The sequence below is a fragment of the Vagococcus hydrophili genome, assembly GCF_011304195.1.
In the GTDB taxonomy this organism is placed as follows: Bacteria; Bacillota; Bacilli; order Lactobacillales; family Vagococcaceae; genus Vagococcus; species Vagococcus hydrophili.
On the sequence record NZ_CP049887.1, the window covers coordinates 1,900,704 to 2,131,389 of the forward strand.

At 33.9% G+C, this 230,686-nt stretch carries 208 protein-coding genes, 1 tRNA gene, 1 other RNA gene, 3 pseudogenes and 2 other annotated features (2 of these 215 only partly in view); of the genes and pseudogenes, 170 read left to right on the forward strand and 43 right to left on the reverse strand.

All coding sequences use genetic code 11. From position 1 onward, the window contains the following. The 6 genes from G7082_RS09425 to G7082_RS09450 all read left to right on the forward strand — a co-directional run. Positions 1–91, forward strand: the 3' portion of a protein-coding gene (locus G7082_RS09425; protein WP_166034845.1) for a helix-turn-helix domain-containing protein. It extends 776 nt beyond the left edge of the window; only the last 91 of its 867 coding nucleotides appear in the window; its start codon lies beyond the left edge, outside the window; it ends in the stop codon at positions 89–91. Between the two features lie 3 nt (positions 92–94). Next, complete coding sequence (locus G7082_RS09430; protein WP_166034846.1) at positions 95–1,012, forward strand: FAD:protein FMN transferase; 918 nt, start codon at positions 95–97, stop codon at positions 1,010–1,012. 18 nt (positions 1,013–1,030) lie between these two features. After that, entirely contained in the window at positions 1,031–1,639 is a 609-nt protein-coding gene (locus G7082_RS09435; RefSeq protein WP_166034847.1) for an NADPH-dependent FMN reductase, read from the forward strand. Between the two features lie 15 nt (positions 1,640–1,654). Next, entirely contained in the window at positions 1,655–2,839 is a 1,185-nt protein-coding gene (locus G7082_RS09440; protein ID WP_166034848.1) for an NAD(P)H-dependent oxidoreductase, read from the forward strand. An 87-nt stretch (positions 2,840–2,926) separates the two neighbouring features. After that, entirely contained in the window at positions 2,927–3,256 is a 330-nt protein-coding gene (locus tag G7082_RS09445) for an AbrB/MazE/SpoVT family DNA-binding domain-containing protein (protein ID WP_166034849.1), read from the forward strand. Further along, entirely contained in the window at positions 3,246–3,533 is a 288-nt protein-coding gene (locus tag G7082_RS09450; protein WP_166034850.1) for a type II toxin-antitoxin system RelE/ParE family toxin, read from the forward strand. Before G7082_RS09445 ends, G7082_RS09450 begins: the two co-directional genes overlap by 11 nt. Positions 3,534–3,551: 18 nt before the next feature. Here G7082_RS09450 and G7082_RS09455 read toward each other — a convergent pair whose 3' ends face one another. Continuing rightward, the gene (locus tag G7082_RS09455) at positions 3,552–5,681 is read right to left on the reverse strand and encodes a J domain-containing protein (RefSeq protein WP_166034851.1); all 2,130 of its coding nucleotides are present in this window, start codon (positions 5,679–5,681) and stop codon (positions 3,552–3,554) included. Positions 5,682–6,017: 336 nt separating this feature from the next. On the opposite strand from G7082_RS09455, the gene G7082_RS09460 reads away from it, so the two are divergent. The 9 genes and pseudogenes from G7082_RS09460 to G7082_RS09500 all read left to right on the forward strand — a co-directional run bounded on the left by G7082_RS09460 (position 6,018) and on the right by G7082_RS09500 (position 21,768). Further along, complete coding sequence (locus tag G7082_RS09460; RefSeq protein ID WP_166034852.1) at positions 6,018–6,956, forward strand: AAA family ATPase; 939 nt, start codon at positions 6,018–6,020, stop codon at positions 6,954–6,956. A gap of 2 nt (positions 6,957–6,958) precedes the next feature. Beyond that, a complete protein-coding gene (locus G7082_RS09465; protein WP_166034853.1) occupies positions 6,959–7,960 on the forward strand; it encodes a DUF58 domain-containing protein in 1,002 nt (333 codons plus the stop codon). Further along, on the forward strand, positions 7,957–10,074 hold the full coding sequence (locus G7082_RS09470; RefSeq protein ID WP_166034854.1) for a transglutaminase-like domain-containing protein: 2,118 nt from the start codon (positions 7,957–7,959) through the stop codon (positions 10,072–10,074). Before G7082_RS09465 ends, G7082_RS09470 begins: the two co-directional genes overlap by 4 nt. A gap of 71 nt (positions 10,075–10,145) precedes the next feature. Further along, positions 10,146–11,141 carry a ribose utilization transcriptional repressor RbsR gene (gene rbsR / locus G7082_RS09475; protein WP_166034855.1) on the forward strand — a complete coding sequence of 332 codons (996 nt, stop codon included), beginning with the start codon at positions 10,146–10,148 and terminating at the stop codon, positions 11,139–11,141. A gap of 104 nt (positions 11,142–11,245) precedes the next feature. Next, complete coding sequence (gene rbsK, locus G7082_RS09480) at positions 11,246–12,151, forward strand: ribokinase (RefSeq protein WP_166034856.1); 906 nt, start codon at positions 11,246–11,248, stop codon at positions 12,149–12,151. 12 nt (positions 12,152–12,163) lie between these two features. Beyond that, positions 12,164–12,559, forward strand: coding sequence for a D-ribose pyranase (gene rbsD / locus G7082_RS09485; RefSeq protein ID WP_166034857.1), 396 nt, complete (start codon positions 12,164–12,166; stop codon positions 12,557–12,559). A 24-nt stretch (positions 12,560–12,583) separates the two neighbouring features. Next, complete coding sequence (gene rbsU, locus G7082_RS09490; RefSeq protein ID WP_166034858.1) at positions 12,584–13,471, forward strand: ribose/proton symporter RbsU; 888 nt, start codon at positions 12,584–12,586, stop codon at positions 13,469–13,471. A gap of 221 nt (positions 13,472–13,692) precedes the next feature. Continuing rightward, entirely contained in the window at positions 13,693–21,249 is a 7,557-nt protein-coding gene (locus G7082_RS15235; RefSeq protein WP_166034859.1) for a Cna B-type domain-containing protein, read from the forward strand. Between the two features lie 59 nt (positions 21,250–21,308). Then, positions 21,309–21,768 (forward strand): annotated as a pseudogene (locus G7082_RS09500) (GNAT family N-acetyltransferase). A gap of 78 nt (positions 21,769–21,846) precedes the next feature. Here the strand turns inward: G7082_RS09500 and G7082_RS09505 are convergent. From G7082_RS09505 to G7082_RS09530, 6 genes are all read right to left on the reverse strand, one after another. Next, positions 21,847–22,140 carry a hypothetical protein gene (locus G7082_RS09505; protein WP_166034860.1) on the reverse strand — a complete coding sequence of 98 codons (294 nt, stop codon included), beginning with the start codon at positions 22,138–22,140 and terminating at the stop codon, positions 21,847–21,849. 25 nt (positions 22,141–22,165) lie between these two features. Beyond that, positions 22,166–22,465 (reverse strand): S41 family peptidase, encoded by a 300-nt coding sequence (locus G7082_RS09510; RefSeq protein WP_166036058.1) that lies wholly within the window; start codon positions 22,463–22,465, stop codon positions 22,166–22,168. 48 nt (positions 22,466–22,513) lie between these two features. Further along, positions 22,514–24,016, reverse strand: a complete 1,503-nt coding sequence (gene tnpC / locus G7082_RS09515) for an IS66 family transposase (RefSeq protein ID WP_166033530.1) — start codon at positions 24,014–24,016, stop codon at positions 22,514–22,516. Between the two features lie 91 nt (positions 24,017–24,107). Beyond that, positions 24,108–24,464 carry an IS66 family insertion sequence element accessory protein TnpB gene (gene tnpB, locus G7082_RS09520; protein WP_166033529.1) on the reverse strand — a complete coding sequence of 119 codons (357 nt, stop codon included), beginning with the start codon at positions 24,462–24,464 and terminating at the stop codon, positions 24,108–24,110. After that, entirely contained in the window at positions 24,454–24,645 is a 192-nt protein-coding gene (locus G7082_RS09525) for a hypothetical protein (RefSeq protein WP_166033528.1), read from the reverse strand. Before G7082_RS09525 ends, tnpB begins: the two co-directional genes overlap by 11 nt. A gap of 67 nt (positions 24,646–24,712) precedes the next feature. Beyond that, entirely contained in the window at positions 24,713–25,741 is a 1,029-nt protein-coding gene (locus tag G7082_RS09530; protein ID WP_166034861.1) for a S41 family peptidase, read from the reverse strand. Between the two features lie 247 nt (positions 25,742–25,988). On the opposite strand from G7082_RS09530, the gene G7082_RS09535 reads away from it, so the two are divergent. The 3 genes from G7082_RS09535 (at position 25,989) to G7082_RS09545 (ending at position 28,621) form a co-directional block, all read left to right on the forward strand. Then, positions 25,989–26,924, forward strand: a complete 936-nt coding sequence (locus G7082_RS09535) for a sugar-binding transcriptional regulator (RefSeq protein ID WP_166034862.1) — start codon at positions 25,989–25,991, stop codon at positions 26,922–26,924. 81 nt (positions 26,925–27,005) lie between these two features. Beyond that, positions 27,006–27,683 (forward strand): deoxyribose-phosphate aldolase, encoded by a 678-nt coding sequence (gene deoC / locus G7082_RS09540; protein ID WP_166034863.1) that lies wholly within the window; start codon positions 27,006–27,008, stop codon positions 27,681–27,683. Positions 27,684–28,198: 515 nt separating this feature from the next. Next, positions 28,199–28,621, forward strand: coding sequence for a hypothetical protein (locus tag G7082_RS09545; protein WP_202983092.1), 423 nt, complete (start codon positions 28,199–28,201; stop codon positions 28,619–28,621). Positions 28,622–28,867: 246 nt separating this feature from the next. Here G7082_RS09545 and pnuC read toward each other — a convergent pair whose 3' ends face one another. The 3 genes from pnuC to G7082_RS09560 are packed head-to-tail and all read right to left on the reverse strand — an operon-like array spanning position 28,868 to position 30,949. Beyond that, positions 28,868–29,572 (reverse strand): nicotinamide riboside transporter PnuC, encoded by a 705-nt coding sequence (gene pnuC / locus G7082_RS09550; protein ID WP_166034864.1) that lies wholly within the window; start codon positions 29,570–29,572, stop codon positions 28,868–28,870. Continuing rightward, complete coding sequence (locus G7082_RS09555; protein ID WP_166034865.1) at positions 29,556–30,293, reverse strand: nucleoside phosphorylase; 738 nt, start codon at positions 30,291–30,293, stop codon at positions 29,556–29,558. The genes pnuC and G7082_RS09555 overlap by 17 nt, the downstream gene beginning before the upstream one ends. Then, a complete protein-coding gene (locus G7082_RS09560) occupies positions 30,293–30,949 on the reverse strand; it encodes a Crp/Fnr family transcriptional regulator (protein WP_166034866.1) in 657 nt (218 codons plus the stop codon). Before G7082_RS09560 ends, G7082_RS09555 begins: the two co-directional genes overlap by 1 nt. A 238-nt stretch (positions 30,950–31,187) precedes the next feature. On the opposite strand from G7082_RS09560, the gene G7082_RS09565 reads away from it, so the two are divergent. Next, positions 31,188–31,421 (forward strand): DUF1858 domain-containing protein, encoded by a 234-nt coding sequence (locus tag G7082_RS09565; RefSeq protein WP_166034867.1) that lies wholly within the window; start codon positions 31,188–31,190, stop codon positions 31,419–31,421. Beyond that, entirely contained in the window at positions 31,421–32,707 is a 1,287-nt protein-coding gene (locus G7082_RS09570; protein WP_166034868.1) for a DUF438 domain-containing protein, read from the forward strand. Before G7082_RS09565 ends, G7082_RS09570 begins: the two co-directional genes overlap by 1 nt. A 304-nt stretch (positions 32,708–33,011) precedes the next feature. Here G7082_RS09570 and G7082_RS09575 read toward each other — a convergent pair whose 3' ends face one another. After that, on the reverse strand, positions 33,012–33,404 hold the full coding sequence (locus tag G7082_RS09575; RefSeq protein WP_166034869.1) for an HXXEE domain-containing protein: 393 nt from the start codon (positions 33,402–33,404) through the stop codon (positions 33,012–33,014). Positions 33,405–33,860: 456 nt separating this feature from the next. Between G7082_RS09575 and G7082_RS09580 the strand changes: the two genes are divergently transcribed. The 9 genes from G7082_RS09580 (at position 33,861) to G7082_RS09620 (ending at position 42,779) form a co-directional block, all read left to right on the forward strand. Beyond that, on the forward strand, positions 33,861–34,007 hold the full coding sequence (locus G7082_RS09580; protein ID WP_166034870.1) for a hypothetical protein: 147 nt from the start codon (positions 33,861–33,863) through the stop codon (positions 34,005–34,007). A gap of 147 nt (positions 34,008–34,154) precedes the next feature. After that, on the forward strand, positions 34,155–35,483 hold the full coding sequence (locus tag G7082_RS09585; RefSeq protein WP_166034871.1) for a radical SAM/SPASM domain-containing protein: 1,329 nt from the start codon (positions 34,155–34,157) through the stop codon (positions 35,481–35,483). 15 nt (positions 35,484–35,498) lie between these two features. Beyond that, positions 35,499–36,653: a M50 family metallopeptidase gene (locus tag G7082_RS09590; protein WP_166034872.1), complete on the forward strand. Its 1,155-nt coding sequence runs from the start codon at positions 35,499–35,501 to the stop codon at positions 36,651–36,653. Further along, positions 36,634–37,539 (forward strand): ABC transporter ATP-binding protein, encoded by a 906-nt coding sequence (locus G7082_RS09595; RefSeq protein ID WP_166034873.1) that lies wholly within the window; start codon positions 36,634–36,636, stop codon positions 37,537–37,539. The genes G7082_RS09590 and G7082_RS09595 overlap by 20 nt, the downstream gene beginning before the upstream one ends. Further along, positions 37,536–38,420 (forward strand): ABC transporter permease, encoded by an 885-nt coding sequence (locus G7082_RS09600; RefSeq protein WP_166034874.1) that lies wholly within the window; start codon positions 37,536–37,538, stop codon positions 38,418–38,420. The genes G7082_RS09595 and G7082_RS09600 overlap by 4 nt, the downstream gene beginning before the upstream one ends. Positions 38,421–38,518: 98 nt before the next feature. After that, positions 38,519–39,688, forward strand: coding sequence for an IS256 family transposase (locus G7082_RS09605; RefSeq protein WP_104859673.1), 1,170 nt, complete (start codon positions 38,519–38,521; stop codon positions 39,686–39,688). 401 nt (positions 39,689–40,089) lie between these two features. After that, on the forward strand, positions 40,090–40,899 hold the full coding sequence (locus G7082_RS09610) for a TrmB family transcriptional regulator (RefSeq protein ID WP_166034875.1): 810 nt from the start codon (positions 40,090–40,092) through the stop codon (positions 40,897–40,899). Between the two features lie 2 nt (positions 40,900–40,901). Next, positions 40,902–41,780 (forward strand): sulfite exporter TauE/SafE family protein, encoded by an 879-nt coding sequence (locus G7082_RS09615; protein ID WP_166034876.1) that lies wholly within the window; start codon positions 40,902–40,904, stop codon positions 41,778–41,780. 18 nt (positions 41,781–41,798) lie between these two features. Next, positions 41,799–42,779, forward strand: a complete 981-nt coding sequence (locus tag G7082_RS09620) for an ornithine cyclodeaminase family protein (protein ID WP_166034877.1) — start codon at positions 41,799–41,801, stop codon at positions 42,777–42,779. Positions 42,780–42,841: 62 nt separating this feature from the next. Here G7082_RS09620 and G7082_RS09625 read toward each other — a convergent pair whose 3' ends face one another. The 3 genes from G7082_RS09625 to G7082_RS09635 form a co-directional block, all read right to left on the reverse strand. Further along, complete coding sequence (locus G7082_RS09625; protein ID WP_166034878.1) at positions 42,842–43,291, reverse strand: GNAT family N-acetyltransferase; 450 nt, start codon at positions 43,289–43,291, stop codon at positions 42,842–42,844. A gap of 26 nt (positions 43,292–43,317) precedes the next feature. Then, the gene (locus tag G7082_RS09630) at positions 43,318–43,992 is read right to left on the reverse strand and encodes a type 1 glutamine amidotransferase (protein ID WP_166034879.1); all 675 of its coding nucleotides are present in this window, start codon (positions 43,990–43,992) and stop codon (positions 43,318–43,320) included. 105 nt (positions 43,993–44,097) lie between these two features. Next, entirely contained in the window at positions 44,098–44,586 is a 489-nt protein-coding gene (locus G7082_RS09635; protein WP_166034880.1) for an AAA family ATPase, read from the reverse strand. A 92-nt stretch (positions 44,587–44,678) separates the two neighbouring features. Here G7082_RS09635 and G7082_RS09640 point away from each other — a divergent pair, with 92 nt between their 5' ends. The 21 genes from G7082_RS09640 (at position 44,679) to G7082_RS09740 (ending at position 71,866) form a co-directional block, all read left to right on the forward strand. Continuing rightward, a complete protein-coding gene (locus G7082_RS09640; RefSeq protein ID WP_166034881.1) occupies positions 44,679–45,431 on the forward strand; it encodes a hypothetical protein in 753 nt (250 codons plus the stop codon). 201 nt (positions 45,432–45,632) lie between these two features. Then, a complete protein-coding gene (locus tag G7082_RS09645) occupies positions 45,633–46,547 on the forward strand; it encodes an ABC transporter permease (RefSeq protein WP_166034882.1) in 915 nt (304 codons plus the stop codon). A 19-nt stretch (positions 46,548–46,566) separates the two neighbouring features. Beyond that, positions 46,567–47,445 carry a carbohydrate ABC transporter permease gene (locus tag G7082_RS09650; RefSeq protein WP_166034883.1) on the forward strand — a complete coding sequence of 293 codons (879 nt, stop codon included), beginning with the start codon at positions 46,567–46,569 and terminating at the stop codon, positions 47,443–47,445. Between the two features lie 29 nt (positions 47,446–47,474). Beyond that, the gene (locus G7082_RS09655; RefSeq protein ID WP_166034884.1) at positions 47,475–49,082 is read left to right on the forward strand and encodes a type 2 periplasmic-binding domain-containing protein; all 1,608 of its coding nucleotides are present in this window, start codon (positions 47,475–47,477) and stop codon (positions 49,080–49,082) included. A 48-nt stretch (positions 49,083–49,130) separates the two neighbouring features. Then, a complete protein-coding gene (locus G7082_RS09660) occupies positions 49,131–49,724 on the forward strand; it encodes a DUF624 domain-containing protein (RefSeq protein WP_166034885.1) in 594 nt (197 codons plus the stop codon). Further along, positions 49,714–50,622 carry an acetylxylan esterase gene (locus G7082_RS09665; protein ID WP_166034886.1) on the forward strand — a complete coding sequence of 303 codons (909 nt, stop codon included), beginning with the start codon at positions 49,714–49,716 and terminating at the stop codon, positions 50,620–50,622. Before G7082_RS09660 ends, G7082_RS09665 begins: the two co-directional genes overlap by 11 nt. Continuing rightward, positions 50,618–51,379, forward strand: coding sequence for an endonuclease/exonuclease/phosphatase family protein (locus tag G7082_RS09670; protein WP_166036059.1), 762 nt, complete (start codon positions 50,618–50,620; stop codon positions 51,377–51,379). Before G7082_RS09665 ends, G7082_RS09670 begins: the two co-directional genes overlap by 5 nt. A 19-nt stretch (positions 51,380–51,398) precedes the next feature. Beyond that, a complete protein-coding gene (gene bglX / locus G7082_RS09675) occupies positions 51,399–53,549 on the forward strand; it encodes a beta-glucosidase BglX (protein ID WP_166034887.1) in 2,151 nt (716 codons plus the stop codon). Positions 53,550–53,562: 13 nt separating this feature from the next. Next, positions 53,563–56,877 carry a GH36-type glycosyl hydrolase domain-containing protein gene (locus G7082_RS09680; protein WP_166034888.1) on the forward strand — a complete coding sequence of 1,105 codons (3,315 nt, stop codon included), beginning with the start codon at positions 53,563–53,565 and terminating at the stop codon, positions 56,875–56,877. A 1-nt stretch (position 56,878) separates the two neighbouring features. Then, positions 56,879–57,841 (forward strand): LacI family DNA-binding transcriptional regulator, encoded by a 963-nt coding sequence (locus G7082_RS09685; RefSeq protein ID WP_166034889.1) that lies wholly within the window; start codon positions 56,879–56,881, stop codon positions 57,839–57,841. 183 nt (positions 57,842–58,024) lie between these two features. After that, positions 58,025–58,996, forward strand: coding sequence for an LPXTG cell wall anchor domain-containing protein (locus G7082_RS09690; protein ID WP_166034890.1), 972 nt, complete (start codon positions 58,025–58,027; stop codon positions 58,994–58,996). A gap of 264 nt (positions 58,997–59,260) precedes the next feature. Then, positions 59,261–61,126 carry a beta-glucoside-specific PTS transporter subunit IIABC gene (locus G7082_RS09695; RefSeq protein WP_166034891.1) on the forward strand — a complete coding sequence of 622 codons (1,866 nt, stop codon included), beginning with the start codon at positions 59,261–59,263 and terminating at the stop codon, positions 61,124–61,126. An 86-nt stretch (positions 61,127–61,212) separates the two neighbouring features. Next, the gene (gene licT, locus G7082_RS09700) at positions 61,213–62,055 is read left to right on the forward strand and encodes a BglG family transcription antiterminator LicT (protein ID WP_166034892.1); all 843 of its coding nucleotides are present in this window, start codon (positions 61,213–61,215) and stop codon (positions 62,053–62,055) included. A gap of 145 nt (positions 62,056–62,200) precedes the next feature. Continuing rightward, on the forward strand, positions 62,201–62,770 hold the full coding sequence (locus G7082_RS09705) for a LemA family protein (RefSeq protein WP_166034893.1): 570 nt from the start codon (positions 62,201–62,203) through the stop codon (positions 62,768–62,770). Positions 62,771–62,814: 44 nt separating this feature from the next. Further along, on the forward strand, positions 62,815–64,308 hold the full coding sequence (locus tag G7082_RS09710; RefSeq protein ID WP_166034894.1) for a TPM domain-containing protein: 1,494 nt from the start codon (positions 62,815–62,817) through the stop codon (positions 64,306–64,308). Positions 64,309–64,491: 183 nt separating this feature from the next. After that, complete coding sequence (locus tag G7082_RS09715) at positions 64,492–65,451, forward strand: ABC transporter permease (RefSeq protein WP_166034895.1); 960 nt, start codon at positions 64,492–64,494, stop codon at positions 65,449–65,451. A 14-nt stretch (positions 65,452–65,465) separates the two neighbouring features. Next, the gene (locus tag G7082_RS09720; protein WP_166034896.1) at positions 65,466–66,389 is read left to right on the forward strand and encodes a carbohydrate ABC transporter permease; all 924 of its coding nucleotides are present in this window, start codon (positions 65,466–65,468) and stop codon (positions 66,387–66,389) included. A 25-nt stretch (positions 66,390–66,414) separates the two neighbouring features. Beyond that, entirely contained in the window at positions 66,415–67,884 is a 1,470-nt protein-coding gene (locus tag G7082_RS09725; RefSeq protein WP_166036060.1) for an ABC transporter substrate-binding protein, read from the forward strand. A 143-nt stretch (positions 67,885–68,027) separates the two neighbouring features. Next, positions 68,028–68,654, forward strand: coding sequence for a YesL family protein (locus G7082_RS09730; RefSeq protein WP_166034897.1), 627 nt, complete (start codon positions 68,028–68,030; stop codon positions 68,652–68,654). Next, the gene (locus G7082_RS09735; protein ID WP_166034898.1) at positions 68,635–70,356 is read left to right on the forward strand and encodes a sensor histidine kinase; all 1,722 of its coding nucleotides are present in this window, start codon (positions 68,635–68,637) and stop codon (positions 70,354–70,356) included. Before G7082_RS09730 ends, G7082_RS09735 begins: the two co-directional genes overlap by 20 nt. A 16-nt stretch (positions 70,357–70,372) precedes the next feature. Further along, positions 70,373–71,866, forward strand: a complete 1,494-nt coding sequence (locus G7082_RS09740) for a response regulator transcription factor (RefSeq protein ID WP_166034899.1) — start codon at positions 70,373–70,375, stop codon at positions 71,864–71,866. Positions 71,867–72,079: 213 nt separating this feature from the next. Here G7082_RS09740 and G7082_RS09745 read toward each other — a convergent pair whose 3' ends face one another. Continuing rightward, positions 72,080–72,523, reverse strand: coding sequence for a MerR family transcriptional regulator (locus tag G7082_RS09745; RefSeq protein ID WP_166036061.1), 444 nt, complete (start codon positions 72,521–72,523; stop codon positions 72,080–72,082). Between the two features lie 132 nt (positions 72,524–72,655). On the opposite strand from G7082_RS09745, the gene G7082_RS09750 reads away from it, so the two are divergent. After that, a complete protein-coding gene (locus tag G7082_RS09750) occupies positions 72,656–74,128 on the forward strand; it encodes an MDR family MFS transporter (protein ID WP_166034900.1) in 1,473 nt (490 codons plus the stop codon). Further along, complete coding sequence (locus tag G7082_RS09755) at positions 74,129–74,830, forward strand: DUF4811 domain-containing protein (RefSeq protein WP_166034901.1); 702 nt, start codon at positions 74,129–74,131, stop codon at positions 74,828–74,830. It abuts the gene before it with no gap. 49 nt (positions 74,831–74,879) lie between these two features. Here the strand turns inward: G7082_RS09755 and G7082_RS09760 are convergent, their stop codons facing one another. Beyond that, the gene (locus G7082_RS09760; RefSeq protein ID WP_166034902.1) at positions 74,880–76,214 is read right to left on the reverse strand and encodes a M20 family metallopeptidase; all 1,335 of its coding nucleotides are present in this window, start codon (positions 76,212–76,214) and stop codon (positions 74,880–74,882) included. Between the two features lie 260 nt (positions 76,215–76,474). On the opposite strand from G7082_RS09760, the gene G7082_RS09765 reads away from it, so the two are divergent. From G7082_RS09765 to G7082_RS09885, 26 genes are all read left to right on the forward strand, one after another. After that, the gene (locus G7082_RS09765; protein WP_166034903.1) at positions 76,475–76,951 is read left to right on the forward strand and encodes a GNAT family N-acetyltransferase; all 477 of its coding nucleotides are present in this window, start codon (positions 76,475–76,477) and stop codon (positions 76,949–76,951) included. Between the two features lie 220 nt (positions 76,952–77,171). Next, positions 77,172–77,268, forward strand: a tRNA-Sec gene (locus G7082_RS09770). A 272-nt stretch (positions 77,269–77,540) separates the two neighbouring features. Beyond that, a complete protein-coding gene (gene proS, locus G7082_RS09775) occupies positions 77,541–78,986 on the forward strand; it encodes a proline--tRNA ligase (RefSeq protein ID WP_166034904.1) in 1,446 nt (481 codons plus the stop codon). A gap of 204 nt (positions 78,987–79,190) precedes the next feature. Next, positions 79,191–80,354 carry a double-cubane-cluster-containing anaerobic reductase gene (locus G7082_RS09780; RefSeq protein ID WP_166034905.1) on the forward strand — a complete coding sequence of 388 codons (1,164 nt, stop codon included), beginning with the start codon at positions 79,191–79,193 and terminating at the stop codon, positions 80,352–80,354. 3 nt (positions 80,355–80,357) lie between these two features. Continuing rightward, a complete protein-coding gene (locus G7082_RS09785) occupies positions 80,358–81,110 on the forward strand; it encodes an acyl-CoA dehydratase activase (protein ID WP_166034906.1) in 753 nt (250 codons plus the stop codon). A 281-nt stretch (positions 81,111–81,391) separates the two neighbouring features. After that, entirely contained in the window at positions 81,392–82,675 is a 1,284-nt protein-coding gene (prdC, locus tag G7082_RS09790; RefSeq protein ID WP_275115390.1) for a proline reductase-associated electron transfer protein PrdC, read from the forward strand. 50 nt (positions 82,676–82,725) lie between these two features. Continuing rightward, positions 82,726–84,609 carry a D-proline reductase (dithiol) proprotein PrdA gene (prdA, locus tag G7082_RS09795; RefSeq protein WP_166034908.1) on the forward strand — a complete coding sequence of 628 codons (1,884 nt, stop codon included), beginning with the start codon at positions 82,726–82,728 and terminating at the stop codon, positions 84,607–84,609. A 17-nt stretch (positions 84,610–84,626) separates the two neighbouring features. Next, entirely contained in the window at positions 84,627–84,920 is a 294-nt protein-coding gene (locus tag G7082_RS09800; RefSeq protein WP_166034909.1) for a CBO2463/CBO2479 domain-containing protein, read from the forward strand. A gap of 3 nt (positions 84,921–84,923) precedes the next feature. Further along, positions 84,924–85,376, forward strand: a complete 453-nt coding sequence (locus tag G7082_RS15255) for a glycine/sarcosine/betaine reductase selenoprotein B family protein (protein ID WP_202983093.1) — start codon at positions 84,924–84,926, stop codon at positions 85,374–85,376. A 27-nt stretch (positions 85,377–85,403) separates the two neighbouring features. Further along, positions 85,404–85,649 carry a hypothetical protein gene (locus G7082_RS15260; RefSeq protein WP_202983094.1) on the forward strand — a complete coding sequence of 82 codons (246 nt, stop codon included), beginning with the start codon at positions 85,404–85,406 and terminating at the stop codon, positions 85,647–85,649. Between the two features lie 45 nt (positions 85,650–85,694). Beyond that, positions 85,695–86,429, forward strand: a complete 735-nt coding sequence (gene prdD, locus G7082_RS09810; protein ID WP_238842641.1) for a proline reductase cluster protein PrdD — start codon at positions 85,695–85,697, stop codon at positions 86,427–86,429. Between the two features lie 29 nt (positions 86,430–86,458). Beyond that, positions 86,459–86,935: a glycine/sarcosine/betaine reductase component B subunit gene (locus tag G7082_RS09815; RefSeq protein ID WP_166034912.1), complete on the forward strand. Its 477-nt coding sequence runs from the start codon at positions 86,459–86,461 to the stop codon at positions 86,933–86,935. Positions 86,936–86,961: 26 nt separating this feature from the next. Further along, on the forward strand, positions 86,962–87,978 hold the full coding sequence (locus G7082_RS09820) for a proline racemase family protein (RefSeq protein ID WP_166034913.1): 1,017 nt from the start codon (positions 86,962–86,964) through the stop codon (positions 87,976–87,978). A gap of 15 nt (positions 87,979–87,993) precedes the next feature. Then, positions 87,994–88,866 (forward strand): sulfite exporter TauE/SafE family protein, encoded by an 873-nt coding sequence (locus tag G7082_RS09825; protein WP_166034914.1) that lies wholly within the window; start codon positions 87,994–87,996, stop codon positions 88,864–88,866. Between the two features lie 142 nt (positions 88,867–89,008). After that, positions 89,009–90,031: a selenide, water dikinase SelD gene (gene selD / locus G7082_RS09830; RefSeq protein WP_166034915.1), complete on the forward strand. Its 1,023-nt coding sequence runs from the start codon at positions 89,009–89,011 to the stop codon at positions 90,029–90,031. Positions 90,032–90,047: 16 nt separating this feature from the next. Beyond that, positions 90,048–90,656, forward strand: coding sequence for a sulfurtransferase-like selenium metabolism protein YedF (gene yedF, locus G7082_RS09835; protein ID WP_166034916.1), 609 nt, complete (start codon positions 90,048–90,050; stop codon positions 90,654–90,656). 12 nt (positions 90,657–90,668) lie between these two features. After that, positions 90,669–90,929, forward strand: a complete 261-nt coding sequence (locus G7082_RS09840; RefSeq protein ID WP_166034917.1) for a putative Se/S carrier protein — start codon at positions 90,669–90,671, stop codon at positions 90,927–90,929. 6 nt (positions 90,930–90,935) lie between these two features. Next, positions 90,936–92,828: a selenocysteine-specific translation elongation factor gene (selB, locus tag G7082_RS09845; protein WP_166034918.1), complete on the forward strand. Its 1,893-nt coding sequence runs from the start codon at positions 90,936–90,938 to the stop codon at positions 92,826–92,828. A gap of 10 nt (positions 92,829–92,838) precedes the next feature. Then, a complete protein-coding gene (locus tag G7082_RS09850) occupies positions 92,839–94,005 on the forward strand; it encodes an aminotransferase class V-fold PLP-dependent enzyme (protein ID WP_166034919.1) in 1,167 nt (388 codons plus the stop codon). After that, a complete protein-coding gene (gene selA / locus G7082_RS09855) occupies positions 93,998–95,389 on the forward strand; it encodes an L-seryl-tRNA(Sec) selenium transferase (protein WP_166034920.1) in 1,392 nt (463 codons plus the stop codon). The genes G7082_RS09850 and selA overlap by 8 nt, the downstream gene beginning before the upstream one ends. A gap of 19 nt (positions 95,390–95,408) precedes the next feature. Continuing rightward, positions 95,409–95,969 carry a TetR-like C-terminal domain-containing protein gene (locus G7082_RS09860; RefSeq protein WP_166034921.1) on the forward strand — a complete coding sequence of 187 codons (561 nt, stop codon included), beginning with the start codon at positions 95,409–95,411 and terminating at the stop codon, positions 95,967–95,969. A gap of 161 nt (positions 95,970–96,130) precedes the next feature. Then, positions 96,131–97,924, forward strand: coding sequence for an oleate hydratase (locus G7082_RS09865; protein ID WP_166034922.1), 1,794 nt, complete (start codon positions 96,131–96,133; stop codon positions 97,922–97,924). Between the two features lie 251 nt (positions 97,925–98,175). Beyond that, entirely contained in the window at positions 98,176–99,315 is a 1,140-nt protein-coding gene (locus G7082_RS09870; RefSeq protein ID WP_166034923.1) for a trans-sulfuration enzyme family protein, read from the forward strand. A 161-nt stretch (positions 99,316–99,476) separates the two neighbouring features. Beyond that, the gene (locus tag G7082_RS09875) at positions 99,477–100,232 is read left to right on the forward strand and encodes an ABC transporter ATP-binding protein (RefSeq protein WP_166034924.1); all 756 of its coding nucleotides are present in this window, start codon (positions 99,477–99,479) and stop codon (positions 100,230–100,232) included. Beyond that, a complete protein-coding gene (locus G7082_RS09880; protein ID WP_166034925.1) occupies positions 100,219–101,805 on the forward strand; it encodes a hypothetical protein in 1,587 nt (528 codons plus the stop codon). Before G7082_RS09875 ends, G7082_RS09880 begins: the two co-directional genes overlap by 14 nt. A gap of 8 nt (positions 101,806–101,813) precedes the next feature. Next, on the forward strand, positions 101,814–103,331 hold the full coding sequence (locus G7082_RS09885; protein ID WP_166034926.1) for an AcpB/EbpR/MafR family transcriptional regulator: 1,518 nt from the start codon (positions 101,814–101,816) through the stop codon (positions 103,329–103,331). A 13-nt stretch (positions 103,332–103,344) separates the two neighbouring features. On the opposite strand, the gene G7082_RS09890 is transcribed toward G7082_RS09885, so the two are convergent. Both G7082_RS09890 and G7082_RS09895 read right to left on the reverse strand, forming a co-directional pair. Continuing rightward, positions 103,345–104,484 (reverse strand): VanZ family protein, encoded by a 1,140-nt coding sequence (locus G7082_RS09890; RefSeq protein WP_166034927.1) that lies wholly within the window; start codon positions 104,482–104,484, stop codon positions 103,345–103,347. A 427-nt stretch (positions 104,485–104,911) separates the two neighbouring features. After that, a complete protein-coding gene (locus tag G7082_RS09895; protein ID WP_166034928.1) occupies positions 104,912–105,253 on the reverse strand; it encodes a hypothetical protein in 342 nt (113 codons plus the stop codon). An 86-nt stretch (positions 105,254–105,339) separates the two neighbouring features. Here G7082_RS09895 and G7082_RS09900 point away from each other — a divergent pair, with 86 nt between their 5' ends. The 5 genes from G7082_RS09900 (at position 105,340) to G7082_RS09920 (ending at position 111,329) form a co-directional block, all read left to right on the forward strand. Next, a complete protein-coding gene (locus G7082_RS09900) occupies positions 105,340–106,017 on the forward strand; it encodes a response regulator transcription factor (RefSeq protein ID WP_166034929.1) in 678 nt (225 codons plus the stop codon). After that, complete coding sequence (locus G7082_RS09905) at positions 106,017–107,480, forward strand: sensor histidine kinase (RefSeq protein ID WP_166034930.1); 1,464 nt, start codon at positions 106,017–106,019, stop codon at positions 107,478–107,480. Before G7082_RS09900 ends, G7082_RS09905 begins: the two co-directional genes overlap by 1 nt. 173 nt (positions 107,481–107,653) lie before the next feature. Beyond that, the gene (gene asnB, locus G7082_RS09910) at positions 107,654–109,489 is read left to right on the forward strand and encodes an asparagine synthase (glutamine-hydrolyzing) (protein ID WP_166034931.1); all 1,836 of its coding nucleotides are present in this window, start codon (positions 107,654–107,656) and stop codon (positions 109,487–109,489) included. A gap of 41 nt (positions 109,490–109,530) precedes the next feature. After that, positions 109,531–110,238: an aspartate/glutamate racemase family protein gene (locus G7082_RS09915; protein ID WP_166034932.1), complete on the forward strand. Its 708-nt coding sequence runs from the start codon at positions 109,531–109,533 to the stop codon at positions 110,236–110,238. Between the two features lie 104 nt (positions 110,239–110,342). Then, a complete protein-coding gene (locus G7082_RS09920; RefSeq protein WP_166034933.1) occupies positions 110,343–111,329 on the forward strand; it encodes a choloylglycine hydrolase family protein in 987 nt (328 codons plus the stop codon). A gap of 61 nt (positions 111,330–111,390) precedes the next feature. On the opposite strand, the gene abc-f is transcribed toward G7082_RS09920, so the two are convergent. After that, positions 111,391–112,890, reverse strand: a complete 1,500-nt coding sequence (gene abc-f / locus G7082_RS09925) for a ribosomal protection-like ABC-F family protein (RefSeq protein ID WP_166034934.1) — start codon at positions 112,888–112,890, stop codon at positions 111,391–111,393. Positions 112,891–113,299: 409 nt separating this feature from the next. Here abc-f and pulA point away from each other — a divergent pair, with 409 nt between their 5' ends. Next, on the forward strand, positions 113,300–116,452 hold the full coding sequence (pulA, locus tag G7082_RS09930) for a type I pullulanase (RefSeq protein ID WP_238842642.1): 3,153 nt from the start codon (positions 113,300–113,302) through the stop codon (positions 116,450–116,452). A gap of 84 nt (positions 116,453–116,536) precedes the next feature. Here pulA and G7082_RS09935 read toward each other — a convergent pair whose 3' ends face one another. Continuing rightward, complete coding sequence (locus G7082_RS09935) at positions 116,537–118,066, reverse strand: endonuclease MutS2 (RefSeq protein ID WP_166034936.1); 1,530 nt, start codon at positions 118,064–118,066, stop codon at positions 116,537–116,539. Positions 118,067–118,501: 435 nt separating this feature from the next. Between G7082_RS09935 and G7082_RS09940 the strand changes: the two genes are divergently transcribed. The 9 genes from G7082_RS09940 (at position 118,502) to G7082_RS09980 (ending at position 126,677) form a co-directional block, all read left to right on the forward strand. Beyond that, positions 118,502–120,313: an LTA synthase family protein gene (locus G7082_RS09940; RefSeq protein WP_166034937.1), complete on the forward strand. Its 1,812-nt coding sequence runs from the start codon at positions 118,502–118,504 to the stop codon at positions 120,311–120,313. 196 nt (positions 120,314–120,509) lie between these two features. After that, the gene (locus G7082_RS09945; RefSeq protein ID WP_166034938.1) at positions 120,510–121,241 is read left to right on the forward strand and encodes an amino acid ABC transporter ATP-binding protein; all 732 of its coding nucleotides are present in this window, start codon (positions 120,510–120,512) and stop codon (positions 121,239–121,241) included. Positions 121,242–121,252: 11 nt separating this feature from the next. Further along, positions 121,253–122,059: a transporter substrate-binding domain-containing protein gene (locus G7082_RS09950; protein ID WP_166034939.1), complete on the forward strand. Its 807-nt coding sequence runs from the start codon at positions 121,253–121,255 to the stop codon at positions 122,057–122,059. A gap of 15 nt (positions 122,060–122,074) precedes the next feature. Continuing rightward, the gene (locus tag G7082_RS09955; protein ID WP_166034940.1) at positions 122,075–122,719 is read left to right on the forward strand and encodes an amino acid ABC transporter permease; all 645 of its coding nucleotides are present in this window, start codon (positions 122,075–122,077) and stop codon (positions 122,717–122,719) included. 17 nt (positions 122,720–122,736) lie between these two features. After that, positions 122,737–123,390, forward strand: a complete 654-nt coding sequence (locus tag G7082_RS09960; protein WP_166034941.1) for an amino acid ABC transporter permease — start codon at positions 122,737–122,739, stop codon at positions 123,388–123,390. A 217-nt stretch (positions 123,391–123,607) separates the two neighbouring features. Continuing rightward, positions 123,608–124,588 carry a biotin--[acetyl-CoA-carboxylase] ligase gene (locus tag G7082_RS09965; protein WP_166034942.1) on the forward strand — a complete coding sequence of 327 codons (981 nt, stop codon included), beginning with the start codon at positions 123,608–123,610 and terminating at the stop codon, positions 124,586–124,588. Between the two features lie 81 nt (positions 124,589–124,669). Further along, positions 124,670–125,206: a biotin transporter BioY gene (locus tag G7082_RS09970; protein WP_166034943.1), complete on the forward strand. Its 537-nt coding sequence runs from the start codon at positions 124,670–124,672 to the stop codon at positions 125,204–125,206. Between the two features lie 100 nt (positions 125,207–125,306). Continuing rightward, positions 125,307–125,705, forward strand: a complete 399-nt coding sequence (locus G7082_RS09975) for an Rrf2 family transcriptional regulator (RefSeq protein ID WP_238842643.1) — start codon at positions 125,307–125,309, stop codon at positions 125,703–125,705. A gap of 57 nt (positions 125,706–125,762) precedes the next feature. Then, entirely contained in the window at positions 125,763–126,677 is a 915-nt protein-coding gene (locus G7082_RS09980) for a DMT family transporter (RefSeq protein ID WP_166034944.1), read from the forward strand. Between the two features lie 52 nt (positions 126,678–126,729). On the opposite strand, the gene G7082_RS09985 is transcribed toward G7082_RS09980, so the two are convergent. Beyond that, a complete protein-coding gene (locus tag G7082_RS09985) occupies positions 126,730–127,389 on the reverse strand; it encodes a carbonic anhydrase family protein (protein WP_166034945.1) in 660 nt (219 codons plus the stop codon). A gap of 145 nt (positions 127,390–127,534) precedes the next feature. Further along, positions 127,535–127,778: a binding site (T-box leader), on the forward strand. Between the two features lie 36 nt (positions 127,779–127,814). Next, positions 127,815–128,052, forward strand: a binding site (T-box leader). A gap of 59 nt (positions 128,053–128,111) precedes the next feature. On the opposite strand from G7082_RS09985, the gene G7082_RS09990 reads away from it, so the two are divergent. From G7082_RS09990 to G7082_RS10005, 4 genes are all read left to right on the forward strand, one after another. Then, the gene (locus G7082_RS09990) at positions 128,112–129,185 is read left to right on the forward strand and encodes a methionine ABC transporter ATP-binding protein (protein ID WP_166034946.1); all 1,074 of its coding nucleotides are present in this window, start codon (positions 128,112–128,114) and stop codon (positions 129,183–129,185) included. Continuing rightward, positions 129,185–129,865 (forward strand): methionine ABC transporter permease, encoded by a 681-nt coding sequence (locus tag G7082_RS09995; protein WP_166034947.1) that lies wholly within the window; start codon positions 129,185–129,187, stop codon positions 129,863–129,865. The genes G7082_RS09990 and G7082_RS09995 overlap by 1 nt, the downstream gene beginning before the upstream one ends. 15 nt (positions 129,866–129,880) lie before the next feature. Next, positions 129,881–130,720, forward strand: coding sequence for a MetQ/NlpA family ABC transporter substrate-binding protein (locus tag G7082_RS10000; protein WP_166034948.1), 840 nt, complete (start codon positions 129,881–129,883; stop codon positions 130,718–130,720). A 124-nt stretch (positions 130,721–130,844) separates the two neighbouring features. Continuing rightward, on the forward strand, positions 130,845–132,836 hold the full coding sequence (locus tag G7082_RS10005; RefSeq protein ID WP_166034949.1) for a bacterial Ig-like domain-containing protein: 1,992 nt from the start codon (positions 130,845–130,847) through the stop codon (positions 132,834–132,836). 108 nt (positions 132,837–132,944) lie between these two features. Here the strand turns inward: G7082_RS10005 and treP are convergent, their stop codons facing one another. Further along, entirely contained in the window at positions 132,945–134,900 is a 1,956-nt protein-coding gene (gene treP / locus G7082_RS10010; protein WP_166034950.1) for a PTS system trehalose-specific EIIBC component, read from the reverse strand. A gap of 243 nt (positions 134,901–135,143) precedes the next feature. Between treP and G7082_RS10015 the strand changes: the two genes are divergently transcribed. The 4 genes from G7082_RS10015 (at position 135,144) to G7082_RS10030 (ending at position 139,942) form a co-directional block, all read left to right on the forward strand. Further along, a complete protein-coding gene (locus G7082_RS10015) occupies positions 135,144–137,525 on the forward strand; it encodes a glycoside hydrolase family 65 protein (protein WP_166034951.1) in 2,382 nt (793 codons plus the stop codon). Next, a complete protein-coding gene (locus G7082_RS10020) occupies positions 137,480–137,734 on the forward strand; it encodes a glycosyl hydrolase family 65 domain-containing protein (RefSeq protein WP_166034952.1) in 255 nt (84 codons plus the stop codon). Before G7082_RS10015 ends, G7082_RS10020 begins: the two co-directional genes overlap by 46 nt. A 65-nt stretch (positions 137,735–137,799) precedes the next feature. Further along, the gene (gene treR / locus G7082_RS10025; RefSeq protein ID WP_166034953.1) at positions 137,800–138,513 is read left to right on the forward strand and encodes a trehalose operon repressor; all 714 of its coding nucleotides are present in this window, start codon (positions 137,800–137,802) and stop codon (positions 138,511–138,513) included. 106 nt (positions 138,514–138,619) lie between these two features. Beyond that, positions 138,620–139,942, forward strand: coding sequence for an APC family permease (locus G7082_RS10030; protein WP_166034954.1), 1,323 nt, complete (start codon positions 138,620–138,622; stop codon positions 139,940–139,942). A 29-nt stretch (positions 139,943–139,971) separates the two neighbouring features. Here the strand turns inward: G7082_RS10030 and G7082_RS10035 are convergent, their stop codons facing one another. Continuing rightward, on the reverse strand, positions 139,972–141,366 hold the full coding sequence (locus tag G7082_RS10035; protein ID WP_166034955.1) for a 6-phospho-beta-glucosidase: 1,395 nt from the start codon (positions 141,364–141,366) through the stop codon (positions 139,972–139,974). Positions 141,367–141,487: 121 nt separating this feature from the next. On the opposite strand from G7082_RS10035, the gene G7082_RS10040 reads away from it, so the two are divergent. Then, positions 141,488–142,456 carry a LacI family DNA-binding transcriptional regulator gene (locus G7082_RS10040; RefSeq protein ID WP_166034956.1) on the forward strand — a complete coding sequence of 323 codons (969 nt, stop codon included), beginning with the start codon at positions 141,488–141,490 and terminating at the stop codon, positions 142,454–142,456. A 47-nt stretch (positions 142,457–142,503) separates the two neighbouring features. Here G7082_RS10040 and glmL read toward each other — a convergent pair. Further along, a pseudogene (glmL, locus tag G7082_RS10045) lies at positions 142,504–143,891 on the reverse strand (methylaspartate mutase accessory protein GlmL). A gap of 665 nt (positions 143,892–144,556) precedes the next feature. Between glmL and ftcD the strand changes: the two are divergent. From ftcD to G7082_RS10095, 10 genes are all read left to right on the forward strand, one after another. After that, positions 144,557–145,456: a glutamate formimidoyltransferase gene (gene ftcD, locus G7082_RS10050; protein ID WP_166034957.1), complete on the forward strand. Its 900-nt coding sequence runs from the start codon at positions 144,557–144,559 to the stop codon at positions 145,454–145,456. Positions 145,457–145,470: 14 nt separating this feature from the next. After that, a complete protein-coding gene (locus G7082_RS10055) occupies positions 145,471–146,097 on the forward strand; it encodes a cyclodeaminase/cyclohydrolase family protein (protein WP_166034958.1) in 627 nt (208 codons plus the stop codon). 58 nt (positions 146,098–146,155) lie between these two features. After that, the gene (locus tag G7082_RS10060; RefSeq protein WP_166034959.1) at positions 146,156–147,832 is read left to right on the forward strand and encodes a formate--tetrahydrofolate ligase; all 1,677 of its coding nucleotides are present in this window, start codon (positions 146,156–146,158) and stop codon (positions 147,830–147,832) included. 15 nt (positions 147,833–147,847) lie between these two features. Beyond that, positions 147,848–148,444: a HutD family protein gene (locus G7082_RS10065; protein WP_166034960.1), complete on the forward strand. Its 597-nt coding sequence runs from the start codon at positions 147,848–147,850 to the stop codon at positions 148,442–148,444. 207 nt (positions 148,445–148,651) lie between these two features. Further along, complete coding sequence (locus G7082_RS10070) at positions 148,652–149,962, forward strand: APC family permease (protein WP_166034961.1); 1,311 nt, start codon at positions 148,652–148,654, stop codon at positions 149,960–149,962. A 144-nt stretch (positions 149,963–150,106) separates the two neighbouring features. Beyond that, entirely contained in the window at positions 150,107–151,657 is a 1,551-nt protein-coding gene (gene hutH / locus G7082_RS10075) for a histidine ammonia-lyase (protein WP_166034962.1), read from the forward strand. 132 nt (positions 151,658–151,789) lie between these two features. Next, positions 151,790–153,112 carry a histidine--tRNA ligase gene (hisS, locus tag G7082_RS10080; protein ID WP_166034963.1) on the forward strand — a complete coding sequence of 441 codons (1,323 nt, stop codon included), beginning with the start codon at positions 151,790–151,792 and terminating at the stop codon, positions 153,110–153,112. Positions 153,113–153,139: 27 nt separating this feature from the next. Continuing rightward, positions 153,140–154,012 (forward strand): YitT family protein, encoded by an 873-nt coding sequence (locus G7082_RS10085; RefSeq protein ID WP_166036063.1) that lies wholly within the window; start codon positions 153,140–153,142, stop codon positions 154,010–154,012. Between the two features lie 93 nt (positions 154,013–154,105). After that, positions 154,106–154,477: a GNAT family N-acetyltransferase gene (locus G7082_RS10090; protein WP_166034964.1), complete on the forward strand. Its 372-nt coding sequence runs from the start codon at positions 154,106–154,108 to the stop codon at positions 154,475–154,477. A 140-nt stretch (positions 154,478–154,617) separates the two neighbouring features. Further along, positions 154,618–155,493: a CPBP family intramembrane glutamic endopeptidase gene (locus tag G7082_RS10095; RefSeq protein WP_166034965.1), complete on the forward strand. Its 876-nt coding sequence runs from the start codon at positions 154,618–154,620 to the stop codon at positions 155,491–155,493. A gap of 224 nt (positions 155,494–155,717) precedes the next feature. Here G7082_RS10095 and hutI read toward each other — a convergent pair whose 3' ends face one another. Continuing rightward, entirely contained in the window at positions 155,718–156,983 is a 1,266-nt protein-coding gene (gene hutI / locus G7082_RS10100) for an imidazolonepropionase (RefSeq protein ID WP_166034966.1), read from the reverse strand. A gap of 280 nt (positions 156,984–157,263) precedes the next feature. On the opposite strand from hutI, the gene G7082_RS10105 reads away from it, so the two are divergent. The 3 genes from G7082_RS10105 to G7082_RS10115 all read left to right on the forward strand — a co-directional run bounded on the left by G7082_RS10105 (position 157,264) and on the right by G7082_RS10115 (position 163,939). Continuing rightward, positions 157,264–159,288 (forward strand): urocanate hydratase, encoded by a 2,025-nt coding sequence (locus G7082_RS10105; RefSeq protein WP_166034967.1) that lies wholly within the window; start codon positions 157,264–157,266, stop codon positions 159,286–159,288. A gap of 141 nt (positions 159,289–159,429) precedes the next feature. Continuing rightward, positions 159,430–160,671 carry a sodium/glutamate symporter gene (gltS, locus tag G7082_RS10110; protein ID WP_202983097.1) on the forward strand — a complete coding sequence of 414 codons (1,242 nt, stop codon included), beginning with the start codon at positions 159,430–159,432 and terminating at the stop codon, positions 160,669–160,671. 229 nt (positions 160,672–160,900) lie between these two features. Then, entirely contained in the window at positions 160,901–163,939 is a 3,039-nt protein-coding gene (locus G7082_RS10115; protein ID WP_166034968.1) for an ATP-binding protein, read from the forward strand. Positions 163,940–163,978: 39 nt separating this feature from the next. Here the strand turns inward: G7082_RS10115 and G7082_RS10120 are convergent, their stop codons facing one another. The 4 genes from G7082_RS10120 to G7082_RS10135 all read right to left on the reverse strand — a co-directional run bounded on the left by G7082_RS10120 (position 163,979) and on the right by G7082_RS10135 (position 166,729). Next, on the reverse strand, positions 163,979–164,461 hold the full coding sequence (locus tag G7082_RS10120) for a hypothetical protein (RefSeq protein ID WP_166034969.1): 483 nt from the start codon (positions 164,459–164,461) through the stop codon (positions 163,979–163,981). Positions 164,462–164,519: 58 nt separating this feature from the next. Then, positions 164,520–165,659 (reverse strand): sensor histidine kinase, encoded by a 1,140-nt coding sequence (locus tag G7082_RS10125; protein WP_166034970.1) that lies wholly within the window; start codon positions 165,657–165,659, stop codon positions 164,520–164,522. A gap of 4 nt (positions 165,660–165,663) precedes the next feature. Next, positions 165,664–166,359 (reverse strand): response regulator transcription factor, encoded by a 696-nt coding sequence (locus G7082_RS10130; protein ID WP_166034971.1) that lies wholly within the window; start codon positions 166,357–166,359, stop codon positions 165,664–165,666. A 121-nt stretch (positions 166,360–166,480) separates the two neighbouring features. After that, positions 166,481–166,729 (reverse strand): hypothetical protein, encoded by a 249-nt coding sequence (locus G7082_RS10135; RefSeq protein WP_166034972.1) that lies wholly within the window; start codon positions 166,727–166,729, stop codon positions 166,481–166,483. A 181-nt stretch (positions 166,730–166,910) separates the two neighbouring features. Here G7082_RS10135 and G7082_RS10140 point away from each other — a divergent pair, with 181 nt between their 5' ends. The 32 genes from G7082_RS10140 to G7082_RS10295 all read left to right on the forward strand — a co-directional run bounded on the left by G7082_RS10140 (position 166,911) and on the right by G7082_RS10295 (position 194,042). Beyond that, positions 166,911–167,897: an alpha/beta hydrolase gene (locus tag G7082_RS10140; protein WP_166034973.1), complete on the forward strand. Its 987-nt coding sequence runs from the start codon at positions 166,911–166,913 to the stop codon at positions 167,895–167,897. Further along, positions 167,887–168,249, forward strand: coding sequence for an EamA family transporter (locus tag G7082_RS10145; RefSeq protein WP_166034974.1), 363 nt, complete (start codon positions 167,887–167,889; stop codon positions 168,247–168,249). Before G7082_RS10140 ends, G7082_RS10145 begins: the two co-directional genes overlap by 11 nt. Continuing rightward, entirely contained in the window at positions 168,242–168,589 is a 348-nt protein-coding gene (locus tag G7082_RS10150) for a DMT family transporter (RefSeq protein WP_166034975.1), read from the forward strand. The genes G7082_RS10145 and G7082_RS10150 overlap by 8 nt, the downstream gene beginning before the upstream one ends. Positions 168,590–168,839: 250 nt before the next feature. Continuing rightward, positions 168,840–170,234 carry a gluconokinase gene (locus G7082_RS10155; RefSeq protein ID WP_166034976.1) on the forward strand — a complete coding sequence of 465 codons (1,395 nt, stop codon included), beginning with the start codon at positions 168,840–168,842 and terminating at the stop codon, positions 170,232–170,234. An 88-nt stretch (positions 170,235–170,322) separates the two neighbouring features. Next, a complete protein-coding gene (purE, locus tag G7082_RS10160) occupies positions 170,323–170,808 on the forward strand; it encodes a 5-(carboxyamino)imidazole ribonucleotide mutase (RefSeq protein WP_420825010.1) in 486 nt (161 codons plus the stop codon). Then, a complete protein-coding gene (gene purK / locus G7082_RS10165) occupies positions 170,801–171,922 on the forward strand; it encodes a 5-(carboxyamino)imidazole ribonucleotide synthase (RefSeq protein ID WP_202983098.1) in 1,122 nt (373 codons plus the stop codon). Before purE ends, purK begins: the two co-directional genes overlap by 8 nt. A gap of 13 nt (positions 171,923–171,935) precedes the next feature. Beyond that, a complete protein-coding gene (gene purB, locus G7082_RS10170; protein ID WP_166034978.1) occupies positions 171,936–173,231 on the forward strand; it encodes an adenylosuccinate lyase in 1,296 nt (431 codons plus the stop codon). Positions 173,232–173,547: 316 nt separating this feature from the next. Next, positions 173,548–175,437 (forward strand): amidase family protein, encoded by a 1,890-nt coding sequence (locus G7082_RS10175; protein WP_166034979.1) that lies wholly within the window; start codon positions 173,548–173,550, stop codon positions 175,435–175,437. A gap of 42 nt (positions 175,438–175,479) precedes the next feature. Further along, entirely contained in the window at positions 175,480–175,710 is a 231-nt protein-coding gene (locus G7082_RS10180; protein WP_166034980.1) for a hypothetical protein, read from the forward strand. Between the two features lie 269 nt (positions 175,711–175,979). Then, on the forward strand, positions 175,980–176,693 hold the full coding sequence (gene purC, locus G7082_RS10185; protein ID WP_166034981.1) for a phosphoribosylaminoimidazolesuccinocarboxamide synthase: 714 nt from the start codon (positions 175,980–175,982) through the stop codon (positions 176,691–176,693). Positions 176,694–176,695: 2 nt separating this feature from the next. Then, positions 176,696–176,947 carry a phosphoribosylformylglycinamidine synthase subunit PurS gene (gene purS, locus G7082_RS10190; protein ID WP_166034982.1) on the forward strand — a complete coding sequence of 84 codons (252 nt, stop codon included), beginning with the start codon at positions 176,696–176,698 and terminating at the stop codon, positions 176,945–176,947. Beyond that, positions 176,948–177,628 (forward strand): phosphoribosylformylglycinamidine synthase subunit PurQ, encoded by a 681-nt coding sequence (gene purQ / locus G7082_RS10195; protein ID WP_166034983.1) that lies wholly within the window; start codon positions 176,948–176,950, stop codon positions 177,626–177,628. Beyond that, positions 177,628–179,850, forward strand: coding sequence for a phosphoribosylformylglycinamidine synthase subunit PurL (gene purL / locus G7082_RS10200; protein WP_166034984.1), 2,223 nt, complete (start codon positions 177,628–177,630; stop codon positions 179,848–179,850). Before purQ ends, purL begins: the two co-directional genes overlap by 1 nt. Then, the gene (gene purF / locus G7082_RS10205; protein ID WP_166034985.1) at positions 179,835–181,247 is read left to right on the forward strand and encodes an amidophosphoribosyltransferase; all 1,413 of its coding nucleotides are present in this window, start codon (positions 179,835–179,837) and stop codon (positions 181,245–181,247) included. The genes purL and purF overlap by 16 nt, the downstream gene beginning before the upstream one ends. Positions 181,248–181,259: 12 nt before the next feature. Then, positions 181,260–182,306, forward strand: coding sequence for a phosphoribosylformylglycinamidine cyclo-ligase (gene purM / locus G7082_RS10210; RefSeq protein ID WP_166034986.1), 1,047 nt, complete (start codon positions 181,260–181,262; stop codon positions 182,304–182,306). Continuing rightward, on the forward strand, positions 182,303–182,872 hold the full coding sequence (gene purN / locus G7082_RS10215; protein ID WP_166034987.1) for a phosphoribosylglycinamide formyltransferase: 570 nt from the start codon (positions 182,303–182,305) through the stop codon (positions 182,870–182,872). Before purM ends, purN begins: the two co-directional genes overlap by 4 nt. 2 nt (positions 182,873–182,874) lie before the next feature. Then, positions 182,875–184,416 carry a bifunctional phosphoribosylaminoimidazolecarboxamide formyltransferase/IMP cyclohydrolase gene (gene purH / locus G7082_RS10220; RefSeq protein WP_166034988.1) on the forward strand — a complete coding sequence of 514 codons (1,542 nt, stop codon included), beginning with the start codon at positions 182,875–182,877 and terminating at the stop codon, positions 184,414–184,416. Between the two features lie 13 nt (positions 184,417–184,429). Next, positions 184,430–185,674, forward strand: a complete 1,245-nt coding sequence (gene purD, locus G7082_RS10225) for a phosphoribosylamine--glycine ligase (RefSeq protein ID WP_166034989.1) — start codon at positions 184,430–184,432, stop codon at positions 185,672–185,674. A 400-nt stretch (positions 185,675–186,074) separates the two neighbouring features. Next, positions 186,075–186,239, forward strand: coding sequence for a hypothetical protein (locus G7082_RS10230; RefSeq protein ID WP_166034990.1), 165 nt, complete (start codon positions 186,075–186,077; stop codon positions 186,237–186,239). Between the two features lie 206 nt (positions 186,240–186,445). After that, on the forward strand, positions 186,446–186,760 hold the full coding sequence (locus tag G7082_RS10235) for a sortase domain-containing protein (protein ID WP_166034991.1): 315 nt from the start codon (positions 186,446–186,448) through the stop codon (positions 186,758–186,760). Between the two features lie 205 nt (positions 186,761–186,965). Next, positions 186,966–187,496, forward strand: a complete 531-nt coding sequence (locus G7082_RS10240; protein WP_166034992.1) for a YqeG family HAD IIIA-type phosphatase — start codon at positions 186,966–186,968, stop codon at positions 187,494–187,496. Continuing rightward, positions 187,489–188,598 carry a ribosome biogenesis GTPase YqeH gene (gene yqeH, locus G7082_RS10245; RefSeq protein WP_166034993.1) on the forward strand — a complete coding sequence of 370 codons (1,110 nt, stop codon included), beginning with the start codon at positions 187,489–187,491 and terminating at the stop codon, positions 188,596–188,598. Before G7082_RS10240 ends, yqeH begins: the two co-directional genes overlap by 8 nt. A 22-nt stretch (positions 188,599–188,620) precedes the next feature. After that, positions 188,621–188,932 (forward strand): ribosome assembly RNA-binding protein YhbY, encoded by a 312-nt coding sequence (gene yhbY / locus G7082_RS10250; protein WP_166034994.1) that lies wholly within the window; start codon positions 188,621–188,623, stop codon positions 188,930–188,932. A gap of 15 nt (positions 188,933–188,947) precedes the next feature. Further along, positions 188,948–189,589: a nicotinate-nucleotide adenylyltransferase gene (locus G7082_RS10255; RefSeq protein WP_166034995.1), complete on the forward strand. Its 642-nt coding sequence runs from the start codon at positions 188,948–188,950 to the stop codon at positions 189,587–189,589. Further along, the gene (yqeK, locus tag G7082_RS10260) at positions 189,576–190,160 is read left to right on the forward strand and encodes a bis(5'-nucleosyl)-tetraphosphatase (symmetrical) YqeK (protein ID WP_166034996.1); all 585 of its coding nucleotides are present in this window, start codon (positions 189,576–189,578) and stop codon (positions 190,158–190,160) included. Before G7082_RS10255 ends, yqeK begins: the two co-directional genes overlap by 14 nt. A 15-nt stretch (positions 190,161–190,175) precedes the next feature. Then, positions 190,176–190,532 carry a ribosome silencing factor gene (gene rsfS / locus G7082_RS10265; RefSeq protein WP_420825032.1) on the forward strand — a complete coding sequence of 119 codons (357 nt, stop codon included), beginning with the start codon at positions 190,176–190,178 and terminating at the stop codon, positions 190,530–190,532. A 2-nt stretch (positions 190,533–190,534) separates the two neighbouring features. After that, on the forward strand, positions 190,535–191,269 hold the full coding sequence (locus G7082_RS10270) for a class I SAM-dependent DNA methyltransferase (protein ID WP_166034997.1): 735 nt from the start codon (positions 190,535–190,537) through the stop codon (positions 191,267–191,269). An 84-nt stretch (positions 191,270–191,353) separates the two neighbouring features. Next, positions 191,354–192,538 (forward strand): nucleotidyltransferase, encoded by a 1,185-nt coding sequence (locus G7082_RS10275; protein WP_166034998.1) that lies wholly within the window; start codon positions 191,354–191,356, stop codon positions 192,536–192,538. Beyond that, a complete protein-coding gene (locus tag G7082_RS10280) occupies positions 192,535–192,864 on the forward strand; it encodes a DsrE family protein (protein WP_166034999.1) in 330 nt (109 codons plus the stop codon). Before G7082_RS10275 ends, G7082_RS10280 begins: the two co-directional genes overlap by 4 nt. A gap of 30 nt (positions 192,865–192,894) precedes the next feature. Continuing rightward, on the forward strand, positions 192,895–193,245 hold the full coding sequence (locus tag G7082_RS10285; protein WP_202983099.1) for a DUF3955 domain-containing protein: 351 nt from the start codon (positions 192,895–192,897) through the stop codon (positions 193,243–193,245). A 100-nt stretch (positions 193,246–193,345) separates the two neighbouring features. Beyond that, the gene (locus tag G7082_RS10290) at positions 193,346–193,810 is read left to right on the forward strand and encodes a DUF2975 domain-containing protein (RefSeq protein ID WP_166035000.1); all 465 of its coding nucleotides are present in this window, start codon (positions 193,346–193,348) and stop codon (positions 193,808–193,810) included. Positions 193,811–193,826: 16 nt separating this feature from the next. Next, a complete protein-coding gene (locus G7082_RS10295; protein WP_166035001.1) occupies positions 193,827–194,042 on the forward strand; it encodes a helix-turn-helix domain-containing protein in 216 nt (71 codons plus the stop codon). A 29-nt stretch (positions 194,043–194,071) separates the two neighbouring features. Here G7082_RS10295 and fni read toward each other — a convergent pair whose 3' ends face one another. The 6 genes from fni to G7082_RS10325 are packed head-to-tail and all read right to left on the reverse strand — an operon-like array spanning position 194,072 to position 199,782. After that, complete coding sequence (gene fni, locus G7082_RS10300) at positions 194,072–195,118, reverse strand: type 2 isopentenyl-diphosphate Delta-isomerase (RefSeq protein WP_166035002.1); 1,047 nt, start codon at positions 195,116–195,118, stop codon at positions 194,072–194,074. A gap of 2 nt (positions 195,119–195,120) precedes the next feature. After that, the gene (locus G7082_RS10305) at positions 195,121–196,227 is read right to left on the reverse strand and encodes a phosphomevalonate kinase (protein ID WP_166035003.1); all 1,107 of its coding nucleotides are present in this window, start codon (positions 196,225–196,227) and stop codon (positions 195,121–195,123) included. Positions 196,228–196,240: 13 nt separating this feature from the next. Continuing rightward, complete coding sequence (gene mvaD / locus G7082_RS10310; protein ID WP_166035004.1) at positions 196,241–197,239, reverse strand: diphosphomevalonate decarboxylase; 999 nt, start codon at positions 197,237–197,239, stop codon at positions 196,241–196,243. Beyond that, on the reverse strand, positions 197,240–198,187 hold the full coding sequence (gene mvk / locus G7082_RS10315) for a mevalonate kinase (RefSeq protein WP_166035005.1): 948 nt from the start codon (positions 198,185–198,187) through the stop codon (positions 197,240–197,242). A 13-nt stretch (positions 198,188–198,200) separates the two neighbouring features. Beyond that, positions 198,201–199,541: a tripartite tricarboxylate transporter permease gene (locus tag G7082_RS10320; RefSeq protein ID WP_166035006.1), complete on the reverse strand. Its 1,341-nt coding sequence runs from the start codon at positions 199,539–199,541 to the stop codon at positions 198,201–198,203. Continuing rightward, the gene (locus G7082_RS10325; protein ID WP_166035007.1) at positions 199,531–199,782 is read right to left on the reverse strand and encodes a hypothetical protein; all 252 of its coding nucleotides are present in this window, start codon (positions 199,780–199,782) and stop codon (positions 199,531–199,533) included. Before G7082_RS10325 ends, G7082_RS10320 begins: the two co-directional genes overlap by 11 nt. Before the next feature lie 195 nt (positions 199,783–199,977). Between G7082_RS10325 and G7082_RS10330 the strand changes: the two genes are divergently transcribed. Continuing rightward, on the forward strand, positions 199,978–200,997 hold the full coding sequence (locus G7082_RS10330; protein ID WP_166035008.1) for a branched-chain amino acid aminotransferase: 1,020 nt from the start codon (positions 199,978–199,980) through the stop codon (positions 200,995–200,997). A gap of 35 nt (positions 200,998–201,032) precedes the next feature. On the opposite strand, the gene G7082_RS10335 is transcribed toward G7082_RS10330, so the two are convergent. Continuing rightward, positions 201,033–201,809 (reverse strand): peptidylprolyl isomerase, encoded by a 777-nt coding sequence (locus G7082_RS10335; protein WP_166035009.1) that lies wholly within the window; start codon positions 201,807–201,809, stop codon positions 201,033–201,035. A gap of 157 nt (positions 201,810–201,966) precedes the next feature. On the opposite strand from G7082_RS10335, the gene G7082_RS10340 reads away from it, so the two are divergent. The 10 genes from G7082_RS10340 (at position 201,967) to G7082_RS10385 (ending at position 211,966) form a co-directional block, all read left to right on the forward strand. Next, positions 201,967–203,058, forward strand: coding sequence for a DUF871 domain-containing protein (locus G7082_RS10340; RefSeq protein WP_166035010.1), 1,092 nt, complete (start codon positions 201,967–201,969; stop codon positions 203,056–203,058). Between the two features lie 107 nt (positions 203,059–203,165). Beyond that, positions 203,166–204,149, forward strand: coding sequence for a DUF4003 family protein (locus G7082_RS10345; RefSeq protein WP_166035011.1), 984 nt, complete (start codon positions 203,166–203,168; stop codon positions 204,147–204,149). Positions 204,150–204,243: 94 nt separating this feature from the next. Next, positions 204,244–205,557: a GTPase ObgE gene (gene obgE, locus G7082_RS10350; protein WP_166035012.1), complete on the forward strand. Its 1,314-nt coding sequence runs from the start codon at positions 204,244–204,246 to the stop codon at positions 205,555–205,557. 168 nt (positions 205,558–205,725) lie between these two features. Then, positions 205,726–206,511 carry a metal ABC transporter ATP-binding protein gene (locus G7082_RS10355; RefSeq protein WP_420825033.1) on the forward strand — a complete coding sequence of 262 codons (786 nt, stop codon included), beginning with the start codon at positions 205,726–205,728 and terminating at the stop codon, positions 206,509–206,511. Next, the gene (locus G7082_RS10360) at positions 206,511–207,368 is read left to right on the forward strand and encodes a metal ABC transporter permease (RefSeq protein ID WP_166035013.1); all 858 of its coding nucleotides are present in this window, start codon (positions 206,511–206,513) and stop codon (positions 207,366–207,368) included. Before G7082_RS10355 ends, G7082_RS10360 begins: the two co-directional genes overlap by 1 nt. Continuing rightward, the gene (efaA, locus tag G7082_RS10365; RefSeq protein ID WP_166035014.1) at positions 207,355–208,308 is read left to right on the forward strand and encodes an Mn/Fe ABC transporter substrate-binding lipoprotein EfaA; all 954 of its coding nucleotides are present in this window, start codon (positions 207,355–207,357) and stop codon (positions 208,306–208,308) included. The genes G7082_RS10360 and efaA overlap by 14 nt, the downstream gene beginning before the upstream one ends. Positions 208,309–208,491: 183 nt before the next feature. Further along, positions 208,492–209,424 carry a ribonuclease Z gene (gene rnz, locus G7082_RS10370; RefSeq protein ID WP_166035015.1) on the forward strand — a complete coding sequence of 311 codons (933 nt, stop codon included), beginning with the start codon at positions 208,492–208,494 and terminating at the stop codon, positions 209,422–209,424. Between the two features lie 12 nt (positions 209,425–209,436). Next, the gene (locus tag G7082_RS10375; protein WP_166035016.1) at positions 209,437–210,240 is read left to right on the forward strand and encodes an SDR family NAD(P)-dependent oxidoreductase; all 804 of its coding nucleotides are present in this window, start codon (positions 209,437–209,439) and stop codon (positions 210,238–210,240) included. A gap of 12 nt (positions 210,241–210,252) precedes the next feature. Beyond that, a complete protein-coding gene (locus tag G7082_RS10380; protein WP_166035017.1) occupies positions 210,253–210,678 on the forward strand; it encodes a LapA family protein in 426 nt (141 codons plus the stop codon). A gap of 88 nt (positions 210,679–210,766) precedes the next feature. After that, on the forward strand, positions 210,767–211,966 hold the full coding sequence (locus tag G7082_RS10385; protein ID WP_166035018.1) for an FtsW/RodA/SpoVE family cell cycle protein: 1,200 nt from the start codon (positions 210,767–210,769) through the stop codon (positions 211,964–211,966). A gap of 45 nt (positions 211,967–212,011) precedes the next feature. On the opposite strand, the gene G7082_RS10390 is transcribed toward G7082_RS10385, so the two are convergent. Further along, positions 212,012–212,665 (reverse strand): metal-dependent transcriptional regulator, encoded by a 654-nt coding sequence (locus tag G7082_RS10390; protein WP_166035019.1) that lies wholly within the window; start codon positions 212,663–212,665, stop codon positions 212,012–212,014. Positions 212,666–212,820: 155 nt separating this feature from the next. Here G7082_RS10390 and G7082_RS10395 point away from each other — a divergent pair, with 155 nt between their 5' ends. From G7082_RS10395 to nifJ, 5 genes and pseudogenes are all read left to right on the forward strand, one after another. Then, complete coding sequence (locus tag G7082_RS10395) at positions 212,821–213,174, forward strand: arsenate reductase family protein (RefSeq protein WP_166035020.1); 354 nt, start codon at positions 212,821–212,823, stop codon at positions 213,172–213,174. 15 nt (positions 213,175–213,189) lie between these two features. Beyond that, entirely contained in the window at positions 213,190–213,474 is a 285-nt protein-coding gene (locus G7082_RS10400; protein ID WP_202983100.1) for a glycine cleavage system H family protein, read from the forward strand. A 154-nt stretch (positions 213,475–213,628) separates the two neighbouring features. After that, positions 213,629–215,056 (forward strand): serine hydrolase domain-containing protein, encoded by a 1,428-nt coding sequence (locus tag G7082_RS10405; RefSeq protein ID WP_166035022.1) that lies wholly within the window; start codon positions 213,629–213,631, stop codon positions 215,054–215,056. A gap of 180 nt (positions 215,057–215,236) precedes the next feature. Continuing rightward, positions 215,237–215,683, forward strand: coding sequence for a flavodoxin (locus G7082_RS10410; protein ID WP_166035023.1), 447 nt, complete (start codon positions 215,237–215,239; stop codon positions 215,681–215,683). Between the two features lie 76 nt (positions 215,684–215,759). Continuing rightward, positions 215,760–219,295: pseudogene (gene nifJ, locus G7082_RS10415) on the forward strand (pyruvate:ferredoxin (flavodoxin) oxidoreductase). 16 nt (positions 219,296–219,311) lie between these two features. On the opposite strand, the gene G7082_RS10420 reads toward nifJ, so the two are convergent. Both G7082_RS10420 and G7082_RS10425 read right to left on the reverse strand, forming a co-directional pair. Next, positions 219,312–220,526: a GGDEF domain-containing protein gene (locus G7082_RS10420; protein ID WP_166035024.1), complete on the reverse strand. Its 1,215-nt coding sequence runs from the start codon at positions 220,524–220,526 to the stop codon at positions 219,312–219,314. Positions 220,527–220,549: 23 nt separating this feature from the next. Next, entirely contained in the window at positions 220,550–222,049 is a 1,500-nt protein-coding gene (locus G7082_RS10425) for an AcpB/EbpR/MafR family transcriptional regulator (RefSeq protein WP_166035025.1), read from the reverse strand. Positions 222,050–222,329: 280 nt separating this feature from the next. On the opposite strand from G7082_RS10425, the gene G7082_RS10430 reads away from it, so the two are divergent. Further along, positions 222,330–223,028 carry a zinc metallopeptidase gene (locus G7082_RS10430; protein ID WP_166036069.1) on the forward strand — a complete coding sequence of 233 codons (699 nt, stop codon included), beginning with the start codon at positions 222,330–222,332 and terminating at the stop codon, positions 223,026–223,028. On the opposite strand, the gene G7082_RS15145 is transcribed toward G7082_RS10430, so the two are convergent. Beyond that, complete coding sequence (locus tag G7082_RS15145) at positions 223,025–223,873, reverse strand: helix-turn-helix domain-containing protein (protein WP_275115391.1); 849 nt, start codon at positions 223,871–223,873, stop codon at positions 223,025–223,027. The genes G7082_RS10430 and G7082_RS15145 overlap by 4 nt on opposite strands. A 112-nt stretch (positions 223,874–223,985) precedes the next feature. On the opposite strand from G7082_RS15145, the gene tadA reads away from it, so the two are divergent. From tadA to G7082_RS10450, 3 genes are all read left to right on the forward strand, one after another. Beyond that, positions 223,986–224,495: a tRNA adenosine(34) deaminase TadA gene (gene tadA, locus G7082_RS10440; protein WP_166035027.1), complete on the forward strand. Its 510-nt coding sequence runs from the start codon at positions 223,986–223,988 to the stop codon at positions 224,493–224,495. A 26-nt stretch (positions 224,496–224,521) separates the two neighbouring features. Further along, positions 224,522–224,608: signal recognition particle sRNA small type (ffs, locus tag G7082_RS10445), an RNA gene on the forward strand. A gap of 722 nt (positions 224,609–225,330) precedes the next feature. After that, on the forward strand, positions 225,331–225,537 hold the full coding sequence (locus G7082_RS10450; RefSeq protein ID WP_166036070.1) for a hypothetical protein: 207 nt from the start codon (positions 225,331–225,333) through the stop codon (positions 225,535–225,537). Between the two features lie 39 nt (positions 225,538–225,576). Here G7082_RS10450 and G7082_RS10455 read toward each other — a convergent pair whose 3' ends face one another. Continuing rightward, positions 225,577–226,218 (reverse strand): deoxynucleoside kinase, encoded by a 642-nt coding sequence (locus G7082_RS10455; protein ID WP_166035028.1) that lies wholly within the window; start codon positions 226,216–226,218, stop codon positions 225,577–225,579. Between the two features lie 156 nt (positions 226,219–226,374). Between G7082_RS10455 and G7082_RS10460 the strand changes: the two genes are divergently transcribed. Then, positions 226,375–226,860: a cupin domain-containing protein gene (locus G7082_RS10460; RefSeq protein WP_166035029.1), complete on the forward strand. Its 486-nt coding sequence runs from the start codon at positions 226,375–226,377 to the stop codon at positions 226,858–226,860. A 105-nt stretch (positions 226,861–226,965) separates the two neighbouring features. Here G7082_RS10460 and G7082_RS10465 read toward each other — a convergent pair whose 3' ends face one another. Together G7082_RS10465 and G7082_RS10470 are read right to left on the reverse strand one after the other, a co-directional pair. After that, entirely contained in the window at positions 226,966–227,880 is a 915-nt protein-coding gene (locus G7082_RS10465) for a DUF5692 family protein (protein WP_166035030.1), read from the reverse strand. A 126-nt stretch (positions 227,881–228,006) separates the two neighbouring features. Beyond that, positions 228,007–228,555, reverse strand: a complete 549-nt coding sequence (locus G7082_RS10470) for a TetR/AcrR family transcriptional regulator C-terminal domain-containing protein (protein WP_166035031.1) — start codon at positions 228,553–228,555, stop codon at positions 228,007–228,009. 136 nt (positions 228,556–228,691) lie between these two features. Between G7082_RS10470 and G7082_RS10475 the strand changes: the two genes are divergently transcribed. Both G7082_RS10475 and G7082_RS10480 read left to right on the forward strand, forming a co-directional pair. Continuing rightward, positions 228,692–229,708 (forward strand): LacI family DNA-binding transcriptional regulator, encoded by a 1,017-nt coding sequence (locus tag G7082_RS10475; RefSeq protein ID WP_166035032.1) that lies wholly within the window; start codon positions 228,692–228,694, stop codon positions 229,706–229,708. Between the two features lie 140 nt (positions 229,709–229,848). After that, a protein-coding gene (locus tag G7082_RS10480; protein ID WP_166035033.1) for an ABC transporter substrate-binding protein crosses the window boundary here: on the forward strand, positions 229,849–230,686 show its 5' portion. 416 nt of this gene lie beyond the right edge of the window; 838 of the gene's 1,254 nt are visible here — the first part of the coding sequence; the start codon lies at positions 229,849–229,851; its stop codon lies off the right edge, out of view.

Genomic DNA, 230,686 nt, shown 5'->3' on the forward strand with positions numbered 1-230,686 from the left:
GTATGATGCAAGAGCTTATGCAAAAGTAAACGGCAATCAGGTGTTGTTAAAAAAGATTAAAGCTTTAGAAATAGAGCTTAAGGAGGTCTAGCGAATGAATATTGCTAATGAGCAAGTCCGTTTAATGGGAACCGTGATTGACTTACAAATTAGTCATACAAATGCCCAAGAGATCCTTAAAGAAACCATCCTTGATTTAAAAATGTATGAGAAACGCTTTAGCGCCAACGATCCCACATCCGAGTTGATGGCTGTTAATACCCAAGCAGGCATCAAGAGAGTAAAAGTAAATAGAGAATTGTTTGAGCTAATAAAATTAGGGAAAGAACATAGTCTTGCTGAGGGAAGTCTTCTTAATATTGCCATAGGGCCACTGGTTCAAAAGTGGCGTATCGGTTTTAGTGATGCCACTGTTCCTAATGACGAAACAATAAAAGAATTACTCCAAACCGTTAATCCGAAAAAAATCCTTCTTAATGAAACAGAACATAGTGTTTACCTAGAAAAAGGCATGTTAATTGATTTAGGTGCTCTAGCTAAAGGCTTTATTGGGGACCTTGTTCTAGGTAAATTAAAACAACAAGGTGTAAGGTCCGCTCTCATTAATTTAGGTGGCAATATTTTAACTTTGGGAACACCACCTAATAAAGAATGTTGGAAAATTGGGATTCGAACACCTGGCGAATCTAGAGAGTCTTATGACTATATTTTGAAGGTTAAAGACAAATCAATTGTCACATCAGGTATTTATGAGCGTGTTTTAAAAACTAAAAACAAGACCTATCACCACATTCTTAGCCCGATAACAGGTTATCCAATGGAGACTGAAACTCTAAGTTTAACGATTGTTTCAGATAAGTCAGTAGATGGGGAAATTTGGACAACTCGTTTGTTTGGTCAAACGCCTGCTGAAATAATGAATGAAATCAATCAACATCCCGAAATTGAAGGTATTTTGATTACCAAAATTAAAACATACTTGAGTCGTTATATAAAAAATTATATAAACTAATGAAAAGAGGACATAATGATGAAAAAAATGATTGGCTTAGTTGGAACAAATTCTGACAACTCAACAAACAGACAGTTATTACAATTTATGAAAGAACACTTTAAAGGAGTTGCTGAGATTGAAATTGTCGAAATTAAAGAGATTCCTTTATTCAATAAACCAGCAGATAAACAAGTACCAGAAATTGTGACAGAGATCGCTAAAAAAATCGAAGCATCAGAAGGAGTAATTATTAGTACACCAGAATATGATCATACCATTCCAGCTTCTTTAATGAATGCTTTAAACTGGTTATCGTATCACATTTACCCATTTTTAGATAAACCGGTCATGATTACAGGCGCATCATACGGCACACTAGGCTCATCGCGCGCCCAGCAACATTTACGTCAAATGTTAGATTCTCCAGAACTCAAAGCGCGTATCATGCCAAGTTCTGAATTTTTACTTAGTCACTCTCTACAAGCATTTGATGAAAGTGGTAAGTTAAAAGATCAAGTCCAAATTGAAAAATTAAACGGCTTATTTAAAGATTTTGTTATCTTTGTAGATATTATGAAACAACTAGGAAACGCTCATGAAGCAAATAAAGAAGAAGCAGAAAATTTTTCTTGGGAAACCATCTAATAGGAGGAAATGAAAATGAAATTAGTCGGAATTGTAGGTTCTAATGCAGACCTTTCTTATAACAGAATGTTACTTAATTACATGTCAAAAGCGTTCAAAAATTTAGTGGAGATTGAAGTCTTAGAGATCAAAGATATCCCTTTGTTCAACCAAAGTGATGATCAAACTAATAGTGCACCTATTCAATATTTAAACAAAAAAATATTAGAAGCAGATGGCGTGATTATTGCTACACCTGAGCATAACAGAAGTATTCCAGCAGCACTAAAAAGTGTTTTAGAATGGCTATCATTTAAAATCCATCCATTAGAAGATAAACCTGTGATGATTGTGGGAGCTTCTTATTACGATCAAGGGTCGTCTCGCGCTCAACTTGATTTACGCCAAATTTTAGATGCTCCTGGTGTGAATGCCATGGTGTTACCAGGGAATGAATTTTTACTTGGTAAGGTTAAACAAGCCTTTGATGAAGCGGGGAATCTTAAAGACCCAAAAACAAAATCATTTTTAGAAGGGACATTGAAAAAATTCATCCAATTTGTTTCTCTAGTGACAAAACTAGAAGAAAAAGAAGCCGCAGTTTTACCTAAAGAAGATTTGAATGCGACTGGAAAAGTTGAGACGACTATTGAAGGTGTTAATATGGCAGCCGAAGATTGGGTAGAGGTTGCTGCTGAAAAAGTTGGTGCAGCTGAGGGTAGTGATTATGTCAAATTAAATCGTGGGTTATTAACCGTGGATCAATTGAATTATTTCCTTTCATCTATGCCAATGGAAATTACTTATGCAGATGATAACAATCAATTCTTATATTATAATCATGTGTTACCAGCCGAAGAGATGTTAGCCTCAAGACAACCAGGTCAAGTGGGAAATCCATTAGCAAATTGTCACCCAGAAGCGTCTCTTAAAGGGGTTGAGTGGGTAATTCAACAGTTACGATCAGGGGCAACGGATTGTGTCCGTGTCAACGTTCCAACTCATGGACCAGATAAATATGTGGTTCATAATTACCAAGCGATTCATGATGAAGAAGGAATTTATAAAGGAATCAATGAATATATCTTAGATTTTAAACCGATTGTAGAATGGTATTTAAAACAAACAGGTCAAACACTTGTTGGAGATGTGGATGCAGTGTCTAGTGCTTCAACAAAAGATGATGATGTGGATGCTGTTTCTAGTGCGTCGGTGAAATAAGTTTAAATTTTTTGTAGATTAACTAGAAATAGTGTAAACTGTAATTACATAGTAATTACAGTTTTCTTATTGAATGGAGGGATATCTATGATTACTAAAACAAGAAAACAAGGCAACTCTATTATGTTAACTGTTCCCAAAGAGTTTGATGTTCCAAATGGTGTTGAAGTAGAAGCTAAATTGGTAGAGAATGGGATACTATATGAATTTGTCGAACCTAAAAGAGATTTTTTTGATTTTAGCGAAGATATTTTATCAGACATTATTTCTGAAGGCTACAACAATGAAGAGATATTGCAAGAATTTAAGAAAAGAAAAACAAAATTAACGTCAGATTTTAAGTCCATTGCTAAAGAAACAGTTATTAATTCTAAACCAATGACCAAAGAGGAGTTGGCGACAGAAATTGGCCTATGAGATTATTCCTTCAAAACATGTTGTGAAATACTTAAAGAAATTAAGAGAAAAAACATTAAAAGAAAAATTTCTTAATGTAATGTATGATGAAATAGCTACTAATCCCTATAATGGTGAGCAAAAAACGGGTGATCTAACTGGTGTTTGGTCTATGGGATTTAAGTATGCCGGAACGACTTACAGAGTAGCTTATGAAATTAAGGATAACGTAGTAGTACCTGTTCTGTTGTGTGGCACACATGAAAATTTTTATGAGCAGTTAAAAAAGATTAGGTGAGAACCTAATCTTTTTTGTTTAAACAGGATATCCAATAGTAATAGCCCATGGATTAACGGTATTTGTGTTAAATTTTATTTTTTTGATAGCTTCTTGATAGTCTTTAGGGAGTTCTTCAAAATGTTCCCCATAGATATTACTGATTTTATAGTCTTCATCCAAATCTAGAACAAGTAGATTTTCATTATAATCTTTGAAAACCAAGACATTCTTATCTTTAACTTTTATTAGATAAGGTCTTGAAAAACTAAAAGTATTTAGAAAGTCAAAAGTTTCTTGATCAATGTCATCTAAAGTATCGTAGACATCATCAGTTAAGTATTGTGAATAGGACATTTCTAAATCTTTTTTATATTGATCAAAACGTTGAAATCTCATGGAGATATTTCCAAAGAAGAAGGTAGCTGCATCCATTGTTCCGAATGATTTATTTTCAGGCATATCATTAGCTTCTAATGATTCAATTTTAGTTATCTCGTTTTTTTCGTTTGCAGTGACTTTTAAGTTAAAATCTTCATTTTCTGTAAAGGATACAAAGGTAATAACCTGATTGTCTTCTGTTAAATAATGAGCTTCATAAGCATTAGAATAAGCATCCATGGAATCAAAGTCGGACAGAATGTCAGCTTTTTCTTTCTTTATTTTTACAAAATCAGCGAGGGCATCTTTTGTAAATGCCTCTTTACTATTTGAAAGTACATGACCCTCTTCAAATAGATTATTATAGACGTCATAATTTAATTTTATGTTGTGAGTGCGAGAATCCACTAAATAGCTTAATTCATCGTCATCATCACCATCATCGTCATGATTCATCATTGTTTCAAATTCATCTTCAAAATTATAGCCGCTTTCTCTTGGTGACATGATTGTAACTAAGAATAAAGAGGTAATTAAAACCACAATCAAAATAGCAATTATTTTCCATATATTTAACTTATTTGGCTGCTGACTCCCTTTATTTGGTTGATAAGGAACACCGTTTTTAACAGGTCTTTTTGGTTTGTTATGTTGTTTAATTTGTCTCACTTGATTCATTAATTGTTCTTTAACCCCATCAGACACCCAAGTTAAACCAATAATTTCAGAATTAGAAATCATGATTTGGTGATTATTATCTAAAAATTGAGCGTATTTTTGTAAGTGAGCTAAATCGTGATGGTACTTATCAGATTGAATTTTTGATAAATAAAGTTTGGCATCTTTGGCTGTTAATCTTGTCTGGTTAAGTAGGGCGCTAACACTTAATAAATAGAGTAAATCTTCATCTTTATAAGGATAGTCATGAATTTGTTTCATTTTTCCTTCTGAAAGGATAAATGGAACATCCTCAACTTGAATCGAACGATGGAGTTCATATCGTAATTTAAAATACTCTTCCCGAATACCAACTGGCATAAAGGCGTAGCAATCATAATCTAAGTGGTTGCTAGGCGAGATATGTTCTCTAAAAGTAATAATATCCTCTGTTGAGTTAAAAGAACTTTCTGTTAAGTCACACAAATTAATGATTTCATGACGTGTCCGATCATCCAATAGCATATAGTTTTTTAATAAAAAGATTTTAATCGTTGTTAAAACAACTTTGTCTTCACCACTTGAAAGGAATTTTTTTATTAGATTGTGCCAACCTTCTGAATCATTAAAATAAGTTTTTTCAGCTAAAAAAGGGGTTAATTCTTGAATGAAATGAGCTTTTTCATTTGTAGTTGGTTGTGAATTTTGTTTAGGCTGATCTTTAATAGGTTCTATTTCTTTAACTGGTTCAGGTTGACTTATCGTTTCTTTTTTTGTCTGAATGACATTGGCTAAATTTTCGATAGCCATCTTTTTTTCTTCTTTAATCGGTAGTTCTTCTGAAGGTGATTCTTCTACTTTTGGTGTAGAAATTTCAGGTTTGTTTACTGTTTCAGTAGGTTTAATATCTTTTTCTATTTCAGGAGTTACTACGGTTGAACTTGTACTACTTGTTGGTTCATAGCAACGATTGTTAATTATTTTTAATGCTTCATTATAAGCAGCTCTTAAATTTTGGTAGTCTTCTATGTTTTTTGACATATCAATTGTTTTTAATTTGGCAGAATAAGCCCCACGAATTTCATCAATTGATGCGTCTTTTGTAATCCCTAGTATCTCATAAATATCCATAGTAACGCCTCCAATAGTCAATAACTCTTTTTTATCATTATATCATAGAGTGCTTAAATGAAAGGGGAATACTTAACAAATATTTCAAGTTTGCCTTTTTTATTTCCTCCAATTGCTTGGAGTTAAACGCCTTTTTCATCATTCTGTGTAGTTCAGATTCAAAAGGCAACTCCTGCGGCAATTTCAAAAAATAAAATTAATTCGAAACCCGTGAATTATTTTTATTTTCCTCCAATTGCTTGGAGTTAAACGCCTTTTTCATCATTCTGTTGCTGTTTTTTAAATTGAAGGAATGGTATGATTTAATAAAACCTATTATTTAAGGGGTGGTATGTGATGAATGAAGAAAACAATGACAAATTAACTTTATTAATTGATGAAATTTCAACTGTATTACTAGGAAAACGTGAGGTCATTAAATTGACGTTAACAGCTATTTTAGCTGGTGGGCATGTTTTGTTTGAAGATGTTCCTGGGGTAGGAAAAACCTTGCTTGTTAAAACCATTGCCAAAACAATCCAATGTGATTATAACCGAATTCAATTTACACCTGATTTATTACCTAATGACATAATCGGAGTTTCTATTTATGACTCTTCAAGTCAATCATTTAAATTTCATAAGGGTCCAATTTTTACTTCTATTTTACTAGTTGATGAGATAAACCGAACGACACCCAAAACACAAGCGGCACTTTTAGAAGCGATGGCTGAAAAAGAAGTAACAATCGACAACGAAACCTATGAACTATCACCAAATTTTACTGTTTTAGCCACGCAAAATCCGATTGAACATGAAGGAACCTATGCTTTACCAGAAGCTCAGTTAGATCGTTTTTTACTAAAATTAAAAATAGGTTATCCAAGTTTTAAAGATGAATTAATGTTAATTTTAGGTGAAAAAAGAAGTCAGATGAACGTAAATCAAGTCATGACAGCCAGTGAATTAGCCGACTTAAAAGCAGAAGTTAACCAAGTGATGATTCACGAAAATGTGGCACGTTACGCGTTGAAACTAGTTCAAGAAACAAGAGAGCATGAAAGTATTCTACTTGGAGTGAGTCCTAGAGGGAGTGAGGATTTCATTAAGGCAGCAAAAGCCTATGCTTTAATTGAAGGTCGAAATTATGTTGTGCCTAAAGACTTACAAGAGTTACTTCCATACTGTTTTTCTCATCGAATCAAACTTAAAAATAACTATCAACCAGATGAGAGCATGTTGACAACCATATTAGAGGAAGTTATCCAAAATGTCCCTGTACCAGTAGCGAGGTAGAGATGATGAAAAATTTAAACAGTTGGCTAATAGGCGTATTCTTTTTACTGAGTTTTATTTATGCTCTAACCTTTAATTCCCAAATGAGTTGGCGAGTGGTTATTTTTTTAGGCGTTATGATTTTCATTAGTTTTTTATCAACGCGATCTTCTTTAAATCATCTAAGAATTGATAAAATATCGCCTGTTTTAGCTGAAGTTGGTGAGAGGCGACATGTGGATTTTAAACTAAGGAATCATCAAAAAAATAGATTTATTTACCCTATATTAACAATAAAATGTGCAGAACTTGATTATGAGGAACGTTTTTTCCTCTTTAATTCACGAGAGAAGAGAGTTCGTTTTTTGTGGGAAATCAAAGAAAGAACAGCCTTAGAATCCCTAAATTTTGAACTGGTCTCTAGTGATTTATTTGGTTTAGTTCATAAAAGTAAAAGATTAGAAGTAGCAACGGAAATTTATGTTTTACCTCAAACAATAGAAAAAAGTTATTTGATAAACACTAAACTAAAACTAGTTGAAACGAATCTTTTCGGTGAGCGGAGTTTTGAGTTAGAAAACATCAGAGAGTATCAAAAAGGAGATGCGCCTAGAGAAATTGATTGGAAATTATCAAGTAAGAAACAAACGCTGATGTTAAGAGAATATCAAAAGGTACAAGTTCCTAAAACAGTGTATATCTTCTACGGGATTAAAAGTTTTTATTTTGAGAAAAGTTTGCAATATTTTTATACCTTGTTTAAAGAAGATAGACTTAGTGACAGTAATTTTTATCTTTTAGGAGAACAAGTGGATCAAACAAAAGTAACGTCACCTAATGATTTCGCCAAAATTAAAAAAGCAGCTGATCCTGGTGCGTTTTTGATACCTGAAGAAAAAAATATCATCATCATTACACCTGAAAGAACGGCTAAATTAAATAAAGCGTTACAAGTGTTTAGTGAAAAGCAGCAAGTTTGCGTCATTGATTTTCAAGAAATGGAAAAGGAGTTGATGGGAGAATGAAAAATCTCAAAGAATTTGTTGCTTTTCTCATTGGCTCACTCTTAATTTTTGGTCTGTCCTTTCCTATGATGTTGACAGCTTTTTCCATTCCTAATCCTAAGATGATTTACCTACCAATTGTTCTTTTTAGTTTAGTGTCACTAGGAATTAAGGATTATTGGGTTAAAGTACCTTTATATATTGTAGGAACTGTTGTGAGTCTATATTTTTCTGCAACCGTCAGTCAAGCGCCATCGATGTTACTTTTAGTTAAACATGGGCGTAGCTTTTTCGAGCAATTTAACTCAACTGAACGTTTTGTTTATCCTTTAGCTTTGACTTATTTTTTCATTTTAATCTTTTTAGTGATTTTAGTAGAAGCTTTTTGTGTGGGACAGAACATTATATCTGTAAGTATTATTGTGATTTGTTATTTGATGTTCTTAAGTATTTTTAATGATATTGTTATCGCGCCACAAATTATGTTTATTCTTAGTTTAATGTTCTTATTGAACTTCCTTCAGGAAACCCAGTATAAATCTCTTAAAGTTAGCTTGGTTAGTGTACTTATTTTATCTGTCGTCTTTATTTTTAGTCTACTAATTCCAACGACGTTTATGGAAAAAGAAGTGGTGAAAGTAGCAACACCTTACCGAAATTTTTTAACTGGAAAAGGTTTTTATACAGCAATTTCAAATTATAAATACGGTGTGGCTTCAAGTACTGGTTATAGTGAGGATGATAGTGTTTTAGGTGGTGCTTTACGGGATGACGAAACAGTAAAATTTAAAGTCATCCAAGAAAATCCTCATTATTGGCGTTTAGGTACAAGAGATATCTATACTGGAAAGGGCTGGGAACTATCTGCGCCAAACAACTTAGAAAGAGTAAATTTTGATGAAGGATTCGCTCTTGAAAATGGAAAAATAAATCGCCCAGAATCAGAAGAAATCGAGTTAACTTTTTCTTATAGTGATAAATATGTGCCAGTAACTTACGGTAAAACTATCATCGATAGAATGAATGCTAACAATCGTTTTGTTTACGATCAAAAGACAGGACGCTTAGAGTTAGAGAATAATTATAATTTAAATACGATAAAAATGTCCGTTGAAAACATGGATATTCCAGAAGAGAGCTTAAGAAAGACACCCACAGTTTATCCCTATTCTAATCATCGCTATTTAGAGTTACCAGAAAATTTTCCGACTAAAATTGGCAATTTATCAGAAAAATTAACGAAAGATAAAACAACGAATTACGATAAAATTTTAGCAATTCAAACCTATTTGAAAGATCCTTCGATTTTTAGTTATTCAAAAAAAGAAGTTCCATTTCCAAGAGAGAATCAGGATTATGTGGAACAATTTTTATTTGAAACCAAAGTCGGTTATTGTGATAATTTCTCAACAGCAATGGCAGTCATGTTGCGCTCAATTGATATTCCAACTAGATGGGTAAAGGGATTTAGTACAGGAAGTATTGATAAAAAACTAGGAGATAAAGACCTTTATGTGATTCGTAATCTAGATGCTCACTCTTGGGTGGAAGTTTATTTTGAAGACATTGGTTGGGTTCCATTTGAACCGACACCAAGTTTTTATCAAGTCAGACAAGCCAAAAAAGAAGATAAAACAACTAAAAAAGACAATCAAGATGTAGGAAATAAAAAGAATGAGACGGCTAAAAAAGAAGACGAAAAGGAACAAAAAACACCTACAAGTAATTCTTCAGAAAGCGTTAATCCTAATCAAACTAAGAAACTATCTTTAAAAAAATATGCTAAATATTTTATTACATTCATAGTCATATCAGGCCTTGTGATGAGTTATTTCTTATGGAAGTACTGGTTGTATGTGTATGCTTTACTGGCGTTTAAGTATAATCAGGCAACAGGTAGTCAAATCTATCAAAAGCTTTTAAAGAAAGTAGAGAGACGTTATCAACGTGGACAAGAGAAACCACTAATAGATTATGCCTATGAAGCGGAAATGGAATATCCATACATAGCTCCAAGTTTTAGTGAGTTAACAAAACTCTATGAAATTGAAATTTATACAGGAGAAGAAGTATTCAATCGGAGTCATCAAGAGTTGCTTTTAAAAGTCATAAAATCCTTGATTCAAAACAAATAACCACATTTTAATGTCAAAGTACTAAAAATAGGGTAAAATAGGAGCAATGACAATATTTAGGTGGAGAAAAAATGACTGGAAAAAAAGTAACGATTAAAGATGTTGCGAAAGCATCAGGTGTCTCAATTGCCACAGTCTCACAAATATTAAATGGCAAGGATCAAAATTTTAGCACAAAAACAGTTGAAAAAGTCTTGAAAATCAAAGAGAAACTGAACTATGAACCCGATTATTTTGCTCGTCGAATGGTGATGAAAAAGAGCAAGACAATTGGAGTCATGGTACCAGATATCTCGAATCCTTTCTTTTCAACTTTAGTAAGAGGAATTGAAGATGTCTTGTTTCAAGAGAGCTTTATAACTATGCTGTGTAACGCTAATGAAGAAAACGAACGGGAAAGTAATGCTTTAGAAGAATTAAGTAGACGTGGTGTGGATGGTTTTATTATTGCCAGCTCAGCTATTAGTAATGAGGATATTGACCGTTTACTTAGAAATAAGAAACATCCTTTTATTATTTTAGATCAAAAAAGTTCTGAGGGTGACAGTGATACCATTGGAACGGATGATTTTTTAGGTGGCAAACTTGCAGCCGAACATTTAAAAGAATTAGAACACATGAATGTGGCTGTGGTTGTGCCTAAAAATATCACCCAAAATATTCAACGTCGCGTGGACGGGTTTGAATCTATTTACGGAACGGGCTTTAAGTTAATCGAAGTTGAGAGTTTATCGAAAAAAAGTGGACGAGAAGCAGCAAAGGAAATCAGTGAATCAAACATCAGTGGTATTTTTGCGATTAATGACGAAATTGCCTTTGGTTTGTATTTAGGTTTGAAGGAATTAGGTAAGACTGTGCCTGATGATTATAGTATTGTGGGCTATGATAATGTGGATATGTGTGAGTATATGACACCACCACTCACTACTATTGCCCAGCCTATTTATGAATTAGGACGTCAAACAGCAGAGATGTTACTGGATAGAATTGAACATCCTGAAAAAGAATGGGAATCTAAAAAACTACCGGTTAATATAATAAATCGGTTTTCAACGACACATGCTTGAAATTGCTTTCATCATGTGTTATATTTTTGTTGTCTTATTAAAACGTTTTAATAAAACGTTTTAATTTTTAAAAATTAAACAAATAAATCTTGGAGGGAATCAAAATGAATACGATTACTGTTATTGGAAGTATCAATTTGGATACAACACTTAGAGTGGGTCAAATGCCTAAACCAGGGGAAACAATGCACGCGAAGGAACATTTTACAGCCGGTGGTGGTAAGGGAGCTAACCAAGCTGTCGCAGCCAAACGTTCAGGTGCAGATACTTACTTTATTGGAGCTGTAGGAAATGACGCCGCAGGAACAGTGATGAGTGACTTATTAGAGCAAGAAGAAATTGATACAACAGGTGTGAGTCGTTTAGACAACCAGTCAACAGGACAAGCGTTTATTACAGTGGATGATGCGGGCGAAAATAGTATCATGATTTTCTCAGGGGCGAACAATAGTTTTACACCAGAAGATGTGAAAGAATCAACTGAGATTATTGGCAAAAGTGATTTTTTAATTTCTCAATTTGAAAGTGCTATCAATAGTACAACAGAAGCATTTAACATAGCTAGAAGCAAACAAGTTAAGACAATTTTAAATCCAGCACCAGCTCTTAGCGAGATGCCAAAAGAATTATTATCTGTCACAGATATGATTATTCCAAATGAAACAGAAACGGAAATTTTAACTGGCATTAAAGTAACGGATGAAAAAAGCTTAAAAGAAGCGGCTGATTATTTACATGGCTTAGGTATTGAAGCGGTGATTATCACGATTGGTAGTAAAGGTGCTTTCTATGATGTGAACGGTAAATCAGGGGTTATTCCAGCCTTTAAAGTGAAAGCGGTTGATACAACGGCTGCTGGAGATACATTTATTGGTGCACTAAGTACAATCTTAAAACCAGATTTCAGTAACATCGCAGAAGCGATTACTTATGGAAACCAAGCATCGTCATTAACAGTTCAACGTTACGGTGCACAACCATCTATTCCATACAAAAATGAATTAGTTTAGGAGCTAAAAATAATGAAAAAATCAAAAGTTATTAATTCAGATATTTCACGTGTGATTTCTCAAATGGGTCACTTTGATACCTTATCAATTGGGGACGCTGGCATGCCAGTACCAATGACAACAGAAAAAATTGACTTAGCTGTGGATAACGGCATTCCAAGTTTTATGGATGTTTTAAATAATGTGCTTGAAGAACTAGAGGTTCAAAAGGTATACTTAGCAATGGAAATTAAAGAGATGAACCCAAAAGTCTTACAAGAAATTCAAGATCGTTTACCAGAAACACCGATTGAGTTTATTCCTCATAGTGAAATGAAAGCGAACTTGAACGATTGTCATGCCTTTGTACGTACTGGTGAAATGTCACCTTATGCCAATATTATTTTGGAAAGCGGCGTTGTCTTTTAATTTTTATAATTTAGGGGGAAGAATATGAATACAACAGCATTACTTATCGGTTTAGGACCACTTTTAGGTTGGGGACTTTATCCAACAGTCGCATCAAAAATTGGTGGTAGACCAGATAATCAAATATTAGGATCAACGATTGGAACATTAATTTTCGCCATTGTCTTTTCTATGACTCAAGGAATCAGCTTAGCAACAGGATCTGATTTATTACTTGGAATGTTATCAGGGATTGGTTGGGCATCCGCTCAAATCATTACTTTCTACTCATTCGGTTTAATTGGTTCTTCAAAAGCGATGCCTGTGACAACAGCCTTTCAATTATTAGGTGCGTCACTTTGGGGTGTGATTGCTTTAGGCAACTGGCCAGGAACAACGGCTAAATTAGTGGGAGCTTTAGCACTTGTAATGATTATTATCGGTGCAAGCTTAACTGTATGGGCAGAAGAAAAAACAGCTGAAAATTCAAGTGTCTTGAAAAAAGCAGTCATCATGTTAGCGATTGGTGAGATTGGTTACTGGGGTTACTCAGCTGCACCACAAGCAACAAACTTAACAGGACAAGAAGCTTTCTTACCACAAGCAATTGGTATGTTACTTGTAGCGGTTGTGTATAGTTTCGTTTTAACAATGAAAAACAAAGAGCAATCAGCTTTTAAAGAAGCTGTTTCATACAAACACATTATTTCAGGTTTCTTCTTTGCATTTGCAGCCTTAACATATCTAATCTCAGCACAACCAGATATGAACGGGTTAGCAACAGGCTTTATCTTATCTCAAACATCTGTTGTTTTAGCAACATTAACAGGTATTTGGTTCTTAGGACAAAAGAAATCGAAAAAAGAAATGACTATGACAATTATCGGACTAGCCTTGATTATTATTGCGGCGGTTATTACGGTTAAATTATAAGAAATAAATTATTAAGAATGGACTATCCTGAGAAAGGGTGGTCTATTTTTTATTAACTTAATTTGTTAAATGATTATGATTATCATTATTTATTATACGTATTAGTGTTTATAGGTAAAAATTTTACTTATAACGTCTATTTATAAAACGTTTTTTTGGATAGAAATAATATATAATGAGTGTTATAAAATAATTAAATTAAAAATTTGGAGGAGATTTTGATGAAAAGGAAGTTGGTAACGTATTTAAGTTTGTTAGTATTGTTTAGTTCCTTGTTTATCCCTACAGTCAATGTGGTTGCAGAAACCTTAACAACTGGTGTCCCTAAAGGTATGGAAGCTAAAAAAATAGCAGAAACAAATGAAAGCGTTTTTAATAAAGTTCCTAATACTGACACAAGTCATTCTTTGAAGGATACAAATTCAATTGTGAGCAATGGGAATACTAATCCTGTTGAAGCAGAAAATACAGAGTCAAAAGAGACATCTTTTGTTAGTTTTTTTGGTATTAGAGATCAGAATGGAAAATATACGGACACAGAACCGATTGTTTTAGAAACAGGTAGTCAATCATTAATCTATACAGGATTTAAATTGGGTGATTTTACAGGAGCAGGAAAAAACATTAAATTAGAAATGAGTATTCCAAACGAATTTGTAAAGGAAGTAATAGCTTCTGATACTGCTAATCAAAGTAGTAAAGAAATTAAAAATGATGGGACAAACACCCTTGTTACTTATTCATTTAATCAAGTAACTGGCGGTTTTACTTTAGATGTTCCGATTAAATTTATCAATAAAGATAATGTGACGCCATCGGGTTATCAGCTTCTGATTAAAGCTAATATTTATGAAGAAGGAAATAATACGCCAATTGATACTCAAAGTATAACTTATCAATACAAAACAAAAGAGATGAACGTAGGAAAACTCGTTTTTAATTCAACTTGGACTGATACAGACGGTGCTCTGGTTTATGGAGGAGAAGAAGATAGTAATAAACCAGGTTATATTACTTCTGATATTAGTAAAACGGAAAAAGTTAATTTCTCGATTAATAATACGACAAGACTATCAGAAATTGGTAACAGAGAGATAGAAAAATACATTGTTGAAGATAAAATACCAGATGGAGCTGTCTTTTTAATTGAAGATAATCCTGGTTGGTCATATGATGAGACGACAAGAATCGCGCGGATAGAAAAAACGGGTACATTCCAAAATACAAGATATGATTATAATTCAATTTATTTACGATTCCCAGGAGCCAAAATTAATGAGTTGATTACTAATACTGGTGTACTGACAGGTATTCCTAAAGATAAGGCTGATTATGAAGATAACTTTATAGGAGAAGATTCACTATCCATAAAGCTACACACTAGAAAAGTTCAGCCTGCAACGTTAGATGTTAGAAAAGTTGCCTTTGACAATGAAATAAATGAAGATCCAACTAATCCAAAAGATAAAGAAAACTGGGAAGTCAGATGGCAGGTTGGTGCTTCGACAAAAAGTAAGGCGAGTGAGTCTTATGATATTAAGCTACGTGATTTTGGATTAGATAACAGAATGAAATATACTAAAATTAATTTACCTAAAACTGATAATTTTAAAAATCCAGTAACCTTAAAAATTTTAAAATCAGGTGGACAGGTTGAAATTGTTAGTAATAATCTCGATTTAACAGAACATGATTTTGATTATAAAATTCCTTCTGAACTATCAGTTGTGGAAGTTATTCTAGAAGGAACTTTGATAGACGGTGGCAAAGGTTATGACTTTAACATTTATTCAAAATTAAAAAATCCCGCTGAAAAACATGTAAAAGAAGGGGAAGAAATTACATATCTAAGGAATTTTATTCAAGCAGAATTTAGTAAATCTGGTGTTAAAGTAAGTGATTCAGCCTCCAGTAGTGCTAAAATTTATGCTATGAAAGAACCACTTATTTCCCTCTACAAATATCAACAAGGAGAAAAAAATCTGTTTTTAAATGATACCACTCGTTTTTATTTAAGGCTAAGCTCTAAAAATTTAGGAACAAAGTATAACCGAGAATCCTCTGCTTTAGAAGATGTCATAGTTGTGGATCTATTGCCAATAGGAACAGAATATGTAAAAAAATCAGCGAGAATTTCATCTATTATCACGACGAATAAAAACGATGAAATAAGAAAGATGAATGAACCCCAAATTATTAACGATTATAAAAATACTGGTAGAACAGCTTTAATTTGGAATTTTAATGATTTCAATATTGAAATACCTGGCAGTTATACAATAGGTGAATCCTTCTTATCAATTTACTTCGATGTGAAGACGACAAAGAATTCGATAGAAGGAAAAAATGTGAATGAAAGCTTTCTTTCTTTTGAAAGTTCTGATGGACTTAAAGCTGAAGAGAGTAATTTAGTAGATGATGTTTATCAAATTGGAACAAGTGAATCTAATAAAATCGTAGGCTCGTCAGACTACTTTAATTACGCACCGCCTAAAGAGTTAATAACTTATAAAGAAGTCAAAGGTAATATTGATAACCATGTAGTGAAAGCACCTGGAAAAGGTCATTCGGAAGTTGGAAGTACCGGAGTATATTATCTGAACATCTTTAATAATTCAGAATACGAACAAACGACCTTAAATGTGATTGATCAACTTCCCTTTGTTGGGGATAAAAATAGTGCTCAAAATAAGAATAATACGAGAGAACCGAGAAAGTCAGAGTTTGCAGTAGAGCTTAATGGACCAGTAGTAGTTCCTTCAGGTTATCAAGTTTATTACTCTATGGATAAGGAAAACCTAGAAGCAGATAATATTAAAGACTTTTACAAAAATGATTCGTGGCAAAAAGATGTTGATGACTATCAAAAAATCACGGCGATTAAAGTTGTCATGGACCGAGGTAAAAAGTTAAATAGTGGGGAATCTGTTAAATTTGAAGTTCCTTTTAAAGTTCCTGAAGGTAAAGACTTAACTAACAAGATAGCAGTCAATTCATTTGGAACAGCAACAAATTCTTCGTTAGACTTTTTTGAATCAAATAATATTGAACTAGAACTGATTAAATACAAAGTTGATGGCTATTTATTTGAAGACGAAAATAAAAACGGTGTTTTTGATCAAGGTGTTGAAGAGGTGTTTTCAAATAGAGAAGTGGAATTATTAGATGAAAATGGAGAAGCAGTTCTTGATAAAAATCATCAACCAATCAAAGGTAAGAGTGATGAATCAGGTTATTATGGGATTGACGTATTGGAAAAGGGCGACTATCAAGTGAAAATCAAAACGCCAGACGATTATTTATTAACAAAAAAAATCAATCAGCCAGAATACGGTTCTCATTTGAATTCAACAGAAGTTTCCGATGAATTTGTATTGAATTTACCACATCCAACTCAACGTGTGAATGCAGGTTATCTAGTGGATGAATCAGCTGTAACGAAACTAAAGGTTACAAAGACTTGGAAGGATCAAGAGAATCAAGATGGTAAACGTCCGACTAGTATTAAAGTTCAACTACTTGCTGATGGTAAAAAACAGGGTGAAGCTGTCGAATTGAGTGAGGTAAATAAGTGGACAACCACATGGGACAATTTGCCAAAAAGTAACAAAGGGACTGCTATTGTTTATAGTGTGGAAGAAGAGGCTGTTCCAGGTTATGAATTAACCATAGATGATAGTGATTTAGGAGATGTAAAAATAACCAATACTCATATACCAGAGCTTACCAAAGTAGAAGGTCAAAAAATCTGGGATGATAAAGATAACCAAGATAATAAACGCCCAGAAAAAGTCGTGGTAAATCTACTGGCAGATGGCAAACAGATTGATACGAAAGAAGTAACTGAGTTAAGCGAGTGGCAGTATGAATTTAGTGACCTCCCTAAATTTAAAGATGGTAAAGAAATAATTTATACAGTCACTGAAAAACACATACCTGACTATAATACAAATATTGATGGTTATAACATTAAAAATAGCTATACCCCAGGCAAAACAAGTGTGACAGTGACTAAGTCTTGGGAAGATACTGGCAATCAAGATGGTAAACGTCCGAATAGTATTAAAGTTCAATTACTTGCGGATCGGAAAAAACAGGGTGAAGTTGTTGAGCTAAGCGAAAGCAATAAGTGGACGACTACATGGAATACCCTAGATAAGAATGTTAAAGGTAAAGAAATTATTTACAGTGTGGAAGAAGTGAAAGTTCCAGGTTATGAAGCGGTAGTAGATGATAGTGATTTAGGAAATGTAAGGTTGATTAATAGCTACACACCAGAAATCACAAAAGTAGAAGGTCGAAAAATTTGGGATGATAAAGACAACCAAGACAACAAACGTCCAGAAAAAATTGTGGTCAATCTACTGGCAGATGGAAAACAAATTGATACGAAAGAAGTAACAGAAGCAACTGAATGGAAGTATGAATTTGTAAACCTACCTAAATTTAAAAGTGGTAAAGAGGTAATCTATACAGTGACTGAAAATCAAGTGGCTGATTATAGTACAAAAATTACTGGTTTCGATATAACAAATAGCTATACACCAGGCAAAAAAAGTGTAACAGTTACTAAATCTTGGGAAGATAAAAATAACCAAGATGGTAAACGTCCGAATAGTATTAAGGCTCAATTATTTGCGGATGGTAAAAAACAAGGTGAAGTTGTTGAGCTAAATGAAAGCAAAAAGTGGACAACCACATGGAACAACCTAGACAAGAATGTTAAAGGTAAAGAAATTATTTACAGTGTAGAAGAAGTGAAAGTCTCAGGTTATGAAGTTGAATTAGATGATAGTGATTTAGGAAATGTGAAATTAAGGAATCGCTACACACCAAAAATCACAGAGGTAAAGGGACAAAAAATCTGGGATGATAAAGATAACCAAGATAATAAACGCCCAGAAAAAGTTGTGATAAATCTACTAGCTGATGGCAAGCAAATTGATTCTAAAGAAGTATCTGAATCGACTGAATGGAAGTATGAATTCACGAATTTACCTAAGTTTAAAGAAGGTAAAGAAATAATTTATACAGTGACGGAAAATCAAGTGGCTGATTATAATACGAAAGTTAAAGATTTTGATATAACAAATAGCTATACACCAGGCAAAACAAGTGTAACAGTTACTAAATCTTGGGAAGATAAAAATAACCAAGATGGTAAACGTCCGAATAGTATTAAGGCTCAATTACTTGCGGATGGAAAAAAACAAGGTGAAGTTGTTGAACTAAATGAAAGCAATAAGTGGACAACCACATGGAACAACCTAGACAAGAATACTAAAGGAAAAGCGATTGTCTACAGTGTCGAAGAAGTGAAAGTTCCAGGTTATGAAGCAGTGTTAGATGATAGTGATTTAGGAAATGTAAGGTTGATTAATAGCTACACGCCAGAAATCACAAAAGTAGAAGGTCGAAAAATTTGGGATGATAAAGACAACCAAGACAACAAACGTCCAGAAAAAATTGTGGTCAATCTACTGGCAGATGGAAAACAAATTGACTCTAAAGAAGTGACGGAAACAACGGAATGGAAGTATGCATTCACGAATTTACCTAAGTATAAAGATGGTAAAGAGATAGTTTATACAGTGACAGAAAATCAAGTGGCTGACTATAGTACAAAAATTACTGGTTTCGATATAACAAATAGCTACACACCAGGGAAAACAAGAGTGACGGTTACTAAGTCTTGGGAAGATAAGAATAACCAAGATGGTAAACGTCCGAGTAGAATTAAGGTTCAACTACTTGCGGATGGTAAAAAACAAGGTGAAGTTGTTGAGATAAATGAAAGCAATCAGTGGACCTCTACATGGAATAATTTAGATAAGAAATCCAAAGGAAAAGATATCATTTACAGCGTATCAGAAGTGAAAGTCCCAGGTTATCAAGCAGTGATAGATGATAGTGATTTAGGAAATGTAAGATTGATTAATAGCTATACACCGGAAAGTACTGATGTAAAAGGTCAAAAAATCTGGGATGATAAGGATAACCAAGATAACAAACGCCCAGAAAAAATTGTGGTAAATCTCTTGGCAGATGGAAAACAAATTGATACGAAAGAAGTAACAGAAACAACTGAATGGAAGTATGAATTTACGAATTTATCTAAGTTTAAAGATGGCAAAGAGATAGTTTATACAGTGACAGAAAATCAAGTAGATGGTTATAATACGAAAATTAAAGGTTTCGATATAACAAACAGCTACACTCCAAGGAAAACAAGCGTGACGGTGACTAAGTCTTGGGAAGACAAGAACAATCAAGATGGCAAACGTCCGAATAGCATTAAGGTTTATTTACTGGCAGATGGAAAAAAACAAGGTACGACTGTTGAATTAAACGAGAGTAACGAATGGACAACTACATGGGGAAACTTGGATAAGAAAGCTAAAGGCAAAGAAATTGTTTACAGTGTAGAAGAAGTGAAAGTTCCAGGTTATGAAGCGGTGTTAGATGATAGTGATTTAGGAAACGTAAGGCTGATTAATAGCTATACACCGGAAAGTACTGATGTAAAAGGTCAAAAAATCTGGGATGATAAGGATAACCAAGACAACAAACGTCCAGAAAAAGTTGTGGTTAATCTACTAGCAGATGGTAAACAAATTGATTCTAAAGAAGTGACAGAAGCAACTGAATGGAAATATGAATTTGTAAACCTACCTAAGTTTAAAGATGGCAAAGAGCTAGTTTACACTGTGACGGAAAATCAAGTGGCTGATTATAATACGAAAGTTAAAGAGTTTGATATAACAAATAGCTATACACCAGGCAAAACAAGTGTAACAGTTACTAAGTCTTGGGAAGATAAGGATAATCAAGATGGTAAACGTCCGAATAGTATTAAAGTTCAATTGCTTGCGGATGGAAAAAAACAAGGTGAAGTTGTTGAGCTAAATGAAAGCAAAAAGTGGACGACTACATGGAATAATCTCGATAAGAAATCTAAAGGAAAAGATATCGTTTATAGCATATCAGAATTGAAAGTAGATGGTTATGAAGTTGAATTAGATGATAGTGATTTAGGAAATGTGAAATTAACGAATCGCTACACACCGGAAAGTACTGATGTAAAAGGTCAAAAAATCTGGGATGATAAAGATAACCAAGATAACAAACGCCCAGAAAAAATTGTGGTAAATCTCTTGGCAGATGGGAAACAAATCGATTCTAAAGAAGTGACGGAAGCAACTGAATGGAAGTATGAATTCATGAATTTACCTAAGTTTAAAGATGGTAAAGAAATAATTTACACCGTAACGGAAAATCAAGTAGATGGTTATAGTACTAGTATTGACGGTTACAATATCAAAAACAGCTACACTCCAGGTAAAACAAGTGTAACGGTAACTAAGTCTTGGGAAGATAAGAATAATCAAGATGGTAAACGTCCGAATAGTATAAAAGTTTATTTACTAGCAAATGGGGAGAAACAAGGTGAAGCCATTGAGTTGAATAGTGGAAGTAAGTGGACTAAAACTTGGAATAATCTGCCTAAAAAATCTAAAGGAAAAGATATTAAGTATAGTATAGAAGAAGTGAAAATTTCAGAATATGAAGTAGCTGTGGATGATAAAGATCAAGGAAATATAATGTTGAAAAATACATACACTAGTAAAGTCAAAAAGAATACACCCAATACTTTAAAGAAAAATATTGATAAGATTTTACCAAAAACTGGAGAAAAAGACAATATTTATCTTGAGTTGATTGGTATTGTGCTATTCGTGGTCGCTAGTTTAAAACTGTATTTTATAAGAAAGAGTTAGTTGATTAGAAAGATGTTTTTTTAGGATTGATAATTAATAAAAAAGGAGTTGTTTATCTCATGGAGGTATCAATACGAAAAATTGGAAAAGATGATTTACAGCCATTTTGGAACATTGCCTATGGACCGGAAGCGAATTTATCTTGGAAAGAATACGATGATCCCTTTTTTGATAATCCAACTTTTACTTGGACTAGTGACAGCTTACTGGACTGATGGTGGAAAACTTAGAGAAGGACCAAAACAATGGCTAGAAGTTGGAATTGTCATTTTTAATCCAAATTACTGGGGGCTAGGAATAGGAAGTAAAGCTTTGATGATGTGGCTTAAAGATTTATTTGAACGTTATAATTATTTAGCTCATATTGGATTTACTACTTGGTCAGGAAACTTAGGTATGCAAAAAGTAGGAGAAAAAACGGGAATGACAAGAGAAGGTGTTATTCGTCAAGTTCGTTTTTTAGATGGAACGTATTATGATGCTGTTAAATATGGTATTTTACGTAACGAAATGAAGTAAGAACTAAATTGATAAAAAACTAGCATCTGGGCTAAATTCTAGATGCTAGTTTTTTTTGATAAATATATTATCTAATTTTCAATCTTGTCTTTTAATCTGTAAGTTTCTATTTCTAATCGTAACAATCACAAAGTAAATAAGATTAATTACATAGGTTAAAAGAGTTAGAAGCAGTAATAATATACATGGTAAGTACTGGGGCAGAACTAAAATAAAGAGATTCCACCCAGATTCAGGTCCGGATCCTACGATAACCGAATCGTTATACCAAATGTAAATAAAAGAAATAATCGTTGTGATGGTAAAAAAGATACTTAGAAATGTTGTAATAAATAATCCTGTACTCTTTTGGGATGGGGAATTAATAGACATGAGATTTCCTTTCTAATGATAAAAACTAGTTTTCTAGAGCATAATCAATAACCGTATCAATCCCATTTTTTCTATCTTCTAAACTTTCTTGAATCAAAACATCAGATTTAATGCCCAAATTATGATGCCCTATACCATTAGGAACTTCTACTTTTTTTGCTGTTATTATAAAATAGCCCCCAGTTTTTAATTTAAAAAGTGCTGGTTGACCAGTAGAGCCTGCTGTTGTAGTCCCAATCAAAGTTGCTCTTTTAGTATTGAAAAAATTGATAATAAAATTTTCAGAAGCAGAGTAAGTTTGTAAGCGGGAAGTAATCGAGTATATGCCAAATAAGGCGTCACTCTGTCATAATATGACAAGTGGCTCCTTATTTTATCGACACGTAGCTTGAATCTGTTCTGACCAAGGTAAATAAACCTCAAGTGCTTTAGAATTTGAACTATCTTCTAAATTAGGAAGATGCTTAAACAAATATTCTAAATACTTCACAGGAACTAAGTTATTAGCTTTAGCCGTTTCGATGATAGAATAAGCGATTCCGTTAGCTGTTGCTCCCCGTTCACTCGCAGAAAAATGCCAATTTTTTCTGCCAATCGTTGTTGGGCGAATACTTCGCTCAGCTAAATTATTTGATAAGGCACATCGACCATCCTCCAGAAAATTCATCAAACCAGCCTTCATATTAAGCGCATAGTTAACCGCTTTTCCTAATTTCGAACCTGGAAGAGCTCTGAAAGAAGCGATCCATTGCCAGAATTCATCAAGAATGGGTTGGCTTTTTGCCAACCGTAAATCATATCTTTCTTGATGGCTTAATCCCTTCATTTCTTTTTCAATATGAAAGAGTTGATCGCAATAGGTAACTCCTTGGCTTGCCGGAGTATCTTTAGAAGAGGAATCTTTCGCTTCAAAGAATTTTCTTCGGACGTGAGCCCAACAATTAACTAACGTCGTATTCTCAATCGATTTGTAAGCCGAGTAGCCGTCACAATGCAAATAGCCTGAGAATTCGGCTAAAAATTGTTGAGCGACACTACTTTTACGACTCAGGTCATGATGATATAAAATAATTGGATACTCTGCTTGTTCGATGGTTCGAAAGAGCCAAAAGTAAGACTTTTCTTTTTCACTTGATAAAACATTATAGTAAGTTTCATCCGCATGGATGAGCTCTTCTTTGACTAGTTTCTTTTTGAGCTCCTCCCAAATAGGTGTTAACCATTTTTCACATGAGGTGATGAACCAGTTTGCTTGTGTTCTACGTGGCACTCGTAATCCATAAGATTCCCACTCCTTTTCTTGTCGATAAAAAGGCAAACTCATTTCTATTTTTTGATGAAATAAGTGAGCTAAGATAGAGGCAGACGCCAAACTATGAGTGATTGGTTGTTTAGGAACAACGGCTTTTTTTATGGCATCAGCTCCATCTTTTTTACAATTAGGGCATTCGTAGGCATGTTGGTAGTACACATTTTTATACATCTTTGCAGGAACAAAAATAACTTCTTCACGGATTTTAGATTTACCAATATCTTTTAAATCAGAACAACACCAATCACAGGTGCAGTCTTCTCCTTCAAGCTGACAATGAACTTCTTTTATAGGTAAATCTTTTGTGAGGGCTGCTTTGTAGCCTTTTTTCTTTTTCCGCTGATAGTTAATTTCCTCAAAGACGGTTTTTTCTTCAGTTGTCTCTGCTAGATTAAAAGACGAGTCCTCTTCAAATAAATCTAATTGCCCATTAGGGTCAATTGATTTTTCAGATGAACGTCCATACAATTTATTTAAAAGAAATTGATTCTGTTCTCTTAGAAGTTTAAGTTCATTAGTTAAAGCTTCGTTTTGTTTTAACAATCGTTCTTCAAACTCGGTCAAAAGTAACACCTCCATTCACACATGATATGATAGCTAATTCTATCAATAATACGACGAAAAACCGTCTATAATTTTCATTATAAACGGCTAATTAAGAAACAAATCCAGTTTTAGCTTTTAATATCTTTTTTCTTTGTTCGATGGATAAACCTTCTAATAACCAACGGAGTTGTTGTTGCGTTAATTCTTTGACTTCTTCTTGTTTTCTAGGCCATTGTAATTTTCCATTTTCAAACCGTTTATACAGGAGAATAAAACCATCCCCTTGCCAGTAAAGTGCTTTGAACCGGTCTGAACGATTGCCACAAAATAGAAATAAGGCATCCGAATAAACATCTAACTCATATTGATTCATGATAATTGAAGCCAGACCATCAATCCCACGTCTTAAGTCTGTCTTACCACAAACAATATAAATAGTTTGTATCTTCGTATAATCAAGAACCATGATTGAACTCTTTCAATGCAGCGTTAAGAATATAGTTATTACATCCATTGTAAATCGTAATATCCATATTATCTCGTTTGACTCGTAAAGCAATTTTTTGCGTGGTTTGATTGGGTGTAGGGGCACTTTTAGGCGGTGTCGGTTGTAAAGAAACGGGAACAATTTCTTGTTTGTCTATCATTGAAAAACCTCCTCGTTATTTGTATCTTAAGAATAACCGAGGAGGTTAGATGTGACTATATACTTGGTTACTTCCCGCTTACGTAAGTTTGCTCATTTTGAAGTATTTTAACAGGAATATCTTTTAATAAACCTTCGTATTGTTTATAGTGATTTTTTTCTACTCGTGAAGTCAGATATTGATGGTGTAGCATTTTGTTCATTTTAATTAGTTCTGGGTCAGTTTCTTTATTCGGATCATAGTTATCGGTATTCAGAATAATTCCAGAGGCAATATATTCGCCTACAATTATTTGTGTACTAATTTTTTCAGTTTCAAAGGTAGAATTAAAGAAAGCTTGAGTTATTTCATTTGCGTAACCAGAATTGCCACCACCATTATTTCTCAAATCAAAGATGATTTCCTCACACGTTAGATATTCAGGAATGTATTTATAAAAAATAGCCGTCATTTCATCTGACATAAAATGAGTTAAATGAACGATTATTTTGTTAGCTACTTTATAAATTCTAATGGCATCATGCTCTTCCAAAATTTGACAGTTATTGCTAAGTGTATCAGAATAAAAATTTGAAAAATTGGTTTTGTCAGGTAGAAAAGGAATCTCCTGCTTATCTCCGTTTTCAAATTCAATCTCAAAAGAATGAGTATTAAATAGAAAACTAAAATTATTTTGAGCCATAATTAAGGATTCGTTGATATTATGTTGCCAATAATGAGAGCTGACAATCTTTAAAAATTCACTGACAGAAAGATGATTGATAGACTTGATAGGTTTAAAAATAAAGTCACTAAAATTTTTGTCCGATGAATTTATCACTAATTGATTTTCTATAACTGTTAAAGTCATTGGGGCGTAAGTTAAATCATTTTTAATCTTGTCTGGTAAAAAGATGAGTGTATGCCCATCATTTAATAAGGCACTCAGTTTTTGAAGTCTGAGATAAAATTCTTTTATAGGTAACTCTTTTTGAATATCGTTAAGTAAGTCAACAATGGAATTTTCCCATAAATCAATTAAATCATCAGTCCAGTAAGGAAAAACATTTAAGGCTTGATGATGGATAGTTAAAATGTCTGAAAGTTGATTATTCATTTGAGTTATCCCCTTTTACTTTAAAATTTTTTAAGTTTATTATTCATTATATCACTAAGTGGTTCTTTGTTTTGAAATTAGATTACTTCTTTATTCTTTTAGTTAAGTTAAACTATGGTGTGTTTACTTTAGGTATGCCATAATTAAGCACATCAGTCATAAATTATAAATGTACTAAATTCAGTTATATACTATTAAGCAAAAGCCAATTTTTTATATTTAAAAAAAGTGAGGAAGGAAAATCAAAATGAGTTTAACAAAAGATCAATTAAGTGTTGAAGTAGCTAGGCTTTACTACCAACTAGAGTATGGACAACAAAAAATAGCAACAGAATTAAATATTTCAAGACCGACAGTATCTAGACTACTCAAGCATGCGAAGGATAAGGGATTTGTCACCATTACTATTACAGATCCATTTAGTGAAAGAGAGGTATTAGCTAGAGATATTAAGGAAAAATTTGGATTAAAAGAAGTAGTTATCGCACAAACGCCAAGTGATAACTATGAATTAATTGTAGAGCAAATCAGCTTAGAAGCAGCTAATTTTATTTCAGAAGTAATAATAGATGGAGATATCATTGGTATTGGATGGGGAACAACTATTTATGAAGTAGCTAAAAAACTTCAACCTGATGATTCAAAGAATATTCAAGTGGTTCAGTTAAAGGGAAGTATCACCCATTCAAAAGTAACAACTTTCGCTCATGAAACCTTATCATTATTTGCAGATAATTATCATACAACTGGGACATCACTTCCATTACCAGTTATTTTTGATAATAAAGAAGTTAAAACGGTTGTTGAAAAAGACCGTCACATTCAACATATTATGAAACTTCAAGAAGAAGCAAGCATAGCCATTTATACAGTGGGAACCACAAGGGAAGAAGCCTTAGTTTTTCAATTAGAGTATTTAACAGATGAGCAAAAGACTTACTTGCAGAAGGTAGCTGTGGGAGATATTTGTTCTCGTTTTTATAATGAAAAAGGAGACATTGCTTCAAAAGAAATTAATGAGCGGACGATAGGGATTGAGCTTTCTGAATTACCTAAAAAAAGGGTATCTTTATTGGTTGCAGGTGGGGAACATAAACTAAAAGCTATTGAAGGCGCTTTGAATGGTAATTATGTTAATACCCTAGTTACTGACTATTGGACAGCTAAAAAATTGGCAAAATGAAATTATGTTCATATTGATGTTTACATTTGTTCTGGTTGAGTATATAATGAATTTGTAAACAAATAGAGAGGAAGTATAGGTATGACAAATTTAGCGAAAATGATCGACCACACAAAATTAAAAGCGGACACTACTCAAGATGAGATTGCTGCTTTAACAAAGGAAGCGAAAGAACATGGCTTTTGGTCAGTATGTATTAATCCAGTATGGATTCCATTTGCTAAAGAAGAGTTAGCAGGAAGCGACGTGAAAATTTGTACAGTTATTGGTTTTCCTTTAGGAGCAAATTCTTCAAAGACTAAAGCTTTTGAAACAAATCTAGCAATTAATGATGGTGCTGATGAAGTAGATATGGTTATTAATGTTGGTGCTTTAAAACAAGCGCAATATGATGTTGTTTTAGAAGATATTAAAGCTGTTGTGAATGAAGCTAAGGGACGTGCTTTAGTTAAAGTAATAATAGAAACAGCACTTTTAACAAAAGAAGAAATTATTAAGGTATGTGAATTATCAGTAGAAGCTGGAGCAGACTATGTAAAAACATCAACAGGATTTTCAACAGCAGGAGCAACAGCTGAAAATGTTAAATTGATGAAGGATACTGTCGGTGAGAAAGCATTAGTTAAAGCATCTGGTGGGGTTAGAACAACTAGTGATGCAGAAGCTATGGTTGCTGCAGGCGCATCACGTATTGGTGCTAGTGATGGCGTTAAAATTATAGGTGCAACAACAGATAACAGTGATACAAGCGGCTATTAGTAACTAAGATGGTTAAAAGTCGTTTCGCTCCAGTTATTGTCGAAGCAGACTTTTCAGGGGGTGTGACCTAAGTACGCCCCGCTTCTTTTACAGACTAAACGGTGTCACAGAAGTAGCTTCTTCAGAAATAAGCCGAAAATTACAAAAATTTGAAAAGCAATTTTCGTGATTTCCTTCTTATTTTTTGAAGCTGAACACTTCTGTCACAACCTCTGACCAATGTAGGCTGCTGAAAAAGTCCCGATTTTCTTAATTGAAAATCGAGACTTTTATTTTTTTATCACATTACTTTTGTGTACTCCTTAGAATACTGGCATGAATTTATAGATAATGAATTTGGTTCAGTTGATTTAAAAACTGAAGTGGTCATGATACCTGAAAATATAAAGAAATATATGGAATGAAAGTTGTTGTTCATTTTAACTTATAATAGTTTCTGAATGATATGATACTTATCAAATTGTTTTACATGTGTAAATAAAAAATGCTATGATAAAAATAAAGGGTGATTATCTATGAAAAAAGTAATCCGAATAGTTTGTATTATTTTTCTTGGCTTTATCACGATTATGATGCCTATAATTTCTTATGATAGTTGGAAAGAGCAACAGGCATTTTCAAAAGGAGACAAAGGAAAAACTGAGGCTATTATCAAAGTGGATGAACATAAAGTTAAAACCTATAATTATAAAGAGAATGGTTACGGTGTTGACGCTGAAAAATCTGCTTGGCGAGACGGAGATAAGGTGACAGTTTACTATTTGAAAGACAAACCGGATATGGTAGCAGAAAATCCTTATGTTTATCATACTAAGCGAGAAATATTTGCTCCGTTAATGTGGTTTATTCTATTAGGGATCGCTGTGATTACAGAATTTTATGTCCGCTATCTAACTAAAAAAATCGAGTTAGAAATAGGTTGTGATGCTGATGATTGATATATTAAGGGGAAGAATCTTATTTCTGTTGCTATTTTTAATAGTTATTCTAGTGGGCTTCTTTTTAATCCTAAGTCTATTTAAAATAAAATCGAGTAGTAAATTACTAAAAATTAGTCTTTCTTTATTGGGAATAATTACTGTATTGGCAGGTCTTTACGGTTTATTATTTACTTTATTTTTTGGTTATAACTCATAAAAAAAGCAGAACCAACTCTGAAGCGGTTCTGCTTTTTACATTTATTTTTACGCTTCCTCATACTCATTCCATACTTTATTCGCATAAATACTATTAAACAATAGTGCTGCTTGTAAGGCTACTTGTGATAAACAGCCACCAAGTGTGCCGATATCTGATGAGCCAGAGAAGACTTGGTAAGTTAACAATGACCAGTAAATCAAGTTCGCAATGTTAACGAAAATCCATAATGACCAATTTTCTTTGTATTTGAAAATGTAAAGCGTTTGAGCGATTAAAGAGATGACTAAGTTCACACTATCAAAGTAAGGCAGTTGTCCACCTAAATTAGCTAGAACGAACCAACCAATTCCCCAAGCGATGAAAGCGCCAATGAATAATTTATGTTTCACGCTTTTACTAAAACTATTCACTGCTTCGTCATTGCCCCATAAAAACCAACCAATAGGCTGAGAAATCACATAAACGATATTCATAGCGAAAGAACCATATGCGTGTGTTTTCCAAGCAATGTACGTCATGGCTAAACATTGGATAAAGCCGAAAATAAAAGTGATTCTACGACCTTTCATTCCATAAACTAAACAAATAACTCCTGCTAAACCACTAATCATCCCAATCACTGAATCAGGAGCAATCAAGTAAACAACCACTTGTAAGGCAAGTAGAGCTAAAATATAAGTAATTTCAAATTTTTTCCAACCAGTAAATAATTGCTGATACAACCAAGATTTATTATTTTGTGCTTCCATTGTGTGTGTCTCCCCTTAAAAGTTTTAATGCTAATTCAATCGATTCTTTTTCTCCTTGAGCCACAACTTCGGCTTCGTTGACTAAATTATTCACGCCTTCGTTTAAATCTGCTTCAAATAAAACCACGTTGTTTAAAATAGCTAAAGTGCGCATGCCTTTTAATGCCCCTAAAACATAAAGAGTGCTTGTTTCCATGTCGCCACCTAAGATGCCAAAATCAGACCAAAAACGCTCTGTTTCTGCGTTATCAGCCATGTAGAACCCGTCATGTGAGCGAGTGATGCCAAAATGTGAGTGAGGTGATAATTCTTTAGCATGAGCTAAAAGGCTAAGTGTTGGTACGCCAGGAAAATCAGCTGGGACATATTTTTTCGTTAACCCTTCGTCTCTAACGACGCCTGTTGAAATAACTAGTTCTCCAAGTGGAATATCCTTTTGCATCGCACCGCAGCTACCTACACGGATAATGGTTTCAATGCCAATGTCACTTAATTCTTCAATAGCAATGGCAGTGGAAGGAGCGCCGATGCCTGTTGAAATAACTAGAATATTTTCCCCTTCGTAAATGCCAACCACAGATTTAAATTCACGATTAAAGGTTAAATCAATCGGTGAGTTTAAATATTTTTTAACCGTATCCACACGTTTAGGATCACCTACGATGATTGCTTTTGTGACATGTTCCATTTTAGTTAATTGAATATGAGCTTGTTTTTCCATTAGTCTTTCTTCCTTTCAAGTAATAATTTTTGTTGATTAATAATGGTAATGCTTTTGGGTTCCACACGAATGATATCAAGTGTTTCAAGTTCACTTAGAATGCGGTAAACACTTCGAGAAGTGGCTGAAACTGATTGAACAAGGAGCTTCTTATCAATACCTTTGCCCTTTTTTTCAAGGTCTAGAAGTGTTGTAATGACTTGTTCTTTCACCGAACCTAAACTATATTTAGCCGCACGATTAGTGAGTTCATACATTTGTTCGCACAAGGAATAAATCAAATCTTGGTTGAAGTGATGATCAAGAGTAACCCACTCAATAAAACCTTGGTTTGGCACTTTAATTAAAAGACAATCCGTTGTGTTTTCGATAGAGGCACTGTATGGCATATCTAAAAAGGCTTCTTGTTCACCAATTAAATTGCCTGATTGGTAAATATCAAGTAAAATTTGGCGACCGCTTTCATCAGAAACAAATATTTTAACTTTCCCACTGACAACAATGTAAACATCTGAATGCTTCATTCCTTGATGTAACTGAAATTTTCGAGCCTTAAAAAAGACAAGTTCCATTTGCGAAAGAATGGTATAAGGACAATGTTTAAGCATGTGTCTAATGGTTTGGTTATTATTGATAACGCTTAATAGTTCTTCCATGTGTTTTCCCCCGATGACTCTATTTTAATATGAATGCGCTTTATTTAAAATGACAGATGTCTCTTTGTTTGGTGTAAAAATAAGAAAAGAAGGCAAAATTTCTGACATTTGTCTAACCGCTATCATTTTATCATAGTTAGTCAGATAAGGCTTAAATGTGAAGTAAAACACATTGATGTTAAAGTAAGAAAGTGCTATGATAACTGCGATTGAGAATAATTATCAATGAGGTGAAATGATGATAAAACTTAGTAGAGAAACAGCGGTCTTTGATTTGATTGAAACTTATCCAGAAATCAAAGATATTTTAATAGATTTAGGATTAAATGGGGTAGAAAATCCTTTAATGCTTAGAACAGCGGGAAAGAAGATGACCGTTTTTAAAGGCGCTAAAATGAAGAAAATACCTTTAGAAATAGTTGTGAATAAGTTTCAAGAGAATGGTTTTATTTTTAACGAGGAGGAAAAATAATGGGAAAAGAAAGAGCCGTGGATAGACAAAAGAAATTGATTGAGATTTTAGGTTTATTACATGAAGGTGGTCGTTTTGAAGAAGCGAAAGCCATGTTTGATGAGTCTTTTAGTGATGTGGATGTGAGTGAAATTACTTCAGCAGAAAGAGAACTGATTGCAGGGGGCTTATATCCTGCTGAGATTCAAAAGTTGTGTACGGTTCATGCCTCTGTTTTTAAGGGTTCGATTAAAGACATTCACCATTCAAACTATGAACACGAAACACCAGGACACCCGATTCATACGTTAAAATTAGAGAATATCGTGATCAAGTCCTTACTTCATGACGAATTGCTTCCTCTATTTGAAAAAATAGTGAAGGGGGAGTTAGCTTTACAAGACAAACTGGTGGCTGTTCTAGAAGATTTGTATCAAATTGATATTCACTATAAACGCAAAGAAATGCTGATTTTTTCTTATATGGAGAAATACGGTATCACAGCGCCACCCCAAGTTATGTGGGGCGTAGATGATGATATTCGTGCTGAAATCAAACAATTAATCACTGATTTTTCTGATCCTAAATTTATTATTAATCAACTAAGAACCCCGCTATTTGAAATGGTGGAAAATGTGGATGAAATGATTTTTAAAGAAGAAGAAATCATGATTCCTATGGTATTGGAAGTTTTTAGTTTAGAAGATTGGGAAGAAATTAGTGAAAATAGCTTCGACATTGGGTTTGCTTTTATTCCTAAACCACTTGTTTATAAAGCTAGTGATGCAGCGAAAGAAGTTAGTTTGGAGCATGAACCAAGAAGATTAGCTGTCATTCAGGAATCGATTCAGTTTAGTCAAAGCCAACAAGAAGCTATGCAGCCAGAAGAATCAAAAGAAGAAACGTCATTTGTTAGTTTACCAACAGGAAAATTAAGCATAGATGAAATGAAGGCGATGTTTAGCGTTTTACCAGCTGATTTGACGATTGTAGATGCAGATGATAAAGTGAGTTTTTATTCAGAAGGACCAGACAGAGTTTTCCCACGAACGACTTCCGTCTTAGGGCGTGAAGTGATCAATTGCCATCCACCAAAAAGCATGCATATGGTGGAAAAAATCTTGGAAGAATTTAAAGCAGGAACCAAAGATAACGCTGATTTTTGGATTGATTTAGGGCCAAGAAAAGTTTATATTCGCTACTTTGCATTGAGAGATGAAACTAAAACTTACTTAGGATGTTTAGAAGTGACACAAGATATTACTAAAATCCAAGCCTTAGAAGGACAAAAAAGATTATTAGATTAAACAACAAATTAGTACAAGTCTAGGTATTCCGATTTGGAATACCTAGACTTGTTTGTTTTGGAATATTGGTTGAAAAAGATGGGTGAATCGGTTGATACATTGGGAAATAAAAAAGATTTGGAAAGTAAATAAAAAAACTGTCAACGTTGGTTGAAGATTAATTGTAAAATGACACTCTGAGATTTAGGCGTCTTCAGGGTGTTTTTTTGTGGTTATCATTTAATGAATCAATATATGGATAATAAACAAGTTAAGGATTAAAAGTAATAAGCTAATAGGTGTAAATAGCAGTATTCAACTTAAATTAAGGACGGAAACATTTTTCGATAGAATAAGGGTGAGAATAATAAAAGAGAATATCCCTAATATTAATCCCGGAACGTAACTTTTCAAAAAAAAGGGCTTGTCCAATATGGACTAAAATATGGATATTATAGGCGATTATTAATGATACGTAGAATTCATGATAAGAAAAACTGTAGCAAATAACTGCTATAACAAGCATTAACAAGTACTCTTCAAGAACCATTAAAGTAAAAGCTTTATGAGTTGGGGGATTCTTTTTTAATCTCTGTGGTATTTTCTCTGATTTTAAATTTTTGTGAAGCCAATCATTCATATAGGCAATTTCTTCTAGTTCGTGAAGCATAAATAGAATTGGAAAAGAAAGATATAGAAATAGGATTGAATGATTCATTTTTTTACCTCGTTATTATTTTGAATCAATTTTAACATAATTTATGAAGGGATTTTAGATGGTTGGTTTTGAAAGGGGAAAGTATAACTAGTTAAATGTATTATCCATATAAACTTCTTTCAAAATAATTTAAGATTATAAATGTTTTTTGATTTTAATAAGTTATCTAAAAAATATTTAAGGTACTTAAAATATAAAAGATGTAAATAAATTTTTGAACAATTACGTATAGCTCTATGTGAATAATTCAATAAAATAGCATTTATATATAGAATATCCTAAATTATTAATTAACGTTTTTTTGTAAAAAGATCACAAAATGGTTTTTTTCGGTATTGAATATTACAAAAAACATTGAATAGTTGTTTAATGAGAGTAAAATAAACTTATCTACTAGGACTACTATATGATGTGATTATTTTTTGTGTTTATACTAAAAGGAAAAGGTGATATAAGATGAAGAAGAATAATGAAAAAAAAGTTGCTATTAAAAAAATTGATGTAAAATCTATAAATAAAGATTTTGAAATTTTAGAGGATGCCATTACTCCGTCTTGGGGTATTAATTGCCGTAAAGGTAGTTTTGGAATCTGGTGTAACTAGTTAATTAATGTTAGTAGTCATGTCTAGTAGACTGATTTAAGATAAAGGTAAAATAGAAATCACATCAAGTACATTATTTAATGTGGTTGATGTGATTTTTACTACTATCCATTTTTATATTATTATATGAGGAGGTTAAGATAAGACATGAACATAATAGAAAGAAGAAATAAAAATATATTATTTTTTTCAAATTCCCTAAACTCATTTGAAATAAATGATAAAACGAAAAGAATAATAAAAGAATTATCTAAAAACAAATCAGAAAATAAAATTTTGCAAGATAATGAGGTTACAAAAGGAGAAATTCTGGAAATTAATAATTTAATCACAGAACAAAACTCAATTGAATTACCTGTAGAAGATAGAAAAGAAGGTCATTCGAATTATTTAAAAAGACTATCAATAAATATATCTAATTCTTGTAATATGAAATGTAAATATTGTTACGCTCAATTTGGTTATTATGGATCAGAAAAATCTTTAATGAACATTGATATTATAAAGGAAACGTTAGACAATTTCTATTCATCATTTGATGAAATTGCTATTATTCAAGTCTTTGGCGGAGAACCTTTTTTACATTATGAAGGATTCAAATATATTTGTGAATACATAGAGTCTAAGTATGAAAAAGGAGAAATAAAATATAAAACACTAATAACTACAGTTACTAATGGTACAGTTCTATCTGCTAAAATTATTGAATTGATAAAGAAGCACAATATTATTATCACCATTAGTTTAGATGGTCCAAAAGAAATTCATGATTGTAACAGGTCCTTTTTAAATGATACTGGTACATTTGAAAGAATAATAAAAAATATAAAAAAATTAAAGGTTGAAACTGGTCAACCACAACAAATTGAGGCTACTTATAATCAAGAACACGTTAAACATAATATAAGTATTATTAAACTTATCGAATACATCAAGACACAATTTGAAGATGTTTCTATTCATATAGCTCCTGTTTCTGGGAACAAGAATGAATGTTTTACTTTAGAAAATAGAGACAGTTTTGTTGATTCAGTAGATGATATTTTTAATTATAATAAAAAAAAGAAAAATAAAGCTAATTATTTAATTTTAGATTCCATGCTACAATTATTTCAAAATCCAGAAAAAAAAACAAATTTTTGTGATGCAGGAATTAGCTTATTTTCGGTATCATATACAGGATATGTATATCCATGTTACATGTTTATTGACGAACCTGGATTTGCCTTATGCAATGTTCAAGATTCTAATTTTTCAAGAAGTTTCTTATTAAATAAAGCAAAAAAATATCAAGAACATAATAGACAAGAAGGAAAATCTTCTTGTAAATCATGCCCTATAGTTAATGTTTGTGATGGTTGTCTTGGAATGAATTATTTTAACACGGGACACATATATACACCAGTAACTGAAGATTGCAGTATGAAGAGAAAAATGGTCAAAAGTATTATTTTCAATATAAACGAGTATGCTTAATGGTGAGGGATATTCATGGATAAAATGCAAATTACACCTACAATTGTTTCAGATGTGAAATGTTGGTTATTATTTAAAAAAAAAGAAAATGAATACTGTCTGGGAAGCTTATCTACAAACAATTTTATAAAGTTATATGAATATCAAATTGAAGATGTAAACAAAATGATTTATTTGATGGATGGTAACAATACATTAGAGTTTATCGATAAACAAATTAAATCTTTTCAAGTTAAAAATTTATTTGATGTAATGTGTAGTATTGGATTAATTCAAGGTTATGAGTCCCAAAAAAAGAAAAATGAATTTGAATTATATTCTTTCACTTTTTTTAAAATACCTTTATATAAAATGAATAAATTTTTATGTGCATTATCTAGTAAAATTATTAATAGAAAAATATTAATAATCATATCAATGATAATGTTAATTATTTGTATTGTTTTTTTCAAAAATATACCTTATTTAATGACTTCTCCAACCACATATAAATTATTGGATAGTGATATTCTGAATATAATACTTTATTACTTGTTGACAATAGTTTCTGTACTACTACATGAATTATCTCATGCATTAGTTGCTTCAAGATATAATATTTATCCTACTTATTTTTCTGGAGCATTGTACTTATACATATCCCCAATAGTATATTTAACTATACCAGGTATATATACACGACAACCTAAAGAGAGAATATATGTTTGGGGAGCTGGAATGTATACTAACTTATTAGTTTCAATGATTTCTTTATTATTATTTTCATTGAATAATAACAACTTAGCAGCGCTTATCTTTGTTATTAATATTACGTTAGTAATGGTTAATTTATCTCCTATGATGCCGTTAGATGGATATTTTATTGTATGTACTTTGCTTAGAGAAACTAACATGAGAAGGCAATTTTTACATCCTTTTGATAAGAATGTTTGGAGTAATAGTAGTATACTAATAAAATTATATACATTCTCTTCTTTTTTGCTGATAATATCAGTTTTATTAACACAGTGTATTTGGTTGTTTAAATTTATCAGTTCTGCTTATGAACACAACACAGACGTTATATCATTTTTTATCGACATAAAATTAGTTATATTAGTTATATTAGTGATGATAATTTCAAGAGTAATAAAATTAGGAGCTAAAAAATATGGAAGTTTTGACGTGTAACAACATAACAAAAAAAGTTGGAAAAAAAATAATAATTGATGATATTAGCTTGTCTTTGAAAACTGGTGAGGTTATTGGTTTGATTGGACCAAACGGAGCTGGAAAAACAAGTCTAATGAAATTATTAGTTGGTTTATATTATATTGATGAAGGTTGTATATCAAGTCTAGATAATGACCAAAAATTAGATTTTCCTAACTATATAAAAAATATAGGAGCTATAATAGAGAATCCGATGTTTTATCCAAAATTAACTGGAAAACAGTGTTTAAACTATTATTCAATTATTAGAGATATTAATAACAATAGAATTAAAGAAGTTAGTGATTTAACAGGAATTAATTCAATATTAAATCAACAAGTAAAAACATATTCATTAGGAAATAAACAAAGACTAGGAATTGCTCAAGCATTATTAGTTGACCCGCAACTTCTAATTTTAGATGAACCATTCAATGGTTTAGATCCTGATGGTATTTTAGAGTTAAGAAATATTATTTTAAAACAAAAGGAAAAAAATAAAACTATATTAATATCGAGTCACACTTTACCAGAACTGGAACAAATATGTGATCGTTTTATTTTTCTCAAAACAGGAAAAATTATTGAAGAATTGGAAAATAAAGATTTTGAAAATACTAATTTTTCCATAATTGATATTGATCCTAAAGATTTTACAAATGTTGAAAAATTATTAGAGAGCCAATGTACTTATCCTTTTGAAATTGATGATACTAGAATAATATTTAAAGGTGTAGAACAAGAGTATATTCTAGATTTGATTTTTTGGTTAAAAAATAAAAATGTAAATGTTATTAATTTTGAAAATAAAAAAGAAACATTACAAGATTATTACGAAAAAATAATCTTGGGAGGTAAAAAATGAAGTCTATATTTAAAGGTGAAACCTTAAAATTTTTTTATTCCAAAGTTTGGTTATTTTGGGAACTGATTATCCTTATTTTTTCCTTATTTTTAATGCTATCTATGGATAAAGGATATAACTGGCAGAAGGATTTATTAAATGAAAATCAGCAAATTGAACAAAATTTAAACATGACTCACGAAGAATTAAAAATTAATGATAAGAATGATCAAGATATTTTAAAATGGAAAATTAATGAAAAATATTTAAGTAAAGATAATAATAGTATTGATAAAAATGGGTTTATTAGTTATATATCCAATCTGTTTTCTGTAAAAGGTTTAGGTTTACTGATTATTATTTTTCCTATTATTTTCAGTGTCGGAATCGCTAAAGAATTTGAAAATAAAACAATTGATTTTGTATTAATTAGCCCACATAAAAGAAAAGAATTTTATTGGGGGAAACTATTAAGCAATTTTACTGTGATTATTCTATTTCTAATTAGTGTATTACTAATAAACATGGTTATAGGTTATTTTTACTTTGACAGATACCAATTTAGTGACACGGTATTTTTTATTAACAAAAATAAAATTGTGGAAACATCAGCTACATCCTACATGATTAATAGTTTATTGAGATCATTACCTTACTATTTTGTCTATTCATTTATCGGTTTTTGCTTAGCAATTACTACACGGTCTACTGTACTCAGCTTAACCATAACATTATTTTTTGCATTATTAGGCAATCAAATTTCAGGTCTAATTCCAATTAAAAATGGAATGATATTTATTTTACCTGCTATAACTGATTTAACTAATTACATCGATTCACCAACTTATATTCAATATTTAGACATCAATCTTTGGATAATACTTCTTATTATGATAGCGTAAAATATTTTGTGTAAATAGAAATTTTAGGTAGATAAAAAGAAAGTCCATTCTGTAAAATTAAAGTTACCACAACCGAAATTTTATAGGAGGACTTTCTCATGACTAATTTTACTACAGAAATTATGGAAACACTAATCAATAAAGGTGATTTGGATGACTTATTCCGTCGTCATCTAGAATTAGCTATCAATACACTGCTACAAGCTGAATTAACGGCTTTTCTTGATTATGAGAAATATGATCGCACTGGTTTTAATTCAGGTAATTCCCGAAATGGGAATTATTCTCGTTCATTTAAAACAGAGTATGGAGAATTAAATTTGGCAATTCCTAGAGATAGAAATGGAGAGTTTTCTCAACAAACGTTGCCTGCTTATAAAAGAAGTAACGACTCTTTAGAAACCACCATTATCCAATTATTTCAAAAAGGAATCACTATGTCTGAAATCTCTGAGTTGATTGAAAAAATGTATGGTCATTACTATACACCACAAACCATTTCCAATATCACTCAAATAGTATCTGAAGATGTTGTTGCTTTTAAAGAAAGGTCCTTAGAATCCCAATACTCAATCATTTTTATGGATGCTACTCACATTCCTTTAAAAAGACAAACTGTCTCAAAAGAAGCTGTATATATTGTCATAGGTATCCGACTGGATGGGACCAAAGAGGTTCTTGGGTTTAGTATTGCTCCAACTGAGTCTTCGTATGTTTGGAAAGAAATACTTCAAGACCTAAAAGACCGTGGTTTAGAAGAGGTTTTATTAGTCGTAACTGATGGTTTAAGCGGCATTGACGATAGTATCCATAGTATTTATCCAAATGCTCAATTTCAACAATGTTGTGTCCATATCTCTAGAAATATTGCTCATAAGGTTCGTGTTAGTGATCGACAAGAAGTCTGTAATGATTTTAAATTGGTTTATCAAGCAGCTTCAAAAGAAGAAGCTATGAATCAAATAAGTTTTATGATAGATAAATGGAAAAAGCAGTATCCACGAGTAGTTAAATTACTCATGAATCCTGCTATATTAACCTTTTATAATTTTCCTCCATCAATCAGAAGAACCATTTATTCAACTAACTTGATTGAAGGTTTTAACAAACAATTAAAGAAATATACAAAAAGAAAAGAACAATTCCCTAATGAAGAATCTCTAGAGAGATTCTTAGTTTCTCAATTCAACAACTATAATCAGAAATTTTTGTGTCGGATTCATAAAGGTTTTAAAGAAATACAAGATACATTAGAATCAATGTTTTAACTTAACCGACAGAATGGTTTTTTCCATTTACACATAATTCTTGACGCAACCCTTATTATGTCAATTTATGTAGTATTAATTATATTAGGTTCAAAAAGAATATTTGAAAAAAACGATATTTAGAATAAAATATTTTAGAGTTGATTAAAGTTAGCAATCATAAAATAATTAATTTAAAAAACTCTAGTTAACGATAAAAAGAGGAATCCCATAACCGGTGATTCCTCTTTTTTTACCAAATCCAACGCTCCAAACATCACAAAATCCATCCATATCGAAAATAGAACATATATTTTAAAAGGAACCCTATTTGTAAAAGTTTTAACAAATTATTGATAAGTTACTTTTTTCACGATATAGTAGTTACTGTAGTAGCTACTAAAAATTAGGGGATAAAAAATATGGAAACGATTGTACAAATAATGAAGAAATATGATTTTTCTGAAATGGAAACCTTAGTCTATACCACGCTTTTAGAAAAAGGTGTTATGACTGGTTATGAAGTTAGTAAGCAGTCAGGTGTTGCTAGATCAAAGGTCTATAACGTTTTAGAAAAACTAATTAAAAAGAATTTGGTTGTCGTTAATAAATCAGAACCTAAATTGTATTACGCAGTGTCGTCTGAAGAGTTTTTAAGTCGATTAGAAAATAGTGTTAAGCAGGATTTAGCCCTTTTAGATAACCAGTTAGGTAAAATCAAAATCCAAGAAGAAGAAGAACTTCTTTGGAAATTAGAAAACTATCAAAGTGTGATGGAAAAAAGTCAGCATCTAATGAAACAAGCTAAAAACAGCTTATTAATGCAGATGTGGGAAGAGGATTTAAGCAAGGAAATTATTAGCCTACTGCAAGAAATAGAGGCGAAGATTCCTAATTTTGTGTTAATTCTTTTTAGCAACAATCATCACTATGATATTCCTTTATCCAATTATTATGTCCATGGGTTTGAAGAGGAAAAGCTTCATGACTTTGGTTCCAGATGGATTAATATTGTCGCAGATGAAGCAGAGGTTGTCTTTGGAACCTTGGAGAGTGACGAACAAGTTATGGACGTGACGTGGACAAAGAACAAAGCTATGGTAAATCTAGCAAAAGAGTATGTTAAACATGACGCTTACACATTGAAAATCATTGAAGAAAACGCAGAGACACTCAAAAATCAATACGGAGAAGAATTTGAAAGAATTAGATTGATTTATGAGGAGGACTAACGATGGTTAGAACAATATTATTAAGTTTAATAGTGATAGTGAATGGGTATTTTTTATTTGTATTTGTGAAGGATTTAATTAGTCATAAAGAAGCGTTTAAAGAAGAAAAGGGTAATATGAAAGCATTGCCGTTTACGTCATTTATTATGTTTTTCCTATCAACATTTGGTATTTCGGATTTTGCTATTGGAACGGTACTTTATCCAAAATTGGGCTGGACTAGTATGAAAAAATTACCAGGAACATTAAACACTCAATGTGTGATTCCTGTAGCAGTCATGGCTCTGTCTTACATTTCCTCTGTTGAAGTGGGAATCAAAACCTTAGCTGTTTGTATTATTGCCCAAGTAATTGGTGCTTATGTCGGTCCTAAATTTGTGGTGAAATTACCAGAAGACACGATTAAAAAGTTTGTTGGTTTTGGATTAATTGTGGCAGCTTTTCTTATTTTCGCTGGTCAAATGGAATGGATACCATCAAATGGTGTAGCTAAAGAATTATACGGTGGTAAACTTATTTTAGCAGCCATTTTACTATTTACATACGGCGCTTTAAACAATATTGGGATTGGTTCATTTGCCCTAACAATGGTTACTGTTTATTTATTAGGAATGGACCCAATCGCAGCTTTCCCAATTATGATGGGAGCTTGTACATTCTCAGTGCCAACAGGTAGTGTGCAATTTGTTAAATTAGATCAGTACAGCCGAAAAATCACTTTATTTACATCAACATTTGGGGTACTAGGAGTGTTAGTAGCAGTCTTTTTAGTGAAATCATTGGATACTTATTTATTAAAATGGTTAGTGATTTTCGTGTTAATTTATAGCTCATATACAATGTTAGTTGAGCAAAAAAAGAAAATGGTGCAAGAAGCTTAAAGAGAGGATTATGAAGAAATGTTATTTCTAAAAAAAGAAGATATTGAAGCAAGTTTTAATATGAGAGACGCCATCGATGCGTGTAAAGAGGCATTAAAATTATATTCAGAAGGTAAAGCGAATGTTCCTTTAAGAACCAATATTAGTGTGGATAAGCAAGCTGGTCAAAGTTTATACATGCCCGCTTACGTGGAAGATGAAAAAGACGCATTAGGAGTAAAAATCGTTTCCGTTTATCCTAAAAACATTGAGAAAAATATTCCCAGTGTTCCAGCAACTATGATAACTTTAGATGCTGAAACAGGAATCGTCTCAGCGATTTTGGATGGTACGTATCTAACACAGTTAAGAACAGGGGCAGTTCAAGGGGCAGCAACTGAACTTATGGCGAGTCGAGATGCTAAAATTGGTGCTTTAATTGGAACAGGTGGTCAAGCAGAATGCCAATTATGGGCAATGTTAACGGCCAGGAAATTAGAAGAAGTTAGAATTTTTGATATTGATTTTACCCGTGCCAGCGAGTTTGCCAAAAGCATGGAAGAAAAATACAAAGTAAAAATGATTCCTTGCGAAACGGCTGAAAAATGTGTGACAGGAGCAGATATTATAACGAGTGTCACAACGTCTAAACAGGCAACGTTCTCAAATGATTGGGTGAAAAAAGGAGCACATATCAATGGTGTTGGGGCATACACGCCTGAAATGTGTGAAATTCCTAAAGAAACAATCAAAGCTGCGGATAAAATTATTTTTGACACAATGGACGGTGTTTTGGCAGAAGCAGGCGACTTTATTCAACCACTAGAATTAGGTTTTGTTTCAAGAGAAGACTACCAAGGTGAGTTAGGTGAACTTGTTTTAGGGAAAATTAAATCAAGAGAATCTGAGGAAGAAATCACGATTTTTAAAACAGTCGGTTCAGCAGTCTTGGACGTTTATGTGGCAAATAAAATTGTGGAACAAGCGGCTGTAAAAGGATTGGGACAAGAATTATCGTAATACGGTTCAATAAAAATAGAGCTCTATCACTAGATTTGATAACTAGGATAGAGCTCTATTTTTTAGCATTCTAAAATCATGATAATTTCGCCATTTTCTTTGTCAATTTGATGGGTATTTTTAAACCCAAATGATTCATAAAAAGAAAAGATACTTTCATTTTCCTCGTGAGCACTTAAAATAATTGTCTCAATTTTCCAGCTTTCTTTAATAAAATCAAGAATAAGTTGTAAAAATCTTTTTCCATATCGTTGTCCTTGAAAGTGTTGGTCAATCATTAATCGATCTAGCCAAATTGATTTTGTGTTTGCATTATAATCGCCAATCATAGAAAAACCAACTAATTGTTGTTCATCGTATAAAGCGAGAGGGAGCCAATTATACTTTGTATCAAAAGCAGCTTCTAAGAGTGATTCTTTGTTTGTTTCAATAAAATCAAGTTGGTCAGGGGAAACAGATAAATTTGCTACATGACGCCAGTTTTCTTGGTTTATTTTTTTGAGTTGTAGCATATAACGTATCCGCTTCTTTCTATAAACTATTTTTCATTAGTAATAAAATCCAATAACTTAAACATCACATCTTTATTTTCTTTAGGAACAACAGCCTTCAAAATATCTGAGGTGCTTTGCTTTAAAGCGTTGTGTTGTTCAGCGTAATCAGTATCATTAATCGCAATTTCCCGAACATCATCTTGCTCAGGTTCAAAATGAAATTGCAAGCCGATTATTTTGTTACTAATGATAAATCCTTGATTGATTAGTAAGTCGCTACTAAATAAAAGTTCCGCTTCTTTTGGTAATTCAAAGGTTTCCTCATGCCAATGTAAAGCAGTTAATTTTGCTGGAATATCAGGGATTAAATCACTTTTAAGATAGACTGGTGCCCAACCAACTTCTTTATAAGAAGCTTTTGAGATGTTGCAACCAAGCGTTTTTGCGATTTGTTGAGCCCCGTAACAAGCACCAAAAATTGGAATATTTTTCTCGATTAATTTGCTGATTAATTTTCTTTCTTCAATAATCCAATCGATGTTATCATTCGGGCTCATAGGACCACCTAAGATAACTAACATGTCCGTTTCACTTGCACTAGGTAAGGTTCCAAATTGATAAGGGTGGTAAATAAAAACATCGTGATTATGGCACTTAGCCCACTCTTTAATCGTTCCTGGACCTTCATTTGGTGTGTGTTGCAAAATATTAATGCGCATAGAGCATCCTTTCACATCGACGGCAATGTTGGGATTAGGTATCGCCTGCAATTACCTATTAATAACATGATTATATCAATTTAAGCGTACTAGAGCGAATAATTGCTAAAGATTCAAATCATTTAATATTAGTTTCAGGGCATCTTTTTTAGAAATTTCATCAGATAAAATCACTTCATTTTCAATCCCAATAAAATCATGAGGAACGAACCAATCTTTCATCTGAGAATGATTAAAGTCAGTTTCTTTTTTAGTGTCATGTCTTTTAGTGGTTTCTTCATAGGATAAATCGTAGTAGTAAGCATAAACTTCATCTGCCTTATTCAGGGAATTTCGAAGCATCTCACCATATTTATTATTTGCTAGAATGCCTTCGATAATGGTGTACTCGCAATGTTCAATACCATAATGAATCATCGTCTCTATTAAGCCGACACTTAAATTCATTGGTTTGTCCTTAACATTTAACATGGTACGTCTAACATAATCTTGAGAAATAAGGAGATTTCCACTTCCAAAAATTTGGTGTAGTTCATTAGCAACCGTTGTTTTACCACTACCAGAGTTTCCTCTGATTAGAATGACTTTTGACATGATGTGTTCCTCCAATTTTGAGTTTTTATTAGTGATATAAATAAACGACAAGAGACAAAAAATAAGATAAACTGATGAAAAGGGGTGATTTGATGAATATAAAGTATAATACATCTTATTTTGCTGATTTAAATTTTGTTGATTCTCCAAAAGACTATTATTTTCTTATGACAAGTAATACATTTTTATATGACGAACAATTTTTAAGAGTAACGGATCTCCTAACTGAAAAAATAACGTTCTCAGATGGATTTATGGTAGAACAATTATTAGAAACGATTCATATTGAAAAATTCAAACTACCAATAGATTACAAATGGTACTCAAACCTAATTAGTTGTTGGGCTGATGAGCGGACGATTTTTATAAATAATGACGAACTTATAATAAAAGAATTATCAGAAGAGGAAATACTTTTAGTGGCTGTTAAAAATAATTTAGATCCTAAGATTAAAGATATACTTTACTTATTTAATTTTCAAGACGTAGAAATTTTTTTGGTGAATCACCAACATTATTTTTCAGAAAAAGAAGTAAGAATCTTAAATCACTTATATGGTAAATCACCTCACTCGTATTATCAACCACCAGATAGCATGCTAGAAATAAAGACGAAAAAACTAAAACAAGAATATGAGATTATTAAAAAATTTAGTTTATGGAAAAAAATAGTCATCACTTTAATAACTTTATTATTAAGTTTTCAGATACTTCCTCTTCTGGAATCGGGATTGAAAGATAGGTATTTTATATTAGAATTTTTAGTAATCGTAGTGTTACTTTTTTTAGTCTCTCATATACTAATATTTTTAACAGATAAAATATTTAAAAAAGATGATGAATAAAAATAACGATATTTATAAAAACTCACAAAGTATCTAAAAGCCTTTCCAATCAAAGGTTTATAGATACTTTATTAATTTAAAGAAACGTTTCAATGAATATTTAATAAAAAAGGACATAAAACTAGTTGTAAACGGTTTATTTTTGTGATATTATCTGTTTGTCGAAACGTTTCACCAAATTAGAAAGGAGGCTTTACTTTGATGAAATCAAAGTTTAATCGGTTTTTATCTCAATGGCAATTACAATGGATGGTTCTTCCGGGAATTGCTTTTATGATTGTTTTTAATTATATTCCAATTTATGGGATATCTATCGCATTTAAGAACTACACAGTTGTGGATAGTGTGTCTACTGCCAATTGGGTAGGATTAGAAAATTTCAGAATTATTTTCGAAGACACATTCTTTTGGGAAGCAGTTCGAAATACGTTAGCCATTAGTTTACTAAAACTAGCGTTAGGATTTTTTATTCCAATTGCTTTAGCCATTATGATTTATGAGATGAAAGACGGAAAGCTCAAAAAAACGATCCAAACCATTTCTTACATTCCCCATTTCTTTTCTTGGATTGTATTAGGAGGGATGATGATTAGTTGGTTGTCAACTTCCGGATTCTTTAACCAAGTCTTAATGTCCGTTGGTTTAATGGACAAAGGAGTTAATCATTTACTTGAACCAAGTAAATATTGGTGGATAGCAGTCTTCTCTGATTTATGGAAAGAAGTTGGTTGGGGGACGATCCTTTACTTAGCAGGAATGTCTAAAATTGACCCAACTTACTATGAAGCAGCAAGGATGGATGGTGCAACTAAATTAACACAAATTAGAACCATTACCTTGCCTCTATTAACACCAATCATTTCTTTAAATTTAATCTTAGCAGTGAGTAACATTTTAGGTTCTAACCTTGATCAAACATTTGTACTGATGAATTCACAAAATCAAAACCGTTCAGAAGTTATTAACTCATTCGTTTATAAAATGGGGATCACACAAGGTGATTTCTCATACGCGACGGCAGTTGGTTTAGGTGTTTCGATTATCTCAATTATCTTGTTACTGATCACAAATAAAGTAACGAAGAAAATGAATAATGGTCAATCAGTTATCTTGTAGAAAATGGAGGTGAACTAAAATGCATAAGAGAAAAAAAGAAAATCGAACCTTTAATATTATTAATACAACCTTACTTATCTTGTTCGCTTTAATAATTGTTGTCCCACTTTGGAACATTGTTGTTTCGTCTTTAAGTGCAGGAGCGGGTACTGGTAATTCAGGGTTAGTGTTAATCCCCAAAGATTTTACTTTAGAAAATTATAAAAAAGTGTTAACAGATGAAAGTATTCCGAGAGCCTTACTCATCTCGATTTTAAAAACAGTCATTGGTGCATTTACCCACGTAGCCTTTTGTGCGGTGTTTGCTTATGCCTTGAGTAAACAAAAACTAGCAGGTAGAAGTGTCTATGCCATGATGGGCGTTATTACCATGTACTTTAGTGGTGGTATGATTCCAACGTACCTATTGATTAAGTCTTTAGGCTTACTTGACACATTTTGGGTCTACATTATTCCAGGTTTGTTTAGTTACTATGATGTAGTGATCTTAATGAACTTCTTTAGAGATGTACCACCGTCATTAGAAGAATCAGCAAAAATCGACGGTGCCTCAGAGTTCACAATTTTTAGAAAAATCTATGTTCCACTTTCTAAACCAGCCTTAGCAACCATTCTTTTATTTAATGGTGTGGCTCAGTGGAATGACTTTATGACCACTAAATTATATGTTACAAACGAAAAATTATATCCATTACAAATGAAAATATATGAAATCATTGTTCAGTCTAATATGACGGCAATGTCAAATAGTGGAAGTACCGACGTGATTGTTGAATCAAGTACAAAAGGGGTTCAACTGGCAACGATCGTCATTACAACGATTCCAATCTTAATTATTTATCCATTGTTACAAAAACACTTTATGGGTGGCATGATGGCGGGAGCCGTTAAAGAATAATAAACATAATCAGAAGGGTGAAAATATAAATGAAAAAAGTAGTTCTTGGTTTATTAACAGCAACATTAGCATTAACTCTAGCAGCATGTGGTAACGACAAAAAAGATGCGGGCAAAGATTTCAGTATCAAAGATCGTTACGAATTGGATGAAAAAACTCCAGCTTGGAAATTAGATAAGAAAAAAGAAACAACAGAATTAACTTGGTACATTAATGCTGATTGGAAAATGACGCCATTCGGAACAGATGCAACAACGAAAAAAATCAAAGAAGATTTAAACATTGATGTGAAATTCGTGACTGGAGATGATGCGAAATTAAATGCTTTAATCTCAAGTGGGGATCTGCCTGATATTGTGACATTAATGAAAAAAGATAGTCCAGCTGGAAATAAAGCTGATAAATGGGCATATTCTTTAAATGACTTAGCAGAAAAATATGATCCATATTTAAACACAGTCGTGACAAAAGATACCTTTAACTGGTTTGCTTTAGAAGACGGTAAAACATACGGCTATCCAAACTATTCAAACACACAAAAAGATTATGACAACAACGTCATTCCAGCAAACGACGCATTTGTGATTAGAAAAGATGTTTACGAAAAACTTGGAAAACCTTCAATTCAAACACCAGAAGATTTCCAAAAAGTGATGAATGATATTAAAAAAGAATATCCAAAATTAACACCATTTGGCTTCCCACCAGTGAAAGAAGAAGGTGGTCCATTTGAAAGAATTTTACAAGACTTTATTGGTGTTCCTTTAGAAACCAAAGATGGTAAATTTAACGAACGTAGTTTAGATCCAGAGTACAAAGAGTGGCTACAAGCAATTAATAAAGTCTATCAAGATGGCAATATCACTGATGATAGCTTTACTGATGATGGCGATACTTATAAAGGTAAACTTAAAAATGGTGACTATGCGATTGTTTTTGCTAATGGATTTAACGGCTCAGTTGGTGAGTTCCAAGATTTCAAAAACAAAGGTGAATCTGAATATATGGCAATTGATGGACCTAAGAGTACATCAGGTCGTGAAATCATGTTAAATCAAACAGGTATTTCAGGTTGGTTAGTTAACTATGTTTCTAAAAATGCCAAAGATCCAGCTAAAGCAACTCAATTATTTACTTATTTAATTAGTGAAGAAGGTCAAATCTTAACTAAGTTTGGTGTGGAAGGTGAAACATTCAAATACAATGCAGATAAAAAAGTTGAAATTTTACCAGAAGTCAAAGAATTAGAAAAAACAAACCCAGAAGAATATCGTAAAAAATATGGTTTAAGTGCCTTTAACTTCTTTAACAATGACCGTATGAATTTACTTAAAGAACCAGAAGATAGTGCTGTAACTCAAATGCAAGCTTGGGGTAAAGGAAAATTATCACCTCATTTTATTATTGAAAATACAACACCAGAATCTGGCTCAAAAGAAGCTCGTTCAGAAACAGCAATCAAAACAAAATATGACACAGCAGTTATTTCTTTAATCCGCTCTAAAACAGATGCAGATTTCGAAAAAACATACAAAGACTACGTTGATTTTACAGAGAAAAATAATATAGAAGAAATCAATAAAGCAAAAACTGACATTATGAAATCAAACAAAGAAAAATTAGGCATAAAAGACTAGAAAGGAGAGGTGGGAAAAGTCTAACTTTACCCACCTTTTGTGATAGAGATGAAAAATATATTATCAATTGACGGTTGGTACTTTAGAGTGTTCTCTAAATTGGCAAATTTGGTATTACTTAATTTAATATTTGTGGTTTCGATTATTCCGGTTGTGACAATTGGACCAGCGTTTATTGCTCTTATTTTGTCATTAAAGGAACTGAAAGAGGACGGCACATTGGCAGTTGCTAGAGTATATGGCACACACTTTAAAGATAACTTTAAGAAAGGGTTAATTCTATCTGTTATTGAATTACTTGCCTTTTTATTACCAAGTTCTTTAATTTATGTGAGTCTTCAATACATTCCATTATTAAGTACGTTGTTGATGATTTTATTTTCATTTGGCTTACTATTACTAGTTATTTTCCCTCTTATTTACAGCTTGAAAGATGTAACAATCAAACAAGGAATTCATCTTACATTAGAATTTGTCACAGTCCGAATTGCTTATGCGATTGCCTGTTTCATTGTTCCAGCAGTGATTGGCTTTATTAGTTTAAAATATTCGATTATTTTCTTAGTTTTAGTCGGAATTGCCACAAGTATTTATTTACAGCTTCATCTTCTTGAAAAAGGTGGGCTATTAGATGAAAACTAAAGATTATTGGGATGAACAATTGTCTCTTTCCAAGGAATTACCACTAGATCTAAGTTTAAAAAAGATCGATTTTCCAAGTACCATCGCCAATCTATATGACGTGACTTATACGAGCCTTTATGATGAAAAAATTCATGGCTGGTTTATTGAACCAAAGAACACAGAAAAATATCCCTTGGTCGTTGAGTTTATCGGCTACATGAATCATTTAGAATCACCTTTGCAGTTTATGCACTACTTAAGTGTGGGGTGTGGCGTGTTAGTCACTGATTCAAGAGGTCAGGGTGGTAAAACAAAGGACACGCAAAAATATCAAACCTATTCGGAATCAAGATTAATGGCTTGCGGCTTTTTAGATAGGGATGATTTTTATTTAAGACGTTTGTATTGGGATGCACTGCGTTTACTTGATGTTGTCCAAGAAATCTCCCATGTTGATAAAGAAAATATTTTTATTCATGGGACGAGTCAAGGTGGTGGCATTGGACTTTTCGCGAATAGTTTAACGCCACATCCTATTAAATACGGTTTCTATGATGTACCAAGTCACAGTAATTTGATTAGTCGCATTGCTCAAGGAACAGGGTCTTATCAAGGGATTCATGAATATTTAAAAAATAATCCAAGTGATGAAGAAAAAGTTTTAACTGTATTAGATTATTTTGATATCAAACATGTTGTTGATGAAATAACTAATCCAGTACTGATTTCAGTTGGTGAGGCTGATCCAATTTGTCCAAAGGAAGATTTTTTAGTAGCGTATCATAAAATCAAAGCCATTAAAGAGCTGGATACCTATCAACAACCAGGACATGGCGGTGGCGGATTAAAACACATAGAAAAAATATTAAATTATTTATTAAAAGAAACAGCTGGTGAATGCAATGAGAGAGATTAAAGTTGCGACATATAACGTTCGTACAGATACAGATTTTGATCAGAATTGGTCTTGGGATTACCGAAAAAATCACGTGATTGATTTAATTAAGTTTCATGATTGGGATATTTTAGGTGTTCAGGAAATAAGACCTAATCAGGTCAATGATCTGAAAAGTTTATCAGAGTACGCAAGTTTTACAAGAGAAAGAGAAGGCGACCAAACAGATGAAGGCTTAGGTATTTACTACCGAAAAACGTTGTTTGATTGCATGGGGCAAGGATTTTTTTGGTTGTCTGATACCCCTTTTGAATCAAGTATTCATCCAGAAGCAGGGTGTAAACGAATCGCTTTATGGATTATCTTGAAAGATAAACAGAGTAAACAAGAGTTTTTAGTAATTAATACACATCTAGACCATGTGTCCGAAGTAGCAAGACAAAAAGGAATGGATGTTTTACTTGAGGTATTAGCCAAAAAAATCAACGTTTATTCAACCATTCTTTTAGGAGATTTTAACGCTGAAAGAGAAGAAGTGTTACACGATAAACTACAAGAAATTTTTCAATATCCAGAAGATAATCAAGAGGTGTTCAACTATGGTCCAAAGGGAACCTTTCAAGAGTTTGAATATGAGAGAGATTGGAAGGATTTAGAATACATTGATTATATTTTATATAAAGACATGATATGTACCAAACGAGGCGTATTAACGGATTCGTGTGATGGGCGATTTCCCTCAGATCATTTTCCAGTTGTTACCACCTTTAAAATTTAACTATTAGGAGATTATAAAAATGAAACAAACTGAATTATTAGCCATTATTGAAAAAATGAGCCCGAAAGAAAAAGTTGATCAATTACTACAATTAGCTGCAGATTTTTATACCGATAACGCAGAGGATCGTACAGGTCCAATGGATAACTTAAACATTAATGAAACAACGATTGATAATGCAGGAAGTATCTTAGGTGTGTCTGGTGCACAAAAGGCTATCGACATTCAAAAAAATTATATTGAAAACAATCCCCATAACTTGCCTACGATTTTAATGGCAGACATTATTCATGGTTTTAGAACGATTTTCCCAATTCCTTTAGCCCTTGGTTGTACTTGGAATACAGATGCTGTAGAGGAGATGGCATCCATTTCAGCTTTAGAATCTTCTGTATCTGGTCTTCACTTAACCTTTTCACCGATGCTTGATTTAGTTAGAGATCCTCGTTGGGGACGTGTTTTAGAATCAACTGGAGAAGATCCTTATTTAAATAGTGTTTATGCTAAATCAATGGTTAAAGGCTATCAAGGTGATAATTTAAAAGAAGACGTGACAAAAGTAGCTGCTTGTGTGAAACATTTTGCCGCATACGGTGGGGCGATTGGTGGACGTGATTACAATACTGTAGATGTGTCTGAAACAACTTTACGTGAGAAATATTTACCAAGCTATCAAGCAGCGATTGATGCGGGAGCTAAACTTGTGATGACTGCTTTTAATACTATTGAAGGCGTTCCAGCAAGTGGGAATAAAAAATTATTTAGAGATGTATTAAGAGATGAGTTTGAGTTTAAAGGACCTGTTATTTCAGACTGGGCAGCCATTAAAGAGATGATTAATCATGGTGTGGCAGCTAACGAAAAAGATGCCGCTAGACTTGCGATTGAAGCAGGTGTGGATATTGAAATGATGACAACGTGTTATGACAAACATCTTTTAGAATTAATCGATGAAGATGCTAAATACATGGATTTATTAGATGAAGCGGTTCTTAGAATTTTAGAGTTGAAAAATGATTTAGGTTTATTTGAAAATCCTTACCGCGGGGCTGATCCTGTTAAAGAAAAAGAAGTGATTTTATCAGAATCACACCGTGAGTCAGCTCGTGAAATTGCTGAAAAATCAATGGTTCTTTTAGAAAATAAAGAGATTTTACCACTTGATAAAACAGCTAAAATCGCTGTGTTTGGACCAAAAGCAACAACAGGTGATTTAATGGGTGCATGGTCATGGCAAGGGAAATTTGACGAAGTAATCACGATTGCAGAGGGTTTGGTTTCTAAAGGCGAGCACGTGAGCGTTTCAACAACTAACTATGATTTATTTGAAAACACCGCTGAAAGTTTAGTTGACGCAAAAGAATTAGCAACAACGAATGATGTGGTTGTTTTAGCACTTGGTGAAGCTGATTGGATGAGTGGTGAAGCAGCAAGTCGTAGTGATATTAAATTGCCACAAAGCCAAATTGAATTATTTAAAATAGTTCGTTCAGTGGCTAAAAAAGTAGTGGTTGTTTTAGTGAATGGTCGTCCTTTAGATTTAACAGATATTTCAGAAGCAGATGCTATTTTAGAAGCGTGGTTCCCAGGAACTGAAGGTGGTAATGCAGTAGCGAATATTCTATTTGGTGACGTGAATCCAAGTGGTCGTCTGAGCATGTCATTCCCAGAAAATGTTGGTCAAGTCCCTGTTTATTACAATACTGAAAATACTGGTCGTCCTTATGAAGCGGCACCAGAAGAAAAATATGTTTCTAAGTACTTAGATGTATCTAACTATGCGAAATACCCATTTGGCTATGGTTTATCTTATAGCTCTGTTTCTTATGACAACTTAGCTCTTGATAAAGAAATCGGTGAAATTGAAGATACGATTAAAGTAACTGTGACAGTGACAAATCAATCAGATCGCTTAACAACAGAAACAATCCAAGTTTACACCCGTGATTTAGTTGGCGAAACTGCGAGACCTCTTAAAGAATTAAAAGCCTTTAAACAAGTAGAATTAGCGGCAAATGAAACAAAAGAAGTCGTGATTGAATTAGAAACTAAAAAACTAGCTTACGTTCATCAAGATTTATCATGGGCAGTAGATGCTGGTGAGTTTAACTTAATGGTTGGACCAAACAGTCGAGAATTAAAATTAGCTAAGAGTTTTTCTCTTAGATAACGGAGTGAACTAAATGAAACTAAAAAATTATTCAGGTAAAAACGTGTCTTTCGCGTTTTTACCTCATGGTGATATTAAAGAGATAACAGCTAAAGAAATCTTAATCAACCAATTAATTGGAAACGAATTTGATGGTAGTGTGAATAATTTGTTTCTACGTATTTTTACAGATAAATCCATTGAAGTTTATGCTTTAATTGGAAAACGTTCGGAGTCTAAAACTGAATTTTTTGAAAACGGTGTCCGGTGGAGTGGTAACATTCAAAATGTGGATTATGAAGTTGAAGTTAAGTTATCCAATCAAGATATTTGGTTTTGGGAAGTTAAGTTATCAGGTAGTGGCAATGTGGACGTTGTTTATGGTCAAGATTTAGGCTTAGCAAACAAAGGTGTCGTAACAACCAATGAAGCTTATAATTCTCAATACGTAGATCATTCTGCTTATCAAGTGAACGGAAGCTATGTGGTTTCTTCAAGACAAAATATGGCACAAAATAAGCGATTTCCATACCTACAACAAGGCTCATTAACTAAAAATGTTGGTTTTTCAACAGATGGTTACCAATTATTTGAAAAAACAGAAGGCAATAGTTATACAAGTTTATTAAGTCATCAAGAAAATCTACCCAATGAAGTTTATCAATTTGAGATGGCTTATACAGGACTTCAATCTGAACGTCTAACATTGACGGAAGATGCTCAAAAAGTGATTTTTTATGGTGCTTACTTAGAAAATCACCCCAAAGCTGTGAAACAAGCTGAAGTTAGTTTATTGGATATAGAAGTGAGTTATCAATCTCTTGAAGAACTGACAAACAGTACTGAAGTAGTTCAACCTTTAGCTAGTGGTGTAAAAGAAATTTCAGGAAAAGACTTAACAGAAGTAGAGATTAGTGAGTTATTTCCAACTAGAAAAGTTGAAGAAAAAAATGAAGCAGGAGAACTCTTATCTTTCTTTGATGACAAGGACTATCACGTTGTTTTAAAAGAAAAAGAATTGTTAATGGAAAGATCTCACGGTCATATTATTATTAGTGGGGAAGAAGAAACCATTGATAATCCAGTGATGGCAAGTACGCTTTACATGGACGGATTATTTAATTCTCAGATTGTTTTAGGGAACACTACCGTTAATAAATTCATAAGTAATACGCGTAGCACTCTTAACCTTCAAAAAAAATCAGGTCAACGTCTGTATATTAAAATCAATGAGGAATGGCACCGATTAGGCATGCCTTCTGCCTTTAAAATTGGTTTTAACTTTGGCACTTGGTATTACAAATTAGCAGATGATTTAATCGAAGTAACAAGTTATACAGTTGGTGAATCAAGAAGTATTAAATTAAGTGTTTCGAGTAAGAAAAATAAACATTATGACTTCTTAACAAGTTTTGATTTAGTGATGGGAGATAGTGAAAATAAACAAGATTACACTGTTTCAAAAGAGAATCACTTGTTAACGATTAAACCAACAGAAGACTCTGCTATTTACAATAAATACTCTGATTTAACTTATTATGTTTCTTTAGAAGAAAATTATGAGTGTTTATCGGCTAGTGAATTCTTCCAAATATCAACAGACGAAAATCTACTTCTACTTGAAGTGAAAGATAGTAGTCAAATGGCGATGACGATTCAAGGAACACTGTCAAATGAAGCGTTTAAATCAGAAGAGATGTCCTTAAGTCAAGCAAGTAAAAATTATGATCAATACATCTCAACTTTAAGTAATGACTTTTTACTTGAAGGAAAAGAGCAAGCTCGTTTAGATAAAATGAACGCCCTTGTTAAGTGGTATACCCATAATATGTTGGTTCATTATTTATCACCTCATGGATTGGAACAATATGGCGGGGCAGCATGGGGAACTCGTGACGTTTGTCAGGGACCTGTAGAATATTTCTTTGCCATGAACAAACCTGAAATTGTTCGCTCAATTATTTTAACAATTTATGCGAACCAATTTGATGATGATGGTAATTGGCCTCAGTGGTTCATGTTTGATAAATTTGAAGAAATTAAAGCAGATGAAAGTCATGGTGACATTATTGTTTGGCCTCTTAAAGTGGTCGGCGACTATCTAAGAATCACGGAAGATTTTACGATTTTAGAAGAGTTACTACCTTATTCTAGTCGTCAAAACTTTAAACAAACGAAAGAGACAGAAACACTTTTACAACATATTGAAAAACAAATTCAGTACATGGAAGATAACTTCTTAGAAGGAACCTATCTTTCTTGTTACGGTGATGGTGATTGGGATGATACCTTACAACCAGCTGATCAAAGCTTGAAGAAAAATATGGCAAGTAGTTGGACGGTTGCGTTAACTTATCAAACCATGAAACAATTTTTTGAAGTTATGACTGAAAACAATAAAACAATTGCTAAACGTAGTCAAAAAATAGCTGATGGTGTGTATCAAGATTTTCATAAGTATATGTTGCAGGATGAAGTGATTCCAGGTTTCTTATTCATGTCAGACACAGGTGAGACTGAGTTAATGGTTCATCCAAACGACACAAGAACAGGTATTGACTATCGATTATTGCCGATGACGAGAAGTATGATTTCAGAATTAATTGATCAAGAGGAAGTTAATAAACATTATGATATTATTCAAGAACATTTGAAATACCCAGATGCTGTTCGTTTGATGAACAAACCTGCTAATTATGAAGGTGGCGTTAGTGAAATATTTAAACGTGCAGAACAAGCAGCCAATCTTGGTCGTGAAGTAGGATTAGCTTATATCCATGCTCATATTAGATACATTGAAGCGATGGCAAAAATTGGTAAGCCAGAAGAAACTTGGCAGAATTTAGAAGTTATCAATCCAATTGGTATCTTCGACGTGGTATCTAATAGTGAACTAAGACAAGGAAATGCTTATTTTAGTAGTTCTGATGGTAATTTTAAAACAAGATATGATGCGAAAGAGAACTTTGAAGAATTAAAAACGAAGGAACGGACTGTTAAAGGTGGATGGCGTATTTATTCCAGTGGACCTGGTATCTATTTGAATCAATTAATTAGTAATGTCCTAGGGATTCGCAAAACCAATCAATTTGTGATATTTGATCCAGTCTTACCACAAGAATTAGATGGGGTGACATTGAATTATACAATGGATGACAGACCATTAAAAATAACGTATCACTTAAATTCTTCTGTTCAACAGCTTAAGATAAATGGTAAACTAGTAGCAGCAGAAACACAAAAAAATCGTTATCGAAATGAAGGATTGCAAATTTCATTAGAGGCTTTTAATTCACAAACTAAAATAGGTGAAGAAAATGAGCTAGAAATATTTATTGGAGAGATGTAAAGTGGTCGGAATAAGAGATATAGCAAAGTCAGCAGGCGTTTCTATCTCAACGGTTTCATACGCTTTAAACGGAAGTGAGAAGGTAACGGAGGAAACCAGGCAAAGAATTCAGAAAATAGCAGACGAGATGAATTACGTTCCTAATATGGCAGCTAAAGCCCTCAAACGGCGTGAAACACGGATTATTGGCGTGTATTTATCAGATTATATGGGAAGTTTTTATGGTGAATTACTTGACGGAATTAAACATGGGTTAAAATCTTATGATTATGAGATGATTGTTTGTAGTGGCAAACGATCTCATCTATTTATCCCGGAGCGAATGGTAGATGGGGTCATTATTTTAGATTGGACCTTTGATACCGCTGAAATTGAGAAATACGGTAAAGCTGGCTATAAGCTAGTTACTCTAGACCGTGAAGTTTCTGGAGAAAACTTGTGTCATGTTTTACTAGATAATACAGGCGGAGCCACATTAGCTGTTGAAAAAATCGTGGAAGAAGAAGCCCAAGAAATTCATCTAGTAACAGGTCCAGATAATTCCTTTGATAGTGTGAAACGGCTTGAAGCTGCAGAGCGTGAACTAAAAAGATATAATAGAGAATACACCGTCCATAAAGGTGACTTTGACACAAAATCAGGTAAAAGAATTGCTGAGGAAATTTACTTGAAAATGACAACCAAACCCGTTTCTATTTTCTCATTTAATGATGAGATGGTGGTTGGAATGTACGAATTTTTCAAAAAAACTGAGTTAAAAATCGGTAAAGATGTAAAAATCATCGGTTTTGATAATGCTAATTTTGGCAGCATTATCACACCTACTATCGCAACAATTGGTTTTTCAAAAAAACGTTGGGGTATGGTGGCTGTTGAAAAGTTAATGCAATTAATTAAAAGTGAAGAAGCAACAAATGGTTTAATCTATACAAGTTTTGTTTCTGGAGAGTCATTTCCAGAGTAATAAGTAATTTAATGAAAGAGGTATTCACAAAGTGTGTTTAATTTTGTGAATACCTCTTATTTTTAGATAGTTTATAAAGTTTTCTTTATTAAGAAAAGGTAAAAACACAAAATTTATATCGACTTTTAATTACAAAAGTATTACAATTGTTACAAAGAGATGCATAAAAAAGGAGATAGCATGATGAAAAAGACGATAAACTCATTATTAATTAGTGGATTAGCATTAGGAACGTTTGGTTTAGGAACGCTTGTGTTAGCAGAAGATTCAAAAGTAGATGAAAAAGCAGCTCAAGAAGAAGTCATTACAGAATCAAGCGCGATGGAAAGCTCTAACGTAGAAACAAAAACAAGTGAAACAACCCCAGGAAGTTCAACGTCAGAAGCCAAAAAAGATACAGCTGATGTAACTAAAGTTGAAGAAAAACTTGAAAAAGTGGTTGGTGAAAAAAAAGGTGAAGATGTTCCTGTTGAAACCAACCCTCAAGCAAGCAAAATTAGAGAAGAACTATCATCAGGCGATTTTGGTATCACCAAAGAGCAACTTGCTAAATACACAGATGAACAATTAGAACAAGCCATGACTTTATTTACTCGTTATAACTACGATGTAACTGGTATGGATTATGGTGCATATGGTCGTTTATTAAAAACTTTATATGGTGATAAAACAGTTAACGTGAATGATGCATTAACACAGTTATCATTTGATCCATCTAGTTTTAATAGTTTTTCTGAGATGATTCCTCAAGTAGACAAATTACAAAAATATTTACAAACGTTATATCCAACAAATAGCACGTTTATTGCTGGTATAAGCTATACAAATGACCAACTGATTGCTAAGTTAAATAAACTTCAAAAAATGGAAGATGAACTAAAAGCCGCTGGTCAAACAATGCCATTTGGTCGTATTGCAGGCTTACTTCAAGCCGATACTGATGAAGGTACAGGGACAAGTTCATCAACAAGCGAAACTAAAACAACCACCACATCTGAGAGTGGTAAAAAAGATAAAGTCACACCAACAAGCAGTTCAGATAAAAAAGGTGGTTTCTTACCAAAAACAGGTGAACAACAAGGAACTATTGCCTTAGCAACTCTTGGCGTCTTCACAATTTTAGGCACAGCTTTCGTTTTACGTAAAAAATTATAGTATGTCAAAAAATGAGGTGTCTTATAGTAAGATGCTTCATTTTTTTGTGAAATTTTAAAAATAATAAAAAGAAAGTGTTTACATTTTTTTGTTTTAATGATATTATCCATGTATACATTTAAGGATTGTGACTGTACGGCAGGCAAAACCTAAATTGAAAGAAAATATATTAAGTGAACAAACTCTATTCTTAGGGGATGTTTGTAGTATATTTCTCTCAGTTTAGGTTTTTTTGTTGTTTAAAATTAAGAGGGGGAATAAAAAATGTCAAAACAAACAAATCAAGAGTTAGCTAAAGATGTATTAGATTTAGTTGGCGGTAAGAAAAATGTGAATAGTGTGGTGCATTGTGCAACACGTTTACGTTTCAAATTAAAGGATGAGTCTGTAGCAAAAACAGAGGAAATCAAAAAACATCCAGGTGTGATCCAAGTTGTTCAAAGTGGCGGTCAATATCAAGTTGTTATCGGGAGCCATGTTAAAGATGTTTACGCTGAATTACTGGAAGTTTCAGGATTAAGTGGCGCTTCTTCATCAGAAGAGAGCGGTCCTAAAGGAAGTATCTTTAATCAATTTATTGATATTATTTCAGGAATTTTCACACCATTCTTAGGAGCCTTAGCAGGTGTTGGGGTCTTAAAAGGGCTACTCACACTTCTGGTTGTTGTAGGTGCAATGTCACCTGAATCTGGTGCGTATCAAATTCTTTTTGCAGCATCTGATGGTTTCATGCAATTCTTACCATTTGCAATTGCCTTTACTGCAGCTAAGAAATTTAAAGCAGATCCATTTATTGCTTTAGCTGTTTCTGGAGCCTTGTTATATCCAGCGATTACTGCTGTTGCATCAGCTGGAACAGGTTTAGACTTCTTTGGAATTCCAGTTATCATTGGACCAACTGGTTACATGCAAACGGTTATTCCAATTATTTTAGCTGTTTGGTTACAAAGTCATGTTGAAAAATTGGCTAAGAAAATCTCACCTGATTTTCTTCAAATTATCTTGGTTCCGTTAATTACTGTACTTATTATGGTACCACTAGCATTTGTAGCAATCGGACCTTTAGGAACAATCATTGGTGACTTCTTAGGTAAAGGTTATAGTGCAATCTTTAGTTTCAGTCCAATCGTAGCTGGTGCAGTGATGGGTGGTTTATGGCAAGTATTCGTTATGTTCGGTATGCATTGGGGATTCATACCAATTGCGTTAGTTAACTTAACAACAAATGGTTATGACACGATGACAGCTATGTTATTAGGTGCTGTTATTGCCCAAGCAGGAGCAGCTCTTGCAGTTGCAATTAAAACAAAGAGTCAAAAGAGAAAAGCTTTGGCTATTTCTGGTACTTTAACAGCTATTTTTGGGATTACTGAACCAACTGTTTATGGTGTAACGTTACCACTTAAAAAGCCATTCTACGCAGCTTGTATTGGTGGAGCTGTCGGTGGAGCTATCATTGGTGGTGCTGGTGTTAAAATGTTTACTGGTGGTTTAATTAGTTTATTAAGTATTCCTGGTTTTATTAGTAATATTGAGGGCGTAGAATCAAATGTTGTGATGGGAATTATTGGAACAGTGGTTGCCTTTGCAATTGCCTTTGTTTTAACATTAGTACTTGGCTTTGATACTGAGGCAGACGAAAGCGCAGAAACACCTTCAACAACATCAACAAAAAACAGAGAAACTTTAAAATCTCCATTAACAGGTAAAATTGTTCCAATGACAGAAGTTCCAGACGAAGTATTTGCTTCAGGTGCTTTAGGTAAAGGGTTAGCGGTTGAACCAACAATCGGCGAATTACGTGCTCCAGCTGATGGCGAGATTGCGACAATCTTCCCAACTGGACATGCGGTAGGGTTAACAACAGACAATGGTGCTGAAATTTTAATGCACATTGGAATGGATACAGTTGAGCTTGATGGTGCTGGATTTGAAAAAATGGTTAAACAAGGTGACAAAGTGAAAGCTGGCGACTTACTAGTTAAGTTTGATATTGAAAAAATCAAAGCAGCAGGTAAACCAACGATTACACCGATTGTCGTAACAAACTCTGCTGATTATCTAGATGTGTTAGATTTAAATCAAGAAGAAATTATCGACGGTGAAGATTTCTTAACTTTAGTTAGATAATATTTTATAAATGAATCAATTTGAGTTACACTAGAGGTACCATTAAAAAAAGGGACGATCATGAGTAGGAAGGGGCAAGATAACTGTTGATTATCAAGAAAGTACTAAATAATAATGTTGTTATTTCTGAAAATGATCGACTAGAAGAAATTGTTGTCATGGGTAAAGGGTTAGCCTTTCAAAAAAAAACAGGTGACAGAATCGAATCTGAAAAAATAGATAAAGTCTTTGTTTCAGGTTCTAAAGAAGGCGTCAGAGAAATCGAAAAAATGGTCATGGCCGTTGATCCAGTTGTCTTGGATATTGCTAAGGAAACCATTCTTTATGCAGAGAAGACAACCAATCATGAGTATTCTGATCAAGCCTATATCACCTTAACAGACCATTTGAATTACGCTGTTGAGAGGGGACGCAAAGGAATTTATATTCCTAATCCGTTGTTGTTTGAAATTAAGAAATTTTATCCAGATGAAACAAAAGTAGCTTTACAAGCTATTGACGTAATTAATAAGAAGTTAGATATTAACTTTCCATCAGATGAAGCGGGATTCATCGCGATTCATTTAGCTAATAGCCGAATTAATGCCAATGAATTACCGATTACGATGGAGAGCACAGAGATGGTTCGAGATATTTTAAACATTATTAGCCGTTTCTTTGGGATTATGTTTGATGACACATCTCTTAGCTATAACCGGATGGTGACACACATTCAATATTTTGTAAAACGAATATTGCGTGATGAAACCATTGAAGAAAATGACGAGTTTTTGTATGAATTAGTCCAAAGTAAATATCCAGAAGCTTTTAATTGCAGTCAACGAATTAAAGATTACTTATGCCAAAGTAAAAAGGTGAAAGTAAGAGAGCCAGAGATGATTTACTTGGTGATTCATATTAATCGAGTGGTTGAGGATACGAAAAGATAAGATCATTGAGGTAGACTGAAAGGTCTGCCTCAGTGGTCTTTTTTGTCTCAGCCTTTAGACGGATGTAAACAAAAAAACTAGTGTTATACTTGTCATATTAGTAACATATACGACATATTAGTTACATAATGAGGAGGAGATTAGAATGAGTAGTGGGAAAAAAATAGGTTTAATTATTGGTAGTGCTGTAGTACTGTTAATTGTTTTATGTTTTGCGACTTACAATGGTTTAGTCACAAAACAAGCAGAAGTCGAAAGTCAGTGGGCAAAAGTTGACTCTAAATTACAGCGTCGTTACGATTTAGTTCCTAATTTAGTCAATTCAGTTAAAGGAAGCATGGAGCAAGAAAAAGAAGTCTTTGGTAATATTACAGATGCTAGAAGTAAGATGACTGGAGCAGGGACAGTTAAAGAAAAAGCTATGGCGTCAAATGAAATGGAGTCTGCTTTATCTCGTTTAATGGTAGTAATGGAGAATTATCCAGAGATAAAATCAAACGAAAATGTCAAAACATTAATGACTCAATTAGAAGGCACTGAAAATCGAATTTCAGTTGAACGTGATCGTTATAATGATGCCGTTAAAAAATATAATGTTTCAATTAAAAAATTCCCAAAATCAATTATTGCTGGAATAACAGGCTTTGAAGAAAAAGAATACTTTGAAGCTGACAAAGAAGCGGAAAAAGTACCAGAAGTTAATCTCAGCAAATAAGATGAAAGTAGTATTGTCAGGTTGTGATTTAGGAGGTATCTAAAATGGAGAATAGTTGTTTTAGGAAAAAGGGCTTGATTTTTGGTTTGGTAATAATAGTTTTCTTGATATTTTCGGGTACGGCATTTGCTGAAATTGATAATATTTTTGTAGAAGATAATGCAAATATATTAACGACAGAAGATAAAAATTATATTAAACAGATAAACGAAGAGGTATTTATTACTCTTCCTGGTGAACCACAATATGCTGTTATTACTTTAAAAAGTTTAAAGGGATTTGAGTCCATTGAAAGTTATGCTGAAAAAAAATTCAAAGAATTAGGTGTCGGAAATAAACAATTAAATAATGGCTTTTTATTTGTTATTTCAGTGGAAGATCGAGAGTATCGATTGGAAACAGGTTATGGTGTGGAAGAAATCATTACTGATAGTATGAAAGAAGATATAGTTACATCAGAAGCCACTGAATTACTACAAGATGAAAAATACGGTGAGTCAGTAATGATGATTTCGAAGAACATTGAACAGTTAGTAAAAATGAAATATAGCGATTTGGACTCAGCAAAAGAGATGGTAGCGGCTGAAAAAGAGAGACAAGACAAGTTAATGAAGATGATTTTTATCATTGTTATTTTCTTTTTTATCATAACGGCATTAGTTGCTATCATCTATATTTTAAGTATTATGTTTATTCGTAAGAAACTAACTAAATCGTATTTGGCAAAAGATTTAGTAGGATATATTTATATAGATAAAGCGAATACGATATTAGGAACAGCAAAGGGGACAAGTAAAGTAAATTTATCGGAATCTATTGCTAAGAAAATTAATCGTATGCCAAATAAAATGAAGTTCTTATCAAATGATTATGACTTAAAGAATTATATTGCCCAATTTTTATTGATTGATAGTTTGATTCAATATTGTAAACAATTCAAAAAAGAAGCTCCTTATAATGTGTCAGTTTACTTAGATAGTAAACATTTAGATACATTGAAATCTGAATTGATACCAATTAGTAGCACATTTGATTATCCAGTAACTGTTAATCCATATTTATCAGATGTTGAGATGCTGATTGTTGGAGATTACGTGGAAATTGTGACAGAAAAGCATCGTCAAGCACTAAAAATAGCATCAAAAAATAAAAAATTTATAGAAACTGTTTCTCAGCAGTACGCTAGTGAAAAAGAGAAACAACTTGGTCGTATCGATTATAAACTAATCATCGCCTTAATGGTTTATTACTTTTTAAAAGATAGAGACTTATCAGACCCAGAATTATTAAGCCAATTAACAATTAATGAGGCATCCCTAGAAAAAGCATATAAATTTGCTAAAAAGAGAAAAAAAGAAATTGATAGTGATCAAAGGCAGAAAGCTCTGAATGATTTAACCAATATGTCATTAGGAAACTACTATATGCATACGATGATTTGGTCAAGTTATAATGATTCTAGTGGTGGATCTTCAGGTGGAGGATCTTCCTTTGGTGGAGGTTCATCTGGTGGTGGAGGCTTTTCTGGTGGTTGGTAATTAAGTATTCATAAAGTTGGAAGTGAACTAAAAAAGTTCACTTCCAACTTTTTTGGTGAAGTAAGGTTTAAAAAAAGAGTATCTTCTAGTAAAAAAAGTATTTGATAAACTATAGTTTGTTACAAAACCTCTTTAATTTGTTTCTTATAAAGAAATAAAGAAAGCGTTATACTTTCAGTGTGAATGAAGGGAGGAAAAAGAGTGAAGAAAAAGAAAAAAGGGTTTTGGGCTGATGTTTACCGCTTTAGAGCGTTAATTTTTATGGCAATACCTGGCTTTATCTGGTTTATATTCTTCTTTTATATTCCAGTATTTGCTAATGTTATTGCGTTTAAAGATTTTCATATTTCCCCAGATGGATTTATTGCCAGTCTAAGAGATAGCCCATGGGTTGGATTTGATAACTTCAAATTCCTATTTGCATCTAATGATGCGTGGTTAATTACCCGAAATACATTAGCTTATAATATTATATTTTTAGCATTTAACTTATTCTTTGCAGTCGCATTTGCCATTATTATGAGTGAGTTACGGAATAAAAAATTAGTGAAGGTTTATAATACGATGTCATTACTACCATACTTCTTATCATGGGTGGTTATCTCGTATTTTGTTTATGCCTTCTTAAGTCCTGACAAAGGTATTATCAATCAATGGCTAACGCAAAATGGCCAAATGCCAATCCAGTGGTACACTGACCCAACATGGTGGCCATTAATCTTTGTCGTGTTAAATGTTTGGAAGAGTTTAGGTTATAACAGTATTATCTACTATGCCTCAGTTATGGGAATTGATCCTACGTATTATGAAGCTGCAATGGTAGATGGCGCGAGTAAATGGCAACAAATTAAAAATGTAACGATTCCACAATTATTACCAATGATGAGTATTTTATTAATCTTAAACATTGGAGGAATCTTCAAAGCAGATTTTGGAATGTTCTTCTCAATTCCAAGACAATCAGGTGCTTTGTATGAAGTAACCTCTGTGTTAGATACATACATCTATAACGGTTTAACTGCAACAGGAGATATTGGTATGACAGCAGCAGCAGGTCTTTATCAATCAGTTGTCGGAAGTACGTTATTAATTTTAGCGAATTTTGTTGTTCGTAAGCTTGATCCAGATTCAGCATTATTCTAGTAGGAGTGTGACAAATGAGTAGAAAAAAAGTAGCTAAAGTTGAAATTCGAGCCTTTAGTCCTAAAGTCGATTTTTTCTTTAATATCATGGTGGCATTGTTTGCTATCTCATGCTTAGTCCCATTCATCTTTGTTATTATTATCTCACTAACAAGTGAAACATCTTTAGCAGAGAATGGGTATAGCTTTTTCCCACAAGAATGGTCTTTTGCTTCTTATAAATATATTTTTGCAGGTCAAATGTCTGAGAAAATATTTAGAGCATTTGGTGTGACGATTTTTGTAACCGTCTTTGGAACGTTAGTAAACGCGTCAATGACATCACTTTATGCGTATGTTATTTCTCGTTCGAATTTTCCATTTAGAAAATTCTTTACGATGTTTGCACTGATTACCATGTTGTTCTCACCAGGAATGGTAGCCAACTACATAGTTATGACAAACATGCTTCAATTAAAAGATACGATTTGGGCATTAATTTTACCACTTGCCTTAGGACCTTTTAATATTTTAGTTATGAGAACGTTCTTTAAAAAGACTGTTCCAGATAGTATCATTGAATCGGCTCGAATTGATGGAGCCAGTGAGATGACTATCTTCATGAAAATTGTCTTACCATTAGCCGTACCCGGGATTGCAACGATTAGTTTATTTGCAGCTTTAGGTTACTGGAATGATTGGTTTAACGCTTTGTTATATATCCAAAAAGATAATTTGGTTCCACTTCAGTACTTACTAATGAAAATCCAGAACAACTTGGATTACTTAGCTAAAAATACCGGAATGGGATCACAAATTGCAGGAGGATTAGCCGCTCTTCCAAGTGAGTCAGCACGTATGGCTATTGTGGTGGTTTCAACCTTACCGATTGCTTTAAGTTACCCATTCTTCCAAAAATATTTTGTGGGTGGTTTAACAATTGGTGGCGTGAAAGAATAAAAAAAGTATACAGGGGGAATTAATGGTGAAAAGCTTTAAGAAAATCGCAACCGTCGCTGGTGCAGCACTTTTAGTGGCAGGTTTGGCAGCGTGTGGTAATGGTGGTAGTAAAGATGCCAAAGGTGGAAAATCTGGAGGTAAAAGTGATACAACAACTCTTTTAATGTACCAAGTAGGGGATAAACCAGAAAACTATGATGAGTTAATGGGAATTGCCAACAAACGCATTAAAGAAAAAATTGATGTAGAAATTGATTTACAATACATTGGTTGGGGTGACTGGGATCAAAAAATGAGTACCATCATCGCTTCAGGTGAAAACTACGATATCTCTTTTGCATCAAACTATGTCTCTAACGCTCAAAAAGGCGCTTATGCAGATTTAACTGAATTAGCACCAGATCACGCGAAAGAAGCTTATGACCAATTAGATGAATCTTATATTAAAGGTAACTTAGTAGATGATAAATTATATGCTTTCCCAGTTAAAGGAAATGTCTATGGTCAACAAATGTTAACATTTAACAAACAATATGTTGATAAATATAAGTTAAACGTCGATGACATTAATTCTTATGCTGATGCTGAAAAAGTGTTAATGGAATTCCATAAAAAAGAACCAAATATCGCGGCTTTTGCGATTGGTCAAAACTTTAAAGTATCAGGCGATTATGATTATCCATTAGGAAAAGATTACCCATTCGCTATTAAATTAGATGATGAAAAAAATCCTAAGATTATTAACCAATACGAAGACAAAGACATGATGGAAAACCTTAAAACTTACCGCAAATGGTATGAAGCAGGAATTATTCCAACAGATGCTGCTACAAACACAACTGGTTTCCCATTAGAAGGAAACACTTGGTTCATGCGTGAAGAAACACAAGGACCTATGGATTACGGCGATACAGTGTTAACAAATGCTGCGGGTCAACCAATTGTTTCTCGTGCGATTACAAAACCATACAGAACAACAGCACAAGCACAAATGGCTAACTTTACAGTATCAAATGTTTCTAAAAACAAAGAAAAATCAGTTGAATTTTTAGGCTTATTAAACAGCGATCCAGAATTATTAAATGGTTTAGTATGGGGTGTTGAAGGAAAAGCTTGGGAAAAATCTGGTGATAACAAAATTAAATTATTAGATGGTTACAAACCTAACCAACACATGGCAGCTTGGAATACAGGAAACAACATGCTTCTTTACACACAAGACACATTATCAGATGATTTAGTTAAAGAACGTGATAAAAAAATCGAAGAATCAATTGTTTCTCCAACATTAGGCTTTAACTTTAAAACAGATAGCGTTAAAACTGAATTAACTAACATTGCTAACATCATGAGTCGTTACAAAGATAGCATCAACACTGGATCAGTTGACCCAGAAGAAAATGTTGCTAAAATGTCTAAAGACTTAGAAAAAGCAGGTTGGAGTAAAGTTCAAGAAGAAATGCAAAAACAATTAGATGAATTCTTAAAAAAATAAAAAATAGTAACGAATTAAATGGTGACAGAAGTAGAATCGGTTGATATTTACCGATTCTACTTCTGTTACATTTATCTTTTGTTTAAATGGTACGTTAAAAAATGATACAATGAATTGAGAATAAATGAAAGAAGGAATAAAAAATGCTAGGAACAGGATTAGAAAGAGCATTCAAAGTAAGTTGGTTAGTGATTAAATTAAATTTATTTTTTCATTTATTTAGTCTAATGGGAGCGATTGTCTTTGGCATCGGTCCATCAATTCAAATGGTGTCGGATTTATTTCAACTTTCAGAATTTGATTATAAAGAAGTGACTTTAAAAAAAGCGTTTGAAATTTGGAAGAAACATTTTGTTAGAAGTAATGGGCAGTTTCTTTTGTTTGTTGGTGTAGCAGCTGTTCTTGCTTATAACTTATACTTGTCAGTTCAAATGCTCGGCATGGTTTGGCTAATGCTTGATTTCATCTTAATTGTTGCCTTAATGTTACTGTATTTGGCTTATCAATATGTGATTTCTTATGAAACAACTTACGAGATGCCATTTATTCAAGTGATAAAATTAGCGTTTATCAGTGTTTTCTTTAGCTTTGGTACCTTTTTTAAGCTATTATTAGGAGTAGTAACTATCGGTTTTATCACATGGCAAATGAAGGGATTATTCGTTTTTGCCACATTTAGTTTGCTTATTATGTGGAGTGTCATTGCGACAAAAAAAATCAGAGATGTTGTGAATGAAAAGTTGGGATTGAATGAAGAAGAAATGGTTTAATATTTTTAATAAGGGATTTTTAATTAATCAATTAATGCAATTATACAGCTTAATCCTCATGGTGGTTTTGTTAATTATCATGAGTGGATTAAGTTTATTTGTATTTGAAATGAACCAAAGAGAAGCAGAGGTTAAGATTGACAATGTAACAACAGAAGTCGCGACTAGTTTAAATAGTAAAGATAGCAACGTAGTGAGTAATATTTTAGGGGAAGTGGCTAATACGAGTGCTCATTATGAGAACTTAAGAAACTATATGATGATGGATCAGCAAAGTTATTTTGAATACATGATAGATATTTGGCATGAGACGGGGAATAGTATTTATTTTCCAGACGTGATGAAGGCGATTTTATCCAATTACGGTGAAGTAAAATCAATCGATATTGTTTTTGAAGATTTAGATATCTATCTTCACGGAGACAAATCAAGTGTTATGGGGAAAAAAATTACCAAACCTTATCATAAACCAACAGATGAATTAACGTTAGTCAGAACGATTCAAGAACCGAGCACTTCAAAAATAAGCGGAGCAGTTTACATTACATTTACAGATGATAGCGTATCTTCTTTTTATAACGAGAATCAAAATAACAAACAACGAGTGAGTCATTATATCTTTGACTCTCACGACCAATTAATTTATAAGAATCAACAGGATATGCCAAAAGAAACGCAAGAAGTAATCAAACAAGATATGGAGAATAACTCTTGGGTGAGTGAAAAAGGGTTAAACAATCGGTATTATGTCCGAAATAAAGCAGTCAAAGGTTTGTCCATTGTAACGGTCCTGGATAAACGACAAGTCCGAGTCACTTCATTTTTACAAATCGGTGTCATTTTCTCTATTGGAATAGGTGTGATGATTTTATTACTCTTCTTTTTAAATAAAGTCTTCCAAAAATACTCGACTCAAATGAAAGAATTAGTTAAAGTAACCAATCAAGTCAGTGCGGGAAATTTAAGTGCTCAAGTTGATCCAAGTATGATGCAACTAGAATTAAAAGATTTAGGGGACGCGATTAATCAGATGGTAGTAAATCTGAATAAATACATTGAAGACATTTATTTACTTGAGATCAAGCAGCGAGATGCTCACATGAGGGCTCTGCAGTCACAAATTAATCCTCACTTCTTGTATAACACATTAGAGTACATTAGGATGTATGCTCTGAGTAACCAGCAAACCGAATTAGCCGATGTGGTCTATGCATTCTCAGCCTTACTTAGAAACAATATTACCCAAGAGAAAACAACGACCTTGAAAGAGGAGCTGGATTTCTGCGAAAAATATGTTTACTTGTATCAAATGAGGTACCCAGATAGTATTGCGTATCATTTCATTGTAGATGAAGGATTGGATCAATTTGTGATACCTAAATTTATCATCCAACCTTTAATTGAAAATTACTTTGTTCATGGGATTGATTATGAGAGACAAGATAATGCAATTAGTGTGAAAGCCTATCAATTAGAGCATGAAGTAGAGATTCGAATTATTGATAATGGTCTTGGTATGACACAGGAACGTTTAAAAGATGTGAATCAACGATTGCTTGATGATAAAACCTTGCTTCAAAACTCAATTGGTATTTCCAATGTGTATCAAAGAATCAGAGGCTTTTTTGGAGAAGAGTCTAAAATGCAGTTAGAAGCAGTCGAGGATCAGGGTGTTACGATTATTATTAAAATCAAAAACTAAGGGGAGACATAAGCTTATGTATAAAGCCATGTTGGTAGATGATGAATATATGATTTTAGAAGGGTTAAAACAAATTATTCCATGGAATGAATTAGGATTTGAAGTAGTTAAAACAGCTAAACGAGGGCAAGAAGCACTGGATTATCTCAAAGAGAATGACATTGATTTGCTGATTACAGATGTGACCATGCCTAAAATGACAGGGATTGAATTAGTAAGAGAAATCAGAAAGTTTAAACCAGATCTTTCGATTATTATTTTATCTGGTTATCAAGAGTTTAGTTATGTGAAACAAGGCTTAGAGTTAGGTGTTAAAGGTTATTTGGTCAAACCCGTCAATAAAGATGAGTTGGAGCAGAAAGTTATTCAAATCAGAGATGATTTAATTCAAGATGCTAGAATGGGAACCCAAAAAGAACTTTATTACGATACGATGGTTCAAAGATGGCTAAATGATGAATTAAATGAAGACGAATTTTTAAACTTTATCAAAGAGCTTAAAATTCATTTAAACCCGTCATATTCTGTGATTATTGTTAATCAAGCCAATAATCCAGTGGACTTGTCTGAATATGTTAAATCCCAGCAACAACCCTTTATGGTTCAAACAGAAAACTTATCAACTTATCAAACGGTGATAATTTATCAAGGAATGCGTAATGAGTTAAATTTGTTTGTTAAAGGAATTGAAGAAGAGCTTAGAGGTCAAACCTTCAAGATTATTTTAGGAGAATCTGTCACAGAGTGGGAAAATGTTTATGAAAGTTTTGAGAAATCAAAAAAATTATTACTATTCCAAGAGTTTTACGGAGATAAAGAAGCCTCACAAATGGTAGTATCCTTAACCGATACAGAAGAAGAAGTGGAAAAATTACATTTTCTCTCTTTCAATAAGGCGTTGATGATTGGGGATATGGCGACGATTAAAGATGAGCTACATGGTATCTACCAACAGATGGCAGAATTTCGTTATACACCAGAGAATGTTCGTCACGTGACATTTTTGTTATTCACGGATATTTATCGTCAATTTCCTTCTTTAGATAAAGAAATTTATGATGATACACTAAAAAAAATTCATCATAGTTCAAGTATGAAAGAACTAAAACAATGGCTAGACCAAATACTAGATTCGATTTATGATAATCCAGCAGTTAGTAAACGATATTCTGATTTAGTGAAATCAGCTATTCACATTATATCCACAGATTATCAAAAAGATCTATCTCTAAAATCAGTAGCAGAGGTACTCCACATCAATCCAGTTTATTTAGGTCAACTATTTAAAAAAGAAACAGAACGCAGTTTCTCCCAATTTTTAAACCAAACACGAATTAAAAAAGGACAGTATTTACTACTAAATTCAAGTAAACCAATTAACGAAGTCGGCTACGATATAGGTTATAACAACCCAACCTATTTCTTTAAAATGTTCCGCAAATTAAACGGCTTAACCCCAAAAGAATTCCGAGAAAAATACCTACAAAATTACCAATCCTTTGAAGAATAGCGTGATGAAAAAGGCGTTTAGCTCCAAGCAACTGGAGTGAATACTAAACAATCCACGCTTTTCGGATTGATTAGTATTTGCGAAGTTGCCGCAGGAGCTGCCTTTTGAATCCGGACTACATAGCGTGATGAAAAAGCCGCCTAACTCCAAGCAACTGGAGGAAATTAAAAAAGTAAGGAAGAAGCTGATTCGAGTGACAGCTTCTTCCTTTTTTTATTTTTTATCATCAATCGATGTTTTATAGGTTAATTTATCTTCTTCAATGTCATAAGAAATGTAAAGTTCTTCATTATTGGGTTCAAAATCTCCAAATGAAAGATTGATAAACTGGTCATCAATGACTTCGATATCTTTAAAAGCACGTCTGAAAAATTGACGAATATGAAGCATGTTTTTTATTTTTTGATTAGATTTTTCAACAGCTTTACTCAAAGTATAACCTTCATCTAAGTAACCTTTAATAATTTCAACCTTTAAAACAACAGGTAATCGGTACTGTCGTGCAGACTTATCATCTTTTGAAATGGACTCAATAAATCCTTTCTCTTCCCAATAACGCAATTGTCTAGGTGAAACACCACTCATTTTACTTAACTCACTTATGCCAACTAATAATGTATCATTTTCTAAAAGATATTTAATGGATGCATTCAAGATAGCTCCCTCTTTCTTTTCGTATATTATCATTGTAACTTTATTTACTATCGTGTCAACTTACTTGACAAAGAATTAGATTAGGAATAAAGTATTCTATGTTATAAATGATTATACAGCAAAAGGGGAGAATATATGAATAAAAATAAAGCAGTAGATATTGAAGGGAAAGAGTATAATCGGACCGTTCTAGTTGGGGTATTATTAATTGGAACATTTTGTACAGTCTTAAATCAAACACTACTAACAACAGCCTTTCCAGCATTAATGAAATCTTTTGACATCACAGCTTCAGATGTTCAGTGGTTAACAACAGGATTTTTACTTGTTAACGGGATTATGATTCCGATTAGTGCCTGGTTAATTAATAAATTTAGTTCAAGAAATCTTTATTTATTTTCGATGATTGTTTTCTTAGCCGGAACAATTATCTGTTACACAGCACCAACGTTTTCCATGTTACTCATTGGTCGTTTAGTTCAAGCGTGTGGCGTTGGTTTATCAATGCCACTTCTACAAACCATCATGTTAACAATTTTCCCACCTGAAAGACGTGGGGCAGCAATGGGAATGGCGGGGATTGTTATCGGACTAGCCCCAGCCTTAGGACCAACGTTATCAGGTTGGATTATCGATCATTATTCATGGAGAGATTTATTTGGAATGGTGATACCGATTATCATTTTAGTAATTATTCTAGCCTTTTTCTATATGAGAACAGTAATTCCTTTATCTAATCCCAAAATTGATATTTTATCGATTATCATGTCATCTATTGGATTTGGTAGTTTATTGTATGGTTTTTCATCTGTTGGTAACAAAGGTTGGGCGAGTTTGGAAGTTTTACTAACCATTAGTATTGGTATTCTATTTATTGTTTTATTTGCTTTAAGACAATTAAAATTAGAAGAACCATTCTTAAATATCCGCGTCTTTCAATCCAAAGACTTTGCGATTGCAGCCGTTTTATCGGGAGTAACGAATATGGCTTTAATTGGCGCTGAGATGGTTGTGCCATTATATATTCAAAATATTCGAGGAGAATCTGCGTTTCATTCAGGTTTGATGCTACTTCCAGGTGCTGTTGTTATGGGGATTATGATGCCAATTACAGGCGCAATCTTTGACCGTAAAGGGGCTAAAAAGTTAGCAACGACAGGGATGTTTATTTTAACAGCTGCAACGATTCCTTTTGCTTTCTTAACAGAAACAACACCGGTTCCATTAATTATGGTCCTATATGCGATTCGTATGTTTGGGATTTCTATGGTGATGATGCCAGTCACAACCTCAGGAATGAATGCTTTACCTAATGAATTAATTACTCATGGTTCAGCCGTCAATAATACCTTTAGACAAGTAGCCAGCTCAATTGGAACAGCGATTTTAATTAGTGTCTTAAGTAATGTCACAAAAAGTAATATGCCGAGTGAAACAGTCTTAAAAGAAACACCACTAGCATTTAAAGAAGAAGCAGTTCATGCTACCTTAAGCGGTTATCATGCTGCCTTTTATGTGGCAATTTTATTTAGTTTACTAGGTTTTGGAATTGCTTTTCTCCTTAAAAATAAACCCCAAAAATTAACGTTAGAAAAAGGAGATAACTAAATGATTTTACTATTCTTATTAGTGTTAAGTGCCTTCTTGTTACCTGTGGTTAATATTTTCTGCAAAGGAAAAAAACGTGTCTTTTTGACTTTTCTAGTAGGTGTAATCTTTAGCGGCAGTATCTGTTTAGTTGTCTTAAATCAATATCAACATTTAGGTATGAAGAAAGTAACAACGACGAAAGAAGTCTCTTTAAAATCAAGTTCAGAAGAAATGCCAATGGATATCTTATTTTACCAACCCTTAGGTAATGGCAAAGAAAAAATATACCTATACCATACAGATAAAAAAGAGAAAGAACTTTTAAAAACGGGACAAGAAAAAGTGAGTAATCAAGTATTAACTAATCAATCACAAGAAAAATTAGTAACAAAACAAACAGAATGGGTCTATCAATCTGATTTTCTAAAACTATTTTTTAGTGTTGAAAAAGAGCCAACTTATTTAGTTCAAGAAGAAAATACCTTCTATCTTCCCAAAAAATGGTTAGAACTTAGTGTGGATGAAACTAAAAAACTAGGGGAAGAATTAACTAAGAATGAAGCAAAAATGAAACAAGAGGGTCAAATTTGGGTAGGAGAAGAACTTAAAAAAGAACTTACTAAGAACCCTAAAATGACAGAAAAAGAACAACAAGAAGAAATGAAAAAACTATCTCAAGATTACAAAATAAAAGTAGTCAAAGAAATTCTAGAGAAATAATAAAAGGTTGTGATAGAGGCATTTAGCTTCCATCACAACCTCTTCTTTTTTAGTTAGCACACAAACGATAAATGGCTTCAGCGTAAATCTCCATTGTTTGACGCATTTCGTCTAACTGCCAAGTTTCGTTTGGTTGATGCATCGTATCTTTCGTATTTTCAAACATTGCCCCAAAGGCTACACAATTGTCCATGGTACGAGCAAATGTCGCCCCACCAGAAATTTGAGGTGGACGCATGTCACCAGTTTTATCTCGGTAAGCACCAAGTAAAGTAGTGACTAATTCAGAATCAACTGGTACATAAAGTGACGCTAAAAAGTCATGTTCATGGTAAGTCAGTTCATATTCTTTGGCTACTTCTGCTAATTTAGTAGTCACTATTTCTTTTTCAAAGGTAACCGGAATACGAATATCAATCCCGATTTTAGTTTCATTTTCATTGATTTCAACAGTCGCAGCATTAAAGGTCAAGTTACCAGAAGCTTCGTCCTTAATTTCACCAAGAACGCTAATTCCTTTTGCGTCTTCTTTAATTAATTTTCCTAAGAAATCAAGTGCAGTGTGATTATACACAGAAACAAGCGCTTGAGCTAAACGAGTATTGGCATTAATGCCATCAGGTGCGTCTTTTGAATGGATTGATTTTCCTTTAACGTGAACATCTCCGTCTTTCATTAGATAGTTAAAGCCAAGTTTATCTAATTCAGCAGTGACCTCTGCAACTTTGCTACCAGAATAGACAGCTGTATCTGCCACAACGTTTAAAGCTGAACCACCAGTGAAGGTAAAATCATTAGAACCTTTACCAGTTAAGAATACTTGTAGTAATCCTTTTTCAGCATAAATAACAGGGAAGTTAGCGTCTGGTGCAATCCCCATTGCTACACCTTGTTCTTTTTTATGGTATTGATCCATACAACGCCATAAGTTTTCTTCATCTGTTCCAAAGATGAAACGAATTTTTTTATTTAGTGCGACTCCATTTTCAAGAAGGGCTTTAACAGCAAAAAGAGCTGCAATAGTAGGTCCTTTATCATCTTGAACCCCACGACCAACAAGAGCATTATCAACAATTGTTGCTTCAAAAGCTGGTGTGTTCCATAAGGTTTCATCCCCTTGAGGTACCACGTCTAAATGGCAAAGAATACCAAAAATTTCAGATCCTTCACCGATTTCAGCGTAACCATAGTAACCGTCAGGGTCAATAAAAGTTGCGTAACCCTCTTCTTTGAATAGTTCTAAAGTGTCTTTTAAACAATCAAGAATATCTTGACCAAAAGGTGCCCCATCTACTGCATCTTGTAGAAATGATGGTTTAGAAACAACACGTTGAAGGGCTTTGATGGCTTGTTCTTGATGTGAATCTGTAATAAAATCTTTCATGTAACGTTCCACTCCTTTAATTTAATTAATCAATATGATAAGTATAACACTTTCAAATTATAAAAAGAGTGAAGAATCAGGTATTTTCATGGGATTCACATGAAGATTGATGATTTTAGTCTATTAAAATTGTCAGAAAATTTAGGTAATGATACAATATTTACAATGAATCATCATTAAATTATTTATTTAAAATCAATATATGTTTAATAAAAAAACACATATCATAATTTTTAATAACGTTTTCATAGGAGGTAAACATGGAAATAAGAGAGATAACAAAAAAAGACAATCTAGGTGTTAAAGAATTAATTCAATCCTCTTTAAAAGAGCTTGGATTTGATAAACCAGGAACAGCATACTATGATCCTGAGCTAAATGATTTAACTTATTTTTATCATTCAACACCTAAAGCAATGTATTGGGTGATTGAGGTAGAAAGTAAAATTGTAGGTGGGGTAGGAATAGCGCCATTTAAAGATAACGTTTGTGAGCTTCAGAAATTATATGTTTCACCAAAAATCCAAGGAAAAGGTTTAGCTAGATTATTAATGGATCAAGCACTAACATTTGCGAGTGAACATTATGAAGCCTGTTATTTGGAAACGCATTCAGATTTAGACGCTGCTTGTAAGTTATATGAAAAATATGATTTTGAATCGCTGTCTAAACCAATAGAAGGATCAGAACATTCTGCCATGGATAAATGGTATTTAAAACGAGTATCTCAGAATTAAATAACAAAAATATAAATGTGAAAAATTAACAAAGTTATAGTTTGGAAAACATAAATAAAAAATAATTTTTTAAAAGTAGGATGAAAACAACAAAAACTTTCATCCTATGTATTATCTTTTTTGTGCATAAATTAACAAGAGTGAAATCAAAAAATACTAAAATTACGTTTGACAAAGGATTTTTTTAGTGATACATTGTTATCAAGTTATTTAATATGTTGGGAATGGATGGGTTCTGGTGTTCCCTCTGGTCTTCAAAACCAGTATGAGGAGTTAAGAGCTTCTTGGGTGGGTTCGATTCCCACACTTTCTCGCCAAAATCATCATATTAAGAGTAATATTAAAATTAAAATATAAATGAATGGACTAGTAAAGGATTGTTTAACACAACAAGAGAGGAATCGGTAGCTGAAAAGATTCTAGTTGTTAATCCCTTGAACCTACCAAATAAACATAGGTTGGATACCTTTATTAATCCCAATAAGTCGTAAAGTAAACTCTACTTTGAAGCAAGGTGGTACCGCCAGTCATGGTCCTTGTATTCAAAGTGGAGTTTTTTTATATAGTGAAAATTAGGAGGAATTTTTCAATGGCAAAAAAAGATGGTTTCGTTAAACAAATTACAAGTCGTGATATCGACTTTGCACAGTGGTATACAGATGTCTGTTTGAAAGCTGAATTATGTGATTATTCAAGTGTTAAAGGTTGTATGATTGTTCGCCCCTTAGGAACTGCACTATGGGAAGGGATTCAACATGCAGTCGATACTCAGTTAAAAGCAACTGGACATCAAAACGTCTTAATGCCAATGTTAATTCCTGAGAGTTTACTGTTAAAAGAAGCAGAACATGTGGAAGGTTTTGCGCCTGAAGTAGCTTGGGTAACAGCTGGTGGAGATTCTGAATTACAAGAAAGACTAGCAGTTAGACCAACTTCAGAAGTGATGTTCTGTGAGCATTTCAAAAAAATTATTCACTCACATAGAGATTTACCGGTTCTTTATAATCAATGGGTAAGCGTGGTTCGTTGGGAAAAAACAACCCGTCCATTCTTAAGAACGACTGAATTTTTCTGGCATGAAGGACACACGTGTCATGCTGATTACGCAGATGCGGATAAAGAAGCATTAAGTATTTTAGATATGTATGTTGATATTTGTGAAAACATGTTAGCTATTCCAGTTGTATCAGGTGTGAAATCTGAAAGTGAAAAATTTGCTGGAGCAGATAAAACATACACAAATGAAACGTTGATGTATGATGGAAAAGCATTACAGATTACAACATCACATCACTTAGGCGATAACTTTGGTAAAGCTTTTGAAATCACTTATGCTGATAAAAATGGGCAGGAACAATTTGTTAATACAACATCTTGGGCAATTACAACAAGAGCTATCGGTGGGATGATCATGGTTCATAGTGATGACCGTGGACTTGTTTTACCTCCAAGAATTGCACCAACTCAAGTAGCAATTATTCCTATTGCTCAACATAAAGAAGGTGTCTTGGACAAAGCTTACGAATTACGTGACGAGTTAAAAGACAAAGTAACAGTTATGGTTGACGCAAGTGAAAAACAACCTGGTTGGAAATTTAGTGAAGCTGAAATGAAAGGTTACCCAATTCGTATTGAAATTGGACCTAAAGATATTGAAGCTGGTGAAGTTATTGTCGTTCGTCGTGACACATTAGAAAAAACTAAAATGGCATTAGATGCTGATTTAGGAACTAAATTACAAACATTATTAGATGAAATTCACGATAATATGCTAGCAAAAGCACGTGAACGTCAAAATGCTAAAACACGTGTAGCAAAAACAAAAGAAGAGTTTGCTGAATTAATTAAAGATGGTGGCTTTGTTATTGCTCCTTGGTCAGGTAGCGAAGAGATCGAAGATTTAATTAAAGAAGAAACAGGTGCTTCATCACGTTGTTTAAGTTTTGAATACCAAGATGCTGATTTAACTGGTGTCAAAGATTTATGGAATGGTGAAGATGCTAAGTACATGATGCATTGGGCAAAAGCATACTAATCGACTGTGTTATTTTAAGAATATAATAAAAAAGAGCAGAATACTCAATTTGAGTTTCTTGCTCTTTTTTTTTGAGAAAAAACACTTTTTCTTTATTTGAGTCTAATTATTAAAATGAAAGAGCTATGAGAGAAGATTGAAAAATGAAAGCGATACTTCTATACTTATTGTGAATTACAAAACAATCTTATTGGAGGTTATTTAATGAAAGTGAAAACTGAGTTACCAACTATCTTTAATGATTTTGCGGAAGCAAGACAACAAGGTTTTTTGACTGTGAAAGAGTTAAAAGATCAAGGAAAACCAATTGTGGGTGTGTATTGTACGTTTATGCCGGAAGAACTAACGATGGCAGCAGGAGCACTTCAAATTAGTTTGTGTTCTACATCAGATGAAACGATTCCAGATGCTGAAGAAGTGTTACCAAGAAATTTGTGTCCTTTAATTAAATCAAGTTTTGGATTTGGTAAAACAGATAAGTGTCCCTATTTTTATTTTTCAGACTTAATTGTTGGGGAATCAACCTGTGATGGTAAAAAGAAAATGTATGAGTACATGACGGACTTTAAAGAACTTTATCTGATGCACTTACCAAATATGAGAAACAGTCCAGAAAGTTCTGCTTTATGGAAAGCCGAGATGATTCGTTATAAAGAAAAATTAGAGTCATTCTTTGATGTTGAGATAACAGAAGAAGCCATTAAAGAAGCAATTATCTTTAAAAATGAAGAAAGAAGAGCACGGAAAAGATTTTATGAATTAGGTAAATTAAATCCATTACCAATCAAAGGTTCTGAAATTTTTAAAGTGATGTATGGGGCTAATTATTCCTTCGATAAAACTAAATTAATTCGTGATTTAGATGAAATGACAGACAGTATTATGAAAGAATATGATTCAACACCACAAGAAAAAAGTCGTAAACCAAGAATTTTAATCACAGGTTCACCTATCGGAGGCGTTACTGAAAAAGTAATCCGAGCTATTGAAGAAAATGGTGGTGAAATCGTGGCTTATGAAAATTGTACAGTTGCTAAACCGATTGAGCGTTTAGTTGATGAAGAAAATCCAGATGTGTATGACGCTCTAGCTGAAAAATATTTAGATATTGGTTGTGCCTGTTTATCTAATAATCAACCGAGAATTGATATGTTAGACCGAATGATTGATGAATACCAAGTAGATGGTGTGTTAGATATGGTATTACAATTCTGTACCCCATTCTCAGTAGAGTCGTTAAAAATCAAAGAGTTCTGTCAGAAAGAAAAAAATGTTCCTTATCTTTATTTAGAAACAGACTACTCTAATGCGGATGTGGAACAAATCAATACGAGAGTTGAAGCGTTTATTGAGATGATTGGAGGTTAACACGTGAGAATAATTGGTTTAGATTCCGGTTCAACAACCACTAAAGGTGTTTTGATGGAAGATGATATTATCATTGATCATGCCTTAGTTTTAACCGCTGGAAATCCTAAAAAAGCGATGAACAATATTTTAGAGAAATTAAATTATAATCAACAAACTCTCTTAGTAACAACAGGTTACGGTCGAAAGTTGATTGATGCTGATAAATGTGTCACAGAAATTACATGTCACGCAAAGGGTGCTAATTTTCTAAATCCAGAGGTAACAAGCATCATTGATATCGGTGGACAAGACAGTAAAACGATCAAATTAAACAAACTTGGACAAGTAGAAGAATTTAATATGAATGACAAGTGTGCTGCAGGAACTGGACGCTTTGTGGAGGTACTAATGCGGATTTTAGGCGAAGATATTAGTTGTTTAGACGAATTTGTAGCAACAGGTGAGGCAGTAAAAATAAATAGCATGTGTACAGTGTTTGCTGAAACTGAAGTGATTAGTTTAGTTGCTAAAGGTGAAGAGAGAGAAAACATTGCTTTAGGTGTTCTTCATTCAATTTGCCATCGAATTCATGGACAATATTTAAAGATTTCGCCTCAACAAGATGAATTAATATTCTTTTCAGGAGGATTATCTAGTAGTATTATCATGAAAAATATCTTAGAAAACTTCACAGGTAAAAAAATTATCACCCATCCACTAGCCCAATATACAGGTGCTATAGGGGCAGCAAGAATGATAAATAATCGACGTTGAATTGTGAAATGAGACACAATCAGATGTTTTGTTAGACGAGAAAAAAATAAAAAAATTTGTTATGTTATTTTTAATTAATATATGTGAAAAATAGTTTTAAAAGCGCTTTATTATTTTATGCTTTTATTAATAACGTTGATAATTATATAAAATATAATAGTGAATAAATTAACTAATTTTATAAAAAGTCTGTTCAAAAATAAAAAGCTATGTTATTATACAAACGAGATTTGTTAACCTTCAAATGCTCAAATTATCACAATTGACAGGAGGTGAAAAGAATGACCGTATTTGACATTCCATTGAAACAACATGTAGGCGCACCTTGTATTTCTTTAGTGAAAAAAGGTGACTATGTGAAGCGTGGTCAATTGATTGCAGAACCTAATGGCTTAGGAGCTAACATTCATGCCAGTGTCTCAGGTGAAATATCTGAAGTGACTGAAGAAAAGATTGCTATTATTCCAAGTGATAAATTATCGACAGATTTTGTAAAATTGACAGAGAGTAATTCCAAACTTAAGTTAATTGAAGCTGCAGGAATTGTAGGTGCTGGTGGTGCTGGTTTTCCGGCGCACGTTAAATTAAATGTTGAGATTCCAGAAGGATGTTTCATAGCCAATGCTGTTGAATGTGAAGCGTTGTTAAAACATAACGTAAAACAAATTAAAGAGCATTCAGAAACAATTGTTCGAGGCATTAAATACGTTATGGAGATAACAAAAGCACCAAAAAGCTACATTGCAATTAAAGACAAAAATCGCCAAGCAGTAATTGAGCTTCTTAAAGCAACCAAAAATGAACCGAATATTGAAGTATTTAGACTTCCAGATATTTACCCGGCTGGAGATGAGCGAATGATTATTCGAGAAATTTTAGATATTGTTTTAGAACCTGGTCAATTGCCAATAGAAGTAGGGGCAGTTGTCTCTAATGTTGAAACTCTAAAACATATTGTTGAAGCAATTGAAGATCATAAACCATTTATTGATAAGGATGTAACTGTCTCTGGCCGCGTTAAAAATGAGTCTCATGTTTTTGTTAATGTTCCAATTGGGTTACCTGTTAAAGTTTTAATTGATGAAGCAGGTGGCTATATTGAACCACATGGAGAAATAGTTATTGGAGGACCAATGACGGGACATAGTGGTGAAGAATCTACTCCAATTACTAAAACAACTGGAGGAATTTTAGTTGCTATGCCATATCCTCAAGAACACCGTAAGATTGGTATTTTAATCTGTGAGTGTGGTGGTTCAGAAGAAAGATTAACTGAAATAGCTGAAAACATGGGTGCTGAAGTTGTTGCAAGTGAGATGTGTAAGCGAATGGTAGAAGTGAATGGCCGCTACAGATGTTCTAAACCGGGCGTCTGTCCAGGGCAAGCTGAAAAAGTGATGAAAATGAAAAAAGAAGGCGCAGAAGTCGTCTTAACCGGAACTTGTTCCGATTGAACGAACACCGTCATGGGTGTCGCTCCTAGGTTAGGAGTTCCAGTGTATCATCATACAGATCATGTTCTTAGAGCAGTTGGACATAAGCTATACCGTAAGCTACCAAGCTAATACTTATAATAAATAAAAATTTATTTAAAAAAATTAGGAGGAGTTTTCGAATGTCTATAACTGTAGAAACTGCAAAAGAACATGCTAACGATCCTGCGGTACTTTGTTGTCGTGCGGAAGGAAATATCATTATTGAACCATCAAACTTGGAGGATCCAGCGATTTTCCCAGATTTAGAGGATTCAGGTTTACTAGAAATTCCAGAAAATTGTTTAAAAATTAGTCAAGTCTTAGGTGCTAAATTATTAAATACAACAGATGCTTTAGTTGCTTTAACGCCAGACTTAGTTGAAGGTGCAATTCTTGAAGAAGTGGTCGAAACACCAACTGAAGTTGTCTCAGAACCAGTCACACCAGTAGCGCAAACAGCTAATCCAGTTGTCCCGCAAATCACAGGGAATCAAACGATTAAAATTCATATTGCTGAAGGTAAAGGGATTGATTTAGAATTACCTTTAATTTTAGCTGGTGGAGGAGCAACGACTCAAGCTCCAGCTGAAGGAGTAGCTCCAGTAGTCGAAACATCAGCACCAGTAGCTGCTAGTCAAGAAGTTGTTCAAGAAGCGATTAAAATGCGTTCTTTTGAAAGAGAACATTTAGAAATTAAAGAAGTTGTTTTCGGTGAAGAAACAAAAATCGAAGGAACAACCTTAACTTTAAGAAATCCAGAAGAACTTGGTAAAGAAGCTGCTGAATTAGAAGCGTTAGTTCTTGGTATGACGATTGATATTATCACACCAGATCGTTACGGCGAGTACAGTGAAACAATCATGGATGTCCAACCAATCGCAACTAAAATTGAAGGTGATTTAGGTCACGGAATTACACGTGTGATTGATGGCGTTGTGATGGTCTTAACTGGTACTGACGAAAACGGCGTTCAAATTGGTGAGTTTGGTTCATCTGAAGGTGAATTAGATCGTAATATTATGTGGGGAAGACCAGGTGCTCCTGATAAAGGTGAAATCTTTATTAAAACACAAGTAACGATTAAAGCGGGGGCAAACATGGAACGCCCTGGACCTTTGGCAGCTCATAAAGCCTCTGATTATGTGACACAACAAATCAGAGAAGCATTAAAAGTGGCTGATAGTTCTTTAATTCATAAAAAAGACGAAGTGGCGCAATATCGCCGACCCGGCAAGAAAAAAGTCTTAATTATTAAAGAAATCATGGGACAAGGTGCAATGCATGATAACTTAATTATGCCAGTTGAACCTGTTGGAACATTAGGTGCGAAACCTAACGTTGACTTAGGTAACTTACCAGTTATTTTAGCACCAACAGAAGTGGTTGATGGTGGTATCCATGCGTTAACGTGTATTGGACCAGCTTCAAAAGAAACGTCTCGTCATTATTGGCGTGAACCACTTGTTCTTGAAGCAATGGCTGATGAAGAAATCGACTTAGTAGGTGTGATGTTTGTAGGTTCTCCACAAGCAAACTCTGAAAAATATTATGTTTCAAAACGTTTAGGTATGACGGTTGAAGCAATGGGCATTGATGGTGCGATTGTGACAACTGAAGGATTTGGTAATAACCATATTGACTTTGCTTCTCATATTGAAGAAGTTGGTAAACGTGGTATTCATGTTGTTGGAGATTCATATAGTGCGGTTCAAGGTGCTTTAGTTGTTGGTAATAAACAAATGATCGCTATGGTTGATAATAATAAATCAAAACAAGGGATTGAAAATGAAGTTTTATCTAACAACACACTTTGTAAGGAAGATGCGATTCGTGATTTAGCGATGCTTAAAACGTTAATGGGTGGCGGAACTATCAAAGAAGCTGAACGTAAGTGGAACCCTAATGTGAAAGAAAATAACCTTGAAATCATTGAAAAAACAACAGGTCAAAAAATTGATCGTGTTGACAATGAACAAATCTTACCTAAGAGTAAAAAACGCCAAGAGATTTACGAAAAAGACTAATAATCGTAGGTGAGAAAATGGATGGAATAGATCAATTAAAATATGTCTCAACTGAGAGAATGTTTGAAGGAATTCTAGTAGATATTACAGACGCAAGTGTCACAATTGATATAAAGGGACGTCTTGGACAATTCAAAATTCCAAGAAGAATGTTAATTTCAGAATATGATATTAAAATCGGTCAAGAAGTTGGTTTTATGATGTCATATCCAGAAGTTTTAAACGAAGAACCGAATGATCATTATGTGAACGCGATAACTGAGCATAACGCTAGACAAAAAAATATGATGGAAAAGAAAGAGGAGATTTAAATCATGACTTTAACAGTTTTTGAAGGTTTACAATCAGAGATTTATGTACCGATTACACCTAAATCTATCTTTACTCCCGTAAAAAAAGAGTTAAAAGAGATGCGTGTAGCCATGGCAACTGCTGCCGGTGTACATTTAAAAACAGATAAAAGATTTAATTTAGCAGGAGATACGTCTTATCGTGAAGTACCAGATTCAGCAACAACAGAAGAATTAATGGTTTCTCATGGTGGGTATGACAATGCTGACGTTAACCGCGACGTGAACTGTATGTTCCCAATCGATCGTTTGCATGAACTTGCTAAAGAAGGATTTATTAAAGAAGTAGCCCCAACTCACTTTGGTTTCATGGGTGGTGGGGGAGATCAGGACGCCTTTCATGACGTAACTGGTCCAGAAATTGCTCAAAAATTAGTGGAAGAAGACGTTGATGCAGTTGTCTTAACAGCTGGTTGAGGGACTTGCCACAGAACTGCCGTGATCGTGCAGAGAGCTATTGAGGAAGCAGGAATTCCTACAATTTTAATCGCCGCCCTACCTCCAGTAGTGCGACAAAATGGTTCACCAAGAGCCGTAGCACCACTTGTACCAATGGGAGCTAATGCTGGAGAACCACACAATATTGAAATGCAAACAGGTATCTTAAAAGATACATTAAACGAATTAGTAGCAATTGAAACACCAGGAAAAATTGTTAGTTTACCTTATGAGTATATCGCTCACGTTTAATAGGTAATTGGGTTTAACAGTCAAAATAGAAAGGCTGGTTGAATGATGAATAAAGAGTTAAAGATTAAAGCCTTTCATATGGAAAAGGTGACATCAGGAGACAGATTTCAATTAGACCCAAAAGCCTTACAAATTAAAGCAACACACGACTTTAGCGAACCAGATTTTAAAGAAGTATCGATTCAGCTATTAGCACCGAATCATCACGAAGTTGAAACCAACACGATTATGGATATTATTCCGATTTCCACAAAAGTGTTGGGGAAACTTGGTGAGGGAATCACTCACACATTAACTGGTGTGTACGTGGTTTTAACTGGTGCCATTGAACAGGGTGAGCAGATGCATGAGTTTGGTTCATCTGAAGGCATATTATCAGAAAATTTGAAGTTAAACAGAGTAGGCACGCCTCTTGATACGGACTATATCATTCATATTGATATTTTAGCGAATCAAGAGGTAAGTTTTACTCGTGAATTATGTTTAAAAATGTTTGAGTGGACGGATAATTATATTGGGGAAATAAGAGAATTATTAAAAATGATGGAAGGTCGTGCTTCTTCTGAGGTGCACACCTATGTTGAAACATTCAATGAAGGTAAACCTAGAGTCGTACTTGTGAAACAAGTCGCAGGTCAAGGAGCTATGTATGATAATTTGGTTTTCCCAGATGAACCTAGTGGGTTTTCAGGTGGGACTTCTATTATCGACATGAACAATGTTCCAATCATTATTTCACCCAATGAATATCGTGATGGGGCTATAAGAGCTATGGTCTAATGTTTTTGTAAAAAGAAAGAGGGACAACTATGGGAATAGGACCTTCGACAAAAGAAACGACACTGCACCATTTTAGAGATCCACTAGTTGATTGTTTAGCATGTGACCCAGATATTAATTTCTTGGGTGTTGTCGTTGTAGGCACGCCTCAAGATAATAAGATGAAACATTTTGTGGGGAATAGAACAGCAACATGGGTTAAAAGTATGGGCTGTGACGGAGCAATTGTCTCAACAGATGGTTGGGGAAATTCAGATATTGATTTTGCCAACACATTAGAAGAAATAGGAAAACGTGACGTAAGCGTAATTGGTTTAAAATTTATTGGCAAACAAGCGAAGTTTGTTGTTGAAAATGACTTTACTAACTATGTTCTTGATTTTAATAAGTCAGAATTAGGCATTGAAACGGAAGTTGTTGGTGAAAATACAATAGATAGTCGAGATGCAAGTCTTGCACTGGCATCAATTAAACTAAAAATGCGAAAAGATAAGCAGGTAAAATAACTTTTTTGAGGGGAGTCGTTTTAAAAGTGAAATTTTCAAAAATGATGACAGCAATTGATACACATACAGCTGGAGAAGCAGCGCGCTTGGTAATTGGAGGAATTCCAAAATTTCCAGGGAAAACAATGGCTGAGAAAAAAGAATATTTAGCAACACAAAAAGATTATTTGAGAACAGCAATGATGCATGAACCTCGTGGACACAACGAAATGTTTGGGGCGTTTATTTGTGAGCCAGTTCACGATGAAGCGGACTACGGAATTATCTTTATGGATGCAGGTGGTTACTTAAATATGTGTGGTCACAACACGATTGCAGCAATGACTGCAGCGGTTGAAACTGGTTGGGTTGATGTTGAACCAGGTCAAAGAGAAGTTAAAATTTGTCAAGATACGCCAGCTGGATTAGTTCATGGTGAGGTTCATTTAAGTGAAGATTACTATGCTGAATCAGTATCTTTTGAAAACGTGGAATCATTCCTTTATAAAAAAGGTGTCAAAGTGAATGTTCCAGAAATTGGTGAATTAACGATTGATATTTCATTTGGTGGAAGTTTCTTCGCGATTCTACCAGCTAAAGATTTAGGGTTAGAAATCAAACCTGAGAATGCTTCTAAGTTTTCAGAACTGGGAATTAAAATTCGCGACGCTGTGAATGAACAAATTGAAATACAACATCCAACCTTATCACATATTCAAACTGTTGATTTAGTTGAAATTTACGGACCAGCAACAAGTCCTGATGCAACGTATCAAAATGTGGTTGTTTTTGGTGATGGTCAAGTGGACCGTTCTCCGTGTGGGACTGGAACAAGTGCGAAACTTGCCACACTTTATGCTAAAGGTGAAATGGGTGTTGGTGATACGTTTATTTACGAAAGTATTTTAGGTACTAAATTTAAAGGCGAAGTGGTTCGAACAGCTAAATTAGGCGACTATGAAGCAATCATTCCGCGTGTCACAGGTTCAGCAAATATTAATGGATTCAATACATTTTTAATCGATCCCAAAGATCCGCTTAAAGATGGTTTTGTTCTAGGTTAGAAGGGAAGTAATAAGATGGTAGCAGTTTTATTAGGAATTTTAGGATTATTACTTCTTTACTACGTATTTTTCTTAGTGAAAGATTTAATCGCAAACAAAGCTAATTTAGGTAAAGGAAGTCTTCCGGTGGCATTCGGGATTGGATTTGTGACGGACTTTTTAGATGTTTTAGGAATTGGTAGCTTTGCGCCAACAACAATGCTTCTTCAAATGACGAAGTATTTAGATGATGATAAAAAATTACCAGGAACTCTAAATGTGGCTCATACAATTCCGGTTATGATTGAAGCATTTATTATGATTAAAGTTGTAAAAGTTGCACCCTTAACTTTATTATCATTAGTATTTGCGGCAATTATCGGGTCTTTTGTAGGATCGAAAACAGTAACAAAATTACCAGAGAAAAAAGTACAATTTTATGTTGGACTTGCTCTAGTTGCCACAGCGTTTATTATGGGCGCTAAACAAATGGGGTGGCTTGCCATGTTAGGTGATGGTAATACAGCGACAGCCTTAACGGGTGGAAAATTAATTATTGGTATTGTTGGGAACTTCATTTTTGGTGCTTTAATGACAATCGGTGTTGGTCTTTATGCGCCATGTATGGCAATGGTTTATCTATTAGGTCTTCAACCAATTGTTGCAATGCCTATTATGATGGCTTCATGTGCTGGTTTAATGCCAGTAGCCAGTGCTGAATTTATTAAGACTGGAGATTACTCACGTAAAGCTGTTATCGGTATTACAATAGGTGGTATCATCGGTGTTATTATTGCAGCCAACGTTGTGACAAACATTCCAATGGATATTTTAACTTGGATTATTATCTGTGTCATTATTTATACAGGAATTACTTATATCATGAAGAGCAAAAAAAATATCGCATAACATTAAATAAGTTCGAGAATAAAGCTCTTTTTAAAACTTTATCCTCGAACTGTTTGTTTTATCTGTTAAAATAACAATATAACGATTGTGATTTCGTTTTCATTGTATGGTTATTTTAATAGATAAATAGGAGATGACGTAAATGGAAGATTTAGAACAATTAATCGTATGTGGTGGTTGCAATGCTAAAATCGGTCCCGGTGATTTAGGTGATCTTTTAGCAGATTTACCTAAAGCAACTAGTGATAAATTATTGGTTGGTTTTGAAAATACAGATGATGCAGCGGTTATCAAAATTAGTGATGAACAAGTCTTGATACAAACCTTAGACTTTTTTCCAACCATGGTTAGTGATCCATATTTGTTTGGAAAAATTGCGGCAGCCAATGCCTTGAGTGATGTTTATGCAATGGGTGGAACCGTTCTTTCAGCCCTTAATATTGTGGCATTTCCAGAAGAAAAAAATCTACTCATTTTAAAAGAAATTTTAAGGGGTGGCGCGGAAAAAGTTCTAGAAGCTGGTGGTATCTTAGCTGGTGGACATTCGATTCATGATCATTCAGTGAAGTATGGTTTATCAGTTACTGGAACGGCCCATCCCGATGAAGTTTTAATGAACAATTCAGGTCAAGTGGGAGATCATTTGATTTTAACAAAACCACTTGGTGTGGGGATTATTACGACAGGTTTTAGTGTGGGAGAAATTTCTCAAGAATCCTTTGAACAAGCGACTAATTATATGCAAACTTTGAATAAATATGCAATGGATGTGATGAAGAAATATCCGATTAATAGTTGTACAGATGTTACTGGATTTGGACTTCTAGGTCATTTACATGAAATGCTTCATGGAGAATTATCAGCTGAAATAGATAGTCAAAGACTTCCTTTTATTGAAGAAGCCTATTACGGTGCGAAAGAATTTATTCTAACAGCAGGTGGACAACGTAACCGAAATTATTTATCAGAGTTTGTCTCTTTTGAAATTGATGATTTTGGGATTGAAGAATTATTATTTGATCCTCAAACCTCAGGTGGTCTCTTAGTTAGTGTTCCAGAAGAGGTTGTGCCTAAAATGCTTTTTGAATTAAAAGAAAAAGGCATTTTCGCAGAAGATTTTGGTCAGATTATTGAAAAAACAACGAATGAAATAATTGTAAAATAGAAAGGTGAGAAAAAGTATGTTTGAAATTGATGCAAAAGGAATGGCATGTCCATTACCTGTGATTAAAACCAAAAAGGCGCTAAAAGAAAATAAAGAAGTGACAACCATTGTGGATAATGAAATTGCGACACAAAATTTAAAGAAATTAGCGGAACAATTACAATTAAACTATCAGGTTGAGAAAATATCAGATTCTCATTATATTACTGTGATTAGTCATGATGAAATTACAAATAATATAGACTCTACTTATTCTGGAGAAAACACAGTAGCGGTGTTACCAGAAAAATTAGGTTATACAGTAGTGTTAGATACCAATATCATGGGGCGTGGGTCGGATGAATTGGGCGCTAATTTGATGAAAGCTTTCGTTTATTCTCTACTTGAACAAGATGAATTGCCTGAAACAATTATTTGTTATAACAGCGGGGTGAAATTAACGGTAGAAGGCTCAGATTGCTTAGAGGATCTCTTACAAATGAAAGAACAAGGCGTTGCATTTTATTCATGTGGTGCTTGTCTTAATTATTATGAATTAACTGAAAAATTAGCAGTTGGCGAAGTGACTAACATGTACCGAATTGTTGAGATGATGCAATCAGCGGTTAAAATAGTTAAACCTTAGGAGGTTATTAAAATGAAAGAGTACGGAATTCTTTTGTTTTCTTCCACTCATTATGCCATGGAGGCTGAAAAATTTTTAAAAGAAGCATTGCTTCCAGCTAGAATTATTTCTACACCAGAAAAGATAAAAAAAAGCTGTGGTTTTTCTTTGAAATATACCATTGAAAAAGAAGAGGAAATTATTCATTTATTAGATGATAAAGAAATTTTATATGAAGGGGTTTATCATGCCAGTGGTAAGGGGTTGGCGATTGATTATCGAAAGGTTGGCTAGAGGATTATGACAGACATTGTGATTGGAACGGCAGGACATATTGATCATGGTAAGACGACATTGATTAAACATTTAACTGGAATTGAAACAGATACAACTAAAGAAGAAAAAACAAGAGGATTATCAATTAATTTGGGCTTTGCTTACTTGGATTTACCGAACAAGCAACGAGTGGGGATTGTTGATGTTCCAGGGCATGAAAAATTTATTAAAAACATGGTAGCAGGGTTACCTGGTATTGATTTAGTTTTACTTGTTATTGATGCAGGTGAAGGCATTATGCCACAAACAAAAGAGCACATTGATATTTTAAGTTTACTTGGTATTCAAAATTATATGATTGTTTTAAGTAAGTGTGAAACAGTGGATGCTGAATTAAGAGAACTAGTCAAAGAAGATATTAAGGAACAGTTAGCTGGTACACCCTTATGTGAAGCGCCTATTTTTGAAACAGATGCTGTTGAAGGTCTTGGTTTAGAAGAGTTAAAACTAGCCATTCAAGAGTTTGGTGAAACCGTACCAGAAAAACCGATGAAAGATGTTGGACGTTTAAATGTTGACCGTGTTTTTTCTGTAAAAGGATTTGGAACCGTTGTGACAGGGACGCTTTTAGAAGGACAATTTCATGTGGGAGACGAGTTGACTGTCTTTCCAAGTGGGAAAAAAACAAAAATTAGAAGTATCCAAGTTCATGAGACAGATAAAAAAGAAGCTTTTTCAGGACAACGAACGGCCCTTAATTTAACGAATATTTCAAAAGAAGAGATAAATCGTGGAGATGTTTTAACAAATGGTAGTAACTTAGAAGCGACATGGATGATCGATGCTAAAGTAACGTGTTTGGATTCTGTTCAGACTTGCTTTAATCTATGGGATCGTGTCCGCGTTTTAGTCGGTACACAAGAAGTTTTTGCAAGACTTGTTCCTATTGGCTCTGAAATCATCCAACCAGGAGAAAGTGGCTTTATTCAACTTCGTTTAGAAGAGCAACTAGCGGTAAAAACAGGAGATCATTTTATCATGCGTGCTTACTCGCCTATGGTAACAATTGGTGGGGGTCAAGTTTTAGATGCGATTCCTCAAAAACATCGCCGATTTAAGCAAGACGTGATTGATAGTTTGAAAGTTAAAGAAGAAGGTAATATGGATCGTCTTATTTTAGATTTTATGCTGAGCCGTAAGGAAATTGTAAGCGACCTAAAGGAAATTAGTCAATATATGAATTTACCAGAAGATAACGTATTGTCTATTTTAGAAGCTTTGGTTGAAGAAAAGGATATCATTCAGTTAACAAAACAAGAATGGGTAGCGCAAGGAAAAATGAAGGAAGCGCGCGATGTAATTTATACTGAGCTTACTTCCTATCAAAAAATGTATCGCTTGCGACCAGGAATGCCTGTAGAAGAGTTACGTTCAAAAATTAAGGCTCTCTTAACACCTAAACAATTAGGATTGGTGATTGACTATTTAGAAAATGCGCAAGAATTAGTTCAAAAAAATCATCGAATCATGCATCCTGACTTTAAAATTGAATTAAATAAATACCAAGAAAAAGTTAAAGGAACGATTGAAAGAAAACTTAAAGAAGCTCAATTTACACCGCTAAAAAAAGAAGAATTAGAATTATTAGATGAAAAAAATGCCAAAGATGTACTTGAGATGTTAGAAGATCAATCAGTGGTCTCTTTAACTTTCGAATATGTTCTTAGTAAAGAATACTATCAAAAATCTGTGGAACTAGTGACTGATTTTATCAAAAAAAATGGGGCGATGACATTAGCTGATTTTAGAGATATGACCTCATCTAGTCGAAAATCGTCCATGCTGATTTTAGAATATTTAGATGAGCAAAAAGTAACCAAAAGAGTTGATAATACTCGAGAATTAATGGAAAGTTAGGTGATTGTTGATGTCGATTTATTTCGATAATGGTGCAACGACGATTAATAAACCAAAAGAAGTCGCGAAAGCTGTTTATGAAACAATGATTTCTGGTGACTACGGAAATCCAGGAAGAGGGAGTCACGATTTTTCTCTGAATAGTTTTAGAGCTGTGAATGAGGTTAGAGGGAAAATAAAAAAATTATTAAAAGCAGATGAGTCGTATGAAGTTGCTTTTACGAATAACTCAACAGCAGCACTGAATATGATGATTAAAGGACTTATCCAACCAAATGATCACGTGATTACCACGAGCTGGGAACACAATGCTGTCTTAAGACCACTTTATCAGTTGGAAAAGATTGGTGTAAGCTTTGATTGTTTGGAAGCTTCATCTATCACTGGACAAATAGATTTAAGCCAATTATCACATCTCTTAAAAGAAAATACATCAACACTTGTTGTGGTTCATGGTTCCAATGTGACGGGGAACGTTATTGATTTAGAAAAAATTTCTGATTTTTGTAAGGCTAATCATTTACAGTTGATTGTAGATGCTTCACAGACAATGGGGCAATTTCCTATTTCTTTAGAAGACAATAATGTAACGGCACTTTGTTTCACAGGTCATAAATCTTTATACGGTCCGACTGGAACAGGTGGTGTCTGCTTAAAGAAAGAGTTAGCACAAAAATTGGAACCCCTAATTTCTGGAGGAGATGGCATGCAATCTTTCTCAACCATTCAACCCAAAGAGTTACCAATTTTACTGGAAGCTGGAACAGTTGATGTGGCAGCAATCAGAGGATTAGGTGCGGGGATTGATTATGTGACGTCAGTAGGCGTTGAAACAATTAATCAGCACGTCAACTCACTTTCAAAGCAGTTAGTGGAAGGGGTTAAAGCTAATCCAGTTATTCAAATTTATGGTTACCCGTCTACGAAGAAAACTGGAGTTGTGTCGTTGAATATCAAGGGTGCTGATTCTGCTTTAGTTAGTGATAGTTTATGGGAAGAATATCAAATAGCGATTCGTCCAGGATATCACTGTGCACCCTTAATGCATAAAGCCTTAGGAACAGAAAATCAAGGAACTGTTCGCTTCTCTTTTTCTTACTTAAATACAGAAGAAGAAGTTGGTGTGGCAATCAAAGCATTAAATGAATTAAGTCAGGAAGTGAACGGTGATGATTGATTATCAAAAGTTAGCTGATTTACCATCAGTGGATGGACTATTAAAACATGATAGAATAGAAAAATTGGTGGTTGATTCTCCTAAAAAAGTTAAAGCAACTATTCAAGATATTTTAAAAAGTTATCGAGAGGCGTATCTTTCAGGAGAGATAACAGAATTACCTCGTGAAGAAGAAATTATCAATCAGATTTTAAAACAACAAGAAGAAAAAAATGAATATTCCTTAAAAGAAGTCATTAATGCCACAGGAACGATTGTGCATACAAATCTTGGGAGATCTCCATTAAGTTTAAAAGTCAAAGAACAATTGGAAAAATCAGCTTTTTCTTATACAAATTTAGAATACAATTTAGAAACAGGGGAACGCGGGTCAAGATATCAACATTTAGAAGAAGTAGTAAAAAAATTAACAGGTGCAGAAGATGTTGTGGTTGTTAATAACAATGCAGCAGCTGTGATGTTGGCTTTAAGTACGTTGATTCCTCAAAAAGAAGTTTTGATTTCTCGAGGAGAATTAGTTGAAATAGGTGGTTCTTTTAGAATACCAGAAGTGATTGAATTAAGTGGGGGCGTTATCCGTGAAGTAGGAACAACGAATAAAACCCATCTAAAAGATTACGAAAAAGGCATTAATGAAGAAACAGGGGCAATCATGAAGGTTCATACGAGTAATTACCGAGTGATTGGCTTCACTGAATCGCCTTCAATTGAAGAGTTAGCTGACTTGGCGCATAAAAATAATTTACCTATAATCAACGACTTAGGAAGTGGTTTGTTAATTGACATGCAGTCCTTTGGCTTACCTTATGAACCAACAATTCAAGAAAGCTTAAAACAGGGTTGTGATGTTGTAATGTTTAGTGGGGATAAATTATTAGGTGGTCCTCAAGTTGGGGTGATTATTGGGAAAAAAGAATACATTGAACCAATGAAAAGTAACCAATTACTTCGTGCTTTGAGAGTAGATAAATTAACTTTAAGCGCACTTGAAGCAACATTAAATTTATATTTAGAACCTGAAATAGCGTTAAAAGAAATCCCCACATTAAGCATGATTAGTAAAACCTATGAGGTATGTTTAGAAGAAGCAAAAGGGCTTGAACTATCTTTAAGACAAGCAGAATTGCCAATCATCATTGAAAGAATAACTGAAAAAAGTCAAGTTGGTGGTGGCTCTTATCCTGAATATCAACTACCAACAGAACTTGTAGGGATTAAGAGTGAAACCATTTCAGTTAATCAGTTAGCGATGCTTTTAAGAGGGTTAGAGAAACCAATTATTCCTAGAATTAAAAATGATCGTATCTGGTTTGATGTGCGTACTTTAAATCAAAAGGAACGAGAAATGATTGTTTGCGAGTTGAAAAAAATATTAGATGTCTAAATCATAGGATGGTAAATGGATGGCTAAACAATATACTAAAAAATTGATCCACGATACGTTTATTAAAATGTTGAATGAAGAACCTTTAAAGAGAATCACAGTGAAAGATTTAGCCTTAGCTTGTGAGATTAATCGAAATGCTTTTTATTATTATTACGCTGATATTTATGAGTTACTGTCTGAGATTTTTGAGACGAATATTCAACTAGTTGTGGATGAATTTAATGAGTCTAATTCATGGGAAGATAGTTTTCTTAAAGCGACTGATTTTGCTTTGGCCAATAAAAAAGCTATCTATCACGTGTATGATTCTATGCAGAAAGAAGAATTAGTTCATTTTATTTTTGAAATCTCAGGAAACATGATGAAAGCTTACGTGAAATGTGTCAATCAAGAAATCCAAGCACCAGAAGCAGACCAAGAATATATCGCTTATTTTTATCAATGTGCCTTAACTGGTATGGTGGTGAAGTGGCTCCAATCTGGGATGAAAGAGGAGCCTAAAGAAGTTATTAGTCGTATTGGTTTCTTATTTGATGGGAATATTGAGATTTCATTGAAGCGAGCAATCGATAAATAATGAAAATTTGACACTTTAGCTAATGTGCCTAAAAATATAACAATTAACGCAGAATGTTTGTTTTTCAAGCATTCTGTTTTTGTGTCTAATGAAGATTTTTGTTTGTTTTTTTATACTAACAAGTGTAGTACATAAACGCTTTTAGAAAGTAGGCAATAATAATGGAACTTAAAACTTATGATCCAAGATTAACTTTAACCAATGGTAGCTATCATGCACTAGTAAATGCTAGAAAACCAGAAGGCATTGAAGAAAAACAAGCCTTTTTAATCGGTACAGGAATTGCATCTTTAGCAGCAGGATGTTTTTTAATTAGAGATGCTCATATGGATGGTAGCAAGATTACCTTTTTAGAACAATTAGATAAAGCAGGCGGTTCATTAGATGGCGACGTTAGACAAAATGCTGGCTACGTTGCTCGTGGTGGACGTGAAATGGGCCATCATTTTGAAGTGCTTTGGAGTTTATTTAGTTCACTCCCTTCAACTGAAGATCCTAATATGAGTGTTTTAGACCATTTTTATTATACAAACTATGATGATCCAAACTATAGTAACTGTCGGATTACGGAAAATCGTGGTGAGCGATATGACAATGCTAAATTTAATTTAGGTCAAGATTTAGCAAAAGAATTAGCTAGTTTTGTTATGATGCGAGATGAAGTATTAGAAAATAAAACCATTGAAGATATTTTTTCAAAAGAATTATTAGCAAGTGATTTCTGGTTATATTGGCAAACCATGTTTGCTTTTGAAAACTGGCATAGTGCATTAGAAATGAAACTATACATGAATCGTTTCATTCATCATGTGGATGGATTACCAGATTTATCTGCTCTTCAATTTTCAAAACACGATCAATATACTTCATTTGTCTTACCAATGGTGAAATATTTAGAAGACCACGGTGCTAAATTTGAATATGGAATCACTGTAGATAACGTGATTTTTGATATCAATGAACAACATAAAGTGGCTAAAAAAATTGTGGCAACTAATTCAAAAGGGGAAGATGCTTCCATTAATTTAACTGAAAAAGATTTAGTTTTTATCACGAATGGCTCAATCACCGAAGCTTCTGGTTATGGGGATGACAATACAGCGGCGCCATTTAATCGTGAATTAATGGGTTGTTGGAACTTGTGGCAAAATATTGCGGAACAATCTGAAGAATTTGGGAAACCAGAGAAATTTAATTTTGATTTAGAACAATCTAATTGGGAATCTTGTACGGTGACTTGTCATAATGACCGTGTTCCTAAATACATCGAAAAAATTACAAAACGTTCTCCTTATGGTGGAAAAACAGTAACTGGTGGGATTGTCACAGCCAAAGATTCTTCTTGGTTATTAAGTTGGACAATCAATCGTCAAGAGCAATACATTGGTCAACCTAAGGAAGATGTGATTGTTTGGGTTTATGGTCTGTTTTCTGATATTGAGGGAGATTATATTAAAAAAGCAATGCGCGACTGTACAGGGAAAGAAATCACCAAAGAATGGTTATATCATATTGGTGTTCCTGTAGGTGAAATTGATGAATTAGCTGAAACATGTACAGCAGTACCAGTTATGATGCCTTACATTACAGCACAATTTATGCCAAGAGAACAAGGTGATCGTCCATTTGTTGTACCAAGTAGAGCAGTTAATTTTGCTTTCTTGGGACAATTCGCAGAAACCTTAGATAAACCTGGTCGCGATACAGTATTTACGATTGAGTACTCTGGACGTACTGCCATGGAAGCTGTTTATGTTTTAACAGGTGTAGAAAAAGGTGTACCAGAAGTATTCAATTCAAGATATGATATTCGTTACTTATTATTTGGTGGCATGAGTCTGTTAGACGGGGAAAAACCTGACATAAAAATCCCCGCCTTAACTAAGCATAAATTAATGAAAAAAATGAAAAATAGTGAAATAGAAGCATTATTGGAAGAATTTGGATTGTTATAACAGAGAGCTGCTATTTGAACCCAGACTAAACAGAGAGATGAAAAAGGCGATTAGCTCCAAGCAACTGGAGTTAATCGCTTTTTCATTTTATCTAAAGAAAAAATGAAGATTAGCTAAGTAAAATCACATGAAGCTTATTTCTCACTCATACAGCTATCATTTGAGGTAAAGTTTATTAAATAAGTGTTGTTAACGCTTTATTTGAAGTGTATGATTAATCTATGAGAGTTGATATTAGGAGGAATAAATTTATGAAAGACAATACAAAATTAATACATGGCTATCCTGTGGTAGATCATTTTACAGGGGCGGCCTCAATTCCTAAGTACCAAACATCAACATTTAATCAAGCCGATGTGTTTGAAAAACAAGCGTATAGTTATACAAGATTTGGTAATCCAACTGTTTCTGCCTTAGAAGAAGGTTTTGCGACTTTAGAAGGTGGTAAGTATGGGTTTGCTTTTTCATCAGGAATGTCAGCTATTTCCACTGTTTTAATGATGATGGATGCTGGAAATCATATGATTGTACCAAAAGAAGTATACGGGGGAACGTGCCAATTTGTAAAAGATATTTTACCAAGTTTTCATATTACTTCGTCGTTTGTAGACTATACTAAAATTGAAGATGTGGAAAAAGCGATTTTACCTAATACACGGGTTCTATATATAGAAACACCATCCAACCCGCTATTAAAAATATCAAATATAAAAGCCTTGGTTGCTTTAGCAAAAAAACATGAGTTAGTGACAATTATGGATAATACGTTTATGACGCCACTTTATCAAAAACCTCTTGATTTAGGCGTGGATATTGTCATTGAAAGTGCCACAAAATTCTTAAATGGACACAGTGATGTGCTTGCTGGAATGGTCTGTTTAAATGATGAAAAAATGGCGGAACAATTACGAATTTATCAAAAATCATTTGGCGCTATTTTAGGTGTTGAGGATGCTTGGTTAATCTTAAGAGGAATGAAAACAATGGGGATTCGAATGGAGAAAAGTTGTGAGAATGCCCAAGTGATTGCCGAATTTTTAGAAAATCATTCAAAAGTTGAAAAAGTATTTTACCCTGGATTAAAGAGTCATCCAGATCATCAAATTCATTTTGAACAAGCTAAAAATGGTGGGGCGGTTCTCTCTTTTGAGTTAGGTAGTGAAGAAAATGTCCATACTTTTACTCAACATTTGAACTTACCGATTATTGCGGTAAGTTTAGGTGGGGTTGAATCGATTGTTTCATACCCACGGACTATGTCTCATGCCTGTATCTCTGAGGAAGAGCGTTTAAAACAAGGAGTGACACCTGGTTTGTTACGTTTATCATGTGGTATTGAGGATACAGAAGATTTATTAGAAGATATCGAACAAGCTTTAAGTTATTTGTAGAAAGACAATATTGTTTATTAATGACATGTAGAAACTTAAACAGAAAGAATTAGTCATCTGTTTAAGTTTCTTTTTTGATTTTTGTTGATAACAAATGTCATTTATTGCCTAGAAAGTGTATAATATTAGGTAATAAATTTTAAAAAATGGGGTTGTTTAAGATGATTACATTCGAAAATGTACAAAAAAGATATGGGACAAAGGAAGCGTTAAAAGATTTAACATTAACGATACAAGAGGGAAAAATATTTGGTTTTTTAGGTCACAATGGGGCAGGTAAATCGACAACAATTAAAAGTCTGGTAAGTATTATTATGCCAACATCTGGGGAGATTACCGTCGATGGTAAGTCGTTGAAAGAACATCGTTTAGAAATTAAGAAAAGAATAGGATATGTTCCTGATACACCGAATATGTTTTTACAACTAACGGCAATGGAGTATTGGAACTTAGTCGCTGCAGCTTTTGATTTAACCGAGACAGAAAAAAATCAGCAAATAAATAAACTAGCTTCACTTTTTGAAATTAGACAGCAAGTGAATAATGAAATCGATAGTTTCTCACATGGAATGAGACAAAAAGTGATTGTTATTGGGGCTCTTTTATCTAATCCAGATATTTGGATTTTAGATGAACCGATGCAAGGATTGGATCCTCAAGCGGCTTTTGATTTAAAACAACTTATGAGGGAACATGCAGATCAAGGAAATACGGTTATTTTCTCGACACATAATTTAGACACAGCTGAGCAGTTATGTGATGAGTTGGCGATCTTGAAGAAAGGTGAACTGATTTATAATGGCTCTGTTGAAGACTTGTTGAAAGAGCATCCCGAGGAATCGCTTGAAACAATTTATTTAGAGATGGCTGGACGTAAACAAGAGGAAAAGGAGTTGAATGTTGATGACTCCATTTAAAAGACAATTGCTTTCTTTGTTTAAAGTGAATTTAATTTATGCTAATCCTCAAGTAACAGCCCAACTTAGAAAAAAAGGGAAACAAGGGGATGAAATATTTAAAAGTATTACCATTCAACAAGTGATGTTAAGTTGTGTGTTTACTTTTGTTTATGGCATGAGCATGTTTATGATTGATTTTAGTCAATTTCCTGGATACTTTACTTATTATTTAGGCATATTTAGTATTTTGGGATTTTCTCAAGGGGTCTTTGTAGTTTACAATGTCTATTTTGATAGTAAAGATGTGGAAGATTATTTACCTTTGCCTTTTTCCGAGCGGAGTGTTTTTTTAGCTAAATTTTTATCTGTGGGATTTTTCATTATTCCATTTATGTTACCGATTTTGGCATTATTCATCTTAACCGCTTTTAGAAGTTCAGTGTCAATCTTTTTAATGTTGCCATTTAGCTTACTTTTGTTCGTTTTGTTTTTTACCCTTTATTTGGAGTTAGTTACTTATTTTGTGTCACTATTAATTCAAACAAAAGTGTTTCAAAAATTTAAAACAACATTAACCACATTACTCATGTTTATTCCAACTGTGGGAATGTTAGTTGGTATTCTTTACATGAATCAACAACAAGCCGCAATTAGTGATATGAGTCAGTTGAAAGATCAAAAAGTTATTTCTATTTTAAAACCGTTTCATCAATTAATTGTGGCACCTTTTTCATTAGATGCGCTGATAGGTTTTTTGATTATTGTGGCATTAGTTGCTTTGTTCGGGATGTTAATTAAGGAAAAAACATTACCTAAGATTAGAAATCAAGTAACAACTAATACTCAGAAAAAGAAAAAAACAGTTTATAAATCCTTAAGAAAGCAATTAATTTCTTATCATTTTAATTTGATTAAAAATCCAACTCTGCAACTTCAAATATTGTCAGGATTATTTATTTTTCCGATTGTCATTATTTTCCCATTTTTCGCAAATGGAACAGGATTTTTAGCAGAATTAGGGATTCGTTACTTTGCTTTATTCTTTGTTGTGGGGATTATTTTTGCGACAATGACGTTAGGGATTAATTCTTTAGCGAGTGTGATTATCTCTTTAGACCAAGATAACTTAATGTTTATTAGAGCTTTACCTATTTCTTTTAAAGACTATATTAAGCTGAAATACTATTTTGCTTTTGCGGTTCAATTTGTTTCACTCTTTTTCATTATGTTAGTGGGTGGTTTAGTTTTAAAATTACCAATTATTTTAATTACCGCCTTAATTTTCGGTGCTTTTATGGGGTGTTTAGCAGGTACTTCTCATTTTATTCGTGATGATTGGAAACACCTTTCTTTAAATTGGACCAACATCAATCAGTTATTTAACCGAGGATCAGGTGCTTTTAAAATTATGGGAATTATGTTTGGAACCATGATTATCGGTGGAATCAGTATTTTCCTTCTTTATATGGTAACAAGCACATTAGATGATGCTAGACTTCTTAATGTGATAGTATTAGGTGTAATAAGTCTGTTAGTTGTTTTGTATCAACTACGAATTAAAAAAATCTTTTGGGAGAAAATGGAGGGATAGAGGAGACGATGGAAAAAGATATTTTGAATTTATTAGATACACAAAATAAAATCATGTTAAATATTTTAGATTTAGTTTCTGAAAGTCATAGATGGTACAGTGTCAATGAAATAAGCATTGAGCTAAATGTGGTGGAAAGAACTGTCCAACGCTATATCCATACATTGAAAGATTTAATTGATGATTATAATGAAGAGCGAGATCATCATATCGCTATTAGCTATGAAAAGTATAAAGGTGTCTTGCTTGAAATTGATAGTGGTAGTAATTATATGGAGCTTAAAAGCTATATTTTAGAAAATGATGAAACCATGAAGCTTTTTAAATTGATTATTTTTGAAGAATTTCAATCTATTTCTCGTTACTCTCAAGATAATTTTGTCAGCGAAAATAGCACAAGAAAGTCTCTTAAAAAAATCAAAGAATTTTTATCCCAATATAATTTAACTCTATCAAGGAGTTCTTTCATTATTGAAGGGGAAGAAAAACAGATTCGTTTGATTATCTATATCTGTAGCTGGATTATCTTTAAAGGGGTGACGTGGCCATTTGATTTTATTAGCCAAGAAAAAGTGTACCTGTCAGTTGATCATTTTTCAGAAGAGATGAACATTGGTTTTTCTGTGATTCACCGAAAACAAATGGCTTATATGCTAGCTGTTAACATCTTGAGGTTGAGAAAAAAACATGTGATTGTGATGGAACCTGAATGGAAGAATTATGCGAATTTACCTAAATTAATCGATGGTTTACCTGTCTTAAAAGCTTTTATTGCAGATTACAATGTTTATATTGAATCGGAACTTTACTTTTACTTGTTGTCGGTTCAATTTAAACCTAAATTATATGAGTCACCTGAGTATCGTAAACGAGTGCTAGATTATCACAAAAAAATGAATTCAAATGTTTATCAAGCGACAGAGAGCTTCATGACTTATTTTAATGATAAAATTGTTCCAATTCCGAGTGAATTAAAAGAACGTTTTTTCTTAACGAGTTTTTGTTCTCACTTATTTTGTCAGCTTTTTTCTGATATTCAAGTGGATATTGATGGTCATACTATTTTCCGTGATATGGAATCAGATTATCCTAATTTAAAGAAAAAATTATCTCATTCACTTAAAGAGTTACACGAGTTAACGAATGAAAAACTCTTTTTGCAGGAAGACTTCTTGCTTCAAAAATACGTTCAACTCTTCTCATCTATTGAAGCGTTGACATATTATGAACCTAAGATACCTGTTTTTCTTGATTCTGATTTACCTTATCTTGTGAAAAATAATATTCGTGATCAAATTACGAATCGGTTTAAATATGATTTTAATGTTCAATTTGTTACCAAAGATGAGGCTGATGAAGCTGTCTTAGTTTTAACCAATATTCCTAATATGTTAGAGGAAGAGTTACGTTTTTCTCATAAAGTTCATTTGTTTGATTTTCCCTTTAATCAAAGAGATTTTATGGAAATAGAAAGAAAGTTAAGAGCCATTGCGCAAACAATTTCAGATGAAAAGAAGAGGTTGTAAAAAAAGCTGATCGCTAATGATCAGCTTTTTTATTTGGTGTATCACGAATAAAATCAATACTTGAAAATCTGTTAAAGAAAACTTCGCCTCTTTTTTTGAACCAATCTCTCAAAATAAATAACCAAAAGATTCCCCAAACAAAGAAGGTTAATAAAAATAAACCAATCTGTAATGCTAAAGCGTATGGATTGGTAAATTCCTTTGTACTAGCAATTAAAGAAAATTGACTAAGAACAGATGGTGTATAAATCAGGATAAATCGGTGACTTAGCCGAAGTAAAGGTAAGGATGATGGGAGCATGATTTTAATCTTAACTAATTTACCACCAAGCGTTTGTCCCTTCCAAATACGTGGTAAAATCACAATAAAGAAAAAGACACTCACTGTATTAAATATAAATAAATGTTCACCATGAAATAAAAGGCCTGAGAATAAAGAACCGATAAATCTGGCAATCATCATGCTCACAAATATTTCAATCAGTTGGGCACCGTAGGAAGCAATTTTATTATGATTATAGAGAATATCTTTTTGTTCAATCTGCTCACGGCTAGGAATTAAGAATAAAAGAATGGGAGCCGTGAAGAATCCAATCATTCCTCCTAGAGTGTTCATTAATAAATCATCTACGTCAAACAAACGATAAGGATAAGCGTAATACCCAAATAAAGCTGTAAGTTGTGATACTTCAAAAAAGAGCGTCATCGAGAAAGTCAGAAGGAGTGCTAAATACCACTTACTAGCTTTTTTAAAGAAAAATCTCAAATAAACACCTAAAGGAAATAGTAAAGCAATATTAAAAAAGACTTCTAAAAAGGTAAATGATTTAAAAAGAGTTAAGTAGGTTTTAGGACTACTCGGATTAAACCCTTTAACTTGTTGGAAATTGTTTATCATATTAAAAGGTTTTAACTGGGTAAAGACATGATCCTTAAATTCTAGTGTATTGTTGCGCTCTTTAGGTAGTGGTAGGCTAACTAAAAAGAAGGCTGTCAAACAATAATAGATGAAACTAAAGAAAATTAAGTTACGCCAAAAACTGAAGTAGCCGTGTTTTCGGTATTGATAAATAGTCCAGGGAACGGTTCCGATGAAAGCAATAATAGCAAAAGCAAAAAATGCCGAGGACAGTGGAACAGCATATGATGGCATGTTTTGTTACCTCCTTTTTTTATTTTAGTATAAAGGAAAATAAGGAGATAACCAATTATAAATCAGTGATATCAACTAACAATTTTGTAAGACAATAAGAGAGGTGAAAATGGCGCTTAGCTCCGAGCAACTGGAGGAAGTAAAAAATAATTCGCGCCTTTTGAATTAATTTTTATTTTTGAAGTTGCCGAAGGAGTTGCTATTTGAAGCGGGACTACAAAGAGAGGTGAAAATGGCGCTTAGCTCCGAGCAACTGGAGGAAGTAAAAAATAATTCGCGCCTTTTGAATTAATTTTTATTTTTGAAGTTGCCGAAGGAGTTGCTATTTGAAGCGGGACTACAAAGAGAGGTGAAAATGGCGCTTAGCTCCGAGCAACTGGAGGAAATAAAAAATAAGAGGCAGACGTTTAAGTCAGCCTCTTACTCGTTAATTATTAAAACGATTCATGTGATGACGACCATTGCCACGACCGTTTTGGCCATTATGGCAGTTGTTATTACTTTTTGAATTATTATTAGTTGTCATATTTTCATCATAATAATCACAGTTTTCATTGTGATAGCCTTTTTTTTCACCATCACAATAAAAGTTACCGTCACTCATCTTGTGATTTTCTCTTTGACAGTAAGTATTATTCCTCTCATTTGTTGTTACCGTCTTTGGTTCAGAATTAGTTGTAGCTGTTGTTGACGCTAGAGTGATTGTTCCAGCAATTAAAAACAAACCAATGACACTGATTAAACTTGCTAAGATAATTTTCTTTTTCATCTTATACCTCCTATTAATATTTGATATAGTAAGTATATAAAACAAATATGGCAGAATTATGTCATAAAACAAATTAGGAGAAAATAATGAAAATATTAATTGTGGAGGATAATAACTCTTTAAGAGAGATGTTGTCGCGGTTTTTAAGAAAAGAAAAATATGAGGTAATTGAAGCAAGTACTGGCGAAATGGGACTTGAACTAACTAAAATCCAAAAGTTTGATTTAGTGTTACTTGATATTATGTTACCAGGCATAGACGGGTTTGAAGTTTGCCGTCAGATAAGGTCAGATTCAATGATTCCAATTATTATGATTACAGCTAAAAGTGAGGATCATGATAAAATTTTAGGGTTAGATGTAGGAGCAGATGACTACATGGTAAAGCCTTTTTCACATCAAGAAGTTACGGCAAGGATTAGAGCGATAATGAGACGAATTGAACCAAAGAAAGAAAAAAGAGAAAAATATACGGGATTAGAAGTAGATGAAACTAACTATAGTCTTAAATTGTTTAGTGAATCAATTCACTTAACAAAAAAAGAATTTGAAGTATTGTATCACTTTGTCCAGTACCCTAATCAATTATTTACAAGAGATCACCTACTCGATAGTGTCTGGGGGATGGATTACTATGGTGATTTTAGAACAGTCGATAGTCATATTAAAAGATTGCGTGAAAAGTTGAAAACAGAAAAAGAAACCAATTGGCAAATTAAGACAATTTGGGGTAAAGGTTATTTATTTGAGGTGAAGAATAAATGATGTCTAAAAAAATAATGACTCGACTAATCAGAAACTATACTTTGCTATTAATGTTGTTTTCATTGGTTATTTTATTTGTTTTTTTTAGTTTATTAAATCGACAAGCAACCGACATTCATAAGGAACAGTTAATAGAACAAGGGGATATTATTGCTAAAAATATTATGGAAGATGAATTGGTTTCTAAAGAAACGGATGATGATATGGGAAGCCACAGCCGAAGAATGAGAAATCGAAATCATATGATGACAAGTAACTCCTATTTAAATTTAATTAGTAGCCTGTCCACAGACGAAATTTTTATAGTAGATACAAAAGGAGATTCATTGATTAGCGGACATATGATGGATGAAGAACCTAAGGAATTAGATGATGATGGTCGGGCTATTTTAAATGTCGTACTAAAAAGCCAAGAACCGACTTATTTAGATCAAGAAATTAAACAAAAGGGTTATGGTGTTCCATTATTTGATAATGAGGGAACTATTTACGGTAGTGTAATTGCTATATCGACTAAAGAAAATACGGTGACCCAATCTCTAAAAGATTACCGGATACTTATCTGGAGTATTTTGATTGCACTTTTAATTGCGATAATTATTTCGATTTACTTAGCAAGAAGTTTTGTTAAGCCCATTTATCAAATGGCTGATTTTACTGAAATGTTAATTCAAAATGACTATCAGCAGGATTTAGATATAAAAACAAAAGATGAGTTAGCGGCGCTCGGAAGTAAGCTTTTGATTCTCTCTGATCGTTTGGCAATTGCTCAAAAGGAACAAGAAAATAAAGAGAAGAGTCAAAAATTATTCCTATCCCAAATTTCTCATGAATTAAGAACGCCTGTCATGGTTATCAAAAATTCTTTAGAAATATTGGGAGATAATTTTTTAAATGAAAATGAACGTCAAGATTATATTAAACAACTTTTAAAAGAAACAGACCAGTTAAATGTTCTTGTAAATGATCTATTAGAGTTAAGTCATTTACAATCAACTGAGTTTTCAATAAAAAAAGAGGAACTACATTTAAAAGACGTGCTTGATGACAGTGTTCGTTCGCTAAGACAACAAATGGGTGACTCTAATAAGATTATAGTTGTCAATCATCTGAATAGTGCTGATATTTATCAGGGAGATTATCAGCGCTTACTTCAATTGGTTAGAATTTTATTAGATAATGCCTTGAAATATAGCCCTGAAAATGAGAAAGTAAATTGTTCATTAATTCGAACGAAAAAAGGGTATGAGCTTGAAATAAAAAATACCTCTCTTGAACAAATTGAAGAAGAAGAGAGTGCGAGATTCTTTGAGGCATTCAATAGAGGTCAATTTAATCAGGTAGAAGGTCATGGTTTAGGTCTTACGATTGCTAAACAAATTGTTGCTAGACACCAAGGAACAATTAATTTTAAGGTTGTAAATTCGAAAGAGGTACAAGTCCAAATAATACTAACTGACTAAAAAAGGTAGGGAAAAAGTAGAGAGTTATAAAAAAAGTTTAATAATAGGAAAAGAATAAATCAAAGTCTTTAATTTATGTAGCATTTACAGTATACTTGTAAATTGATACGTTATGAGTTTAAAAAGACTGTTATTCATTTTTAGAATAACCAAACAAATGGAGGATTATAGTAATGTGTGGATTTGTAGGATATATTAATCACCCAAATACAGCGTCTGAAACGCTTAAAAAAATGACAGATAGAATAGTACATAGAGGCCCAGATGATGAAGGTTTTTATCAAGACGACTTCATTTCAATGGGATTTAGAAGATTATCAATTATTGACTTAGACCATGGTGCTCAACCAATGAGTAATCAAGATGACACGAAAGTTTTAACCTTTAATGGTGAGATTTATAATTATTTAGAATTAAGAGAAGAATTAATCGGATTAGGTTACAAATTCAAAACAGATGTGGATTCTGAAGTTTTAATCCATGGTTATGATGCATGGGGCGAAGGTTTATTAGACCGTATTCGTGGTATGTATGCTTTTGTGATTTTCGACAAAAAAAATCAAGAAGTCTTTGGTGCTCGTGATCATTTCGGAATTAAACCTCTTTATTACTATAAAGATGATGAAAGCTTCATGTGGGGCTCAGAAATTAAAAGTTTCTTAGACCATCCAGGTTTTATTAAAGAGTTAAATGAAGAATTATTACCTATTCATTTAAGTTTTGAGTATATTCCTAGTGACGAAACAATGTTTAAAAATGTTTATAAATTAAACCCAGGTCACTTCTTTAAATTTAAAAATAATAAATTAGATATTCATGAATATTATCACTTCAAATTTGAAGAAGATAAAACCGTTGATATGGAAACAGCTAAAAAACAAATTGTTGAAACGGTTCAAGAATCAGTGAAGAAACACATGATTGCTGACGTTGAAGTGGGTAGTTTTTTATCAAGTGGGATTGATTCAAGTTATATCTTAAACGAAGCATCTAAAGACCGTGATATTACATCATTCTCTTTAGGTTTTGATGATGAGCGAATTAGTGAGTTACCATGGGCAGAACAATTTGCAGATGAAATTAAGCAAAAAAATGTACCGATTATGGTAACTAAGGAAGAATTTTTTGATATTGTTCCTAAAACAATGTACCACATGGATGAACCTTTATCTAATCCATCTGCTTTACTGTTATATTTTTTATCAAAAGAAACAAGTAAACATGTAAAAGTTGCTTTATCAGGAGAAGGCGCTGATGAGTTCTTTGGTGGATATAATACCTATCTAGAAGCAAGTTCATTTGAAAAATATGAAAAATATACGACATTACCTATGAGAAAATTATTTGCTCAAACGGCAAAACGCCTACCTCATTTCCACGGTCGTCGCTTCTTAGTCCGTGGTGCTCAAGATATTAGTGAAAGATATTACCGTGTTAACTATGTCTTTAACCAAACTGAACGTGATGAACTTTTAAAAGATAACAGATATAATAAGTCATCAGCTAATTTTGTTAAGAAATTATTTGCGGAAGCTAAAGGTCAAGATTCCACAACTCAAATGCAACACTTTGATATTCATGCATGGTTAGCTTATGATATTTTACATAAAGCAGACCGTATGAGTATGGCGAATTCACTGGAAGTTAGAACGCCTTTAGTGGATAAAGAGGTGGCGGAAATTGCAAAAAGAATGCCTGCTAATACACGAGTTAAAGATGGTGTGACCAAAGTTGCTTGGAGACAAGCATCGGAAAGTCAATTACCAGAAAGAATTGTAAATCGTGAAAAAATGGGATTTTTATCACCATTGGCTACTTGGATAAAAGAGGATCAATATCAAGAACTGATTAAAGAAAGTTTTAATTCAGATATTGCGAAGAAGTTTTTTAATACAGATTATTTAAATAGATTGATTGAAGAACAAAAACAAGGAATGCCACATATACAGAAAATATTTACAATTTACACTTTTATTGTTTGGTATCAAGTATTCTTTATTGAAAATTAAATTATTAAGTAATAGGTCATCGTCTAGGGAGGTAAATAGGAATGGATAATTTTTTCACGATAATTGGTGGAATGGGAACAATAGCGACAGAATTATATATCAAGCAAATTAACCAGAAAACACCAGCAACAAATGATCAAGAGTACTTAAATTATGTATTGGTGAATTATTCAACTATACCTGATCGTAGCTCTTATCTGATGAATAAAGGAAAAAATGAAAATCCATTACCTTATTTGTTAAATGTTATTAAGCAACAAAGTGCCTTGAAGCCTAATTTTTTCGTTTTAACTTGTAATACAGCTCATTATTTTTATGATGAGCTTCAAAAAGCAAGTGACGTTCCTTTTCTTCATATGCCTCGTTTGGCTGTTGAAGAGGTAAGTAAAAACTATCCTTTAGGAACTCGAGTTGGCTTAATTGGGACAGAAGGAACCATCAAAAATAAGATTTATGACCCATTTATTTTAGAAGCTGGTTTTGATTTAGTTCACCCAACTTTAGAAATTCAACAAATGGTTAGTACTTTGATTTTTGATAAGATTAAACAAAAAAATGAGTTAGATACAGAATTATATAATCAAATTCTAGAAAAGATGTTTGCTCTTAACTGTGATGTTTTGATTTTAGGTTGTACTGAGCTTTCTTTAATGGAAGACGCAGCTAATTATCAAAATAAACATGTGATTGATCCACAAAATGTGTTGGCAGAAGAAAGTGTTAAACTAGCATTAAGTTTTAGAAAGTAAAAGAAACAGAAATGGAATTTAAATTTCATTTCTGTTTTTTATTTTTGAATATATTAATTAAAGAGCGTATAATGAAAATATCCTAATGAATGAGGTGATGTTTTATGTGCACAAGTGTTATTTATCAGAATAAACTAAATCAATCATTTTTAGCTAGAACAATGGATTTTTCTTATCCATTAGATGGAAAACCAGTTTTTATTCCAGAAAATTATTTGTTTTTTAAAGGAAATACTGAAAAATCATTTGAAACAAAATATGCCTTTGTTGGATCAGGTGATTTACACGGAGAATATGTGTTTGCTGATGGAGTTAATGAAGCGGGACTTGGTGCAGCTTCACTTTATTTCTCAGCGGATGCAGTGTATTGTGAAGACATAGATGTAGAAAAAATAAATATCGCCCCTCACGATGTTGTGGCTTACTTACTATCAAACTTTAAAACGATTGAAGAAGTCAAAGCGGGGATTATGGGACTTCAAATTAATAATGAAAAAAATACGTTATTACAAAAAACAGTTCCCTTACATTGGATTGTAGCTGACGCGTCAGGTTACAGTTTGGTTATTGAACCAACAAAAGATGGTCTTATGATCTATGATAATCCAGTCAATGTCATGACAAATAGTCCAAGTTTTACTTGGCACTTAACCAATTTAAACCAATACGCTAACTTTTCAAATATGACTTCGCCTAAATCAGAATATGGTGGTTTTGTGGCTCATGGTAATGGTGCTGGTAGTGGTTTACTTGGGTTACCAGGGGATTACACATCTATCTCAAGATTTGTTCGGATTGCTTTTATGAATCAGTATACGGAAAAAGTCAGCACGCTTGAGGAGAGCCTTAATGTGATTATGAGAATGTTAACAAGTGTTTATATTCCTAAAGGTGTGAAGAAAAAAAGTAATGGACGAGATGATTATACTCAATTTGTTAGCATTATGGATTTGAATCAGCCTGGATATTACATTAATTACTATGAAAACAACCAAATTTATTATGTTGATTTAAAAGTAATGAAAGAACAAGAAACAGCCCCTAAAATATTTAATTGCTCTAAAGAAGTTTTGATTCAAAATGTAAGATAGCGTAGATAAAAAATTTGCTCCGAGTAACTGGAAGGCGACTCGGAGTAGATTTTTTTATGTTCTAATATTTTTCAAGGGTAATAACTTTAGTTGCTACTTTGTTAATAAAAGCTTCGTCATGTTCCACAAAAAGCATGGTTGGTTCTTTTAAGAGAATAATTTCTTCTAATTGTTCATAGTTAAAAATATCTAAATAATTTAAGGGTTCATCCCATAGATAGAATGGTGTTTCTTCTGTTAATGATTTAGCGATTTCAATTTTTTTACGTTGTCCCATACTCATGGTTTCAATATTATTACTAAATAGTTGTCGCTCTAAACCAAGTTTTTTGATGTTACTTAAAAAATCTTGGTAATCTAAATGATGTTTTAAACAAAAAGCTTTTAAAGTTCCTTGATTAACTTCATAATTCTGACGAACCAAGCTCCAATCTGCACTAATCATTTTTGTTAACTGCCCTTCAATATTTCCTTCAAACTTATCTAGAATAGCTTTAATAAAGGAAGTTTTCCCAACACCATTGGCACCAATAATTGCGACACGTTCACCTTGTTTAATGTCAAAACTCACTGGTTTAAATAGTGGTTCGTCATTGAATGATAAGGTAAAGTTTTCAACTGTTAGTAATGTTTTGTGATGAGAGGGGACAAAATTCATTGTTAATGGATCAATAAACTCGATATTTTTAAGAAGCTTTTCTTTTTCTTCGATTTCTTTATCCATTCGGTTTAACAGGTTTTTTGATTTTTTCATCGCTCTAGCTGCTCTAGCGCCAATAAATCCAGTATTGTTAATCGCACCGCTATTTTTGACATTGGCACTACCATACTTATCACCTTCCCTAGCATAAGACCATTCCGCCTTTTTAGCAGCGGTTTGCTTCAAGCGTCCAACTTCTTTTTTCAGTTTCTCATTTTTTTCTTGCTCTGATTCATCTTGACGCTCTTTTTGGAATTGATAGGTTGAGTAGTTACCTTGAGAAATCGTGATTTGGCTTTTATCAATAGCTAAAATGTGATCACAGACCTCATCAATAAATAAACGGTCGTGGCTAATCACGATAAAGCCAGTTTTCTTTTGTCTTAGATAACTAGCGACTTGTTTTCGACCTAAAGCATCTAAATGGTTCGTTGGTTCATCGATTAAAGGAAAATAATCTGATTGCGAAAATAGGATCGCTAGCAAAACTTTTGTTTGTTCTCCTCCAGATAAACTAGAAAAGTCACGCCATAAAATATCTGTTTCAGTTCCTAAAAGGGTTAATTCACGCTCGACTTCCCATAATTCTCCAGCTTTTAAATCATCAATAATTTCATAAGTCATCTTATTTTTATCTTTGATTGCTTGAGGAAAATAAGAGAAATCCATTTGGTGATTAATCGTTCCAGAATAAGCTAATTCATCTTGTAATAACTTGAAAAAAGTTGTTTTTCCTCGGCCGTTTCTTCCGATTAATCCCAATTTCCAAGTGGTATCAATATTTAACTCTACATGGTCAAAGAGTGTTAATCCTGCACCATCATAACTAAAAGATAGTTGTTTAATTTCAATTGTAGACATTTTTACATCATCCTTTCAAATAAAAAAACAATCAGTCTGATTAACAGAACTGATTGCTAAGAGAAGGGAATATAAATAGCCCTTGGACGTGTAAAAGGTCATTATCTCTTATCATCTCCACCAATTCTGTCAAATTGCAGACTAATCCCGTTAAATGTAACGGTAAAATAATAGGCAATTTGCTTAAAAAATTGGTTTAGATAATCAATGGATAAATCCCTCACTTTCATTTCCTCTAATATAGCACACATTTTGTTAAATGCAACTAAAAGATGTTACCGATAACAGATTGAAGCGCTTACGTAAATTTGGTATATCTATAAGAGTAGTTATTTAAAAAGGGGAGCGATGTGAAGTGGTAAAGTTGGAAAATAAGAGAAGTGTACAAAATATACGGACTATTTTTTGTATGATGAGTTTGTTATTTATATTTTCTTTTCAGTTACAAAAAAGTTTTGCAGAAGAGGTAGAAACCCAAGTAGTTATTCACTATGAAGCGCCAGAAACTGAAAAAAATATCGATCGAAACATTTGGATTTGGCCTGAAAATGGAGCCGGTGAAGAACATTCTTTTGAAAAAGAAGATGCTTTTGGAAAATATCAAGTGATTAGTTTAAAAGGAGTGCATCAAAAAGTTGGTTTTTTAATCAAATCAAAAGGGGATTGGTCTTATCAATCAAAAGATCAATGGGTTGATACAAGTAGTGGTCGAGCACACGTTTGGTTAGATAAGGAAGGTGCGTTGTTTTATGAAGCTACAGATAAAATGAAAGCGCCTAAAAATAAAGAACTAAATGTCAATGCTCATTATTTTCGAAAAAATCAAGATTATGAGAAATGGCAACTTACCTTTAAAGTAGAAGACAGGGCACCAGAAGTTGTTAGTTTTGATACCGAAGATGACTTTGGGAGAAGTACGAATTTTAAAGTATCTTCAAAAACTGATTTTTCTAAATTAAATGTAACATTAGAGAAAAGAAATGAAAAAAACGAAGTCATTGAAACAGACGGCAAGGAACGAGTGGTATATTTGTATGAAAATCAAGGGAATCTTGATATGTGGTTAATAGAAGATGATGAACTAGTTTATGCTCATCCTGAGTTGATTGTAAAAACTCAGAAAATTAAAACAGCAACGATTGAAAAAATGAATCAAATTGATTTAGTTTTTTCAAAACCAGAATTACTAGAAAAATTAAAAACACATCAAGTTAAATTAGTAAATTCTAAAGGCAATGTACCGTTTAAAATGTTAGAGGATGATAAAGATAAACCAGTCACTCGTTTATCTCTTCAAACAGAAAAAAATTTAGATTTAGCGGAAAGCTATTCTGTAGAAACTGAAAAGGGTGAAAAGATTCCAGTAGCTATGGGTGCAGTCGTTAGAACACCAGAATTTGATAAAGCATTTTACTATGATGGCAAACTAGGAAGCGAGTACCAAAAGGCTCAGACTACTTTTACCTTGTGGGCGCCAACTGCTAAATCAGTGGAACTGGTTACTTATTCAGATCAAGGAGCAGAAAGTCCTGAAAAAGAAGTTATCTCAATGACAAAAGGTGACAAAGGAACGTTTAAAGCTAAATTAAGTGGTGATCAGGCAGGTTTAGTTTATACGTATCGTTTAACCTTCCCTGATGGTAAAGTGAATGAATCCGTTGATCCTTACGCAACTGCAGCGATTGTTAATGGCAATCGTTCTGTTGTTTTAAGTCCAAATCAAACCAATATTACTGAATTTAACCGCATGCCGGCCTTTTCAAATCCTGTTGATGCAGTGATTTATGAAGCGCATATTAGAGATTTATCCATTGCAAGTGATAGCGGGATTCAAAATAAAGGGAAATTTTTAGGTGTGGTTGAACCTGGAACCAAAAATAGTCAAAATCAAATCACTGGTTTAGATTATTTGAAGAGTTTAGGTGTGACTCACGTTCAATTTTTACCAATGTATGATTATCAAACGGTAGATGAAAGTCAACCGAATACACCACAATTTAATTGGGGATATGATCCTAAAAATTACAATGTACCAGAAGGATCGTATAGTACGGATGCAACTAATCCTTCAACACGAGTGGTTGAAATGAAACAAATGGTTAAAGGGTTACATGATAATAACATTCGTGTCATTATGGATGTGGTATACAACCACGTGTATGAAGCAAGTAGTCATGCCTTCAATCAAACTGTTCCAGGCTATTATTTTAGATACAATGAAGATGGCGGTTTAGCAAATGGAACAGGTGTTGGAAATGATGTGGCTTCAGAACGTAAAATGGCTCAAAAATATATTGTGGATAGTGTGAGTTATTGGGCGAAGAATTATCAAATTGATGGGTTTAGATTTGATTTGATGGGTATTCTGGATGTGGAAACCATGAACTTAGTTAGAGAAGAGTTAAATAAAATTGATCCTTCAATCATTGTTTTAGGTGAAGGATGGAACATGGGAACACCACTTTCAGATGATAAAAAAGCGATTCAAAAAAATGCGAATAAGATGCCAGGAATTGGGCACTTTAATGATTCGATTCGTGATAGCGTTAAAGGAAGTGTCTTTGACGGGAAAGAACCTGGGATGATCAATGGTAAAAAAGATTTAGAAAAATTAGTTGCTCAAAATATGCTAGGAGCTGAAGGTATAGAAGGATACACTGAACCTAGTCAGTTGATTCAATACGTAGAAGCTCATGATAATCTAACCTTATATGATAAATTATCATTAACAAATCCTAATGACACCAAAGAACAACGATTAAAACGTCATATGTTAGGTACGGGAATGATGCTCGTTTCTGAGGGAGTTCCTTTTATTCATGCGGGTCAAGAATTTTTAAGAACCAAAGATGGTGATGAAAATAGTTATAAATCACCAGATTCAGTGAATCAATTTGACTGGAATCGACCAAAAGAATACGAAGAGTCAGTTGATTTCTTTAAAGAATTAGTCAATTATAGAAAATCGGAACCGTTATTGAGATTAACAACCTATCAAGAAATCAAAGAAAAAGGCAAAGTGATTCAAGCTGAAAATGGAATTATTATTTATCAGTTAAGTGATGAAAGAAAAGACGTGATGATTGCTATTAATAGTAACGAAGAAGAGCGTGACATGGATAAAAAAATGATTAAAGGATTTAAAGTTGTGGCTTCTAATCAATTGGAATCAGAAAAAAGTCAAGATGGAAAAATGTTGCCATTAAGTTTAACTGTCTATGAAAAAAATAAAGAAACAACTACAACTGATTCTTCTTCAACTGAATCATCAACAAACGCAGAAAACTCAACAACGGATTCACAGGCCACGAAAGAACCAAGTGAAGAATCTAAATCATCTGAAACAAATAGTACTTCAACAAGTTCTACAAAAGAACAATTAAAAACATCAACTTCTGATGGTGTAGTGAATAAGAATGATACTGTCAAACCAACACCTACAGAAGGAAAACAATATTTTAGCCAATTATTACCTAAAACAGGAGAAGCCAAAACAGCTTTCGCATTAATTGGATTGTTAAGCTTAGGTGCAGGTTGGTTAATTTTTAGAAGAAAGAATTAGAGTGAATTAAAAATTGTTTTCTTGTAGTTACCGAATAAAATAAAAAAGATTGAGAATGATTTTTTTGTCATCCTCAATCTTTTTCTATTTTTCTAAATAATGCGTAGCTCTTGCTAAAATATCCTCTTGTATCTTCATTTTACGTGCGATGAAGAAGCCGTTACTTTCTCCAATGGCATTCATGAGTAGTTGATACTTAGGTTGTAGTGTTTGAGCGTCAAATGCCATTGCTGCTGTAATAAAATCTGTTTTTTCTGTAGCGAAGTCTTTGATTTCACCGTAATGGGTAGAGGCTAAAACGACAGTTCCACGTTTAACTAGGTTTTCTAACATGGCGATTGCTAGTGCAGCTCCTTCAGTTGGTTCAGTCCCACTGCCAATTTCATCAACTAGGACAAGTGAGTGGTTATCTGCGATGTTTAAGATATTACCCATATTATTCATATGACCTGAGAAAGTACTTAGGGCGTTATCAAAATCTTGATAGTCACCAATATCGACTAAGATATGTTTGAATAGACTAATATGACTGGTTGTTTCTGCTGGGATATAAATGCCCATCATTGTCATAAGTGTTAGTAGTCCGACTGTTTTTAAGACCACTGTTTTACCACCTGAGTTAGGTCCTGTAATAACTAATCCGCGATGTTTGTTACCAAGTTCGATAGTTAATGGAATAGCTTTTTCGCCTAATAAGGGATGTTTTCCGTTAACTAGGTGGATATAACCATCTTGATTAATATTAACTTTTTGGCCGTCTATTTCGTGACTGTATTTACCTTTAGCTACGATTAATTCTAACTTGAAGATAGTTTGAATCGTCTCGTTTAAGCTGTTTAGTTCTTGGGCGATTTCTTCTGTTAGTTTAGCAAGTATTTGATAGGTAATTGACATTTCTTCTGCTTGAGCCATTTGTAATTTTTGATTCAAGTCACGGGTATTTTCTAGTTCGATATAAGAGGTTGAACCTTTGCCTGACTCTGAAATGATTCGACCCTTAACGCTATGTTTGAAGGAGCTCTTAATCGGAACGGTTAAAATGCCATCTCTTTCAATAACTAGAAATTCTTGGATTTTAGATTTATTAGCGGCGTTGTTAATAAATTTATGTAGTTTGTCACTAATATCTGCTTTGTATTTTTGAATATTTTGTCTTGCTTTTTTTAAATCTCTGGATGCAACGGACGTTACTTGGTTGTTCTTAATTGATAAATGAATGGTTTCTTCGATTGAACGGAAACCTTGCAATTTAGTAGCGTACCCTGCTAGAATTGGCGCTAATTCTTGGTTTTTCTGGAAGAACTCTTTTAGTCTTCTGATTGATTTCAAGAAGTCAGCGATTTCAACTAACTCTTTGGCTTCTAAAACATAACCATCCTCAATTTTTTGGAATAGGCGGTCAATTTGTTCGCTTGCCATAAACGGAAAACTCTGATTTGTTTTTAAAATTGCTAGAGCTTCGCCTGTTTCTTTTTGATAGTTTAAAACTTCTTCTAAGTTGTGTGAAGTTTTAAAATTAATAATTCTTTCTTTCACGGTTTTACTTACGGCGAATGAACTAATGTGTTCTTTGATTTCGTTGAATTGTGTTTGTTCGATTGCTTGTGTTTTCATTTTTTATCTCTCTCTTTCGTTAGTTGAGAGAAATCTGTCTTTAAACAAATTAACTAGAATAAAAAAAGAGTATAGGTATCATAAATACCCATACTCTTAAATGTATATACTGAAAAGTAGTCAAAATAAATGAGTCTTCTCCTAGACACACTTATGACGCCATATAGACAGATATCTCAAATTAAAATTAAGGTACGACAAATAAAACTAGTTTTTAAGTATATTATTCATCGATTCGTATGTTTTAATTATTGGATACCTTTGGCACTCAAAAAGTTCACTCATTTCTTTTAATAGTTAATTTGTTTTATGAGGACATAATAACAGTCAGAAAAATAATTGTCAAAAGAAATCACTTTTTCATTAAATTTTTAGTTGTTTAATAGTCTAAACTTAAGTATTCTGTTGTTAGATGTAAAAAATAGGAGGAGTATCATGAGGTTTTTAACATTTTTAATCGTTGGGCTAGTCATTAGTGGACTAGATATCCTAATGTTTAAAGAAAAGAGTGTCAAAAAGAACATTGTTAATAGTATTAGTTATATAGTAGGAATTAATACCTTATCATTGTTTACCATGCGTTACATTTTAGGAAAGCAATATGTTTTGAGTTTAGCAAATTATCAAAATAGTTTTGTTTTTAAATATGCGATGTTTGCCTTAGTTTTAGGTGGGATGATTTTATTTATTAAGGGCTTAATTTTAAATAAAATCACGATTACTAAAAATGAAGAAAAGATGACGTTGTTAGCCAAAATATTTACAGGATTATCTATTCTATTTGTTTTGATTGGCGGATTTTTATGGATTGGAACAGTTTGGTTTATTGATTTCTTTGGTAAATTAACGCCAGAACAATTTTTATTTAATTTCAATTCACCCGTAACAGGAACAGCTTCTAATGTAACAGATACTGCAATTAACGGACCTGTCTTATTATTAGTGTCGTTGTTAGTTTGTTTTGTATTTCTGATCTTAACACGATTTAAACTGACATGGGGAAATAAAAAAAGTATTTCAGATAAATACGTTAAAATTGTAGGCTGGACAGCTTCAGTAGCTCTTTTAGTATTTGGGATTAGTTATAGTGTTCGTGAGTTACAATTAGTAGCTGTTTATCATGCTTATTTTGATGATTCAACATACATTAAAGATAACTACCACTCTCCAAAAGACACGAAACTAACATTTCCAACGAAAAAGAAAAATTTAGTGCATATTTATTTAGAATCATATGAAAATACATACTTTGACAAAAATTCAGGTGGGTACATGGAGAAAAATCTAATGCCTGCTTACGAAAAACTTTATGATGAAGGTGTTTCATTCTCAGAAAGCGATAAGAAAGGAGGTCCTTATCAAACATATGGTTCAAGTTGGTCAGTGGCTTCCATGGTTAACATGAGTATGGGACTACCGCTTAAAATTCCAATGGGTGGTAATTCTTATGGAAAGTCAGGTTACTTTTTACCAGGTGCGATTGGTATTGGAGATGTGCTTAATAAAGAGGGCTATAACCAAACGATTATGTTTGGAGCGGATGCTGATTTTGGTGGCCTAACTTCTTTCTTTAATAACCATAAAGATTTTACTATTTATGACTGGAAGTATGCTAAAGAAAAAGGGAAGATTCCAAACGATTACAAAGTTTGGTGGGGCTACGAAGATAAAAAACTTTATGAGTATGCCCAAGAAGAAATTACTCGTTTAGCCAATGAAGGAAAACCATTTAACTTCACTATGGAAAATGCAGACACACATTTCCCTAATGGTTATATTGAAAAAGACACACCGCGTCCTTTTGATCAGCAGTATGCGAATGTTATTTTCCATTCACAACAGCAAGTGGTTGATTTTGTTAAATGGATTCAAGAACAGCCTTACTATGAAGATACTGTGATTGTTTTAACTGGGGATCACTTAAGTATGGATAAAAAGTTCTTTAAAGATTTTGATCCTAATTATCACCGTACGACAACAAACTTAATTATCAATGGTGATTTTGAAAATAAAGATATTAAAACGAACAACCGTCAGTTTGCGCCATTTGATATGTATCCAACGATTTTATCAGGTATGGGTGTTGACATTGAAGGAAATAAATTAGGTCTTGGAACAGATCTTTCATCCAAAGAGAAAACATTAATTGAAAGAGATTCATTAGAAAAAGTTAATGAAGAGCTATCTAAAAACAGTAAATTCTATAATAATGAATTTGTGTCAGAAAAGAAAAATAGTAATTACTAGAGTAAATGAAAAGTCTTGAACGCTTGATTCAAGGCTTTTTTTATTTTAATTTAATTAAGTTTAGATGAAAAAATGTTCGGTAATTTTCACAATACTTTACAAAAGGATAAAAAAACGGTTATAATAAAAAAATATGATGATAACATAATTAGAATTCTAATCATTTTATCATTTTTAATGTAAAGGGGGAATTGAGATGATTTCATTTAAAAATGTGGAGAAGTACTATGGTTCTTTCCATGCCTTAAAAGACATCAATCTAACAATTGAAAAGGGTGAAGTGGTTGTAGCTATTGGTCCTTCAGGATCAGGAAAAAGCACAATGTTGCGTTGTATTAACGCCCTTGAGGAAATTACAACAGGAGAGTTATTTGTGGATGGCGTGGACATCCATGACAAAAAAACTAACTTAAATGAAGTAAGAAAAAATTTAGGAATGGTCTTCCAGCATTTTAATTTATACCCAAATATGACCGTCTTAGAAAATGTGACGATTGCACCAATAAAAGTATTAAAAGAAGATAAAGAATCGGCCATTAAAAAGGCAGAAAAGTTACTAGATAAAGTGGGCATGTTACATAAAAAAGATGAATACCCAACCCAATTATCTGGTGGACAACAACAACGAATCGCGATTGCAAGAAGTTTAGCTATGGAACCAGATGTGATGCTCTTTGATGAACCAACATCAGCTCTTGATCCAGAAATGGTTGGAGAAGTTTTAGATGTTATGAAGTCTTTAGCAAAAGAATCAGGCATGACAATGATTGTTGTGACGCATGAAATGGGATTTGCCAGAGAAGTAGCAGATCGAGTGATCTTTATGGCGGATGGCAAAATTTTAGAGGACCGTGAATCTGAAAGTTTCTTTGATAACCCTAAAGATGAACGAGCAAAACAATTCTTGAGTAAAATTATTAATCACTAGGAGGCGAGTGGATGAAACGGCAATTAAATAAATTAGCCTTTCTTTTTTTGTTTGGCGGTCTTTTTTTTATTTTAACTGGATGTAAAAGCGAGAATGTCGCAAATACAGATACCTTAGAAAAAGTTCAATCAAATGAGAAAATAGTTTGGGGAGTTAAATACGATACAAAGTTGTTTGGTATGATGAATATTGAAGAGCGAAAAGTTGAAGGCTTTGATATTGATATAGCTTCTGCAGTGACAAGACGAGTTTTAGGTGAGGATGGAAAAGCTGAGTTTGTTGAAGTGACGTCAAAAACCAGAATACCCTTACTTAAAAATGGGAATATTGACGCTATTATAGCAACGATGACGATTAGTGAGGAACGTAAGAAACAGGTTGATTTCTCAGATGTTTACTTTGATGCAGGACAGTCATTGTTAGTTAAAAAAGGTAGTGACATTAAGAGTGTAACTGATCTAAACAAAGGAAAAACAGTTTTAGCTGTGAAAGGTTCAACCTCAGCAGAGAATATTAGAAAGCATGCACCAGAAGCTAAAGTTCTTGAATTAGAAAATTACGCTGAAGCGTTCACAGCGCTTCAATCAGGTCAGGGAGATGCCATGACTACAGATAATTCAATTTTACTTGGTATGTCGGCAGAGAATCCTGACTATGTTTTAGCGGGTGAAAAATTCACGGATGAGCCTTATGGAATTGCTCTAAACAAAGAACAAGAGATGTTTAAAAAGGCAGTTAATAAAGCCTTAAAAGAGATGAAACAAGACGGTGAATATGCCGAGATTTATCAAAAATGGTTTAAAGAAGAAGCCAAGTAGTTAGGAGGAAAACAGATGCTAAGTATCTGGCAAACATATCAAGGGGATATTTTATCAGGGTTAAAAATCACGCTATTTGCAAGTTTAACAGCCTTATTCTTTAGTTTAATTATTGGAACAATGATGGCAATCTTTCAAATATCAAAAAATAAGTGGGTAAAAGTATTAGGTAACAGTTATGTTAACTTATTTAGAAATTTACCATTATTAATTGTGGTTATGTTTTTCTTCGTTGTGATGCCTCTTTATGGATTTAAGTTAGATGGAATCGCAGCAGGAACAATTGGTTTAACTCTTTATACATCTGCGTTTATTGCAGATACAGTTAGAGCAGGAATTGAAGGTGTTCCTAAGGGACAAATGGAGGCTGGAATTGCCTCTGGACTTAATTATCGTCAAGTGATGATTTATATTGTCTTACCACAAGCTTTTAAAATTGTGATTCCGCCACTGGGTAATCAATTTATCAATTTAGTGAAGAATTCATCAATTTTAGCGATGGTAACAGGGGCTGATTTAATGTATCAAGGTGATCTGGTCGCAAGTACAACTTTTAATACGATTGGAACTTATACGTTGATTGGTTTGATTTATTTATTACTGACACTACCATTATCTTATTTTATGAAATATTTAGAAACCAAATTAGCGAGTAACTAAGGAAGGGAGTTGGTTAAATGGATTTCCTACAAGCATTTACATGGACGAATTTACGTTTTATTTTAGATGGTTTTGTTGTGACTCTTGAAGTGGCAGTTGTATCGATTATACTAAGTTTTATTATTGGTTCATTAATGGGAATTATACGTTATTTAAAAATCCCTGTGGTATCAGTTGTTTTTGGAATCATTGTTGATATTATCCGAAATTTACCGTTACTATTAATTATTTTCTTTACGTATTTTGCCTTACCACAAATTGGGATTCAATTTAGTATTTTTTGGTCAGCAGTAATCGCCTTAACAATTTTTGAATCAGCAATGCTCTCAGAAATTATTCGTGGCGGACTCTTAGCAGTACCGAAAGGTCAATTAGAGGCGGGGATGTCTACTGGTCTAACAAGAATTCAAACCGTGTTTTATATTGTCTTACCACAAGGTTTGAAACTAATGGTACCACCGTTAGTGAGTCAATTTGTCTCATTAATTCGTGATACATCATTAGCAGTTATTATTTCTTTACCAGAATTAACACACAATACGAAAATTATTTACGCACAACATCCAAATACAGTCTTGCCAATGTTCTTCATGATGGCAGCTTGTTACTTTGTCGTGTGTTATTCACTATCTAAGTTTTCAAAACGCTTTGAAGTAACTTACGGAAAATAAAAGTGAATTAAAAGGCGGTTTGCTCCAAGCAACTGGAGGTAATCAAGAACAATTGGCATTTTCAATTGATCTTGATTAGTGAAGTTGCCGAAGGAGTAGACTTTAAAATCCGGATTCGATAAAAATACTTAGAAGGTTGGCTTAATTGTCACCCTTCTTTTTTTATTCATGTTATAATGGAAAAGATTTTAAAAGACGGATAAAAGAGGTAATTCAAATGACAACTAAAGATAAAGTATTAGCTTTTTTAGAAAACAATAAAGGTACCTATATTTCTGGGGTAAAGATAGCAGAGGCAATTGAAGTTTCAAGGAATTCTGTTTGGAAGGCAATTAAACAATTAGAAACAGAAGGATTTGAAATTGATGCCATAACAAATAAAGGATACAGACTAGCAGAATCTAGTGACCAACTTTCTAAAATAGGAATTGTAGAAAATTTATCAACTAAAGAATTAAGTAGTGATATTTTTTATTTTGATGTGATTGATTCTACCAATAAAAAAGCGAAAGAGTTGGCGATGTTAGGAGCTAAGCATGGGACGTTAGTCGTTTCTAATGAACAAACAGCAGGTAAAGGACGTTACGGTCGTAGTTTTGAATCGCCAAAAGATAGTGGCATTTACATGAGCTTAATTTTGAGACCACAAGAGTTAAGTTATAGTGATCCAACGATTATCACAGCTTACGCAGCCGTTATTGTTTCTGAGACGATTGAAGAGTTAACAGGCAAGAAAATCGGTATTAAATGGGTGAACGATTTATTTTATCAAGACAAAAAGGTCTGTGGTATTTTAACAGAGGCAGTCACTGATTTTGAAAGTGGGCAAATAGAATGGATTGTACTCGGTATGGGAATCAATATCTCGACAAGTGAGGCTATTTTTTCAGAAGAAGTTAGAAATAAGGCGGGAGCCATTTTTAATGAAAACGAAACAGCAGTTAATCGCAATCAATTAGTAGCAAAATTATTGGAAGGTTTATTAAAACGCCATGTACAGTTATCTAAAAGTGAGTTAATGTCTGAGTATAAAAATAAATCAATCGTCCTAGATAAGAAAGTGATGATTCAACAAGGACAAGATAGCTATATGGTTAGGATTACTGATATCGATGAAGAGGGACAGTTAATTATTGAGACAGAATCTGGGAAAGAACGTGCTTTTAATTCAGGAGAGATAAGAATTATATTCAATTAATTGTCACCTTATTTAAATTCAAAGTTGACAATTGAAAACTTTCTTTTTATAATAATAAAAAGAGAGGGGCAATAAATTTTTATGAATACTTTTAAAACAGCACAAATTAGTCGAATAGGATTATTTACAGCATTAACAATTGTTATGTCACAAATCAGCATCCCCATGCCATACGGTGTACCGATGACAATGCAGACGTTTATCATTCCTTTAATCGCATTATTATTAGGAAAAAAAGAAGGAACTTTAGTAGCTATTATATATATCATTTTGGGAATGGTTGGATTGCCAGTATTTGCGGGTTTCACGGGTGGTTTAGGGATTGTCTTAGGACCTACTGGTGGGTTTATACTGTCATTTCCAATAATGGCATTCTGTGCGGGAATGGCGAGTCAAAAGACAAGTAAAGTAAGTATCATTTTGTGGTTAGCTACAGGGTTTGTCCTTAATTTTGCAATTGGTATGGTTTACTTTTCAATGATGACGTCTAATTCTTTAGAGGTGGCATTTACAGCTTGTGTCTTACCATTTATACCAACATCGATTATTAAAATTGGTTTAATTATTGTGTTAGAAAAAAAATTGAGAAGTTTAGTTTTAAAAAGATTACCCAATTAAATAAAATACTGAGGACTGTGACTTTTTATGTCATGGTTCTTTTTTATTGACAATCTAGAATTACGGAGATATCATAGATTACAAATATCCGTGATTGAAGGTGAAAACACTGAAATATTCTAAAGCAACTGACTATGCACTTCATACTATGCTGTTCTTAAGCCAATCTAGAAGAGGTGAAACCGTTAGTGTGATTGATCTAGCCCAAAAGCAAAACATTTCCCCTACCTATCTTTCTAAAATATTAACGAAACTATCAAAAGAAGGTTTAGTTAAAGCGACATCTGGTGTTAAAGGTGGCTACCGAATTGCGTCTAATTGGCAAGAAATATCTTTTTTAGACATCGTTCATGCCATTGAAGGTCGGCAATCTTTGTTTGAATGTTACGTTCATGAAGATCCTAACTGTGGCATAAAGAAAGTGATGTATGAAGCAGAGAGCAGGATGGAAGAAGTTTTAAAGAATCAAACGTTAGGTACTTTACTAGAAAATCAGTAGAGTACTTAGTTTTTAAATTAATTGTGGATATTAAATATCTTTAATAGGAGTGTTTAGATGAGTTTCATACTTTTTTTAATTTTGGGAATCGCAGCAGGAGCGTGTTTCCCAGTTCAAGCAACGATCAATTCTAGATTAGCTAGTTTTGCTAAAAATCCTTTAACGGCATCTTTGATTGCTTTTTCAGTTGGAAGTGTGGTTTTATTTGTATTAGTGGTTCTTTTTAATTTTAAGTCCTTTTTCACTATGGATACCAGTGTTTCACCTTTAATTTTTATAGGTGGGCCAATTACAGGTGTCCTCTATAATGTGGCGAATATTATTTTATTTTCTAAAATAGGGGCGATGATTACAACGATTATCACAATCACTGGACAAATGGTCATGGGAATGCTGATTGATCATTTTGGCTTGTTAGGAATGCCAGTATCTGAAATATCTGCAAATAGATTAGTAGGTATTAGTATTATGTTAGTCGCAATCTTTTTGTTTCAAAAAAGTAAGGTTCAAGGAAGTTCAGAAGAAAGTATTTCCAAAAAATGGTTATTGATTGGTGTTATAGCGGGAACTTTTCCACCGCTTCAAGCCGCTTTTAATGGTCAACTACGTGTGGCAACACAATCTGTATTACTATCCACATTCCTTTCTTTTTTTATTGGTGCAATCATATTAGTTCTAATTTTGTTATTAGTTGAAAAAAGAATCGACATTCCAAGAGTAGACACAGTGGGTGAGAAACTTCCTTGGTGGCTTTATGTTGGTGGATTATTTGGAATTGTTATTGTAGGAGGCAATATTCTAGTCATTCATACACTAGGTTCAATCATCACAACTATTGTCTTTATTTTAGGTCAATTAGTCATGGCGACGTTAATTGATCGAATGGGTGTATTCGGACTACAAAAACGAAAAATAATGCCCATGCAGTACGCCTCAATAGGAATGATTGTTTTTGCACTATTTTTAGTGTAATACGATAAAAAAATCGAGGCAGACCATGATTTAAAGGTCTACCTCGATTTAATTATTGATTAAAAACTTTTTTTAACACTTTTCTAGCGCCTAAATCTTGGGTCTCGCGGTAATTGTCTTTATGAATTTCTGTCATTCTTTGAAGTTGTTTTTCTGAAAGAGTCATAGATTCAATCAAGACGTACCACTCAACATTTTCAGTTAGAGGTGGTGTTGTTAGTGAACCAAGATAGTGATAATAGTCTAAGTTTTTAGGGACTAAGTTAAGTAAATTAATATGGTTATCAAATTCAGATTCGTCCAAGTGACTTAGAATATCATCAATGGTTGAATTAGCTGCTCCGACTTCGAAATGGACAGCAATAACAGCCATTTTACCACTCTCAGATTGATGCACGAGATGAAGTTCTAAGGGGAAATCTTTCCCATCAATGGTATGCTCACCTTTAGCGTGAAAATGAAATTGTTGAAACTCAAATTTTCGATTATTAATGGATGCCACACCATTTAAATAACCTTGAATACAGTAGCCTGTATTAACAATAGCGTTTGCTTTTTTTCGGTAACGTAAGATAATATCGCCATCATCATTCATTGGTAGAGTATCATTGTTTACTATATCTATTGGAGATTGGTATTGGTGAGATGGGCAAACCCATTCTTCTTTTTTTTCATAGTTCCAATCCACAGCATTAAATTTAATTTTTTTCATACGTTTGGACTCCTTAATAAAGAATAAGTTGTAAAAATTTTACCTAAAAAAAAGGAATTGTACAAATATAACGCATTGAAAAGAATAAAAAAAATAACTTGACTTCTTAGAATAGTTCCTGTAAATTAATACTCAACATAACAAATGTATTCCGTTGAATAGGAAAGTATGAATAATAAGTAGCGTAGAGAGATCTTGGTTGGTGAAAAAGATTGTACAAGTTATTTAGAAAATGGCCTTGGAGGAAAATCGTCGATAAGTAGGCGATTAACGGGTAGCTCACCGATATCAGGAGCACTAATAACTCTAGTTACTTTTTGGAGCGTTAGTTGAGGGAAACAAATTGTTTCTAAAAAAAGGTGGTACCGCGAATAATATTCGCCCTTTTATTAGCTTAGGCTAGTAAAAGGGTTTTTTTTTATATCAAAAAAGCATTGATTAAGTAAGTATATTAAGAAATCATTTAAAAGAGAGCTTCGGTTGGTGAAAAGAAGTAATGAGGAATTAATAGAAAATGGCTTAAGAGCATTTTTATCCAAGTCTTGAGTATAAGGATAAAACGGCAGCGTCCGTTATCACGCTAGAGTATGATGGTACTTGAAGAGTAGTTACATGTGAGTGTAGCTAAAAATGAGGTGGTAACGCGTTAAAAACGTCCTCAAAAGCATTGTTTAGGCAATGTTTTTGAGGGCGTTTTTTATTTATATAAAAGGAGTGGGAAAATGATTAGATTAGAAAAAATAGACGTAACCTTTAAGCAAGATAAAAAAGAAATTAAGGCAGTTAGAGATGTTTCTCTTGAGGTAAAAAAGGGAGAAATATTTGGGATTGTGGGTTATTCAGGAGCTGGAAAAAGTACTTTAGTTCGAGTGATTAATTTACTACAACGACCAACAAATGGAGAAGTCAAAGTACGAGGAACATCTCTTACTAAATTGAACAGTAAAGAATTACGAGAAGAGCGGAAAAATATAGGGATGATTTTTCAACATTTTAATTTGATGAATCAACGAACGATTTATGACAATGTAGATTTTTCATTAAAGTATTCTAAGTTATCAAAAGCAGCAAGACAGAAAAAAGTTTTAGACTTACTAAAATTAGTTGGTTTAGAAGATAAGGTGACAGCCTACCCAAACCAATTATCTGGGGGACAAAAACAACGGGTCGCCATTGCTAGAGCTTTAGTCAATGACCCTGAAATACTATTATGTGATGAAGCGACTAGCGCTCTTGATCCTAAAACCACGGCTCAAATTTTAGAATTATTAAAAGAATTAAATGAGAAATTAAACTTAACCATTGTTTTAATTACTCATGAGATGCAAGTCGTGAAAAACATTTGTCACCGAGTTGCGGTGATGGAAGATGGAAAAGTGATTGAGGAAAAACGGACGATTGAATTATTCAGTAACCCAGAAAAAGAATTATCTCAAGATTTTATAAAAACAGCGACTCACATCGATCAAGCACTGGAAACTATTTTAAACCATCAAGTCTTATCTAGCTTAGCCGTAGATGAAGAACTCGTTGAGTTATCATATGTAGGAAATCAAACGGCAGAACCGTTAATTGCTGATTTATATAGTAAGTTCCAAGTGAAGACTAATATTTTATACGGCAATATCGAGATTATTCAAGACACACCAATCGGGCATTTGATTGTTAATTTAAAAGGAAACAGTACCCAAAGAAGTAAGGCTTTAAGCTATTTAGAAACACAACAAGTTAAGGTCAAAACAATTAAACAAACGAAAGAAAAACAAATTATTTCTTTAGTAGAAGGAGGATTTTAATGAACGAGTTGATACAGAATTTGTTACCTAATGCCTCACAGATTCCCAATGAATTTGTTGATGCGACGATTCAAACAATTTACATGGTTTTTTGGACCACGTTAATTGCAGGCATTTTAGGAATATTACTTGGTTTATTGCTGATTATTATTGGACCTAAGGGGTTCTTAAAAAATAATTGGTTATACAACATACTAGATAAAGTGATTAATACAGTGAGGTCGATTCCTTTTATTATTTTACTGACCTTATTGGGAGTGGTGACTCGTTTCATTGTTGGAACAACCATTGGTGAAACGGCTGCACTTGTTCCTTTGATTATTGGGGTGGTTCCTTTTTACGCGCGTCAAATCGAGAATACCCTTTTAGAAGTTGACCCTGGTGTGATTGAGGCAGCAGAATCAATGGGAACGTCACCTGTAGGAATTTTATTTAGAGTTTATTTAATCGAAGGGTTACCAGGAATTGTTCGAGTTTCTGCAGTTACGGTGATTAACGTGATTGGTTTTACCGCCATGGCTGGAGCTGTGGGTGCCGGAGGTTTAGGTAATTTAGCTGTCACAAGAGGTTACAACAGATTTCAAACAGATATTACAGTAGTAGCGACACTGTTAATCTTAGTTTTAGTTTTTACGAGTCAATGGGCAAGCAATAAAATAATTAAAAAAATTAGTCATTAAAAAGGAGAAATTATCATGAAAAAAATATTAAAAGCAAGTTTAATCTTATTAGCTATTACAGGAATCGCCGCAGGATGTTCTAAGGGAGATGCCAAAGAAAGTAAAGAAGAGCAAAAAACAGTAAAGTTAGGCGTGATTGGTGCAGATACAGATGTTTGGGATGATGTTCAAAGTCGTTTAAAGGATGAAGGAATTAAGTTAGAATATGTGAAATTTAGTGATTACAATCAACCAAATGGGGCTTTAGCAGATGGTTCCATTGATTTGAACGCCTTCCAACATCAATTCTTTTTAGATAATTACAACAAAGAACACAAAACTGATTTAGTATCCATTGGGAACACAGTAAATGCACCAATGGGAATTTATTCAGATAAAGTAAAAGACCTCAAAGAACTAAAAGAGGGAGCTGAAATTGCGATACCTAATGATGTAACCAATGGTGGTCGTGCTCTGTTACTACTTCAAACAGCAGGTATCATTAAAATTGATCCAAGCAAAGGACAAGCACCAACCGTTTCAGATATTACTGAGAATAAAAAGAAGGTAAAAGTGACAGAACTAGATGCGGCTCAAACGGCAAGAGCGCTGCAAGATGTAGATATTTCAGTGATTAATAGTGGGGTCGCCGTTGATTCTGGTTTTAATCCTCATAAAGATGCGATTTTTGAAGAACCAGTGGATGAAAAATCAAAACCTTACGTAAATATAATTGTTGCTAGAAAAGAAGATGAAAACAATAAAGTATACCAAAAAATAGTGGATGCTTATCAGACAGAGGAAACAAAGAAAGTTATCGAGAAAACTTCTAAAGAGACAAGTTTTCCAGCGTGGGAAACATTTGGACGAAAATAATAAATATATAGACCACTTTAAGAAATATTGCTTAAATTTAGAGCTAATATTACAAAAGTGTTACAAAGCATGTTAGGATGTAGTTATAAATAGAGTTTTAATACAGAAGAAAGGGTGAATGAAAATGAAAAAGTTTAGAATTGCTGTTGTTGCTTTGTACTTTTTGTCTTTTGTTTCTCCTGTAGTGTCTCTAGCGGCTACAGCTCCTAAAAAAGTGAATAATGGAACAACCAAAAAAGAAGTCAAATCTTCCTTTGTTATGAAAAATAGTCAAGTGACAGTTGGAGATAAATGGTCTTCTGATTTAAACTTTGTCTCAGCAACAGATGACGCAGGTAAAAAACTAGTTTGGAAAGATATTAGTAAAAATGTGACAACCAAAGGAACGGTGGATACGGCAAAAGTTGGTAAGTATCCGGTCACCTATACATGGAATAAGATTACCCAAACAGTTAATGTTGAAGTCATCGAAAAACCAAAACCTAAAATAGCCTTAAAAGAAATTAAAGCTAAAAGTGTGACCATCACTCAAGGTCAAAATTTTGATGTGTCACAAGTCTTTGAATCAGCGACAACAACAGATGGTAAAGTTCTTAGTTACAATGATGTTGTTAGTTTACTCAAAGTTGAAAACTTAGTTAACACGAATCAACCAGGAACCTACAATGTAACGTTCACAAGTGGCACTTTAAAAGCAGTTTCTACAGTGACAGTTGTTGCTAAAAAAGTTGAACCCACTGAATTGAAAGTTGTAAATAGTACGTTGAAAGTGGGAGATAAATGGTCACCAAATATGAATTTCCAAGGTGTCCTTATGTCGGACGGCACCATGTTAAATTGGAATCAAGTAGCCAAAGATTTAGTAGTAAGTGGTGGCGTTGATACGACAAAAGCTGGTAATTACGATATCACTTATCAATACGGTAACTTCAAACAGACTATTACAGTAACAGTTGAAGCAAAAGAAATCATCACTGTTCAAGAGATTAAAGTTAAAGATACAACGTTGACTGCCAATGCTAAATGGGAAGCCAAAGATAATTTTGATTATGTCCTACTTTCAAATGGACAAAAACAAACTTGGGATGAAATTGGTAAAGATATTGTTGTTAAGGGTGCAGTGGATACAACTAAGCCTGATACTTACAAAGTAACTTATACATACGGTGGGAAAGAAGCTGTAGCAACGATTAATGTGAAAGCTCAAGAAATGGTGAAAGTTCAAGAAGTGGTGGTGAAAGATAGCGCATTAGAATTAAATTCTAAATGGGAAGCTAAGGATAATTTCAACTATGTTCTCATGTCAGATGGTACCAAACGTGAGTTTAAAGACGTTGAAAAAGAGTTGAAAATTAAAGGTGAGGTTAATACAAAAAAAGCTGGTACTTACAAAGTGGTTTACACTTTAGAAGATAAATCAGCCACAGCCACAATTAATGTGAAAGCCCAAGAAGTCGTGAAAGTTCAAGAAATTTCAGTGAAAGATACGAATTTACCACGAGGTACTAAATGGAAAGCTAGAGATAACTTCAATTATGTGTTAATGTCAGATGGCACGAAACGTCAATGGAAAGATGTTGAAAAAGAGATTAAGGTGACTGGTAAAGTTGATAATCAACAGGCAGGAACCTACAAAGTAACTTATAAATACGAAGATAAAGAAGCAACTGCTAAAGTGACGGTTAAGGACATGGAAGTGATTAAAGTCCAAAGTATAACTTTAAAGAATACAACCCTTGATTATGGTAGTAAGTGGGAAGCAAAAGACAACTTCGTCAGTGCTCGTTTAACAAGTGGCGTGGATCAAAGTTGGAAAGACGTCGCTAAAGATATTAAAGTTAAAGGCTCAGTAGATACGCAAAAGCCTGGTACGTATAAAGTTGTTTACACATTAGCAGATAAATCTGAAACAGCAACCATTACTGTTAAAGAGAAGAAAAAAGCAGTGGTTAAGCCAACAACCAAAACAACGAAAAAAACATATCCTGTCACAACTAGAAAAACATTACCTCAAACAGGAACGAAGGAAAACATCAAACTCTTCGTAGGTGGTATTTCTCTAGTTATCGGGGTAGGATCTCTTCTTATCATTAAACTAAGAAAAGAAGAACTGTAAATATATAACCAAAAGAGCAGCAACAGGAGTAAAAACCTGTTGTTGCTCTTTTAATTATCTCTAAAAAAAGAGACTCACAAGTTCTGTGAGCCCCTCAATGATAACCTCTTATAAAACGTCGGCTTCTCCAATAAGTTCTGAGTGTGCGACTGTGTTTGTTTTGCTTAATGTCATTAATGGTGCTTTATCAACGTTTGTTAAAGCAACGATAATGTCAGTTTGTTTACCAGCGCTTGCAACAGCGTCTAAATCCATTGTAGCGATTAAAGTGTCAGCAGTTACGCTATCTCCTTCTGAAACTTTTACATCAAATGGCTTACCAGCAAGTTCGACAGTATCTAATCCCATATGAATCAGAACTTCAATGCCTAAGCTAGAAGTAATGCCAATCGCGTGTTTTGTATTGAAAATATTCGTTACTTTTCCTTCAACAGGAGCGTAAACATGTGTATCTGTAGGTTTAATGGCAAATCCGTCACCCATCATTTTTTGAGAAAAGACTGGATCAGGTACTTCTGTAATTGGAATACAAGATCCGTTTACTGGAGCGTAAAAACTTTCAGTACCAACTTGAGTTACTTCTGGATTAGAAACGGCTTCTTCTTCATTGATAGTAGGTGCATCAACTTTCCCACCAACAGGATCTAATTTATTTAAGATACCACGTTGTCTGAAGAAAATAGTCAAAATAATTGGTACAACGATAGCGATTGCCATTCCGATACCAAAATTAATTTTTGAACCAGATTGAATAGATATAAGGGCAGGTAAACCACCAATACCCACACCAATTGCTTTAACGTTCATCACAGTGATGTAGCATCCAGCAATACCAGAACCAATCATTGCAGCAACGAAAGGATATAGGAATTTTAAGTTAATCCCAAACATAGCAGGCTCAGTAACACCTAAGTAAGCTGAAATAGTAGAAGGAATTGAAACTTGTTCTTCTCTTTTATTTCCTCTATGTAGATAAACAACTGCTAATACCGCAGAACCTTGAGCAATATTGGATAAAGCAACCATTGGCCAAAGTGTTGTATAGCCAAGGTCAGCAACCATTTGTAAATCAATGGTTAACATTAAATGATGTAAACCAGTGATAACAAGTGGTGCGTAGAATGTTCCATAAATAATACCGAATAACCAAGAGAAGTTAGAATCAATTGCTGTAGAAACGACGTTAGTAATTTGGCTACCAATAGCCCAACCAACTGGACCTAAGATAACATGTGCAGCTAATACAGTTGGTACTAATGAAAGAAAAGGTACGAAAATCATTGAAATTGATTGTGGGACATACTTTCTAAAGAAAATCTCTAGATAAGCTAACATGAAACCGGCTAACATGGCTGGAATAACTTGGGCTTGATACCCAATCATTTGAACTTGCGCAAACCCAAAGTCCCAAACAGGGATATCAGCTGCAGCAGTTGATGCTACCCCGTATGCATTTAGAAGTTGTGGGGAAACTAGGGTAATCCCTAGGACAATTCCTAAAATCTGAGTCGTCCCCATTTTTTTAGCAATACTCCATGTAATCCCAACTGGTAGGAAATGGAAGATAGCTTCACCAATTAACCAAAGAAACGAGTGAACACCTGCCCAAAATTGTGAATGTTCAATGATCGTTTGACCACCAAAAGCGCCAATTGGCACACCGTCCATTAAATTTCTAAAACCGAGAATCAAACCACCAATAATAATTGCAGGGATAATAGGGGCAAATACTTCTGCTAAAACAGAAACCGCACGTTGAACCACGTTTAAGTTTTGTTTAGCTGCTTCTTTTCCAGCGTCCTTAGAGACACCAGAGATACCAGATACTGCTGAAAAATCATTAAAGAAAACGGGTACATCATTTCCGATAATAACTTGAAACTGTCCAGCATTCGTGAACATTCCTTTGACGACTGGGATGTCATCGATTTTGTCTTCATCTGCTTTACTCGGGTCGTTTAAAACAAAGCGCATACGAGTGGCACAATGACTAACTGCAGCGATATTATCTTTACCACCAATAAATTCAAGTAAATCTTGAGCTTCCTTTTGATATTTTCCCATGTTTGTCACTCCTTTTTATTTAACTTGTCTAGTCAAGTTGTTTTTTACAAATTAATCATAACTATTTTTGCATTTTTTTGCAAGCGTTTTTATGTAAAAATATTTTTTTAAAGGTATAAACCTTTATATGATAAGGTTTTATAAAAAGCGTTATTTAATATTATTATCTTTTGAATTGTCAATCGACTATTTTTTTGCTATTATAATTTTATAAATGTATATACAAGTATAAGGGGTGTATTTATGATAATGTTAAAAATTTATGAGCAAAAACCAAGTGTTATAAGTAATAATGAGGAAAATATGGTTTTACTAGATCAATTAAAAATAGAAGATGAGTTACTAAAAGTAAAACAAATCATTAATAAAAAAGAAATAAAAGGTGCCGTTTTCTTTAACGAAACTTTAAATGATAAAGAATTAACAGAAACGCTCTATACATTAACAGAAACTTTGAATATCCCAGTGTGTTTAAATGATGAGACAAAAAATATGGAGAAAGAAATTCAAAAAAAATGTGAAGACTATCCTTTTGAGTTAACTTATTTTGATTATCCTAAAGGAAAACAAGAATATTCCGTTGAATCATTATTAACAGTAGGTAATGGCTATCTTGGTTTGAGAGGAACAAGTCCAGAGATGTCGATTTCAGATAGTAATTATCCAGGAACTTATGTTGCGAGTGTTTATAATACAGCTGAATCACTTGTTGAAGGCGCAACGATTGAAAATGAAGATTTTGTTAATCTACCAAATGGACAAAAAATGTACTTAGTTGTTGATGGAGAAATTATTACTATTGAAGATAACGAACTAAGTTCAATTAAGCGAACAATGAATTTAAAAACAGGTGAATTAACCATTAATACTGAGCTAATTTTAAAAAATGGTGCTCATCTTTCAATTTGTGTGAACAAAATGGCGAGCATGGCACATAGAAATTATTACGGTCTTAAGTATTCATTTAAAATCAATCAATCAGTGAGTGATATTCAATTTATTTCAGAATTAGATGGAGATGTGTATAACTATAATGTGGAACGTTACCGTAAATTAACTAACCACCACTTAACTGTTATGGACAAAAAAGCTGACGGAACAAAAGCCTCTCTTTTAGTAAAAACAAACCAATCGAACATTGAAGTTTATCAAGAAAGTCACTTGTTAAGTCAAGATATCGATTTAGATAAACTAGAGAACCAAGTATTAGATAAAAAAGTTAAACAGCTGGTTACGTTAGATATTAAAGAAAACCAATGGCTAACTGTTGAGAAAATAGTTTTTGTTACTAAAAATCAAACTGAGGATAAGGCGTTAGAAGAGTTTCCAACATATGCTAAGTTACTGGCTGATTCAGCAACAGAATGGGAAAAATTATGGCAAGAAGCCTCAATTAAAGTAACCGGCGATTTAATGTCACAAAAAATGTTGAATTTACATACGTATCATATGCTAAGCTCAGCTTCTCCAAATGGAAATAAAGAATTGGATGCATCAATTACCGCTAGAGGTCTACACGGTGAAGCTTACCGTGGTCATATTTTCTGGGATGAATTATACATGTTGCCTTTCTATATCATTCATTTCCCTGAAACAGCAAAACAATTATTGATGTATCGTTATGATCGTTTAGAAATGGCTAAAAAATTAGCCAAAGATGAAGGTCATTTAGGTGCTATGTATCCTTGGCAATCTGGATTAGATGGTCGCGAACAATCTCAAAAACTTCACTTGAATCCATTAAGTGGTGAGTGGAAAGAAGATTTAAGTTGCAGACAACGTCACGTTTCCTTAGCGATTGCTTATAATGTGTGGTCTTACTATCAATATACGAAAGACCAAGCCTTTTTAAACGAATGTGGTGTCGAAATGTTAACAGAAATTACAAAATTCTGGTTATCATTAACAAGCTACAACGAAAGCGAAAATCGTTACTCAATCACTGGTGTTATGGGTCCAGATGAGTTCCACGAAGCTTATTCTGATAGAGAAAAGGGCGGTTTGGACAACAACGCTTATACTAATTTAATGGTCACTTGGTTGCTAGATATTATGCCAACGGTTAAAAAGGAAAGTGGTCAGTCGATTGCTCTTGATTTTGAAAAAATGGAAGATGTTCGAAAAAAATTAAAATTAGAGATTAATGAAGAAGGTGTCATTGCTCAATTTGATGGCTACTTTGAATTGAAAGAAATTGACTGGGACTACTACCAAAATAAATATGGCAATGTTTACCGTATGGATCGTATTTTACATGCAGAAGGAAAAACGCCAGATGACTATAAGGTTGCTAAGCAAGCCGATAGTTTGATGATTTTTTATAACTTCCCGAAAGAAACGGTGACGGATTTATTAACAACATTAGATTATCATTTGCCAGAAGATTATGTAGAGAAAAATCTTTTATATTACTTAAACCGAACATCACATGGTTCAACATTATCTCGTGTGGTTCATTCACAACTTGCTGAAATGGTTGATGACCGTGAGTTGGCATGGAAGTTATATCAAGAAGCTCTTTATTCTGATTACCGAGACATCCAAGGTGGAACAACAGCGGAAGGTATTCATACGGGGTTATGGCATCTACGTTACACATTACCTTATCTGCCTTTGCAGGTCTAGATATTAGAGGTGAAGTGATTAAATTTGATCCTCATTTACCAGAACGATGGTCAGAGTTGACTTTCACATTCAGTAAACAATCAGTAAGGTTTAAAGTGACTATTAACAAAGACAAAATGATTGTTTGTGTAAATAAAGATTGTGTAGTGATGATTGGTTCTGAATTAGTGTCTTTAAAAAAAGGATCAGAAAACGAAATAACTTATTAATTTCTGCTTTTCAGATTGCATATCAAAAGGCTCGCCTTTATAATGAGTGGTAGAGGAGAGACTGTATGAACAAATTTAAAGAAATTTTTCTAGATTTAGAAGAGAAAATATTAAACAATGAATACCCACCTCACACGTTATTACCTAGTGAAAACCAGTTAATAAAAATGTATGGTGTTTCAAGAGAAACCATTAGAAAAGCTTTGAATTTACTGACGAATGCTGGTTATATTCATAAAAAACAAGGGAAAGGTTCCATTGTTTTAGATATGAATCGCTTTGATTTTCCTATATCAGGATTGACAAGTTATAAAGAACTTCAAGAAAATCAACGAATTCCTAGTGAGACGATTGTTGTGGAACTTAAAAAAATCGCTACACCCAAGGAATTGAGTAAATTAACTGAATGGCCAGTGGCTTCTGAAATTTGGAAATTAGTGAGACAAAGAAAAATTGATGGTGAAGTGGTGATTTTAGATAAGGATTACTTACTAAGTGATATTATCGAAGAACTACCTAAAGAAAAAGCGGAAGAATCGATTTACAAGTATTTTGAAGAAGATCTTGATTTGACAATTGCTTACGCGCAAAAAGAAATATCTGTCGAGCCTGTCACTAAAGAGATGCGAGATTTAATGGATTTACATGGTGATCAACATGTTGTTGCTGTTAAAAGTTTAGTCTATTTAGAAGACACGAGATGTTTTGAGTACACAGAGTCCCTCCATCGTTTGGATAAATTCAAATTTGTTGAGTTTGCTAGACGACGAAAAACCTAATTAAATACTACTACTAAGACGAAGAGTTTACTCTTCGTCTTAGTGCTATTATTTAACAATAAAAATAAAAGTCTGTGAAAAACGAAAAGGTTTAGGAGGAGCAAAAATGGGTGAAGAGAAGTTAAGAAAAGAGATATCGTTGTTAGGGGCATTTTCAACTGTTATGGGGACGGTCATTGGTGCAGGAGTCTTTTTCAAGGTTGCAACAGTAACGAAGGAAGCTGGCTCACCCGGAATGACCTTACTTGCTTGGGCTCTTGGTGGCGTGTTGACGTTGTGCGCGGGGTTGACTAGCGCGGAACTTGCAACGGCTATCCCAAAAACAGGTGGTGCCGTTAAATACATTGAATATACATACGGTAAAATCTGGGGATTTCTACTTGGTTGGGCACAAATGATGATTTATTTTCCAGCAAATATTGCTGCATTATCAATTATTTTTAGTACGCAATTAATTAATTTATTCCAATTAGATGTAACATACTTACTACCGATTGCCATGGTAGTAGGTTTTTCAATAACATGCATTAATTTACTAGGAACAAAAGTGGCTTCTCGTTTTCAATCGGTTGCTTTAGTCTTAAAATTGATTCCTATTTTATTAATTATTGTGGTTGGCTTGTTTAAAGGAAGTGGAGAAACAATCTCTCTTATTCCTCAAACCACAGGTGATCGTAGTTTTCTCGCTCAATTTAGTGGAGCGTTGTTTGCTACATTATTTGCCTATGACGGCTGGTTAGGTGTCGGAGCTGTAGCAGGAGAGATGAAGAATCCCGAAAAAGATTTACCTAAAGCTATTTTTTCGGGTCTATTCTTTATTACTTGCGTGTATGTGGTCATTAATTTTGTTTTCTTAAAAACACTTCCTTTTGAATCAATCGTGGGAAATGTAAATGCTGCTAGTGATGTGGCCAATAAACTTTTTGGTGATTTTGGTGGTAAATTAGTCACTATTGGGATTTTACTGTCAGTTTATGGTGCTTTAAACGGCTATACAATGACAGGAATTAGAGTTCCTTATGCTTTAGCGGAAGAGGAATTGATTTTAGGTAGTAAACAGTTGAAAAAACTATCTAAACAGACCAAAGTTCCTTATGTTGCAGCACTAGTTCAAGTGGGAATTGCCATGGTGATGATGTCTTTAGGTTCATTTGATTTATTAACGGATATGTTGGTTTTTGTTATTTGGATTTTTAGTGTGATGATTTTTGTGGCGGTCTTTATTTTAAGAAAAAGAGAGCCAGAACTTAATCGACCTTATAAAGTGCCTCTTTATCCAGTGATTCCAATTATCGCGATTGTTGGTGGGATTTTTATTTTAGCTGTTACAATTATTACCCAGTTTAAGCTTGCAATAGTTGGGATAGGTATTACTCTATTAGGTGTTCCAGTTTATTTAATACAAGCAAAAAAAGTGAAGAAAGACTAATTTGTCTTTCTTCACTTTTTTTGTTTTATCTAGTTACTTTTCATTAGTTCTTCTACGTACGCCACTGTTTCTGGTTGGGTAGATTCGATTTTTTCGATACTTTCTTTGAATTGTGGTAAGTGATCTTTATGAGCGATTAGTAATTCGTCTAAAATTGTTTTAGCCATAACACCGCCAGGAATTAATGGATTAACAGTGAAAGCATGTAGAGCAGCTCCGTAACTTCCTGTGATGGCTGCTTTGATAACTGTTTCTTCCATGCCTTTCATGTTTTGAATAACACCACGTGCTGCTGGTGGAAAACTTCCCCAGTTATATGGTTCATGTCCGTGTGAAGTGACAGGTCCTGATACTTCTACTACACAATCATAAGGAAGATCTGTAATCGTTCCGTTATTTTGTGTTGAAACCACCATATCCGTGCGTTTGTCATTATAGATTGAAGCGATTAATTCGCATGCTGCATCACTGTAATGAGTTCCGCCACGTTGTTCTAGTTCTTTTGGTTTGTAGTCTAAGTTAGGATCTTTGTATAACTCAAAAAGTTTTGCTTCAGTTTCTTTAACAACTTGAGCTCTTGTTTCTCCTCGTTTAAATTCATCAATTGAATGCTCTAACATTTCGTCTTCAATGTAGTAATAACGATGGTAGCCACAAGGTAACATCCCTAAATCTTTTAATTGTTCATAGTGGAACGGTGCATCCCAAATATTTTTCAAATGGCTTTCTTGCTCATTTTGTGGTCCATAAATTAAATCGATTAATTCATCAGTTCGTTCGTTTCCAGCTTTATCCCAAACTCGGTGCCAATGGAAATGATTAATTCCAGCAAATTTAAAGAATAAATCTTCTTCTGGAACGTTTAATTTTTCAGCGGCTTGCTTTCTATGACCGATTGGTACGTTACAAAGACCAGCTGTTTTTTTCCAACCACCATGTTTGATAGCTGCTTCTGTCACCATACCTGCTGGATTGGTAAAGTTAACTAACCAAGCGTCAGGACATAATTCTTTCATGTCTTCAATGATACTTAAGATAACCGGAATAGTACGTAGTGCTTTAAAAATACCACCAGCACCGTTTGTTTCTTGTCCTAAAACACCGTGAGAAAGAGGGATTCTTTCATCTTTAATTCGGGCATCTAGTAAACCAACTCTAAATTGAGTGGAAACAAAATCAGCATCTTTTAAAGCTTCACGACGGTCTAAAGTTAAATGAATGCTCCAATCAAGACCAGCAGCTTTCACCATTCTTTTTGCCATTTCCCCAACAATCTCTAATTTTTCTTGACCTTCTTCAATGTCAACTAACCAAATTTCTTTAATTGGTAGTTGATCTTGTCTTTTAATATATCCTTCAATTAATTCTGGTGTATAACTTGAACCGCCACCAATTGTGACAATTTTTAAAGCATCTCTACTCATGTTCATCCTCCTAAAATTAATAATAAATTCGCTTACAAAACTAGGGTACAATGTGGGAATGTTCCCATGTCAAGCGCTTTTATGATAAAATTATAAATAAATAGTCAAAGGGGAAGAAAAGATGGCGACAATTATTGATGTGGCAAAAGCAGCAGGGGTTTCTAAATCAACGGTTTCTAGAGTGTTAACTGATAATGGCTATGTAAGTGAAAGCAGTCGTCAAAAAGTATTAGCTGCTATGGAGGAAATTGGTTATATTCCCAATATATTGGCTAGGCAATTTCAATCTGGCGTCACAAAAACAATTGGCTTTATTGCCCCAAGTTACTTAAGTACCATGGGAAAATTTTTACAAGTTTTTATGGAAACGGCTAAAAAATATGGTTACTTTGTCAATTTATATTTAACAAGTGGAGATAAACAAAAGGAACTTGAAGCGTTAAATCAAATGAAGTTTAAACAAATTGACGGTATTTTTATTTTAACAAGAACAAACGAGTGGGAGGTCATTGAAAAATTTAGTCAGTATGGTCCTATTTCAACGTGGAATCGAATTGAGGAAGACTGGATTTATTCTGCATATTTTGATCATTATGAAGGTTATTTCAAGGCTCTTAATTATTTATATGATGAAGGATATCGGGAATTTGGGCATGTTTTAGGAAACTCTCAAAATCTCAACACGAAAGCTAGAATGAAAGCTTTAAAAGAATTCCATGAAACCAAGGGAATTAAACTAAACCCAGATTGGTTAATTCAAGAATCTCGACTTTATGATGATGGAAAATTAATAGGGGAGAAGTGGCTGAATAGTGAACAAAAACCAGAGTGCTTAGCTTTTTATTCAGATTATGTCGCCGCTCAGTTTATTTCTAAAATTGAAGAAGAAGGATTTAAATCACCTGATGATGTTGGGGTGTTAGGGTTTGATAATAGTGAAATAAGTGATTTAATGCATATCACAACCGTTGACTACTCCATCGAAAAGCAAGCCTATAATTCTTTTATTTACTTGTATAATCAACTTAATGACATGGCTATTCCAGAAGAGAAGCTAACAACTAAAATTATTAAAAGAAAAACAATATGAATAAAAAACCGAATTTGCTATTCCAAATCGGAATAGCAAACTCGGTTTTAAATTTTGACTAAATATTTTTTTAATATTCTAAGGGCGATATCAGGAAATTCATCTGATAATAATCCCATAGCAGATAAAATATAGCTTTGATCTAAATAAAAATTTGGTTGAATTGGTTTTAAATAAGGATCATCGACCTCTCGTAAACAAGCAGCGATCATGGTTTCGGCCTGTTGACTATGGATTAGGATCCCTCCTGTACCAATGACGGATTGAAACTTACCTAAATCTTTTCCAGTTTGATAAAGTAAAACACGAGAAGGTGTAGGCTCTCTTCTATAACTACCAGCATGTCGATTAAAGGCAGTTTCAATGGCAATTTTTCCCATGGCTTCATCAAAAGCAATCTCATCCTCAGATTCAGCTACCATATCAGGGTGAGCGGACCTGTACTCACATTTTTGATAAACGTCCTCTTCTGTTATGTCTGGTAAATAACGAGTAAATCCAGTGGTTTTAACAGACTCCAAAAGACTTAATGCAGAGTAGCGCATACCTAAATCTCCTTCAACCGTTCTTTTAGCTGTCGGTTCTTGAAGACCTTCAACACGAATCTCAAGATTTTGAGGTTTCCCGTCGCCGATCGAATGTAAATCCGTCGTAGCCCCGCCAATATCAATCACAAGAACATTATCTAATCCTTTTTCAGACGTCGTTCCATGTGCTAAAATTTCTGCAGCGTGTAAAACGGCAGTTGGTGTTGGCATGAGGATATTCCCGATTTCTTTTTCAGCGGTATCCATTCCTTTGGCTTCAACGATTTTCTTCATAAAAATATCTCGTAAAATTTCCCTTGTTGGCTGATCATTTAAAACATTGATTTGAGGCATCACGTTTTCAGTCATATAGTAAGGAAGATTTGTTAGACTTAGCAATGCTTCTATTGTAGGATAAGCTTCTTCATTTCCGGCAACCACAATCGGGAAAGTGCGTGTTAATGAAGTTAAGAGTGTGACGTCTTTAATAATCCCTTCAGTATTCCCGCCATTAGTGCCCCACAAACTAAAATAATGTCAGGATCTAAACTTTCTATCTCTCTGATGTCCTCTTCTTTTAGACCATAGCTGTAAACTTTAAGAATTCTAGTACCAGCACCTAAAGCGGCCCGTTTAGCTGCTTCAGTTGTTAAGGTAGGAGAAAGACCAATCGCAATCATTCTAAAGCCACCTCGGGCAGAAGAACAAGCGAAATGATGCTTAAATTCTATGTTAGGTTGTTTGATAGTCTCGATTAATTCTTTTTTTGCGCTGTAAAAGCCATTCATAATAGAAGTTTCAATCGTTGTTTTAGATTTTGAGGTTCCTAAGACGATTTCTTTTTCTAAATCAACAGCTGTTAGTTTTGTATAGGTACTGCCAAAATCAATAAGTAGGCAATTTGTCATGATTTTTCCTTCTTTCTTAAAAAATAAAAAATAATATTTTTGTTATTTTATCGTTTTTTTAGTTATCTATTTTCCGTCAAATGAGCGTCTAAGTTGACAAATTAAGATAAACTTTAATAACTATTTTATTTTCAAATAAATAATAAAAAATAGAATAATAAGATAAAAAAAGATAGAGATTAATAAAAAATATAAGTTCTTTTAATGAGAAAACCGAAGAATTTGGAACTTAAATCAAAGATTACATTTGAACGATAGGCTTAATTAAAAGCAAACTATTACAATTAAAAAGGGTTAAAGTCAAAAAAATGTCAAAAATAGGTAATGAAGAAATTTTATAATTTTTATAAAAATAAAATAACATAAAATAACGATTTTGTTTCAGTCGAAAATCAGTAGTTAAAACCGTTCTAAAGGGTGTAATTTAAGCTTTTTGGTGTATTGACACTAAAAAATAGCAGTGTTATTCTTTGTATGTAATTGAAAGCGCTATACTTGACAAAAAGCAAAATAACTAACTTTTTCAAAAGGGGAGGTTTACAAGAAATTTTTGTTCGGTAGTTCACTGATTTGTTTTTATTAAGTATAATGTAAATTAAAATAGTATGAGGTAAGTAAACTTACTATCATTTATTTTTAACAAAAATAGAGAGGAAGTTGTTTCAATGGCAAAAATAATTGAATGTGTACCAAATTTTAGTGAAGGTAAAAATGAAGAGGTTATCAACGGATTAGTATCAATTGCTAAAAGCGTAGGAGGCGTAACTCTTTTAGATCATTCATCAGACGCTAGCCACAATCGTAGCGTATTTACATTAGTAGGTGACGAAGTAGGCATCCAAGAAGCAGCATTCCAATTAGTAAAATATGCAAGTGAAAACATTGATATGACTAAACAACAGGGTGAACACCCACGTATGGGAGCAACAGACGTTGTACCATTTATCCCTATTAAAGATTCTTCAGTTGAAGAATGTGTTGAAATTTCTAAAAAAGTAGCTAAACGAATTAATGACGAATTAAATATTCCAATCTTCTTATATGAAGATTCAGCATCAACTCCAAGTCGCAAAAACTTAGCGAAAGTTCGTAAAGGACAATTTGAAGGAATGCCTGAAAAATTACAAGAAGAAGAATGGGCACCAGATTTTGGTGAAAGAAAAATCCATCCTACTGCTGGTGTAACAGCTGTTGGAGCTAGAATGCCTCTTGTAGCATTCAACGTAAACTTAGATACTTCTGATATTACAATTGCTAACAAAATCGCTAAAATCATCCGCGCTTCAGGTGGTGGATTCAAATATGCTAAAGGTATCGGCGTTATGTTAGAAGATCGTAACATCGCTCAAGTATCAATGAACATGGTTAACTTTGAAGGAACTCCTTTATATAGAACATTTGAAACAATCCGCATGGAAGCTAAACGTTACGGCGTTAACATCATCGGAAGCGAAATCATCGGTTTAACTCCAGCTAAAGCAATGATCGATTGTGCTGAGTACTACTTACAAGTAGAAGACTTTGATTACGGTAAACAAATTTTAGAAAACCACTTATTAGGATAAGGAGAGAGACATAGATGAAATTAGTAGACTTAACAGTAACAGATTTTATTGAAACATTAGGTTCAGACGCTCCAGCTCCTGGTGGCGGATCTGCTGCAGCTTTATCAGCAGCAATGGGAATCTCATTAACTAAAATGGTGTGTGAATTAACAATCGGCAAGAAAAAATACGCTGAGTTCGAAGATGAAATTAAATTAGTCTTTGATGAAACAAAAGCGCTTCAAGATCACTTAGTAAAAGCGATTGACGAAGATACAGAAGCATTTAACGTGGTTTCTGCAGTATTCAGTATGCCAAAAGAAACAGACGAAGACAAAGCAGCAAGACGTAAAGCAATGCAATCAGCTTTAGAAGGTGCTGCTGAATCTCCATTTAGAATGATGAAATTAATGGTTAATGCTTTAGAAGTGACTCAAAAAGCCATTGGTAAATCAAACACAAACGCAGCAAGTGACTTAGGTGTTGCAGCGCTTAACTTAAAAGCAGGTCTTCAAGGGGCTTGGTTAAATGTTTTAATTAACTTATCAGGAATTAAAAATGAAGAGTTCGTTGCTCAACATCGCGGCGAAGGCGAAAAATTATTAGCAATGGGAACTGCCTTAGCTGATGAAATTTATGTTGAAACATTAAAAGTCGTTTAAACAGATTAAAAAAATAAAAAATTAGTTTTTCTAAGAATGAAAGGATGAAATTTTACACATGTCATATTTATCAGATATCGAAATCGCAAACCAAGTTACAATGAAACCAATTAAAGATGTAGTTGCTCCTTTAGGAATTGAAGAAGATCAATTAACTCTTTACGGAAATTATAAAGCTAAATTAAGCGCTCATGAATTAGGTAAATTACAAGATAAAAAAGACGGTAAATTAATCTTAGTAACAGCTATTACACCAACTCCAGCTGGAGAAGGTAAAACAACAACTTCTGTTGGTTTAGCTGATGGGTTTGCTAAATTAGGCAAAACTGCCATGATCGCTTTAAGAGAACCATCATTAGGACCAGTTTTTGGTGTTAAAGGTGGAGCTGCTGGTGGGGGACATGCACAAGTTGTTCCTATGGAAGATATTAACTTACACTTTACTGGTGACTTCCATGCCATTGGAGCTGCTAACAACCTTTTAGCTGCTTTAATCGACAACCATATTCACCATGGTAACGCATTAAACATCGACAGCCGTAACATTACTTGGAAACGTGTTGTGGATATGAATGACCGTCAATTACGCCATATTGTTAACGGCCTTCAAGGTCGCGTTAACGGTGTTCCTCGTGAAGACGGATATGATATTACTGTAGCATCTGAAATTATGGCTGTTTTATGTTTAGCTAACGATCCAGATGATTTAAAAGTAAAACTTAACAAAATGATTATTGGTTATAGTTTTGAAGGTAACCCAGTAACTGCTGGCGATTTAAAAGCTGGTGGCGCATTAGCTGCTTTACTTAAAGATGCTATCCATCCAAACTTAGTTCAAACATTAGAACACACACCAGCAATCATTCACGGTGGCCCATTTGCCAATATCGCTCATGGTTGTAACAGTGTTATCGCAACTAAATTAGCTTTAAAATATGCTGATTATGCGATTACTGAAGCTGGATTTGGTGCTGACTTAGGTGCTGAAAAATTCATCGACATTAAATGTCGCTTAGGAAACTTAAAACCAGACGCAGTTGTTTTAGTAGCAACAATCCGCGCTCTTAAAATGCACGGTGGCGTTCCTAAAAAAGAATTAGAACCAGAAAACGTTGAAGCTGTTGTTGCAGGTTTAACTAACTTAGACAAACATATCCAAAACATTCAAGAAGTTTATGGAATGCCAGTTGTTGTGGCAATCAACAAATTCCCATTAGATACAGATGCTGAATTAGTAGCTGTAGAAGAAGCTTGTAAAGAGCGTGGCGTAGACGTTGTTCTTTCAGACGTATGGGCTAATGGTGGTGAAGGTGGTAAAGACTTAGCTGAGAAAGTAATCGAATTAGCTGAACGTCCAAACAACTTCAAATTTGTTTATGATTTAGAAGATAGCATTGAAGAAAAATTAAACAAAATCGTTCAAAAAGTTTACGGTGGTAACGGCGTAGAAATCGTACCAGCTGCTCGTAAACAACTTAAAAAATTAGAAGAATTAGGTTTTGGCAACTTACCAATTTGTATGGCTAAAACACAATATTCATTCTCAGATGATCAAACTAAGATTGGTGCACCAACAGACTTTACAGTAACAATCCGTAACTTAAAAGTTTCTGCTGGAGCAGGATTTATCGTAGCACTTACAGGAGCTGTTATGACAATGCCTGGTTTACCAAAATCACCAGCATCTGAAAGAATTGATATTGACGGTGAAGGTAACATCACTGGATTATTCTAGAAAAAGGTGAGAGAGATGAACAAAAAAATTATCTCGCAATCTGATTATCAAGTGTCTAGCTGGAGTGGAGGAGAAACAACTGAAGTGTTTCTCTTCCCACCTAGTGGGCAATATGAACTAAATAAGTTTGATTTTCGTATTTCAACTGCTAAAGTCGCATTAAACGAAAGTAATTTTTCAAGTTTACCTGGATACAAACGAATTATCATGTCTTTAGATAATCCTTTAGAATTGCACCACAGTGGCAAAAAAGGATTTCGAAAAGAAGTTTTGGCTCCATTTCAAACAGATTACTTTTGCGGAAGTGATGAAACTAAAAGTTTTGGCAAATGTACAGATTTTAATTTGATCTATCGACCAAACCTTGGTGGAGAGATGAAAACGAAACAAACGGGTGCTGAAATAACATTAAAAGAAAAGGTCTTTTATGTTTATTTTGCATTGGAAAATTGTCAATTAGTTGTTAATGGAACAGCGGTTGATGAAGAAATAATCGATATAAAAAAAGGAGACAGTTTAGTAATAGCTGATACTCTTGGTGGAGAAAAGGTTAAAGTTTGTTCGACTATAGAAGAACATTTACCTGTTGTAATTGAAGTAAGTGTTCGATGACAAAATAATGCAAGAAGAGCATATCAAAAATTGCCAGGAAGATAGTGACAAAACTTGAAATAGAACGTAAGTGAACCGGCCGTTTCGTCAGAAAACCGATTTGGATAGGAAGTCTTTTTGATAAACTCTTTAATATTTAATGGAAATAAAAAAGTAAAAAAAAGAACCAAAGTTAAGTGATCTGACAGATCAGAGAGGGGATTTTCAATGAGTTCAGAAACAGAAAATGCAAAATTCAGTCTAGGCGGCGCTACGTTATATGGGATTAACGCAGTTGTCGGTTCGGGAATTTTCTTATTACCACGTACTATTTACATGGATTTAGGTCCAGCGTCATTACTTGCTATGCTTTTTGATGCAGTTTTAGTTTTACTACTTGCTGTGTGTTTTGCAGAAGTATCTTGTTACTTTGATAAAAACGGAGGAGCTTTCCAATATTCTAAATCAGCATTTGGAGATTTTGTTGGTTTTATTGTTGGGCTACTTGGTTGGTTTGTAACGATTATCGCGTGGTCAGCAATGGCAGCAGGTTTTGCAAAACTGTTGATTATGGCTTTCCCAGCGCTAGATGGTATGAATACATTCATTAGTATTGCACTAGTTATTTTATTGTCTGTTATTAATAGTACCGGATTAAAATCATCTAAAATCTTTACGATCACAGTAACAATCGCTAAATTAATTCCAATTATTGCTTTTGTATTTATTTCAATCTTCTTCTTAAAAGGTGGTTTTGATAATGGTAACTTTAAACCATTCTTGCAACTTAAAGAAGGTATGTCATTATCTAAAGCATTAGGTTCAACATCAATGACAATTTTCTACGCATTTATCGGATTTGAAGCTTTACCAGTTGTAGCTGGTGAAATGAGAGATGCGAAGAAAAATATGCCACGTGCGATTTTAGGATCAATTACAGTAGTATCCGTTCTTTACTTTATGATTATTGCAGGAACAATTGCGATGTTAGGTGTAGGCATTTTAGAAAGTGGCGCACCAGTGCAAGATGCATTTGGTCAAATGGTAGGTCCTTGGGGTAAATGGATTATCTCAGTGGGTGCTTTGATCTCTATCTTAGGTCTCAACGTTGGGGATTCAATGATGATTCCTAGATACGGAGCTTCAATCGCTGATGAAGGTTTATTACCAAAAGTATTTGCTAAGAAAAACTCTAAAGAAGCGCCAGTTGTTGCGATTATCGTATCATGTGTGTTAACTTCTGGTTTATTATTAACTGGTAGTTTTGAACAATTAGCAGAACTTAGTGTAGTGTTCCGTTTCATCCAATATATTCCAACAGCTTTAGCGGTAATTTTCTTACGTAAGAAAAATCCAGGAGCTAAAACAGCGTTTAGATTACCATTGGGACCAACAATTCCAATTTTAGCAATTGGAGTTAGTTTATGGATGTTGAAAGAGGGAGCTAACTCAAGTAGCTTGATTGCTGGTGGTGTTGGTATCGTCATTGCAGGAATTTTATACTTTGTTTTAAATGGAAGCAAAAAACAAACTAGTTAGTGCTAAAATTTGACATTTTTTAGATAACATTGATTATAATAAGGTTATAGGTTATGCAACATAAGTAATAAAGTTTTTAAGCATTAGGTTAAATGTAATCAGATGGCTCTAGGAAAACTAGAACCCATAGGAGGAAAATTGATAATGAGCGAAAAAATTATTTTAAACGGTAAAGACTTAACATTAGAACAAGTAGTTGAAGTATCACGTAAAGGCACTCAAGTAGCTTTAGCAGAAACAGCTATCGATGCAGTTAAAGCCTCTCGTAAAATTATTGATGACATCGTTGAAAGTAAACGTACTGTATACGGTGTAAATACTGGTTTTGGATCTTTAGTAAAAGTAAGTATTCCTCAAGAGGAAACTCGTCAATTACAAGAAAACTTAATCCGTACTCACTCAAGTGGATTTGGTGATCCTTTAAAAGAAGATGAAGTTCGCGCTATTATGTTAATCCGTGTTAACTCTTTATTAAAAGGACACTCAGGTATTCGCTTAAGTACTATCGAAACATTAATGGCAATGTTAAATAACGGTGTGGTTCCTCACATTCCAGAAAAAGGATCTTTAGGAGCTTCAGGAGATTTAGCACCATTATCACATATGGTATTACCAATGTTAGGTTTAGGCCGTGCTTTCTTTAACGGAGAATTAATGACTGGTAAAGAAGCAATGGAAAAAGCTGGCGTTCCAGTAATCCACTTAGAAGCTAAAGAAGGTTTAGCTTTAATCAATGGTACTACTGTTTTAACAGCAATCGGCGCTTTAGCTACTCATGATTCAATCGAATTATTAAAATTAGCTGATATCGCAGGTGCTTTATCATTAGAAGTACATAACGGAATCGTTAATGCTTTTGACGAAGAATTACATATTATCCGCCCTCATAGTGGACAATTAGCAACAGCTAAAAATGTTCGCGCTTTGATTGCAGGTAGTACATTAACAACGCCAGCAACTGCTGAACGTGTACAAGATGCTTACTCATTACGTTGTATGCCTCAAATTCACGGTGCAAGTAAAGATACAATCGCTTTTGTTAAAACAAAAGTTGAAATCGAAATTAACTCTGTAACTGATAACCCAATCATTACTCGTAGTGGTGACGTTATTTCTGGTGGTAACTTCCACGGTGAACCAATGGCACAACCATTTGACTATTTAGGAATTGGTGCTGCTGAAATTGGTAACGTATCTGAACGTCGTGTGGAACGCTTAGTTAATACTAACTTAAGTGGATTACCTTCATTCTTAGTTAAACACCCAGGCGTTAACTCTGGTTTCATGATTACTCAATACGCTGCTGCTTCATTAGCATCAGAAAACAAAATTTTAGCTCATCCAGCAAGTGTTGACTCAATTACATCTTGTGAAAACCAAGAAGACTTTGTAAGTATGGGTACAACTGCAGCTCGTACAGCTCGTGATATCTTAATCAACTCTCGTCGTATTGTTGCAACTGAAATCATGGCTGCTTGTCAAGCTATCGAATTTGTATCAGATCGTGGTGTGATGGGTAAAGGTACTCAAGTAGCTTACGATACATTTAGAAAATATGTTAATGTGATTGAAAATGACAAAGACATTGAAATCTACGATGAATTAGAAAAAGCAACTGAAGTATTAATCAGTGGTGACTTATTAAGAGCCGTTGAAGAAGTAGTTGATTTAGAAATCGAATTTGACTTCAAATAAAAATTAAATACAGTAAAGCTCTCGAATATTTAGATATTCGGGGCTTTATTTGCAAAAAGAAGGGGGAGGACTTGTATCAGCTCCCTTTTTTTTGTACTATAAACTTAACAATCATAAGAGGAAGTGTTATATATGGGATATCAAAAACCAAAAGGTACTGCTGATGTATTACCTGGTGTGGTAGAGAAGTGGCAATATGTAGAAACAATCGCAAGAAAAGTATTTAAGCGTTATGACATTCATGAAGTGAGAACACCAATGTTTGAACACATTGAAGTAATCACGCGTGGTGTTGGAGATACAACGGATATTGTGACAAAAGAAATGTATGATTTCCAAGATAAAGGTGGCCGTCACATTACGTTACGTCCTGAAAATACAGCCCCACTTGTTAGATCTTATGTGGAAAACAAATTATATGGACCAGAACACCAAAATCCATTTAAAGCTTTTTACATTGGGCCAATGTTCCGTTATGAACGTGCTCAATTTGGACGTTTCCGTCAATTTCACCAAATCGGTATTGAGATGATTGGGAGTGCGAATCCTGCGATTGACGTAGAAGGAATTCTTTCTGCTTTAGATTTTTATAAAGAATTAGGTGTTACTCATACGGAGCTTGTGATTAACTCTTTAGGAACAAGAGAATGTCGTATGGAATATCGTAAAGCCTTGATTGAGTACTTAGAACCTAAGTTTGATGAATTAAGTGGCGATTCACAACGTCGTTTACATACTAATCCCTTACGTGTTTTAGATAGTAAAGATGAAAAAGACAAAGTGATTGTAGAAAATGCTCCATCTATTTTAGATTATTTAGATGATTATTCAGCAAAATTCTTTGAAGAAGTGAAAGAATTATTAGATGCTGTAGGTGTTAATTATGTGGTTGATCACCGCATGGTTCGTGGGTTAGATTATTACAACCACACTGTATTTGAAATTATGAGTAACGCCCCAGGCTACAATGGAAAAATCACAACAATTTGTGCGGGTGGTCGTTATGACGGTTTAGTGAAAGAATTTGAAGGTCCCGATAGTCATGATGCAGCCTTTGGTTATGCTTTAGGATTAGAACGCGCGATTATTAGTATGGAAGCTGAAGGTGTGGAACTTCCAACAACTCCAGGTGTTGATGTGTACGTGGTTGGTCTTGGTGAAAAAACGAATATTGAAACCTTGAAATTAATTCAAAAAGTTAGAGAAGCAGGTTACACGGCTGAACGTGATTACTCAAATCGTAAAGCCAAAGCACAATTTAAAACAGCGTCAAAATTAAACGCAAAAGTTGCTTTAACCATCGGCGATGACGAATTAGAACGAGAAGTTGTTCGTATGAAAAATATGGACACTGGTGTTGAAGAAGAAATCAAATTAAGTGATTTATATGCTGATTTCAAAGGGAGTGTTGGCGAAAACATTCCAAAAAATTGTAAATGTAAGAGTAAAAAATAAAAGGGAGTTTTGAGAGTGAAACCTCAGATGCACGAGGAAAAAGGAATCATCCAAGAATACACACATAAGTTAACCGTTGTTTTCTTATATGCCATGTTATATGCCATCGCCTTAAATTTTTTCTGGCGACCAGCTAATATCTATACAGGAGGAATTACAGGTTTTTCTCAAATCTTTACAACCTTATTTGAGAAATTCACTGGCTTCCAACCATCTATGTCCGTCATTTATTATTTGATCAACTTACCATTTTTAATTTATGGTTGGTTTAAGATGAATAAAAAATTAGTCATTTTTACAGTCATTAGTGTAACCTTTGCCTCAGTGGCAATTGAAATGATACCGACGATTGTTTTAACGAAAGATCCAATTATTTGTGCTCTTTTTGGTGGAGCAATTGGTGGAGCTTCCATGGGATTAGCTTTGAAAAATGGCATAGCAACAGGTGGTTTAGATATTGGAATTATTGCGATTAGAAGAAAAACAGGTAAGAGTATCGGCTCTATTTCAATGATTATTAATGGAATTATTGTTTTAGCTGCGGGGGCATTGTTTGGTTTTCCTTATGCCTTTTATAGTGTCATCTCGATTATTGTTAGCGGGAAAGTAATGGATTTTGTTTATACGAAACAACAAAAAATGCAGGTCTTAATTATTACAAGAAATCCAGACCAAGTGATCGCTTCTCTTAAGAAAAGATTACTTCGTGGTGTGACAGTTCTAAATGATGAAGCGCAAGGGGCTTATGATCATCGTAAGAAAACAGTCCTTTTAACGGTTATCACAAGATATGAACTGCACCAACTAGAAGAAGCCATTGAAGAAGGGGACTCAACGAGTTTTGTGAGCATTTCTGAAAATGTCCATACTTTAGGGAAGTTTGATGACTTTGGTTTGTAATCTTGGGAGGAAAAGAGTATCGAAATTAAAAAATATTTATTTGAAGAATTAAGTAACAAGGACTTAGATAGTTTATGTGAGCTTTACAATCGAGTGAGAAAAGAAACAGCTAAATGGGTAGATAAGGAAGACGTTCTAGTTTCTGAACTTATTAAAATGATTGATGAAGAAACCATTTATATTGCTTACGAAGGGACAAAAATGATTGGTTTTTTAACACTTTATGTGCCAGACCAATTTATTCACTTCTTTTTCATTGATGCAACAATCCAAGGAAAAGGGATTGGAAGTCAGTTATTAAGTGCTGTTGAAAAAGACTGTCATACTGGTGAGATGAGTTTGAAGTGTTTAATTCATAATAAAAATGCGATTGGTTTTTATGAGAAAAAAGGCTTTGAAATCTCTGAAACTCATGAAGAAACACCAGCAACAGGTTATCATGTAATGATTAAAACAATTAAATAAAACTTTTTAGCTAAGATGAGACATGTTTGTTTTATCTTAGCTTTTTTTTGTTTTAAATTACATTGTTATGTTAATTTAACTAGCGTATAATTAATTAAATGGTTGTTTTGTTTCAAAAAGTTTAGTTAGGAGAGGTTAAAATGGAAGACAAGAAAAGTTTTAGTCGGGTTGGTTTTGGGTTAATTATTATTTTTATTGCAGGGTTAATATTTCAAACATTAGTATTAAGAAGTAGACCATTTGCAGTATTCGATAGTTCACTAATAATAGTATCGAATTTTATTGGAATGTATGGGATTGGGTTACCTATTTTTTTATATTTATTTAAGGACAGAGAAAAATTAGATGTTCCACGAAAGGAAAAAATTTCTTTTAAAGAAGGCTTTGTTTTATTTACAATTGGATTTGCTGTTATGTATGTTGTTAATTTAGGTTGTACCGTTATCTTTACGTTATTAGGGGCAAAGATAACGAATCAATTAGGTGAAACGATTATGGGGTTAAATATAGTATCAGCGTTTTTATTAATTGTCATTATTGGCCCGATTTTAGAAGAGTTATTATTTAGAAAAACCTTGTATCGTTTTTCTGATACGTTAGGAGAGAATGGTTACATTATTTTTAGTAGTATTATGTTTTCATTGTTTCATTTAAATATTACTCAAAGTATTTATACTTTCTTTTTAGGAATAATCTTAGCGTATTTATATGTTAAAACAGGGAAACTGATCGTACCGATAGTCATGCATATGGTAGTCAATTTCGTGGGTAGTATTATTCCGTTATTACTTTTTGGTTCAGAAACGGCAGTGGTTTTTTATAGTTTAATTGCATTAATTCTCGTCGTTGCTGGACTTGTCTTTTTAATTGTTAATTTCAGTCAAGTGAAAGCAATATTTAAAACAGATAATCATTTTTCATTGAGTCAATCAGTTAGAAATCCTGGAATGATTATTTTTCTAATCTTGTCTATAGGAATGATTCTTTTAGGAATATTTGGAGCATTTTTTATTTAAATATAGTAAACAGGGTGGGTCAAAAGTCGTTTTGCTCTGAGCAACTGGAGGGAAAATCGAACAATCGCTCTTTTTGATTGATCGATTTTCGTGAAGTTGTCGTGGGAGCAGACTTTTTACCCCTGACTATTAAAGATTATTCGTATAAATAAAATGGAGGCTGACATTTGAGTCAGCCTCTTTTTTACTATTTTCGAAAAACTGAACACTTTAGTCATAACCTCTTATAGAATTTGATGATTTTTTGATACTAGTTCACCGTGTTTGTACACGTCTTGAACTAAGTTTGTTGCAAAGAAGTACAATGGATAATCAACATTTGGCGCATCCCAAATGGCAATATCAGCTAATTTGCCTTCTTTAAAGCTACCAATTTGATCTCCTAAACCAACAGAGTAAGCAGCGTTAATTGTTACAGCATTGAAGACTTGGACTGGGGTTAAGTACATTTTGAAACAGCCTAGTTGCATAATAAATTGAATATTAGACGTAGGACAGCTTCCTGGGTTACTATCTGTTGATAAGGTAATAGCCATACCAGCATCTAGCATTTTTTTAGCTGGAGCGTAAGTGTCTTTCATTAAACTGAAAGTTGTTCCTGGAAGTAGGTTACCAATCACGCCACTTTCACTCATTTTTTTGATTCCTTCATCAGTTGCTGCCATTAAATGCTCAGCACTAACAGTGTTCAATTCAGCAGCCACATCAACGCCGCCGATTGAATCAATTTCATCTGCATGAATACGTAATTTGAAACCTAATTCTTTTGCTGCTTCTAATAAACGTAATGATTGTTTTGCTGTGAAGACACCTGTTTCACAGAAGATATCACAAAATTCTGCTAAGTTTTCTTCTTTAACTTGTGGTAACATCTCAGCGATAATCATTTCGATGAACGCATCCCCGTCCCCGTCAAATTCAGGTGGAACAGCGTGAGCTGCCATAAATGTTGAAACTAAATCAATTGGATGATTGTGGTTTAATTCTTTCACCACTTCTAATTGACGTTTTTCAGTTTCCCAATTTAAACCATAACCACTTTTTGCTTCGACAGTTGTTACACCATGAATGATCATTTGATCTAATAAGCGTTTTGATTTGTCATATAAGTTTTCAAAAGAAGCAGAGCGAGTAGAACGAACCGTACTTAAAATACCGCCACCTTCTTTAAGAATATCTAAATAGCTCACACCATTTAATTTTTTAGCAAATTCATTTTCACGACTTCCACCATAAACTAAGTGAGTGTGACAGTCGATTAAACCAGGAGAAGCTAATTTTCCAGAGTAATCAACGATTTTTGTGTGAGAACCAATCAGTGATGCTTCAGGTTCACCTGCTGCTACTTTTAATATTTTGCCATCTTTAATGGCGATAAAACCATTTTCAATAACGTTTGCTTGATCCATCTCAGCCCCTTTTAAAGGTTGACCATTATCGATGGGACAAAAAATCTGACTAAAATTTGTTAAAATCTTATCTGCTATCATATTGCTTTTTTCCTCCTTTGATTTACAATATATTATAACAATATTTATTCGTAATTACTGTAGCTTTTTATCGACTAATTTTTGTCAAATAATTGTAATCGTTTTATTTAGAATGTTTTTTTGTAATTTTTTTAAATTAACATAGAGGATAGACAGTAAATTGACTATTGACCTTTATAGTAATGGCATAACCTAAACGAAACATTACTTATGTAAAAAAACAGTAATAACGTATCAACATTTATGCACTTTTTATTGATAATTTTAAGGAGGAAGTAAAATGATTAGTAACACAGATATTAGTAAAGCAATGACAATTAAATTACCAGAAGTATTACCAGACATGCCAGTATTCCAAGAAGGCATCAGACGTGCGCCAGACAGAGGGTTCCGTCTATCTGAATCTCAAACAAAATTAGCATTAAAAAATGCTTTAAGATATGTACCAGAGCAATTCCATGATCAAGTTATTCCAGAATTCTTAGAAGAATTAAAAACTCGTGGACGTATTTACGGCTATCGTTGGTATCCAAAAACTCGTGTTTACGGAAAACCAATTGATGAGTATAAAGGTAAATGTGTGGCTGCTAAAGCAATGCAAGTTATGATTGATAACAACTTAGACTTTGATATTGCTCTTTATCCATATGAATTAGTAACTTACGGAGAAACTGGACAAGTATGTTCAAACTGGATGCAATATCAATTAATTATGAGCTACTTAGAAGAAATGACAGATGAACAAACTTTAGTAGTAGAATCTGGACATCCAATGGGATTATTCTCTTCTAAAAAAGATGCACCACGTGTTATTATCACTAATGGTTTATTAATTGGTGAATATGACAACATCAAAGATTGGGAAATCGGCGAACAAATGGGTGTGACTAACTACGGTCAAATGACTGCTGGTGGTTGGATGTACATTGGCCCTCAAGGTATCGTTCATGGTACGTTCAATACATTATTAAATGCTGGTCGTTTGAAATTAGGCGTAGCAGATGATGGTGATTTAAGAGGTAAATTATTCATTACATCAGGACTTGGTGGAATGAGTGGGGCTCAAGGTAAAGCTGGAGAAATCGCTAAAGCTGTTGCGATCGTAGCTGAAGTTGACCGCTCTCGTATTGATACTCGTTTAGAACAAGGCTGGATTTCTCACGTAACGGAAACACCAGAAGCAACAATGACATTAGCGAAGGAATACATGGACAAAGAAGAAACTACTTCTATTGCTTACCATGGTAACATCGTTGATTTATTAGAATACATTAACGAAAATGATATCCACGTACACTTATTATCAGATCAAACGTCTTGTCATAATGTTTACGAAGGTGGCTATTGTCCAGCTGGTATGTCATTTGAAGAAAGAACTCGCCTTTTAGGTGAAGATCAAGATAAATTCCGCGTTGAAATTGATAAAACATTGAAACGTCATTTTGAAGTAATTAAATCATTAACAGCTAAAGGAACTTACTTCTTTGACTATGGTAACTCATTCATGAAAGCTATCTATGACACAGGAATTAAAGAAATTTCTAAAAATGGTGTGGATGATAAAGACGGATTTATCTGGCCATCATACGTAGAAGATATCATGGGACCTATGTTATTTGACTATGGTTATGGACCATTCCGTTGGGCATGTCTAAGCCGTAAACACGAAGATTTAATGGCAACTGACAAAGCTGCTATGGAAGTAATTGATCCAACTCGTCGTTATCAAGACCGCGACAACTATAACTGGATCCGTGACGCTGAAGAAAATAAATTAGTTGTTGGTACAGAAGCACGTATTCTTTATCAAGATGCTATGGGACGTGTTAATATTGCCCTTAAATTTAACGAAATGGTTAGAGAAGGAAAAATCGGTCCTGTTATGATTGGTCGTGACCACCATGATGTGTCTGGTACTGACTCTCCATTCCGTGAAACTTCAAACATCAAAGATGGTAGTAATATTACTGCTGATATGGCAACACAATGTTACGCAGGTAACGCAGCTCGTGGTATGAGTTTAATCGCTCTACATAACGGTGGTGGTGTTGGTATTGGTAAATCTATCAATGGTGGCTTTGGTTTAGTATTAGACGGAAGTGAAATGACTGATGAAATTATCAAATCAGCTATTTCATGGGATACTATGGGTGGAGTTGCTCGTCGTAGTTGGGCTCGTAATCCACATGCCATTGAAACTTCTATGGAATACAATGAAATGCGTAAAGGATTAGATCATATTACAATTCCTTACATCGCTGACGATGCGAAAGTAGAAGCAGCAATTAGTCCTTTATTTAAATAATGACTGTGTGAACTTCCTATCCAAGTCATTATATCTAAAAGAATAAACTACCAAGACCTTAAGAATTTAGAGAATATCTTTCTTCTTAAGGTCTTTTTTTATAGATTATTTCTTAAAACAAAGAAAGGATTGTGTGGGAAAATGAAAATTGAAATGGTGGAAGGTATTAGGACGCTACAGCTTGATATGATTGCAACGCTTGCTCTTGCTGCGGTCTTGTTGATGTTAGGTTATTTTATTCGAGACAAGGTTAAGTTACTAGATAGGTTATGTATTCCAGCACCTGTCATTGGTGGGTTATTATTTTCATTAATCGTATGGGTTTTTAGACTAACTGATCTTTTAGTGATTAATATGGATATCACTCTACAATTACCTTTTATGTTAACCTTTTTTACTTGTGTTGGTTTTGGAGGGAGTTTCAAATTGCTTAAAAGTGGTGGACGTTTATTAATCGTATTTTTAGTGTCTTGTTGGATTTTAGCAATTATTCAAAATGTAGTAGGGGTTAGCTTAGCATCTGCATTAGGGCTTAATCCTGTTTTAGGTGTGATGGCTGGAACGGTTTCTTTAGTTGGCGGGCATGGCAATGCGGCTGCTTTTGGTCCAGTTGCTGAGAGTTTAGGCGTTGAAGGCGCTACAACAGTCGCTGTGGCTTCGGCAACGTTTGGATTAATTGCGGGAAGTTTGATTGGCGGACCTATTGGCAACTGGTTGATTAAAAAGAATAAGCTAGAAATCAAAACAGATGATACGGTTGAAGGTAAACAAGAAATCAAAAAAGAGAGAGTGATTGAAAAAGATGATTTTACTGTTAAGTCTTTTTTAAGTCATTTAACCCTTATTTTTGTCTTCATGTTTGGTGGGATTGTTATTTCCGATTTAGTAGCTATGTTAGGAATTAAGAACTTTGCACTACCTAATTATGTGGGTGCTATGTTTTTAGCGATTATTTTTAGAAATATTAATGATAAAACGAATATGTTTGAAATGAATTTTAAAGAAGTCAATATCATCATGGAAGTAGGGTTATCCTTCTTCTTAACGATGGCAACCATGACACTTAAAATCTGGGAGTTGGCAGATCTTGCAGCACCCTTATTGATTCTTTTATTTGTTCAATTAATTATCGTGATTCTGTTCTCCATTTTTGTCGTCTTTAGAATGCTTGGAAAATCATATGACAGTGCGGTAATGACAGGTGGTTATGCTGGTTGGGGACTTGGAATTTCAGCCACAGCAGTCGTTTGTATGAGTGCTATCTGTGAGAAATACGATTTAAAATCAACAAAAGCATTTCTGATTGTGCCTTTATGTGGAGCTGTTTTTGTGGATATTGTGGCGGTACCAATTATAATTTTCTTTATTACTAAATTTGCATAGTAAAAAAAGCATCATTTTATTTATTGTTCGTATATTGAATAAAAAGTGTGATTTTTATAGATACCGACTCTTTCACAAAAAAATCATTAATTTAATCCGTAAATAGCGATTCTTTGTAGACAGTTTGTTTATTTTATCACTAAAAAAAGGTATAATGGATTTTGTAAATGTTTTAATAGATATTATGTATGACTGTTTATAATGAATGACTAGTTAGGAGGAAACAATCTTGTCTAACCGCTTAAGCTGCAAAATGTTTGGACATCCTGAAATAAGATTAAATAATGAAGCTATCCTATTTTCTTTTTCTAAAATAGATGCTTTGCTTTATTACCTATTAGTAACTAAATCTGCAAGTCGAGATGAAGTTGCTGGACTTCTTTGGCCAGATAAAAGCGATCAAAATGCTAAAAAGAATTTAAGAAATGCTATTTATCAGGCAAATAAAATGTTAGGTGTCGAGGTCATAAGTTCTCCCAATAAGGCGCTACTCGTATTAAATGAAACCGTTGATATTGATATTGACGTAGATAATTTTATGAAACAAACTCAAGAAAATTTATCTTTATACCGAGATGAATTTTTAAAAGGATTCTTTTTAAAAGACTGTGAAGGTTTTGAGATTTGGGTTGTTAAGATGCGTAGTTTTTACGAGAAGAAATTTTTACAAGAATGCTTGAAAAAAATTGAGCAAGACATAGAAGCTGGTCTTTTAGAAGATGTAGAAAAAAATATTAACCGCTTAATACATATCGATGAATTTGATGAGTCGAACTATCAGTTACTCATGAAATTTTATCAATCCAATCAACGAGATGGCAAGGTAGTAGAAACATACTACAATCTTTCCAACACCTTAAAAACTGAATTAGGCATTACACCTAATAAACAAACCAAAAAAATATATGAAGATTCCTTAGAGCGACTAAATATTCAAAATAATCATGGCAAACAACGGTTTAACTCTCTTTTTTATGGTCGATTTGAAGAACTAAGACAAATCGAAACACAGTTAAGTTCTTTTAAGAATAGTCAACCTTTCGCTTCAATGGTCATCAGTGGAGAAGCTGGGATAGGAAAGAGCGCCTTAGCCAATGTTATTTTAGATAACGCCCAAAGTGAAGTGACAATTATCGAAACTCAGTGCTATCAAGTAGAGGAGAAGTATTCCTTTAGACCATGGAAAAAAATCATCGATAGTTTATCAAAAATTATCAAAACCAATCAACAAATCGATCCAGAAATTTGGGAAGAAGCTATTTCGAAAGTGTTTCCTAATATTGAGGCTCATTTAGCAGGTGCTAAATTAGTTGAGAGAGAGTCTTCTGTTAACTTGAATGTTTTATCCGGTGTATTAGTGGATACGATTAATCGAATTGCTAAAGAGAAGAAATTGTTAATCTTTGTGGAAGATATTCAGTGGATGGATTCTAATAGTTTGGAATTACTAACAAATGTGATGATGCAAGCGAGTAAAAATATCATTTTCTTAATGACTTCAAGAAACGTTAATCGAAGTGAATTAGATTTCTTTTTAAATAATTTAATTCAGTGTTCTTTGCTTGAGATGGTTAAACTAAGCCCTTTTACGTATCAAGAAACCAATGAGTTTATTTTGAAAAAATTAGATAATCGTCATGTGACGGATGACCTAGTGGATAATGTTTATCAACATACAGAAGGAAATCTCTTCTTCTTAATTGAATATGTAAGCCTGCTTCAAAGTAACTCAAATCTTAATACGATGACGGTTAAAATGAAAGATGCCTTAAAAAATCGCTTTTTATATTTAAATGAAGGCGAGCAAGAAATTGTTAACATTGTTTCTTACTTTTACGACTATGCCTTACTAGATGATTTAGTTGAGATTTTAGGAATGGATAGTTTGGTAATCGTCAATATGATTGAAAGCCTCGTTAAGAAAAACATCTTAAAAGAGCTAGATATAAATGGTGAGATGGGAACAACCTTCACTCACATTAAATTAAGAGAATTTATCTATATGAATCAATCGATTGGTAAAAAACGGATTATTCATAAGAAAATTGCTCATTACCTAGAAAGTAAGATTAATACAAGTTGTGTGGACAATCTACTTTATGATAATATCTCTTTCCATTACAAAAAAGGAAAAGATGATTTGAAGGCACTGAAATACAAATTGATGTATCTTGAAAAATATTTAGGCTTTTATCATGAGTTATTTCCAATTGATGTGGAAGCACAAGGGACCTTCAAAGAGGAGTTAACCTTTAGCCAAGAGAAGGTCTTTAAACAATTTGATAAAATTCAAAATTCTTTAGATATCTTGAAAGAGCAATACCAAGGAAATGATGTGTTTGAACAATTAAGCCGTCAATTTTTATACTTGGAAGGCCGCTATTTGATTAAATATGGTGAGTATCAAAAAGGGGTTCAGGATATTGAACAGGTCATTAATCAATCAAAAGATTTAAAGGATCATGACTATCTTTTAGCTGGTTACAAACAAATGATTTATTATTACATTCAAATTGATGAACCAGAGAAAATGATTGGGTATATCGAACTGGCTTTAGATTTATCCATTAAAGAGAATAATCACCAATCGATTGGGATTTTATTGAGATTAAAAGGGCTATATCAAATCATGTGTGGAAATAATCTAATCGCTGAAAAATTAATCCAAGAATCGATTAATACGTTTATGCTGACCGATGAGATTGCTAAGAAATACGCGGTGAATATAGCAGCTGCTTACAATTATCTAGGTGAAATTAGATTCAATGAAAATAATTACAGTGAAGCTTATGAGATGTTTATCAAGTCCATTGAACTATGTGCTGAAAAAAACACCTTATCTAGTTTGTCTGTATTCTATACAAATGCAGGAGCGGCTTGTTTTGCTCAAGGGGATTTCGAAAAAGCGAAAGAATTACTGCTTAAATCTCGTGGGATTTATGAAGAACTTCATACGTTCTGGAAAAGACCTCGTTTAGATGCGTATCTAGCTTTAGTTTATTTAAAAGAAAGAGAATACGACGAAGTGAAATACTATTTAGATAAAGGGAAAGAATTTGCTGAGCGGATGGGGAATAATCGTGATATTGGAATTGTTGAGTTTGGTAAATCAATTGTTTCAAAAGAATTGGAAGAACAAGGTCAAGATTTAGCTGATTGGAAAAACTGGCTTTCAAGAGACTCAGCGGCTTACGCGGCAGATGCTTTAATTCATTTAAATAAATACCAAGATGTTTATGAAATTAATGTCTTAAAAGGTGAAATCTAAAAAAGATCAATGAGGGGAAAACTCTCATTGATCCTTTTTTTATTTATCGGTGTATCTTTTAAATAATTTATTCCGTGCTTTATCACTCATTCGGTAAAAAATGCTTACTAAACAAAGAATCATTAGAACCATAAACAAAAGTGCAAAAAGAAAATCATTGAGTTCAATGTTCAGAAAATCTAAAAGAGCGTCTGTCGTTCCCACACAGTTTAATAAACTACCAATCCCAACATAAAACCAAGCAGTGGCTTTATTAGAAATCGTAAATACTTCCTCAAAATCATCATTTTGAGATGAGAACTCTTTAAAAATGGCTTTAAAACGTTTCGTTTCCAAATGGATTTTTAAAGGAGGGAAGAACCAATATAAGGGAGATACGTCTTTATACGATTTTGAGACATCTTTAATTTTATGAATAATACTTTTTTGTTCAGCTATCTCCATAGCCCCTTGATAGGTGGAAAAAGTGTAAATAATCCAACCACCAAGAAAATTAAGTATCGTTATCAGTGAATCTCTCAAAAAATCCCTCCTTTTATTTATAAATATCGTATAACTTTTTTCATAAAATGTCTATAAGTTATCTACTAGTAAGCGGAAGGATGATTTGAAAGACGCTGCCTTCATTAAGGGTACTCGTTACCTTGATTTTTCCGTGGTGCATATCAATGATTTTTTTAGTAAGAGATAACCCAAGTCCAGAACCACCTAAACTTCTTGTTCTGGATTCATCAACCCGGTAAAAAGGTTCGAATAAAAAAGGAATATCTTTTTGATCAATTCCGATTCCGTTATCAGTTACTTTTATCATGATGTTCTCCTTCGTTTTAGAATAAGAGATATTTATTGCACCATTTGCAGGAGTGTACTTAATGCCATTATTAATAATGTTGTTAAGCGCTTGAGTTAAAAGAACCTTATTACCGATGATTTTAACAGGTGTCCCTTGATGAGTTAACTCAATATTTTTTTCAATCGCATCTGTTTCATTTAGTGTGACTAAATCCATAATAAGTAAGTCAAGAGAGATTTCTTCGATGTTTTGTAAGAGTTCATTATTTGAAACTAAAAGCAGTTGATCCACGATATCGATTAATTGGTTAATGCTGTTTTTTGAAATATCATGATGCTCTTTATAATCATCCAGAGTTGGTTTTTCTTCTAAGTCTAAAATTTGTAAATTTAATTTCATGGTTGTTAATGGAGTTTTTAGTTCATGAGCAGCATTTTCAGCAAAACTTTTTTGATAAGCAAAAGACTGTTCCAAGCGCTCAAGCATTAAGTTATACTCATGTGCTAATTGGCCCACTTCATCCTCTTTATTTGGTAAATCTATTCGGCTAGATAAACGATGCTCATTCACATCTTGAACACTATTTTTTAGTGTTAAGAGTGATTTCAGATTTTTTTGAATCAAATAATAACAAATAAGAATGCCAAGTAAAGCAATACCAATCATCCAGTAAACGTAACTAAGTTGAAAATTTTTATTTAACCCTTGGATTTCTTCGGCTGGACTAGTCACAACGGGTGCCACGTCACTTAAATCTTCAGTAGGTGTAGAAGGAGCTGCGGGTTGCGAGAGTTCAAAATTTTGAATGGGTTGAAGTATTCGATTATCCACATTTTTAAAGGTGATAAATGTTAAAAGAGCGACAGTCCCAATTAAAACTAAACTAATTAAAATGGTTAATTTTATTTTTAAAGATTTAAATTTCAATAACTTATTCTCCTTTGTCTATGGATTCTGAAGAAATTAATCGGTAACCTGAACCACGAATGGTTTCAATTTTAGGTGTATCTTCTCCAAATTCTCCTAATTTTTTTCTAAGTGAGAATAAGTGAAATTTTAAAGAGTTAGAAAATAAATCAACCTCACTATCCCAAACATGCTCGATTAGAGTTTCAGCGCTGGTAATTTGGTTTTGATGAAGGGTTAAGTACCTTAGAATACTGTATTCTTTAAGTGTTAATGAGAGTAGTTCATCTTTGATTTTTACTTCATTTTGATGAACATTGAGAGTCAGAGAATCAAAAGAGGCTATTTCTGGTTTCTGATAGAAAGAACGTCTTAACAGTGATTGGATTCTAGCCTCAAGAATAGGGAAATCAAAAGGTTTTGTGACGTAATCATTAGCTCCTTCAAGTAATCCTTTAACCACATCATCTGTTTCTGATTTGGCACTGAGAATCAAAATATTGATATCTTGATTTGTTTGGCGAATGATTTCAAGTAACGCAAAGCCATTTATTTTTGGTAGATTTAAATCTAAAAGGATTAAATCATAGTCGTTTTCGTGAAAAAATTCCAGTCCTTCTTCCCCATCAAAAGCTAAATCAACAGCGTAGCCTTTTTTAGTTAACCCTTTTTTCAAAAGAGTAGCCAATGTGTGTTCATCTTCAATTAAAAGTAACTTCATGATTTAATCTCCTAACCAAAACTAAGGCTAAGACAAAACATCTTTTTGTTTTGCCAAAGCCTTTTTTTATACTACTTCTATCATACTAGATTTAACCCTTTTTTTCTAAAAAAAGATCGTCTTATTTAGCCGATGTTCCTTCAGAAATAACTTGTGGTTCAACAGAAGAGACAGGTTTAATTGTTTCTGCTGATGTTTTTTCCTCTTCTTTAACTTCAACACCCGTTTGCGCTGGAGTACTTGCTACAGAAGAAACTGATTCTGCTTCTTCTTTGACTACTGGTTCATTGACACTACTGGCGTTTACAAGTGTACCTACTCCGATAATTGATAAAATTCCTGCTGCGACTGCTAATTTTTTTAATGACATATGAATGTCCTCCTTCATAGTTTTAGTAACACTCTTAGTATATAAAATAGAAGGTTAGATGAAGGTTAGTTTTTAGTAAACGATGAGAAATTAAATCAGATTAACAAATACGAAAGCTATTTGAGAGGTTTAATGTTAAAATAAATATACAAAATAAAATTTTTTGATAAGGAATGAGAAAATGTTTATTTGGATAATTGCTATTATTTTAATCATCGTAATAGGTATTTGTATTTATGGGGCTCATTTTTTTGTGAATGTTGCTTTTTATAAGGATTCAACGTGGTTTGCAAAAAAAGGGCATGCTTTGTTCAATCCGGATAACTTTAACCGAGAAAAAACGGTGTACACAGAAATAGAAGATCGCCAAAATGAAGAAGGTCATCGCTTTTGGGAAGAAGAAGCCACAGAAGAAATTTTTATGAAATGGAACAATGAAACGTTGTGTGCTAGAGAATTTAAAGCAATGCCTCACAGCAATAAATGGATCATTGCCGTTCATGGTTACCGATCTTCTGGGAAAAGAGACATGTCTTATCCTGCAAAAGTATTTAATGAAGTAGGGTTTAATGTTTTAGTACCTGATTTACAGTCTCACGGTAAAAGTACGGGGAATGAAATCGGTATGGGATGGCTTGAAAAGGAAAATGTCAAAGCATGGATTGATAAAATTATTAGTCACTATCCAGAAGCTGAGATTACTCTTTTTGGTGGATCGATGGGAGCTGCCACTGTCATGATGACAAGTGGGGAAGAACTTCCCAAACAGGTAAAAGTACTAGTCGCAGATTGTGGCTATACAACTGTTTATAATGAATTTTCGTATCTGTTGTCATCAGCACTTAAATTACCAGCAAGCCCAATTTTATTTTTTGCTAACTTTTTTGCTAAATCTAAATTAGGTTTTACTTTAAAAGAAGCATCTAGTGTGGACCAGCTTAAAAAGAATACGCGTCCTATTTTGTTCTTCCACGGAACGGCTGATAAGTTTGTTCCTCACGAAATGGTTTATCGAAACATGGAAGCTACAACGAGCGTGAAAGAAGTGATGATTGTGGAAAATGCGCCACATCTTTGTTCTTGGGTGTATGATGAAACAAGATATTTTAAAACAGTTCTAGAATTTATAGATGAAAATTTAACAAAGGGAGAAGGACATGGAAACTAAAAAAAATATGAAACTAGCCATGATGCTGATTTTATTCGCAGCAACAATGAGTAGTTTAGGGCAATTAGCCTGGAAAATTGGAGCCGATGCCACAGATTCAAAATTTGCCATTTTAATGTATATTGTGGGGTTAATTTTGGCGGGAGTCGGGATGGTCGTGTTAATGATTTCCTTTAGATTTGGAGATGTTTCGATTTTACAACCAATGATGAGTGTTGGTTTTGCCTTATCGATAGTTTTTGGGGCAATGTTTTTAAATGAAGGCATCACAACAATGAAAGTTATTGGAACACTGTTTATTATTGGTGGATCAGCTCTTTTAGGCTATGAAGGAGGTAAAGACAATGACTGATATTTTAAAAATTGTTCTGATTTTAATTGTCACGACTCTTTCAGGTAGTATTGGGGCATTAGCTTTAAAACAAGGGATGAATGAATTAGCGGAAGTAACGTTTGTTAAGGCGATTACTAACAAGTGGTTACTCATTGGCTGTTTCCTATACATTGTCAGTGCCGCGACTAATATTGTATTATTTAAATTTTTGGATTATTCAATTGCTTTTCCAATGACTTCCTTAACTTATGTTTGGACGGTCTTTATTTCTTATTTTACGTTCAAAGAAAAGATTACACCTTTAAAATTATTGTCAGTCGGTTTGATTATGATTGGCGTTGTTATCATAAGTCAATAAAATTAAGAGGTTGTGACAGAAGTGTTCAGCTTCAAGAAATAAGAAGGAAATCACGAAAATTGCTTTTCAAATTTTTGTGATTTTCGGCTTATTTCTGAAGAAGCTACTTCTGTGACACCGTTTAGATTGTAAAAAAGGGACTGCGACGTACTTATAAAATGTCGCAGCCTCTTTTTTGTTATTTGTAGAAAACAGTCAATAAATGTTAAAATAAGTGAAGTGAAACTTATATAAAGGTGGAATTCAACATATGTATCGATTAGCCGTAGATATTGGAACAACCAACATAAAACTTTGCTTATTTGAAAATTATCGTTTAGAAGAAAAAATAGATGTTAATATTGAAACACAGTTTGAAGGAAGCGGGAAGGTCTTTCAAAACCCAGCTAAAATTTTACAACAAATTAAAAGAAATATTCGAAAAATAACTCAAAAAGGCTTTGAAATTGATGCAATCAGTTTTAGTACCGCCATGCACAGTATCATGCCAGTCATGGAAACCGTCTATGACGAAGAAATGTTTATTTGGTTAGACACCCAAGCGAGTGACTTTGTTAAGAAGTTTAAAAAAATAGATTTAGCAGATCAATTTTATCAAAAAACGGGAACACCGATTCATGAGATGTCGCCTTTTTCTAAAATTGCTGTTTTAAGTAGAAAAAATGACTATCAAAAAGCTCAAAAATGGATTGGTTTTAAAGAATATCTCATGAAGGCTTTTACAGGTGAAGAGGTAATTGATTACTCCACTGCCTCGGCTACTGGGTTATTCAATATTCATGAGATGAAATGGGACGAAGATATTTTAAGTTTTCTAAAATTAGAAGAGAGCAAGTTAGCCAAATTAGTGGACACAGATACTCATTATCCTATCAAAAAAGACATTGCTGATGAACTTCTTCTATCTCGAGAGCTCCAAGTTTATGTAGGAGCTTGTGATGGCTGTTTGGCGAGTTTAGCTAGTTATTTAGGCAATGGTACAGCGAGCACGTTAACTGTTGGAACAAGTGGAGCAGTTAGAAAACTAACGAAAAAAATTGAACTAGATGATGAAGGTAAGACCTTTTGTTATTACTTAAATAAAGAGTATTGGGTCGTGGGCGGCGCAACGAATAATGGTGGACAAGTTCTTTCATGGGCGAATAAAATGTTTTATCAAGAGTCAACAATCTATAAGGATTTAGAGCATATTTTTAAAGTGTCTCCTATTGGTAGTAATGGCATTCAGTTTTTACCTTATATTGCTGGTGAGCGGGCACCTTTATGGAACGGAGAGGCAACAGGTAGTTTTTCTGGTATGTCAATTAATCATCAACGGGAAGATATGTTGAGAAGTCTAATCGAAGGAGTCATATTTAATTTGCGCTATATTAGTGAGTTGGTTGAGCTGGATACAAGAGATTTATCAATTAGTGGTGGTTTCTTTGATTCACCCTATCTATCAACCTTAGCAGCTGATATTTTTGGTAAAAATTGCATTCAATCTGTCTTTTCAGAACCTAGTTTTGGCCTGATTTGTTTAATGAATCCACCGAAAAAATCAATTATTTCCGATCAAAAAAGAATTTTTACAAGTCTAGAAAATCATCTTTTATATGAAAAAGAGTATGCAAAATTCTTGAATGAAGTTAAAACCGAACTATAGAATAAAAAATATAAGTAAAATTCGTTTATTAGTTGACCCGTTTCCTCAGCCTTGCTAGAATGAAAGAAATGAAAGGGGTCATATGCTAATGATTGATGTATCCGTTATAATGGGAAGTATTTCTGACTGGGAAACAATGAAAGAAGCCTGTCAGATATTAGATGATTTTGGGATTTCTTATGAAAAAAAGATTGTTTCAGCGCATCGGACACCAGATGTAATGTTCGACTTTTCTGAAAAAGCGAGAGGTAGAGGGATTAAAGTTATTATTGCTGGAGCAGGTGGTGCGGCTCATTTACCAGGAATGGTCGCAGCCAAAACCACATTACCAGTAATTGGCGTTCCCGTTGAGTCAAAAGCATTAAAAGGAATGGATTCATTATTATCAATTGTTCAAATGCCAGGAGGAATACCTGTGGCAACAACGGCCATTGGTAAAGCTGGGGCTAAGAATGCAGGTCTACTTGCCACACAAATATTATCAATCACCAATGATGAGCTACAAGGAAAATTAGCAGATTACCGAGAAGAATTGAAACAGCTAGTAATCGAAAGTGAGGCCGATTTTGACTAAGATGATTTTACCTCAAGATACGATAGGCATTATTGGCGGTGGTCAATTAGGTCAAATGATGGCTTTAAGCGCTAAAGAGATGGGTTTTGTTGTTGGAATCCTTGATCCGACACCTAATTGTCCAGCCTCACAAGTAGCTGATTGGCACATTCAAGCGAACTATGACGACTCAAAAGCGATTGAAGAATTAGTGACTAAATCAGATGTTGTGACCTATGAATTCGAAAATGTGGATGCTGATGTTTTAGCCAAATGTGCGGAACTAGGCAAATTACCTCAAGGCTTAGATTTACTTAAAATTAGCCAAAATAGAAAACACGAAAAGGCCTTTTTGACTAAACTCAATCTACCGACAGCGGCTTATGACATTGTGGCAAGTCAAGAAGAATTAATTCAGGCACTAGATTTGTTAGGCTACCCTTCTGTTTTAAAAACCTGTTCAGGTGGCTATGATGGAAAAGGTCAAGTGGTTATTAAAAGCGAAGCTGATATCAAAGAAGCAACAGTTTTATTAACTTTAGGTGAGTGTGTGTTAGAAAAATGGTTAACCTTTGAAAAAGAAATTTCGGTGATTGTGTCTGGTAGCAGTCGGGGACAATTTGAAGTTTTCCCAATTGCTGAGAATAGACATCAAAACAACGTGCTACACACTTCTCTTATTCCTGCCGATATTTTAGGCGATTGTGAGTCTCAAGCAAAAGAGATGGCAAAAAAAATAGCTGAGAACCTTGAAATTAAAGGAACGATTACCGTAGAGATGTTTGTGACGAAACATGGTGGTATAATTATTAATGAGATGGCACCTAGACCTCATAATTCGGGTCATTATTCCATTGAAGCTTGTAATGTGAGTCAGTTTGATTTACACATTAGAGGGATTTGCGGTTGGCCACTTCCTAAAGTTGTTTTACACGAATCAGCAGTGATGGTTAACTTACTTGGAAAAGAAGCAGATCTGGCTAAAGAGTGGATTTATTTAAAACCTGAGTGGTATTTTCATTATTATGGAAAAAAAGAAGTAAAAGATGGTAGAAAAATGGGCCATATTACGATATTATCAAATAGTCTTAATGAAACATTAGAAGAAATCAACCAAACCAATATTTGGAAATAGAGAGGATAAGACAATGTTAGAACGTTATACACGAGAAGAAATGGGTAAAATTTGGACAGACGACAATCGTTATCAAGCTTGGTTAGAAGTAGAAATCTTAGCAGATGAAGCTTGGGCTGAATTAGGAGAAATTCCTAAAGAGGACGTAGTAAAAATTCGTGAAAATGCAAGTTTTGATGTTGATCGTATTTTAGAAATTGAAGCTGAAACAAGACATGATGTGGTAGCTTTCACACGTACTGTCTCTGAAAGTTTAGGGGAAGAACGCAAGTGGGTTCATTACGGTTTAACAAGTACAGACGTGGTTGATACGGCTTATGGTTACCTTTTAAAACAAGCCAATGACATTTTAAGAAAAGATTTAGCTAACTTCACTGAAATTATTGGTGAAAAGGCTAAAGAACATAAATACACAGTTATGATGGGTAGAACTCACGGGGTTCATGCTGAGCCAACTACTTTTGGTTTGAAACTAGCTTTATGGTATTCAGAAATGAAACGTAACGTGGAGCGTTTTGACCATGCAGCTAAGGCTGTTGAAGCAGGTAAAGTGAGTGGAGCAGTTGGAACATTTGCTAATACACCACCATTTGTAGAAGAATATGTTTGTGAAAAATTAGGTCTACGTGCTCAAGACATCTCAACACAAGTCTTACCTCGTGATTTACATGCAGAATACTTGTCATCAATGGCTTTAATCGCCACAAGTATTGAAAAATTTGCCACAGAAATTCGTGGATTACAAAAATCTGAAACACGTGAAGTGGAAGAATTCTTTGCTAAAGGTCAAAAAGGTTCATCAGCAATGCCACATAAACGTAACCCAATTGGTTCTGAAAATATGACAGGTTTAGCTCGTGTGATTCGTGGACATATGGTGACAGCTTATGAAAATGTTGCTTTATGGCATGAAAGAGATATTTCTCATTCATCAGCTGAACGTATCATTATTCCAGATACAACGATTCTTTTAAACTATATGTTAAATCGTTTCGGAAATATCGTTAAAAATCTAACGGTTTTCCCAGAAAATATGAAACGCAACATGGATGCAACATTTGGCTTAATTTACAGCCAACGTGTATTACTTAAACTAATTGATAAAGGGATGTCTCGTGAAGGCTCTTATGATTTGGTTCAACCAAAAACAGCCTACGCTTGGGATCATCAAGTTCAATTTAGAACACTTTTAGAAGAAGATGAAAAAATTACTTCTGTCTTAACACCAGAAGAAATCAACGACGCTTTTGATTATAACTATCATTTAAAAAATGTCGATGTTATTTTCGAAAGAGTTGGATTATCTTAAAACAGAGTGGTGAAAAAGGCGCTTAGCTCCAAGCAACTGGAGTGAATACTAAACAATCCGTGCTTTTGGGATTGATTAGTATTTGTGAAGCTGCTATTTGAACCAAAACTATTAAAAATTATTCATATATAGGACTGTAATCTTTAAATTGGGTTACAGTCTTTTTTTGATTTAAAAAACGAAATTGTATTTTTGGAATGTTGAATTGATAAGCTTTGTTATTTTTAGTCGACATAGAAAAACTATTTTTAAGCGCAGAATTATCACTATTTCACATAGTTCGTTAAACTAGTTCTCGGATAAGGGAGTGGTTTAGATGAAAATGAAAAAAATAATAACATTAGGGTTAATGACTGGATTGTTTGCTTTAGTTAATCCAGTCTTTGCTGAGGAAATAAAAAGTGATCAGCAAGAAGTAACAACTCAAAGTGTAAATTTAGAAAAAGACTATTCGAAATACTCAGCAGAGGAATTAGCTGAACTAGTTAGAAGTAAAAAAGTAACCAGTGAAGAATTAGTTAAACAAGCAACACGAAAAGTTAATCAAGAAAATCCAGCTCTAAACGCAGTTATCGGCTTAAGAGAAGAGGAAGCTTTAAAAGAAGCCAGAGAAATCCAAGATACTGGACAGCCTTTTTTAGGTGTTCCAATTTTAGTTAAGGGCTTGGGACATACAATTAAAGGAATGCCAAATTCAAATGGGTTTCCCTTTGCAAAAGATCAAATTGCAGGTGGGACAAGTTCTTTTGTTAAGGCTCTTCAAAATGCTGGCTTTATTGTGATTGGTCAAACTAATTTTCCTGAGATGGGATGGCGTAATATTACGGATTCTGCTCTTTATGGACCTACTGGAAGCCCGTGGAATCCAAATTATCAAGCGGGAGGCTCATCAGGTGGTGCAGCATCCAGTATTGCTTCAGGGATGAATCCTGTCGCTTCTGGGAGTGATGCAGGGGGTTCAATTAGAATTCCAGCTTCATGGAACGGGATTGTAGGCTTAAAACCCTCAAGAGGTGTCTTAAAAGGAAACAGCGCTTCAACAAAAGGGCAAGTCGTTCACTTTGCCAATACGAAATACATGAATGATACAAGAACTTTATTTAACACGTTAAAAAATGACCCAACAGCTAAAGGGCAAACTTTATCAAAAGATATGAAAATAGCTTACTCTACAGAATCACCAGTGGGCACACCAGTCACGAAGGACGCAGTAGCGGCTGTAGAAAATGCAGTTGCCTTTTTGAAATCTCAAGGCTATCAAGTGGAAGAAGCTAAGCCAGAGATTGATGGTGTCAAATTAATGGAAAACTACTATACTATTGCAGCTGGTTCAGGTGGCATGGCAGAGTATTTAGGTAAGCAGATATTAAAACGTCCGATTACAATTGATGACGTGGATATTTTAACTTGGGCACTCTATCAAACAGGAAAAGTGACCACTAAAGATGAAATAAATGCAGCATGGGATTTTAACCATCAAGCAGAAGCGACTATGGCAGAGTTTCATAAACAGTACCCGATTTATTTAACGCCAACAACCGCTTCAACAGCGCCAAAAGTCGGTGATCCTCTCATCACACCAGCTAATTTAGAAAAAATGAAAAACATCGAAACAGCGTCAGCAGAAGATCGAAAAAAATTGATTTATGATCAGTGGTTAGAGGCATTAACCTATACACCCTATACACAACTAGCTAATTTAACAGGAGAACCTGCGATTAGTTTGCCGACCTATGTCTCTAAAGAAGGTCTACCACTAGGGATTCAGTTTAATGCTGGTTTTGGCAATGACGAGTTACTGATGGATTTAGGTGATTTATTTGAAAAGAACAACCAATTTAAGTTATTAGAAAACCAAAAAACAGAGACAGAACCAAGTACAAGCACAACTGAAGAGAGTAGCTCAACAGAAAGTACCAGTGAAGTAAGTAGCACTTCAACAGAAACAACAAGTAAGAGTGAATCTAGTTCAAGCACCACGGAATCAAGCCAAAATACGAATAGTTCAACCACTAACTCTAAAACTGGCGTTGGAACTGTGAATTCTTCATCCAATAAGAAAGAATGGTTCCCAGAAGCTAAAAAAATATTGCCACAAACAGGAGAAGAAAATTCAATGCTTCTAATCTTGTTTGGTGTATTAGGTGTGATTGTTGTTTTGGCTTATATCGGCTTTAAACTAGAGTTTAAAAAGACGGATAATTAACTTCTGTGTTATAATTAAGCAAAAGCATAGGAGTTGATCAAGATGTCAGACAAGAAACTATTGAAATCTGAAAAAATAAGACTCAAAAACGATAAGTTACGTGCTAAAGGAAAAAATCCCGTTAAAGGTTGGGGACAAATGATTAATACAGGACTTGGTGGTATTAACAAAGGTGAAAATTTATCTGCAAGGTTTGATAATAAGGGATTCATCGCCAGTGAGCAGAAAACGATAGCCGAAGATAATCAAAGAAAACGAGAAAAGAATAATTAATATAAAACTGATAATCAGTGAGTGTTAGACGAAATTAACGTCTAACACTCTTTTTTTTATAACTATTGTTCGGTTTTTGTTTGAGATTAAATTAATAAAATCAGCAAAAAATTATAATTAATTAAAACACGAACTATAAATATAAAAACATCAGTAAAAGTTAATAAATATTTGACTATCATTTTAAAGGTTGATACACTCAAAGTGAATTAACCGAACTTTTAGTTTTGAGATTAAAAAAATGATCATTAATAGGAGATGAATTAAGCGTGGTTTCAACTATTTTATATCAAGGTAAAGCTAAAAACGTACATTCTACAGAGGATAAGGATGTGTTGCGTTTAGAATACCTTGATCAGGCAACTGCTTTAAATGGTAAAAAGAAAGATGCGATTCGTGGTAAAGGTGAATTAAACAATCAAATTACTTCCCTAATTTTTTCAGAATTAACTAAGCAAGGAATTAAGAATCATTGGCTAGAAAGTATTTCTGATAAGGAACAATTAGTTAAGAAAGTTGAGATTATTCCTTTAGAAGTTGTTTTAAGAAATATTGCGACAGGTAGTTTTACTAAACGTTTAGGCGTTAAAGAGGGCACTAAATTACCTTTTCCAATTATTGAATTTTATTACAAAGATGATGAATTAGATGATCCTTTTATTAATGAAGATCATATCAAGTACTTGGACATTGCAAGTGAGAGTGAAGTTGCTAATCTGAAAAAACAAGCCCTTGAAATTAATCAAAAATTGCAAGAATTATTCCAATCCATTGATGTGACCTTAGTTGATTTTAAACTAGAGTTTGGTAAAGACACGTTTAACGAGATTATTTTATCTGATGAAATTACACCGGATACTTGTCGTCTATGGGATCAAAAAACAGGACAGTCCCTAGATAAAGATATCTACCGTAAAGACTTAGGTGAAATTATTCCCGTATATCAAGAAATATTAAATCGCTTAGAAGAAAGAGGAGAATAGACATGTTTAAAATGAGAGTGTACGTAGGTTATAAGGAATCAGTATTAGATCCACAAGCAGAAGTGATTGAAGGTGCTATTACTCGTTTAGGTTATGAAAATATTTCTGATTTAAAACTAGGAAAATTCTTTGATTTTGATGTGTTGGCAGAGACAGAACAAGAAGCCATCGAAACGGCTGAAAAAATTAGTGATCAATTATTAGCCAATATCAATATGGAAAGCTTCCGTGTCCAAGTACTGGAGGCAAAATAAATGAAATTTGGGGTACTGGTTTTTCCAGGTTCAAACTGTGATATTGATTTATATTTAGCCATTAAAGATATTATCAAGGAAGAAGTCGAATACATACGTCACACACAAACAGATTTATCAGAATTTGACGCAATTTTAATTCCTGGTGGCTTTTCTTATGGGGACTATTTAAGATGTGGAGCGATTGCTCGTTTTTCATCAGTGATGGATGAAGTAGCAAAATTTGCTAAAGCGGGTAAACCTGTGTTTGGAACGTGTAACGGATTCCAAATTTTAACAGAAGCAGGACTGTTACCAGGTGTTTTACTTAAAAATGATTCCCTTAAATTTGTCTGTCAAACGCAAAGTGTTAAGGTTTCTAACAATCAAAGTTTATTTACTTCTCAATATGAGAAAGATGAATTATTGGCTTTACCGATTGCTCACGGAGAAGGAAATTACTACTGTGATGAAGAAACATTGGCAGAATTAAAGAAGAACAATCAAATTATTTTTACCTATGAAGGAAATAATCCAAATGGAAGTTTAGAAAATATTGCAGGAATTACTAATAAAGCGGGAAATGTTTTAGGCATGATGCCCCATCCAGAACGTGCTATGGAAGAATTATTAGGCAGCGATTCAGGGCGTAAGTTATTTGCCTCAATGGTTGATTATCTAAGAAAGGTGAGTCAAAATTAATGTTAAAAATTCATGAACTGACACCAGAAGAAGTGAGAGATCAAAAAATTTATCAAGAGTGGGGTTTAACTGATGAAGAGTATCAATTAATTAGCGAAAAGATTTTAGGTCGCTTACCTAATTATACTGAAACAGGACTTTTTTCAGTGATGTGGAGCGAACATTGTTCTTACAAAAATAGTAAACCTGTCTTGAGAAAATTCCCAACTTCTGGCAAACACGTGTTACAAGGACCTGGAGAAGGTGCAGGGATTGTTGATATTGGTGATGATTTAGCGGTTGTTTTCAAAGCAGAAAGTCATAACCATCCCTCAGCTGTTGAGCCTTATGAAGGAGCAGCCACAGGTGTGGGCGGAATTATTCGTGACATTTTTAGTATGGGAGCAAGACCTGTTGCTATGCTAAATTCATTACGCTTTGGTGAACTAGATAATAACCGAACAAAATATTTATTAGAACAAGTTGTGGCTGGAATTGGTGGCTATGGTAACTGTATTGGAATTCCAACTGTGGGTGGCGAGATTGGTTTTGATCCTTGTTATGAGGGGAATCCTTTAGTCAACGCCATGTGTGTTGGTTTAATAGAACATAAAGATATCCAAAAAGGGCAAGCCAAAGGAACTGGTAACACGATTATGTACGTTGGGGCTAAAACTGGACGTGACGGAATTCACGGAGCGACATTTGCTTCTGAGGAATTTACTGAAGGGGAGGAACAACAACGCTCAGCAGTTCAAGTTGGGGACCCATTCATGGAAAAGTTATTAATGGAAGCTTGCTTAGATTTAATTTTAAATCACTCAGATATTTTAGTCGGCATTCAAGACATGGGAGCGGCTGGTTTAGTGTCGTCAAGTTCAGAAATGGCTTCAAAAGCGGGTTCTGGCTTAGAACTTTATTTAGATGATGTGCCTCAAAGAGAAACAAATATGACGCCTTACGAGATGATGTTATCAGAATCTCAAGAAAGAATGTTGTTATGTATTCAAAAGGGAGAAGAACAACGAGTTGTTGATTTGTTTGAGTCTTACGGTTTAGATGCGGTAAACATTGGGAAAGTAACAGATGACAAACATTACCGATTATTCCATAAAGGTATCCAAGTGGCAGATTTACCAGTTGATGCTTTAGCAGAAGAAGCGCCTGAGTATCAAAAAGAGCAAAAAGAACCAGCTAGAATTCAAGCGTTTAAAGAATTAACTCCTTTTAACCCAGAACTCACAAATGCAACACAAACATTATTAGACTTATTACAACAACCAACAATTGCCTCTAAAAAAGCCATCTTTGAAACCTATGATTCTCAAGTGAGAACAAACACAGTTGTGGGTCCTGGAAGTGATGCGGCTGTTTTAAGAGTGCGAGGAACAAACAAAGGTTTAGCTATGACAATGGATTGTAACAGTCGCTACCTTTATTTAAATCCTGAAATTGGTGGACAAATGGCAGTAGCCGAAGCAGCAAGAAATATCGTGGCTAGTGGTGCTCGTCCTTTAGCGATTACAGATTGCCTAAATTACGGTTCTCCTGATAAACCAGAAGGCTTCTGGGAATTAAGCACCTCAGCAGACGGCATTGCTAAAGCGTGTCGTGAACTTGAAACCCCGGTTATTTCAGGAAATGTTTCTTTATACAATGAGACAAATAATAATGGGGTTTATCCAACACCAGTCATTGGGATGGTTGGTCTTGTAGAAGACATGAAACATGTGACAACCCAAGATTTTAAAGCGTCTGAGGATTTGGTTTATGTAGTTGGTGAAACAAAAGTAGACTTTAACGGTTCAGAACTTCAAAAATTATTAACAGGAAAAATTGAAGGTGTTCTGAATGAGTTTGACTTAGAAAAAGAGAAACAAAACCAAGCACTAGTATTAGAAAGCATTCAAAAAGGACAGCTTCAAAGTGCTCACGATTGTTCTGAAGGTGGCTTAGGGGTTGCCTTAATGGAAGCTTGTTTTAGAAATAATCTAGGATTTACTGGCGAATTTAACAGGACAGCTCAGTTACTATTTTCTGAAACACCATCACGTTTTGTGCTATCAATTAAACCAGAAAATCAAGAGACATTTGAAGGTTTACTAGGAGAAAAAGCTGTTTTACTTGGGCAAGTGACAAGTGAACCGATATTTAATTTAGTAACTGAGACAGAAACGATTAATGTGGAGATAACAAGAGCCAAAGAACTTTGGGAGGACGCCATCACATGTCTTATGAAGTAAAAAGTTTAAATGAAGAGTGTGGCGTTTTTGGTATTTGGGGACATCCTGAAGCTTCAAGAGTGACTTATTTTGGTCTTCATTCACTTCAACACAGAGGACAAGAAGGTGCTGGGATTGTTTCAAATGATCAAGGAAAATTAAAAGGTCACCGTGATTTAGGACTCTTAACAGACGTTTTTGGAAAATCAGAAAACTTAGAAAAACTAACAGGAAATGCTTCGATTGGACATGTTCGTTATGCTACTTCTGGAACTGGTGAAGTGAACAACATCCAACCTTTCTTGTTTAAATTTTTTGATGGTGATTTTGCTTTAGCTCATAACGGTAATTTAACAAATGCCAAAACATTACGCCATGAAGTAGAAAAAGAAGGTGGCATTTTCCATTCGAATTCAGATACGGAAATTTTAATGCATTTAATTAGACGAAGTGAAAAAGAAACGTTTAAAGATCGTTTGAAAGAAGCGTTGAATCAAGTGAAAGGTGGCTTTGCATACGTTCTTTTAACAGATGATGCGTTGTATGCGGCACTTGATCCTAATGCTTTTAGACCTCTTGCGATTGGTCAAATGAAAAGTGGGGCGTATGTTGTCGCCAGTGAAACATGTGCTCTTGATTCTGTAGGTGCAGAATTTGTTCGCGACGTTGAACCTGGCGAAGTGATTATAATAAATGACGCTGGTATGACCATTGAAACCTACACGAAAGAAACACAATATTCGATTTGTTCTATGGAATACATTTATTTTGCCAGACCCGATTCAAATATTAAAGGAATCAATGTCCACTCAGCCCGTAAAAAAATGGGAAAAACCTTAGCCAAAGAAGCGCCAGTTGAAGCAGACATGGTGATTGGTGTTCCTAACTCATCTCTCTCAGCTGCCAGTGGTTATGCGGAAGAAAGTGGCATTCCTTATGAGATGGGGCTTGTCAAAAATCAGTATGTGGCAAGAACATTCATTCAACCCACCCAAGAATTACGTGAAGAAGGCGTTCGTATGAAACTGTCAGCTGTGCGTGGTGTGGTTGAAGGGAAAAAAATTATCTTAGTTGATGATTCTATCGTTCGTGGGACAACGAGTCGTCGAATTGTGAAGTTATTAAAAGATGCGGGAGCCAAAGAAGTTCATGTTAGAATTTCAGCCCCGCCTTTGAAATATCCTTGTTTTTACGGCATTGATATTCAAACGAAAAAAGAACTGATTGCAGCAAGTCACACAAATGAAGAAATCAAAGAATTAATTGGAGCCGACTCATTAGAATTTATTAGTGAAGAGGGATTAATTAACTCAATTGGTCTTAACCTAGACGCTCCTTATTCAGGATTATGTATGGCTTATTTTAATGGAGATTATCCAACGGAACTTTATGATTACCAACAAAATTTAACTAACTAAAGGAGCAAATCGATGAAGAACGCCTATCAAAAAGCAGGAGTTAATGTAGAAGCGGGTTACGAAGTGGTGGATCGCATCAAAAAACATGCGAAAAGAACAGAACATTTAGGTGTTATGGGCGGTTTAGGTGGTTTTGGTGGTGCTTTTGATTTAAGTACTCTTGATGTGAAAGAACCAGTACTAATCTCTGGGACAGACGGAGTGGGTACAAAATTAATGTTAGCAATCGAAGCAGACAAGCATGACACAATAGGAATTGATTGTGTGGCAATGTGTGTGAATGATATCTTAGCAGCAGGAGCAGAACCTTTATACTTTTTAGACTATTTGGCAACTGGGAAAACGAACCCTGAACAAGTAGAACAAATTGTGGCTGGTGTGGCTGAAGGATGTCATCAAGGTAATATGGCTTTAATTGGTGGAGAAACCGCTGAGATGCCTGATATGTATGCTGATGCTGATTATGATTTAGCTGGTTTTGCTGTTGGTGTGGCTGAGAAAAGTCAGTTGTTAGCTCCAGAAAAAGTCAAAAATGGTGATATTTTAATTGGTTTGCCTTCAAGTGGGATTCATTCAAATGGTTATTCTTTAGTTAGAAAGATTTTCTTTAAGGATAATGACTTTTCATTAACAGATACGTTGCCTGAATTAGGAGGAAAAACCTTAGGTGAAGCCTTACTTGAGCCAACTAGAATATATGTTGAAAGTGTCCTACCGCTAATCAAGGAATCTTTAATTAACGGTATTTCTCACGTAACAGGTGGTGGCTTTGTTGAAAATTTACCAAGAATGTTACCTGAAAACTTAGCGGTTGAAATTAATAAAGGCACATGGGAGATTCCGGCTATTTTTTCAGTGATGAAAGAGCAAGGAGATTTAAAAGAAGCTGAAATGTACGAAATTTTTAATATGGGAATTGGTATGGTTTTAGCTGTTTCTCCTGAGAAGGTCTCAGAAGTGAAAACTAAGTTAGCTGAACGCAATGAAGTCTATTTTGAAATCGGTCAAGTGGTAGAAAAAGAGCAAGAGGCTATCCTGTTTAATGAGGTAGAAAAATGAGATTTGCTGTTTTCGCCTCAGGAAACGGCTCGAATTTCGAGAGAATCATTGAGGTTGTCGAACAAGGAAAGATAAGTGGTGAATTAGTTTGTTTATTTTCAGATCAAAAAGATGCTTTCGCTATAGAAAGAGCTAAAAATCATCATATTCCTTACTATGTTTTACCAAAATCAGAGGAGATGAGTAAATCTGAGTATGAAGCTCAGATTATCGCTCTACTTGAAAAAGAAAATATTGAGTTGATCGTTCTAGCAGGGTACATGAAAATTTTAGGAATCACCCTTTTAAGAGCTTATCCTAAGCGAATCATTAATCTGCACCCGTCTCTTTTACCTTTATTTCCTGGAAAACAAGGAATTCAAGATGCCTATGAAGCAGAGGTCAAAGAAACAGGCATTACAATTCATTTAGTAGATGAAGGGATTGATACAGGCCCCATCATCTTTCAAAAAAGTTTAAAATTAGCTGAAAATGAAACACTTGAAAGCTTAGAAACAAGCATCCACGAATTAGAACATGAGTATTACCCGAAAATCATTGAAGAATTCATAAGGGAGAACAAGTAACCATGACAAAAAGAAGAGCTCTATTAAGTGTTTCAGATAAAACAGGCATTGTAGAATTTGCTAAAAAATTAGTAAGTTTGGATTTTGAAATCATCTCAACAGGAGGGACTCAAAAAACATTAACTGACAATCAAATTGAAACAGTTGGAATTGAAAGTGTGACTGATTTTCCTGAGATGTTAGACGGTCGTGTAAAAACACTACATCCTAAAATCCATGGTGGATTACTTGGGAAAAGAAGTAATGAAGAACACGTTGAAACCATGAAAAAACACGCCATCCTTCCCATTGATTTAGTCTGTGTTAACCTCTATCCCTTTAAAGAAACGATTCAAAAAAGAGATGTAACTGAAGAAGAAGCCATTGAAAATATCGATATTGGTGGACCTAGTATGTTACGTAGTGCCAGTAAAAATTGTGAGAGCGTGACAGTGATTATTGATCCAATTGATTACGAAACAGTGATTTCTGAATTATCAGAAACAGGCAATACAACCCTTGTAACAAGAAAAAAATTAGCAGCCAAAGCCTTCCGACATACAGCTAGTTATGATGCGTTAATTGCTGATTATTTAACGAATCAAGTTGAAGAAGGCGAGCAAGAATCATTAACTTTAACTTTTGATTTAAAACAAAGTCTACGCTACGGAGAAAACAGTCATCAAAAGGCCAGCTTTTATGCTTCAAGTATTCCGACAGCCTTCTCTATTGCATCAGCTAAGCAATTACACGGGAAAGAATTATCATACAATAATATTAAAGACGCTGATGCTTGTCTTCGTATGATGAGTGAGTTTAAATCACCAACAGCTGTTGCGGTAAAACATATGAATCCTTGTGGTATTGGTAATGGAAAAGATATTTATACAGCATTTATGAATGCCTATGAGAGTGATCCAGTGTCAATTTTTGGTGGAATTATTGCTTTAAATCGTGAGGTGGATGCTAAAACTGCTGAAAAGCTAGCTAATATTTTCTTAGAAATTATCATTGCTCCAAGTTTTTCAGAAGAAGCTTTAGAGATTCTAACTAAAAAGAAAAATATTCGCTTACTAGCACTTGAAATGAGAGAGCAAAAAGATATTTCTGAAAAAGAGTACGTCTCTGTTCTAGGTGGTTTACTTGTTCAAGAGATGGATACTTTAGTTGAAGATGAAACGACTTGGAAAATTGTCACCAAACGTCAACCCACTCAAACAGAATTAGAAGCGCTAGTGTTTGCGAATAAATGCGTGAAACACGTGAAAAGTAATGCCATTGTGATTGCTAATAATGAACGTACTTTAGGAATCGGAGCAGGGCAAATGAACCGTGTGGGATCAACTAAAATCGCTTTAGAGCAGGCAAAAGAACAATTAGATACTGCTGTGCTTGCTAGTGATGCCTTTTTTCCAATGGCTGATAGTGTGGAATTAATTGGTCAAAGTGGTGTGAAAGCCATTATTCAACCAGGTGGTAGTATTAAAGATCAAGAGTCCATTGAGATGGCAGATAAATATGGAATTACCATGATTTTTACTGATGTAAGACATTTCAAACATTAAAAGGAGCCTAAGGATGAAACGAAAAATTTTAGTCATTGGTAGTGGTGGTCGAGAACATGCTTTATGTAAAAAATTACTTGAAAGCCCACATGTAGAAACTGTTTTTTGTGCCAAAGGCAATGCTGGGATGAAGAAAGACAACATTCAATTAGTGGATATTTCAGAAGAAGCTCATGATGAATTGATTGCTTTTGCGAAAGAAACAAAAATTGATTGGGTGTTAGTTGGTCCAGAAGTTCCTTTGATGAACGGGATTGTGGATGATTTTAAAGCTGTAGGTATCCCAATTTTTGGTCCTAGTAAAGATGCTGCTTTGATTGAAGGGTCAAAAGAATTTGCTAAAAAAATTATGATGAAATACAACGTACCTACAGCTAAGTATCAAGGTTTTTCTGATTATGAAGAAGCTGTGTCATACGTAGAGGAACAAGGATTACCCATTGTCATTAAAGAAGATGGTCTTGCAGCTGGTAAAGGGGTTACCATTGTAGAAACAAAGGAAGAGGCTCAACAAGTACTAAAAGAAGTCTTAGTGGATGTTTCATCTCGTGTTGTGATTGAGGAGTTTCTAATCGGACGAGAATTTTCATTACTTTCATTCGTGAATGAGACAGGTTTTTATCCAATGGTGGCAGCCAAAGATCATAAGGCTATCTTTGACGGGGATAAGGGTCCTAATACTGGTGGAATGGGTGCTTATAGTCCGGTGGATTATGTGACTGAAGACATTCAACAAACAGTAATTAAAGATATTATTGAACCAACAATTAATGGAATGAAAGAAGAAGGTCGCTCTTTTGAAGGCATTCTTTATACTGGTTTGATTTTAACAAAGGAAGGCCCAAAAGTTATTGAGTATAATGCCAGATTTGGAGATCCAGAAACCCAAGTGTTACTGGAAAGATTAGACTCTGATTTATGTGAAGTGATTGAAGTGTTACTTAAACAAGAAGTTCCTGAAATTAAGTGGAAAAATAAAGGTGTCAGTTTAGGAGTCGTCGTTTCGGCTAAAGGTTATCCAGGTGAGTATGAAAAGGGAACACTTCTCCCTGAATTTGAAGATAGGGAAGATATCAAAATTATCTACTCAGGTGTTGCTCAAACAGAACAAGGGTTAGCTTTGAATGGCGGGCGTGTTTTTTTAGTGGCTGTGTCTGAAGCAACCCAAGAAGAAGCTCATGGGAAAGTTTACGGCTGGTTAGAAAAGCAAAATTTAAACCAATTTTATTACCGAACAGATATTGGAACCATAAAATAAAAAACATCGTTTTCTATCAGTTTTATGCTGTTAGGGAACGATTTTTTCGATTAAGAACTATTTATAGGGTTTTTATACATAATATGCGTGTTTTGAGCATATAATTTCACAAAATATGCAAATGAGGTTCTAATTAAAGTAGAAAGAAGGGTGGTGAAGGGACAAGTAATCAAAAATTTAGCCGTTTAAATGAATAAAACCTCACGTACAGTCACCTGACTAACTCTAATTTTGAACAACTGCTCTTGTTAACCCCAAAAAGCCCATCAGAAGAGTTGCAAAAGGATAATACCTCATGAAACAATCCCCTAAAATACAGTGTTTGACAATTAAATAAGTTATTATCGGACTGTCGATTTGATCTATTAACCTAATATAAAAAATGTTAGGAGAAAACTATTTGATTTCAAAAAATATAAAACGCGTCTTAAAAATTTTACCGATTATTGCTATGGCACCGGTGGTAATTGCCAATTCCCCGTGGAAACACTCAGAAAAAGAGAAAACACCTAAAAAGATTAAAACAGAGCAAATTACAAAGATAAAAGAAGACACACCTACCTAAAACACACCTTCAAAAAATCCAACCATAAAAGAGCCAGCTGCTAAACAACAACTATCAGAAAAAACAACCTCTCAAAATAAAACCACAGCAAAAAATACTCCAAACGAGAAACAAAGCCCAGAAACAACCTTTAATAATGATTCCGCAACATCAGATGGTGAGCTTAATTCAGAAACCAATGCTGAAGCAAGTAGGGTGACTCAAACATGGCCTCAACATGGGGAGGAGCTGCCACTCAAAGTGGAAATGATGGCTTGAGTACACATTTCATCGCTCATAATCCAGGCGTGTTTTCAGTATTGTTTCACTTGTCACTAGGCGAAGAAATAGTTATTACCGACGGAGCAAATCAGGCTAAAAGTTATCACGTGGCACGTATCTGGACCGTCAATGACTCAGGCATAGATATCGCAACAGGAGAAGATACGTGGGATTTAATTACAGGATCAAATAATGGAGAAGCAGTTGCTCTTCAAACGTGTATTGATGATAGCACGAATTTAATAGTTTTCGCTAATTAGAACGCTTTAATGCATTATGTAAAGGGCCTTCAAATTAAAACCTTGGAGGTCTTTTAGATAGGGCATTAATATGTGGAAGTCCTCACATCATTTTTTTAGGGTTATTCTAGTTGTTTTTAGTGAATTATTTGAGTAAATAGCGTATAATAAGGAAAAGTGTGGGAGGCCAAGATGTGTCTCCTATTTTTTATGAAAGGAAGTCACTATGTTTGAACAATATAAACCAACGTGGATGATTGAAGCAATTTATGATATTACGCCTAGCCAATTAAAGGCTCAAGGGATTGAAGCTGTCTTGACAGATTTAGATAATACATTGATTGCTTGGAATAATCCTGACGGAACACCTGAGTTATTAGCGTGGATTGAAACCATGAAGGCTGCTAACATTCCGGTCATCGTTGTTTCTAATAATAAAGCGTCACGTGTGGACCGTGCAGTGATGCATTTAGGTCTTGAGTATGTTTCTCGCGCGATGAAACCTTTTCAAAAAGGATTCAATGAAGTTGAAAAAAAATATAACTTACCCAAAGAAAAGTTAATAATGGTTGGGGATCAATTAATGACGGATATCAAAGGCGCTAATAGTGCAGGTATTAGAAGTGTCCTAGTGAAACCGATTATTGAGACAGATGCATGGAATACGAAGTTTAATCGATCTATGGAGAAAAAAATAAAAAGACATCTACATAAAAAGAATTCAGATATGAAATGGAGGAAATCACTTAATGACTGAGGAAATACGTTGTATTGGTTGTGGGACAGTTATTCAGACAAAGGACAAAGAAGGCATTGGTTACACGCCGAATTCAGCTCTTGAAAAAGGATTAGAAACAGGGGACGTTTATTGTCAACGCTGTTTTAGATTAAGACATTATAATGACATTCAAGATGTAGCGATTACAGATAAAGAGTTCTTAGCTCTTTTAAATGGCATTGGAGATGCGGATGCGTTAATCGTTAATGTGGTAGACATCTTTGATTTTAATGGTAGTTTGATTCCAGGATTACACCGCTTTGTTGGAAGTAATCCAGTGTTACTTGTTGGAAACAAAGTGGATATTTTACCTAAATCATTAAAAAAAGGTAAAATGACACAATGGATGAAAGAAAGAGCCTTTGAAGTTGGTTTAAGACCGACTGAAGTGACATTAACAAGTGCTAAAAGCAAATCAGATATTGAAGAATTACTTGAATTAATCGAAGAGCATCGCGATGGTCGTGATGTGTATGTCGTTGGTGTAACCAACGTTGGTAAATCAACATTGATTAATGCGATTATTAATCATTCAGCAGGTGTGAAAGATTTAATCACAACGTCACAATTTCCAGGAACAACCTTAGATAAGATTGAAATTCCATTAGAGGACGGTCACTTCTTAATTGACACACCAGGAATTATTCACCGTCATCAAATGGCTCATTATTTAGGTAAAAAAGATTTAATGCTTGTTTCACCTAAAAAAGAAATCAAGCCAAAAGTTTATCAATTAAATGCTGGACAAACGCTATTTCTAGGTGGTTTGGCACGGTTTGACTTTATTCAAGGAAATAAACAAGGCTTTATTACCTATGTTTCTAATGATTTAATGATTCACCGCACTAAATTAGAAACAGCCACAGAATTTTATGAAAAACATGCAGGTGGACTATTACAGCCACCAAGAAAAAACGAACTAGGTGAGTTTCCTGAACTTGTTCGCTTTGAGTTTTCAGTCAAAGAAAAAACAGACTTAGTGTTTGCGGGACTTGGTTGGGTAACTATTCCAGATGCTGGAGTGGTTGCTGGTTGGGCGCCAAAAGGTGTTGACGTGATTCAAAGAAAGTCACTAATTTAAAAATAGAAGAGGTCGATATACAATGAAATTAAGAGGAAAACAAAAACGCTTTTTAAGAAGCGAAGCACATCATATGAGTCCAATGGTACAAATTGGAAAAAACGGAATTAGTGAAACATTACTTGATCAAGTAGACGAATTACTTGAAAGAAGAGAGTTAATTAAAGTTAACTTACTACAAAACACAGATGAAGAAGCAACTGAAGTGGCAGGTATCTTTGAAGAAACACTTCATTGTGAAGTTGTCCAAATTATTGGTCGTATTCTAGTTGTTTACCGTGCATCATCTAAAGAAAAATTCCAAAAATATTCAAAACAAGTTCAATCAGTTTAATTTAAGGTGAGTGGGATGAAACAAGAAATTAAAGTTATGACTGACGAGAAAACAAGGTTAAGTCAACACCCAGTTAAGAAAAAGAGAGTCGGTATTTTAGGTGGCGGATTTAATCCGGTTCATATGGGGCATTTAATCATGGCTGATCAGGTCTGTCACCAACTAGACTTGGACGAATTTTTCTTAATGCCTTCTTATCAATCACCTCATGTGGACAAGAAAGAAACCATTGACTCTGAAGAACGAGTTGAGATGCTCAAATTAGCCATTAATGATAATCCAAAATTAGGCTTAGAGCTAACAGAGGTGGTTCGAAAAGGTAAAAGCTATACCTATGACACCATGAAATCACTCGTTGAAGCTAATCCAGACATTGATTATTATTTTGTGATTGGCGGAGATATGGTAGAATATTTACCTAAGTGGCACAAAATAGATGAATTAATGAGAATGATTCATTTTGTAGGTGTTGAAAGGGTAGGCTCTAAAAAAGAGACACCTTACCCAATTATTTGGGTAGATATGCCCTTAATTGAAATCAGCTCCAGTGATATCCGAAAAAAATTGACTACTGGTTGTTCTGTCAAATACTTTTTACCTGAGAATGTGTTAAACTATATTCATAAAAAAGGATTGTATCAAAATGGAATACAGTAAGCAGTATACAAAACATACAAGAGTAGAACTTACATCACTTGTCGCAGCTCAGATGAGTGATAAACGATTTCAACATGTCTTAAGAGTTGAAACAAAAGCATTAGAACTAGCTGAAAAATATCACGTTGATTTAGAAAAAGCGAGTATTGCAGCTCTAACTCATGATTATGCGAAAGAAAGACCAGATGAAGAGATGATAGCTATCATCATGAATTCTGAAATTGATAACGAGATTATTCGTTATGGTAATAATATTTGGCATGGAGTTGTAGGATCTCGTCTTGTTTTAAAAGAATTAGGCATTTCAAATCAAGACATTTTAAATGCTATTGAGTCACACACAACGGGACGCAGTAACATGAGTGAATTAGAAAAAGTTATTTATGTGGCAGATTACATTGAGGAAGGTCGAAATTTTCCTGTAGTGGAAGAAGCACGAAAAATAGCAGAAGTCAGTTTAGATGAAGCGGTTGCCTTTGAAACCAAACATACCTTGCTTTATTTAATCAACAATCAAAATAAAATTTACCCCAAAACATTAGAAACGTATAATGCTTGGGTTGTGAAGTAAAAATTAGGAGGAATTATTATTAATAGTAATAACATATTAGAATTAGTTGTTAAAGCAGCTGATTCAAAACGCGCAGAAGATATCGTAGCATTAGACGTAACACAAGTTTCTTTATTGGCAGATTATTTCGTGGTGTGTCACGGTAACAGTGATAGACAAGTAATGGCAATTGCTGAAGAAGTTATAGATGTAGCTCAAAAAAATCAAATCCAAGTCAAACGTGTCGAAGGAAAAGAGTCAGCACGTTGGGTCCTAATCGATTTAGGTGATGTGATTATTCATGTCTTCTATGGTGAAGAAAGAGACTTCTATAATTTAGAAAAACTTTGGTCAGATGCACCACTTGTTAATATTTCAAGTATGGTTGACTAATTATGGCAAGTTATGAAACATTTGCTAAAATATATGATGAAGTCATGGATGAAAATCTATATTTAGATTGGTTAGAATTTACTTGTCGTCATCTTGATAAAAAACAGCAAAACCTTTTAGAGCTTGCTTGTGGAACAGGTATTTTATCTGTGGAACTAGCCAACTTAGGCTTTAATGTGACTGGCTTAGATTTATCTGAGGATATGATCACTTTAGCCAAAAAGAGAATTACTGAAGGCGATGAAGGATTATCTTTTCAAACAGGAGACATGCTTAAATTAACTGAGAAAAACAGCTATGATGCTGTCACTTGTTACTCTGATTCAATTTGTTACATGTCAGATGAAAAAGCAGTAGGCCAGGTCTTCTCAGGTGTTTATGATGCACTGAATGAAAAGGGGACGTTCATTTTTGATGTTCACTCAATTTATCAAATGGAAGAATCTTTTGCTGAATATAGCTATCATTATCAATCAGACGAATTTGCCTTTCTTTGGGAAAGTTATCCAGGTGATTATGATCATAGTGTGGAACACTTTTTAACATTCTTTGTTTCTGATAAAAAGGGGAAATTTGAGCGTTTTGATGAGCTTCATGAGGAACGAACGTATGAAATTGTAACGTATGAAAAATTACTAAAAGAAGCAGGTTTTACATCGGTTTCAGTGTATGCTGATTTTGAAGATGCAGCACCGACAGAAGAGTCGAATCGTTGGTTCTTCGTTTGTGAGAAATAAAAAAATTAAAAAAACTAATATTATATGTAAAGCTGTGTTATCTTTAAATAAAGGATAACCAGCTTTTTTTAAGGATGTGAAGAGATGAAAAGTTGTGGCGTCGTCGTGGAATATAATCCCTTTCATAATGGGCATAAATATCACTTAGAACAAGCACGTGAGAAATCGGGGGCAGACGTGATTGTCGCTGTGATGAGTGGTAATTTTTTACAAAGGGGTGAGCCGGCTGTTATTGATAAATGGTTACGCACTAAGGAATCGTTATTAAATGGAGCTGATTTGGTTATCGAATTACCATTTGCTTACGCCGTCCAATCTGCTGATTATTTTACCCGTGGTAGTGTTCAAATTCTCCAAAATTTGAAAGTCGATAGTTTATGTTTTGGAACAGACAGTAACGAATGCTTAGATTATGGTGCTTTTGGAAAGTTTCATCAAGAAAATAGTGATAAAATTAACCAAAAGTATCAAGAAATAAAAAACAATGGGAGCAACTATCCTCAGTTAATGACCCAAGTTTACCGAGAACTTTATCCAGAGTGGGCGCTAGATTTTTCGTCACCTAATCATATTTTAGGTATGGGATATGCAAAAGAAAATGCATCACATGAAAAACCAATGATGCTTTATCCTATTCAACGAGTAGGAAATGAGTATCATGATAAAGAAATTTCACATGATCGTTTTGCTAGTGCCACATCGATTAGAGAAAAAGTTTTATCAGGTGAACGAATAGATTTAGAAAAATTAGTGCCAAAAGAAACGCTGAAAGATTTAGAGGAGTCAGAATTAGTTTATTTAGAAAAAAGTTGGTCGTATTTGAAGTACCAATTAATCATTCAACCAGTGGAACAACTTAGAAAAACATATCAAATGGTTGAAGGATTAGAGTATCGTCTAAAAGAAGCAGCAATATCTTCTACTAATTTTAATGAATTTCTTCAAAAAGTTAAAAGCAAGCGTTACACTTGGACGAGAATTCAACGATTGTGTATGTATGTCTTACTTCAAGTCACTCAATCTGAAATTGAAGGAACTTGGAACCAGCCGTATCTAAGAGTCTTAGGGTTTAATGACCAGGGTAGACAATTTTTAAAAGAGAAAAAGAAAGAGATTACTTATCCTGTCATTACGAATATTAATAAAAAGAATGAACAGCTTCTGAGTTTGGATATTAAAGCAGGTAGGATGTATTCTTTGATTAGCCAAAGTGAGAAATATCAAGATTATTATCAAGCACCAATTTACATAAAGGAGGAAGAAAAATGAAGGTAGTCTTTCATATTAATGAATTAGAAAAATGGGAAATGGTTTTAGGAAATATTATTAATTTACTGGAAGCTGGAAAAAAAGACATCCGTAGTGTCGAGGTTGTCGCAAGTGGCGATGCTGTTTTAGGTTATATCGATTCCAAATTAGCTATTCCAATGCATGAATTAACAGAGCTTGGTGTTCGCTTTAATAGTTGTCAAAATGCGATGAATGCTAATAATGTAGACAAAATTAGTATTCATCCCTTTATTAAAGTCGTTCCAGCAGGCGTTCTTCGGTTAGTAGAGTTACAAACGGCTGAATATGCTTATATTAAACCATAACAAATAGAGAAATTAAGGGACTGGCGGATTGTGCTAGTTCTTTTTTTATTGATTAAAGATATTTTTTTATTGTTTTACAATAAAAAAATGTTGACTTACGAAAAAACAGGTGCTATATTTAGTTCATCAAATAAAAGAAAGCAGGAAATAAAGATGAAAAAAAATAAATCACCAAAACTAACAATGACAGCAATTGGCTTCTTAATAATTGGCATGGGATGTTTAATAGTTAAGAATTTTTTACCAGAATATGTTGATGCTCAAGGTCTACTACATGAACCCTACTTTTTTCTAATTCCTATTGGCTTTTTAATTGTATTTATCGCTCTAATCATAGGATCCATCGCGTTTATTAATAATATGATTAAGTTAAAGAGATAAAAAAGAAAGGTAGCTATTATTTTTGGGAAACCAACAATAGCTATCTTTTTAGGTATTAGGTTATGATATAATAAGAACCATACGCATAAGGAGTTAGAAAATGACAGTCAAAAAAATTAATTTAGTTTTCAAATCAATTATTATTATTTTAGGTGTGAGTGGTCTTAGCTTGTTATTAGTAGTAGGGCCTAAAATTAGTGACTATCTTGAAACAACTAGTTTTGAATATCTTATTTTAGGATTATTATGGGTAACAGCTCTTCCTGTGATCTTTATATTATTTAAGCTTTGGAAAATTAGTTCAGATTTACTTAAATCAGATATTTTTTCTATAAAAAATAGTCAACGATTAATCCAAATTGCTTATGCTAGTTTAGTTGAAAGTGGTATTTATGGTATTGGTATCGTTATTGGTTTAGTTGAATTAAAAGGCAATTATCCCTTCTTTTTAATTTGTTTCTTTTTCTTTTTTGTTGGATTAACACTATCTGTGATTGCGTCTTTACTATCTTATATTTTTAAAATAGCAGGGAACATCAAAGAGGAAAATGATTTAACAATATAAAAAGGAGTGATAGAGGATGCCGATTCGAGTGAATCTAGATGTAATGCTAGCTAAAAGAAAAATGTCTGTGACTGAGTTGTCTGAGCATGTGGGTATCACTATGGCGAATCTATCCATTCTAAAAAATGAAAAAGCCAAAGCAGTAAAATTTTCAACTTTAGAAAAAATATGTGAAGCCCTAGATTGTCAGCCAGGAGATATTTTAGAATATGAAAAAATGAGTGAGACTTAAGTTTAAAACTTTTGTCTTACTCATTTTTATTATTGATGTTTAAAGTTAATATATCTCTGACTACACCAGTTGGTTAAATCAGTGGAAAGGATAATCGGTTTCTTTTCAATATCAACGATTGTTTTAGCACCAATCATAGTCATTAAGAACGTTAATTCTTCTTTCCAACTTTCGATTTGTTCAATGGAGACTTGATTGCCTTTGGTTAAAATCATATGCAAGAATTCACCAGAAATACCCACGGCTTTAGCACCTAGACCAAAAGCGGCCAACATATGAAGAGGGTTTTTAATGCCACCTGAAGCAATAAAATCGGCTTGCTTACGGTAGAAATGAGCTTCTAGTAAAGATTCCGCGGTTGTTTGTCCCCAGTTCAGAAGGTAGTCAAATTCTTTATGATCTCGGCGTTCATTTTCAATATGAATAAAATTAGTGCCACCACGCCCGCTCACATCAATGATATCAACACCAATATCCAGTAATTGCTGGATTGTTTCTTTCGACATACCAAAACCAACTTCTTTAACAATGACTGGCACACTAATTGATTTAACAATTTCTTCAATATTATTAAGCCAATTGGTAAAATCGCGATCACCTTCAGGCATGACCAGTTCCTGTGGTGTATTGACATGGATTTGAAGAGCGTTAGCCTCAAGTAAATCCACCGCTTTTTTCGCATTATCAGCTGAATGATGAGCCCCTAAATTCGAAATGATTAACCCATTTGGATTTGTTTTTCTCACTATTTTAAAGCTTTCAGCGGTTTCAGGTTCTTTAAGAGCGACACTGACTGAACCTACTGCCATAGCTAGGTTGGTTTCTTTAGCGATGGTTGCTAAGTTTTGATTAATGACATGGGCTTTTTCACTGCCACCAGTCATAGCATTTATGAAGAAAGGATAGTCTAATGAAAGACTACCCAATTGTGTATTAAGTTGAACATCTTCGGTTTTAATTTCTGAGAAAGATTGATGAACAAAGCGAACACCGTCTAAACCATTTGTTGAAGTGTTTTGGTACTGCATCTCAGCTAAATGAATGTGCTGATCTTTTCGGTTCCAATGAGTTGTCATCTTTAGTCCTCCCACATGATTGAAGTATAATCAGTTTTTTCTTCTTTATAAACTTGAAGAGGTAAATTAACAATTCCTTGTTCACGCCATGTGTTAACCATAGGTAAGATTTCATCGTGTTGATTGAATAAAACAATCCCACAATCTCCACCGCCAGCACCAGAGGATTTGGCAGCACCATTGAAACTTTCCGCAATGGTACAAAGGTCAGTTAAAGCCTGAGTCTCGATATCAACCCCACTTTTTTGAGCCAAGGATTTTAAAAGCTCGCGATTAGTACGAATGCCTTTTTGAATGTCTGTAATATTTCTCGCTTTAAAGGCACTGATAATAGCTGAAACACATTGATCACTATCAGTTAAAAATTGTTTATAAAAACCATTCATCTCATTTTGCTCATCGTTTAATTGATCCACAAGGGAAGTTGTTGAAGCAGGAGAGCCTGTCCAACCAATTAAAAGTCTCAAATCATTAGGCGCTTTTAAAGGTTCAATCATCAGTTTCGGCCATTCTTGCTCAAGTAAGCTATTAATGCTCTCACCATTAGCTAATTTTTCTAAGACCCATTCTCTTTCAAAACAAGAGTAGGCAATCCAACCACCGTAAGAGCTAGCAGCTAAGTCACCAAAAGAGCCATTACTATTTAATGAAAGGTGAGTAATAGCGGCTAATTTATAAAGTAATTCTGAATCATAGCTAATTTTATAAAGTGATAATATCGCTTTAATGGTAGCAATTGTCACCGCACCACTTGAACCTAAGCCATATTTACGACCATCTTTATTATCTAATTCACTTTCAATCGTTAAATCAAAATATTTTAAATCATAATTTGATTCTTGTAAGTACTGCTCCACAATGGTCACAGATTTAGTGATATAGGAGAAGGGATTTTCTCTTTCATCAATATAAAATTTACCGTTTTTTCTTGTCCAAGGGATTGAAATACCGTTGGAGTAGCTTGAACAAATACTACCTTGTTTGTCAGCTTCTTTTAATGTCACGGTAATAAATTGATCCAGGGCAACAATTAGGGCAGGGTGGCCTGGTTCAAGGACCGCATATTCTCCTGCAATGTATAATTTTCCTGGAGCACTTGCTTTTATCAAAAAAATCTCTCCTTTAATAATTCCATTCTGATGCATTTAATAATTTAATGCCTTCCCCAACAGTTGAAGGGATAATTTGTTCTCTATTAAAATCTTCTAGTAGAAGTTCTTCAATTTTTTTCATGTCTGATTGTTGACATAATACCTTAACATTCGGACCAGCGTCCATTGTAACATAGCAAGGAATGCCTGTCTCACGAATTTCTTTGACTTTTTGAATCGCCTTAACACTGTCTGGCTCCCAGTATGAAATTGGCGGGAAAGCACCTAACATGGTAGCGTGCATTTTCATGCCATTTGATTCAGTGATCTCACCTAACGTGATAAAATCATGACCCTTGATTGCTTCTTTCATTTTTGTAAGGTCAGACGTAGCCGTTTCTACCCAAGAAGAGTAAAAAGGAGAGGTCTCGATGGTTTGTTTCATGCCAACACGACTCGATAATTTCTTGCGTCCTGTATTAACCGCAATCACAACCATGCCTATGTCCCATTTAGCGTCGTCAACAGGGACGGCATGACTTGTTGATGATTTATCATCTTCACCCATAGACCACTCTACAAAACCTCCGTAGACACTTCTAGTAGCACTGCCACTTCCTTGTCTAGCAAAAGTTGATAACGTCTTTAAATCTAAATTAAGACCAACTGCTTGATTCATCGCACCAGCTAAAGCTGAAAAAGCAGAAGCAGAAGAAGCTAATCCTGCGGCAGTCGGAACATGATTATAACTCTTTACACAAGCTTTTGTCTCGATATTGGCTAAATTCCTAAACAAATTTAAGAATTCTGTAATCTTTTGAGTTTCTTTGTCGCCTTGTTTAGTATTGTCTAAATAGAATTCATCAGAGTCTAAATCATCATCTAAAACAACTTCTGTGTCAGTATAAAACGCATCTAGGGTTAAGGAGAGACTGCTATTCATTGGTAAAAATAGTTCCTCATTTCGCTTTCCCCAATATTTAATTAAAGCAATATTTGTATGTGCACGGCATCGTCCAGTTGATTTCATTTAAATTCCTCTTCTCATATCATAAACCCAAGTTTTTTTAGCGCCACTTGCAACTAAATCTTGGCTGATTTTCTCAGCATCTATTCTATCATGGGCCAAGGCAATCATACAACCTCCGCGACCGCCACCAGTTAATTTCGCTCCAATTGCACCAGATTTTTGAGCTGTTTCAACTAATTGATTTAATTCAGGACTAGAAACACCAAGTTTTGTTAAAAGTTGATGAACATGTGTCATGATTAATCCAAGTTTAGTAGGTTCGTTATTTTCTAAGAAGAAACGTCCTTTTTTAGCTAATTCCCCTAATTGATCAATAGATTTTTTTGTTTCAGCTGAATCAGAGCCAGTTAGTTTTTTTGAAATACTAGCAACAGCTTCTTTTGTTTGGCCTGTTTTACCTGTATCGCCTACTACAAGATAGGCGTCTAGATTTAAGTTGATTGCTTCAAATGGTTGTCCCTTAATATAGTAAAAAGGCATTGAACTACTTGTCATAAGTGCGTCTAACCCACTAGGATTACCATGAGCGATTTTTTCCGATATATCGACAATAGCCAATAAATTTTCTTGAGTAAGGTTTGTGTCAAAGAAATCGAATAAAGCGCGAGTTGTCGCAACTGAAACAGCCGCACTTGATCCCATGCCGCGTTCAGCTGGTATTTGACTTTCAATCGTAATTTCTAGTGGGTAATTTTCTTTCCCAAGCTGTTTTAGTGTGACACGAATGGTTTCTTTTAAACTTTCAAGTAACTCTGGCATTTCATCTAATAAACCGTGATAAAATTCGCAGTGAATAATCGTTTGATCAACTGTTTCTTTAATCGTTGCAGTCGTTTTTGCAGCAGGAAAAGGAATTGCGATAGACGGTTGATTGTAGACAACAGAATGCTCTCCTAAAAGAATAATTTTGGCATTAGCTTCCCCAATACCTTGTTTTTCTTTTTTCATAAATGTAACTCCTTTATTGATTACTTATTATTTGAATGATAAATGGTGCAGCGTAAAGTGACATGAATTGAACACCGTAGCTCACACCCAACCGGTTTAGTGTACCACAAATAACACCTATTAATAAAACCCCAAATATATTTATTAAGCCGGCATCAATATAAGCGAGCAGAAAAACAAGCCCAATAAACAACGCCAGTAAACTTTCATGAGGAATTTTGGTTAAAACAAAGGCGGTTAATTTTTCAGAAAGTTTTGTCGCAATAAAGTAAACCAGTACGAGAGCAACCAAACTGCCCACAACAAAAGCTGTAATTAATTCAGACTGTGAATACGCTTGAGTAATCGTTGCACCAATTTTAAAAACAGGAGGAGACTCAAAAAAAGCAGCTCCTGGTCCAATCGCAGTTGGTGCAAGAGGAATTCCAATGGCAACGATTGAAATTAACAGACCTGAAATATAGGTTCCTTGAGCCAAAGCATTCATGGTAGTCACCGTTAACTCCGCTCGTTTTAGTTCATCTTTTTCTTTTTTACCAACTGTTTCGCCAATAAGTAAAATTAACCCGACAGGACTTAAGACAAAGAGGAAATTAGCAATGGCAGTGGAGAAACCAGCTGAAAGACGTTCTTTTTTAGAGAGTGGTTGTTTGCTTTTTTTAATAGTAGGTAAAGTGATTTCTTTTTTAGTAGTTGTGGTCACTTTATCCAGTTCTTTCTTTTGTAATAAAGATAATAAAGAAAGCATCAGAGGGGCAACGGTAATTCCTAGAAAAAATGACGTGGTAATATTTTTATCTAGTGGAACAGCACCTGTTTCCCAGTAAAGATGACGAATACTTTGAAAAAGCATAGCTAACGGAACAATACTAATCATTGATAAAATTTTAGCAGAACTTAACAAAGATAGAAAAATAGCACCACCAATAAATAACCAACTAGCATATGACGTAATCGTTGAGGCAAAAGGTGCTATCAAGTTAGCAATCAAAATGCTAAGAGATAAAGAAACTAGAACGCCGATAATACTAGCACGAGCGATTTTTTTAATGACGGCACTGGTGCGACCGTGTTTTTTGATAATTAACGAGTGCTCAATCATTGGTGCAGATAAGACCCCACCAGGAAGACCTGCAATCAATGTAGGAATAGCATTCATTAAATTAAGAGAAACGCAAGCTGCGATAAAAAAGGCAAGAACTACAAGTGGATGAATGCCTCCTAAAATTAAAGCTAAAGTCACAGGCATTAAAACGCTGGTTTCATCTGTTCCAGGAATCAAGCCGATAAAAGAATAAAGGATGACAGCAAGAGAACTTGCAATCAACATTTGAATAAGTAAATTAATTGTCATGAGTTGTCTCCTTTGTTATCTCTTCTGGTTTTAATTTTCTTTTTGGTTTGATAAAAAAAGAATTTAGAGTAAAAGCGATCATCGCACCTAACAAACCAAAAAATAATTGTTGAGTGGGACTGTTTTTGTCCGCAAGCATATATAATCCCATAGTTAATCCAATTGAGATAAAAAGAGCTTTAATTAAATCAATGACACCAACAATATCTCCCCATATAGTAATTAAACGTTGTTTTTTCATTTATTTCTCCTTTTTAGTAAAATGTTTGTTATTTTATAATAACGAACTTTAAGTAAGGATGATACATTTAATTTCTAGGCTTTATAAATTCTTACAGTATTTTCATTCTGTTTTCATAAAAGATTAAAAAAAAATGAGAAATTGAAATTAAATTGTGATAAACTTATAAAAAAAGTTTGGAAGGTGGAATGTAAAATGGTAGATATAAATTGGGAAGAGTTAGGTTTTTCTTACATTAAAACACCCTTAAGATATCTTTCGTATTGGAAAGATGGTGCGTGGGATGAAGGGGTTATGACTGAGGACAATCAGTTACACATTAGTGAAGGCTCACCGGCAATTCATTACGGGCAACAATGTTTTGAAGGTCTAAAAGCATATCGCTGTAAAGATGGATCAATTAACTTATTTAGAGTAGAGGAAAATGCCAAGCGTATTAATCGAAGTGGCAGACGTTTAATTATGCCAGAGCTCCCTGAAGAAAAATTTATTGAAGCTGTCAAAAAAGTGGTGGCAGCTAATTATGACTATGTTCCTCCTTATGGAACTGGTGGAACCCTTTATTTAAGACCGATTATTATTGGTGTGGGAGACTCGATTGGTGTGGCACCTGCTAATGAATATATCTTCACTGTCTTTTGTATGCCAGTAGGGCCTTATTTCAAAGGTGGCATGAAGCCAACTAATTTTATTGTTTCAGATTACGATAGAGCAGCACCAGCCGGAACAGGAGCGGCTAAAGTCGGCGGAAATTACGCGGCAAGTTTACTGCCTGGAACAGAAGCTAAAGAACGATCATTTTCAGATTGTATTTATTTGGATCCTGCAACACACACTAAAATTGAAGAAGTAGGTGCAGCGAACTTTTTTGGAATCACGAAAGACAATCGTTTTATCACACCAACGTCACCTTCAATCTTACCAAGTATTACAAAATATTCATTGCTCTATTTAGCCAAAGAACGTCTAGGAATGGAAGCTATCGAAGGCGATTGCTACTTGAACGAATTAGATCAGTTTAGTGAAGCTGGCGCCTGTGGAACGGTAGCCGTTATTTCACCAATTGGAGGCATTCAAATTGGTGAAGAGTTCCATAAATTTTATTCAGAGGATGAAGTAGGTCCTGTGACCAAACGCTTGTATGATGAGTTAGTAGGAATTCAATTTGGAGATGTAGAAGCACCAGAAGGATGGATTACCAAAGTAGAGTATTAAAAAAGAGCTAAGGGAGATTTTTTTCTCCCTAGCTCTTATTTTTTAGCTTCTTTTAAAATATTGATTTTTTCGATTTTAACGTCTTTTGTTGGAGTTGATGCTTCGCCACTTGGTCCAGCTTTAACTTCTGTTTTAGCGATTTTATCAACAGTATCCATACCTTCGATTACTTGACCAAAGACGGAATAATTAAAGTCTAACATAGGTGTACCACCTTTTTTATAGGCTTCAATAATTTTATCTGGGTAATCTTCTGAAAGTAATCCATCAGATTTATCTTCTGTATTGTGAACAATATAGAATTGGCTACCTTGAGTTTTTTCAGTTACAGGAGCATTTGTTCTAGCCATAGCTAGGGCGCCATCTAAATGATACAATTGGTTTGAAATTTCAGGAGCGAATTCTTCCTTCCAAATACTTTCCCCACCAGTTCCATCACCTTTAGGATCACCACTTTGAATCATAAACTCATCCATAATACGGTGGAATTTAACACCGTTATAATAACCATCTTTTGCGTGAGTCATAAAATTTTCAACGGCTTTTGGTGCTTGTTCTGGAAATAGTTTGATTTTAATATTCCCTTCACTTGTCACCATCTCAACTAAAGCTTCATTTTCTGCCACTTCTTTATTTAATTGTGGTAACTCAAGTTTATTGATATCAACTTTTTCTTTCTTTTCAGTTGAAGATTGAGCTGTATCACCTGATTTAGGTTTAGTTTCTTTGGTGCTACCATTCCCACATGCTCCTAGTAAAGCAACAGATAATAGAAGAGCAGCAGAGCTGATGATTAATTTATTTCTTTTCATACGAATTTCCTTTCGGTGTTCAAATATTGTGTTCTTAATTATAGTAACAAAAATACACGTGTCTGCCAACAAGTAAAATAGATAAAAGTGGTCTAGACAATTTAAGGCGAGCTTGTTATAATGAAAAGGCATTCAGAATAAACTAGGGGGTTCTTCAATGGGACAATTAGGTATTTCGATTTATCCAGAACGTTCAACATTTGAGAAAGATAAGGCTTATTTAGATTTAGCACACAAATATGGTTTTAAACGCGTTTTTACAAGTTTACTTCAAGTCAATGATGATAAGGAAAAAGTATTAGCAGACTTTAAGAAAGTCGTAGATTATGCAAACTCACTCGATTTTGATGTGATGGTCGATATTAATCCAGCACTTTTTGGTCAATTAAATATCTCTTATGATGATTTATCCTTTTTCCACGAAATGGGCGCAGATGGTATTCGTTTGGATCTCGGCTTTACTGGAGCAGAAGAAGCGAAGATGACTCGTAATCCGTACGGAATTAAAGTAGAAATCAATATGAGTTCAGGCACACGTTATGTAGATAATATTATGAGTTATTCTCCTAATGTAGATCATTTATTAGGCTCACATAATTTCTATCCTCATCGTTATTCAGGGTTAGAGTATCAACATTTTGTGAATTGTTCTAAACAGTTTAGACAATACAATATTAATACAATGGCTTTTGTTAATTCTCATAGTGCCACATTTGGTCCATGGCCAACTCAGGATGGTTTATGTACCTTAGAGGATCACCGTGACTTAGCAATTGGGACACAAGTGAAACACTTCTTATTAACAGGTTTAATCGATGACATTACTATTGGGAATGCGTATGCTTCAGAAGAGGAATTAAAAGAAATGTCAGAAGCCTTCTTTTCTGAAAATCCTAAAATTAAAGTCGACTGTCTAGATACGATTACAGAAGACGAGCGTGTGGTTTTATTTGAGAATTTACATAATTACCGAGGAGATCGTTCGGCTTACATCTTACGTTCAACGATGACTCGAATTAAATATAAAGACCTTCCATTTCCTAAGACCAATACACCGGACATGGTGAGGGGAGATGTCTTGATTGATAACGTGGATTATGGTCAATACAAAGGTGAAACCCAGATTGCTCTTAAAGAGATGAAAAACGATGGTCGCGTCAACGTGGTAGGAAAAATTGCGAAAGACGAATTGTTTTTACTGGATTTTCTAAAACCATGGTCAAGTTTTGAATTGATTGAAAATAAATAAGTGAAAAAATGAGATTGAGCGTAATGGTTCGGTCTCATTTTTGTTTATCTTTATCAAGTTTTAGGCTAGAATAGGGAAGTAAGAAGCGATAAAAGGAGAACTGGTTCATGGATCATAAGGAGATCATTGATCTTTTGGAGAGAAATTATAAAATTTTAAACGAATCTAATGCTAAATGGTTAGATAAGAGAGCAAAATATTTATTAGCAAGAATTTTTACAGGTAAGAAACAGATTTTACCTCTAGCAGAATTTGATTGGTTAGATACTGCGTTTATTCATAAGTCAGGTTTATTTACGAGTTTTTCGAAAGTAACGAGATATACATTAACTGGTTTGATGATTTCTGGGCAGCTGAATTCAGTAGAAGGCATTGAAGAATTATTCTTTAATAAGAAAATACTAAAAGATAATGGCTTTAAATCATCATCAGCAACCTATTTTGCAGCCTACCAACTTTTTCTATCTAAAAGTGAAAGAAGAACAGAGATTGTTCAAAGAGCAGATAGAATTTATAAAGAAATCAAGGCACTGCACCCATTTATTACGACGACCAACGATTACAGTGCAGTGGTGTCATTAGCTCAAGCGGAGCAACTAGCTCACCTGAGTGAAGAGGAAATTTGTGAGATAGTCGAATATTATTTTGAAGAGTTTCAGGGTATTGGACTTAAAAATAGGGACAGTTGTTTAGTAGCCTCAACGTTAGCGACGCTTATGATTGGAAAAAAAGATTGGGATTTCTTAGCTCATTTGAGTTCTTTGATTACATTTTTTGAGAACAATCAAGTTAAAATTAAGAGTCTTCATTTTGTTCCGTTGGTTTCGTTAACTTACCTTAAACAACAAACGGATTTAGTTGATTTGGAGGAGTTACTTGTCTTTATGGAAGAAATTAGTAAGAATATTTCGATTTACTTTGAGTCAGATTACAAAGAGTCTCTAGCAATGAGTTTATATGCTGAAAGTAAATCAAATAGTTTGAGTCAGACAAATGTAACAACTCTTTCAGTTTCCTTTAACCAAATAATTGTTCAAGAACAAACGATGCTTGCGAGTAATGCTGTCGCACTAATCAATAAGAATATTTAAAATTACAAGAGAAACATTAGAAGAAATTGGACAAATGCAGTGGCAACAAGTACAATGATGAAGAGATTTTTTTAGAATATGAGGAGGACAAGAGATGTCCATGTTTTTAGATCAGGTAACAATTAATGTAAAAGCCGGTAAAGGTGGCGACGGAATGGTTGCTTTCCGCCGTGAGAAATATGTACCAGACGGTGGCCCAGCTGGTGGTGACGGTGGTAAAGGTGGTAGTGTGATTCTCGTTGTAGATGAAGGCTTACGTACTTTAATGGATTTTAGATTTAACCGCCATTTTGCAGCAGATGCTGGTGAAAATGGGATGAGTAAAGGAATGCATGGTAGAGGATCAGAAGATAAATATATCAAGGTCCCTGCTGGAACAACAGTGAGAGATAAAGAAACTGGTAATTTATTAGGGGATTTAGTTAAACACGGTGAGCAATTACTAATTGCTCGTGGTGGACGTGGTGGTCGCGGTAATATTCGTTTTGCGACACCAAGAAACCCTGCACCTGAAATTTCAGAAAATGGTGAACCAGGACAAGCACGCGAAATCGAAATGGAATTAAAAGTGTTAGCAGACGTTGGATTAGTAGGATTCCCATCAGTAGGTAAATCAACACTACTTTCAATCGTTTCAAAAGCTAGACCAAAAATTGGTGCTTATCATTTCACGACCCTTGTACCTAATTTAGGTATGGTAGCAACTCAAGATGGTGACAGCTTTGTTATGGCTGATTTACCAGGCTTAATCGAAGGAGCTTCTCAAGGTATTGGGTTAGGAACACAGTTCTTACGTCATATTGAGCGCACGAGAGTTATCTTACACGTGATTGATATGAGTGGTATGGAAGGTCGCGATCCTTATGAAGATTATGTTTTAATCAATAAGGAATTAGAAACACATAATATGCGTCTTCTAGAGCGTCCACAAATTATTGTGGCTAACAAAATGGATATGCCAAATGCTGAAGAGAATTTAGCAATCTTTAAAGAGCAAATTGCTGCTTTAAAAGAAGACGAGTACGCAGATGATATTCAAATCTTCCCAATTTCTAGTGTAGCTAGACAAGGGTTAGAGCCTTTATTAAATGCAACAGCTAAATTAGTGGATATTACACCTGAATTTCCAATGTATCAAGAGGAAGAAGTGGAAGAAGTGGTTCACTATGACTTTAAAGAAGAAGATCCAGACTTTAATGTTTCTCGTGATGATGACGCTACTTGGGTTCTTTCAGGAGATAAATTAGAGAAATTATTCATCATGACAAACTTCGACCGTGAAGAGAGTGTTATGAAATTTGCTCGCCAATTAAGAGGCTTAGGTGTGGATGAAACCTTAAGAGGTATGGGAGCTAAAGATGGTGACATCGTACGTATTAAAGAATTTGAATTTGAATTTGTGGATTAAAACAATGAATTTACAAGGGTCAAAATTGAGGATATTTCTCAGTTTTGACTCTTTTTTGTTTTTTTACTTGTGATAATCATTTTCATTTGCTATACTATGGATAAGTTTTAGGTAACCCTAAAAATATAATTAATTTAACCGAAATAGAAAAGAGGGTGTTCGTTTATGATGAATACAACAACAGCATCTTTTGAGATGTGTGAAGAATTAACTAATAAGCCAATTGATGTATCAAACATGACTGTGGCTTATCAACATAAAAAAGCAATCGAAGAAGTAACTGTATCGATTGAACCAGGAAAAATCACAGGGATTATTGGACCAAATGGTGCAGGAAAATCAACGCTATTAAAAGCAGTAATTGGTTTAATCAAAACAGAATCAGGGGAAGTTACTGTTTCTGGCAAGTCATTAGATGTTATCAGAAAGAAAATTGCTTATGTGGAACAAAGAAGCGCCATTGATTTAACATTTCCAATTAAAGTCGATGAAGTGGTACTATTAGGAACATTTCCTAATCTAGGGTTGTTTAGAAGACCTAAGAAAGCGCAAAAAGAAAAAGTAATGGAATGCTTAAAACAAGTGAAGATGGAAGATTTTTCAAAACGACAAATCGGTAATCTATCTGGTGGACAATTACAACGTGTCTTTATCGCTAGAGCTTTAGCGCAAGAAGCGGATATTATTTTTTTAGATGAACCATTTGTTGGGATTGATATGGTGAGTGAAAAAGTCATTGTTGACCTACTCAAAGAATTAAGAAATCAAGGTAAGACAATTGTCATCGTCCATCATGATTTACATAAAACACGTGAGTACTTTGATAATTTAATTATTTTAAACAAAAAATTAGTCGCATCAGGAAGTGTCGACACAACTTTTGTCACTAAAAATATCCAAGCAGCATATGGGGATTCGATGGGTGAAATTGTTATAAAAGGAGTGAATGACTAATGATACAAAATTTTATTAATGGGTTAATACAGTATGAATTTTTACAAAATGCGTTGATGACGTCAATCATCGTTGGTGTGGTATCGGGTGTTATTGGAAGTTTTATTATTCTTAGAGGAATGTCTCTCATGGGGGATGCAATATCTCATGCGGTATTACCTGGGGTTGCGGTAAGTTATATTGTGGGAGCTAATTTCATGATTGGTGCTTCAATCTTTGGTGTTGCAGCAGCTGGTTTAATTGGCTTTGTGACACAAAAGAGTAAATTAAAGAGTGATACAGCCATTGGGATTGTTTTTAGTTCATTCTTTGCTTTAGGGATTATTTTAATCTCATTTGCTCAAAGTTCTACCGATTTATATCACATTTTATTTGGGAATGTATTAGCAGTGCGACCAAGTGATCTATACACAACATTAGGTGTTGCGGTTGCTGTTATCCTGTTTGTCGCACTATTTTATAAAGAATTACTTGTCAGCTCATTCGATCCAGTAATGGCTAAAGCTTACGGATTAAAAGTCCAAGTAATCCACTATGCGTTAATGTTTTTCTTAACACTTGTGGCAGTATCTTCACTACAAACAGTAGGGACTGTTTTAGTTGTTGCCATGTTAGTAACACCAGCTGCGACAGCTTATTTATTAACAGATAGATTGTCAGTCATGATTTTCTTATCAAGTTTAATTGGTGGTATTAGTGCGGTAGTAGGATTGTTTTTCAGCTATTCGTACAACTTGGCTTCAGGAGCAACGATCGTTTTAACAACAGCGGTGTTCTTTATCATAGCATTTATTTTTTCACCAAAACAAGGATTTATATTTAAAAAGAAAGAGGTCGTTATTATTGAAGAAGTTTAAAGTCTTATTAATCAGTTTAATCTCCGCACTAGCTGTTTTCACATTAGCAGGTTGTGCTCAGGGAGGCTCATCTAAAGCAGATAGTAAAAAAGAAGATGAGGGAAAATTAAAAATTGTAGCGACAAACTCAATCTTAGCTGACATGGCTGAACAAGTTGGAAAAGATAAAGTATCTATTCATAGTATTGTACCTCGTGGGACAGATCCTCATGAATTTGAACCTTTGCCAGAAGATATTGCCAAAGCGACAGATGCAGACATTATTTTCTACAATGGGTTAAACCTTGAAACGGGTGGCGATGGCTGGTTCATGAAGTTAATGAAAACATCTAAAAAAGAAGAAGGTAAAGATTACTTTGTGACAAGTAAAGATGTGAAACCAATGTACTTAACAAGTAAAGGTCAAGAAAGTGAACAAGATCCTCATGCTTGGTTATCCTTAGCTAATGGTATTATCTACGTGAACAATATTAAAGATGTCTTAGTCGAAAAAGACCCAGAAAATAAAGAGTTTTATGAGAAAAATGCTAAAGAATATACAAATGAATTACAAGCACTACATGATAAAAATGTAGAACGTTACAAAGATATTCCAGAGGATAAAAATCTGTTAGTAACAAGTGAAGGTGCCTTTAAGTATTATTCAGAAGCCTACGGAACTAAAGCAGCTTATATTTGGGAAATCAACACAGAAAGTCAAGGAACACCAGAACAAATGAGTCAAATTATCGATGAAATTAAAGAAACAAAGGTACCTGCTTTGTTCGTTGAACAGAGTGTAGATCCAAGAAGTATGGAATCTGTTTCAAGAGAAACGAAAATTCCTATTTTTGATACTATCTTCACTGATTCTTTAGCTAAAGAGGGAGAAACAGGAGATACATATATTACTATGATGACTTGGAATTTAGATAAGATACATGAAGGATTAACGAAATAAGAGTGTTTTTAAGGAGGTTAACTATATAAATAGTTGGCCTCCTTTATTTTTCATGTCAATTGAAAGGAAAAATTGATACAATAATAGAAAGAAACTCTTAATTTTACAAAACAATTGTTGCTTAACAAGTAAATTTTTCATAAAATATATAGGGTAAACTTAAAATAGAAAAGTAGGTACAATATGGAAATCCAATTTTTAGGAACAGGTGCAGGTGTACCTTCAAAGCAGCGTAATGTCACAGGAATTGCGCTTAAATTATTAGATGAAAGAAATGCTGTCTGGTTATTCGATTGTGGTGAAGGAACGCAGCAGCAAATTTTAAATACAACGATTCGACCAAGAAAAATCGAAAAAATCTTTATTACTCATTTGCATGGTGATCATATTTTTGGATTACCAGGTCTTTTAAGTAGTCGTTCATTCCAAAGTGGTGAAGGTGTGTTAGAAATTTATGGTCCTAAGGGTATCCGTAATTTTGTTTTAACCAGTTTGAAAGTATCAGAAACTCATCTGAAGTATCAAATTAAATTTATCGAAATTGAAGAAGCTGGTTTGATTTTTGAAGATCAAGGATTCAAGGTATATTGTGAAGAGTTAGATCACCGGATTAAGTGTTACGGTTACCGCGTTGAGGAAGCTGATTTCCAAGGAGAATTACTTGTCGATAAATTAAAAGAGTTGAATATTCCTTCAGGCCCAATTTATAAACGAATTAAAAATGGCGAAATATGCGAATTAAATGATGGTCGTGTCATTGATGGGAAAGACTTTATCGGAGAATCTCGTGATGGTCGTATTGTCACTATCCTGGGTGATACAAGACTGCATCCCAATAGCTTAAAATTAGCTCAAGATGCGGATGTCTTGGTACATGAGAGTACCTTTAGTCGTGATGAAAGTAAAATGGCGAAAAGTTACTATCATTCAACATCAACACAAGCAGCAAGTGTGGCTCGTGATAGCAAGGCAAAACAGTTACTATTAACGCATATTAGTGCGAGATATTTAGGCAAAGCTGTTCATGATTTAGAAGATGAAGCAAAAGCAGTGTTTCCTAACACTAAAATTGTGCGTGATTTTGATGTGATTGAAATTCCTCTTAAGAAGAATTAAGGAGCAAAAAGAATGACAAAAAGAATTGGAAATTTAGCAGGTAAAACGGTTCTAATAACAGGCGCTTCAAGTGGTTTGGGCGAACAGATTGCCTATGAAGCCTCAAAAGCTGGGGCAAGAGTGGTTCTTTGTGCCAGAAGAATAGATAAGTTGATTGAAATAGCAGGAATTTGTGAAGAGTATTCCCAGTTGGAAGCTTACTTCTTCACCTTAGACATTAGTGATTTTGATGATGTTGAGTCAAAATTTAAGGCATTAAAAGCAGAAAATTTTGATATCGATGTGTTGGTTAATTGTGCGGGATTTGGTCTTTTTGAACCATTTTTAGAGACAAAATTTTCTGATACTAAGCAGATGTTCTTAGTGAATGTCCTTGGTTTGATGTATATTACTCAAAAAATAGGGATTCAAATGGCTGAAAGAGGTTGCGGACATATTATCAATGTAGCATCTCAAGCAGGTAAAATGGCAACACCTAAATCAAGTATTTATGCTGCTACAAAATTTGCGGTAATTGGTTTTTCTAACAGTTTACGTTTAGAAATGAAACCCTTAGGAATCAGTGTTACAACCGTTAACCCTGGACCGATTAAAACGCCTTTTTTTGATTTAGCAGATCCAAGTGGAACGTATTTAAAATCAATTGACAAATTAGCGTTAGATCCTCAAAAATTGGCTAAAAAAATAGTCAAAGCGATGGGAACAAATAAAAGAGAAATCAATTCCCCTTATCTAATGGAGATTGGTAGTAAATCTTATCAGTTATTTCCCCATATTGGTGATTTTTTAGCTGGTACGATCTTTAATAAAAAATAGGAGGTTCTTACTATGAAGAAAACAACCAAATTATTTTTAGTCTTAATTTTATCCTTCATTGTGGTACTTTTTTCAGTGATCAATGCGCAAAAAATTGAAGTTAATTTAATGCTTGCGAAGATTTCGCTACCATTAGTTGTGATTATAATTGGTTCAGTTTTAGTAGGTGCATTAATCGTTGCTATTGTCATAAGCAGTACGATCTGGCAAAAAAATAAAACGATTAAACAATTAAAACAAGAAGTCCATGCGTTAAAAACGACAGAAACTTCTAATTTTGATTTAGCAGATGATGAAGAAAGTGTTAATTTAAGACAAGAATTAAAAAATAAAGAGTTAGAAATATCTGATTTAAGACACCAATTAGTGAATCAAATGATGTCAGAGAAAAAAGAAACGCCTGAGATAAGTGACTGGCAGGAAAACACAGAAAATTAAATTTAAGGGACTCAGACTAGCGTAATTCAAAAATAATAGTATAATACTAGTTATGTTTAATGAAAACAAACCAGAAAAGAGAGGAAATATGCAGAGAAGAAATAAAGAATTAACGAAACAGATAGACTACGGGATACTACTTCCAGTTTTTTTATTGTCTATTGTAGGGATGTTGTCACTGTATGTTGCTTTAGATAAAGATGCCGGAATGAAAAATATCGTGTCTCAAATGGCTCAACAAGGCTTGTGGTATGTTGTGGGTGGGGTGCTGATTTTTGTGATTATGCAGTTTAGCCCTAAAGCGATTTGGAAATTAACGCCATACGGTTATATCTTGGGTCTTGGTGTTATGACGGCGTTGCTCTTTTACTATGATACCACTCTAGCAGACAGAACAGGTTCTAAAAACTGGTTTAGAGTCGGGAGTTTAACTTTCCAACCAGCGGAGTTAATGAAAATAGCGTATATCCTAATACTGTCTTACATTGTAACGGGACATAATTTAAAAAATACCGCACGAACACTAAAAACAGATGGAATGTTGATTTTAAAATTAGTGATAGCAACGATTCCAGTGGCTGTTCTTTTAAAATTACAAAATGATTTTGGAACAATGCTTGTATTTGTTGCCATTCTAGGTGGAATTTTTATTATGTCTGGGATTTCTTGGAAAATAATTGTTCCGGTGGCTGTGACGTTTACTGTATTAGGTGCTGGTATTTTATACTTAGTGACAACTGATGCGGGGAGAGAGCTGTTATATAGCGTTGGATTTAAAAGTTACCAATTTGCTCGTATTGATAGTTGGATTGATCCCTTTCATGATGCCACAGGTAATTCTTACCAACAAGCTCAAGCTTTAAAAGCGATTGGGTCTGGTGGGATTGGTGGTAAAGGATTTAATGTATCAGATGTGTATGTGCCTGTTAGAGAATCAGATATGATTTTCTCAGTGATTGCTGAAAATTTCGGTTTTATTGGTAGTACATTCGTTATTCTGTTGTATTTTATTTTAATTTACCGAATGATTAGAGTTTGTTTTGATACAAATAATGAATTCTTTTCGTATATTGCCACAGGTGTGATTATGATGATTTTATTCCACGTATTTGAAAATATTGGAGCGAATATTGGATTACTACCTCTAACGGGTATTCCATTGCCGTTTATTAGTCAAGGTGGTTCTTCACTTATGAGTAATATGATTGGTGTTGGTTTAGTGATGTTGATGAGGTATCAATACCAACCAGAAGAAGTGGATTTAAGAAGTATGAGACGTTCTAAATAAAAGTAGTTATGATAAACCAACTTAGGTTTGTCATAACTACTTTTTTTAATATGAAAAAATAATTTGTGCTTGTTTGAAACTTATATGGTGAATCAAATTTTCCTCATTAATAGTGAAGAGAATTAATTCATTAAAATCGTCGACTTGGGTAATATGAATCGTATCACGAATGTTTAAATTAATGGTACTCATATAGTTTAAGATACTCGCATCATCCATGACGCGGCACACCATTGGGGAATCACCCTGTTTGAAGTCTGTAATTGGTTTGACAGCCTTTTCGATAAACTCGTCTTGTGTAGGAATAATACCACCGTGTGGGCAGGTTTCGGGTTGGTCTAAAAAGTCATAAAGCTTAGAAAAGAAAACAGAGTCTTTCACATGCTCTAATTCTTCAGATAAGTGATGTAAATCATGTAAAGAATAGCCTAATTTTTCGTAAAGAAAAGTTTCGATTATTCGGTGATTTCTAATGATTAAGACTGTTTGATTTAAGCCTTCTTGGGTTAATTTAACTCCTGTGTATGGTTTATATTCGATTAAACCGTCTTTTTGTAATTTTTCAACCATTTCAGTAACGGAGGCAGGAGAGACACCTAGATGAGTTGATAAAGTTTTGTTTGATACAAATTCATGAATGCCATTATTCTCATAAATTGCTTTTAGGTAATCCTCTTTATTGCTTGATGAAGTTTTCATTGTTTTCCTCCTACGTTTATATCAATCCGTTAAAGATATCCTTAACCTATCTATTTTAACATATTTTTAGAAGATAATGAAAAAAATTAGCAAATACTTTTTTTTCTGATTATGATATACTTAACAAAGTAAAATTGAAAGTGAGGCAAAAAATTATGGCAATTTTTTATTGGTATCCTAAATGTTCAACATGTAAAAAGGCAAAAATCTGGTTAGATGAGAATAAAATAGACTATGATATCATCGATATGATTGAAACACCTCCAGCAAAAGAATTACTTGTAGAGTGGATGACAAACAATGAATATCCTATCCGTCGCTTCTTTAATACAAGTGGTATTCGTTATAGAGAACAAGGTTTAAAAAATACAGTAAATGATTTTTCAGAAGAAGAAGCAGCAGGTCGTCTATGTGTAGATGGTATGTTGATTAAGCGCCCGATTATGGTTTTAGGGGATAAAGTGTTATTAGGGTTTAAAGAAGCAGAATACGAAGAAGCGTTTCTGTAAGAAAGTTGGATGACAATGACTGAAAAGAATTTATGGATGAAAGAAGATACAGAGGGAATTACTGTTGGTTTGACAGAGTTCGCTCAAGATGATCTAGGAAGTATCAGCTTTGCTATGTTACCTAAAGTGGGGAGTCAAGTAGTAGCTGGTGAAGGTGTGGTTGAACTTGAAGCCGAAAAAGCAGTGGTTGAATATGAAGCACCAACTTCTGGAACTATCTTAGCTGTGAATGAAGAAGCAGCTAAAAATGTGAAAGTTTTAGACGAGCCTGGTGCTTGGTTGTATAAAGTATCTAAATAAAGAGAGTTATAAGATTTCCTAGCAGTTTTGGGGAATCTTTTTTTGTTCGTCTTTTATTTATTTTCTATATTAAATGTTTCTCTTATTTCTTTAAAGAAAGTTAAGACATTGTTATACTGATACTTATGATTAAAGTAAAAAGGTAGTGAATAAGATGAAAAAGTTAATCTTATTTTGTTGGATGTTATTAGTGCTACCAATCAGCGCTCAAGGAGTAACAGAAGAACAAAGTCAAGATATTCAAAAATTATTGGATGAAGCCTGTCGTGTCTCTAAAACACCAGGAGCATCTGTTGTTGTTAGGGAGAATGGAGAGACGTCCTATTATTATTCAGGATATGCAGATTTAAATTCAAAGACAGAAGTCAATGAGCAGACTTTATTTGAATTGGCTTCTGTGAGTAAGTCTTTTACTGGATTAGCTATTTTACTGTTGGAAGAAGAAGGGAAACTATCACTAAATGATGCTATCATAGATTACCTCCCAGACCTAAGATTCAAATTAAATGGGACTGAGATAGATATGAAAAAAGTAACTATTCGTCATTTTTTATACCATACGAGTGGTTTAACCAATGAAGATCATGGCTATAAAATTTCAGAAGTTGAAGAAAATAAAAGTTTAACTCAAACCCTAGATCATTTGTCAGGAAGTGAACTTTCCTTTGAGCCAGGTGAAAAATTTCAATATGGCACAATGAATTATGATGTCTTAGGCAGAGTAATTGAAGTTGTTGCAAGCCAGTCCTATAGCGACTTCATGAAAACTCAAATGTTTAATCCTTTAAAATTTAATGAAACCTATAGTGTTAGAAATGAAGCGCAATATACTGGGGAATTAGCCACAGGTTATAAGGCTTATTTTGCTCAAGTAAAACCATCTGACGCTCCAGAAATAATTGGTAATAGACCTGCAGGTTACATGATATCAAGTAGTCATGACATGAATCGGTGGCTGATGATTCAAATGAATCAAGTTGAAGATATTCCAGCTATATTCAAAGAAATAATCAGAAAATCTCATCAAGGAGATGACTCTGTAGCAGCGTTCAATCAAAATAGATACGCAGCAGGTTGGTTTGTTTCAGAAAATGGGAAAGAGATGAATCATCCGGGAGGTAATCCAAATTTTGTTTCAAAAGTAAAAATATCGACTAAAAAAAATCAAGGACTAAGTCTTTTAGCTAATAGTAATACGATGAATCCTAATTTACTTAACCAAGTTGAAGAAATACTTAACGGAGAGAAAACATCAAACTATCAAAAAAGCACCAATCAAAGGTTGGATAATATTGGGACATTTTTAACTTTCGGTGGTTTACTCGCGAGTTTTTACTTGATAAGATTGGTTTCCCGAAAAAAATATCACTTGAAACAATTATCCCACACTAAAAGTAAAGTGAGGTTTTATCTGGCTTTAATTAGTTTGTTTGTGTTACTAGTTATTTTGATGAGTATTGCAAGTGATTGGGCAACTTTTAGTCTATGGCAGCCAATAAGTCTTTTAACAGCTGTTATATCAGGTGTTATCTTTACTTTTTTATTGGTTGTTTATTTCCATGTGCCTCATAAAAGTAATTGATTTAATTTGTGAAAAATTTGAATCAAACGCGTATATTCATAAAAGGTTCGTTATAGTTCAAAATAAAAATTTCACATTTTTATAAAATGAGGTTCATCTTCTTGTCATTTTATGTTAAAATTTGATTACGAAGATTTGTGAAAAGATTGTTAAAGATAAAATACATCAGGAGGAACTAAGATGACATTAGCTAAGATTGTTTACGCCAGTATGACAGGGAATACAGAAGAAATTTCAGATATTATTGAAGAAAAATTAGAAGATGAAGGCATTGAAATTGAAAGAGAAGAATGTTCAGATGTTGATTCTGACTTTTTTAACGATGCGGATATTTGTATCGTTGCTACTTATACCTATGGTGATGGTGAATTACCTTTTGAATTTGAAGACTTTTTTGAAGATTTAAAAGGCGAAGAGTTATCCGGGAAAATCTTTGGTGTTGTGGGTTCAGGAGATAAAGAATACGGAGAATACTACTGCCAATCTGCCAGAGATTTTGTGGAACAATTTAAATTAACAGGTGCAACTCAAGGAGCTGAACTTGTTTGTATTGAAAACAATGCAGAAGATGAAGATATCGATGCTCTTCAAAAATTTGTTGACGAATTAGTAGAAAAAGCAAAATAAATCATAAAACAGAGGCTGGCACAGTTGAGTCAGCCTTTGTTTATTTTAAACTATAAAAAGAAAAAGAGGTTACAACATGAGTAAGCAACAAGTGACAATGGATGGAAATACAGCAGCTGCCTATATATCGTATGCGTTTAGTGAAGTTGCGGCTGTTTACCCAATCACGCCAAGTTCAACAATGGCTGAAGTTGTTGAGGAATGGTCTGTGAAAGGTCGAAAGAATATCTTTGGAGAACCAATTAAAGTGGTCAATATGCAATCGGAAGCAGGTGCTGCAGGTGCAGTTCATGGCTCCTTAAAATCAGGCGCATTGACGACGACATATACGGCCTCCCAAGGATTACTTTTAATGATTCCTAACATGTACAAAATAGCAGGAGAACTTCTTCCTACTGTTTTTCATATTGCTTCTCGTGCAGTAACAACGAATGCTCTGAGTATTTTCGGTGACCACGGGATGTGATGGCAGCCAGACAAACTGGATTTTGTATGTTGGCTGAAAGTTCTGTTCAAGAAGTCATGGATTTATCAGCAGTGGCTCATTTAACTAGTTTAAAAGCCAGTTTACCCTTTATGAATTTTTTTGATGGGTTTAGAACCAGTCATGAATTACAAAAAATTGATGTGATTCCTTATGAAGAACTAGCTAAGTTAGTGGATGATAAAGATATTGAGAAATTTAGAAAAAGAGGCATGAATCCTAACCATCCAACGGTTTCTGGGACAGCTCAAAACCCAGATATTCATTTCCAACAAAGGGAAACGATTAATAGTTATTATGATAAAGTGCCAGAAATTGTTCAATCGTATATGAATGAAATTAACGAAATCCGTGGAACGAGTTATGATTTAACCGATTATTATGGACATAAAGAAGCCACAGAAGTTATTATTTCAATGGGTTCAGTTTCACCAACGATTCAACAGACTGTGGAGTACTTAAATCAACAAGGACGAAAAGTAGGGCATATTAATATTCATCTGTATCGCCCGTTTCCAGTAGAAAATTTACTTGGAAAATTACCTAGTACTGTTGAAAAAGTAGCTGTGTTAGATAGAACCAAAGAACCAGGAGCAGACGGAGAACCTTTATTGTTAGATGTTCAAAGTGCCTTGTATCGTCATCCGAATCGTCCGATTGTGATTGGGGGAAGATACGGATTAGGTTCAAAAGATGTGCCACCTAGTCAAATTAAGGCTGTTTATGATCATTTATTATTAGAAGCTGACCAATTAAAATATCGTTTTACCATTGGTATTACGGATGATGTAACGCATTTATCATTACCTGTGGAGGGAAGTTTAGACTTAACGCCAAAAGAGACTTTCCAAGCAAAATTCTGGGGATTTGGTTCTGATGGAACAGTTGGGGCAAATAAACAAGCCATTAAAATTATTGGTGATTATACAGACATGTATGCCCAAGCTTATTTTTCTTATGATTCTAAAAAATCAGGAGGCTTAACGAATTCTCATTTAAGATTTGGTAAAGAGCCGATTCAATCAACTTATTTGATTGAGCAAGCGGACTTTATTGGTTGCCATAATGCTTCGTATATTCATCAATATGATCTGATTAAAGGGTTGAAAGAGGAAGGGATTTTCCTTTTAAATACCACTTGGAGTAAGGAACAAGTCACTCGTCTTTTACCTAAACATTTGAAAAAAGAGATTGCTGAGAAAAATGTTCAGTTTTATATTGTTAATGGGATGAAAATCGCTCAAGATGCAGGATTAGGGCGACGAATCAATATGGTCATGTCAACAGCCTTCTTTGAGTTAACTAAGTTATTAGATAGAGATGATTTTGTTCTTTATTTAAAAGAGGAAGCTGAAAAAGCTTATGGAAAAAAATCAGTAGAGATTGTGAAACGCAATCATCAAGCCATTGATGCAACCTTCGCTGATTTAGTGAAAGTCGATGTGCCAAGTGAGTGGGCAGACATTGTGTTACCTGAAAAAATAGTTGATACAACCAAACCTCAGTATGTGCGTGAGATTTTAGAACCGATTAATGCTCAAGAGGGAGATCAATTAACAGTTAAAAATCTAGTAGACAATCAGATGACAGACGGAAGTGTCCCACTTGGAACAACAGCCTATGAGAAAAGAGGCGTTGCGTTAGAAGTTCCTGAATGGGATATGGATGCTTGTACTATGTGTAATGAGTGTGCCTTTGTCTGTCCTCATGCAGCTATTAGACCTTTCTTAGCTGATGAAGAGGAACTTGAAGCAGCGCCAGAGGGATTCATGACCCGTGAAATGCGTGGAGCTGACGGCTTAATGTACCGAATTCAAGTGTCATTAGAAGATTGTACGGGCTGTGGTCTTTGTGTAGACGTTTGTCCTGCAAAAGGCAAAGCATTATTTATGAAACCTTACGAAGAACAAAAAGAACAAGCCGTTAACTGGGCCTTTGCTATGACGTTAAAACAAAAGGCTAACCCAATTAAGAAAAAAGAAAGTATTAAAGGATCACAATTTGAGAAACCTTTACTTGAATTTTCAGGAGCATGTTCAGGCTGCGGGGAAACACCTTACATTAAATTGCTAACCCAACTTTATGGGGATCGCATGTTGATTGCTAATGCCACAGGCTGTGCGTCAATTTGGGGAGGCGCAGCTCCTTCAACACCGTATACAACCAATGATGAAGGACAAGGACCTGCTTGGAGTAACTCTTTATTTGAAGACAATGCGGAGTTTGGTTTTGGAATGTATTTAGCCAATCAAACGAAACGAGATCATTTAGCTAACTTAATGATAAGTTACTTAGATACAAAATCAGAAGATTCAACAGAATTAACAGATTTAATGAATAATTGGCTGGAAAATAAAGATATTGGTGAAGGTTCAAGACAACGTTCAACCAAATTAGAAGCTATTTTGAAAGTTGAAAAAGGAATGGATCCTAGATTAAATAAAATCTACGAAGAACGAGACTTATTCGTTAAACCAAGTCAATGGATTATTGGTGGCGATGGTTGGGCTTATGACATTGGCTTTGGGGGTATTGACCACGTGTTATCAAGTGGGGAAGATGTGAATATCTTTGTTATGGATAATGAAGTGTATTCAAATACTGGAGGACAAACATCAAAAGCAACCCCAACTGGAGCCATTGCCAAGTTTTCTTCTCACGGTAAGAAAACTGGGAAGAAAGATTTAGGCTTAATTGCCATGACTTACGGTAATGTTTATGTGGCTCAAGTAGCTCTAAATGCAAATCCAACACAAACGATTAAAGCTTTAGATGAAGCTGAAAAATACCCAGGACCATCTCTTGTCATTGGTTATGTACCATGTATTAATCACGGAATTAAAGGTGGTATGAGTCAAGCTGTAGAAGTAACCAAAGAAGCGGTGGAATCAGGTTATTGGCCATTGTATCGCTTTGATCCACGTTTAGTTGAAAAAGGTAAAGAACCCTTACGTATGGATTATAAAAAATCTGATTTTGAAAAATTACCAGATTTCTTTAAACATCAAACCCGATTCTCTGCTTTACAAAATGTCATCGAGGTAGAAGAGGCAACGAGTCTACTTGGTAAATCAGCAGACGAAATTATCGAAAAAGCACAAACCTATAAAGAATTATCAGGGAAATAGAAAAAAGCTCAAACAATCAATGCATTGTTTGAGCTTTTTTTTGAATGAGTAATTTTCTTTCAGTTGTTTTAATTTGGTTTTTACCTGCCTTTTTAGCTTGATAGAGGGTTTCATCAGCTAAGGCGAAAAGGTCTTGAACCTTCAGCGCGGGTTTGTAAGTTTCGTCAATTTCCTCAGGATAAAAATCAACTAACCCAACAGAGAGCGTCACTTTTTGTTCATGTAAAGGCATTCGATTTGTCGTTGCCTCAATTTCAACTAGACTTTCCTTTATGAACTTGAGAGCGTCATATTCTTCGTGTTTGAAGATAATCCCAAATTCATCCCCACCAATTCGACAAACTCTAATTCTAGAATTGGGTTCTAGTCTATTCTTGAATATTTCTGCTACTTTTTCTAAAGTGTGATCTCCTGCTAAATGGCCATAAGTATCATTAATTTTTTTAAAATCATCAAAATCAATAATAGCTAAAGAAAAACGATTGCCGTACTGAATGGCTTCATTGTAAGTTAAATCAAGAAAGAAATAAAAGGATTCTTGATTATACAAACCAGTTAATTTATCAAAAGTTGATGAGGTTCGATAAATATGAATGCTTTTAGAGATCGTGAATGCTGTATGGAACAACCAACCTGTCAGTAAAAATAAACTAGAGAAAATAATCGAGTGGATCAAAATATGTAAAAGGATCATTGGAGTAAGTCCTGGTGTTAAAAAAAGACTAAGTAAAATCGTTCTGCTGATAATAGTCAAAATCAAACAAAGAGCAATGGCCTTATTTGGCGGAATTTTACGTTTGGTAATCGCGATACTAATCATAAGAATCGCAAAAGTTAAGACCACGTTATTCCAATACTCAGCAGGCGTTCCTGAAATATAAATATATTGAAACGTTTTTGCTGTAATTAAAGTCAAAGTAGAGATTGAACCAATCAAAGGTGACCCATAAAAAACTGAAAAATAAATGGGTAAGTACCTAACATCCACAGGTCGCATATGATCAATTGGTATTCGGTTTAAGGAAATAATAAATGACATGACACCAATAAAGAGACCTAGCATTATTTGGGCAAAGAGAGAGAGTTTGAAACTGCTTGCCCCAATCATAAAGTCCTTGTCTGCGTCATTATGTTTCAATGAGTGACGTAATGAGAAGAAGTATAAGGCAAAGACAGTGGCGACAATGATAGACAAATTAACGACACAAGCGTTTATAAAATTAAGTATCATGTTTACTCCTTATAAGAACTCAATTACTGAGAATTGAGGTGTTCCAGATTATTTACATCAATTTTGTTAATATTGTTAATATTTTTTCGAATGGTTCCCCAATCATTTCCAGAAGGGATATCATCGATGACTACTAATTTTTCATTAGGTAGTAGGTCTGTATTGAAGTTAGTAATTAAAATATCATAGGCATCAAATAATTCTTTAGGTTCTTCTTCTAAAAAAGAAATAGAGCCTGAAAAAGTATCGATGGTTGCTTTTAAACCAAAGTTATTATTGATTCGTTTGGCTAAGAAATTGCCGTGATCTTGGCCTAGATTACTAAGTATCAAGATACTCGCTTTTTCTTTTTTATCTTCTAGTATTTCTGGTAAATCATGCCATTTAATCATTAATAAGTAGAGGACAACATTGTGGTATTCGGTCTCCCATGGGAACTTGGTGTTCTTCTCTAATTTTGTTAATGCCTGTGTCACAATGGAATCAAAGACAGGGTAATTATTTTTAATCACCGTACCATTATAAAAATACTCATCAAAAATAATGTAGTTTCGATAAGGGTATAATTGGTGATATTGGTATAAATAAATCATGGTACTTTCAATTTTATGAGAAATTGGATTACTCAATTTAATATCAAATACATCACGAATATGTTTAATAAAATACCCAATCTCTCTTTTTATCAAGTTCTCTTCATTGCTATCTTTCCAATTAGCTTGATGATAAAAAATGGAGTACATGACATCCTTTAACAAACGCTCATCAACTTTTACCTTATAAGTTTGTGCAATTTTGTTTAATCGCTCTTTGTCGTTGAGTAACATTTTTTGAATGGCTTCCTGATTATCAAAACTTAAGGTTTGGTCAACGTAGAAGCCTTGAGACTGTCTCACAAGACAGACATTAAAGAGGTAGTTAATGTGGTTAATTTGATTTTCATCTAAATCAAAATCAACAACATCAAGAACGCTTTGAATGTAATCAAAAGAAAGGCGCTTGTCGACTGGAAAAGGCCATTCAGTAATATTGTAAGCTTCCCTAAAGAAACTGGTATAAAAGCAGCGGACAAAAAATTCGTTCTCACCAATAATACGACAAGGTTTTTTTTCAAGAACCAAACCGTATTTTTTTAGTGCATTAGACATGGCATTGGTAATACGGTATAACGAAGATTCACTAATAAAAAGTTTTTCTCCCCACTTTTCAATACTAAGTGTGGTATCAAAAAACATTGATTCTAGTAATCTGAAAGCTTCTGAATTTTTTAAAACATAACGGTAAACGAACTCGACATGGCTACTTGCCTGAGTTCTAAGCCTAACCCCATTTTTCTTAGAGGTTTCGATTAATAGAAGTGGGTGCCAATTGTCTTTTAAATAACTGACATCATTATTAATTGTTCTGAGTGACGCGTTATTTTGTTGGGCTAACTCGTTTGAGCTAATCCAATCAGACACTTCATTTAAAATTTCTAATATCTTTAGGCGTCTCTGTGTGGGTGTATCCAATAGTTCTCGCAATCCAATGTCCCTCCCTTAAAATGGTCTGCAACACAACTTGAAAAAAGATAGGTTAAAAAAACACTTATTCTTTAATGTTCAAATATCCTTTATTATTAAGATACATCATTTTTAGTAATAAATCTACTGAATAAAACAACATATCGTTTGTTTATTGGATATTTTATTAATAACGAGAGATAAATAAAATTCACAAAAGGTTCAAAAGAAAAGCTAACTTAGGATGAATAAATTTGGTAGAATTATTTTATTAAATTATTTGGAGGAATTAGTTATGTTTATGCCGTATATGTTTTTTGATAAGACTTATATCTTAATTATCATCGGTGTGGCTATCTCTGCTTGGGCTTCAAGCTATGTGAATAGCACTTACCGAAAATATGAAAAAGTATCAAATAAAAAAGGGTTGAAAGCATCTGACGTGGCGCGTCTAATTTTGAGAGATGCCAATATCAATGGAGTTCCTGTACAAGAAATTTCAGGAGATTTAACTGATAATTATAACTCACATACAAAAATTGTCAGTTTATCAGAAAGAGTCTCGGAATCACGTTCCGTTTCTGCCATTGGTGTGGCGGCACATGAATGTGGCCATGCGATTCAAGATGATGTGGCGTATATGCCTTTAAAATTAAGAGGGGCTTTGGTTCCAGTTGTTAACTTTGGGTCAAAAATCTCCATTCCATTAATTTTAATTGGTGCAATCTTCTTTAGTAGCTCACCCTTACTTGTGACAATCGGGATTTGGTGTTTTGCCTTAACTTTCCTATTTCAAGTGGTGACTTTACCAGTCGAGTTCAACGCTTCAAGACGTGCCTTAGCTGTTTTAGCAGAGAATCAAGCGCTAGATGATGAAGAATTAGAGATGGCTAGAAAAGTGCTAACAGCTGCCGCTTTAACTTATGTTGCCGCAGCCGTAGCTTCATTATTACAAGTAATCAGATTGGTTATACTTTTTGGTGGTAACCGAAGAGATTAATTAATGAGAAGATAGCAGAGCGTTAGATCGTTCATATCTTTCAATGAAAAACCAGTTCGTTCATAAAATTTCTCAAGGCGATATTGCAACGTGTTCCGATGAATGTAAAGTTCTTTGGATGTGGATGTGATATTGCCTTGTTTTAGCCAAAGGGTTTTGATTATCAGCTTTAGTTCATCATCCATATTGAGTGTATCTTTTAATGTTTGCATAATAGAACTTTTGGTGATTTTATCTTTCGTTAAATAATCAATGGCGATATCTTGAAAGGTAAAGACATTTTTTTGATGTTTATAGTAAGCGTGGAATATTTTTTGTTCCTCTGCAAAATAAAGAGAAAAATTTTGATTAATCTCATTAAAAGAGCCTAGGAATGCATGAGCTTGAATTAAGAATTCACTTTCAAGAGTTAAAATCATGCCATCTAAATCCGTTTTTTGATAGACTACAGGTGATTTTTCTTCAACTAGGATTGCCGTTGTTTTATCAATAAAAAAGAAATCTTCCACTTGGTTAAACAGTTCAGAAAAATGAGTCAACCATTCCATTGCGTTTGGAGACTCTTTTTTTATTTTAAGCTGTATAATTCTATAAGGTTGTTCGGCTGTTGGAAAAGGCTTATTTTGAAATAGATACTGGTACCAAGGATGATCTTTCAGTTTATTTAAATAGTTAGTTTCAGGAAAAAGATTTCTTAATAGTTTTCGCTCACTTTTAGTTAAGGTTTCTTTAGGTAAGTAAAACCATTTATTTTCAACAGGTAAGATAAGTGTGCTGTCATCGGGTTCTTTAGTGGTTTTAATGAGCCCTTCTGGATAAATCGCTTGTAATTCATTTAATTTCATTAAAAGCATTCCTTTCATTAAATGTAACATCATTTTAACATAAAGGTATCATAAACAAAGTTTTTTGTGATAATATGATAAAAATAGGAAAAGTTGAGGAAATAGTATGTTCATGCGTTCAGTGAAGTTTACACAAGAAGAAAAAGAATATTTTATGAGAGAAGCTTTGTTAGAAGCTAAAAAAGCTGAAATTATGGGAGAAGTTCCAATTGGTGCAGTTGTTGTCTTAGATGGTGAAATTGTGGGGCGTGGTCATAATGTCCGTGAATTCTCACAAGACGCTACAACTCACGCAGAAATCATTGCGATTCAAGAAGCCAATCGAAACGTGAAAAGTTGGCGTTTAGAAAAGGCTCAGCTATTTGTCACACTAGAGCCTTGTCCAATGTGCTGTGGTGGTATTTTACTCTCAAGAATCGATCAAGTCTTCTACGGGGCGAAAGATCCTAAAGGTGGTACAGCAGGTAGTTTAATGAATTTACTGCAAGATATGCGATTTAATCATTCTTGTTATGTTGAAACAGGCATTTTGGAAGAAGAGTGTGGCAGTATTTTAACTAACTTTTTTAGAGAAATTCGTAAAAAACAAAAAGAAGCAAAAAAAGCTAGTATTTTTAATTAAGATGAAGTATAATAAATATTGCCGCAAGGCTAGGACAATGGTGGGCTTACGAAGCGTGTCAGATCTGGAAGGAAGCAGCACTAAGTAGGTGCCGCCATGTGTCTGAATTAAATATTGAAATTAAAAGGCTGATTAGGCCTATTTTTTTTGTATAAATTTTGAAAAGGTGAAGGTATGAAACACTCGTTTAAAGAATTAAATATTTTTGATAAATTAAGATTTATTATAGGTATCCTGTCTATAATGTTCTTTTTATTCTTTCAAGTATATATTTTTTAAAATCCATTTCTTATTTTTGAAAAAATTAAACCTTACATTAAGATTAATAAAGACTTAGTTAAGTTAACTGAAATAGACGTAACCGTAGTAATTACGAATATATTATTAGTAGCTTTTTTTATTTTTACGTGGTTATTTGTATCTTTATTTTTAGGAATAGTTCTTTTATCAAAGAATAATAAAGTTAAAATGGGTATCCAGACAAGTTTTTATGGCATCATTTTTACGATAGTAAGTGTTATTTCGGTTTCTGTAGGTACTTTAATATCTGTTTCACCAGAGCAGTTTTCTTTTCTGACAACATTAGGAGGATCTATTTTAGTTGACTATGGTATTTTAAAATATATATTACAGCCCTTGTTTCAATTTATATCAAATGCTTTGTTTAAAGAGGTTAGCGAAAATAAGATAATTACTAAAAAAAGAACCCATAGATTTCCACCAAAAAGAAAAAAGAGATAATTTCTGAAAAAATCTCAGCCTCAAGACCTATACCACTTATCTCTATCCAATGTTACAATTATTACAAATAAGAGATAAGGGATAGGTGATCAATATGTTACCAAGTATTTTTCTATGGGGATTCGGATTATTATTAGCAGCGTGGGGATTCTACAGAATGAAGACAGACTTCAAAAACAACCAAGGTAAAAATAATCTAATTCAAATGATGTTAACTGGTCAAGCATCAGGAATCGGACAGTTTGCTTCGGGAATAGCGATGATTATTATTGGGTTTGTTGTTCTATACATGAATAAATAAGATGTTAAAAGGTATACCAATGTAGGTATACCTTTTTTGTTATCTAATCGTTTTCAGCTCGTTTAATATCATTTCAATCACTTTATCAGCTGCTTCTTCATCTTCTACAAAATTAAATTGATCCCCGTCAATTTGAATTTTTGGGCTTTCATCGTATTCCTCAAACCATTTCTCGTAGCGTGTATTTAATTCTTTGTAATAGTCGTACAAACTCGGGTCAAAACTTAATTGTTCATAAGGACGATTTCTTTTCTCAATTCGCTTTAACATGGTTTCAAAAGAAACTTTAATATGGACTAATAAATCAGGTTGTTTTTTATGAGCAGCGTAAGGTAACTCTTCCATCATGTTTTGCAGTAACTCGTCATACACCTCTACTTCTTGTTTTGAAGCACGACCTAAATCCGCGTTCAAATGAAACAAAAGTGAATCCTCATAAATCGAGCGATCCAAAACATTATTATCATGAACAAGAGCGTCTTTAATGCTCTTGAAACGTTTATTTAAAAAGTAGATTTGAAGTAAAAAAGAATACTTTTCTGGGTCTTGATAAAATAGTGGGAGAATCTCATTATTCTCAACACTTTCAAAAAATACTTCTGTTCCTAATTCTTTGGCGATCATTTCAGATAAACTTGTTTTACCTGCGCCAATGGTACCTGCTAATACTATCACAGTCATTTCCTCCTCAGACTCCTTAACTATATATAGTTGTTTTTAACTATAAAATAAATAATAATACACAATATATAGTAATTCAAGTTAAAAATCGCAAGTTGTCATGATTTGCTATTTAAAGTATAATTAAATGAAATTTGAAGAAGGAGTGAATATCAATTGAAATCAAAAGAAGCTTATATTTCAGAGTTAAATCTAGAGCCACATCCAGAGGGTGGTTTTTATTTACGAACGGAAGCCTCAGAAGATACGATTAAAGTAAATCAAAATGAACGCAAACTCTACACGAGTATTTATTTTTTACTAACAGAAGAAAGTCCTTCCCATTTCCATCAATTAACAGCGGATGAGATTTGGTATTATCACGATGGGAATCCCTTGACTGTTCATTGTATTTTTCCTGATGGAAGATATGAGGCAGTAAAAGTTGGTAAGAATACAGAAGAAGGGGAGCGACTACATTATTTAGTTCCTAAAGGGACTATTTTTGGTTCGACTGTTTCAGATGATTATTCCCTAGTAAGTTGCGTGGTTGTGCCTGGTTTTGAATTTACAGATTTTAGACTATTTACTCAAAAAGAGCTATTAGATAAATATCCAAAACATGAAGAAATCATTAAAAAATTAGCTTTTGAAGAAATCTAGAGCGTTTTGGTATGCCAATATGGAATACCTAGATAAAAGAATACCTAAAAAAACCTCACTCAAAAGGGAATGAATGCCTTCTTTTGAGTGAGGTTAACATTTTTGTTAGTTATTATCTTTAACTTCGTCGAATTTTTTAAGTCCAGTGTAAATTTCTTCTTTGAAGACATTTTTCTTATGAGACTTGATTCGGTAAATATGGTAGATAAAGACAGCCACGTTTGCTGCTAAAGCAAGGAAACTTGCTACAAAAAGAGCTGTGCTACTGTGAGAACTTTGTACTGAGAATTGAGATTCACCAACGAAAGCTGGGAATGTCATAGTAAACATCATCCAGAAAGCTAATGTTTGAGCTCTATGTTGTAACCAAGCGCCTTTTTTAATGAAGAATGCTGGAATTGTACATGATAATAATAATGCTAAACCAGCGTAGAATGAATGATCTGATACACAGTTATAAACATAAGCAAAGTTCCATAGATCATAAGCGATAATCCAGAACCACATTTGATCCGCCCAAACCATATCTTTTTGTTTATTTTTACTAATTTGGATTCCCATCCAACCTGAGATAGTTAAGATATTTAAGATACCAGCAACACCATTCATGATGTTCCAAATACCACCGTTCATGTAAACACCGTCAACCATACCATGTAGTGAATACACTTGGAAGTCACGAATAACAGCTTCCATAATGTTGATAGCTAAAATAAGAGCTGGGAAAGCCATCATAAATTTGTTGTTTTGAGCCCCTTTGATAAAACGTAGAGCTAAGAATCCTAAACAACCAGCTAAAGCTGAATAAACTTTCACCCAGTGGAACCAAGTCCCTGTACTACTACCTGCACCAGCTGTTGTTGGCCAAACGAAAATTGTTAAAATGATAGGTAATGCGGTAAATAATACAATCGCAATCCATTTGTTAGCGCGAGCCAACTCATTCATTAACATTAAACCACCAAGTACGACAAACCACATCAAAACAGACGTAAATGGCATGCTTTCAAAGAAAAACATATAAACTCCTCCTAAAACTTTATTAATAATTACACTAACTATCATACGAATTTTAGGAAAAAATAATATAAACAAATGTAAGTTTTTGCACAAAAATTGGACAAAAAATTAATTTTGTCCAATTTTTTATGGTTGATTATGAACGATTAATTCAATCATTCCTCGTGTGACACGCTCAATACGAGCGATTACTTGATCTTTAGGCTCTTCTAGTCGTGTTGTTAACCAATGAATGACTTGAGCCACAATGGCACGTCCGTAAAAGTCAGCAATTTGTTCTTTCAAATCTTGACTCAAAATATTTTCTGTATAAGATTGATTCATAATGGATATCAACATTTGATAGGTAATATCATATAAAAAGAATTCCAGACGATCTCGGTTGAAGGAATGGAAGGTGTTTAAACAGAATTTGCGATTTTCTTCTGTATAATTTAAGACACTGAGTAAACCGTCGTTCCACGTGTTTAAGTCTTCGTAGTTTTCTAATCCTTTTACAATTTCATTATCAAATGTCCAGGCTAAAAGTTCGTTGATATCTGAAAAATGATAATAAAATGTATTTCTGGAAACACCTGCTTCTTGAGTGACATCGTTGATGGTAATTTTTTCAAAAGGAAGATGGTTCATTGATTCTTTTAATGCTTGGGACAAGGCTTTTTTGGTTAAGTTCATGTGAAGTAACTCCTTTACTAACATGTTTCTATTATAAATTGAAAAGAAGTAGAAAACAAAGATTTTCCTGAAAGAATTGTCAGTTAGATTTAAAACTGCTAAACTACGATTGAAAAGAAATTAACGAGGTGAAAAGATGGCAACGATAAAAGATATTGCCAAATATACAGGTGTAAGTCCAACGACTGTTTCTAATGTCATTCATGGACGAGACGCCAAAGTGTCTCAAGAGACGAAAGACAAAGTTAAAAAAGCTTTAAAAGAATTAAATTATACAGCCAATATGGGAGGGAGACTTCTTGCTAATCATGGCTCAAAAATTATCGGAGTGATTATTCAAGATACAGAAGCTATTACTGAAGAATTTTTTGATAATCCCTATCACGGCGAATTAATTCAAGCTCTTGAAGCAAAAATTAAAGACGCCGGTTACTTTATGATGTTCCACCGAGTGGCTAATTTTGAAGAAGGTGCCAGATTAGCTGATATGTGGAATTTAGAAGGGTTGATTGTTTCAGGAACCTCTTCAAATGATATCAATAAATGGCAAACAAGAGTGAGCGTGCCAATTGTCTTCATTGATTCATATGGAAAAGGGATGAATCAACCAAAACTTAATGTAGGAATTGATGATAGAGTTGGCGCTAGCAAGATGACTACATATCTAATGGATAGGGGCTTTAAGAATATAACATTTATTGCGAAAAGTGATTCGCCTTCAGACTGGAAAGGTGTCGATTTAGAGCGTTCTTTAGGAATTAAAGAAACCATGGGAAAGAAAAACTTACAACCTAATTTTATTAGTGTCCCGACTACTTATAAAAACTATAGTGCCTTCGTGGATGAAAAATTAATGCCTTTCGTCAATCAAGACACAGTTTTTTTCTGTTCCTCTGATTTATTAGCTGTGCAAATTATGTCTGAACTCTATAAAAAAGGAATTCGAGTGCCAGAAGATTTATCTATTGTTAGTTTTGATGGCACGCCATATTCAAAATATGCCACACCTCAAATTACAAGTATGCACCAAGATGTGTCCCAAAAGGCGACGGCTATCATGTCTTTAATGACAGCTAATATTGGTTCGAAAAAACAAGGTTTTCAAGTAAAAGAAATAAACACAACCTTAATAATAGGGGATTCGGTTAAATAAAGTGTGAAAACGGTTTACAAATTTATTGACTAAAAAAAATAAAGATGCTATATTTTATGCAAGGTGTTGCGAAACACTAGAATAGTATTTTTTATTTTTTTTAATAAAAGGTGTTACGTAACACCTTTAGGAGGGGAATTATGAAAAGTTTAAAATTAAAGGGTGTTTTAGCGATTGGTTTTAGTCTTTTGTTGTTGTCAGGGTGTTCTTCTAAAGATTCATCTGACAAAGTAACCATTGAAGTGTTTAACAACAAATCAGAAAATCAACAAATAATGAAAACATTTATCGCGGAATATGAGGAAAAAAATCCAAATGTTCACGTTGTTTTCAGCTCACCACCTGATGCAGGAACAGTTCTTAGAACAAGACTAGTTAAAAATGATATTCCTAATATTATTTCATACGGTGGAGATATTACTTATACGGAACTCGCTAATGTTGGGATGTTGGAAGATTTATCAAAAGAGAATTTCGCGGGTAATATTGTACCTGCTTACAAAGAAATGACGATTGACTTACAACAAGAAAAAGATAAATTATATGGTATTCCTTATGCAACGAATGCATCTGGAGTTATCTATAATCAAGAATTATTTGCTAAATACAACGTAGAAATTCCAAAAACTTGGGATGAATTTATAGCAGTGTGTGAGCTATTTGAAAAAGAAGGAATTACTCCGATTGAGGCAACTTATAAAGATGCGTGGACGTTGTCTTCCTTATTCAATCCAATGGCAGGTATTTTAGCCAACGATAAATTAATGACAGATAGAAAAACTGGCAAACAAAAATTAGCTGATGGTTGGGTGGAGCCGATGGAGCAAGTTTCTGAAGTAATGAAGCATACTCAAAAAGATGCTATGGGAACAGGCTATGCAGATGGGGTTCAAGCATTTGCTAAGGGGAAAGCAGCCATGTTAATTAATGGAACTTGGGCTATCCCAGAAGTTCAAAAAGCAAACAAGGACATGAAAG

Excerpts from the sequence above, each read along its gene's own strand:
- G7082_RS09430 (WP_166034846.1), top strand. The coding sequence starts at position 95 with ATGAATATTGCTAATGAGCAAGTCCGTTTAATGGGAACCGTGATTGAC.
- G7082_RS09435 (WP_166034847.1), top strand. The coding sequence starts at position 1,031 with ATGAAAAAAATGATTGGCTTAGTTGGAACAAATTCTGACAACTCAACA.
- G7082_RS09440 (WP_166034848.1), top strand. The coding sequence starts at position 1,655 with ATGAAATTAGTCGGAATTGTAGGTTCTAATGCAGACCTTTCTTATAAC.
- G7082_RS09445 (WP_166034849.1), top strand. The coding sequence starts at position 2,927 with ATGATTACTAAAACAAGAAAACAAGGCAACTCTATTATGTTAACTGTT.
- G7082_RS09455 (WP_166034851.1), bottom strand. The coding sequence starts at position 5,681 with ATGGATATTTATGAGATACTAGGGATTACAAAAGACGCATCAATTGAT.
- G7082_RS09460 (WP_166034852.1), top strand. The coding sequence starts at position 6,018 with ATGAATGAAGAAAACAATGACAAATTAACTTTATTAATTGATGAAATT.
- G7082_RS09465 (WP_166034853.1), top strand. The coding sequence starts at position 6,959 with ATGATGAAAAATTTAAACAGTTGGCTAATAGGCGTATTCTTTTTACTG.
- G7082_RS09470 (WP_166034854.1), top strand. The coding sequence starts at position 7,957 with ATGAAAAATCTCAAAGAATTTGTTGCTTTTCTCATTGGCTCACTCTTA.
- rbsR (WP_166034855.1), top strand. The coding sequence starts at position 10,146 with ATGACTGGAAAAAAAGTAACGATTAAAGATGTTGCGAAAGCATCAGGT.
- rbsK (WP_166034856.1), top strand. The coding sequence starts at position 11,246 with ATGAATACGATTACTGTTATTGGAAGTATCAATTTGGATACAACACTT.
- rbsD (WP_166034857.1), top strand. The coding sequence starts at position 12,164 with ATGAAAAAATCAAAAGTTATTAATTCAGATATTTCACGTGTGATTTCT.
- rbsU (WP_166034858.1), top strand. The coding sequence starts at position 12,584 with ATGAATACAACAGCATTACTTATCGGTTTAGGACCACTTTTAGGTTGG.
- G7082_RS15235 (WP_166034859.1), top strand. The coding sequence starts at position 13,693 with ATGAAAAGGAAGTTGGTAACGTATTTAAGTTTGTTAGTATTGTTTAGT.
- G7082_RS09505 (WP_166034860.1), bottom strand. The coding sequence starts at position 22,140 with ATGTCTATTAATTCCCCATCCCAAAAGAGTACAGGATTATTTATTACA.
- tnpB (WP_166033529.1), bottom strand. The coding sequence starts at position 24,464 with ATGGTTCTTGATTATACGAAGATACAAACTATTTATATTGTTTGTGGT.
- G7082_RS09525 (WP_166033528.1), bottom strand. The coding sequence starts at position 24,645 with ATGATAGACAAACAAGAAATTGTTCCCGTTTCTTTACAACCGACACCG.
- G7082_RS09530 (WP_166034861.1), bottom strand. The coding sequence starts at position 25,741 with ATGAATAATCAACTTTCAGACATTTTAACTATCCATCATCAAGCCTTA.
- G7082_RS09535 (WP_166034862.1), top strand. The coding sequence starts at position 25,989 with ATGAGTTTAACAAAAGATCAATTAAGTGTTGAAGTAGCTAGGCTTTAC.
- deoC (WP_166034863.1), top strand. The coding sequence starts at position 27,006 with ATGACAAATTTAGCGAAAATGATCGACCACACAAAATTAAAAGCGGAC.
- G7082_RS09545 (WP_202983092.1), top strand. The coding sequence starts at position 28,199 with ATGAAAAAAGTAATCCGAATAGTTTGTATTATTTTTCTTGGCTTTATC.
- pnuC (WP_166034864.1), bottom strand. The coding sequence starts at position 29,572 with ATGGAAGCACAAAATAATAAATCTTGGTTGTATCAGCAATTATTTACT.
- G7082_RS09555 (WP_166034865.1), bottom strand. The coding sequence starts at position 30,293 with ATGGAAAAACAAGCTCATATTCAATTAACTAAAATGGAACATGTCACA.
- G7082_RS09560 (WP_166034866.1), bottom strand. The coding sequence starts at position 30,949 with ATGGAAGAACTATTAAGCGTTATCAATAATAACCAAACCATTAGACAC.
- G7082_RS09565 (WP_166034867.1), top strand. The coding sequence starts at position 31,188 with ATGATAAAACTTAGTAGAGAAACAGCGGTCTTTGATTTGATTGAAACT.
- G7082_RS09570 (WP_166034868.1), top strand. The coding sequence starts at position 31,421 with ATGGGAAAAGAAAGAGCCGTGGATAGACAAAAGAAATTGATTGAGATT.
- G7082_RS09575 (WP_166034869.1), bottom strand. The coding sequence starts at position 33,404 with ATGAATCATTCAATCCTATTTCTATATCTTTCTTTTCCAATTCTATTT.
- G7082_RS09580 (WP_166034870.1), top strand. The coding sequence starts at position 33,861 with ATGAAGAAGAATAATGAAAAAAAAGTTGCTATTAAAAAAATTGATGTA.
- G7082_RS09585 (WP_166034871.1), top strand. The coding sequence starts at position 34,155 with ATGAACATAATAGAAAGAAGAAATAAAAATATATTATTTTTTTCAAAT.
- G7082_RS09590 (WP_166034872.1), top strand. The coding sequence starts at position 35,499 with ATGGATAAAATGCAAATTACACCTACAATTGTTTCAGATGTGAAATGT.
- G7082_RS09595 (WP_166034873.1), top strand. The coding sequence starts at position 36,634 with ATGGAAGTTTTGACGTGTAACAACATAACAAAAAAAGTTGGAAAAAAA.
- G7082_RS09600 (WP_166034874.1), top strand. The coding sequence starts at position 37,536 with ATGAAGTCTATATTTAAAGGTGAAACCTTAAAATTTTTTTATTCCAAA.
- G7082_RS09605 (WP_104859673.1), top strand. The coding sequence starts at position 38,519 with ATGACTAATTTTACTACAGAAATTATGGAAACACTAATCAATAAAGGT.
- G7082_RS09610 (WP_166034875.1), top strand. The coding sequence starts at position 40,090 with ATGGAAACGATTGTACAAATAATGAAGAAATATGATTTTTCTGAAATG.
- G7082_RS09615 (WP_166034876.1), top strand. The coding sequence starts at position 40,902 with ATGGTTAGAACAATATTATTAAGTTTAATAGTGATAGTGAATGGGTAT.
- G7082_RS09620 (WP_166034877.1), top strand. The coding sequence starts at position 41,799 with ATGTTATTTCTAAAAAAAGAAGATATTGAAGCAAGTTTTAATATGAGA.
- G7082_RS09625 (WP_166034878.1), bottom strand. The coding sequence starts at position 43,291 with ATGCTACAACTCAAAAAAATAAACCAAGAAAACTGGCGTCATGTAGCA.
- G7082_RS09630 (WP_166034879.1), bottom strand. The coding sequence starts at position 43,992 with ATGCGCATTAATATTTTGCAACACACACCAAATGAAGGTCCAGGAACG.
- G7082_RS09635 (WP_166034880.1), bottom strand. The coding sequence starts at position 44,586 with ATGTCAAAAGTCATTCTAATCAGAGGAAACTCTGGTAGTGGTAAAACA.
- G7082_RS09640 (WP_166034881.1), top strand. The coding sequence starts at position 44,679 with ATGAATATAAAGTATAATACATCTTATTTTGCTGATTTAAATTTTGTT.
- G7082_RS09645 (WP_166034882.1), top strand. The coding sequence starts at position 45,633 with ATGAAATCAAAGTTTAATCGGTTTTTATCTCAATGGCAATTACAATGG.
- G7082_RS09650 (WP_166034883.1), top strand. The coding sequence starts at position 46,567 with ATGCATAAGAGAAAAAAAGAAAATCGAACCTTTAATATTATTAATACA.
- G7082_RS09655 (WP_166034884.1), top strand. The coding sequence starts at position 47,475 with ATGAAAAAAGTAGTTCTTGGTTTATTAACAGCAACATTAGCATTAACT.
- G7082_RS09660 (WP_166034885.1), top strand. The coding sequence starts at position 49,131 with ATGAAAAATATATTATCAATTGACGGTTGGTACTTTAGAGTGTTCTCT.
- G7082_RS09665 (WP_166034886.1), top strand. The coding sequence starts at position 49,714 with ATGAAAACTAAAGATTATTGGGATGAACAATTGTCTCTTTCCAAGGAA.
- bglX (WP_166034887.1), top strand. The coding sequence starts at position 51,399 with ATGAAACAAACTGAATTATTAGCCATTATTGAAAAAATGAGCCCGAAA.
- G7082_RS09680 (WP_166034888.1), top strand. The coding sequence starts at position 53,563 with ATGAAACTAAAAAATTATTCAGGTAAAAACGTGTCTTTCGCGTTTTTA.
- G7082_RS09690 (WP_166034890.1), top strand. The coding sequence starts at position 58,025 with ATGAAAAAGACGATAAACTCATTATTAATTAGTGGATTAGCATTAGGA.
- G7082_RS09695 (WP_166034891.1), top strand. The coding sequence starts at position 59,261 with ATGTCAAAACAAACAAATCAAGAGTTAGCTAAAGATGTATTAGATTTA.
- G7082_RS09705 (WP_166034893.1), top strand. The coding sequence starts at position 62,201 with ATGAGTAGTGGGAAAAAAATAGGTTTAATTATTGGTAGTGCTGTAGTA.
- G7082_RS09710 (WP_166034894.1), top strand. The coding sequence starts at position 62,815 with ATGGAGAATAGTTGTTTTAGGAAAAAGGGCTTGATTTTTGGTTTGGTA.
- G7082_RS09715 (WP_166034895.1), top strand. The coding sequence starts at position 64,492 with ATGAAGGGAGGAAAAAGAGTGAAGAAAAAGAAAAAAGGGTTTTGGGCT.
- G7082_RS09720 (WP_166034896.1), top strand. The coding sequence starts at position 65,466 with ATGAGTAGAAAAAAAGTAGCTAAAGTTGAAATTCGAGCCTTTAGTCCT.
- G7082_RS09730 (WP_166034897.1), top strand. The coding sequence starts at position 68,028 with ATGCTAGGAACAGGATTAGAAAGAGCATTCAAAGTAAGTTGGTTAGTG.
- G7082_RS09735 (WP_166034898.1), top strand. The coding sequence starts at position 68,635 with ATGAAGAAGAAATGGTTTAATATTTTTAATAAGGGATTTTTAATTAAT.
- G7082_RS09740 (WP_166034899.1), top strand. The coding sequence starts at position 70,373 with ATGTATAAAGCCATGTTGGTAGATGATGAATATATGATTTTAGAAGGG.
- G7082_RS09750 (WP_166034900.1), top strand. The coding sequence starts at position 72,656 with ATGAATAAAAATAAAGCAGTAGATATTGAAGGGAAAGAGTATAATCGG.
- G7082_RS09755 (WP_166034901.1), top strand. The coding sequence starts at position 74,129 with ATGATTTTACTATTCTTATTAGTGTTAAGTGCCTTCTTGTTACCTGTG.
- G7082_RS09760 (WP_166034902.1), bottom strand. The coding sequence starts at position 76,214 with ATGAAAGATTTTATTACAGATTCACATCAAGAACAAGCCATCAAAGCC.
- G7082_RS09765 (WP_166034903.1), top strand. The coding sequence starts at position 76,475 with ATGGAAATAAGAGAGATAACAAAAAAAGACAATCTAGGTGTTAAAGAA.
- proS (WP_166034904.1), top strand. The coding sequence starts at position 77,541 with ATGGCAAAAAAAGATGGTTTCGTTAAACAAATTACAAGTCGTGATATC.
- G7082_RS09780 (WP_166034905.1), top strand. The coding sequence starts at position 79,191 with ATGAAAGTGAAAACTGAGTTACCAACTATCTTTAATGATTTTGCGGAA.
- prdA (WP_166034908.1), top strand. The coding sequence starts at position 82,726 with ATGTCTATAACTGTAGAAACTGCAAAAGAACATGCTAACGATCCTGCG.
- G7082_RS09800 (WP_166034909.1), top strand. The coding sequence starts at position 84,627 with ATGGATGGAATAGATCAATTAAAATATGTCTCAACTGAGAGAATGTTT.
- G7082_RS15255 (WP_202983093.1), top strand. The coding sequence starts at position 84,924 with ATGACTTTAACAGTTTTTGAAGGTTTACAATCAGAGATTTATGTACCG.
- prdD (WP_238842641.1), top strand. The coding sequence starts at position 85,695 with ATGAATAAAGAGTTAAAGATTAAAGCCTTTCATATGGAAAAGGTGACA.
- G7082_RS09815 (WP_166034912.1), top strand. The coding sequence starts at position 86,459 with ATGGGAATAGGACCTTCGACAAAAGAAACGACACTGCACCATTTTAGA.
- G7082_RS09825 (WP_166034914.1), top strand. The coding sequence starts at position 87,994 with ATGGTAGCAGTTTTATTAGGAATTTTAGGATTATTACTTCTTTACTAC.
- selD (WP_166034915.1), top strand. The coding sequence starts at position 89,009 with ATGGAAGATTTAGAACAATTAATCGTATGTGGTGGTTGCAATGCTAAA.
- yedF (WP_166034916.1), top strand. The coding sequence starts at position 90,048 with ATGTTTGAAATTGATGCAAAAGGAATGGCATGTCCATTACCTGTGATT.
- G7082_RS09840 (WP_166034917.1), top strand. The coding sequence starts at position 90,669 with ATGAAAGAGTACGGAATTCTTTTGTTTTCTTCCACTCATTATGCCATG.
- selB (WP_166034918.1), top strand. The coding sequence starts at position 90,936 with ATGACAGACATTGTGATTGGAACGGCAGGACATATTGATCATGGTAAG.
- G7082_RS09850 (WP_166034919.1), top strand. The coding sequence starts at position 92,839 with ATGTCGATTTATTTCGATAATGGTGCAACGACGATTAATAAACCAAAA.
- selA (WP_166034920.1), top strand. The coding sequence starts at position 93,998 with ATGATTGATTATCAAAAGTTAGCTGATTTACCATCAGTGGATGGACTA.
- G7082_RS09860 (WP_166034921.1), top strand. The coding sequence starts at position 95,409 with ATGGCTAAACAATATACTAAAAAATTGATCCACGATACGTTTATTAAA.
- G7082_RS09865 (WP_166034922.1), top strand. The coding sequence starts at position 96,131 with ATGGAACTTAAAACTTATGATCCAAGATTAACTTTAACCAATGGTAGC.
- G7082_RS09870 (WP_166034923.1), top strand. The coding sequence starts at position 98,176 with ATGAAAGACAATACAAAATTAATACATGGCTATCCTGTGGTAGATCAT.
- G7082_RS09875 (WP_166034924.1), top strand. The coding sequence starts at position 99,477 with ATGATTACATTCGAAAATGTACAAAAAAGATATGGGACAAAGGAAGCG.
- G7082_RS09880 (WP_166034925.1), top strand. The coding sequence starts at position 100,219 with ATGACTCCATTTAAAAGACAATTGCTTTCTTTGTTTAAAGTGAATTTA.
- G7082_RS09885 (WP_166034926.1), top strand. The coding sequence starts at position 101,814 with ATGGAAAAAGATATTTTGAATTTATTAGATACACAAAATAAAATCATG.
- G7082_RS09890 (WP_166034927.1), bottom strand. The coding sequence starts at position 104,484 with ATGCCATCATATGCTGTTCCACTGTCCTCGGCATTTTTTGCTTTTGCT.
- G7082_RS09895 (WP_166034928.1), bottom strand. The coding sequence starts at position 105,253 with ATGAAAAAGAAAATTATCTTAGCAAGTTTAATCAGTGTCATTGGTTTG.
- G7082_RS09900 (WP_166034929.1), top strand. The coding sequence starts at position 105,340 with ATGAAAATATTAATTGTGGAGGATAATAACTCTTTAAGAGAGATGTTG.
- G7082_RS09905 (WP_166034930.1), top strand. The coding sequence starts at position 106,017 with ATGTCTAAAAAAATAATGACTCGACTAATCAGAAACTATACTTTGCTA.
- asnB (WP_166034931.1), top strand. The coding sequence starts at position 107,654 with ATGTGTGGATTTGTAGGATATATTAATCACCCAAATACAGCGTCTGAA.
- G7082_RS09915 (WP_166034932.1), top strand. The coding sequence starts at position 109,531 with ATGGATAATTTTTTCACGATAATTGGTGGAATGGGAACAATAGCGACA.
- G7082_RS09920 (WP_166034933.1), top strand. The coding sequence starts at position 110,343 with ATGTGCACAAGTGTTATTTATCAGAATAAACTAAATCAATCATTTTTA.
- abc-f (WP_166034934.1), bottom strand. The coding sequence starts at position 112,890 with ATGTCTACAATTGAAATTAAACAACTATCTTTTAGTTATGATGGTGCA.
- pulA (WP_238842642.1), top strand. The coding sequence starts at position 113,300 with ATGATGAGTTTGTTATTTATATTTTCTTTTCAGTTACAAAAAAGTTTT.
- G7082_RS09935 (WP_166034936.1), bottom strand. The coding sequence starts at position 118,066 with ATGAAAACACAAGCAATCGAACAAACACAATTCAACGAAATCAAAGAA.
- G7082_RS09940 (WP_166034937.1), top strand. The coding sequence starts at position 118,502 with ATGAGGTTTTTAACATTTTTAATCGTTGGGCTAGTCATTAGTGGACTA.
- G7082_RS09945 (WP_166034938.1), top strand. The coding sequence starts at position 120,510 with ATGATTTCATTTAAAAATGTGGAGAAGTACTATGGTTCTTTCCATGCC.
- G7082_RS09950 (WP_166034939.1), top strand. The coding sequence starts at position 121,253 with ATGAAACGGCAATTAAATAAATTAGCCTTTCTTTTTTTGTTTGGCGGT.
- G7082_RS09955 (WP_166034940.1), top strand. The coding sequence starts at position 122,075 with ATGCTAAGTATCTGGCAAACATATCAAGGGGATATTTTATCAGGGTTA.
- G7082_RS09960 (WP_166034941.1), top strand. The coding sequence starts at position 122,737 with ATGGATTTCCTACAAGCATTTACATGGACGAATTTACGTTTTATTTTA.
- G7082_RS09965 (WP_166034942.1), top strand. The coding sequence starts at position 123,608 with ATGACAACTAAAGATAAAGTATTAGCTTTTTTAGAAAACAATAAAGGT.
- G7082_RS09970 (WP_166034943.1), top strand. The coding sequence starts at position 124,670 with ATGAATACTTTTAAAACAGCACAAATTAGTCGAATAGGATTATTTACA.
- G7082_RS09980 (WP_166034944.1), top strand. The coding sequence starts at position 125,763 with ATGAGTTTCATACTTTTTTTAATTTTGGGAATCGCAGCAGGAGCGTGT.
- G7082_RS09985 (WP_166034945.1), bottom strand. The coding sequence starts at position 127,389 with ATGAAAAAAATTAAATTTAATGCTGTGGATTGGAACTATGAAAAAAAA.
- G7082_RS09990 (WP_166034946.1), top strand. The coding sequence starts at position 128,112 with ATGATTAGATTAGAAAAAATAGACGTAACCTTTAAGCAAGATAAAAAA.
- G7082_RS09995 (WP_166034947.1), top strand. The coding sequence starts at position 129,185 with ATGAACGAGTTGATACAGAATTTGTTACCTAATGCCTCACAGATTCCC.
- G7082_RS10000 (WP_166034948.1), top strand. The coding sequence starts at position 129,881 with ATGAAAAAAATATTAAAAGCAAGTTTAATCTTATTAGCTATTACAGGA.
- G7082_RS10005 (WP_166034949.1), top strand. The coding sequence starts at position 130,845 with ATGAAAAAGTTTAGAATTGCTGTTGTTGCTTTGTACTTTTTGTCTTTT.
- treP (WP_166034950.1), bottom strand. The coding sequence starts at position 134,900 with ATGGGAAAATATCAAAAGGAAGCTCAAGATTTACTTGAATTTATTGGT.
- G7082_RS10015 (WP_166034951.1), top strand. The coding sequence starts at position 135,144 with ATGATAATGTTAAAAATTTATGAGCAAAAACCAAGTGTTATAAGTAAT.
- G7082_RS10020 (WP_166034952.1), top strand. The coding sequence starts at position 137,480 with ATGGCATCTACGTTACACATTACCTTATCTGCCTTTGCAGGTCTAGAT.
- treR (WP_166034953.1), top strand. The coding sequence starts at position 137,800 with ATGAACAAATTTAAAGAAATTTTTCTAGATTTAGAAGAGAAAATATTA.
- G7082_RS10030 (WP_166034954.1), top strand. The coding sequence starts at position 138,620 with ATGGGTGAAGAGAAGTTAAGAAAAGAGATATCGTTGTTAGGGGCATTT.
- G7082_RS10035 (WP_166034955.1), bottom strand. The coding sequence starts at position 141,366 with ATGAGTAGAGATGCTTTAAAAATTGTCACAATTGGTGGCGGTTCAAGT.
- G7082_RS10040 (WP_166034956.1), top strand. The coding sequence starts at position 141,488 with ATGGCGACAATTATTGATGTGGCAAAAGCAGCAGGGGTTTCTAAATCA.
- ftcD (WP_166034957.1), top strand. The coding sequence starts at position 144,557 with ATGGCAAAAATAATTGAATGTGTACCAAATTTTAGTGAAGGTAAAAAT.
- G7082_RS10055 (WP_166034958.1), top strand. The coding sequence starts at position 145,471 with ATGAAATTAGTAGACTTAACAGTAACAGATTTTATTGAAACATTAGGT.
- G7082_RS10060 (WP_166034959.1), top strand. The coding sequence starts at position 146,156 with ATGTCATATTTATCAGATATCGAAATCGCAAACCAAGTTACAATGAAA.
- G7082_RS10065 (WP_166034960.1), top strand. The coding sequence starts at position 147,848 with ATGAACAAAAAAATTATCTCGCAATCTGATTATCAAGTGTCTAGCTGG.
- G7082_RS10070 (WP_166034961.1), top strand. The coding sequence starts at position 148,652 with ATGAGTTCAGAAACAGAAAATGCAAAATTCAGTCTAGGCGGCGCTACG.
- hutH (WP_166034962.1), top strand. The coding sequence starts at position 150,107 with ATGAGCGAAAAAATTATTTTAAACGGTAAAGACTTAACATTAGAACAA.
- hisS (WP_166034963.1), top strand. The coding sequence starts at position 151,790 with ATGGGATATCAAAAACCAAAAGGTACTGCTGATGTATTACCTGGTGTG.
- G7082_RS10085 (WP_166036063.1), top strand. The coding sequence starts at position 153,140 with ATGCACGAGGAAAAAGGAATCATCCAAGAATACACACATAAGTTAACC.
- G7082_RS10095 (WP_166034965.1), top strand. The coding sequence starts at position 154,618 with ATGGAAGACAAGAAAAGTTTTAGTCGGGTTGGTTTTGGGTTAATTATT.
- hutI (WP_166034966.1), bottom strand. The coding sequence starts at position 156,983 with ATGATAGCAGATAAGATTTTAACAAATTTTAGTCAGATTTTTTGTCCC.
- G7082_RS10105 (WP_166034967.1), top strand. The coding sequence starts at position 157,264 with ATGATTAGTAACACAGATATTAGTAAAGCAATGACAATTAAATTACCA.
- gltS (WP_202983097.1), top strand. The coding sequence starts at position 159,430 with ATGAAAATTGAAATGGTGGAAGGTATTAGGACGCTACAGCTTGATATG.
- G7082_RS10130 (WP_166034971.1), bottom strand. The coding sequence starts at position 166,359 with ATGAAGTTACTTTTAATTGAAGATGAACACACATTGGCTACTCTTTTG.
- G7082_RS10135 (WP_166034972.1), bottom strand. The coding sequence starts at position 166,729 with ATGTCATTAAAAAAATTAGCAGTCGCAGCAGGAATTTTATCAATTATC.
- G7082_RS10140 (WP_166034973.1), top strand. The coding sequence starts at position 166,911 with ATGTTTATTTGGATAATTGCTATTATTTTAATCATCGTAATAGGTATT.
- G7082_RS10145 (WP_166034974.1), top strand. The coding sequence starts at position 167,887 with ATGGAAACTAAAAAAAATATGAAACTAGCCATGATGCTGATTTTATTC.
- G7082_RS10150 (WP_166034975.1), top strand. The coding sequence starts at position 168,242 with ATGACTGATATTTTAAAAATTGTTCTGATTTTAATTGTCACGACTCTT.
- G7082_RS10155 (WP_166034976.1), top strand. The coding sequence starts at position 168,840 with ATGTATCGATTAGCCGTAGATATTGGAACAACCAACATAAAACTTTGC.
- purE (WP_420825010.1), top strand. The coding sequence starts at position 170,323 with ATGATTGATGTATCCGTTATAATGGGAAGTATTTCTGACTGGGAAACA.
- purB (WP_166034978.1), top strand. The coding sequence starts at position 171,936 with ATGTTAGAACGTTATACACGAGAAGAAATGGGTAAAATTTGGACAGAC.
- G7082_RS10175 (WP_166034979.1), top strand. The coding sequence starts at position 173,548 with ATGAAAATGAAAAAAATAATAACATTAGGGTTAATGACTGGATTGTTT.
- G7082_RS10180 (WP_166034980.1), top strand. The coding sequence starts at position 175,480 with ATGTCAGACAAGAAACTATTGAAATCTGAAAAAATAAGACTCAAAAAC.
- purS (WP_166034982.1), top strand. The coding sequence starts at position 176,696 with ATGTTTAAAATGAGAGTGTACGTAGGTTATAAGGAATCAGTATTAGAT.
- purQ (WP_166034983.1), top strand. The coding sequence starts at position 176,948 with ATGAAATTTGGGGTACTGGTTTTTCCAGGTTCAAACTGTGATATTGAT.
- purL (WP_166034984.1), top strand. The coding sequence starts at position 177,628 with ATGTTAAAAATTCATGAACTGACACCAGAAGAAGTGAGAGATCAAAAA.
- purF (WP_166034985.1), top strand. The coding sequence starts at position 179,835 with ATGTCTTATGAAGTAAAAAGTTTAAATGAAGAGTGTGGCGTTTTTGGT.
- purM (WP_166034986.1), top strand. The coding sequence starts at position 181,260 with ATGAAGAACGCCTATCAAAAAGCAGGAGTTAATGTAGAAGCGGGTTAC.
- purN (WP_166034987.1), top strand. The coding sequence starts at position 182,303 with ATGAGATTTGCTGTTTTCGCCTCAGGAAACGGCTCGAATTTCGAGAGA.
- purH (WP_166034988.1), top strand. The coding sequence starts at position 182,875 with ATGACAAAAAGAAGAGCTCTATTAAGTGTTTCAGATAAAACAGGCATT.
- purD (WP_166034989.1), top strand. The coding sequence starts at position 184,430 with ATGAAACGAAAAATTTTAGTCATTGGTAGTGGTGGTCGAGAACATGCT.
- G7082_RS10235 (WP_166034991.1), top strand. The coding sequence starts at position 186,446 with ATGGCCTCAACATGGGGAGGAGCTGCCACTCAAAGTGGAAATGATGGC.
- G7082_RS10240 (WP_166034992.1), top strand. The coding sequence starts at position 186,966 with ATGTTTGAACAATATAAACCAACGTGGATGATTGAAGCAATTTATGAT.
- yqeH (WP_166034993.1), top strand. The coding sequence starts at position 187,489 with ATGACTGAGGAAATACGTTGTATTGGTTGTGGGACAGTTATTCAGACA.
- yhbY (WP_166034994.1), top strand. The coding sequence starts at position 188,621 with ATGAAATTAAGAGGAAAACAAAAACGCTTTTTAAGAAGCGAAGCACAT.
- G7082_RS10255 (WP_166034995.1), top strand. The coding sequence starts at position 188,948 with ATGAAACAAGAAATTAAAGTTATGACTGACGAGAAAACAAGGTTAAGT.
- yqeK (WP_166034996.1), top strand. The coding sequence starts at position 189,576 with ATGGAATACAGTAAGCAGTATACAAAACATACAAGAGTAGAACTTACA.
- G7082_RS10270 (WP_166034997.1), top strand. The coding sequence starts at position 190,535 with ATGGCAAGTTATGAAACATTTGCTAAAATATATGATGAAGTCATGGAT.
- G7082_RS10275 (WP_166034998.1), top strand. The coding sequence starts at position 191,354 with ATGAAAAGTTGTGGCGTCGTCGTGGAATATAATCCCTTTCATAATGGG.
- G7082_RS10280 (WP_166034999.1), top strand. The coding sequence starts at position 192,535 with ATGAAGGTAGTCTTTCATATTAATGAATTAGAAAAATGGGAAATGGTT.
- G7082_RS10290 (WP_166035000.1), top strand. The coding sequence starts at position 193,346 with ATGACAGTCAAAAAAATTAATTTAGTTTTCAAATCAATTATTATTATT.
- G7082_RS10295 (WP_166035001.1), top strand. The coding sequence starts at position 193,827 with ATGCCGATTCGAGTGAATCTAGATGTAATGCTAGCTAAAAGAAAAATG.
- fni (WP_166035002.1), bottom strand. The coding sequence starts at position 195,118 with ATGACAACTCATTGGAACCGAAAAGATCAGCACATTCATTTAGCTGAG.
- mvaD (WP_166035004.1), bottom strand. The coding sequence starts at position 197,239 with ATGAAATCAACTGGACGATGCCGTGCACATACAAATATTGCTTTAATT.
- mvk (WP_166035005.1), bottom strand. The coding sequence starts at position 198,187 with ATGAAAAAAGAAAAACAAGGTATTGGGGAAGCTAATGCCAAAATTATT.
- G7082_RS10320 (WP_166035006.1), bottom strand. The coding sequence starts at position 199,541 with ATGACAATTAATTTACTTATTCAAATGTTGATTGCAAGTTCTCTTGCT.
- G7082_RS10325 (WP_166035007.1), bottom strand. The coding sequence starts at position 199,782 with ATGAAAAAACAACGTTTAATTACTATATGGGGAGATATTGTTGGTGTC.
- G7082_RS10330 (WP_166035008.1), top strand. The coding sequence starts at position 199,978 with ATGGTAGATATAAATTGGGAAGAGTTAGGTTTTTCTTACATTAAAACA.
- G7082_RS10335 (WP_166035009.1), bottom strand. The coding sequence starts at position 201,809 with ATGAAAAGAAATAAATTAATCATCAGCTCTGCTGCTCTTCTATTATCT.
- G7082_RS10340 (WP_166035010.1), top strand. The coding sequence starts at position 201,967 with ATGGGACAATTAGGTATTTCGATTTATCCAGAACGTTCAACATTTGAG.
- G7082_RS10345 (WP_166035011.1), top strand. The coding sequence starts at position 203,166 with ATGGATCATAAGGAGATCATTGATCTTTTGGAGAGAAATTATAAAATT.
- obgE (WP_166035012.1), top strand. The coding sequence starts at position 204,244 with ATGTCCATGTTTTTAGATCAGGTAACAATTAATGTAAAAGCCGGTAAA.
- G7082_RS10355 (WP_420825033.1), top strand. The coding sequence starts at position 205,726 with ATGAATACAACAACAGCATCTTTTGAGATGTGTGAAGAATTAACTAAT.
- G7082_RS10360 (WP_166035013.1), top strand. The coding sequence starts at position 206,511 with ATGATACAAAATTTTATTAATGGGTTAATACAGTATGAATTTTTACAA.
- rnz (WP_166035015.1), top strand. The coding sequence starts at position 208,492 with ATGGAAATCCAATTTTTAGGAACAGGTGCAGGTGTACCTTCAAAGCAG.
- G7082_RS10375 (WP_166035016.1), top strand. The coding sequence starts at position 209,437 with ATGACAAAAAGAATTGGAAATTTAGCAGGTAAAACGGTTCTAATAACA.
- G7082_RS10380 (WP_166035017.1), top strand. The coding sequence starts at position 210,253 with ATGAAGAAAACAACCAAATTATTTTTAGTCTTAATTTTATCCTTCATT.
- G7082_RS10385 (WP_166035018.1), top strand. The coding sequence starts at position 210,767 with ATGCAGAGAAGAAATAAAGAATTAACGAAACAGATAGACTACGGGATA.
- G7082_RS10390 (WP_166035019.1), bottom strand. The coding sequence starts at position 212,665 with ATGAAAACTTCATCAAGCAATAAAGAGGATTACCTAAAAGCAATTTAT.
- G7082_RS10395 (WP_166035020.1), top strand. The coding sequence starts at position 212,821 with ATGGCAATTTTTTATTGGTATCCTAAATGTTCAACATGTAAAAAGGCA.
- G7082_RS10400 (WP_202983100.1), top strand. The coding sequence starts at position 213,190 with ATGACTGAAAAGAATTTATGGATGAAAGAAGATACAGAGGGAATTACT.
- G7082_RS10405 (WP_166035022.1), top strand. The coding sequence starts at position 213,629 with ATGAAAAAGTTAATCTTATTTTGTTGGATGTTATTAGTGCTACCAATC.
- G7082_RS10410 (WP_166035023.1), top strand. The coding sequence starts at position 215,237 with ATGACATTAGCTAAGATTGTTTACGCCAGTATGACAGGGAATACAGAA.
- G7082_RS10420 (WP_166035024.1), bottom strand. The coding sequence starts at position 220,526 with ATGATACTTAATTTTATAAACGCTTGTGTCGTTAATTTGTCTATCATT.
- G7082_RS10430 (WP_166036069.1), top strand. The coding sequence starts at position 222,330 with ATGCCGTATATGTTTTTTGATAAGACTTATATCTTAATTATCATCGGT.
- G7082_RS15145 (WP_275115391.1), bottom strand. The coding sequence starts at position 223,873 with ATGAAATTAAATGAATTACAAGCGATTTATCCAGAAGGGCTCATTAAA.
- tadA (WP_166035027.1), top strand. The coding sequence starts at position 223,986 with ATGCGTTCAGTGAAGTTTACACAAGAAGAAAAAGAATATTTTATGAGA.
- G7082_RS10450 (WP_166036070.1), top strand. The coding sequence starts at position 225,331 with ATGTTACCAAGTATTTTTCTATGGGGATTCGGATTATTATTAGCAGCG.
- G7082_RS10455 (WP_166035028.1), bottom strand. The coding sequence starts at position 226,218 with ATGACTGTGATAGTATTAGCAGGTACCATTGGCGCAGGTAAAACAAGT.
- G7082_RS10465 (WP_166035030.1), bottom strand. The coding sequence starts at position 227,880 with ATGTTTTTCTTTGAAAGCATGCCATTTACGTCTGTTTTGATGTGGTTT.
- G7082_RS10470 (WP_166035031.1), bottom strand. The coding sequence starts at position 228,555 with ATGAACTTAACCAAAAAAGCCTTGTCCCAAGCATTAAAAGAATCAATG.
- G7082_RS10475 (WP_166035032.1), top strand. The coding sequence starts at position 228,692 with ATGGCAACGATAAAAGATATTGCCAAATATACAGGTGTAAGTCCAACG.